The sequence below is a fragment of the Janthinobacterium glycogeni genome (assembly GCF_051380725.1).
Classification (GTDB): Bacteria; Pseudomonadota; Gammaproteobacteria; order Burkholderiales; family Burkholderiaceae_D; genus Janthinobacterium.
Genome location: NZ_JBNYXP010000010.1, coordinates 1 through 172,367, shown reverse-complemented (window position 1 = coordinate 172,367; position 172,367 = coordinate 1). Strand labels below are relative to the sequence as shown.

Genomic DNA, 172,367 nt, shown 5'->3' with positions numbered 1-172,367 from the left:
TTCCGCCGATTACGCATCCGCTACGAGCGCCGTGCCGATATCCATCAGGCATTCCTCTCGCTTGCCTGCATACTCATCTGCTGGAGATACATTCAGCGGTTTTGTTAGGCGTTCTTAGTTTTTTAAAAAACAATTATATGCCAGTCATTAGTTTCTTTGTGGCATTATTTTTAATTTCTTGATACCGGCGGTGCGGGGCGGGATCTTATTCGCGCACGGCCATTACGGCAGTCGCCGGAACAAAGTTGCGGTTGATGCGTTGCAGATGCGCTGGCAAAAGGAAGCCGCGCTGACAGCAAGGGGCGGCTCGGGGTACAATAGCCGATTCGCCTCACCATTTTACTAGCTGCCAACTATGTCTGAAATTCACCGTATTCCCGTTCCTTCCGCCCAGCCCGAGGCCATGCAGGCCATGCCAGGTGCGGCGCCGAAAGTGGGCTTTGTCTCGCTCGGCTGCCCGAAAGCGCTGGTCGACTCCGAACAAATCCTGACCCAACTGCGCGCCGAAGGTTACGAAACGGCGAAATCCTATGCTGGCGCCGATCTGGTGATCGTCAATACCTGTGGTTTTATCGATGCTGCCGTGCAAGAGTCGCTCGACGCCATCGGCGAAGCGCTGGCTGAAAACGGTAAAGTGATCGTGACCGGCTGCCTGGGCGCCAAGAAAGATGCTGCCGGCGACGACATCATCATGAAAGTGCACCCGAAAGTGCTGTCCGTCACAGGCCCGCACGCGCTGGCCGAAGTGATGGATTCCGTCCATTTCCACTTGCCGAAACCGCATGCGCCCTTCCTCGATTTGGTCCCGCCGCAAGGCGTCAAGCTGACGCCGAAGCATTACGCCTACCTGAAAATCTCCGAAGGCTGCAACCACCGCTGCAGCTTCTGCATCATCCCGTCCATGCGCGGCGACCTCGTCTCGCGCCCGATCGGCGAACTGATGATCGAAGCGGAAAACCTGTTCAAGGCCGGCGTCAAGGAGTTGCTGGTCATTTCGCAAGACACCTCGGCGTATGGCGTGGACGTGAAATTCCGCTCCGGCTTCTGGAATGGCCGTCCCGTCAAGACGCACATGACGCAGCTGACGGAAGCGCTGGGCGAGCTGGCCAAGTCCTACGGCGCCTGGGTGCGCTTGCATTACGTGTATCCGTACCCGCACGTGGACCAGATCATCCCGATGATGAGCGGCGGCCACATCCTGCCTTACCTCGACATTCCGATGCAGCACGCGCACCCTGACGTATTGAAGCGCATGAAGCGCCCGGCCAGCGGCGAGAAAAACCTGGACCGCATCCAGGCCTGGCGCGCCATCAACCCGGATCTCACCATCCGCTCGACCTTCATCGCCGGTTTCCCGGGCGAAACGGAAGCGGAATTCGAGTACTTGCTCGACTTCCTCAAGGAAGCGCAGATCGACCGCCTCGGCTGCTTCGCCTATTCGCCGGTGGAAGGCGCGACGGCCAACGCCATCGCCAACCCCGTGCCGGAAGAGCTGCGCGAAGAGCGCCGCGGCCGCGTGATGCTGCTGCAGGAAGAAATTTCCAAGAAACGCCTGCAGGCCAAGGTCGGCAAGACCGTGCGCGTGCTGATCGATGAAGTCACCCGCTCCGGCGGCGTGGGCCGCTCTTCCGCCGACGCGCCGGAAATCGACGGCGTCGTGTACGTGAAGCCGCCGTTCGAGCCGCACCGCAAGCTGGCTGTTGGCCAGTTCGTCGATGTGACCATCACCTCGGCAGATGCACACGACCTGTGGGGCGCCGCCGAGTAATAAACGTCCATGCCGGCGTTGCGCTGCCTTGCCGTACAGCAAGGTACTGTCTGCGGCAGCGCGCCTTGGCCTGAACGTTTTGACACGGCGAAGATGATATTTGACAAGGTGTAACACTCTGTCATACGTACGGCGTACAGGGCGTAAAGCCCTTACAATCAAGGCGGACCAGCACAGACTGGCCCGCCTTTTTTATTTGCCGACGACGCCATGACCACACCCAAATCCCCGCAAACCGCGCTGATCCACAGCGATTACCAGGCGCCGCAAGGCTTTGCCGCGTTTCCCAACGCCATCCATCACGCTTCGACCGTGCTGTTCAAGGATGTGGCGGCCATGCGCTCGGGCGACTGGAAAGAAAAGAACGCCTATACCTACGGCTTGCACGGCACGCCCACCACATTCACCCTGGAAGCGCGGCTGGCCGAGATCGAAGGGGGAAAATACTGCCTGCTGGCGCCGTCGGGACTGGCGGCCATCGCCATGGCGGACTTTGCGCTGCTGAAGACGGGCGACGACGTGTTATTGCCGGAAAACATCTACAACCCGAACCGCGAACTGGGACGCTGGCTGGCGCAGGATTTCGGCATCACGGCGCGCTATTACGATCCGCTCATCGGCGCTGGCATCGCGGCATTGATCCAGCAGAATACCAAGCTCATTTGGACGGAAGCACCGGGCTCCGTGACGATGGAAGTGCCGGACTTGCCCGCCATCTGCGCGGCAGCCCACGCGCGCGGCGTGCTGGTGGCTTTGGACAACACCTGGTCGGCGGGCCTGGCCCTGCGCGGCTTCGACCTGGGCGTGGACATCATCATGCAGGCGCTGACGAAATACCAGTCGGGCGGCTCCGACGTGCTGATGGGCGCGCTCATCACGCGCGAGCGGGCGCTGCACGACCGCCTGGCGCAGGCGCACATGCGTCTGGGCATGGGCGTGGGGGCGGACGACGCCTACCTGGTGCTGCGCGGCCTGCCGACCATGAAGCTGCGCTTCGACGCCCACGATGCGGGCGCGCGCACGGTGGCCGCCTGGCTCAAGGGAAGAAGCGAGATCGCCACCGTGCTGCATCCCGCTTTCGCCGATTGTCCGGGCCACGCCATCTGGCAGCGCGATTTCACGGGCGCGGGCGGCCTGTTTTCCGTGCTGTTCGATGCCCGCTACACGGAGGCGCAGACGGACCGTTTCGTCGATGCCTTGCAGTTGTTCAAGATTGGCTACAGCTGGGGTGGCGCGAACAGCCTGGTGATGCCGTACCGCATCGCCGGCATGCGCAAGGGCTGGCAGTTGCCGGGTCAGCTGGTGCGCCTTAACGTGGGGCTGGAAGATCCGCAGGATCTGATCGCCGATATCGAACGGGCGTTCGCGGCGTTGTAGCGGCATGGGGCAAGCATGCTGGCTTGCCCGCAAGTGCCTACATGGGCACGGGTTTGTTGTTGTTCAGGTCGAGGAAGCCGCGCAGCAGGCGGTAAGCCTTCCACAGCCAGGCCACGCCCCACACGATGATGGCCAGCGGAATGCCGATCAGCGTGACCCACAGGATGGCGCCGACGACGATCCAGGCCACATACCACCAGAAGGACCGGATCATCCAGCTGTGATGGCTGTACACGAAGGTCCCGGCCGCCTCGTCCCGCTTCACATAATTGATGATGAGCGGAATGAAGGAAAACGCGCCCAGCGAAAACACGAAGCTGGCGCCATGTATCAGGTATAACCACCAGGCCAGGTTTTTGGTCTGCTGGAGTTGGGTATCCAAAATAATATCTTGTGACATGAAAGCTCCCCCCGTTGCGCAATTTTTAATTGTAACAAGCAAAGCGGCGAGGCAGCGCAGTCCATGGAAAAGGCAGAATACATTGTTGAAACGAAATCAATATCCCACCCTGGCCACGCGCGCCAGGTCCTGGCTGCGGCGCGCCGTGCCGGCCTTGCTGCTGTGCGCCACTGTCGCCCATGCCGCCGCTCCTGCCCTGGAAGCGGAGTTTGCCGCCGGCTTGAAGGAAGAGGGCCTGGCGGGCGCCGTCTGGAGCGAGGTCTTGCCCGATGGCACAGTCAAAGTCGGCGCATCGGGCTTGCGCGACGCCGCCAGGCAAGTACCCATGCAGGCGGACACGCGCATGCAGGTCGGTTCCGTGGGCAAGGTGGCGCTGGCGCTGGGTGTTTTGCGCCTGGTCAGCGAAGACCGGCTCACGCTCGACACGCCCTTGCAGCAAGTGCTACCCGAACTGGCGCTGAGAAACCCGTGGCTGGCCAGCGATCCCGTGCGCATCCGCCACCTGCTGGCGCATACGTCCGGCCTCGACAACGTGCGCTTCTGGCAGGCGTTCAGCCTGCAACCGGCGCCGGACACGCCGTTGGCCGCCGCTTTCGACGGCGGCGGCAATCTGCTGCGCGTGCGCACGCGGCCCGGCAGCCGCTATGCGTACTCGAACATGGGTTATGGCTTGCTGGGTATGGTGATCGAGAAAGTCACGGGCCAGCCGTATGAACGCTACCTCGATGCGCAGCTGCTGCAGCCGCTGGGCATGGCGGACAGCACGTTTGCTTTTGTCAGCCAAACAGTAGGCCCGCATACAGACCCGCGCCTGGCCATGGGTTATTTCGAGCATGGTGTGGCGCAGCCGGCCGTGCCCCAGTATCTGCGTCCGGCCGCGCAATTTACCACCACGGCGGCCGACATGGGCAAGCTGGCGCAGTTCCTGATGGGCGACGGCAAGCTGCGGGGCGCGCAGTTCATCGACCTGGCCCTGATGGGCGCCTTGTCGGAGCCGGCCGGCACGGATGCGGCGCAGGCGGGCCTGGCGACGGGTCACGGCCTGGCGCTGGCCGTGCGCGACCGCCACAATGTGGTGGGCGCCTGCCACCCTGGCACGGCCGTGGGTTTCCGCGCCATGCTGTGCATCTATCCGGAGCAGGACAGCGCCTTCTTCGTGGCCTTCAACACGGATGCGGAGCGGGCCGACTATGAGCGCTTCAACCGCCTGCTGTTGCGCGACCTGGAACTGCCCCTGCGCGCGCCAGCCCCGCAGGGCACGCCCGCACCCACGGTGGAAAACTGGCAGGGCGTCTATGTGCCGTCGCCCAGCTCCATGGCCAGCATGGCCTGGATCGATGCCGTCTTCGGCTTTACGCGCGTCAAATGGGATGGCGACTCGCTGTTCCTGATCCCGTTCCAGGGCGAGCCGAAGGAGCTTGAACCGGTGGGCGGCTTGCTGTTCCGCGCCAGCGACCGCAGCACCGCGTCGCATGTGCTGATGCAGGAAGATGGCAAGCATGTCCTCAGCGACGGTTTGCGCAGCTATGAGCGCGCGTCGATGCTGCGCATGCTGGTACTGTGGGGCAGCCTGGCCCTGGGGGCTGCCGGCTTGCTGTACGTGCTGGTGGTGGGCGCCTGGCGCGCGGCGCTGCGCAGGCTGGGGCGGGGCGACCATCTGTTCGCGCCCTTGCTGTCGCTGCTGGCGCTGCTCCTGCCGCTGCCGTTCTTTTATTTCCAGTCCTACCTGCGTCTGGGCGACGTCACCGTGGCCAGCGTGCTGCTGACAGTGGCGACGGGCGCGCTGCCGCTGGCCACGGCATTCGGCCTGGCCCGCTGCTGGCGCAGCCGCGGTACGGCGGCTGAGGCAGGCTCGTGGGCGAAATGGGATTGGGTCGCCTTGCTGGCGGCCTTGCAACTGCTGCTGGTGCTGGCCTGGTGGGGCTTGCTGCCGCTGCGCTTGTGGCAGCTGTAGCGGGCGCTCAGCGCCAGGCTTGCAGCAGCCGGCGCCACCAGCGTGGCGCCGGCGTGGCCCGGGCGCCGGTTTCGGCGCGCCCGGCCCGCTTGGCCCGATAGCTGGCCACCGCCATCTGCAGGCCGATGCGGTCCATCGCCGCCATCGCCTCGGCTTCCTGCGGCGACAAGCCATGCAGCAAGGCCTGTGCATGGGGCGCGAGCAGGAAGGCCTCACGCACGGCGTCGTCCGTGTACAGCCTGGCCAGATAGGTTTCCAGTGCGGGAGAGCTCATGCGCTGCGCCCCGCGCGCATGGCCGCGCGCGCCAGCTCCAGCTGGCCCAGCACGTGGTCGAACGACGGGTAATTGCCGTCGCGTTCGACGATCACCGTCAACGGTTGCGGTGTATGGCGCGCCAGCACGGTCAACAGGTCGAAGACGGCGGGCGGCACGTCGTGCAGATGGTCGTCCAGCAGGCGCTCGCCGCCGCCCGGCGCCGCTATCCAGTGGCCGCCGCTCAGGTGCACGGCGCCCACCCGGTCCAGGGGCAGGCGCAGCAGCAGTTCGTCCGGCGCCTCGCCACCATTGACGGCATTCGCATACAGATTGTGCAGGTCCAGCAGCAGCGGCACTTGCGAGCCATGGATAATCTGCGCCAGCCACTCGGCTTCGTCCAGCGTGCTGGCGGGCGGGGCGACGAGGGTGGCGATGTTTTCCATCAGCGGCGCGCTGCCGACGATGCGCGTGGCCAGCGCGATATTGGCGATGGCGCCGGCGGCGCTGTGCGGTGTGCGCGGCGGCGCCGCCAGGTGGCCGATTTCCACGCCGCCGGCACGCACGAAACTCAGGTGCTCGGACCACGATTCCGCCGGCACCTCCTTCATCAGGCGCGCCATCGCATGCAGCCGGCGCGGGTCGGCGGGAATCGTCGAGGCCAGTCCCATGCCGACGCCGTGCAGGCTCACCGACACCTGGCGCGCCAGGCGGCGCAGGGCGGCGATGCCGGCGCGCGAGGCATGGTAGTAATCGTCGGCGATCACTTCCAGCACGTCGATCCGCGCCAGGTTGGACAGGATGCCGGCCGCCAGTTCGCCGCGCCAGCCCAGGCCGACGCGGTCGCGTGCGTTTCCCTGGCTAACTGCCACAGCCGCCGCCACCGCCGCAACCGCCGCAGCCGCTGCCGCCGCCATCACCGCCGCCGTCGCCCGATGACGAGCCGCCCGAGTCGCCCGTGCCGCCGGACGACGAGTCGCCGCCCGAGCTTTGCCGGGGCGCCGGGTACAGCCCGGCGACATACGCGTACACGGACAAGGGCAGGGCGCCGATGCCGAAGATGGCCGCCAGCAGTGCCATGTCGGCGCTGCTGCTGCCCGCCTGCAGGCGCGCCGAGCGCATGTTCAGGCGGCCAAACAGCATGCGCAGGTCGGTCAGCAGCCGCTGTGCGCTCCAGCTGGTCGCCTGGGTGCGCAGGCCGCGCAGCATGAGCAGGAAGATCGCCAGCAGGACTGCCAGGAACAGCAGGTTGTAGTGCTGGCGGCTGATGGCGATGACGGCCTTGACGCCGGCCACCGTCACCAGCAGCCAGTGCGCGGCCCAGGTGATGCGTTCGCGCCGGCGCAGCAGCGGCGGGCCGACCAGCAATTCCTGCTGCGTCAAGGTCTCCTGATAGGCGCGGCACGATGGCAGCATCTCGGCCTGCACGGCCAGTTCCTTGCTATGGCCCTGGCGGCCCAGGTATAGCCGCAGCACGTCGCGTTCGATGTCGTGGCTGGCGAAGCGCAGGCTGTCGGCGCTGGCCGTTTCCAGCAGGGGGCCGTCGGCGCGCAGCAAGCCGCGGTCGACCAGCACGATGGCGGCGATTTTCACGGCTTCGAGCGCGCCGCCGCGCAAGAAGGCGATGCGGTAGGGATCGTCGGCGAGTGTCAGCTGGGCGTGCGGATTGCGCAATTCCTGGCGGATCAGCAGCTCGCGCACGCCGTAGTACACGAGCGCGCCGAAGATCAGATAGGCCAGCAGGAACCACGGTCCGCTCCAGTCAAAGGGATTGAGACCGTTCAACGCATCTGCTCCGCGTGTTCGCGCAAGCGTTCGGTAATCGCCATCAGGCCCGTAAACGCGGGCAGGGCCTGCCCCGGCGCCAGGCGCGCCGTCTCGCGCGCCTTTGACATGGCTTGCAGGGCAGCGTGCAGGGCCGGTTCGCCCAGCTGGTCGACAAACGCTTCGAGCGCCTGCTTGCCGGACTGCGCAGGTTTATCCTCCAGCTGCGCCAGCGAGGCGGCGGCCGAGCGCAAGGGACCGGCGGCATCGGCGATGGCGCCGGCCAGCTGTTCTTCATTCAGGCTCAGGAGCATATAGCGTTCGCGCATGCGCACCTGCTGGTTCAGCAGCACTTGCCGCAGCCGGCGCAGCACGGCGTCGCGGCTGGTGGACAGGCTGGCGAAAGGATCGTTGCCCAGCAGGACCCGGTGGCGCGCGATGATGTCGGCGAACTTGACGGCGAAGGCGTCGGCGGCCTGCGCCAATTCGCTCTCGAGCAGGAACATCACCTGCAAATCGATGGCGGCGTGCGCCAGGCGCAAGGATCCGCGCAGCGCATCGGCCGCCTGCGGCGTGAAGCGCTTGAGCAGCAACAGCAGGTTGACGTCGGAGGTGGCGCGCAACTGGCCATCGGCGGCCGAGCCAAACAGCACGGCGGCGGCCAGGTCGGCGCCGAAGGCCGTTTGCGCGGCGGCGACGAACACATCCAGGTGGCGTTGTATTTCTTCTGGCAGCGGTGGCGGCATGCGGTGTTCTTTCACGGTGGACGGGCGGGGTGAACATAAGTTTGCAATATAGCAAACTTATGCAACCGTGCGCGCACCGCCTGGCGCCGCGAACTTGGCCCCGACTTAGCTCAAGACGTTCAGCAAGCCATCGAGTCCCACAAAGTTCAGCGCCACGTCGGCCTGCGAGCGCACCACGGGCTTGGCGCGGAAGGCCACGGACAGGCCGGCGATGCCCATCATTTTCAAGTCGTTGGCGCCGTCGCCCATGACGATGGCCTGCGATGGCGCAATCCCCATCTCCGCGCATACGCGTTCCACCGTGCGCTGCTTTTCCTCGGCGTCGACGATGCCCCCTAACACTTTACCCGTCAGCTTGCCGTCGACGATTTCCAGTTCGTTCGCGTGCGTGTAGTCGAGGCCCAGGCGCTCTTTCAGGCGCTCGGTGAAGAAGGTAAAGCCGCCCGACACCAGCAGGGTCTTCAGGCCAGCCGCCTGCACGGCCGCCAGCATCTTCTCGGCGCCCGGCGACAGTTTCAGGCGCTCGTCGTAGACGCGCTGCAGGGCCGATGCATCGAGGCCTTCGAGCAGGGCCACGCGCTGCTTCAGGCTGGCGGCGAAATCGAGTTCGCCGCGCATGGCCGCTTCCGTGATGGCCGCCACTTGCGCCTTCAAACCCTGCATGTCGGCGATTTCATCGATGCACTCGATGGTGATCAGCGTCGAATCCATGTCCATCGCCACGAGCTTGAATTCGGCGAGTTCGCGCAGGCCCATCATGTAGGTGGCGTCCAGCTGCGCCGCCTGGGCCGCCACTTCGATGGTGGGGCGCAGCGCCGGCGAATAGGCGATCTGTTCGCAGCGCACGGCGTTCGGGCCCAGGCGCGTGACGGACGTGGGCGCGGCCAGCGCGGCGATGCGCTCGAGGCGCGCGCTATCGCCGTCGAGGCCCTGCAGGATCAGGTTCATGGTGATGGTCTTGGTATTGGTCATGGGTCAGGCCTGCATAAATTATCGAAATGGTCTACACCGTCAATTGCTTGATGGTGGTCTTGATCTGCGTCACGCGCGCGGCCAGGTCCGGCATGGCGGCCGTGATTTTCAGCTTGTCCTGGCCATGCAGCTTGATATGGCGGTTCTTCTGGATCAAGTCGATGATGCGCATCGGGTCGATGGGCGGCTTGGCCATGAATTGCAGGGTGGCCGCCTCGCCATGCACGTCGATCTTGACGATGCCCACGGTTTTTGCCGCGATGCGCAGGCGGTGCGTCTCGACCAGCGCCTTGACGGCGTCGGGCAGCTTGCCGAAGCGGTCGATCAGCTCTTCCTGGATATCGTCGATCTTCTCCTGCGTGGCGCAGTTGGCCAGACGCTTGTAGATCGACAGGCGCTCGTGCACGTCGCCGCAGAAGTCCGCCGGCAGCAGGGCAGGCACGTGCAGGTTGATCTCGGTGGTCGAGGCCAGCGGCGCGGCCAGGTCCGGCTCTTTGCCGGCCTTCAGCGAGCGCACGGCTTCGTTGAGCATGTCCGAATACAGCTGGAAGCCGATTTCCGTCATCTCGCCCGACTGGCTCTCGCCCAGCACCTCGCCGGCGCCGCGGATTTCCAGGTCGTGCATGGCCAGGTAAAAGCCGCTGCCCAGTTCTTCCATTTGCTGGATGGCGTCCAGGCGGCGCTGCGCCAGTTTCGTCAGGCCCTGCATGTCGTGCACCAGCAGGTAGGCGTAGGCCTGGTGATGCGAGCGGCCGACCCGGCCGCGCAACTGGTGCAGCTGCGCCAGGCCGAACTTGTCGGCGCGGTGCATGATGATGGTGTTCGCCGTCGGCACGTCGATGCCCGTCTCGATGATCGTCGTGCACAGCAAAATATTGAAGCGCTGGGCGACGAAGTCGCGCATGACCTTTTCCAGGTCGCGCTCGTGCATCTGGCCGTGCGCCACGGCGATGCGCGCCTCGGGCAGCAGTTCCGTCAGCATGGCCAGGCGGTTCTGGATGGTTTCCACCTCGTTGTGCAGGAAGTAGATCTGGCCGCCCCGTTTGAGCTCGCGCAAGCACGCTTCGCGGATGATGGCTTCGCCCTCGCTGCGGACAAAAGTCTTGATGGCCAGGCGCTTTTGCGGCGCCGTGGCGATGATGGAAAAGTCGCGCAAGCCTTCCAGCGCCATGCCCAGGGTGCGCGGGATCGGCGTGGCCGTCAGGGTCAGCACGTCCACTTCCGCGCGCAGCGCCTTCAGCGCTTCCTTCTGGCGCACGCCGAACCTGTGTTCCTCGTCGATGATGACGAGGCCCAGGCGCGTGAATTTCACGTCGTCCGACAGCAGCTTGTGCGTGCCGATGACAATGTCGATGGTGCCGTCGGCCATGCCCTTGAACGCCTGCGTGATTTCCTTGCCGCTGCGGAAGCGCGACAATTCCGCGATGCGCACGGGCCAGTCGGCGAAACGGTCGGCGAATGTTTGCGCATGCTGCTCGGCCAGCAGGGTGGTGGGCGCCAGGATGGCCACCTGCTTGCCGCCCATGACGGCGATGAAGGCGGCGCGCAGCGCCACTTCCGTCTTGCCGAAGCCGACGTCGCCGCACACGAGGCGGTCCATCGGTTTACCGGACGTCATGTCCTTGATGACGTTGTGGATGGCCTCGGCCTGGTCCGGCGTCTCGTCGAAGCCGAAGCTGTCGGCGAAGCGCTGGTAGTCGTGCGACGAGAATTCGAACGAGTGGCCCTGGCGCAGCGCACGGCGCGCGTACAGGTTAAGCAGCTCGGCGGCCGTGTCGCGCACCTGTTCGGCCGCGCGCTTCTTCGCCTTTTCCCACTGGCCCGAACCGAGCGAGTGCAGCGGCGCGTCTTCCGGCGAGGCGCCCGAATAGCGCGAGATCACATGCAGCTGCGACACGGGCACATACAGTTTCGTGTCCTTGGCGTATTCGAGGTGCAAAAATTCCGTCTCGCCTTCGCCCAGGTCCATGCTGGTCAGGCCCATGTAGCGCCCGATGCCGTGGTTGATGTGCACGACGGGGTCGCCGATCTTGAGCTCCGACAGGTCGCGCACCATCGATTCGACCTGCGTCACGCCTTCCTGTTTCTTCGTGCCGACGCGGCGGCCGGAGCCGGCATACAGTTCCGTCTCGGTGATGAAAACCAGGTTGCCTTCCGGCGTGAACAGTTCAAAACCCGCATGCAGCGGCGCCACGCCCAGCATCAGTTTGGCGCTTGATTGCAAAAAGCCGTCGCTGCCTTCCACCGGTGTCAGGTGCAGGTCGTATTCGGTGAAATACTGCTGCAGGGTTTCGCGGCGGCCGTTCGATTCGGCGCAGATCATCACGCGGCGGCCCGCTTGCAGCAGGTAGCTGCGCAGGTTGGCCAGCGGGTCGTCGGCGCGGCGGTTGACGGCGATGTTCGGAATCGGCGCCGACAGTTCGGAGGCCAGCGCATCGTTCGATTTCGCAATCGCCAGGCGCGGATAGGGCTTGGCCAGGCCGAAGAACTGCTCGTCGGACAGGAACAGCGATTCGGGCGGCAGGATAGGCCGCTCGCGGTCGGCTTTCAAAAAGCGGTAGCGCGACTGGGTATCGGTCCAGAAGCGGCCGATGGCGGCGTCGATCTCGCCCACCAGGGCCAGCGAGGCGTCGGGCGGCAGGTAGTCGAACAGGGTGGCCGTCTGCTCGAAGAACAGGGGCAGATAATATTCGATGCCGGCCGAGGCGATGCCGCTGCTGATGTCCTTGTAGACGACCGAGCGCGACGGGTCGCCTTCGAACTGCTCGCGCCAGCGGTTGCGGAAGGTGGTGCGCGCCGCTTCGTCCATGGGAAATTCGCGGCCCGGCAGCAGCCGCACTTCGTGCACGGGATACAGCGAGCGCTGGGTGTCGGCGTCGAACGTGCGGATGGTCTCGATGGTGTCGCCGAACAGGTCGAGCCGGTAGGGCAGGGCCGAGCCCATCGGGAACAGGTCGAGCAGGCCGCCGCGCACCGAGTATTCGCCCGGCGACATCACCTGCGACACATGGCTGTAGCCGGCCAGGGTCAGCTGCGACTTCAGGCGTGCCTCGTCGAGTTTTTCGCCCTTCTTGAAGAAGAAAGTGTAAGCGGCCAGGAAGGACGGCGGCGCCAGGCGCACCAGCGCCGTGGTGGCCGGCACGATCAGCACGTCGCACTGGCGCGTCTGGATTTCGTGCAGCGTGGCCAGGCGCTCGGAGACCAGGTCCTGGTGCGGCGAAAAGGCGTCGTAGGGCAGGGTTTCCCAGTCCGGCAGCAGATGGCAGCGCAGCTCCTTGCCGCCAAACCACGGGATTTCATCGAGCAGGCGCTGGCCGTCGCTGGCCTGCGCCACCACCACGGCCAGCATCTGGCACCGCGCTTTCAAGGCCAAAGCGGCCAGCGCCAGGGCATAGGCGTCGGATGAACCATACAGGGCGGGCAGCGCGTAGCGGTTGCCGGGCTTGGGGAGGGCTTTTGTTAAGTCTAAGGACATGCAGGCGATGACACTAGTGGCAGAGGCAGTTGAGTGGGACAGCTGTGGTGCGCGCAGCGCCGCCAGTGACGGCGCCGACAGGCGAGATTATAGACCATCACTTATATCTCCGCGCTTGAGAAAACCGTCGTGAGCGGCAGTGATTTGTGGCTAAGAAGCGCAACCGTACTTTAGTACGGTGAGCATCGCAGGCCGCAAAGCACGACGCGCAGCAGGTTTTATCCTGCGCGGACATTCGCAATGCCGAACGGCACGTGCACCATCGGTATCGTGCCGCCCGCCGATTTCAGGTGGCTCAACTGGTCGTCGAAGAAGATATGCGGCTTGAACACGGACAGCACGCGCGACTTGTCCATGCCGCCGAGGAAAAACGTCTCGTCGGCCGCCACGCCCCAGCTTTTCAGGGTCGTCACGACCCGTTCGTGCGACGGGGCGTTGCGCGCCGTGATGATGGCGATGCGCAGGATCTTCTTGTAGCCGGGGTCGCGCCGCTGCGCCTTTTCTTCCAGGCGCTGCATGGTGGCCAGCTTCTGGAACAGGTCGGCCAGCGGGCCGGGACGGTGCGGCGTGCCCACGTTCAGGGTTTCATGGGCGTGGAATTCGTCGACGTCATTGTTGCGCTTGAAAACGGTTTCCGCTTCGTCGTCGGCGATCACGCCGTCGAAATCGAAGGCCACGCGCAGTTCCTCGTCGTTTTCGTCGTCTTCCGTGCGCGACGGCAGCACCAGGCCGGCCGGATAGTCGCAGGCCAGCGCGCTGCGCACGTCATCTTCATTCGCGCTGAGAAAGAGCGAGGCGTTGAAGGCGGGCAGGTAGGGATAGGGCGACTTGCCTGTCATGAAGGCGGCGCGCGAGATATCGAGGCCGTAGTGGGCGATCGAATGCATGACGCGCAGGCCCGTTTCCGGCGAGTTGCGCGAAAACAGCACCACTTCCACGGGCGACTGGCGCGGATAGTGCTTGTTGATGTTCAGGAAGCGGCGGATGAAGGGGAAGGCCACACCGCGCGGCAGGACCGTGTCGATATGCGCTTCCTGGTACTTGCGGTATTCCTCGGGGCCGCTGTCGAGGTAGACCTGGTGCGATTCGGCCAGGTCGAACAGGGCGCTGGAAGCGACCCCGATCACCAGTTTGTGTTCGATAGGATAAGCCATGGTCTGCCTGTTGTTTGCTTGTTGCTCATCTTATACGACTACCAACTGCGTAGCCAATAGTGGCGTATTGGAATTTTTTGCACCAAAGCGGGGCGCCAGGCCATTTTTTCTGACCACTGTGCAACACGCGCCACAGTAAAGAAATAAATCTTGTTTTGTATCAAGTATGTAGCAGCCAGCGCGCCCTTTTTCCACTATGCTTTGACTTATCAAATCTCGCCAATTGTAACGAAGCGTACGCCCTATCCCCGCCACCTTTATACAAGTGTCAGCTGTTTTACTCGAACATGCCAGCCCCAACTTCGCCAGCAGTCGTCGTGACTTTATAAAGGACCTAGCCATGTTTAAAAATTTACTGATCAAATGGAAGCTGGCGACGCTCGTTGCCGTGATGATGGTGGCCTTGCTGGTAGTGGGCATCAGCGGCTACACGGGCATCGCCACCGTGGGGACCGCCGTCAATGAGATCGGCGTGGTGCGCCTGCCGTCGATCCAGGGCCTGATGATGATGAACGAGGGCCAGACGGCCGTCGCCGCCGCCACCCTGACGGCCGCCATCTATGAAAACAATTACCAGGCACAGGACAAGTTCGCGGAAGCGCTGCAGCTGCGCACCAAGGCCTGGAGCAATATCGAGGCGGGCCGCAAGTTGTACGAGCCGCTGCCGCAAACCCCCGAGGAAGCCGTGCTGTGGAAGCGCTTCCTGGAGGAATGGGCCGCCTGGAAGGGCGATGACGACAAGGTGCGCGCCATCCTGCGCCAGCTGGCCGACAACCGCGACGAGCCGCGGCAGAAAGAGCTGTTCGTGGCGTTCTACAAGCAATACCAGGATTCGCGCAGCCTGTTCGGCAAGGCCGAAGCCACGCTCAACGAGATCATCAAGCTCAATAACGGCGTGGCCGATGCCAGCGTCAAGGAAGGCAGCGCGGCCGTGATCCGCTCGGAAAGCCTGATGGTCATCCTCGGTTTGCTGGCCTCCGCGCTGGGCATCGGCTGCGCCGCCTACATCACGCGGGCCATCACGCAGCCGATCAATTCGGCCGTGAAAGTGGCGCAAACGGTGGCCTCGGGCGACTTGACCAGCCACATCGAGGTGCACACGACGGAAGAAACGGGCCAGCTGCTGCAGGCGCTGAAAGACATGAATTCCAGCCTGGTCAACATCGTCGGCCAGGTGCGCAGCGGCACGGAGACGATCGCCACGGCCTCGTCGGAAATTGCCAGCGGCAACCTGGACCTGTCTTCGCGCACGGAAGAGCAGGCCAGTTCGCTGGAAGAGACGGCATCGTCGATGGAAGAGCTGACGTCCACCGTGCGGCAAAACGCCGACAACGCCCAGCAAGCGAATCAGCTGGCGCTCTCCGCCTCGGGCGTGGCGGTGAAGGGCGGCGCCGTAGTGGGCAAGGTGGTCGAAACCATGGACGCCATCAACGACTCGTCGCGCAAGATCGTCGACATCATTTCCGTCATCGACGGCATCGCCTTCCAGACGAATATCCTGGCCCTGAATGCGGCCGTGGAAGCGGCGCGCGCGGGCGAGCAGGGACGCGGCTTTGCGGTCGTGGCCAGCGAGGTGCGCAATCTGGCGCAACGCTCGGCGGCGGCCGCCAAGGAAATCAAGACCCTGATCGGCGACTCCGTCGTGGCCGTCGACACGGGCAGCAAGCTGGTGGCCGAGGCGGGCAGTACGATGGCCGAAATCGTCTCGAGCGTGCAGCGCGTGACGGACATCATGGCGGAAATCAGCCTGGCGACGCAGGAGCAAAGCTCGGGCATCGACCAGATCAACCAGGCCATCGGCCAGATGGATCAGGTGACGCAGCAAAACGCGGCCCTGGTGGAAGAGGCGGCCGCCGCGGCCGAATCCTTGCAGGAGCAATCGGGCCAGCTGGCCCAGGTGGTCAGCGTCTTCAAGCTCGATGGCGCCCAGGCGCCTGGCGCGCGCGCAAGCGCGAACGCAAAGCCGGCCGCGCCGCGCACCGCGGTGGCCAGCGCCGCGCCGAAGCGCCCCGCAGCGGGTCAGGCATCGCGTCCCGCATCACGCTCCGCAGCGGGCCGCCCGGCCCTGCGCGCCGTGCCGTCCCAGCGCCAGAGCGCGCCGCGCGACGACGAGTGGGAAGTGTTCTGATGGAGTGACGGCGCCCCATGCGCTACCGACGGCCGCCTCGCGCGGCCGTTTTTGCATGCGCACACAGGCGCGCACTGCGGTTACTACTTACCAAAAAAACAGCGTTACAAAAATAGCTGTTTTGCCATCTAAGCAAATCTTTTCAAAACTTAACGCGACATTGCTTGTGAGATAACTCACACTGCCTGCCGTACCACCCTTGTTCCCGCCTCGGCCACATCCCGGCTGACCCTTCCGCCTGCTGCGTCCGGCCATTCGTGGCAGGCGGCAGCCATTGCCGTCAGCCTTGCATGCGAGCCGGGCGATGACCGATGCACCACACTGAAGGATGCGAATGAAGATGGCAAATATGAAAATCGGCACGCGCCTGCGCTGCGCCTTTGCGTTGTTGACCTTGCTGCTGCTGGCGACCGCCGTGCTGGGCATGCTGCACTTGTCCAGCCTGGAACTGCGCATGCGCGACGTGATCGACGACAAATATCCGAAAACCGTGCTGGCCAACGACATCATCAAGCATGTCAACATCATCGCGCGCTCCTCGCGCAACCTGCTGCTGATGACGGAGCCGCAGCAGCTGGCGCAGGAACGCGCCACCATCGCCAGGGCGGGCGGCGAAACGGAAAAGGCACTGGCGCAGCTGGAAAAGGTGGTGCTGTCGCCACGCGGCCGCGCCCTGATGGCGGCCGTGACGCAGGCGCGCGCCGCGTTCAACGGCGGGCGCGACAAGGTACTGGCCCTGCTGGAAGAGGGCGCACGCGACGAAGCGACGGCTTTGCTGCTCGGCGCCGTGCGCGGCGAGCAGCTGCGCTACATGGCGGCGCTGGAAAGCCTCATCGCGCACCAGCATGAGCTGATGGAGGAGGCGGGCGCCCAGGTGCACGATGAATACGTCACGGCGCGCAACATGATGCTGGCCCTGAGCGCCCTGGCCGTGCTCTTTTCGCTCGTCACGGCCTGGCTGGTCACGCGCAGCATCGTCCATCCGCTGCAGCACGCGTTGACGGTGGCGCAGACGGTGGCCGCCGGCGACCTGACGTCGACCTTTGGCCGCCACGCCGGCGATGAAACGGGCAAGCTGCTCGACGCGCTGTGCATCATGAACGGCAACCTGCTCGAGATCGTGCAGCGGGTACGCGGCGGTACCGACACCATCGCCACGGCCTCGTCGCAGATCGCGGCCGGCAATATCGACCTGTCTTCGCGCACCGAGGAGCAGGCAAGCTCGCTCGAACAGACCGCATCGGCCATGGAGGAACTCAGTTCGACGGTGCAGCAGAACGCGGACAATGCCCGCCACGCCAGCGTGCTGGCCGTCGAGGCGGCGACCATCGCCGGCGCCGGCGGGCAAGCCGTGGGCCAGGTGATCCATACGATGGACGCCATCAGCGCGTCGTCGGCGCAGATTGCCGACATCATCGGCGTGATCGACATGCTGGCCTTTCAGACGAATATCCTGGCCCTGAATGCGGCCGTGGAAGCGGCGCGTGCCGGCGAGCAGGGGCGCGGTTTTGCCGTCGTCGCGACGGAAGTGCGCAACCTGGCGCAGCGCAGCGCGGCGGCGGCGCGCGATATCCGCGCCCTGATCGCCACCTCCACGCAGCAGGTGGACGCGGGCGCGGCCCTCGTGGCGCAGGCGGGCGCCACGATGCAGGAAGTGGTGGCGGCCGTGGGGCGCGTGAGCCAGATGGTGGCCGACATCACGGCCGCCAGCGCCGAGCAAAGCACGGGCATCGGCCAGGTCAGCCAGGCCGTCGTGCAGATGGATGAAGTGACGCAGCAGAACGCCGCCCTGGTGGAAGAGGCGGCGGCCGCGTCGCAATCGCTGGAGAGCGAGGCTGCGCAGCTGCTGCAGGTGGTCAGCGTGTTTCGCCTGCGGCAGGGGCCCGCGCACAGCTTGCCGCGCCGGAGCGCGCCGACCGTGCCGCGTCTGCTGGCCTAGTGGCGCGCCTGGCGAGGTTCTGGCGCGGCTGCGTCGCGTTGTGGTGGGCGCGGCGCGAGGCGCGCGAGGGGCAGGGCGGCCAGCCCATGGCGTCGGCGCGCAGCCGGGAGCTGCAGGCGCGCCTGGACCGCGCCATCGTCGACGGCGAATTCTGTTTTCACTACCAGGGCAAGTTCGATACGGCGCAGCTGCGCCTGGTCGGCCTGGAAGCGCTGCTGCGCTGGCACCATCCGCGCCACGGCCTGGTCTACCCGAACGAATTCATCGGCCTGGCCGAGCGCACTGACGCCATCGTCGCGCTGGGCAACTGGGGCATCGATGCGGCCTGCCGCCAGCTGGCGCAGTGGCGCACGGCGGGCCTGCCTTTGGTGCCGGTGGCGGTGAATGTCTCGGCGCGCCAGTTGTGCCAGCCGGGCTTGCCCGACTTCGTGCTGGGCTGCCTGCGGCGCCACGCCATCGCGCCCGGCCTGCTGGAGCTGGAAGTGACGGAGAGCTGCTGCATCGATGACATGGCGCAGGCGACGCAGGGACTGCGCCGGCTGCGCGCGCTGGGACTGGCCATTTCGCTCGACGACTATGGTACCGGTCATTCGGGGCTCAGCCATGTCAGGATGCTGCCGATCCACACCATCAAGATCGACCGCTGCTTCATTCGCGACCTCGATAGCAGTGGGAGCGACGCCGTGATCGTCGCTTCGACCATCGCGCTGGCGCGCGGCCTGGGTTTGCAGGCGCTGGCAGAGGGCGTGGAAAACGGCGCGCAGCTGGCGCAGCTGCGGCGGCTGGGCTGCCCCCAGGTGCAGGGCTTCTATCTGCACCGCCCGGCGCCCGCGGCCGAGGCGGCAGCGCTGCTGTCCGCCGGCCTTGTAACGGTGCCGCAACATGGCGCCATGCGGCCTGGCGCGGATGCTCAGTAGAATATGGCCACTGCAAGCCGCGTGCTTTAACACCACCTCCCCCACGCAAGAATGATAAACAGTCCTGTCCCGGCCTATGTCTTCGGCCCGTTTCGCCTTTTGCCGCTAGAACGCCTGCTGTTCGAGGGCGACCGCGCGCTGCGCCTGGGCAGCCGGGCCATGGACTTGCTGCTGGCGCTGCTGGAGCGCGCCGGCGACATCGTCGACAAGCATGAACTGGTGGCCATCGTCTGGCCCAATGCCGTGGTCGATGACGCGACCTTGCGCGTGCACCTGGCGGCGCTGCGCAAGGCGCTCGGCGATGGCCGCGATGGCCAGCGCTACATCACCACCATTCCCGGGCGCGGCTACGGCTTCCTGGCGCCGTTGGCGCACACGGGCCGGCAGGCGCCCGGTGCGGGTGGCGCCGAGCCGCGACACAACCTGCCCGTCATGCTGACGCGCATGCTGGGGCGCGCGGAAGTGCTGCAAACGATGGCCAACCAGTTGCTGCAATTGCGCCTGCTGTGCATTGCCGGTCCGGGCGGCATCGGCAAGACCACCCTGGCCGTCGTCCTGGCCACGCGCGTGCTGCGCCGCTATGCCGACGGCGTGTGTTTCGTCGACCTGTCGCCGCTGGAAGAGGGCCGCCTGGTGCCGCTGGCGCTGGCCACGGCGTTGGGGGTGGCGGTGCCGGCCGGCGACCCCATGCCGCTCCTGCTGGCCTACCTGCGCCCGCGCCATATGCTGATCGTGCTCGATAACTGCGAGCACGTGATCGGCGCGGCCGCCACGCTGGCCGACGCCTTGCTCAAGGGCGCGCCGCTGCTGCACGTGCTGGCCACCAGCCGCGAGCCGATGCGCCTCATCAGCGAGCAGTTGCAGCGCCTGCCCGCGCTGGAATTGCCGCCGGCCGACGCCGTGCCCGATGCGGCGGCGGCCCGGCATTTCGCCGCGGTGCAGCTGTTTTGCGAACGCTGCGCGGCCGTCGACGATGCGTTCGTGCTGGCCGATGCCGACGTGCCTGTGGTGGTGGACATCTGCCGGCGTCTCGACGGCATCCCGCTGGCGCTGGAACTGGCGGCCGGGCGCATTGGCCATTTCGGCCTGCATGAATTGCGCCGCCAGCTGGACGACCGCTTTCGCCTGCTCACGCGCGGCGCGCGCAACATGCCCTTGCGCCACCAGACCCTGCGCGCCACCCTGGACTGGAGCTACGGCCTGCTCGACGCGCAAGAGCGCCAGGTGCTGCAGGCGCTGAGCGTGTTCAAGAGCCGCTTCCGCCTGGAGTCGGCCAGCGCCGTGGCGGGATGCGACGTGTTCGACACCGTGGCCGACCTGGCCGCGAAGTCCCTCGTCAGCATCGAGTTTTGCCGCCAGCACGTGTATTACCGGCTGCTCGACACCACGCGCGCCTATGCTGGCGCGCAGCTGTCGGCGGGCGGTGGCGCGGGCGCCGTGCTGCTGCGCCATGCGCGCCATTGCCTGGGCCTGGCCGGCCGCATCGCCACCGACTGGGGCAGCATGCCGCCGGCGCACTGGAGCGCGCGCTATGGCCGCCATGTCGACGACCTGCGCGCCGCCATCGACTGGGCCTTCGGCGAGGACGGCGACGTGGCGCTGGGCGTGGCGCTGACCCTGGCCGCGCAAACCCTGTTCTATCAGCTGTCGCTGATGGATGAATACCGCGTGCGCGTGGAGCGGGCGCTCGAGCGCATGGCCACGCATGCGGTGGACGACCCTGACAGCGAGATGCGGCTGCATGGCTTGCAGGCGCACCTGCTGTTGCATACGCAGGGCATCACCGGCACCATGCTGCGTTCGTTCCAGCGCGGCTATGCGCTGGCCATGCGCACGGACGATGGCAATCGCCGCTTTGAGGCGATTTGCGGCATGTGGATCTGCTGCCTGAAGCTGGCCGATTTCCAGCGCGCCGACAGTTACGTCACCGAGCTTGCCGTCCTGTGCGAGGCGCGCGACGACGCGGCGATGCAGCTGGTGCTGGCGCGCATGCGGGCCGTGGGCGAGTATGTGCAGGGACGCTACGCGCAGTCGGCGGCGCTGGCGCGCATGGTGCTCGCGCATCCGGAGGGCGCGGGGCACCCCGGCTTCAACAATGCCTTGCTGGCCGATCAGCAGGTTTGCCTGCGCGGCACGCTGGCGCGCTGCCTGTGGATGCAGGGCCGCCCCGACGACGCCCTGGCGCTGGCGCGCGAGGCGGTGGCGGTGGGCTTCGAGCACAATGGCGTCACGCTGTGCGTGGCGCTGGCCGTCAATGCCATTCCTGTCGCCCTGTGGTGCGGGCAGGGGGGACTGGCGCATGCCTGGACTTGCCTGCTGTGCGAGCATGCGGGCCGCTATGGCTTGCTGTACTGGAGCGCCTGGGGGGCCGCCTACCAGCGCCTGCTCGATGGGGGCGAGGCGCTGACGGATTTTCCCTGGCCTTCGGTGCGCAGCTGGCCGATACAGGTCGATTTGATGGCCACCCTGCACGACGCGGCCGCCGACAGCGGGGCGCTGCGCCGCGCGCGCATGGGGCTGGCGCCGTGGAGCGCGCCGGAAGTGCTGCGCCGCGACGCGCACCACCGCTGGCGGGCGCTGGCGCAAGACGATGCGGCCGGCCTGGAAGCGGTGCGCGCGCAACTGGATGAAGCGCTGCTGCTGGCCAGGGGCCAGCAGGCGCCGGGCTGGGAGCTGCGCTGCGCCACCAGCCTGGCGGCCGTGCTGCAGGCGCAGGGATGCCGCGCCGCCGCGCATGCCGTGCTGGCCCCCGTCCATGCCGGCTACCGGCAGGGGCGCGACACGACGGACGTGATGGCGGCGGCGGCCTTGCTGGCGCAGCTGGCGTGAGCGCTATTCGTAGGCGCCCAGCCGGCGTTGTTCCTCCGGCGTGAAACTGGCGTCGCGCAGCTGCTGCAGGGCTGCCGCATCCTGCGCGCCGCCGGGCAGGCTGGCCTGCTGCGCCTTCTGCGCCTGATACGCGATGATGCGCTGCTGCCACTGCGATTCCTCGCGGTCCAGTTCCGCCAGACGCGCCGCCGCCGCTGGCGTGAAGGTGCTGGCGCGCAGGCGGTAGACTTCGTTCTCGCCGCCGCCCTGGGCCCGCAACGCCTTCACCGAGGCGTCCAGCTGCGCCACCCTGACGGGCGCGTCGCGCGCATCGCGCTGGGCGGGCGACATTTTCTGGTCCAGCGCGGCCAGTTGCGCTTGGCGCTGCGCCTCGTCGAGCGAGGTGTCGCCGAGGATGCTCATGCGCGCCACGGCATCGTCGTCGTAGGCGTCGCCGGCGCCGAACAGGCCCGCGCTTTCCTCGGGCGTAAAATAATTGCCGCGCAGGGCGCGCATCGCTTGCAGGCGCGCGCGCGCCGCCAGGGCCGCATCGGCTTGCGCGGGCAAGGCCTGTTCCGCACCGGCCAGCGCCTGCTTGTAGGCCAGGTACGCCCCCAGCAGGCGCCTGGCTTCGCGGGCGGGGACGGGCGCCAGGCGGCGGTCCAGTTCCGCCTCGATCTGGCTGCGGATGGCGGCCAGCGGTTTTTCACCGAGGCCCGCCAGGTAGTAGTCGAACAGGTGGCCCAGTTCCGCGTCGACCACCAGCTTGTCGCCGGCGGCCACCGTCACGTTGCCGTCGGGCCGCGTGCCTTCCATCGAGCGCACGAACGCGAACAGGTCGGGTTCCGGCTTTTCCGGCGGCGGAGCCGGCGGTTCTCCCGGCCGCAGCGCCAGGTACAGAGCCAGGGCCGCCAGGCTGCCGCCGATGATCCATTTCGCGTGCATGCGCATCTCCTTACAGTCCCAGGCCTTGCAGGCGGTTGGCTTGCTGGCGGAAGACGGTGACGGGGTTCGTTTCGAACAGGTTGACGATGCCGACGAACTGGTTGACTTCATCGAGATGGTTCATGGCGTAGTCGTCGCGGATCACCTTGCCCAGGTGGCTGGAGCAGCTGCTCACCAGGCCATCGTTCTTCACGCCGCCGAAGGCCAGGCTGATGGCTGCCAGCGCCGGGTCGCCCACGTCGAGCACATTCGTGTACGGCTGCGCGCCGCTCCACGAGAAATAGTACACGCCTTGCACCTGGTAGGCGCCTTCGCCGCAGGCGGTGGTCGGCACGCCTTGCGGGTGACGGCCATTAAAAGCCAGTGAGCCGGCCGTGGACAGGGACGTGAGCGAGGCGCCCGCATTTTGCGGCAGTCCCTTGTTGCCCGACAAAATGCCGATCAGGGAGGCGAGCGCGTTGCCCAGCGCACCGCTGGTGTTGGGAATGGCGCCGCTGAGGATATCGGCCACCTTCGAACCCTTGTTGACGCCGGCCACGCTGGTGACGGACGCCACCAGGTCTGGGCGCACGGAAGCGACGTAGCGGGCCGTGGGGCCGCCGTGGCTATGGCCGATCAGATTGACCTTGGCCGCCCCCGTGGCGGCGAGGATTTGCCGCACCTGCGACAGCAGCTGCTCGCCGCGCACTTCCGTGCTGTTGGCGGCCGACACGGTGGTCACATACACTTGCGCGCCGCCGCTGCGCAGGGCGTCGGGGACGCCATAAAAATATTCGACGGGTCCGAGCTTGTCGAAGCCGAACAGGCCGTGCACGAGCACGATCGGATATTTCGTTTGCGTGTAGCCGGCGGCGCTGGCGCTGCCGGGCAGGATGGCGAGGGAAAACAGCAGGGTCGATAGCAGTTGCCAGAAGCGAGTCTTCATTTTGTCTCCGTTATTTGAATAATATGGAAATGTCGATGCTGTAGCGATTCGCCGCGCGCTCCTGCACATTCTATCGATGCATTAAATATAGCGAGCGCTCGGCCTTTTAAATGTAGCACCGCTGGATTTAAATTGCAGTGAATTGCATGATGCAGCGCAATAACTGTGGGGATTTGGCCTTGCGTATGGGCCCATTGCATAGTTGAAAAGTCAAATAGTTGTTTTCCTGAGCTATAATCGGCCCCGCATCAGCCGTCCCGCCGTCTTGCAGCGCCGCCCAGGTGCTGTCTTACATTGCTCATACACCGTTACTTGGGAATGCACTTGTCGACCCATTTTAATTTTGAACAGTTTCAGCAGATGACGCCATTAAATGGCGAAAACATCTGGGAATATATTCTTGACCGCCACGCGGAGCGCATCGGCGTCAAGCGCCGCAAGCCGGCGCTGGAAAATCTCGAACGCATCTTCGTCGCTACTTTTCGCCTGGCCAATGACGTGGGTTTCCGCGCCATGAGCTTGCGCGACCTGTGCCGCGAAACGGGGCTGTCGATGGGCGGCCTGTATGGCTACATCACCAGCAAGGATCAACTGGCCGAAATGATCGAAGACGTGGTGCGCTACGCGACGCAAGCCTTGCCGCTGCTGTTTGCCGACGTGAAGTCGCCGCTGGACCGCCTCGAAGCGATGATACGCTCGTCGATCTACCTGTCCGAAGTGCTGCAGCCGTGGTTTTATTTCGTCTTCATGGATTCGCGCGTGCTGCAGGTGGAGCAGCGCAGCATGGCGAAGAATTCGGAACTGTATGTGCAGACCCTGATCGCCGCCACCATCGCCGAAATCGAACCGAAGCCGCAGGGCGATCCCACCTTGCTGGCGGCGCACTGCCTGGCCCTGTTCCAGGACTGGTACGTGAAACGCTGGAAGTACCGCGCGGCGAAGGTCAATGTCGACGATTTCGCCGATAGCGTCGTCGGTACGGTGCGCGGATACCTGAGCATGGTCAAGACGTAGATGAGGTAGGTCGGATTAGCGTAGCGTAATCCGACACGCGCGGACGGCGGCTCATGTCGGGTTACGCCGTGCCGGCTAACCCGACCTACGGGTTCATCAGTTCGTAGTTTCTATGGGCAGCGTCTCCGGCACTGCCGCCGGGTCAGTCGGCGTCTCCGCCTCCATGTCCAGCGTCTTGACGCCATTCATGTCGATGAATTCATCGTACAGCCATTCGCCGTCGACCTGGCTCAGGCCCGCCGGCACGTCGCGCGTCACCTGCGGACGCGTGGAGAGCGCGGTGCGCATGTAGTCGATCCAGATCGGCATGGCCAGGGTCGCTCCGAATTCGCGTCCGCCCAGCGATTTGGGCTCGTCATAGCCCATCCACGCCACCGCCACGATGCCGCCGCTGTAGCCGGCGAACCAGCCGTCGACGGCGTCGCTGGTGGTGCCCGTCTTGCCGGCGATGTCGCTGCGGCCCAGTTTTTTCGTCGCCGCCGCGCCCGTGCCCGTGCGCGCCACTTCGCGCAGCATGCTGTCCATCACGAAGGCGTTGCGCGGGTCCAGCGCCAGGGTCTTGTCGTCGTTCGGCGCGGGCGGCTTGGTCTGCATCAATACCATGCCCCTGGCGTCGACGATGCGGTCGATCAAATACGGTTCCACCTGGTGGCCGCCATTGGCGAAGAGGGCGTAGGCGCCCGCCATCTGCACAGGCGTGACGGAACCCGTGCCTAACGCCATGGTCAGATTGTTCGGCTGGCGCTTTGGATCGAAACCGAATTTTTCCAGGAAGTCGTGCGTGTACGACACCCCCAGCGCGCGCAGGATGCGCACCGAAGCCACGTTCTTCGACTGCGCCAGCGCATAGCGCATGGTGATGGGGCCGTCGAACTTGAAGTCGTCGTTCTGCGGCGCCCACACCTTGCCGCCCGCCTGCAGTGCCAAAGGCACGTCGTTGATCAGGGTGGCCGGCGAAAAGCCTTTTTCCAGCGCCGCCGAATACACGAAGGGCTTCATGGCCGAGCCGGGCTGGCGCCAGGCTTGCGTGACGTGGTTGAACTTTTGCAGGTTGTAGTCGAAGCCGCCCACCATGGCGTGGTAGGCGCCCGTGTCGGCGTCGAGCGAGACGAAGGCGGCGGCCACCAGCGGCACTTGCGTGATGGCCCAGTTGCCCTTGCCGTCCTGGGTGATGCGGATGACGGCGCCCGGGCGCAGCTTGATGCCGGCGCCCGCCTTGGCGGACAGTGCCGGGGCGGCGAAGCGCAAGCCGTCGCCCGTGATGGCCTTGGCGTCGCCATCGCCGATGTCGGCCACCACCTTGCCGCTGGCAACTTCCGTGACGACGGCGGCGATCAGGCCGTCGCTGTCAGGGCGTTTTTGCAGCGCAGCATCGATGGCGTCGTCGCGCTGCTCGGGGTCAGCCGGCATGTCGATGAAGGTTTCCGGGCCGCGGTAGCCGTGGCGCTGGTCGTAGGCGATGACGTTGCGGCGCGTCGAGGCGTAGGCCGCGTCCTGGTCCGCTTTCAAAATCGTCGTGTAGACGCTGATGCCCTTGGTATAGCTGTCTTCCTTGAATTGCGCGTAGACGGCCTGGCGCGCCAGTTCGGCCACGTATTCGGCGTGCGTATCGAAACCCTGCTTGCCGCGGCTGTTGATATGCAGCGGCTGCGCCAGCGCCTGCCGGTACTGGCCTTCGCTGATGTAATCGAGTTCGCGCATGCGTTTCAATACCAGCTGCTGGCGCGCGTGCGCTTTTTTCGGATTGCTGATCGGGTTGTGGCGCGACGGATTTTGCGGCAGGCCCGCCAGCATGGCCATTTCCGCGATCGACAGCTCATTCAGCGGCTTGCCGAAGTAGGTCTGCGCCGCGCTGCCGAAACCGAACGAGCGCTGGCCCAGGTACATCTGGTTCATGTACAGCTCGAGAATCTGCTCCTTCGACAGGGCAGCCTCGATCTTCAGGGCCAGCATGATTTCATTGAGCTTGCGCGAGGCGACTTTTTCGCGCGTCAGGAAGAAGTTGCGCGCCACCTGCATGGTGATGGTGGAGCCGCCGCCGTGGCCGAAGCCATGGCGCAGGTTCGACAGCACGGCGCCGCCGGCGCGCACGAAGTCGATGCCGTGGTGTTCGTAGAAGCGGCTGTCCTCGATGGCCAGCAAGGCCTTTTTCATCATTTCCGGCACTTGCGCGATCGGCACGAAGTCGCGGTGTTCCTCGCCGAACTCGCCGATCAGCACATTGTCGGCCGTGTACACGCGCAGCGGTATCTTCGGCTGGTAGTCGGTGATGACGCCCAGCTCGGGCAGGCGGGGGCGCACGTACAGGAACAGCCAGGCGGCCAGCAGGACGGCGGCGGCCAGCGCGGCGCAGCCGGCGAGGATGATAGCGCGCACGGTGGCGCGGCGGGAAGGCCAGGGGAATCCGGATCGTTTGGCAGTCAAGGCAGTCTCACGTGAGCGTGCAAGGCACGGTGGCAGCGATTATAGACCAATGCGCCAGCGCTTCCCGTGCGGACAGGGCGGCAGGGCCGGCCTCGGGAGCGGGAGCAAAAAACCTTTTCATCGAAACGCGGCTGTGCGATAGTCTCGGCTTCAAGCAAATAGCCCGGGCGTCAATCCGGGCTGTTTATTTTATACAATTAAGGATTTATTTATGGCAAAAGATGCAATGCCGAGCGCCGTGAAGCCGTATATTCCGGCCGATGCGAAGCTGCCCGAGATGACCTTCCGCGCGCTGTTCATGGGCGTCATCCTGGGGATGGTCTTTGGCGCCTCCTCGCTCTACCTGGTGCTGAAGGTGGGCCTGACCGTCAGCGCCTCGATCCCCGTCGCCGTAATCGCCATCACCCTGTTCGGCCTGGCCAAGAAGGTGGGCGGCAAGGATTCGTCGATCCTGGAAAACAGCATCACGCAAACGGCCGGTTCGGCCGGCGAATCGCTGGCCTTCGGCCTGGGCGTGACCATGCCCGCCATCCTGATCCTGGGCTTCGACCTGGAAATCTCGCGGGTCATGCTGGTCGGTGTCCTCGGCGGCCTGCTGGGCATCCTGATGATGATCCCCATGCGCCGCACCATGATCGTCGACCAGCACAAGGAACTCAAATTCCCCGAAGGCACGGCGTGCGCCGAAGTGCTCAAGGCGGCCGCCACGGAAGAATCGCGCATCGCCGCCGGCGAAAGCATCGAGAAGGATTCGGCCGCCGCGCTGGACGCCAAGCGCCGCGCCAAGATCATCTTCGGCGGTTTCGCCGTCGGCCTGCTGTATAAAGTCTTCAATATCTCGTTCAAGGGCTGGAAGGATACGCCGGGCGTGGAATTCGCCGCGCCGCTCAAGGGCGGCTCCATCGGCGCCGAAATCTCCCCTGAATTGCTGGGCGTGGGCTACATCATCGGCCCGCGCATCGCCGCCACCATGGCGGCCGGCGGCGTGCTGTCGTACCTGCTCCTGATCCCGATGATCAAGTTTTTCGGCGACAGCCTGACCACGGTCCTGTCGCCGGGCACCAAGTTGATCAGCGAAATGGGCGCGGACGACGTGCGCAGCGCCTACGTGCTGTACATCGGCGCGGGCGCCGTGGCCGCCGGCGGCCTGATTTCGCTGGTGCGCGCCATGCCCATGATCTGGCGCAGCCTGTCGGCCGGCCTGAAGGGCATCGGCAAGGGCGTCAAGACCGATTCCACCTTGCGCACGGACCAGGACATCCCCCTGAAATGGGTCGTCATCGGCTGCCTGTCCATCATCGCCGTGATCACCTTCGCCACGCCGCTGCACATGAATTTCCTCGGCGCGCTGCTGATCCTCGTCTTCGGTTTCCTGTTCGCCACCGTCTCGTCGCGCCTGACGGGCGAAATCGGCTCCTCGTCGAACCCGATCTCCGGCATGGCCGTGGCCACCTTGCTGTTTACCTGCCTGATCTTCCTGATCATGGGCTGGACGGGCGGACGTTACTATGTGACGGCCCTGTCGGTGGGCGCCATCGTCTGCATCGCCGCCAGCAATGCGGGCACCACGTCGCAAGACCTGAAGACCGGCTACCTGGTGGGCGCCACGCCGCGCCTGCAGCAGTACGCGATCCTGGCCGGCGCGCTGTCGTCGGCGCTGATCCTCGGTCCGATTCTGCTGAAACTGAATGAGGCGAGCACCGTCTACGTGCCGGCCGCGCAAGTGGCGCCTGGCCTGACGGTCGACGCGTCGAAGCTGACGGCGACGGGCGAGCTGCATGGCCCGCAAGCCGAGACGGACCACAACACGTACAAAGTCTGGCAAAAGACTGACACCGTGGGCGGCCCGGCCGGCAAGTATTTCGTCAAGGAAGACGGCCAGCTCGCTTACCTGGTCGATCCGGGCATCAACGGCCATTACAGCAAGCGTCCGGACGGCTCGGAAGTCAAAAAATACGACGCGCCGAAGGCCGTGCTGATGTCCTACATCATCAAGGGCATCCTCGACCAGCAACTGCCGTGGACCCTGGTGCTGTTCGGCGTGATGATCGCCGTGGTGCTGGAGATGGCCGGCATCCCGTCGCTGGCGTTTTCGGTCGGCGTGTACCTGCCGCTGTCGTCGACCTTGCCGATCTTCGTCGGCGGCCTGGTGCGCTGGCTGGCGGACCGCCGCAACAACAAGCTGGAACACAACGCCAAGCTCAATGAAGAAGAGCGCCAGCTGGCGGGCGACCGCAGTTCGGGCGTGCTGCTGGCGTCTGGCTACATCGCCGGCGGCGCGCTGGCCGGCATCATCATCGCGATCACGGCCGGCGTGCTCACGCACTTCGACCAGATGATGGCCGACTGGGCCGAACACGGCAACCCGTTCTACGCGGGCCTGCACTCGGATGCGCTGTCGCTGCTGCCGTATGCCGTCATCATCGTGCTGCTGTATGTCGTCGCCAGAGAGAAAAAGACGAACAGCCCGCAGGCTTGATGTTTTAAACACTCCAATGAAAACCGCCCGGTGTCATGATGATCCGGGCGGTTTTTTTTATGCGCGCCCGATGGGCCGCGCCGCCAGTTCTTCCGCGCTGGCGTAGATCGTCACGTTGTCGGCCGCCAGGCGGCGCAGGTGGTCATAAAACCCCTGCGCCGGAATCCACCACGATGCTGCATCGCCCACTTGCCCGTTGATGCGCAGGCCGGCGGCGTCGAATTCCCGGTGAAAGTAGTCGCGCAGGTCGCCGCGGCCGGGATGGTCGATGCGGCGCTGCGCGACTGCCGGATCGAAAGGGCGCACGGGCACCTCCCAGCGCCGGCCGGCGTGGTCCAGGCAGGCCAGTAGTTCCGTTTTGTCTTCCCACACGGGCACGGGAAAGGCCTCGCCCATGGCGTCTTCCAGCGCGTGATAGAACGTCACCGGTCCCATGGAAATGCCCAGGCCCAGCACCTTTGCCTGCTCGCAGCCGATGAAGCGCTGCCAGGGCGAATCCACGCCGAAGATCGACGGCGCGCGGTGATGCGCCTCGGTGAGAGCGTCGGCATGGCGGCCCCACGCCGACACGGAATGGGTGGGGTGGATGCTGCGCCGGACACCGGCGCTGGCGAGGAACGCTTCGGGCAGGCGCCCCATGTGCGTGCCATGGCGGCGCGGGTCGAACACATAGTCCTGCATGGCGCAGGCGGCGCGCACGGTGCCGCCGGGCAGGTAGTAGGCGGGCAGCAGCAGGGCGCCTTGCGGGCCGACGGCGTCCTGCAGGGCATGGACCACGGCCAGCGCGCCGCCTTCCACATAGCCCAGGCTTTTCAGCGAGGAATGCACGAACAGCGTATCGCCCGGCGCGATGCCCAGCCGCGCAAGATCGGCGGCCAAGGCGGCGCGCGTCACGTGGGGCCTGCTCTGGCGCACGTGCCGGACGCCGGCGGCGCGGCGCCACGCTTGCAGCGCGGCCCTGGCGGCGCGCCTGGCCCCGTCAAGCATGGCTTAACTCCAATTCCAGCAGGTTCGCATCGATGCAGAATTTGGCGGCCCAATTCAGGTAAGCCCAGGCGCCGTAGTCGCCATCGACGGGAAACGAGCCCTTGACGCCGCCGCGCGCGTGCGCGGGGCCGTCGATGCTGACCGCGCGCCGCACGTAACTATTCAGGCGGCGCCCCGCGTCGAGGTAGCGCCGCTCGCCCGTGCGCTGGTACAGCAGGAACAGACAATGCGCGTTTTGCGCTGAACCCGTGAGGCAGGCGTAGCCGGCCCCCGGCTGGAAATCGGGTCCGAGACGGCCAGCCAGGTAGCCGTCGGCCGCCACGGCCCTGGCGACGCTCGTGCCGGTGCGCGCGGCGGCGTCCAGCAGGTCGGCGCGTGCCGAGAAGCGGTGCGCTTCGAGTACGCCGCGCAAGGCGTAGCCGATGGTGTGGGTCAGGGGCAGCAGCGGGTTGTCCAGGCAGTTCGAGGCGAACCAGCCATTGGGACGCTGTTTTGTCAACGCCCAGTCGACCTGGCGCAGGCCCGCCGCGCCATAGCCGTGGCCCGGCGCGATGCGGTCCGCTTCGAACAAGCCCCACGCCACGTGCGTTTCGTAGGCCTTGTCGCCGGCGCTGGCGAACGGCGTCGGATGGCGGCGCCAGCAGCCGTCCGCATCCTGGCTGTCGCGCAGCCAGCTGGCCGCGCGGTGCATGGCGTCCTCGTAGGCCGCACCGTACGCGTCCACGCCGGCGGCCAGGCCCAGCAGGATCTGGCCCGTGTTGAAGGTGACGGGCACGCGCGGCGTGGAATCGATCTTCCCGCCCTGGAAACCGCCTTGCGCGAACTGTATGGCCAGGCACCAGTCGAGCATGCGCCGCGCGCGCCCGTGCAGCGCATCATCGTCCCCCTCGTCGCTCGTGCGCTGCGCCAGGGCGATCATGGTGGGGATAATGTAGCCGGTGGTCTCCGGGTAGGAGCTCGACCAGCCTGTCAGCAGGCTGTAATCGCGCGCGACGCCGCCGTCGTTTGAGCTGGAATGGTCTTGCGCCGCGCATAGCCAGGCCGTGCAGGCCTTGACGACGGCTTGCGGGCCGGGATCGAAGGCGGGCAGGCCGCGCCGGTCCGACAGCCGCTCCATGCGCGCCGCCGCCGGCAGGCCCGCCTGCGGCGACAGCGTGTTCCTGATTTTCGCGAGCAAGGCGCGCATGGCATTCCATCCGGTGGTTGGCTCAGGCTACTGTAGCGCCGGCCATCGGCAGCGCTATTGACTTACCGCAAGGATTGGCCGTCGCATCGCCGCCGCCGGAATTGACGCATAATGGCTGTATCACCATCGCCGACGAGGCCCGCCATGAACACTGTCACGCTTGAGTATTCGGTCGTCACCAATCCCGACTCCTTTGTCGGTTTCAAGTATTACGTCAAGGCGGGGCAGGCATTCGATGCCGACGATTTCGCCTATTCCTACAAGCTGAACCGCTCCGACCTGGACCCGGACAGCGTGCTGGCCACGCGCGAAGCGGCGGCGAATTTGCAGCCGGGCGAGTGGCTGACGGTGTCGCATTCGATTGCGGCGTAGTCGGCAGCCCTACGCTGGCGCAAACCACGCGCGCAGCTCATCCTCGGCCGTCTGCGCCGTTGTCTGCGTCAACGTCAGCACGATGACCTTTTCCTGCGCCGCACGATGCTGTCCATCGCTGCCGGCCAGCTCGATGGCCTGTTCGAAGCTCGTGTACCCGTGGCCGCATTCCTGCGGGCATTGCTGCACGATGCGCGCCGCCTTGCCGGCGTTGCGGTCCGCCAGGTTGACGATGGGATTGCCGTCATAGAATGGCTGGCCGTTGGCGAACGCGGTGCGCAGATACGGCGCGCAGTGGCCGTCGAGGAAGGCCAGGCGCGCCTGCCACCAGGCCTCTGCCGCCGCATACGCGGCATGGTCCTCGAGAAAATCGGCAAACAGGAAATCGTCCATTGTATTTTCGCGGCTAGATGCCGAACACTTTCAATATGGCGTCCGTGAAACCCTCGAACCAGCTGCCCACCTTGCCCGGCTGCTTGCCGTGGCGCGGGGTTTCTTCGTACAGGTAGACGCCGTGCTCGCCGTCGAAGCGGTCGTTGAGCAGCGCTTGCTGGCCGCGCAGGTAGGGGATGAAGGTTTCGCTGCGCATCGTCGAGTACAGCACGTCGGTGGTGAAACCCAGGGTGGCGGACTGGCTGATGGCGCGGCCCTGGCCGGCCCGCTCCAGGCGCACGCCGCGGCAGCCGCGCACGATCAGGGTGACGGGTCCGCGAAAGACGATGAAGCGCAGCTGCAAGGTGAGCCAGGCATGCAGGCTGCCCAGGCGCCAGTGGCTCGATATCGCCAGCGGCTCATTCGAGTCGCAGACCAGGCCCACGAGGCCCCGCGGTTGGAAGACCAATGCGCTGCCGGCGGGCAGGTGGACGACGGCCACTTCCAGCAGCGGGTCGTCGCTGGCGGAGATCGTCACGGATGCCGGCTCGCTGCTTTCCAGCCGCGTCAGCGCCACCATGCCGGCGGCCAGGCTGGTGAACGGGAAGCGCCAGTCCAGCAGCCATTGCGTGCGCTTGTGCGTGCTGACGGGCGACGATTGCAGGTATTCGGGGTGGATCAGCATCTGCTGGCCAGGCTGCAGCAGCAAGCCCTGCGAGACGGCCGAGATGCGCGATTCGCCATGCGGCGGCAGGGGCAGGGAGCTGCCCGCCAGCTGCAGTTCGCGCGCGATCGACAACGGCGGCAAACGCGCGGCGACGGGCGCCAGCACGAAGTAAAAGAAGGCCTTGATGGCGACGGGCAGCAGGATGGCCGACAGCACCAGCAGGGCCGCCGTGGGCGCCACGTCCAGCACAGGCGCGCGCCAGCGGGCGATCCAGTTGCGCGCCAGCTGGCTCTCTCCGGCCGCAATCGCCGCCTGCACAGGCGCCAGCGCGCCAGCCAGCGCTGGCCCGTCGATGGCGAATGGTGCGGGATGGGCGGCATGCGCCGCATCGCCGGTGCGGGCGCGCTGCGCCGCCCAGGCATTGTAGGCTTGCAGGTTGATGTCGCGCAGGCGCTGGCCCTCGGCTTCGAGCCGCGACAGCTGCGCGTAGGTGTCGCTGCCGGGCAGGCGGGCCGCCAGCGGATGCCGCGCTTCCAGCTCCTGGCACTGGCGCGCATTTTCTTGCAGCGCCGCATAAGCCTGGACGTGCTGCGCATGCAGGCGCGCCAAGGTGTGCCGCGCATCTTCGCCTTTGACCACCGCTTGCAGGGCGGTCAGATAGCGGGCTTCCTGCGCCAGCACTTCGATCTCCACGCGGCGCGCCGCTTCGTCCTGCGCGTGCAGGGCCAGGGTGCCCGGGTCGGGCAGGGGCAGCGTGAACAGCGACGCTTGCTGGCGTGCGCGCAAGGCGCTCAATTGCGCCTGCACTTGCGCCAGGCGGGCCGCGATGGCGGCCTGGGAAGCGTGCTGCAGGGCGTTGACCCTCGCCGTGGTTGCGGCGGCCAGGCCGGCGCCATGATGATCGGCGCCGTCGGCGGCCAGCCTGAGCGCGGCTACGGCCTCGCTGCCGGCGCTGTAGGCGCGCCATTCGGCCAGCAGCAGGCGGCCGGCCAGCAGGATGACGATGAACAGCGCGAACTGCAGCGCGTGGCGCAGCAGGAAGCGCAGGATGGCCGTCAGCAGCTGGCGCAACGTGGTGCTGCCTTAGTTCGCCGCGCTATCGGCATCGGCACAGCATTTCTTGTACTTCTTGCCGCTGCCGCAGTGGCATGGGTCGTTGCGGCCCGTCTTCGGCAGCTCGCGCAGTACGGTGGCGCCGGGCTGGCTTTGTTTCAGGTGGCGCTGGCGCGCCCAGGCCGCATTGATGGCGATCACGGAAGGAATCACGCCATCCATGGCCGTTTCGGCCGCATCGTCATCGAGTTCGCTGGCCGTGGCCAGGTGCTGGAACGGCGCAAGGTATTGCGGGTGGCTGACGGCCAGGGCCGCCCACTGGGGCTTGTCCAGGCTGGTGCCAAGGACAAAACCGGCGCACCAGGCGGGCACGCTCCATTCGGGGCCGCACACATAGATGGGCTCGAAACTGTCCGGGTCCTTCGCCAGCCATTCGACCATGTAGGCGTGGTGGCGTTGCGCCAGGCTGGCGGCCCGTTCGCTGGCCTCGTCCTGTGCCGGCAAGGCGCTGCCGGCCGCCTTGTCCCACACCCAGGGCAGCCATTGCTCTGCCGCGATCTGTTTCGGGCTCAGGGCGACGGCCGTGAGAAAACCTTCCAGCATCGACACGTCCATGGCGCGGCCGGCCAGGGCGGGCGCGGCCAGCAGGGTGTCGAGTTCGGCGTATTCGTCGTCGGAGAGGGGCGTGGTGGTGGAGATACTGGACATGGGATTTTTCTGTAATGTGGGTGGATGGCCGCTGGCCCTGGCCGTATTGTACCGTCCGGCAAGGGGGAAACGGCTGCCGGAATGAAAAACGGCGGCCCGCAGGCCGCCGTTCTGATCTACCGCAAGACGCTTACTTCACGCCGTGCATCAGTTTGTTGATCAGCGGTGCGATCAGGAACAGCACGACGCCGGCACCCAGCAGGGACCAGAAGCCGAAGGTGTAGCCGGACAGGGCCGACTGCACCGACATGCCGCTTTCGCCGCTGACGTGGCTGGCGAAGATGCCCGACAGGTTGTTGCCGATACCTGTCGACAGGAACCAGCCGCCCATGCCCAGGCCCACCAGGCGCACCGGCGCCAGCTTGGTGACCATCGACAGGCCGATAGGCGACAGGCACAGCTCGCCGATCGATTGCAGCACGTACACGGTGGTCAGAGTCCAGAACGGGATCTTGTTGTCGGCGCCAACCAGGCTCGACAGCGCGAAGATCAGCAGGCCGAAGGCCAGCGCATTGCCCAGCAAGCCCAGGCCGAACTTGCGCGGGATCGATGGATTGACGTTGTGGCGCGCCAGGAAGACCCAGACGGCGGCGATGATCGGCGCGAAGACGATGATGGCGACCGAATTGACGGTCTGGAAGTAGGCGGTCGGGAAGATCCAGAAGCCCAGGTCGCGGTTGACGATCTTGTCGGCCAGGAAGGTAAACGAGCTGCCAGCCTGTTCGAAGAACATCCAGAACAGGATGTTGAAGACGAAGATCAGCAGCATGGCGATGACGCGGTCGCGCGCGATTTTGCCGTTGCGGATGCCTTCGATCATCAGCATCACGGCCAGGCCGACGAACAGCACGGTCAGGACGATTTGCAGCTTTTCAGCGCCGACGGTCAGCAGGAAGTACATCAGCGGGATCACGCACAGCGAGCCGACGGCCACCCAGACGACGCGCATCGGGCTGCCGGAACCGGCTTCCGGTGCGCCGATGCCCTTCAGGGCGCGGCGGCCGATGAAGAACCATACCAGGCTGATCAGCATGCCGAAACCGGAGGCCATGAAGACCATCTTGTACGAAGGCATGGCGCTGGTGCCGAAGATCGACTCGGCCAGCCACTGGGTGAAGACAGGGGCAACCATGGCGCCCATGTTGATGCCCATGTAGAAGATCGTGAAACCGCTGTCGCGGCGCGGATCGGCGGTCGTGTACAGCTTGCCGACCATGGTCGAGATGTTCGGCTTGAACATGCCGTTACCGACGATCATGGTGGCCAGGCCCAGGTTGAAGATGTCCTGGTTCGGTACCGAGATGCAGAACAGGCCGGCGGCCATGAAGATGGCGCCCAGCAAGATCGAGCGTTGGTAACCGATGACCCGGTCGGCGATGTAGCCGCCGAACAGGGCGCCGGCGTACACCAGCGCGAGGAAGGAACCGTAGGTAAGGTTGGCCGCTGCCTGTCCCGAACCGTCGCCGCCGTGGAACTGGGCAACGATGTACAGTACCAGCGCCCAGCGAACTCCGTAGAACGCGAAGCGTTCCCAGAATTCAGTCATGAACAACATCCATAATGGGCTCGGATGGCCCATAATCTGCTTGAACTCGGGAATAACGGCTTCCTTGTTGGGCGTAGTCGCACCGCTCATGCGGTTCCTCCTGAAAAATTATTATAGTCAATCGATACAACGAACTTATGGAAGCCTGCGGGCGGCGGGGACTCTCATGAAGAACCTCACGCACGGGATTTCCAATAGGCTGGCATTCTAATCTACAAATTGCGCTGAGCGAAGATTTCGATTCGCATTAGCAAGAATGACTGTTTCATATTAGTCAAACCGGTTTGCAGGCAAGGGCGGCCCCGGCGATTTTGCGGCGGCCCAGCACAACTTGCCTGAGTTGTCGTATATTAAGGCTGCAAGACCTTCGAGCATCGATTTTTAAAGGATTTTTCGCATTATGGAACACGACGTTATCGATACTCTGGTTTCACCGGAAGGCCGCCTGGACGTGCTCTCCAAGACTGAAGTCAACAAACTGCTCGACACCAGCCAGGGCGGCCTGTACAACACTTTCCGCCGCTGCGCGCTGGCGGTCTTGAATTGCGGCAGCACCATCGACGATGGCCGCGCCCTGCTGGAGCGCTACCAGTCGTTTGAAATCTCCATCATCCAGCGCGAGCGCGGCATCAAGCTCGACATCAAGGGCGCGCCGGCCATCGCCTTTGTCGATGGCAAGATGATCAAGGGCATCCACGAGCATTTGTTTGCCGTGCTGCGCGACATCATCTTCGTCAGCGATGAAGTGACGGGCAACCCGAAATTCGATTTGCAGAGCACGGAAGGCGTGACGGACGCCGTCTTCCACATCCTGCGCAACGCCAATGTGCTGCAAACCCAGCTCAACCCGAACCTGGTCGTGTGCTGGGGCGGCCACTCGATCAACCGCGCCGAATACAATTATTCGAAGGAAGTGGGCTACCAGCTGGGCTTGCGCGGCCTCGATATCTGCACCGGTTGCGGCCCCGGCGCCATGAAGGGCCCCATGAAGGGCGCCACCATCGGCCACGCCAAGCAGCGCCTGCACAATGGACGGTATCTGGGCATCACGGAGCCGGGCATCATCGCGGCCGAGTCGCCGAATCCCATCGTCAATGACCTGGTCATCATGCCGGACATCGAAAAGCGCCTGGAAGCGTTCGTGCGCGCCGGCCACGGCATCGTCGTCTTCCCCGGCGGCGCGGGCACGGCCGAAGAGATTCTGTACATCCTCGGCATCCTGCTGCACCCGGACAATGCCGAGATCCCGTTCCCGCTGATCTTCACGGGTCCGGAAACGTCGCGCGAGTATTTCGTGCAGATCAATCAGTTCATCAGCGATACGCTGGGCCCGGAAGCGCAGCAGCGCTACAAGATCATCATCGACGACCCGGAACTGGTGGCGCGCGAAATGCTCGAAGGCATACGCCAGGTGCGCGAATTCCGCAAGGCGCACAGCGACGCGTATTACTTCAACTGGCTCTTGAGAATCGACCACGAGTTCCAGAAGCCGTTCCAGCCCACGCATGAAAACATGCGCAACCTGAGCCTGCACAAGAACCAGCCCACGCACTTGCTGGCGGCCCAGCTGCGCCGCGCGTTTTCCGGCGTGGTGGCGGGCAACGTCAAGGATGACGGCATCCGCTCGATCGAAGAACACGGCAACTTCGAGATCCACGGCGACAAATCCATCGCCGGCCCCATGGATGCGCTGCTGGCCTCGTTCGTGGCGCAGCACCGCATGAAGCTGGCGGGCACGGCCTACGTGCCTTGCTATACCGTGATCCAATAACCGTCCTTCAAGCAGCGCCGCCCGTCCCCCGCATCTGCCGGGGGCGGGCGGCGTTTTTTCATCCGCGTTCCCATTCATGCTCCCACCGTGTTCCTTCGCCGCCACAAGCAATCAAATCGCTTGCGTCATCGATTCGCGGGTGCTATCTTTGGAACCGGTTCCAAAATAAAAACATGAGTATCAATTAGTAGTGGAGAGCAAGCTTGGATTCAGTACGCGGCAATAAAAAAACAGTCTCCGGCGAGCCGGCACGGCCCGTGACCATCGCCCAGGTGGCGCGCGAGGCGGGCGTGTCGAAAACGAGCGTGTCGCGCTTTCTCGGCGGCGAACTCGATGCCCTGTCGGAAAACATCCGCCAGCAGATCGCCAGCACCATCGCGCGTCTCGGCTACCAGCCGAACCAGATGGCGCGCGGTCTCAAGCGGGGGCGCACGCGCCTGATCGGCATGGTCGTGGCCGACATGCTCAATCCCTACACGGTGGCCGTGCTGCAAGGCGTGGAGGCGGCTTGCCAGCAGCATGGCTATACCTTGATTTTGTGCAATACCGGCAATGACGAACAGCGCGAACGGCAGTCGCTGGCCGCGCTGCGCTCGTACAGCGTGGAAGGGCTGATCGTCAACACGCAGGGGCGCAATATTCAGTCGTCCGACTTGCAGCAGGCGGACATGCCCATCGTGCTGGTCGACCGCCGCATCGAGGGCGCCGATTTCGACCTCGTGGGCCTGGACAATGTGCAGGCGGGCCGGCTGGCCACCGCGCATCTGATCGAGCAGGGTTTCGACGCCATCGCCTTCGTCGCGCCGCCATTGACGGGCGTCAGCTCGCGGCTGATGCGCGCCGACGGTTTCCAGGCCGTGATGGCCGAGCATCCGGACTGCGTGGGTGAGGTGCTGGCGGTGGACCTGGACGACCGGCCTTCCATCGACGCGCAGGTGCGGCAATGCCTGGCGCAGTGGCGCGGCCGCCGCGTGGCGCTGCTGGCCTCGAACGGCATGGTGGCGCTGGAGCTGGCGCTGATGCTGCAGCGCCTGGCCTTGCGCATGCCGCAGGACGTGGGCTTGCTGGGCTTTGACGAGTTGCCGTGGTCGCCGCTGGCGGGCCTGAGCACGATCGAGCAGCAGACCTATGAGATCGGTTTTTCGGCGATGGCGTGCATGCTGTCGCGCCTGCAGGGAGATCAATGCCCGCCGCGCGAGGTGTTGTTGCCGGGTAAGTTGATTGTGCGCAATTCCACCCAGGGTAGCGAAGTACGCAAGGGCGGCGGTTGACGGGAAAGAGGGCCTTGCCCTTTTTTTTGAGATAGTTATGGAACCGGTTTCATGAACTGTTTTTACGCTGGAAAGGGGCGTGGATAGTCAGGCAAGGCAATGTTGGGCATGAAGTTGATATGACACGGCAAGAGGCGATCTGAATCGTCCATTTGACAATATTCCCGGAAGCGCCTCGACGAGGCCGGTACCGGGATCACAGGAGACTGAAGCATGAAGATGACTACACTGTTGTATTCGAAGATCGTGGCTTGCGCGCTCGCAGCAACGTTTGCCCTGAGTGCGGCGGCCGATGCCGGCGCCCAGACGCTTGGCGACTTGATCAAGAAAGGCAAGCTGACCATCGGCGTGGTCAGCGGCACGCCGCCGTTCGGCAGCATCGACGCCAAGGGCGCGCCCGTCGGCTATGACGTCGACGTCGCCAACCTGATCGGCAAATATATGAACCTGCCCGTGGAAATAGTCCCGTTGACGGCGCCGTCGCGCGTGCCGTCGCTGGAGTCGGGCAAGGTCGATTTCCTCGTGGCGACCCTGGCGCCGACGCCGGAACGGGCCAAGACCCTGATGTTCACCATGCCTTACAGCGCGTTCGAACTGGCCATCGTCGCGCCGGTCGGCGGCAAATTCAAGGCCCTGGCCGAGTTGAAGGGCAAGAAAGTGGGCGTGACGCGCGGCACCACCAACGATACGGCCTTGAGCCGCCTGGCGCCGGCCGGCACCAATATCGTGCGTTTCGAGGATGACGCCACCGTCACCCAGGCCTTGCTCAGCAAGCAGGTCGACGCCGTCTCGATTCCCAGCACGATGGCGCTCGACATCATCAAGACGCGCGGCGCGGGCAAGATCGAGGTCCGCTTCACCTACTCGCTGCAGCCGAACTCGATGGCGGTGCGCCGCGGCGACTTCGAGCTGCACCAGTGGCTCAACAACTTCATCTACTACGTCAAGCTGAACGGCGAACTCGACGCCATTGCGCGCAAGTGGAGCGGCGCGCCGCTGCCAGCGCTGCCGACTTTCTGATACCGCAAGCCGCATAGGAAAGTGCCCGTCCGCACGGCGCGCCGCCATGGTGGCGCGGCCGGGGACGCGCACGCAGACAAGGAGTTGAGTATGCCGTATGAATTTCATTTCGAACTCGTCATGCAATCGCTGGACCGCCTGCTGTGGGGCGCGGCGCTGACGATACGCCTGAGCGCCATGGCGATGGTGCTGGGACTGGCGGTGGGCGTGTGCGCCGCCGTCATCCTGAAGAACGGTCCCGCCTATGCCCGCGCCGTGGTGCGCGCGTATGTCGAGATCATCCGCAGCACGCCGTTCCTGGTGCAGCTGTTCATCATTTACTTCGGCTTGCCGTCGCTGGGCCTGCAGCTCGACGCCAACGGCGCGGCGCTCGTCGCCATGACGGTCAACCTGGGCGCCTATGCGGCGGAGATCGTGCGCGCCGGCATCGGCGCCGTGCATCCGTCGCAGCTCGAGGCGGCGCAGGCGCTGGGCATGACGCGCTGGCAGGTGATGCGTCACGTGGTGCTGCTGCCGGCGCTGGAAAAAGTCTATCCGGCGCTGGCCAGCCAGTTCACCTTGATGATGCTCGCTTCGAGCGTCGTGTCGGCGATTTCCGCCGAAGAGCTGACCGCCGCCGCCCACCTGCTCGACGCGGAAACCTTCCGCAGCTTCGAGATCTACATCGTCGTGATGGTGCTGTACATCGTGCTGGCCCTGCTGTTCCGCTTCGGCTTCTGGGTGCTGGGCCAGATCGTCTTCAAACGCCGCCGCCGTCTGGGCGCGGCGCGCATGGGAGCTTGACATGATCAGTGACTTTTCCTGGGATAACCTGCAATTCCTGCTCGAGGCCACGCGCTGGACCATCGGCCTGTCGCTGATCGTCTTCATCACGGGCGGCATCGCCGGCTTCGCGGTGGCGCTGCTGCGCACGGCGCGCAGCCCGTTCCTGCGTTGTCTCAGCGCCCTGTACATCCAGCTGGTCCAGGGCACGCCCGTGCTGATCGTGCTATTCCTGACGTATTACGGGCTGGCGCTGTTCGGCTACAAGCTGTCGCCGATCATCGCGGCCGGCGCGGCGATGACGATCTTTGCCAGCGCCTACCTGGGCGAGATCTGGCGCGGCTGCATCGAAGGCGTGCAGCGGCAGCAGTGGGAAGCGTCGGCCGCGCTGGCGCTGAACCGCTACCAGCAGCTGCGCTACGTCATTCTGCCGCAGGCGCTGCGCCATTCGCTGCCGCCGACGGTGGGCTTCATGGTGCAGATCATCAAGAACACCTCGATCACCTCGATCATCGGCGTGGTGGAACTGACGCGGGCAGGGCAACTGGTCAGCAACGCGACCTTCCTGCCTTTCATCGTCTTCCCCGTCGTCGCCCTGATCTACTTCGCGATGTGCTATCCGCTGTCGCGCTACAGCCATTCACTGGAAAGGAAATTCCATGCCCATCGTTGAAATCGAGAATATCAGCAAGAGCTTCGGCGCCAATCACGTGCTCAAGGGCGTGTCTTTCGCCGTCGAGCGGGGCCAGGTGATCGCCGTCATCGGCCGCAGCGGCTCCGGCAAGAGCACCATGCTGCGCTGTATCAACGGCCTGGAAACCATCGACAGCGGCAGCATCGTCGTGGCCGGCCATACGCTGACGGCGCGCCAGGAGCATCTGCTCGACCTGCGCAAGGATGTCGGCATGGTCTTCCAGAGCTACAACCTGTTCCCCCACCTGACCGTGGAAGAAAACGTCATGCTGGCGCCGCGCATCGTCAAGAAGGTGCCAGATGCCCAGGGCCGCGCCACGGCGCTGCGCGTGCTCAAGCAGGTGGGCCTGGACCACAAGCGCGAGGCCTATCCCGAGCAGCTGTCGGGCGGCCAGCAGCAGCGCGTGGCGATCGCCCGTTCGCTGGCGATGGAGCCGCAAGTGATGCTGTTCGACGAAGTGACGTCGGCGCTCGACCCGGAGCTGACGCAGGAAGTGCTGAAGGTGATGGAGGAGCTGGCGCAGGCGGGCATGACGATGCTGCTGGTGACGCACGAGATGGAGTTCGCGCGGCGCATGGCCGACGTCACCGTCTTCATGCACCAGGGATTGGTGTGGGAAAGCGGGCCGTCGGAAGCGTTTTTCAGCAATCCGCAAACGCCTGAAGCGCGCCAGTTCGTCGGCGCGGGAGCGATCAAGTGAGCCCCGTCCTGGTAGCAGCGTCGGCTTATGGCGCGAGCAGGGTAAGGCAGTTGGGCCAAAGCCATTTCATCGACGTGGTGGCCGATGCGGGCGGCGCCGGCATCGAGATCCGCCGCGAACTGTTCACCTCCGACTGGCCGGACCTGGCGCGCATGGGCGCGGCGGTGGCCGCGCGCGGCCTGTACTGCGTGTATTCCACACCCATCGAATTGTGGGGCGCGGACGGATTGCTGCAGCACGCGCTGCTGCAGCAGATGCTGGACGAGGCGGTGTGCCTGGGCGCGCGCTACCTGAAGGTGTCGCTCGGTCATTACCCGGCCGCGCCGGACTTGCCAGCCTTGAAAGCCCGGCTGGCGGACGCGCCCGTGGCGCTGCTGGTGGAAAACGACCAGACGGCCCATGGCGGCAAGCTGGCGGCCATGGCGCGCTTCCTGGCGGCGGCAGGCGAGGCCGGGCTACCCGTGGGGCTGACCTTCGACATCGGCAACTGGCGCTGGGTGGGCGAGGATGCGCAGCAGGCGGCGCGCCTGCTGGCGCCGTACGTGCGCTATGTGCATTGCAAGGCTGTTCAGGATGACGGGGGCCGGCTGTCCGCCTGCGCCGTCTCCGCGGCCGACCCGGCCTGGCGCGCCGTCTTCGCGCACTTTGCGCCGGGCGTGCAGCGGGCCATCGAATTTCCGCTCGAAGGCGCCGACCTGGTGGCCGAAACGGGCCGCTACATTCAGATGCTGGAGGCCGCATGATGGAACAAGAACTGCGCCAAAAAGAAATTCAAGGGGCGCACGCCCTCGACGTCGTCACCTACGGCGAAGCGATGGCGATGTTCGTTGCCGAGCAGACGGGCGACCTGGCGGCCGTGGCGCATTTCACACGCCGCCTGGCCGGCGCCGAAACCAACGTCGCCATCGGCCTGGCGCGCCTGGGCTTGAAGGTCGGCTGGCTGAGCCGCGTTGGCGATGATTCCTTTGGCCGCTTCATCCGCGCCAGCGTGCAAGCCGAGGGCGTCGATTGCAGCCGGGTCGTCGCCGTCGCCGGCCAGTCCAGCGGCTTCCTGCTCAAGGAGAAGGCCGAGAACGGCGCCGATCCGCTGGTCGAATACTTTCGCAAGGGTTCCGCCGCCAGCCGGCTGGCGCCCGAGCACTTCGACCCCGCGTATTTCCTGTCCGCGCGCCATTTGCACGCCACGGGCGTGGCCGCGGCGCTGTCCGGGACCAGCCTGGCGTTCGCCGGCCAGGCGCTCGACTTCATGCGTGCCAACGGCCGGAGCGTGTCGTTCGACCCGAACCTGCGGCCCTCGCTGTGGCCGTCGCAAGCCGTCATGGTCGAACAGATCAACCGCCTCGCCTCCAGGGCCGACTGGGTGCTGCCCGGCCTGGGGGAGGGAAAAATCCTTACCGGCCACGACCTGCCGCACGATGTCGCCGGCTTTTATCTGCAGCAGGGCGCGCGCCTGGTGGTCATCAAGCTGGGCGCCGAGGGCGCCTATTACCGTACGGCCGACGGCGACAGCGGCATGGTGCCGGGCGAGCGCGTGACCAATGTGGTCGACACGGTGGGCGCCGGCGACGGCTTCGCGGCTGGTCTCGTCAGCGCCTTGCTGGAAGGCTTGCCGCTGGCGCAGGCTGTCCGTCGCGGCAACCGGGTCGGCGCCTTCGCCATCCAGGTAGCCGGCGACATGGAAGGCTTGCCGACCCGCGCCCAGCTCGACGCGCTGGTCCCATCTTGAACCGAACAGGGAAAATAATCGTGAAAAAACATGTGGTTGTATATAAAAAACTGGCCGAACCGCTGCTGGCGCGCCTGCGCGCCGAATGCGAGGTGACGTATTTCGAGGCGATCGACGCGGGCAACCGCGCCGCCTTCGCCGCCGCCATCCGCGGCGCGCATGGCTTGCTGGGCGCCAGCGTGCGCCTGGACCGCGAACTGCTGGACCCGGCCGTCGACCTGCGCATCATTTCCACCATTTCGGTGGGCGTCGACCAGTTCGACGTCGATTACCTGCGCGAACGGGGCATTTTGCTGGCCAATACGCCGGACGTGCTGACGGAAACGACGGCCGACACGATCTTCGCGCTGATCCTGGCCAGCGCGCGGCGGGTCGTCGAACTGGCCGAATTCGTCAAGGCGGGACGCTGGACGCGCAGCGTGGGCGAGAGCCAGTACGGCGTCAACGTGCATGGCAAGACCATCGGCATGCTGGGCATGGGCCGCATCGGCCGCGCCGTAGCCCGCCGCGCCGCCCTCGGTTTCGGCATGCAGGTGCTGTACGTGAACGGTGAAGCGGTGCCCGAGGTGGAGGCGGCTCTGGGCGCGCGCCAGGTGGCGCTCGACGACTTGCTGGCCGGGTCGGACTTCGTCTGCGTGGTACTGCCGCTGACGGCGCAGACGGAACGCATGATGGGCCGGCGCGAATTCGCGCTGATGCGCCCCGGCGCCATCTTCATCAACGGCTCGCGCGGGCGCATCGTCGACGAGGCGGCGCTGATCGAGGCCCTGCAGCAGGGCACCATCCACGGCGCCGGTCTCGACGTGTTCGAGCGCGAACCGCTGGCGCCGGACAATCCGCTGCCGCGCATGGCCAATGTGGTGGCGCTGCCGCACATCGGCTCGGCCACGCATGAAACGCGCTACGCCATGGCGCAGCAGGCCGTGGACAACCTGCTGACGGGTTTGCGCGGCGAGCGTCCGCGCCACCTGGTGAGTTAAATGCAGTATCCACACACAGGGAAAGAGATGAAGAAGAAGGTAGTAGGGGCAATGATCATTTGCGCCGGCAGCGGCTTGTGCGCGGCGCAGTCGAACGTGGCCATGTACGGGATCATGGATTTGGGCGTGGTGTCCGAGAATGGCGGCGCCGGCGGCAGGGTGCTCAAGCTGACGAGCGGCATCGCCAACGGCTCACGCCTCGGTTTCAAGGGCAGCGAAGACCTGGGCGGCGGCATGACGGCGATCTTTACGATGGACGCGGGCATCCTGGCCGACACGGGCGCTTCGGCCCAGGGCGGCCTGCTGTTCGGGCGCCAGGCTTTCGTCGGCCTCGCCGGCGCGGCGGGCACCCTGCGGCTGGGCCGCCAGTACACCTTCATCGACAGCAGCCTGGGCGTGCTGGACCCGTTTTACCTGGGTTTTGCGGGCAGGATGAGCAACGTCTTCACGGCCGGCTACATCAGCCGGGTCGACAACAGCATCACCTACAGCTCGCCCGTGCGCGGCGGGCTTTCCGGCGAACTGGCGTATGGCTTCGGCGAAGTGCCGGGCGATGCGTCGGCCAGGCGCTACGCGGGCGCGGCGGCCACCTATGCCAGCGGGCCGCTGTATCTGCGCATGGCGCACCAGGACGCCAACACCCTGTCAAGCGCGCTGGTGACGGGCAGGGCGCGCAACACGGTACTGGGCGCCACCTGGGACTTCGGCGTGGTCAAGGCGCATGGCGCCGTGGCCGTCAGCAAGAGCACGGCGGGCGCCGCCGCCACGGTCGACAGCGCGGACCTGATGCTGGGCGCCACCGTGCCGGTAGGGCCGCACCGCGTCCTGTTCTCGTACGTGCGGCGCGACGACCGGCGCGCCGCCAACGGCGACGCTACCCAGATCGGCATCGGCTATACCTACGCGCTGTCGAAACGCAGCACCTTGTACGCGGCCTACGCGCATATCGACAACCGCAACGGCGCCGCCTACCTGGTGGGCAACGCCACCGACAACGGCACCGGCAACCAGGCCTGGAACCTGGGCCTGCGCCACACTTTTTAACGGGAGAATCGAATGAAGAAAACCGGATGGATTTTGGTCGGCGCCAGCACCGTGGCGCGCGAATGGATGGTCGACGCGATCCGCCAGCAGGGCGACGCCGAGGTGCTGGCCGTGGTCAGCCGGGACGCCGCGCGCGGCGCCGCCTTTGCCGAGCAGTTCGGCATCGCCGCCAGCTACACGGACCTCGATGCGGCGCTGGCGCATCCTGGCGCGGACGCCGTGTACATCAGCACCACCAACGAATGGCACATGGCGCAGACCTTGCAGGCGGCGCGCGCCGGCAAGCACGTTCTGTGCGAGAAGCCGCTGGCGCTGAACCTGGACGACGCGCGCCGCATGGTGGACGGTTGCGCCGAAGCGGGCGTGGTGCTGGGGATTAACCACCACCTGCGCAACGCCGCCAGCCACGGCAAGGTGCGCGAGCTGATACGCGCCGGCGAGATCGGCCAGCCCCTGTATGGCCGCGTGCTGCACGCGAACAACCTGCCGCAGCACTTGCGCGGCTGGCGCCTGGACGCGCCGGAGTCGGGCGGCGTCACGCTCGACATGTTCGTGCATGACGTCGACACCCTGCGCTTCCTGCTCGACGCGGAGCCGCGCCACGTCACCGCCTGCGCCACCAGCGGCGGCATGACGGTGGCCGGGCTGGAAGAGGGCCTGATGGCCGTCATCGAGTTCGACAACGGCACTTTGGTGCAGGTGCACGACGCGTTCAACGCGCCGTATTCGCTGTCCGGCGTGGAAATCATCGGCAGCAAGGGCACCATCTTCGCCACCGGCGTGATGACGCAGCGTCCCGTCGGCACCATCAGTTTGACGCGCGACGGCGGCAGTGTCGATATCCCCGTCGAGCATGAAAACCTGTACGTGCGCTCGGTGCGCGCCTTCCAGCGCGCCATGCGCGGCGAAGGGCAGCCGGCAGCCACGGGCGACGACGGCATGCGCGCGCTGGCCACGGCGCTGGCGGCGCAGCAGGCGAGCCGCAGCCACCAGCGCGTGACCCTGGCCGGCTGACGGCCTGCGGCAGACGTAAAAAAGCCGCCTGATCGCAAAATCAGGCGGCTTTTTATCGGCTGGCGTCCGTGATTATTCTTCGCGGCGCAGGTGCGGGAACAGCAGGACGTCGCGGATGTTCGGCGAATCCGTGATGATCATCATCAGGCGGTCGATGCCGATGCCGCAGCCGCCGGCTGGCGGCATGCCGTATTCCAGCGCGCGGATGTAGTCGGCGTCGTAGAACATCGCCTCTTCATCGCCGGCGTCCTTGGCGGCCACTTGCGCCAGGAAGCGTGCCGACTGGTCTTCCGCATCGTTCAACTCGGAGAAGCCGTTGGCGATTTCGCGGCCCACCATGAACAGCTCGAAGCGTTCGGTGATGCCGGCCACCGTGTCGGAAGCGCGCGCCAGCGGCGACACTTCGACCGGATAGTCGATGATGTAGGTCGGTTCCCACAGCTGCGCTTCAGCCGTCTCTTCGAACAGCGCCAGTTGCAGCGCGCCCAGGCCGGCCGTGGCGAACGGCTTGACGCCGAATTTCTTCAGCTCTTCCTTGATGAAGTCCGCATCGTTCAACTGCTCCGGCGTGTAGCCCGGCGCGTACTTGTTGATCGCTTCGACGATGGTCAGGCGGTGGAACGGTTTTGCCAAATCGAGTTCACGGCCGCCGTAGGTCAGGGTGGCGGTGCCGTGCGCGTCGATGGCGGCCTGGCGGATGACGGCTTCCGTGAAATCCATCAGCCATTTGTAGTCGGTGTAGGCCGCATAGAATTCCATCATCGTGAATTCCGGGTTGTGACGGATCGACACGCCTTCGTTGCGGAAGTTGCGGTTGATCTCGAACACGCGGTCGAAGCCGCCGACGACCAGGCGCTTCAGGTACAGCTCGGGCGCGATGCGCAGGAACATCTGCATGTCGAGCGCATTGTGGTGCGTGATGAACGGCTTGGCCGCCGCGCCGCCCGGGATCGTGTGCAGCATCGGCGTTTCCACTTCCATGAACTCGTTCTTTTCCATGAAGCGGCGGATCGACGAGATGGCGGCGGTGCGCGCCTTGAAGGTGCGGCGCGTCTCTTCGTTCATGATCAGGTCGACGTAGCGCTGGCGGTACTTCGTTTCCTGGTCGGCCAGGCCGTGGAATTTGTCCGGCAGCGGGCGCAGCGACTTGGTGATCAGGCGCAGTTGCGTGACCTTGATGGTCAGCTCGTCCGTCTTGGTCTTGAACAGCGTGCCCGTCACGCCAAGGATATCGCCCAGGTCATAGTGGTGCAGGGCGGCCATGGCCGCTTCGCCGGTGAGATCAAGCGTGGCGTAGATCTGGATGCGGCCGTCGGCCTTCGGGCCGGAAGCGTCCTGCAGGGTGGCGAAAGCCGCTTTCTTGCCCGCTTCGCGCTTGAGCATCATGCGGCCTGCCAGCACCACGGTGACAGGTTCGGCTTCCAGCTCTTCGCGCGTCTTGCCGCCGTATTGCGCGTGCAGATCGGCCGCCTTGTGCTCGGGGCGGAAATCGTTCGGGAAGGCGACGCCTTGTTCGCGCAGTGCGGCCAGCTTGACGCGGCGCTCGGCGATGATCTTGTTTTCATCGGGGGCGGCGGCTTGTTCTTGGATATCCGTAGTCATGGTGTTCTTCGTTGGTGATGATTGATGATGTGGCGCCAGCGCAGGCGCCACGCTGGCAAACAGTGCGTCGACGTCGAGCGCGGAGAAATCCGGCACGATGGCGATGACGTTGTCGAATGCGGCAAACGCCTCGGCCGGCAGGGTGGTGGTGAGTACCACGACGCGCATGCCGGCACGGCGCGCCGCTTCCACGCCCAGGGGCGCGTCTTCGAAGACGATGCAGTTCTCCGGCAGCGCGCCGGCCAGCTGCGCGCCTTTCAGGAACACGTCGGGGTGCGGCTTGCCCCGTTCCACGTCGGCCGCGCCGACGATGGCGTCGAAGCGGTGGCGCAGGTCCAGGCCGTCGAGCGTGAACGCGATGTTCTCGTTCGGCGCGGCCGTGCCCACCACCAGCCCGACGCCAGCCTGGCTCGCGCTGGCGATCAGCCGGTCGAAGCCAGGCACCGTGGCCAGGTGCGGGCCGTACAGTTCGCGGTAGACGACTTCCTTTTCAGCCAGCAGGGCAACGTGGTCGGCATCCTCGCCCAGGTACTTGGCGATGATTTCGTGTCCTTGCCGTCCTGCCGTGTCGCGGAAAAAGGCGTCCGCGTCCAGCGCATGGCCGTGGCGTTCAAAGAACGCCAGCCACGATGTGGTGTGGAAGGCCATGTTGTCGACGATCGTGCCATCCATGTCGAACAGGAAGGCGCGCTGCGTCGGCGCCGGAGCGGATGCATTCATCCTTACACGCCTTGCTTGAGCGAGGCGGAGATGAACTCGTCGATGTCGCCATCGAGCACGCCCTTGGTATTGCCCGTCTCGAAACCGGTGCGCAAGTCCTTGATGCGGGACTGGTCCAGCACGTAGGAGCGGATCTGGTGCCCCCAGCCCACGTCCGTCTTCGAGTCTTCCAGCTTTTGCTGTTCGCTCATGCGCTTGCGCAGTTCATGCTCGTACAGTTTCGCTTTCAGCATTTCCATCGCTTCGGCGCGGTTGCGGTGCTGCGAACGGTCGTTCTGGCACTGCACCACGATGCCGGTCGGCGCATGGGTCATGCGGACGGCGGAGTCGGTCTTGTTGATGTGCTGACCGCCGGCGCCCGACGCGCGGTAGGTATCGACGCGGATATCGGCCGGGTTGACGTCGATCTCGATCGAATCGTCGACTTCCGGATACACGAACAGCGACGTAAACGAGGTGTGGCGGCCGTTGGCCGAGTCGAACGGCGACTTGCGCACCAGGCGGTGCACGCCCGTTTCCGTGCGCAGGAAGCCGTAGGCGTGATCGCCCTCGACCTTCAAAGTGGCCGTCTTGATGCCGGCCACCTCGCCGTCGGACTGCTCGAGGATTTCGACCTTGAAGCCCTTGCGTTCGCAATAGCGCAGGTACTGGCGCAGCAGCATCGAGGCCCAGTCCTGGGCTTCCGTGCCGCCGGCGCCGGCCTGGATGTCGATGAAGCAGTTGTTCGGGTCCATCGGATTGTTGAACATCCGGCGGAATTCCATGCTTTCGATGACCTTGCGGATTTCCTGCACGTCCTGCTCGATCGCTTCGAGCGTCTCGTCGTCGCCTTCTTCGCGGGCCATGTCGAACAGGTCGCGGGTATCGCGCAGGTCGGCATCGGCCTTGGCCAGGGTGAAGACGATCGCTTCCAGCGCCTTTTTCTCTTTACCGAGGTCCTGGGCGCGCTTGGGATCGTTCCAGACGGTCGGATCTTCCAGCTCTTCGTTGACTTGCTCTAGTTTCTCCGACTTGACAGTGAAGTCAAAGATACCTCCGAAGTTCGGCTTCGCGGACCGTCAGGTCGTTGAGCAGGGCGGAGATGATATTGATGCGTTCGGCTTCCATAATGTTCTGGTCTTCTATGGTGAAATCAAACCTTGAATTATACGCGAGCGCGGTGCGTTTCTGATGCCGGCGGCGCCGAATCGATGCCGCACGGGGCAATAAAATCGTCATTTTGCTGTATTTGCGACAATATTTTTGCCTTGAAGATGGCTGCCGGGCTGCGTATGATGCTGGCGATATTGTCTTTCCACAGGAATACATCATGCTTCAACTTCCCCGTCTCGCCCTGTTACCGCTGCTGCTGGCCGGCTGCGGCGCCTTGCCGCCCGCCGCCACGGGACCTGCCCGGGCGCCATCGGCCGCGCCGGCCGGCAGCAGCGCCACGCTGGCCCTGCTGGAGACGACGGACTTGCACGCGAATGTACTCAGTTATGATTACTACAAGCTGCAGGCGGAGCCCTCGATCGGCCTGGAACGCACGGCGGCCCTGATCGCGCAGGCGCGCGCGCAGTATCCGAACAACCTTTTGCTCGACAACGGCGACACCATCCAGGGCACGGCGCTGGCCGACTACCAGGCCCTCGTGAAACCGCTGGCCTGCGACCAGACCCTGGCCATCTACAAGGCCATGAATCTGCTGAAGGTGGACGGCGGCGGCATCGGCAACCACGAATTCAACTACGGCCTGGCGTTTTTGAGCCAGGTGACGGGCAACCAGTTTGACGTCGACAGCGTCGACGCCAGCAAGCCGCGCTGCGCCGGCCCGGCGTTCCCGCAAGTGCTGGCGAACGTCTACAGCGTCAAGACGGGCAAGCCCCTGTTTGCGCCGTACCACATCATCGACAAGCAGATCACGGCCACCGGCCCCGATGGCAAGGCCATCACCGCCACCGTGAAGGTGGGCATCATCAGCTTCGCGCCGCCCACCATCATGGCGTGGGACAAGCGCTGGCTGGAAGGCCGCGTCTACACGCAGGGCGTGCGCGAGACGGCGGAAAAATTCATTCCCGAGATGCGCGCCAAGGGCGCCGAGCTGGTGGTGGCGATCTCGCACGGCGGCTTGGATAGCAGCCCGTATTCGCCGACCATGGAAAACGGCAATTACTACCTGTCGCAAGTGCCGGGCGTGGACGCCATGCTGATCGGCCATTCGCACCAGCTGTTCCCGAACGCCGCCAGCACGGTGCCGCAGTTTAATCTGCCCGGCGTCGACAAGGTCAAAGGATTGGTGAACGGCGTGCCCACCGTGATGGCCAATTTGTGGGGCAAGCACCTGGGCGTGATCGGCCTCTCTCTGCGCCACGACGGCAAGCGGTGGGTGGTCGACAAGAGCGCCACCACGGTGGAGGCGCGCGGCATCCAGAACGCGGACAAGAGTTACGTTCAGCCCGATGCGGCCATCGCCAGGCTGGTGGCCGAGGAGCACGCGGCGACGATCGCCTACGTGCAGACGCCGGTCGGCGCCACCGACTTCCGCATGTCGACGTATTTCGCCGACGTGGGCGACGTCAGCGCCATCGAGGTGGTGAACCAGGCGCAATCGGCCTACCTGGCCGCGTATGTGAAGGCGAACCTGCCGCAGTACGCGCACCTGCCCGTGCTGTCGATGTCGTCGCCGTTCAAGAGCGGATCGGCCGGCGTGTCCGACTACACGGACGTCAGGGCGGGCAACGTGGCGCTCAACAACGCGGCCGACCTGTATCTGTATCCGAACGCGCTATATGGCGTGAAGATGACGGGCGCGGAACTGAAAGCCTGGCTGGAGCAGTCGGCGCGGCGCTTCAACACCATCGATCCGAACAAGCTGGAAGCGCAGGAACTGGTCAACACGGCCCACCCGAGCTACAACTTCGATACGATCACCAGCGCCGACGTGCGCTACCAGATCGACGTCACGCAGCCGCCGGGCCGGCGCATCAAGGCGCTGACCTACAAGGGCAAGCCGGTGGACGCGACGCAGGAATTCCTCATCGCGACGAATAACTACCGCGCCAGCGGCGGCGGCAATTTCCCTGGCCTCGACGGCAGCAAGACGGTGGTGGCCTCGCCCGACAACAACCGCGAACTCTTGATTGCCTACGTCACGCAAGAGAAAAACCTGACGCGCGCGAAAAACGGCGCGGCGCGCAGCTGGCGCTTCGCCAAGGCCGCCACCAAGGGGCCCGTGGTCTTCCATTCCGCGCCGAACGTGATCGAGCTGGCGAAGGCGGCCGGCATCGATAACGTCACGCAGTTGAAGGCGGACGACGGCGCGGGCAAGGGCTTTGCGCTGTATCAGCTCGACCTGTCGAAATGATGCTGGCAAACTTGCTGCTGGCCGCGGTCCTGGCTGCACCCTTGGCGTCGGCGCCCGATGCCACGGCACGGGCCAAGGTACTGATGCGCGCGGGAGACGCGACCCAGCCGCAGGCGCGCGTCCTGTTCGAACAGGACGCGAGACAGGGCAGCGGCGCGGCCGCGTATTACCTGGGTTTGATGTTCAAGAACGGCATGGGCGGGCCGCAGGACGGCGCCGCCGCGCTGCGCTGGCTGGAACTGGCGGCGCAACGCGGCGTGGCGCCCGCCATGTTCATCGTGGCGAACATGCTGGCCGATACCGACGAAGCCCGGGCGCGTCTCTGGCTGGACGCCGCCTGCGACCTGGAGTACCCGGAAGCGCTGCAGCAGAAATCCGCGGCCCTGGCCGAAGGGCTGATGGGCTATGCGCACAGCGAGGAGCAGTCCTTCCTCTACCTGAAGATGGCCACGCATGCGATGGGGCACCGCGCCGCCGAGCCGTGATCTACGCGGATGCCTTCGGCCTGGCCCGCAGGCTGGCCGCCGCCTCGCCGATGGCGAACGGGTCGCGCGACAAAATGGCGGCGCCCAGGTCGACCAGCCTGGCCGCCGTGCCAATGGCCGCCTTCACATCGGCGATGCGCTTGAGCTGCTGCTTGCCCTTGGCGATGGCGCCCTCGATGTCAGCGCGCGCCTGCTCGGCGCCTTCGGCCGTCAGGTAAATGCCATACGCGCGAAACAGGGCCACCATCTGGTCCAGGTGGTTTTCATATTGCTCCAGCAGCGCGCGCTCGTCCGGCGCCAGCGCCTCGCGTTCGCGGATGCGCAATTCCAGCACCAGGCTCGACGCCTGCGCCAGGCTGTCGGCGATGGCGTAGCTTTGGTCTTTCGTCAGTTCGGTCAGTGGGGCCATGGGATACTCCTGTGTGCGCGCCGCTTACCAGCGGGCGGGGGCATAGAACGCCGCTTGCCGCTGCAGCGTGTCGACGTCGCGTGAAAATTGCGCCAGCTGCCGCTCCAGTTCCGGCGCCTGCAGGTGGTCGAGATTGGCCCGCAGCGCGGCCACGCTCGCTTGCAGCGCGTCGACGGCGGCGACATACGCGGCGACGATCTTTTCCCTTTCCTGCAGCTGCCGGCCTTCCAGGTGCAAGCGCGTGCGGATGTAGTTGGCGGCCAGCGGTTCGCGCGGCGCGGCGTTATCGACGGCGCCGCGCAGCAGGTCCAGGTCGCGCAATTCATCCTGCAAGCCGGCCCGGTAGCTGCGCTGCGCATACTCCTTGAGCGCATTGCTGACGATATCGACGGCTTCCTGCTCGTCGAGCAATTCGCGCAAGGCCGATTTCTGCAGACGCTGCGTGGCCAGCCGACTCAGATGCTCGCTCAACTTGACGACCTTGGTCAGCTTGTCCGTGTCGAGCAGGGGCGCGCCGGTACCCGGCTGCGCCAGGCCGCCCAGTGCATCGCCGAGTCCGGCAAACTCTTCCTTGTAGACGGGCAGCTTGTCATCGGCCAGCGCCGCCAGGGTCTGGGCATAGCGCAGCAGGACGTCATTCAGGCTGGCGATCGACGCGCTGGCCTGCGCGATGGCGGCGCAATCGGCGCGCGCCGCCTGTTCGCTGGCTTGCGCATCGAAACGCTCGGCCAGGATCAAACGCTTGCGCATGGCCTTGTCCATGCAGCTGTGGACGCCGCCTGCCAGCATGGGTTCGAAGTGGGCCGACATCTGTTGCGTCTGTTCGGCAAAGGTGCGCACGGGCGCCAGATTGGCGGCGCAGCCGCCCAACAGCAGGCTGGCGATGGCGCCAGTTAGCAGGGGAAAAAAGGATGAGTTCGACGGGCGCTGCATATGGCCTCCATGCTGTAGGAGCGGCTGATTGGGCCGGCGCGCACGCGCTGGCATGGCCGACGTTAGCATGCTGAGCAATGGCAGTATTGCGTCAGATCAGCACGCTGTGAAGTCGTCCGGCGGCCCCGCATCGGCGGCAGTACTGTTGCCAAATGGTGCAGTGTGTTCCAATTTGCCTCATATTTTCCTTACAAAAGACTGACAGCGGGCCAGCAATTGGCTCTTTTCTGCATGTTGCGACGCGTCATATGTAGTTGTTGCTGGTGCATGTTTACTCACCTACAATGATTTATCGATGGGGCGGTTATCCAGCGTACGACTATAAAAATAAGTGGCATTTAAAACGTTGTAGCAGAGGAGATGACAATGAATTTGAAACAGAAATTGCTCGTGGCAAGTTTGGTTTTGGGTTTCTCGCAGGCGGCAGTCGCAGCCGACCCCATCAAGATCGGCGTGTCCGGACCGTTTACGGGCGGTTCCGCGCCGATGGGCGTGTCGATGCGCGACGGCGTCAAGCTGGCTGTCGCTGAAATCAATGCCAAGGGCGGCGTACTGGGCCGTTCCTTGCTGCTGATCGAGCGCGATGACGAAGCGAAGAACGAACGCGGCGTGCAGATCGCCCAGGAACTGATCAACAAGGAAAAGGTCGCCGCCACCGTCGGCTACATCAACACGGGCGTGGCCCTCGCTTCGCAGCGCTTCTACCAGGAAGCGAAAATTCCCGTCATGAACAATGTGGCGACGGGTTCCATCGTCACCAAGCAGTTCGCCGACCAGCCGGAAAACTATATCTTCCGCAATGCCGCCAATGACACCATCCAGTCCGGCATGATCGTGCATGAGGCGATCGAGAACCGCAAGTTCAAGAAAGTGGCGATCCTGGCCGACTCCACCAACTATGGCCAGCTGGGCCGGGAAGACCTGGAAAAAGCGCTCGACAAGAAGGGCATCAAGCCCGTTGTCGTGGAAAAATACAACATCAAGGACGTCGACATGACGGCCCAGCTGCTGAAAGCCAAGCAGGCGGGGGCGGAAGTCGTGCTGACCTATGGCATTGGCCCGGAACTGGCGCAGATCGCCAACGGCATGGAAAAGCTGGGCTGGAAAGTGCCGCTGATCGGCAGCTGGACCCTGGCCATGGGTAACTTCATCGACAACGCGGGCAAGAACGGCAATGGCACGCGCATGCCGCAAACCTTCATCCAGGACGCCAGCACGCCGAAGCGCAAGGCCTTCATCGACGCCTACGTGGCCGCCTACAAGCCGTCGGGCGGCCGCATGCCGTCGGCCGTCTCGGCCGCGCAAGGCTACGATTCCATCTACCTGCTGGCTGCGGCCTTCAAGCAGGCGGGCGGCACGGATGGCCCGAAAGTGCGCGCCGCGCTGGAAAACCTGAACGAGAAGGTGGAAGGCGCCGTCACCACCTACAACAAGCCGTTCAGCAAGACCAACCATGAAGCGATCACGGCCGACCTGACGGTCTTCGGCGAAGTCAAGGACGGCAAAGTCGTCCTCGCGAAATAAGCCTGGCAGACATTCGCCGCGCAGTGGCCAGCCTTGAGGAATCAGGACTGGCCATTTTTTTATCTCCCATCCTTCGGGGAACACCATGGAAATCTTCCTGCAGCTCGTCTTCAGCGGCATCGCGCTGGGCATGATCTATGCCGTCATCGCCTTCGGCTACCAGCTGACCTTTGCCACGTCCGGCACCCTCAACTTCGGCCAGGGCGAATCGCTGATGCTGGGCGCGCTCGTGGGCCTGTCCCTGGTGGGCACCATCCACGGCGGCCCTTACATGAGCTACCTGCTGATGATCCCCATCGTCATCGTCTTCGGCGCCTTGCAGGGCGTGTTCGTCGAATGGATCGGCGTGCGGCCCGCCATCAAGATCAAGTCCGAATTCGGCTGGATCATGTCGACCATCGCGCTGGCCATCATTTTCAAGAATGTGGCGGAAAACATCTGGGGCAAGGATGACCTGATGTTCCCGTCGCCGCTGTCGGCCGCGCCGTTCCAGGTATTCGGCGCCAACGTGCAGCAGATGCAGGTGGCCGTCATCGTCGGCGCGCTGGCCATCATGCTGGCCGTCGAAGTATTCAACCGTAAATCGATCTACGGCAAGGCCGTCGTGGCGACGGCCAACGACCGCGACGCGGCCGGTCTGATGGGCATCAACACGGGCATGGTCATCACCTTTTCCTATGCGCTGTCGTCGGCCACGGCGGCCTTCGCGGGCGTGCTGGTGGCGCCGCTGACCCTGACGGGAGCCACCATGGGCGCCTCGCTGGGCTTGAAAGCGTTTGCCGTGGCCATCATCGGCGGCCTGACGTCGGGCGTGGGCGCCATCGTCGGCGGCCTGATCCTGGGCATCGCGGAAACGACCACCGGCTATTACATTTCCACCGGCTACAAGGAAGTGCCCGGCCTGCTGCTCTTGCTGCTGGTGCTGGCCGTCAAGCCGTCCGGCCTGTTCGGCAAAGCCGCGATCAAGAAAGTCTGAGGACCACATGAACAAGAAAATCACCATGCTGGCGCTGAGCGCGGCGGGCCTGGCCGCGCTCGCGCTGTTCCCCATCGTTATCCCGAACCCGTACTACATCCACCTGGCCGAGACCATCCTCATTTACGCCATCCTGCTGTTCGGTCTCGATATCGTCGTCGGCTACACGGGGCAGGTGTCGCTGGGCCATGCGGGCCTGTTCGGCATCGGTTCCTACGCCACGGGCGTGCTGGTGTTCAAGCTGGGGGCGCCGTTCTGGCTGGCCATCCCCGCCAGTATCGCGGGCGCGGCCCTGTTTGGCGCCATCCTGGCCTTGCCGGCCCTGCGCGTGACGGGGCCTTACCTGGCCATGGTGACCCTGGCTTTCGGCACCATCGTGCAAATCCTGATCAATGAAATGAGCTTCCTGACGGAAGGGCCGATGGGCATCAAGATCCACAAACCCGTCCTGTTCGGCCACAAGCTGACGGAAGTGGAGTACTACTACATGGTGGCCGCGCTGATGGTCATTTCGCTCGTCGTCGTGCACCGCATCCTGAAGTCGAACCTGGGGCGCGCCTTCGAGGCGCTGCGCGACAGTCCCATCGCCTCGGACTGCATGGGCGTGTCCGTGTACCGCTACAAGGTCTACGCCTTCGTCATCAGCGCCGGTTTCGCGGGCCTGGCAGGCAGCCTGTACGCGTATTCGGAAGAATACATCTCGCCCAATACCTACAACTTCGAGCTGACGATTTTGTTCCTGCTGGCCGTCATCATGGGCGGGCGCAAGACGCGTTCGGGCGCGCTGATCGGCGCCCTGATCGTCGTCATGCTGCCGAGCCTCTTGTCGGACATCGAATTGTTCCGCAAGATCGCCGTGTCCGCCGCCGTGCTGGGCGTGATCGGCTCCGCCTTCATGCTGGCGAAAAAGCGCTCCACCGTGCGCGGCGTGCTTGTGCCCCTGGTCGCCACCATCGGCCTGGCCGCGTTTTCCTACAAGCTGGAAAACATGGTCGACTGGCGCCTGACCATCTTCGGTTTGATGACCCTGTTCGTCGTGTACTACCTGCAGGATGGCATCGTCGGCTTTTTGATGAGCTTTATCGGCAAGGGCCGGCGGCATATGCAAGCCGTCGCCTCGCACGGCGTGGCGCCGTTCGACCACGCCCAGGGCGGGCAACAGGGTGCGACCTTGCTGCGCGTGGATCAGGCCCTGATGCAGTTCGGCGGCCTGAAGGCGCTGAACCAGGTGGACCTGACCGTCACGCAAGGCTCCGTGCATGGCTTGATCGGGCCAAACGGCTCGGGCAAGAGCACGATGATGAACGTGCTGACGGGGATCTACAAGCCGACGGCGGGCAAGGTGGAATTTGCCGGCGCCGTGATCTCCGGCCGCACGCCGTCCGAGATCGCGCTGGGCGGCGTGGCGCGCACCTTCCAGAACGTGCAGCTGTTCGGCGAAATGACGGCCACGGAAAACGTGCTGGTGGGCCTGCACAACACCTTCAAGTCAAACGTGCTGGACGTGATGCTGCATACGCCCCGCTACAAGCGCGAAGAGACGGCGGCGCGCGAGCGGGCCGCCAGCATCCTCGAATTCGTCGGCCTGGCGGACCTGGCCAACGAAGAGGCCCGCAATCTGCCGTATGGCAAGCAGCGGCTGCTGGAAATCGGCCGCGCGCTGGGCCTCAACCCGCGCCTGCTGCTGCTCGACGAGCCGGCGGCGGGCCTGACGGCGCCCGACATCAAGGAACTGATGGCCATCATCCGCAAGATCCGCGAGCATGGCATCACCATCATCCTGATCGAGCACCACATGGACGTGGTGATGGCCCTGTCGGACGTGGTGACGGTGCTGGACTTCGGCCAGAAGATCGCCGAGGGCGCGCCCGCGCTTGTCCAGAGCGATCCGAAAGTGATCGAAGCCTACCTGGGCGGCAGCGCCGAAACCCTGGCGCCAGCGGCGCACTGAGAGGAAGACCATGCTGACCATTCATAATCTGCACGCCGCCTACGGGAAAGTCGAAGTCCTGCACGGCATTTCGCTCGACGTCCCGAAGGGCAAGCTGGTGACCCTGATCGGCTCGAACGGCGCCGGCAAGACCACCACCATGCGCGCCATTTCCGGCATGCTCAAACCCAAATCCGGTAGCGTCACCCTGGGCGGCAAGGACGTCACGGGCCTCGATTCGCACAAGATCGCGCGCGCCGGCCTGGCCCATTCGCCGGAGGGCCGGAGGGTCTTCGCCTCGATGTCGGTGACGGACAACCTGCTGCTGGGCGCCTTCCCCCGCTTTACGCGCGCGCGCCCGAAAGGCGACATCAAGGGCGACCTGGACAGGGCCCTGGAGCTGTTTCCCCGCTTGAAGGAGCGGCGCGACCAGCTGGCCGGCACGCTCTCGGGCGGCGAGCAGCAGATGCTGGCCATGGCCCGCGCCGTGATGCTGAACCCGGAAGTGATCCTGCTGGACGAGCCGTCGATGGGCCTGGCGCCTATCCTGGTGGAGGAAGTCTTCCGCATCATCACGCGCCTGAAGGCCGAAGGCGTGACCATGCTGCTGGTCGAGCAATTCGCCGCCGCCGCCCTGAACGTGGCCGATTACGGCTACGTTCTGGAAAACGGCAGCATCTCCGTGCACGGCCCGGCCGAGAGCTTAAAGAACGATCCGAAGGTGATCGCGGCGTATCTGGGGGGAGGGCACTGACGCAAGTTGAGAATGCGCCGACAATGCGCTTGCTGCGCATTGTCACATCCTCCGCATTACGCAGTGAGCAGGCGACGGCGTATGAATGCTTCCAGGTCGCGGCCAGTATGGGCAACCATATGAACGGAAACGATATCGTTATGTCCATGCTCGATGATGATGCGTTTCTGGCCGGCCAACAGTTGGCGGTGAGACGTCAAATGCAGGTCGTCAAGTTCAGGAACAACGGTAGCTTTACTGTTCCAGTCGTTGAGAGAATTGACTTCAGCCAGAATTTCTTGCGTCACCTTCCTGGCAAAATCAAGGGATTCGTTCTGCTTCAGATAGGAGCGAATGTCTTGCAAATCATTAAGGCGTACTGCGTCCCAATGATGTTCATTTGCGTAATCACTTGTCGTCGTCTTCAGCTTCCAGAAGAGCGACAACGTCATCATGATCAATGACTTTGCCTTCCTCGATCTGCTTGCGGCCGAGAGCAAGGATGCGCAGCATGGCAAGCTGATCTTGAGTCTTTTGATAGCTGACAGGGTCTTGAGCAATTGCCTGAACTCTGCCGTTCACCGTGATGGCTACCGGGTCATGCGTCTCCAGCACCTGTTTGACCACGTCGCTGGTGTTCGTCTTCAAGTAGCTAATTGGTTGAATATTGAGAAAGTTCATGTCGCCCCCCATAGGTAGGCAGACCGATGATAGTATTCGATAACTAAATTAAGTACTAAATTTAGTTGGCCGCACATTTTCCTTACGTCGAGCGCAGCCTGTCAGTATCAGTGTCTGGTGGGTTTTTCCTGCTGCACCAGAATGAAGGGGCTGACGACGACGGCCCACAGCGCGGCATCGGCCGCCTGCCAGTCCAGCGCCTGCTGGTCCGACACCTTGGCGACCTTGCCATCGACCATCCATTGCGTGATGGTGGCCTTGTCGTCGTGCGAGATGCGCACGGCCACTTCGACCAGGTCCAGCTCATTGGCGACCCAGACGACGCTGCCCTGGGCGAAGTGCTTTTCCAGCTCGCTCCAGGCCAGGCGGGCCGTTTCGCTGTTGACTTTGAGGCGCAGTTCGGTGTCTTTTTCAGGATTGGTTTGCATGCGAAATATCAGGTTGCGGTGAGTCGGGTGCCGATGCGCGCGGTTTATTTGCCTGGCAAGGCTTCCACGTGCGGCGTCGGCGTACCCTGCCATGTTAACCGATAGGCGGCGCCTTTGCGAACATTGCCGACCAGGGCAGGGCGGAAGCAGGCCAGGTTGGTGCCGCTCGCGTGCCGCACGCTGGGGAAGATGACGCCCATGGAGCCCGCTTCGAGCAGGATGGCGGCCAGGTCCTGCGAGGCGATGTAGCTGGCCGGGTCCAGGCAAGCCGCATAGCGCTCCTGTCCCCGCAAGTCGTGGAAGCTGGCGGAAAAATCGGCCAGCAGCGACTGGTAGCTGACGCTGTCGTCGAAATAGTCGATTTCCTGGTATTCCACGGTCTTGTGGAAAATGATCTCGGCCAGCGCCGTTTGCATGTCGAAGGCGCAATACCAGGCGCCCCGCTCGCCATCGTTGAAACGCGCCCCTTCCGGCCGGGCGTACGTGTAGGCGGCGTTGATGATGCGAAAGTGCGGCACGCCAAAAACCAGTTCGTCCACACCAATTCCTGGCGCGCCGCCGTACTCGGCCACCAGGCGCGCGTTGGTCGCGTTATCGAGCTCGAACAGCTCGCGCAGGTGCTCGTCGTCTTCGGCCAGGGGCGCCAGCACGGAATCCTCCATATCGGCGAAGCGCGACGGGATCAGGCGGCAGGTGTCGATCTGGCGCAAGGCGGCCAGCGGCGGCAGGGGGGAATTCGCGGCGGCCGGCACGATCACAACCCTCCGCGGCGTGCGTCGAGCAGCTTGCGCACGGTCTGCATGGCCAGCAAGCCGCCGGCCAGCATCTGCGACAGGGGCGTGCGGCCGCCGAAGATGGGATTCTTGTTGGGCAAGCTCACCCATTCGTCGGCCAGCTTGTCGCCGTACAGGATATGCAAGGCCTTGTAGATGCCCAGCAAATAGGAAATGCGCGTGATGCGGTCCACTTCCAGCACGCGGTCCGGATGCTTCTTCCACTCGTACCAGGCGCTGCTGGACAGGCCGCCCAGCAATTCGCGCGCATCGTCGTCGCGCAGTTTCCACGCGGCGGCCAGCTTGAAAAAACCCTTCAGTGCCGCTTGCGACAATCGTTCGCGCTCGGCTTTGGCGTTCAGGTCGACGAGCACGGCCGGCTCGAAGCGGCTCTTCGGATAGGCATAGGCGAGATTCATGATATGTCCTTCGTTAAAACTCTGTTTATGGACTATTTATACTCCTTTTCGGGATTCATTGCAACGGCCGCGCATGAAAAACGGGGCGCAGGGGACGTGTGTCCCGCTGCGCCCCGTTGGCGGGCGACGCTGGTTTATCTTGCCGTGACGGTGATCGGCACCGTCAGTTGCGCCGTCAAGCCATTATTGTCCAACGCCACGACCTTCAGCGCATAGCTGCCGGCCACCGGTTGCGGCCAGGAGGCCGTGATGGTCAGGCCGCTCATGGAAAACTGCATGCCCAGCGGCGCGCCGTCGATCGAGATCCGCAGCGACGTGGCACCTGGCGCCGTCAGCACGATGCTGCCGCTCAGAGCCTTGCCCGCCACGCCCGTCATGGCGGCGGCGCTGATCGTGGGGCCGGCGGCGGCGATTTTCACCGTGGCCACGGCCTGGCCCGTCAAGCCCGTTTTCGTATCTTTGGCGATGACGGTCACGCTGTAGTTGCCCAGCACGGGGCTGGCCCAGCTGACGACGCCGGCGGCATTGACGGCCATGCCGGACGGCGCGCCCGACAGGCTGTAGGTGACGGGGTTGGGCGCCACCACCGTGGCCGTGAACGACAGGGCCACGCCCGGCTTGCCGCTGACGCTGGGCACTGTCACCGCGGGCGGCAGCGGGGCGGCGATGGCCACCGTGTACAGGCCTTTGCCGCTCAGGCCAGTCTTGCTGTCCGTGGCCGTCACGGTGACGGCATAGGTGCCGGCCACGGGCGCGGCCCAGCTCACGAGGCCGGCACTGTTGATGGTCATGCCGGCCGGTGCGCCGGCGAGCGCGTAGCTGACGGGATTGGCGGCCGTGACGCTGACATTGAATGCCAGCGCCGTCCCCACCTTGCCCGCGATGGCGCCGGCGGCGACGACGGGCGGCGCGACGGGGGCGATGACGATGGTGTACACGCCCTGGCCGCTGAGGCCAGTGACGGTATCCTTGGCCACCATGGTCACGGCATACGTACCCGTGACGGGGGCGGCCCAGCTGACCACGCCCGTGGCGGCAATGCTCATGCCGGCCGGCGCGCCCAGCATGGTGTAGCCGAGGGGATTGGAAGCGGTGGCCGAGACGGTGAACGACAGCGGCTTGCCGGCCGCGCCGCTGATGCCGGCCGGCGCCACCACAGGGGCGGCCGGGGCGATCTGCGTGCCCGACAGGCTGGCCAGCAGGTTTTTCACGTTCGGCGTGCCCAGGCCGCCCAGCGGGTCATAGCCGATTCTGGCCGTGCACACGCTGCAGGTGCCGTTGCTGCCCCGCGTGATGTCGGCAAAGCTGCTGGCAAAGGTGCCGGGCACGGTGGCGATCTGGCCGTACAGCATACTGTGCGGCAAGCCGAGCGCCGTCTTGGCCTGCAGTGCGCGGCTGGCGTTGGCGATGGCGACGAGGCCCGCCCATTGCGGCGTGGACAGGCTGGTGCCGCCGATGCTGAGCCAGCTGGCGGTGCTGCTGCCCTGCGCCATCACGGCCGTGTACTGGCCCGTGGCGGGGTCGGCATTGAAGGCCACATCGGCCACGTTGCGGCGCAGCAGATTGGTCAGGCCGGGCACGATCACCGTCTGGTAGCTGGGTAATGCCGTGTAGGCGCTGATGCCGCCGCCCGTGCCGGACCAGGCCGCTTCGCTGCGCACGCCGCTGCCGCTGTAGCTGAGCGTGGTGCCGCCCACGGCCAGCACGTTCGGCGACACGGAGGGCCAGGACACGCCGCTGCCCGAGTCGCCCGTGGCGGCCAGGTAGCTCATGTTCTTGCCCGTGAAGGCGCTGTCGACGGAGGCCGTCCAGCTGCCTTCGGCGGCGCCAAAGCTCATCGAGACGACGCCAGGACCCATCAGGTTGGCCAGGCGCACGGCGCCCAGCAGGCTGTTGACGGACGCGTCGGGCGCCTCGATCAGCACGATGCGCGCCAGGGGCGCCGTGGCATGCGCCCACTGCACGTCGAGCGCGATTTCCATGGCCCAGCCCGAGTTATAGGCGGGCGCGGTGGCCGTCATCGTGCTCGACGGCGTGTTGTAGACGATGGACAATTCGCAGCCGCTCAGTGGTGCTGGCGGCAATGGCAGGGTGGCATTCGTGGCGATGGCCTTGGTGGCGCAGCCGGGCAAACCGAATTTCTGGTTGAAGATGGCCAGTTCGGCCGCCGCGTTCGGGTTGTGCATGGCGTCGACGATGTAAATCGTCTGCCCGGCACCCAGCTGGGCCGCCTGGGCTGGCGTCAGCGCCGTGCCCGCCGCAGGCAGGGCGGGCAAGTCGTAGGCGGCGCGGATTTGCGCGGGAGAGTAGGTCGCCACCACGCTGCTGCCGGCCATCGGTGCGGCGGTGTCGCTCGTGCCGCCGGATCCCTGCGGCGCGATATCCTGCGCCGCCTGTTCCGCCGCGGCGATCTTTTGCGCCGTCAGGCGGCGCGTGGTCATTTCCCGCATGGCGCCTGGCACGTTCTGCAAGTGCGGACGCCAGTGGGCCGAGCCGCTGCTGTTGGCGCTGTCGCGCCCGTCAGGCGCATCCAGGAGGGCCGGGGCGGCATGGAACATCGGCTGCGCCACCAGCGCGCCGACGCCGGCGGGGATGACGGGAACTTCGACACTGAACTGTGTCGCGGCCGTGGCGATGGCGGCGGGCGGCGCCGTCGTCTCCTGGCCGGGGCCGCACGCGCCCAGCAGGAGGGCAGCGGTGGCGCCCAGCAGCAAACGCCCGTGGCGCGGATGTGGGGGAAGGATTTTTTTCATGGCGAAACTCTCCGAGTTGGGCGAGGGCCACATCTCGACAATGCATCGAGGCTGGCGCCGCGCACTGGCGGTCCCGGCCCTGCATTGGCAGCCCCGCTGCCATGGCGCTTGCGCGCGGTAGGCCGGTGGCTTTGCGTCCCCGCCTTTCGGCGGGTTTGCCCTCAGAACTGATCATGCATCATTGGAAATTACCTGATGTGTTATCAATTCTAGTGAATTTGCCAAATAAGTGTTAACTATTTCCAATCAATATTTTTATTTTTGCCATGAAATGTGGTGGATTTGCCTATAGGCGGAGGCAATCTTGTCAGCTTGGTTAAGTATTAAAAACAAGCTTGTCAGAGCGGTATCGATGGAAGACAGTGTTTTTTCAGGGCAACGGTGCTTGTATTTTATGATAGTTTAATGAATTTCATGAATTTAACGAATATGCCGTGTCAAGCATCAATCCTCGAACACCATGCCTGGATACGGCGCGGCGCGGCAGGCCGCCAGCCGCTGCGCCAGGCTGCCAGCATGGGCTTCCAGCCGGTGGCCGTCCGGGTCGAGGAAATACAGGGAATCGCCGGCGCTGCGGTTGTGCTGCCATTCGGGCACGCCGGCGGCGCGCAGGCGGGCGGCAAAGGCGGCGAAGTCTTCCGGGGAAATGGAAAACGCATAGTGCGTGTAGGCGGGGCTGGCCAGCGCGGCTGCGTGCTGTCCATCCAGCGACAGGCACAGCCACAAATCTCCGGCCGACAGGTAGGCGCCCCTGTCCCAGCGCGCGTGCAGGCGCAGGCCCAGCATATCGCGGTAAAAGGCGATGCTGCGCGCCAGGTCGCGCACGGATAGGGTGAGGTGGTTCAGGCCGGTCAACACGACGGTTTGGCTTTCTTTCAGGTGGAGGGGGAGGGCAGCGGTTGCGCGGCGCGGGCAGGCAGCTTGACGACGACCGTGCCGGCCATGAAATCCTGCAGGGCGCGGCGTTTCTTGTTAAATAATAGCACCACGAATTCGCTGTAGATCCATAGTTGCGTCAGCGTATCGAGCGTCACAGACCAGCCGGGTTTAAGACGGGCTATGTGGGCGGATATTTGCGTGAAGGTCATTGCAGCGTAGGCGCCTTCATCGATGCGCAAGGTAATAATAATGCCCGCGATGGCAGCCAGTGTTGTCAGCGTGAGCATTACGGAATAGCGCAGCAGCGCCGCCTGACGCGTCACTGGCGCACCGTCGAGCATGCGCACCCGCAATTTGCACAGCAACTGTCCGGGTGTACCGCCAAAACGGCTGACGAGGTAAACATTGTAGGCAAGGTTGAGCGCCAGACCGGGCAAAAACCAGTACAGCAGGAATGACTGGCTCCAGGGCAGCCCCAGATAAACGATCGGCAGGACCAGCGGTAGCATGATGGCCGTATCGATAAAAAACGCGCCCACGCGGCGCCAGAATCCCCCGTATTCCATGCGATTTCCTCCCAGTCATGGCAACCGGCGGCTGCCTGTATGACTAGATACGCTATTACTTAGGGGGAATGTTGACTATCTGGCGCATGTTTGAGGCAGGGCAACAGCTGCATGCCGCGTGCTCAGGCAGGTTCAGCATGCTCTACCATCAACTGCACTTTCGTCGTGCCATTGTATTCATTCGCATCGAGCCGGAAGGCGACCCTTGTGCGTTCGCCCAGGGCGTCCGTGTGGCCGAACCAGATGGCGTCGAAGCGCACGCCGTTCTTTTCCAGCAGCAGTTTCAAATGGCGCTCTTTTAAGATGCGTTGGCTGACGACGCGAAATTCGTCGCAGAAGACGGGCGGGGCGAAGCCCTGGCCCCACACCTGGCCATCCATCAGCTCGATGAAGGCCGTCGTGTAATACGCGTCTTCCAGCGGGCCGTCCGTTTCCACTACCCGTTCCAGCTGCTGGGCGCTGAGCCAGGCCTGGCCCACGGCTTCGAACGCCTGCGAAAACGCGTCGAAGGCGTCGGCGCGGATGGTGAGCCCCGCCGCCATGGCGTGGCCGCCGAACTTGTCGATCAGGCTCGGCGCCCGTTTCGACACGAGGTCGAGCGCGTCGCGCAAGTGAAAGCCGGGGATCGAGCGGCCGGAGCCCTTGATCCAGCCGTCGGCGCCCGGCGCGAACGTGATGGTCGGACGATAAAACTTTTCCTTCAGGCGCGAAGCGACGATGCCGATCACGCCCTGGTGCCAGGATTCATCGAAGACGCTGATGGTGCTGCTGTTGGCCGGTTCGAAAGCGTCGAGGTGCAGCAGCGCCGCATCCTGCATTTCCGCCTCGATTTCGCGGCGTTTCAGGTTGATGTCGTTCAGTTGCTGGGCCAGCGCCCAGGCGCGGCCCTCGTCGTCCGTGATCAGGCATTCGATGCCCAGCGACATGTCTTGCAGGCGGCCGGCCGCATTCAGGCGCGGACCGAGGGCAAAACCCAGGTCGAACGGCGTGGCGCTGCGCGCTTCGCGGCCCGCCACGCGGAACAGGGCGGCCACGCCCGCATGCATATTGCCCTTGCGCATGCGTTTGAGACCTTGCGCGACGAGGATGCGGTTGTTCGTATCGAGGCGCACCACGTCGGCCACCGTGCCCAGCGCCACCAGGTCGAGCAGGTTGTCGAGCTTGGGTTGCGTCTGCGCATCAAAGATGCCGCGCCGGCGCAGCTCGGCGCGCAAGGCCAGCAAGACGTAGAACACGACGCCCACGCCCGCCAGGTGTTTCGACGGGAAACCGCAGGCGGGCTGGTTCGGGTTGACGATGACGGCCGCGTCGGGCAGGGTGTCGGCCGGCAAATGGTGGTCGGTGACGACCACCTGGATGCCGCGCCGGTTCGCTTCGGCCACGCCGTCGATGCTGGCGATGCCGTTGTCGACGGTGATGATGATGTCGGGCGACTTTTCGCGCGCGGTGAGCTCGACGATTTCCGGCGTCAGGCCGTAACCGTATTCAAAACGGTTGGGCACGATGAAGTCGACGTCGGCGCCCATGGCGCGCAAGCCGCGGATGGCCACGGCGCAGGCCGTGGCGCCGTCGCAATCGTAGTCGGCCACGATGACCATGCGCTTCTTGGCGGCAATCGCGTCGGCCAGGAAGACGCCGGCCGCGCCGATGTGCAGCAGGCCGGACGGCGGTATCAAGTCCTTCGCCTCGATCGACAGTTCTTTCGCGTCCGACAGGCCGCGCGACGCGTACAAGCGGGCCAGCACGGGGTGGATGCCGCCCTGGCGCAGCAATTCGGATTCGCGGTAGGGGCAGGGACGGGTGGCGATGCGGGTACGGGTCATGATGCTTTCAACTTGTTCAGGGTAATCGCGCGCCAGAATTTGCGCTGCGCATGCTTGCTGGTGGTGCAGTCCAGCCAGGCGTCGCGGTGGCTCAGCACCAGGCGCAACTGGCCCAGGCGGCCATCCTTGAGGGCCGCCAGCAGGGGCGCGAACCAGTCCGCTTCCAGCGCCTGCAGCTGTTGCAGCCACATGCCCCATTCCTGGGCCTGCGCAGCTTCGGTCAAGCCGCCCAGCACGACGAGCGCGTCGGATTGGTCCGCCAGCACACTGTTTGGACTGGCATCGCGCCGCGCCGGTTCCGCCAGCGCGGCCAGCCAGCCCGGTGCGGCCTTGGTATGCAGGCGGGCCGCACAGCCAGGCGCTTGCGCCGTGGCCACGCTGCCGCCCCAGATCCAGAACGCATTGATGGCTTTCAAGCCCCGTTCTTCGCGCGCCGCATTGACGGGGTGTTCATGCCACAGCATCTGCACTTCGTTCTGCAGGCGGCGCGCGGCGCGCGCGTGCTCGCCTTCCGGCATCCACACGGACAGGTCTTGCGTGGTGGCGGCGTCCGGCGTGGCGCACTGCAAGTCGGACCAGCCATCGGCGCGCATGAACCAGGTGCCCGCGTCGCCATACGCGAGCGGCTGGCCGATCTCGTCGAAATACGGGGCGGCGATGTCGAACAGGGCGCGGCCGTCGGCCTCGCTCAGCTTGAGCTGGCGCAACTCTTCCAGGCTGATATGGCTGCGGGCGATGGCCAGGTGGGCCGGATGCAGCAGGAAGTAGCGGCCGCCCGGTTCCGGCGCGAGGCCGTAGCCGCGCATGGCTTGGGCTGCGAAGGCCGCCTGCGCCGCCGTGCCGTTGGGCGCGGGCGCCAGGCCCAGCGCATGCGCCAGCCACGCTTCGTGCGGCAGCAGGCGGTTGGCGTTGTCAAAAGTTTCTAAATTGCAAGTGGAAGTGCGCGACAGCAGCGCCGCCAGCGCGGGCGCCTGCAGGACCTTGAGCAGGTCGGCAGCCAGTTCGGCATTGGGCAAGGCGAAGGGCAGGACGATGGTAAGTTGATTCATCCCGAGATTGTAGGCGATTGTGGTGCGGGCCGAGAAGGCGCATCTGTTTTCATGCCCGCGCTGGCCACGCCGGCGGTGCTGGCAATGTGCAAAAAATTATAAAAATTTTATTGATATTGAGGGAAATTAATTTGCTTTTGAAAAGATAATGGATATAATTGCGACAACTTAAATATCGGAAAGACAATCACCCCCTGCTGCGTGGTTGCGTCGTCTGGCTCCTGTGTCCCTCGAAACTGTATACAAGATCTGCCGGCTTCATTTTTTAACAAGTCTCTTCTTGGAAGCCCACCTATGTATACATTCGCCGCTTTGCGCGGCCAGGCTGATCGTGCCCTGGCCCCCCGTATTTCCGCTCCTGCCGCCGCCGTGGCATGCCGTCAGGAGGCAGCATGACTACTTACACCCTGTCGACCACGGTCCACGTCTGCGAAGACATCAACAAGAATTTCGATATCCGCGACCTGCTGATCCAGGCCGGCTACTCGGTGCAAGGTGAACTGAACATCAAGAATTTCACCGTGCTCTTGCCCGATGATACGGAGTCGACCGTCAACACGCCGTTGTTCGGCATGCTCGATGCGGACACCGTGTACGTGCGTCCGGGCGACTGGGCCGCCAACTACAACGGCAGCTTCTCGACCATCGAAGTGACGATCGACAAGGGCAATGGCGATATCGTCCAGCTGAGCCTGCAAGTCATCATCGACCCCGTCAACGACGCGCCCGACGCGGCCGACAAGACGTTCACTTTACTCAACGGCAACAACGTGGTGCTCAGCGAAGGCGATTTCGGCTTCCACGACGACGTCGAGCACGACGGCTTCAAGTCCATCGTCATCACCAATACCACCACGGCGGGCCAGGTCCTGTTGAATGGCGTGGCCGTCGCCGTGGGCACGGAGATTTCCATCGATGACATCCGCGCGGGCCACCTGGTCTTCGTGCCGAGCCAGACGGTCGCCGGCGACTTCGACCTCGGTTTCAAGGTGCGCGATGACGGCGGCACGGCCGGCTGCAATGCGCAAGACCTGAGCCTGGCGCCCCATTACCTGACCTTCAAGGTGCCGATGGCCCACCTGGGCGACTTCGTCTGGGAAGACAAGAATGCCAACGGCGTGCAGGACGCGGGCGAGGCGGGCATCGCCAATGTGGTCGTGCAATTGAAGGATACGGCCGGCAATGTGGTGGCCTCCACCACGACGGACGCCAGCGGCGGCTACCACTTCGACGTCAACCCGGGCACGTATTCCGTGACCGTGGTGGCGCCCGCCGGCTATGTGCCGACGGCAGCGAACCAGGGCGGCGACGCGGGCAAGGACAGCAATATCGATGCGGCCGGCACCATGGCGCCCGTGACCCTGGCGCCGGGCGAGACCAATCTGACCCTCGATGCGGGCCTGTACCGCACGGCCGAGCTGGGCGACCGGGTCTGGTTCGATACCAACAAGAATGGCGTGCAGGACGCGGGCGAAGCGGGTGCTGCTGGCGTGAAAGTGACTTTGCTCGATGCGTCGGGTAACGCCGTCGGCAGCCCTTTGGTGACGGATGCGAACGGCAACTACCTGTTCACGAATCTGAAACCGGGCGCCTACAGCGTGCAGTTCGATAAAACCACCTTGCCAGCCGGCTATACCTTCACGGGCCAGGACCAGGGCGGTGACGAGCAGCGCGATTCGGACGCGAATGCCGACGGCCGCACGGCGCAAGTGCTGCTGGCTTCGGGCGACAGCAACCACAGCGTGGATGCGGGCATCGTGGCCTTGCCGGCCACCCTGGGCGACCGGGTCTGGCATGACAGCAACGCCAACGGCATCCAGGATGCGGGCGAAGCGGGCATCGGCGGCGTCACCGTGCAGCTGAAGAACGCGGCTGGCAGCGTGATCGGCTCGACCGTGACGGACGCTACCGGCTATTACAATTTCAGCGTCGATCCTGGCACCTATTCCATCGCCGTCGTGGCGCCCGCCGGCTATTTGACCACCGTCAAGGATGCGGGCGGCAACGACGCGCTCGACAGCGACATCAATGCGCAGGGCAACAGCGGCCAGGTGACGGTCGCTGCCGGCCAGAACTACAAGGATCTCGATGCCGGCCTGTACAAGACGGCGTCCATCGGCGACCGCGTCTGGTTCGATGCCAATGGCAACGGCACGCAGGATGCGGGCGAGGCGGGCGTGTGCGGCGTGAAAGTCAACCTGTACAACGCGCAAGGCGCCGTCGTGGCCAGCGCCACCACGGATGCCAGCGGTAATTATCTGTTCAGCAACCTGGTGCCCGGCAATTACTACCTGGGCTTCGTGCCGCCGGCCGGCTACGGCTTCACCAAGGCCGATATCGGCGGCTATGCCACCGATTCGGACGTCAATCCGGCCACCGGCCTGACCACCACATGGGTCACCCTGAAATCGGGCGACGTGCAGCTGGACTGGGATGCGGGCCTGGTCAAGCTCAACACGGCCTCCATCGGCGACCGCGTGTGGGAAGACAGTAACTACAACGGCGTGCAGGATGCGGGCGAACTGGGCGTGGCGGGCGTGAAGGTCAACCTGCTCAATGCGTACAACCAGGTCATCGCCACGACGACGACGAATGCCGGCGGCAATTACCTGTTCAGCGCACTGGCGGCCGGCAGCTACAAGGTGGAAGTCATCCGTCCATCGGGCTTTTATTACACCAAGGCGAATGTCGGCAGCGATACGGCCGATTCCGACGTCGATGTGAGCACAGGGCGCTCGTCCCTGATCAACCTGGCCGCCGGCCAGAACGACATGAGCTGGGACGCGGGCATCTACCGCAAGGCCAGCCTGGGCGACAAGGTGTGGCGCGACGCCGACCATGACGGCGTGCAAGACTACAACGAGGCGGGCATCGCCAACATCAAGGTGCAGCTGTACTCGGGCAGCGGCGTGCTGCTGGCCACGACCTACACGAATGCCAACGGCAACTATCTGTTCAGCAACCTCGATCCGGGCAGCTATTCGCTCAAGTTCGACAAGTCGGGCGTGTATCACGCCGGCTACGCCATGGATACGTGGCGCTGGGGCGCAAAGAACGTGGGCACGAACGACAACATCGATTCGGACGTCAACAGCAATGGCACGACGTCCAACGTGGTCTACACGGACATATTGAAACTGGCGTCGGGCCAGAACGACATGAGCTGGGATGCGGCCATCACGCCCATCGTCATCGACCTCAACGGCGACGGCGTGCACACGATCGCCCGCGCCGACTTCCACGGCAGCTTCGACCTGCTGGGCACGGGCAGCGCCATCCAGACGGGCTGGGTCTCGGCCCAGGACGGCTTGCTGGCCATTGACAGCAATGGCAATGGCAAGATCGACAACATCTCCGAGTTGTTCGGTGGTAATGAGAAGGGCACGGGCTTCGCCAAGCTGTCCAGCTATGACTCCAACCACGACGGCGTGGTCGATGCGCATGACGACAAGTTCGCCGAGCTGCGCATCTGGCGCGACGCCAACAGCAATGGCGTGACGGACGATGGCGAGCTGATGTCGCTGCACGACGCCGGCGTGGCCAGCCTGACGGTCAGCTACACGGAACTGCCTTTCCTCGACGCCAACAGCAACCTGCACCTGGAGCGCAGCAGCGCCACCCTGGCCGACGGCAAGTCGGTCGACATGACGGACGTGTATTTCAACGTCGACGCCAAGGATGCGGCCGCCGCCGGCGTGCATTTGCCCAGCATGGCCGACCTGCTGCGCGACGACAGCACGCTCGACGTGGTGCTGGGCCAGGATGGCACGGTGACGACCGTTGCCGCCGCGCCGGCCGCCGCAGCCCCTGCCGCCGAAGCCCAGGCCCAGTGCGACATGGCCGACGTCCTGCGCCGCGCCATGGTCCACGCAACGACCCAGCCCCAGGAAATGGCTGCCTGACGTCCCTTGCCGGCCCATGAGCCTGCCCGGCAATGCCGCACCGGCGCGCCCGTCACGGGGCGCCGGTGCTTTTCATGCTTTTTTACATTTGACAATATAAATAGGGAAACCACGATGAAACAATCCATGCACCTGCTCGTTCGCGGCGCCATCGCCGCAGCCACGTTTGCCCTTGCCAGCGGCAGCGCCCTGGCCGCCTCCAATCTGCAAGTCGTCGATTCGCATAGCGTCAGCCTGTTTACGGCTGCCGGCGGCGCCTTCGGCTCGGGCAACGCCATCTCGCCGACCTTGTGGGAAGTCAAGTACGACAGCAACACGTTCCTGGCGTTTTGCCTCGATCCCCATGTCGCACTGAGCAACAGTTCGAACAGCTACAGCAGCGGCGCCTTCGCCGCCAGCGATGCCGTCAAGCGCCTGTATGAAGGGTATTACGCTTCGTCCATCGCGGCTGTATCGACCAGCGCCAACAGCGCAGCCGCCTTCCAGCTGGCCCTGTGGGAATTGAATAACGACAATACGAACCTGTTGACGGGCGAGCTGCGCTTCAAAAACCTCAGCAATGCCGTCGTCAGCCAGGCCAACACCATGCTGGGCGTGGCCACGGGCAATGGCGCCATCCAGAACCTGTACAACTACACGAGCTTGACGAGCGTCAACCCGGCCTCGCAAACCCTGCTCAGCGTGTCGCCGGTGCCGGAAGCGCAGACCTGGGCCATGCTGGTCGCGGGCCTGGGCTTGCTGGGCTTCATGGCGCGCCGCCGCAAGGGCGCTTCCGCGCTGAATTAATCATCGCTCATCGCTCATCGCGCAAGCGATAGCGTTCCCGCTGCGGCGCGCCCGACCGGCGCGCCGCAGCGTTTTATTGTGAATTCATCATGACCCCACCCCCCGACACTTCCACCGCTTCCGCCGGCATGTCCACCCATGCCATCGCCGAGGCCATCGTCTTCCTGGCGCGCTTTTTCGGCGTGGCCGTGCAGGCCGAGCGCCTGCGCGCCAGCGTGGCGGCCCAGGCTGCACCGGCCGCGGCTGACTTTCTCGAACAGGCGCTGGCGCAGGCCGGCCTGGCCGGCACCGCGTTGCCAATAGACAAGCCGCGCCGTCCCACGGAAATGCCGGCCTTGCTGCTCAACGGGGAAGGGCAGGCGCTGGTGGTGCTCAGCATTGCCGATGGCAAATATGAATGCCACGTGCCCGGCATTGAAGGCAGTGCCTGGTTTGACGCCGCCGCGCTGGCGCTGGAAGTGCCCGATGGACGTTGGGTGGCCGTGCGGCCCGTGATGTTTTTCGACCAGCGCAGCTTGCTCTACAGCATGCCGGTGGCGGGACGCTGGTTCTGGGATGTCTTCAACCGTAACCGCTGGGTCTTCCGCTGGGCCTTGCTGGGCACCCTGGTGCTCAACGTCATCGGCGCGCTGGTGCCGTTCTATGCGATGGCCGTGTACGACCGCGTGATCCCGAACAATGCCACGGCCAGCCTGTGGGTGCTGACGATCGCCGTCGTGACGCTGACGGGTTTCGAGCTGGCCCTGCGCCTGCTGCGCGGCGAATTGGTGGAAACGGCATCGCGCCGCATGGACGTGGCGCTGTCGTCGAACATCTTCGCCCAGTGCCTGCGCCTGCGCGCGGCCAGCCGGCCCGCTTCCGGCGGGACCTTGGCCAATACCGTGCGCGATTTCGAGTCCGTGCGCGAATTCTTCGCCTCGACGACCCTGACGACCCTGGGCGACTTGCCGTTCCTGCTGCTGTTCCTGCTGGTGATCGCCCTGGTCGGGGGCTGGCTCGTGCTCGTGCCCCTGGCAGTCATCCCGATCCTGCTGCTGGTCGCCTTCGCCTCGCGCGCGGCCCTGGCGCGCCACGTGGCCGCCTCGATGCAGGAAAGCGCGCAGCGCACGGCGCACCTGTTTGAAACCATGAATGGCCTCGACACCATCAAGGCGCTGGGCGCCGAAGCATGGAGCCGGCGCAAATGGGAAAGCCTGACGGTGGCCATCGCCGCCAACAGCGTCGAGACGCGCGAAATCGTCAGCCGGGTCAACTACATCAACACGGCCGTGCTGGCCCTGTCCGGCGTGGCCGTCGTGGCCACGGGCGCCTTGCTGATGGGCGAACACCTGCTGACCCTGGGCCAGATCATCGCCGTGAGCATGCTGACGGGGCGCGCCCTGGCGCCCGTGAGCCAGATCGCGGGCCTGATCATGCGCTGGGAGCAGACCAAATTGTCGTATCACGCCCTCAATAAAATCATGGAAGCGCCCACCGACGATGACGCGGCCAGCCTGCAGGCGCCGCCGCTGTCCGGGCGCATCGAGTTTCGCGACGTGGGCTTTGCCTACCCGAATTCGCCGCCGCTGCTCGATAAGCTCAACCTGCACATCCGCCCCGGCGAACGTGTCGGCGTGATCGGCAAGCTCGGTTCCGGCAAGAGCACCCTGCTGCGCCTGCTGCTGAATCAATATGGCCCGCAAAGCGGCAGCGTGCTGTTCGACGACCTGTCCAGCACCCAGCTGGAGCCCTTGAGCCTGCGCCGCCAGATCGGCTACGTGCCGCAGGACGTGACCCTGTTCCATGGCACCCTGCGCGAAAACATCGAACTGGGACGCAGCCAGCCGGACGACGCCAGCCTGCTCGACGCCATCCGCTTGGCCTGCCTGGATGACATCATCACCCAGCTGCCCAATGGCGTGGCGACGGAAGTGGGCGAGCGGGGCGAACGCCTGTCCGGCGGGCAGCGGCAAGCCGTGGCCATGGCGCGCGCCTTGCTGGTGAAACCGCCGATGCTGCTGCTCGATGAACCGAGCAGCATGTTCGATCCGGCTACCGAGCAGCGTTTGATCGCCCGCCTGCGTACATTAAAAGAGACGACCATCGTGCTGGTCACCCACCGCATGGCCATGCTGGCGCTGGTGGATCGCCTGATCGTCTTCGACAAGGGGCGCATCGTGGCCGATGGCCCGCGCGATGACGTCATGCGCGTCTTGAACAGCCAGGCGGCCAAGCCTGCGGTGCAACAGGGAGTGGCGGCATGAGCGCCCTGAATGCCCCGAAGGCCCGCCCTCTGCCGGCGGCCCACCCGGACCCGGAAAGGGAGCCGCAGCGCATCGTCATCCGCATGCTGGCCCTGATCGCCGTGCTGCTGGTGCTGGTGCTGGCCTGGGCCGCCTTCGCCCAGCTCGACGTGTCCGTGCATGGCCGTGGCGCCATCACGCCGCCATCGCACCTGCAGGAAGTGCAAAGCCTGGAAGGGGGCATCGTGCGCGAAATGCTGGTGCAGCCGGGCCAGCGCGTGCGCCGCGGCGACTTGCTGCTGCGCCTGGACACGGCCCAGTACGAAGCCAACCTGGGCGCCAGCGTGCAGAACCGACTGGCGGCGCTGGCGGGCAGGGCGCGCCTCGATGCGCTGCTGTCTGGCGGCACGCCCCGGTTTGCGCCCGAGTGGCAGAAAGAAGCGCCCGAGCTGATCGCCAAGGAAACGCAGTTGTGGCGCGACGGCCAGCGCGAATTCGCGTCGGCCACGGCGGCCGCGCGCGAAGGCGTGACGCGCCGCCGCGGCGAGCTGGCCGAGGCGCACAGCCGCATCGCCCAACTCGATACAGGTCTGAAAATCGCCTTGGAAAGCCTGTCGATCGAGGAGCGCCTGTTCAAGGAGGGCGCCGGTTCGCGCGGCGACTACCTGAATGCGCAGCAGCGCGTGCAGCAGCAGCGCACGGAACTCGACAGCCTGCGCGCCTCCGTGCCGCGCCTGATGGCCACCCTGGCCGAGGCGCAGGCGCAGGCGGGCGAAGTGGAAGCGCGCATGCGCGGCCAGTGGGGCGCGCAGCGCAGCGAGTATGAAACCAAGGCCGGCGCTCTGGCCAGCACCGTGAAAGGCCAGCAGGACCAGGTGAGCCGGCGCGACGTGACGGCGCCCGTTGACGGCATCGTCAACCGCGTGCTGGTGGCAACCGTGGGCGGCGTGGCGCAGCCGGGCAAGCCTATCCTGGAAATCGTGCCCGCCGATTCGGAAATGCTCATTTCCGTGCGCGTGAAACCGTCGGACATCGGTTTCATTCACGTGGGGCAGAGCGCGTCGGCCAACGTGCTGGCGTACGATGCCACCACCTATGGCCGCATGCAAGCGCAGGTGGTGCGCGTGGGGGCGGACGCGATTCCCGACGAACGCAACGAACCGTATTTCGAGGTGCAGCTGAGCACGGATCGCAGCCAGCTGACGGCGCACGGCAAGGCGCTGCCGGTGACGCCCGGCATGCCCGTCGACGTGGGCATCCTGACGGGGCGCCGCTCGGTGCTGCAATATGTGTTCAAGCCCGTGCTGCGCGGCTTGCAGTCTTCCCTGCAGGAGCGGTGATGCGTACCTTCTTGCTTTGCATGGCGTTCGCCTGCGCGAACGCGGTGGCCCAACCTGCCCAACCTGCCCAACCGGCGCCGCCGGCCACGTTTCAGACGCAGTCCGCGCGCGGCTTGCCCGCCCTGCTGGCGCGCGCCGTGCCGCGCGATCCGCAGGTGATCGCGGCGCAGGCGGCACTGGCCACCACCGAAGCGCGCTACAGGCAGGCCCGTTCGCGCCTGTTTCCAACCGCGGCGCTGCAGGCGACGCGGGGCCGCAGCAAGGACCTCGATGGCGCGCTGGACGTGGAACGGCGCACGCACCAGGTGGAAGCGAGCGTGCGCTGGAACGTCTATAACGGCGGCGCCGACCGCGCCGAACTCGATGCGGCCGAACGCGACATGGCGGGCGCCGCCTTCGACGTGGAGCGGGCGCGCGCGGAAAGCGCGGAAAAGCTGGCCGAAGCGTATTTCTACATGCAGCGCCTGGAACGCAGCCTGCAGCAGTCGCAGGAGCGTTTGCGCGACGTGACGCAGCTGGTGCGGCAGGTGACGCGCCAGGCGGAACTGGGCAAATCGTCGGAAGTAGACCGCGAACTGGCGCAAAGTTCGCAGCTGGACGCGGAACTGGTGCACGACGGCTTGCTGACGGACCGGCAGGCGGCGCGCATCAAGCTCGAGGCGCTGGCCTTCGAGCCGGTGGCGCAGTTCGCCGATTTCGCCTTTGCGCCGCTGCCGGCGCAGGCCCTGGAGAATGCCGACACGCAGCAGGCGCAGTTGCGCGCCGCGCGCGAGCGGGCTGCCGCGGCGCAGCTGCGCGTGCGCGGCGTGGCGGCCACCCTGGCGCCCAAAATCGATCTGAATGTCAGCCATCTGCTCAACAACAAGACCACTCCGCCGCCGTCGACCATCCAGCAGCGGGGCTGGTCGGTGGGCGTCTCCTGGGAAATTCCGCTCGGCGGGGGCAGCCTGGCGCAGCGCGACGAGAGCATCAGCCGCGCCCAGTCGGCCGAGGCGGATGTGGCGCGCGCCGAGCAGGGCACGCGCGCCGACCTGGCCAGCATGCTGCCGCGCATCGCCAATGCGCAGCGCACCCTGGCCCTGCTCGACGAGCAGGAAAAGAAGATGGCCTTCGTAGTGCGCGGCGGGACCATCCAGTACGAGGCGGGCCGGCGCAACCTGCAGCAGGTCATCCAGACGCGCGACAGCTACTTCACGATACAGCAGCGCCGGATCGACCAGCTGCACCGTTTGACCCTGGCGCAGATGCGGCAATATGCGCTGGCGGGCCAGCTGTTGCGGGTTTTCGGCCTGGCGCAGGAGGCAAAATAGCGCCCGGGTGCGCTGTTTCACGCAGAGATGATGCATGAAATGCCCATTGTGTGGCACACTGCGCGCTCGCATATCATCGTTGTCGCGGGAGCGCATGAGCATCATCAAACAATTTCCTTTCGAGTGGCAGGTCGGCGTGCGCTATACGCGCGCCGGGAAACGCAGTGGCCGCAACAGCTTCATTTCCTTCATTTCCCTCATTTCCGTGGCCGGCATCGGCCTGGGCGTGGCCGCCCTGATCGTCGTCCTCTCCGTCATGAACGGCTTCCAGAAGGAAGTCACCGACCGCCTGATGTCGGTGCTGGCCCACGTCGAGGTCTTCGACACCAGCGGCTCCATGCCGAACTGGCAGGCGCAGGAGCGCGCCGCCTACGCCAACCCGCAAGTGAAGGCCGTCTCGCCGTTTGTGGAAACCCAGGGCATGCTGCTCAATGACGAAACCATGCGCCCGTCCATCGTGCGCGGCGTGCTGCCGCAGCAGGAAGCCACCGTCTCCAGCGTGGCCGCCCAGATGAAACAGGGCAGTTTCAAGGATCTCACGCCCGGCTCGTACAACATCGTGCTGGGCATCGACCTGGCCAAGGCGCTGGGCGTGCAAGTGGGGCAGAACGTCACCCTGATGCTCGAGCGCGAGCCGAGGGCGGGCGATCCGGCCAACGGCATCGTCATGCCGCGCATGCGCGCGCTCAAGGTGGCCGGCATCTTCGAGGCGGGCCACAATGAACTCGACGGCAGCCTGGCGTTTGTGAACATGCAGGACGCGGAGCAGCTGCTGCAGCTCGACGGCCCGTCCGGCCTGCGTCTGCGCCTGCACGACATGAACAAGGCGCCCCAGGTGGCGCGCGAACTGAAAGCCTCGATGCCGGGCCAGCTGTGGATGCGCGACTGGTCGCGCGCCAGCGCCAGCTGGTATGCGCTGGTGCAAAGCCAGAAGAACATGATGTTCATCATCCTCAGCATGATCATCGCCGTGGCCGCGTTCAACCTGGTCTCGACCCTGGTGATGTCGGTCACCGACAAGCAGGCCGACATCGCCATTTTGCGCACCCTGGGCGCCTCGCCGTTCTCGATCATGAAGATATTCATGATCCAGGGCGCGCTGGTGGGCCTGCTTGGGAGTGCCTTGGGCGTGATCGGCGGCGTCGTGCTGGCGCTGAACGTAGGCGTCATCGTGCCCTTCATCGAAGGCATCTTCGGCCTGCACTTCATTTCGAAGGAAATCTATCAGATCAGCGCCGTGCCGTCGGACGTGCACTGGCTGGACGTGGCGCAGATCGGCCTGATCGCCTTCGGCCTGGCGCTGGTGGCGACCATCTACCCGAGCTGGCGCGCTGCGCGCGTCAAGCCGGCCGAGGCGCTGCGGTATGAATAGTTGGCTTGTATACCGGGGTCAGACCCGTCGGGTCTGACCCCAGCCTTTTGCTGCTGCATGAGCAATTGGCTGATCAACAAACTGCTGGGGTCAGACCCGGCGGGTCTGACCCCTGAGAAATAATGAATCAATGAGCATGTTAAAAAATCTTCCCTTCGAATGGCTGGTCGGCCTGCGCTACACGCGGGCCGGCAAGCGCAGTGGCCGCAACAGTTTTATCTCCTTCATCTCGCTCATTTCCATGGCCGGCATCGGCCTGGGCGTGGCGGCGCTGATCGTCGTTCTGTCCGTGATGAACGGCTTCCAGAAGGAAGTGACGGACCGCATGCTGTCCGTGCTGGCCCACGTGGAAGTGTTCGATAACAGCGGCAGCATGCCGGACTGGCGCGCGGAAGCCGCGCAAGCCTTTAAAAACCCGGCCGTGAAGGGCGCCGCGCCGTTCGTGGAAACGCAGGGTATGCTGCTGCGCGACGACGCGCTGCGCCCCGCCATCGTGCGCGGCGTGCTGCCGGAGGAAGAGCCGAACGTCTCCGACGTGGCCGGTCAGACGCGCATGGGCAGCTTCAAGGCCCTGCAGCCGGGCACCTTCAATATCGTGCTGGGCATCGAGCTGGCGCGCGCCCTGCGCGTCAACCTCGGTGAAAAAGTCACCCTGATGCTGGCGCAGGGCCAGGTCACGCCGGCCGGCGTGCTGCCGCGCATGCGCAGCTTCACCGTCAGCGGCATCTTCCAGGCGGGGCATAATGAATTCGATGCCGGCCTGGCTTTCATCAATATCGAAGACGGCCAGCGCTTGCTGCGCCTCGACGGCCCCTCGGGCCTGCGTTTGCGCCTGGCCGACATGAACCAGGCGCCGCAAGTGGCGGCGGAACTGAAAAAAACCATGCCGGGCGACCTGTGGCTGCGCGACTGGTCCAAGCTGAACGCCAACTGGTTTGCCGCCGTGCAGACGGAAAAGCGCATGATGTTCATCATCCTGACCCTGATCATCGCGGTGGCGGCCTTCAACCTCGTCTCGACCCTGGTGATGACGGTGACGGACAAGCAGGCCGATATCGCCATTTTGCGCACCCTGGGCGCATCGCCCCGTTCCATCATGAAGATATTCATGATCCAGGGCGCGCTGGTGGGCATCCTGGGCACCATCCTGGGCGTGGGCGGCGGCGTGCTGGTGGCGATGAACATCGACGTCATCGTACCCTTCATCGAGCACCTGCTGGGCGTGCAGTTCCTCTCCAAGGACATCTATTTCATCAGCACCGTGCCGTCCGACCTGCGCTGGCCCGACGTCACCAAGATCGGCGTGCTGGCCGTGATCCTCGCCTTTTTGGCGACCCTGTACCCAAGCTGGTGGGCTGCCCGCGTCAAACCTGCGGAAGCCCTGCGCTATGAATAAACCACTGACGACTACCATGACCGATCTGAACAAACCTGCCTCCAACGGCGCTTCCGCCGATTCCGCCGTCCTTAGCTGCCGTGGCCTGGGCAAGACTTTTACGCAGGGCAGCTACAAGGTGCAGGTGCTGGCCGGCATTGACATCGACGTCCATCGCGGCGAGCGGGTCGCCATCGTCGGCGCCTCCGGCTCGGGCAAATCGACCCTGCTGCACCTGCTGGGCGGCCTCGATACGCCCACCAGCGGCAAGGTGACCCTGCTGGGCAAGGACTTCGCCACCCTCAGCGAAAAGGCGCGCGGCGACTTGCGCAACGCCTCGCTGGGTTTCGTCTACCAGTTCCATCACCTGCTGCCCGAGTTCTCGGCGCTGGACAATGTCGCCATGCCGCTGATGATACGGCGCATGAAGCGCGCGCCCGCCACCGAGCTGGCGCAGCAGATCCTCACGCGCGTCAACCTGGCCAAGCGCGTCACGCACACGCCGGGTGAATTGTCGGGCGGCGAGCGTCAGCGCGTGGCCCTGGCCCGTGCCCTCGTCACGCAGCCGGCCTGCGTGCTGGCCGATGAGCCGACGGGCAACCTCGATCACGCCACGGCGGAACAGATTTTCGACCTGATGCTGGAATTGTCGCGCACCCTGGGCACGGCCTTCGTCATCGTTACGCACGATATCGAACTGGCCAAGCGCTGCGACCGCGTGCTGCGCCTGACGGACGAAGGATTGCAGCCCTACCAATACTAAGGAGCCGCCATGCAGTGGATCGACACGCATTGCCACCTGGATGCGCACGAATTCGGCGGCGAATCGCTGCAGGTGGCGGCGCGCGCCAGCGCTCAAGGCGTGGCGATGATCGTCATCCCCGCCGTCGAACGGGCCAATTTCGCCATCGTGCGCGACCTGGCGGCAGCGGCGCCCAACGCCTGCTATGCGCTGGGCATCCACCCGATCTACGTGCCGCACGCCACCGAGGACGACTTGTTCGCGCTGCGCGAGGCCGTGCAGGCAGCCATGGCCGATCCGTGCTTTGTCGCCATCGGCGAGATCGGCCTCGATTTCTTCATTCCCATGCTGTGCGAACCGGCCATGCGCGCCAAGCAGGAGCATTTTTTGCGCGAGCAGCTGAAAATCGCCCGCGACTTCGATCTGCCCGTGCTGACCCACGTGCGCCGCTCGCAGGACATCGTCCTCAAGCACGCGCGCCAGATCCGCCCGAACGGCGGCATCGCGCACGCGTTCAATGGCAGCTTCCAGCAGGCGCAGGGCTATATATCCCTCGGGTTCAAGCTCGGTTTCGGCGGCGCCATGACGTTTACGCGCGCGCTGCAGATACGCCGCATGGCTGCTGAACTGCCCGTGGAGGCCATCGTGCTGGAGACGGACGCGCCCGATATTTCGCCCAGCTGGATCCACCCGGGCCGCAACAGCCCCGAAGAATTGCCGCGCATCGGCGCCGTGCTGGCCCAATTGCGCGGCCTCGATATCGCGCAAGTGGCCGCTGCCACCAGCGCCAATGCGCGTGCCGTGCTGCCCCGATTACCCTTGATGGAAACACCCTCATGAACAAGAAAATGCTCGCGGGCGCCCTGGCAGCCTGCCTTACCGGCACGTTTGTGCCAGCCTTCGCGGCGGCCGGCGCCCAGTGCGACGGCATGCCGCGCCTCGACGTCACCACGCCGTCCGGCTTTTGCGTGGCCGTGCTGGCGGACGGCCTGAAATTCCCTCGTGGCGTGCTGCCGCTGACGAATGGCGACATCCTCGTCACGGATATGGCGGGATGGGCGCCGAAGCTGGGCAAATTATGGCTGTTGCGGCGCAAGGCGGCCGGCGCCGGCTACGAACGCAAGCTCCTGCTCGACAAGCTCGATCGTCCGAACGGCATCGTGCAGGGACCGGACGGCTTGGTCTACGTGGGCGAGGTGGGGCGCATTTTCCGTTTCGATCTGCGCGACCCGGCCCGCGCCACCACCGACGTGATCGGCGGCACGGCCAAGACGCCGCGCCTGCCGGGCCTCGGTCTGCACCTGCTGACGAACATGCGTTTCAGCCCCAAGGGCGATCTGTACGTGAACGTGGGCTCGAGCACCGACCATTGCGAGAACGACGGCAAGGCGCCCGATCCGGCCAAGGCTTGTGCCTCGGCGGAAGGTCCGGAAGCGCTGGGCGCCATCCGCGAATACACGATGGCCTGGCCGGCGGGCACGGTGACGGGCTGGCGCACGCATGCACGCGGCTTGCGCAATTCGATGGCGTTGGCCTTCCATCCTGCCACGGGCGAGTTGTGGCAGGCGGAAAACGCGCGCGACGCCATCCAGGCCGCCATGCCGCAACTGAAAAGCGATGAAAACCTGCCGCATGAAGAACTCAATCTGATCAAGGCCGACCGGCACTACGGCTGGCCGTACTGCTACGACGACAATGTCGCCAGTCCCGAATATCCGAAGACGGCTTGCTCCGCCCAATACACGGCGCCGCAGCGCCTGCTGCCCGGACATGCCGCTCCGCTGGGCATGACGTTTTACACGGCCAGCCGCTTCCCGGAGCTGTACAAGAATAGCCTGATCATCGGCTACCACGGCTACCGCAGCAACGGCCACCGTCTGGTGGCCCTGCTGCCCGACAAGGCCGGTGCGCCGCTGGGCAAGTCCGTCGAATTGATCGGCAACTGGGAGCGCAAGGGCAAGCAGGGCAGGGGCGCACCCGTCGACGTGAAGCTGGGGCAGGATGGCGACATCTACATGGCTGACGACCACAATGGGCTGGTGCTCAAGCTGCATTATGCGGCGCCGGGCAAGCCGTAACGTTCACCGACCTCGCACGTGTAGGTGGGGTCAGGCCGAAGGCCGTAACCCGACAACACCCGTAGCGCCAACAATGTCGTCGGATGACGCGCGCCCTTCGGACGCGCTGATCCGATCTACCCTACCTGCGCTTGACCTCGCTCAGTGCGCGGCTGCATGATGCTCCTACAATCGGCTTGATGGTCCCTGTCGACCAGGGACGACGGGAGGCTGACGTGAAACCTGCATTCATCAAGCTGCGTGAAAATTACTCGAGCGTGGCCGCCGTCGACCAGGCGGCCCTGTTCCGCGAAATCGGCTGGGAAGACTTGATCGGCAAGGACAGCTTTGCCAACACCTGCGCCATCCGCGTCAGCCTGGCCCTGATCAAGGCCGGAGTCCAGCTCAAGGGGCGCATGGCGATTCGCAAGGGGCCGTTCAAGGGCGCGCTGATCGAACCGGGGCAGGCCAGGCTGTCGCACATGCTGGCCAGCCCCTCGATGTTGGGCGCGCCCGAAAAATTTGCCAGGGATGACGCCATGGAAGGCATCGGCCAGCGCCAGGGCGTCGTCGCCTTCTTCCGCATTCCCGGCTACCTGGGCGGCGCGGGCGGGCATATCGACATCCTGCTGCCCTCCATCGGCTTGAAGGTCTGCGGCACCGAATGCTACTGGGATTGCGGCGAGGTCTGGTTCTGGCCCGTCAGCTGACGCTTATTTGAACTTCTTCGATCGTCCGCGCGAGGCCGCATTGTGTGCGCGCAGGATGGAGTCGACCCGTTCCGAGGCATCGCGCGACAGGTTTTGCGCGACCGCGATATCGGGGAAGAATTCGGGCAGGCGGTAACTGAGCCACGCATACGCCGAGTAGTAGCGGCAAGTGTCTTCCACCTGCTGCAGATTCTGCGTGCCGCCGCCGTACGCGTGCTGACGCAAGGTGCTTACTTTTCCCTGCGACAGATTCTTCGCCCAGTGCTCCCACGCCGTTTGCAAGGACGGCACCTTGCTCGAGATCGGCACCAGCGACAGGGTGAACTTGTCGGCCACGGACAGGGGTAATGTGTCGAGCCAGACGGCGCGCTCCTTCTGGTCTTCCGTGATGCGGGGGAAGAAAAAGCCGTCCGGCACGTCGATATTGTGGATGAAGCGGCGCAGCAGTTTTGACAGCGACAGCTCGCCCGTCACCGACGAAATGCGGTGCAAGTGTTCGAGCGAGGGCGCCACGGCAAAGCCGCTGGTGTTCAGCGGGTGCAGTTTTTCCTTCAGCAGGGCGCGCATCACTTCATGCGTCTCATTGTCGTAGCCGGCCACGAGTCCCTCTTCATGCACGCCGTAGCGGCCCGCGCGCCCGGCGATCTGGCGCGCCAGCGCGGCCGAAATCTCTTCCTCTTCGCGGCCATTGTATTTGACGCAGGTGGTCATGACGATGCGCGCGATCGGCATGTTCAGGCCCATCGCCAGCGCATCCGTGCCGACGACGATATCGGCCGTGCCGTCGCGGAAGCGCTGCGCCTGCGCGCGCCGTACCTCGGGCGACAGGTTGCCGTACACGGTGGCCACAGACAGCCCCGTTTCCGTGATCATGTCGCGCCACATCAGTACTTCACGGCGCGAAAACGCGATGACGGCGTCGCCGCGGCGCAGGTTGCGCACTTTACGCACGGCCGTCGGCTCCATCGACAGGGGCGCCATGCGTTTCAAGACATGCACCTCCAGCGGGCAGTCCAGGCGCTCGGCCAGGGCCTCGATGGCGCGCCGCGCTTCGGGCGCTCCCACCAGGTAGACGGTGTGGGCGGGCGCGCCGCAGACGGCCGCCGTCCACGCGGCGCCCCGGTCCGGGTCGGCCAGCATCTGGATTTCATCGATGACGGCCACTTCCACGACGGTTTTCGTGTCCAGCATTTCCACCGTGCTGGCCACGTGCGTGGCGCCGTCGACGACCCTGCGCTCCTCGCCCGTGATCAGGCTCACGGCCAGCGGCTTGCCGTGCGGCGCGGCCTCCTGCAGGCGCTCGTAGTTTTCCAGGGCCAGCAAGCGCAATGGCGCCAGGTAGATGCCGCTCTTCGCCTTGACCAGCGCTTCCATGGCGCGGTGCGTCTTGCCGGAATTCGTGGGCCCCAGCAGGGCGATGAAGCGGCGCGGCAGGCGGCGCGCCATCTCGAACGAGGCGGGATATTCGGCCAGGTTGATGCTCTGGCGCGTGCGCGCCGCGTGCTGCTCCTCCTGCTGGCGCTCGATGGCGTGGTTGAAACGCTGGCGGATGCGGTCGAACACCATGCCGGCCGGCTCCGACGTCTGCATGTCGGCCAGGGTGTGCAGGAAGACCATCGGGTCCGTGTCCACATCCTCGCTCAGGCCCGCGATATCGGCGACGAAATCGACCACGTGCTGGCGCAGGTCCTCGAAGACGGCCGCGCTGGCCCGTTCGCGCACCAGGGCCAGTTTAGTCTCGCGGTCCATCTTGCGCCACTTGGCCGGCCGCGCCAGCACGCCCTGACTTGGCACCAGCGCATACGGCACCACCAGGTGGCCGGCCTTGACCACGCCGGTAAAGCGCACGAAGACGCGGCCTTCCATCTTGACCAGGCGGATATGCTCGGCCAGTTCCCCCAGTTCCGCGACCAGGGTGGCGTCGTTATTGTCTTCGGTGCTGTCGGAAAGGTCGGTGGAAGTGTCGGGAGGAAGTGCGGAGGAAGTCATGTCGTGCCTGGGTGTTGAAGTAAGCGAGGCCGATTATACCGTTGATGGGGACGGGTGGCGGCGGCAGCCATGGCACTGGCAGGTTCAGGCGGCCCGTGCGCGCACCAGGCGCAGGCCCCAGCCGGTGGCGATCGTGCCGTCTTCGCGCAGCAAGCCGTTTATCGCATCGAGGAAGGCGATTTGCAGGCGCTGCCTGGCCTCGTCGTCCAGGCGGGTCGATGTCATATGTGTCGAGCAGGGCGGCCCACAGTTCGCCCGGCGTGGGCGTCCAGGGCACGTCGATATCGTCAAACGCGACATGCGTGAACGCGCCGTCGAGCAGTTCGCGCCAGCCCGCTTCCGATCCCGCGCGCCGGTCGCCGAAGCGCAGCGGCGGCAGTTCGGTGCTGGCAATCGGCTTGAACACGCGCAGGAAAACGTCGTTCACTTCGCCCAGCAAAAAAATCCGGCCGACGATGGCCGCGAATTGGCCACCGGGACGCAGCACGCGGCGCATTTCGTACACAACCTGTTCGATATCGTCCATCAGCATCAGCGCCATGTGCGAGACGAGGCAGTCGATGCTGGCCGATGGCAGGTCCAGCGCCTGGCCGCGTCCCAGCAGCAGCCGCACGGAGGCGGGGAGGACGGCGCGCGCGGCGGCCAGTTCGGCCTCGCTCATGTCGACGCCGAGCAATTGCAGCCGGGGCTGCCGCCTGGCTGCCAGCAAGCCCAGCAGATGACCGTCGCCGCAGGCCAAGTCGAGCACGCTCAAAGGCGTGTCCAAGGCCGGTACCAGACTGGTCAGCACAGCATAGGAGGAGGCGTACGTGCCGGAGGAGGTGCGGGCCGGCAGGTGGGCAAACGCGGCGCTGGTGACGCCCACTTGCCTTTGATGGAAGTCTTGCAAATAGCTTTCTGCCGCTGTCAGTGGGGTCATGCAAGGTCCGCAAGGTCGTGGCGCCTGGGCACCGGACAGCCATCTTAGCATGCGGAAAGTGTCGGCTACGGCGGCGACGGATGGCGTGTCTGAGCATTCTTATCCACTTCACTCTTGCGCCAGATCAGGTAGCAACGAGACGAAAACGATCACAGTAACTAAGCCCCTTTCGCAGCGAGCGGATTTTGCTTTCTCATGCGCACCCTGATACTCGGCTTTGCCGCTGGCGCCGCCTGGTTGCAGACGCAGGCAAGCTTGCCGTCCCATGTTCGCTTGGCGCTGTGGGGGCTCGCTGGCGCGGCGCTGCTGATGGCGTGGCTGTTGCGCCGCCACGCGCGCTGGCGCTGCGCGTTTGCGCTCGCCGCCGGCGTGGGACTGGGCTTTTACTGGGCCGCCTGGCTGGCCCAGGCCGCGCTGGCCCCGCAACTGGCGCTGGGCGACGAGGGGCAGGATATTGTCGTGACGGGGACCATCGCCAGCCTGCCGTACCGCTTCGAACAGGGCGTGCGCTTCAATTTTGCCGTGGAAAAAGCTGTTGGCGCGAAAGTGCCGCCCATGATCGCGCTGTCCTGGTACGCGGGTTTTCGCGATGAAGTGACGAACGAAGTGGGCGACGTGCAGCCGGGCGAGCGCTGGCGCCTGACGGTGCGGCTGCAGCGTCCGCACGGCAATGCGAATCCCATGGGCTTCGATTACGAAGCGTGGCTGCTGGAACAGGGCGTGCGCGCCACGGGCTATGTGCGGCCGCAGCCGCGCGCCGATACGCCGAACATGCGTCTGGCCGGCTTCGTGCCCGCTTTCGGCAACGTGGTGGAGGCGAGCCGCGCGGCTTTGCGTGCGCGCATCCTGCGCAGCCTTGACGGAAAACAGTATGCGGGCGTGATCGTGGCGTTGGTGGTGGGCGACCAGCGCGCCATTCCCCAGTCGGACTGGCAGGTGTTCAACCGCACGGGCGTGAGTCATTTGATTTCGATTTCCGGCCTGCACATCACCATGATCGCGGGCCTGTTTGCGCTGGGTGCGGGTGCGCTGTGGCGGCGCTCGTTTTTCACGGACTGGCAACTGCCCTTGCTGCTGCCGGCGCAAAAGGTGGCGGCGCTGGCCGGTGCGCTGGCGGCATGGGTGTATGTGCTGCTGGCCGGCTTCGGCGTGCCTGCGCAGCGCACCTTGTATATGTTGCTGGTCGTGGCGCTGGCCTTGTGGCTGGGGCGCATCACCAGCATCGTCCATATTCTGTGCCTGGCGCTGGGCGTAGTCGTGCTGCTTGATCCCTGGGCCGTGCTGTGGCCCGGTTTCTGGCTGTCGTTCGGCGCCGTTGCCACCATGCTGTACGCGACGGCAGGCCGCACCACGGCGCCTTTGCCGGAGAACGCGAGCCGCTGGCGCCGCCTGCGCGCGGCCGTGGCGCTCGGTGCGCATACGCAATACGTAGTGACGGTGGGGCTGGTGCCGCTGACGATGCTGCTGTTTTCGCAAGTCTCGCTGGTCAGCCCTGTCGCCAATGCGCTGGCCATCCCCGTCATCAGCCTGGTCGTCACGCCCTTGTCGCTGGCGGGCAGCCTGCTGCCGGCGCCGCTGTCCGATGGCTTGTTGCTGCTGGCGCACGCCATCGTGCAGATGCTGGCGCAGGTGCTGGACTGGCTGGGCGCGCGTCGCTTCGCCGTCTGGACGGCGCCGGCGCCGCCATGGTGGAGTTTTTGCTGGGCATTGTTTGGCACGGCCTGGCTGCTGGCGCCACGCGGATGGCCGCACCGCTGGGCTGGCATGCTGGGCTGGCTGCCCCTGCTGACGGCCTTGCCTTCCAGCCCGCCGCCGGGCCAGATGTGGGTCACGGCCTTTGATGTGGGACAAGGCATGGCCGTGCTGGTGGAAACCCACGGCCACCGCCTGCTGTACGACACGGGACCCGCCTACAGCCTCGATGCCGACGGTGCCAGCCGGGTCATCGTGCCCTACCTGCGCGCACGGGGCATCGGCGCGCTCGACGGCGTGATCATCTCGCACAGCGACCTCGATCACGCGGGCGGCGCCATTTCCCTGCTGGAGAACGTGCAAGTGGGATGGCTGGCCTCGTCGCTGTTTGATGGCCATCCCGCTGTCGAGTCCCGGCGGCAAGCCCGGCGTCCGTATCTGCATTGCGTGGCCGGTCAAAGCTGGACCTGGGAAGGCGTGCACTTCGCCATGCTGCACCCCTTGCCCGCGAGCCACACGGACATCAGCTTGACGCCGAACGCCCGCAGCTGCACCGTGAAAATCACGGCCGGCAAGCACGCCATCTTGCTGGCTGGCGACATCGAGGCGGCGCAGGAAGCGCAGTTGCTGGCGCGCTCGGCAGATGGCGAGCTGGCGGCCGACGTCCTGCTGGCACCGCACCACGGCAGCGGCACGTCTTCCACACCAGCATTCTTGAGCGCCGTCCATCCGGCCCTGGCAATTTTCCAGGTCGGACACCGCAACCGCTATAAACATCCGAAGCCGCAGGTGTATGCGCGCTATGGCGAGATGGGCATCGCACGGCTGCGCACGGATGTGACGGGGGCGGTGGTGCTGGAATTTGGCGACGGTATCGATGTGACGCTGTACCGGGCCAGCCGGCCGCGGTACTGGCATGGGCGATAAAGCAGTGCGCCTCATCGGATGCCGGACAGGAGACCCATTATGTGCGATGAATGCAATCCTTTCGAGCGCTTGCTGGCGAAAACCGACGCGGCATACCGGCGCCTGCGTTCGATTCGGTGGGATCAAGGGTTACGTCATGTGGAGGGGATTTCGCCAGCGTTGGCGCAGGCGATACAGCATACGGGTATTGGTATTGCGAGTGGCTTGTTTACTGGCTTGATCTTATTTGGATTGCAATTTACGAGTGATCAGCCTGTCAATGACATGGCCAAGTCGCTACAGTGCAAATTTATTGTGCATTACCAGGATATTCCGGCGGCCTTGTTCAACCTTGTCCTTTTTCTGGTGGCATGCACCATGTTGTTGACTGCCGAGTGGGGGCATTTTTTCAGACAGAAAGTGCTGGTGCCTGTAATACATGGTATCTCGCATACAGTGTCAATTAGCACCGGGATGTTATTGTCGCTCGTCTTTTCGGAGGTGCTGACGCAGAGTTTTCTGCCGAATCTCAGACAATGGTTAGGCAGCCTCCTTGTTATTTTGATAGTGTGGCTACTCGCAGTAACGATGAACGCAGTTATTTATCTATGTCGCTACGGCGTGGTGGGGCTATGGCGAAAGAAGCGCTGCGCTGGCGAAGACTGTCCTGCACCGCAAAAAAAGTATGAGGTCCTGCACTTTATTTTTCCACTGGTGGGCATTTTTCTCATCTTTTACCTGTGGGGAGATGTCAAGCGCAGCGCCGTACAGGTGGCGGATGCCTCCAAGGCCAGCAAGGTGGCGGCTTGTGCAGTTGCACACTAGCTGTTTTCATATCCGCTTCAGCAGCATCTCAACGGGAGGACCCAATCGAGGAGCGTTGATTGTTACATTTAAGCAGCCATTATCTGATCAGCCTGGCGCGGGCCGCCGACTTCGACGCCATCACGACCTTGTTGCAAGCTAACTCCCCCTCGCAGGGTGGTAGCCTGACGGGCGAGTTTTCACGCGACAATGTGGCCAGCATGGCGGCTGGACAATCGCCCGTCGTCGTGGCGCGGCGCGCAGCGGACGGGCCTGTCGTTGGCGTGTTGTTCAGCGCGGCGCAAGCCACCGCGCAGGCGCCCGTAGTGCTGGCCATGCTGGCCGCGTATCGGGGCAGTGACACGGCCTATGTGTATGGCCCCGTCTGCATCGCGGACTCGGAGCGGGGGCAGGGCTTGCTGTCGCTGTTGTACTCTGCCATGCGCGCGCGGCATGGGGATGCGGAGGCGGTGCTGTTCATCCGGCGCGACAATATCGGCTCGCTGCGGGCGCATGAACGGCTGGGCATGCGCGAGGTGGCCGCCTTTGTTTTCGACGGCGCGCAGTTCGCCGTGTACAGCGATGCCATCGTGGCGCAATAGGCGCTACATTACGCGTTCATCGGGTATCTCCAGCCCCCGTTGCCGCACATATTCCAGAAACAGCCTTGCCCCCTTGGCCATCCTCGACGTGCCGTAGACCGCGTGGATGCTGGGATCGAGTTCCTTCGATGACGTCAGCCGGTACGCCGTGCAGACCCTGCGCAGGGTGCCGTTGGCCACGGCCGGTTCCGCCAGCCAGCTGGCCAGGCGCACGATGCCGGCGCCTTCCAGGGCCGCCTGGAAGGTGGCGATGCCGGAGGTGAAGCGGAAACGGGGCTGCACCTGGTAGCGCACGTTGCGCTCGCCGGAGACGAAATGCCAGTCGCGCAGGATGCGAGGGGCCGAGTGCATGATGACGTCGTGGCCGGCCAGCTCTTCCGGTTCGGCTGGCGCACCCATGCGATCGATGTAGTCGGGCGAGGCGTACATGTAGCGGCGGTAGTTCCACAGCGGGTAGCCGATCAGCTCGCTTGACTGGGGGAAGGCGCCGCGGATGGCAAAATCGAGCTTTTCCTGGATGGGGTCGATCGACTTGTCCGAGAAATGGATGTCGACCGACACGTTCGGATAGTCGCGCGAAAATTGCGCCACCACTTTCGGCAGAAAGCCCAGCGAGAGGATTTCCGGCGCGGAGAGGCGCACCCAGCCTTGCGGCGAGTTGCTCAGCTCGGCCAATTGGTCTTCCGCTTCGGCCTGCGTTTCCAGCAAGTGCTTGGCCGACGCGTAATAGGTTTCGCCGGCCGTCGTCAGGGTGAACTGCTTTTGCGTGCGCAGGATCAGCTCGGCGCCGATGGCGTCTTCGAGGAACTGGATGGCGCGCGTGACGGCCGACGGCGAGCGCCCCAGCATGCGCGCCGCGTGGATGAAGCTGCGCTTTTCCACCACGGTGCAAAAGGCGCGGATCTCCCACATCAGTTTCATCGACATTGCGCGCTCCCGGCAAAAGAGGCCAGTAGACCGCATGGGGCGCATTCCGTCAAGCGTTACGCCTGATTGCGTTTTCCGCAATTTGAAGTTGCATCCGAAAAAGTGACTGACGCCTATACTGCCGCTGTCGCCCATTCCTTATTGCCTATCATGCTGACCATCTCGCTGCTGTGTTTATTTGCCTTCTTTGCCGGCCTGATCGATGCCGCCGTGGGCGGGGGCGGGCTGATACAGCTGCCGGCCCTGTTCAACCTGATGCCGAACATGGCCTCGACCTCCTTGCTGGGCACGAATAAACTGGCGTCCGCCTGCGGCACCACGTTTGCCGCCCGCTCGTTTGTCGGCAAGGTGCACATCCCGTGGCTGCTGGTGCTGCCGGCCGTGGCCAGCGCCTTCGTCATGTCCTTCATCGGCGCGGCCGCTGTATCCTACGTGCCGCAGCAAGTGGTGCGCCCCATGGTGCTGGTGTTGATCATCGTCATGGCCATCTACACCTTCATCAAGAAGGATTTCGGCACGACGCGCGAAGCGCGCCCCATCGGTGGACGCGAACGCATCCTCGCCATCGTCATCGGCGGCGCCATCGGCTTTTATGACGGCCTGTTCGGACCGGGCACGGGCAGCTTTTTGATTTTCCTGTTCATCCGCGTCTTCGGCTTCGATTTCATCCTCGCCTCGGCCTGCTCGAAACTGGTGAATATCGCCACCAACGTGGCCGCGCTGGCCTTCTTCATTCCCGCCGGCCACGTGGTCTACGCGGTGGCCGCACCGATGGCTGTGTGCAACATCCTGGGCGCGCTGACGGGCACCTGGATCGCCGTGCGCCGCGGCGCCGCCTTCGTGCGCATCCTTTTCCTCGTGCTGCTGGTGCTGCTGATCGTGAAATTGTCCTACGACATCTTCTTCAAGTAAGTTTTTGAACGATACTAGCCATGAAAACCATCCGGGGCGTGTTGTGGGACAACGATGGCGTGCTGGTCGATACCGAACAGCTGTTTTACGAAAGCAACCGCGACTTGCTCTTGCCCTACGGTATAGACCTGACGCCGAAGCAATTCTTTGACTGGTTCCTGGACAATAACTACGGCGCCTGGCACTTGCTGCTGGGGCAGGGCCACGCCATCGAATTGGTCGAGCGCCTGCGGGCCGAGCGCACCGAGCTGTTTGCGCAACGCCTGCGCCACGCGCGCCGGCTCGCCATCCCCGGCATCGGGAAAGTGCTGGCGGCGCTGCGCCCGCACGTGGCCATGGGCGTGGTGACGAGCGCCTACGAACGGCATTTCCGCATCAGCCATGCGGCCACGGGCTTGCTGAGCCACTTCGACTTCGTGCTGACGCGTGAAATGTATGGCGAGAGCAAGCCGGCGCCCGACGGCTACCAGCTGGGCTTGCAGCGCCTGGGCCTGGCTGCCGCCGACTGCGTGGCCGTGGAAGATTCGCCGCGCGGCTTGCGCGCCGCCAGAGCGGCCGGGCTGGAATGCATCATCGTGCGCAATCCCATGAACCGGCACCACGCGTTCGATGAGGCTTTTTGCGTGGTCGATTCAAACGCCGAGCTGGGCGAGGTGCTGGCTTCCTTCGTGCCCGGCCTGGCGGCGGTACGGGGGCAATTAGAGGCCTTCCTCTGATCCGTCTTGCCGGCATGCCATTACAATTGCCTATCGCATTCACCGGCACCTTCCCACGATGACCCTCCCGCAACTGCACTTTGCCCACGCCAACAGTTATCCTGCCGGTACCTACCGCAAGCTGTTCGGCTTGCTGGGCCAGCACTACACCGTGCAGGCGCTCGACATGCATGCGCACGACCCGGCATACCCCGTCAGCACGGGCTGGCCCGAGCTGGTGCGCGAGTATATCGACGACCTCGAGCGCCGCTACAGCGCGCCCGTGATCCTCGTCGGTCATTCGCTGGGCGGCATGCTCAGCGTGATGGTGGCCAAGCAGCGGCCGGACCTGGTGCGCTGCGTGGTCTTGCTCGATTCGCCCGTGGTGGCGGGCTGGCGCGCCTTGCTGGTGCGCCTGGCGCGCAACACGGCGCTGGGCGAGCGTTTTTCGCCCTCGCGTTTTTCCGCCCGGCGGCGCAAGCTGTGGCCCGATGCGCAAGCTGCGTATGAGCATTTTGCCGCCAAGGACATGTTCGCCATCTGGGCGCCGCAAGTCTTGCGCGATTACATCGACAGCGGCCTGGCGCCCCATCCGGAAGGGGTGCAGCTGCGCTTTACGCGCGAAGTGGAAACGCAGGTCTACCGCAGCCTGCCGCACCATATCGGCGGCCTCGTCAAGGATGGTTTTCCCGTGCCCATCGGCTTTATCGGCGGCACGGAGTCGGTGGAATGCCGCCAGGCGGGCTTGACGGCCACGCGCAAACTGGTTGGCAAGTTTTTCCGCCAGGTGCCGGGCGGCCATCTGTTTCCCATGGAGAACCCGGAACTGACGGCGCAAGTGGTGCGCGAGATGATCACGGCATTGCTGGCGAAACAATAGCCTTCCGCCAAGGATTTTCAGGGGAGGGGGGCCAACAGCGGTGGATTTTCGCGTAAAATCCTGCCATTCGGGCCGCGCCTGCATCTGGCGCGCCGCCCCAGCCATTCGATATTCTAGAAAGATACCCCTGCGATGACGATTAAAAGCGATAAATGGATACGCCGCATGGCGGAAACAACGGGCATGATCGAGCCGTTCGAACCGGGCCAGGTCAAGGAGCGCGACGGCAACCGCATCGTTTCCTACGGCACCTCCAGCTATGGCTATGACATCCGCTGCGCCGACGAGTTCAAGTTGTTTACCAACATCAACACCACCATCGTCGACCCCAAGGATTTTGACGCGAACAACTTCGTCGATGTGTCCGGCAAGGGTTATTGCATCATTCCGCCGAACTCGTTCGCGCTGGCCCGTACCGTGGAGTATTTCCGCATTCCCCGCAACGTCTTGACGATTTGCCTGGGCAAGAGCACGTATGCCCGTTGCGGCATCATCGTCAACGTCACCCCGTTCGAACCGGAATGGGAAGGCTACGTGACCCTGGAGTTTTCCAACACGACACCGCTGCCGGCGAAAATCTACGCCAACGAAGGCGTGGCGCAAGTGCTGTTCTTCGAATCCGATGAAGTGTGCGAAACCTCGTACAAGGACCGCGGCGGCAAATACCAGGGCCAGGTCGGCGTGACCCTGCCGAAGACCTGATTGCCGGAAGGGCGGGGCGCCAGCCGCCTTGCCCTGTCTTTACCTGCCTTTACACCCGCCGCACTACTTCGGCGCCCATGCTTGCCGTTAACCTTGGTATTGAAACACTAAGGAGGCAATATGGTAGCGGCAATCGGTTCGGGCGGCGCGGTCAGCGCGGCCAGCAGTGGCAGTTCGGGCAGCAGCGCGCAGATCGCGGCGCTGCAAAAGCAGATCACGGCGGCGCAAAAGCAGTTGACGGAATCGCAGAAGGGCGAGCAGACGGAGGCGTCGCAAAAGCTGCAGCAGCAGCTGGCGCAGCAAATCCAGGCCTTGCAGGCGCAAATTACCCAGTTACAAGCGGCGGCCGCGCAACAGGCGGCGCAACAAGATACGCCTGCGGCCAGCAGCGCCGAGACGGCCGCGAGTCCCGCCAAATCAAGCTCGTCCACCTTGGGCAGCATCATCGATACGCAGGCGTAGCAGCGCATCCGCGCGTAAAAAAAGGCTCTGTCCCCGCTAAGTAGGGGAAGTTCAGGAATCTTCCTGTGTCTCTGCTGTCTGACTATGCATCGCAGACAAACGGGAGCCTTCCATGCAGATAGCTCAATGGAAAACCTTCATCGCCCAGTTCGCCGCACTGAACCGTCGTCAGCGCCTGGCGGGTATCTCTCTGCTGCGAGCAAGCGCACCGCAGGACGCTGCCGCGGCACTGGTCGAAAGCGTGGCCCGGCAGCGATTGCACTGTCCTTCCTGCAATAGCAATCATGCTCACCTGCATGGCCATGCGCACGGACTGCAGCGCTACCGTTGCGTGCCGTGCGGCCGCACCTTCAATGCGCTCACCGGCACGCCGCTGTCCCGCCTGCGCCATAAATCGCTGTGGCTCGACTACGCCGATTGCTTGCTTGCATCGGATTCCGTGCGCAAGGCGGCGCTACAACTGGGCGTGCACCGCAACACCACGTTTCGCTGGCGCCACCGGTTTTTATCGTTGGCAAAAACGGACCGGCCGCACGGCCTGCATGGCATCGCCGAGGCCGACGAGTTATATGTGCTGGAATCGGAAAAGGGCTCCAGACAGATGACGCGTCCGGCCCGCCGCCGTGGCGGCCATGCGCAACGGCGCGGCATATCGAACGAGCAAGTCTGCATCCTGGTGGCGCGCGACCGCACGGGCCAGACCCTCGATTTCGTCACGGGCAAAGGGCAACTGACGAAGGCGCAGCTGCACCGCTGCTTGTTGCCCGTCATCGACCAGGATGTTTTGCTGGTCACCGATGGCCATGCCGCCTACCGGGCGTTTGCGCGGGAAGCGGGCCTCAGTCATCAGGCCGTCAACTTGCGCGCCGGCATCCGCGTGCAGGGCGCCGCGCACGTACAAAATGTCAACGCATATCACAGTCGTTTGCGGGCATGGCTACGCCCCTTTCACGGCGTCGCCACGCGCTACCTGCCCAATTACCTGGGCTGGCGCTGGATACTCGACGCCAGACGCATCCGCTCACCCGAAACGTTATTGAAGGCGACACTGGGGGCATTCCCACATCTGACGGTGACATAGCCTAAAAAACGCCAGGCTCGCCGGAAGGTCAGCATGGCGTTTTGACAGGCAACAACATTTCCACGCACAAGCCGCCACCGCTGCGCAAGCTGGCCCCGATGCGCCCGCCATGGGCGCTGATGACGTGCCGGGCGATAGCCAGGCCCAGGCCGTGTCCATCCGTGCTGTGCTGGGTATTACTGGCGCGGAAGAACGGTTCAAAAATGCGGGCCAGGTCCGCGCCGGCCACGCCGGGTCCCCGGTCCAGCACGGCGATGCGCAGCCATTCTTGCTTGCCTTCAGGCAGGCGCGACAGTTCCACTTCCACCGTGCCGCCATTCGGGCTGTGCTTGACGGCATTGCGCACCACGTTTTCCACGGCGCGGGCCAGCAGTTCCGGCTGGCCCGTGACGCTGGCGTCGGCCATGGCCGCGTCGCCCGCCAGTTCGACGTTCAACTGGCGTGCCCGGGCCTCATAGCGGGCGTCATCCACGATGTCGTGCACGAGGTCGGTGATGCTGACGTCTTCGTTGTGCATGTGCCCGGCCCCCGTTTGCCCTGCGCCGGCTTCCAGCCGTGACAGCGTCAGCAGCTCGCCGATCAGTTTATCCATGCGTTCGCTTTCGCGCTCGATGCGCTGCATCGAGGCGGCCATCTTGTCCGGCTGCTGGTGCGCCAGGCCGATGGCGGCCTGCAGGCGCGCCAGCGGCGAGCGCAACTCGTGCGAGACGTCATGCAGCAGACGCGTCTGGCTATCCATGAGGCTGCGCAAGCGGCCCGTCATGCGGTCGAAATCGCGGCCCAGGTCCGTCAATTCATCGCCGCGCTTGCCGCTGGCGTGAAAGCGCGGCGCCAGATTGCCGTGCGAGGCGGCCTCGAACGCCTGCCGCAGGTCGCGGATGGGGCGCGCAAAATACCAGGCCAGCAGGAAGGCAAACAGCAGGCTGGCGGCGATGGCGGCGGCCAGGGGGATGAAGGTGCGGTAGGGGCTGTCCATGCGCGGGCCGGGCGGCATGCCCCGGCCGAATTCGCCGCGCGGCGGCGGGGCGCCCGCTTCGTGGGGACGCGGCCCCGGTCCCATGGCGCGCGGGCCGCTCAGGGTGACGGCGTTGAGCGTGTCGCGCGCGGCGCCCGCCTCGGCATTGCGGAAGCGCTCGGACGAAGGCAGGAACAGCAGGTAACGCTGTCCGTCGCTGCCGGCCACGTCGCGCACGACCGGATGGGGCTGGCTTTGCTCCAGCATGGCGCGCGCCTTGGCCAGCATGGCGGGGTGCACCGCGCGGCCCATCAGTTCTTGTCCTTTGGCATCGACGGCAAACACGCGCAGGCGTTCAAGCTTGCCCAGGAATTGCCGCAAGGCTGGGCTGCCGCCCGCTTCCAGGGTGGCGCTGGCGGCCTCGATGATCATTTGCGCGGGCGGGCTGGTGTCGATGTCGAGCGCGCGCTCCTGCTGCGCCGCCCGGTTTTTCAGCCAGAAGGTGCCGCCGATGCCGATGGTGGCCGTCACTTGCGCCAGCATGATACACAGAAAAAACTTCCAGAACAGGCGCCCCACGCTTACTCCTTGATCAGCTGGTAGCCGAGGCGGTACACGGTTTGCAGGCAGGAGCGGCCATCGGCCAGGGTGCCCAGCTTGCGGCGCAGGCTGCTCAAGTGCACGTCGATATTGCGGTCGAAGCGGGCCATGGGACGGCCCAGTCCCAGTTCCGATAATTGATTCTTGCTCACGGGCTTGCCCGCATGGCGCACCAGCACTTCCAGCAGGTTGAATTCCGTGCTCGTCAGTTCCAGGTGCGCGCCGGCCCAGGCAACGCGGCGCTGTTCCGGCCACATCGTCAGTTGCCCCACGGTCAGCGGCGCCAGGCCCGAGCTGTCGTGCGGCGCCGCTTGCGAACGGCGCAGGATGGCGCGGATGCGCGCCGTCAGCTCGCGCGGCGTGCACGGTTTGGTCACGTAATCGTCGGCGCCCAGCTCCAGACCCACGATGCGGTCCGTATCGTCGCCGCGCGCCGTCAGCATCAGGATGGGCAGGTTGCTGCCGGCGCGGATGCGGCGCAGGGTTTCCAGGCCATTCATGCGCGGCATCATGACGTCGAGGACGGCGATGGCGTACAGGCCCGTCAGTGCCTCGGCCGCGCCGCTTTCGCCGTCATGCACGGCGCGGGCGTCGAAACCTTCCTGCGTCAGGTATTCCTGGAACATGCCGACCAGTTCCACGTCGTCATCGATTAACAAAACCTTGCTCATGCCTGTGCTTTTTTCGGGTGAATATCGCCCGATGATAGCAGTCAAACGGGACCGTTCACGGCGGTTTTACCCGCTTTTACATACGGCCGCTTACATTTGCGCCGCTTCCTTTACACGCTTTTACACGGCCCTAACGTTGCTTTACACGCCAGACGCCGACAATCAGGGCTGACCGCCACGAAAGGAAAGCCCGATGAAATACCTGAGTATCGCCGTATCCCTGTTGCTGCTGTGCGCCTGCAGCATGCCGCTGCTCGCGCTGGCCCAGCAAGAATCCGCACCGGACCGCCCGCCAGCGCGCGCCATGGAAGGGCTGCCGCCCGGCGCAGCGCACGCGCCAGGCTTGCCGCCGTTCCTGCACGGCATCGAACTGAGCGAAGCGCAGCAGGATAAAATTTTCGCCGCCACCTACGCCCAGGCGCCCTTGTTGCGGGACCAGGAAAAAATCGCTTTCAAGGCCCACGAGCAACTGCGCGCGCTGGCCGCGTCCAGCGCCTACGACGATGCGCAAGCCAGCGCGCTGGCGAACACGGCGGCGCAAGCCATGGCGAAGATCAGCTTGCAGCATGCGCGGCTGGAGCAGCAATTGCTGGCCGTGCTGACGCCAATACAGCGCCAGCAGGCGCAGCAGCAGCGCGACAGCCGCCCCGGCCCGCGCCGCCCCCAATAAGTACAGGAGAGTGAGATGAGCATCAGTGCCTTGAGTTCGACCAGCGCCGCCAGCCAGCTGAGCGCGTTCAGCCGCCTGGGCGGCGGCGGCAATACCGGCAGTACCAGCGGCGTGGGCGGCACGCGGCCGTCAAAACCCGACGATGGCGCGTTTCTCGACGCGATTTCCAGCGCCTTGTCATCGATCGGCGTGACGGTCGATGCCGGCGAGAGCGACAGCGCGACGGACGGTACCAGCGCCGCCGGTAGCGGCGACGTGGGCCAGGCGCTGGGCGCCTTTTTGCACCAGCTGATGGGCAGCCTGCATGCGCAGAGCGGCGGCAGCGCCGGCGGGCAAGAGGAGGGCGGCGAACCGCCTGCCGCGCCGCCGCCCGGCGGCGCGCGTGCTGGCGGGCCCGGCAATATCGAGTCGGATTTGCAAAGCCTGTTGCAAAAACTCTCGTCGTCCGGCAGCGATGGCAGCGACAGCGCGGACAGCAGCGTGACGGACTTGCAGTCCAGCTTTGCCAGTCTGCTCAGCGCGCTGGGCGGCGATGAAGGCGGCAGCGGCAAATTGGACAGTTTCTTGCAGGCGCTGTCGCGCAGTCTGGGCGCGGCGAGTGCGGGCGGCAGCCTGTCCGCCAGCGGCAACCTGGTCAATACAACGGCCTGAACCGTGAAACGCAAGCTCGCCAATGCTGCCAGGAAGGCGCTGCGGGAACGGGCTACGCAAGCCCTGTTCCTGTGCGCCAGCCTGAACCCCGCCCTGGCGGGCTTGCCCCACTTGATGGAATATATATGGAATTACATGATTACGGTCTGGCATCCGACCTCGAAATGATGCGGCAACAGGCGGCTGAGCGGCGGCAGGTGCTGCGCTGGCTGCTGGCCGGTGCCGCCACCCTGCCTTTGATGAGCTGCGGCGGCGGGTCGGACGCCAGCAGTACGGCCGCAGTCAGCGGCGCCGGCACGGGCACCTCCGGCAGCACCGGCAGCACCGGCAGCACCGGCAGCAGCACGGTACCGGCCGCGGGCGCCTGCACGGTGATGCCCGAGGAAACGGGCGGGCCGTATCCGGCCGATGGCACGAACACGAATGGCGGCAGCATCATCAACGTGCTGAACCAGTCGGGCGTCGTGCGCAGCGATATCCGCGCCAGTTTCAATGGCGCCACGGGCATGGCGGCGGGCGTGCCATTGACCATCAAGCTGCAGTTGCTCAACGCCAGCGGCAGTTGCACCAGCCTGGCCGGCTACGCCGTCTATCTGTGGCATTGCGACCGCGACGGCTTGTATTCGCTGTATTCGAGCGGCGTGACGGCGCAGAATTACCTGCGTGGCTTGCAGGAGACGGACAGCGCCGGCAACCTTGCCTTCACGACCATCTTTCCCGGCTGCTACGCGGGACGCATGCCGCACGTGCATTTTGAGGTCTATCCCAGCCTGGCCAAGACCAGCGCCGCGAACCGCATCAAGACATCGCAGTTCACCTTCCCGATGGCGACGCTGAACGAAGCGTATGCGGCCAGCGGCTACACGGCCAGCGTGCGCAACCTGGCGCAGATCAGCTATGCCACCGACAATGTCTTTGCCGACGGCACCAGCCTGCAGATGGCGACGGTGACGGGCAATGCCACAGATGGCTATGTCGTCACCCTGGTGATCGCCGTGAACGGTTAAGTTGCCTTCATGAAACCCAGGTCGCGCCGGCTGAAGTTGCCGATGTTCGGGAACACCTGGGCCAGCTGGCTGTCGGCCACGCCGAACCACTTGGCCAGGGTGGCGCCGTACTGGTCGACGGAGGTGGTCGGCAACAGGGCGCCGGAACCGACGTCCAGCTCGTGGCCCAGGCCCGTGACGGGGAAGGCGCCGTAGATGTCGCGGCCCTTGACGGCGCCGCCCACGACAAAGTGGTGCGCGCCCCAGCCGTGATCCGTGCCGTCGCCATTGCTGCTGAAGGTGCGGCCGAAGTCCGACGCCGTAAACGTCGTCACCTGGGGCCGCAGGTCGGCGCCCTGCAGGGCCGCCAGGGTCGTGTCGAAGTACGCGAGCGCGTGGGCGAGGCGGGCCATCAGGTCGGCATGCAGCACTTTTTGCCGGTCATGCGTGTCGAAGCTGCCCAGGGTCACATAAAACACTTGCCGTTTCGCGCCCAATGGACCGCGCCCGCCGATGATGCGCGCCACCGTCTGCAGTTGCACGGCCAGCGGATTGACGCCGGATGCGCCTGTGTTCGGATTGATGTAGGGCGGCGGATTGGGCACGCCGCCCGCGCCGGCCGGCAGCATGGCGCCGCTGAGGATGCTTTGGCTGGAGATGGCGCGCTGCACGACGGCCACGTGTTCTTGCTCCATCATGTCGTCGCCTGCCGTGCTGATGATGTCGCGCAAGGCGGTCTCGCCCTGGGTGGTGCTGAACAGGTAGCCGCCGCCGATATTGCGGATCGGCACGGCGCCCGCCTGTCCTACCTGAAACTGGCGCACCTGTCGCCCGCTGAGGAACAGTGCGTTCGACGCGGCCGAGATGGCCGTAAACGTCGCATTGGCGTTACCGCCGCCCAGCAGGTCACCCAGACGCCCGCCCCAGCCGACGCTGGCGCCTTCCGGCAGACCCGATTGCCAGGTCGATTGCTGGTCGTTGTGCGAAAACAGTTTCGGCGGCAGCGCCACATTGCCCGCCTTGTATTGCGCCAGAGTCACGGGCTGGATCAGGGTACCCACATTGGCGACGATGGCGGCACGGCCACCGTCGAATAAGTCTTTCACGGGGGCAAGGGCGGGATGCAGGGCAAAGCTGCGGCCCGCCTGTGCCGTAGCGGGCACGACCGGCAAGACGCCGCCCGTTTCGCCGATGCCGGGCAGGTGGATCGAATCGTTGCCACCAGTGTTGCGCAGGCGCACATATTCACTCCAGGACGGCGCGTCGGTGGCCAGCACCGTGTTAAAGGTATCATTGCCGCCGGCCATGAACAGGCAGACAAGGGCCTTGTAGTCGTCGGCGGACTGGGCTGCGGCCTGGCCCATGGCGGCCAGGTTGAGGGCGAATGGCGCGGCCGCGCCGCCGGCCAGGCCCAGCATGGAGCCGAGGAAGCGGCGGCGCGAGAATTGGGAGGTGGTTGTCATGCAGCTTCCTTATTTTTGAACCAGGTATTCAGGCGAGGCCATGGCCAGGAAAATGGCCAGGTGCACGCGGTAGGTTTTTGCCGTCGTCACTTGCGCGGCATTGCCGCCGCTGACGGCGGGAATCGCGATGCTCGTGACGGCCGAGAGGATTTTGCCGCGCAGCCGGGACGACATATTGCCGGACATTAACAGCAAATTGACCCGATCCAGCAAGGCTGCTGGCTGGTCGGCCAGGGCCAGTTCGGCCGAGTAGTCGGCTTGCACAGCACTGTTTTCCGCCACGCCGCCCCGGATGGCGTCCTGCATGAAGTTCAGGTAGCCGGTCACGGACGGCTCAGACGTGATCTGCATTTCCGGTGCCACCAGACCGACCGCCGCCAGAGCCGAATTGGGTGGCACATACGAGGGACGGAAATAGTTGAAGACGGATGGTGCGTTCATGGGATTCTGGCCCAGTCCCGACAGTGGATCGTTCAGGTAGTAGATGCGGTATTGCAAGGCAGCATCCTTGGCGTTGAACGCACGCATCCAGTTGCCCAAACGCACAAGCGGTTCGCGCAGTTTGCCCGTGCGCAGGGTGCTACCGGCCGGCGCCACCGCTTCAGGGTCGAGCAGCACGGCGCGGATCACGGCCTGCATGTCGCCGCGCACGCCCGAGCCGTTGTTGGCAAAGGCGGCTGCGACCCGGCCCACATAGGCGGGGCTGGGATTGCTGGTGACGAGGCGCTGGATCAGCTGGCGGCCAAAGAAGGGACCAACATTCGGATGGTTGAACAGGGTGTCGAGCGCCAGCGCCAGCTCCGCTTCCCCGCCGGCAGCGCCCGCCGCGCTCACGCCCAGAAAGCGTTTTTCGCTAGTGGAGTGAAACGCCGCATAGTTCTGCATCGGTTGCCAGTCTCGGTCCGGATCGGCCACGCTGCCATAAAAACGGTTGGCGGCCTGGTCCGGGCCGGCCCAGCTCCAGCCTGTAAACACCTTCGCCAGGCCACTCACATCGTCGCGCGTATAAGTGTCGATGGGCTTGCCACCGGATAATTTCAATGAGCCATCCGCATTGAGTTGGTACAGGCCGATGGTAAACAGCTGCATCACTTCGCGCGCGAAATTTTCATCGGGCGTGCGCGTGGCCGATTCCTTCTGGTTGCGCAGGTGCGACAGGTATAGCCCCATCATCGGATGCGTGGCCACGCCCCGCAGCAGGGTGCGGAAGTTGCCGAACGCATATTGCCCCAGCATATCGTAGTAGCTGGCGACGCCCCGCGTTTGCGGCCACACGGCCTCGTTTTGCGTGGAGACGACGAAGATTTCCGACAAGGCAAAGGCCACGCGCTGACGCAACTGGTCGTCGCCGCGCACGGCCTGCTGCCAGAACGACTCATAAAAGTCGTTCGGCACGGCCTTGGTCGCCGCTGTGCCCGCAACGGGATACTTGGCGTCGATATATTTGCGATGCAAGGTTTGCGGCTTGGAAAACTGCGCGCGGAACCAGGCGTCGCTGTCGCTGGCGGCCAGCGCATCGATGGCGGCCATATTGGGGCCGAACGTGGCGCGGCCCAGGAAACGCGATGCTTCCTGGCGCGTGAAGGTGACGGCCGCCTGGCCGGCCGGGGGCTTGGTCAGGGGCGGCGGTGCAATGGTGTCGCCAGGCGTGCTGGTGCCGGGGGCATCCGGACCGCCGGGGGCGGTGGTTGCTGGCGGCACCAGCGAGACGTCCGGCTTCTGGGTTGAGCCGCTCTTGCTGTCGCCGCCACCGCCGCAGGCGGCAAGCAGGCTGAACAAGGTGATGGCCAGCAAGCGGCGTAAAGTAGGGTCAGTCATTTAGTTTCTTTCGGGCAATCAAATTCTGGCCCGTCAATTGTAGGCCCTGCCTACCAAAATCCTGTTTTCAATTAACTATTTACGTGTTGGCTACGTTTTAATTTGACCGACGTTAAAGGGGTATTGAGTCTGCTTTTGGCGCGATAGCGCGAAGTTTATTTTTTAAGAATGAGAAATATTTTTTGCCGATTACGTGCACTGTGGCGGATAGGCGACGTAATCATTCCCGCCGATTAAGCTTGTTTGAAAGCTCATCTTGACAACGAAACCCGTTTCGCCGGAAACCATGGTTTTTACCCCATCGGCGAAACGCCGTTCGCCGTCCCGTCCCGTTTTTCCCCGTGTTCTTTGCCCGTATAGGGCTGGCATGGCCCTTGCGTCAGGGAGGCACGGGCCACCCGCCCGCCTTTCACCGGAGCCTGTCATGACCAGCCGCCTGCTTGCCTATCGTCCCGAAATGGAATTGCCTGAAGCGCCGGGCATGCTGCTCTTGCAGCGGGAGGATGAGCTGGCACTGGCGGCGCAGTTGCTGGAATTGCAGGCGCCGGCCCAGTTCGACGCTTTCCTGACGCGCCAGCTGGGCGCCACCACGGCGGGCCAGCAAGTGCGCGGCACGCCGCTGGAAGGGCCGCTGCGCCAGCTGCTGGGCAAGGCGGTGGCGCCCCTGCTGCCCCTGCATGGCGGTTCGCCGCAGGCGCTCAAGCGGCGCGCCGCCCGCATCTTCGGCATGGAACTGGAAGGGTTGAGTCCGGAAGACAAGGAATTCGAACTGGCGCGCCAGGTCGTGCATCTGATCGATGCCGTCAATACGGCGCTGACGCAGGACGGCGGCACGGGTGCGCGCGCGCCCAGGGCGCGGGTGGAAGCGGCCCTGTTGCAAGTGGCACGCAGCGTGGCGCCAGGCTTGCTCAGGCAGGCGGCGCAGGCGCCGGGACGGGACGGTGGCCGCTGGCGCCGCGAGGGCGGGCACATCGTCGTGCTCGATTGTTAGCCGGACGGCCAGTTCGTCCGGCGCTGTAGTGTCAACCGAGGTGCTAACTTTTAGGAGCTCATCATGCATGACTTAGATCGTACGACCCTGGAATACGGGCAGGAGATGTCCGGCTTTGAAGCGGAACAGTTCGAGTTTGGCCAGGGCGAGTGGAGCGGCGAGGGTGGCGCAAGCGCCATGTTTTCCGAAGCCGAGGAAATGGAACTGGCCAATGAGCTGTTGTCGGTCAGCAATGAAGCCGAACTGGAACAGTTCCTCGGCAATTTCCTGCGCAAGGCCGCCTCGGTGGCGGGCGGCATCATCAAGTCGCCCGTGGGCCAAGCCATCGGCGGCGTGCTCAAGGGCGTAGCGAAAAAGGCGATTCCCCTGGCCGGCGGCGCCATCGGCGGCTATTTCGGCGGCCCGCTGGGAGCCAAGATCGGCAGCGGCCTCGCTTCCGCGGCCGGCAGCGCGCTGGGGCTGGAAGCGGAGTCGTCGTCGAATGAAGACCGCGAATTCGAGGGCGCCAAGCAGTTCGTGCGCCTGGCCGCCGACACCGTCAACCGCGCCGCGCAGGCACGCGGTTCGGGCGACCCGCGCGCCATCGCCCAGGCGGCCGCCAGCGCGGCGGCGCGCCAGTTCGCGCCCGGCCTGCTGGGACGCCCCGGCAGCCAGGTCGCCACACAGAACGGCAGCGGCACCGCTGCGGGCGGTGCCATGGCGCAGGGCGGCGCGGCAAGGGGCTCGGCGGGCATGCGCCCGTCCAGCGGGCGCTGGGCGCGCCAGGGCCACAAAATCGTCCTGTACGGCGTCTGACATCATGGCCATCGGCGCTTATGCTGCCTGGATGCTGGCGCAGGAGGCGCGCTCGCTGCTGACGCGGCTGGCGCGGCTGGAACCGTTCGCGCTGATCGAGCCGACGGTGCTGGCGGCCGCCCTGATGCCCAGCGCCCAGTCGGCCATCGAAAGCCAGCTGGTGCAGGGCCGGCGCGAGTTGCGGCGCATGGTGGCCCAGTTCCAGCGGTGGCTGCGGCGCGAGCAGTCCGATGGCGCCAGCATGGCCACGGCCGCCGAGGCGCAGCGCCGCTTCACTTTCCTGCGCCTGAAATTCAATGCCGCGCTGACCCAGTTCGACCTGTTCAACGAAGTCATCACACAGCGCAGCGAACACAAGACGGGCGTGTGGCTGGCCGGGCTCGACATCGTTGCCGCCGACGCGCTGGCGCTGCCCGGCAATGTGTACCAGGCGCCGCCCGTGATCTGCTACCTGGACCGGGGCCCTGGCGCGGCCATCCGCCGCGCGCGCACGCGCCTGCCGGGCGGCGGCGACAATCCCGTCGCCATCATCCGCCTGCCGCGCGAACGCATGATCGGCAGCAGCATCGCTTCGTCGCTGGTGCACGAGGTAGGCCACCAGGGTGCGGCGCTGCTGGACCTGGTGGCGTCCTTGCGGCCCGTGCTGCAAGCGATGCAGCACGGCGGCAGCGGCCTGGTGCACGTGTGGCAGTTGTGGGAGCGGTGGATTTCCGAGATCGTGGCCGATTTCTGGTCGCTGGCGCGGGTCGGCGTGGCCGCCACTCTGGGCCTGATCGGCGTGGTCAGCCTGCCGCGCGTGTTTGTCTTCCGCCTCAATATCGACGATCCCCATCCGGTGCCATGGCTGCGGGTGCGCCTGAGCTGCGCCATGGGACGGGCCTTGTATCCGCATCCGCAATGGGACCGGCTGGAGCAGCTGTGGCTGTCGTACTACCCGCTGGCCGGCCTGCCGCCGGCCCGGCAGCGGCTGCTGGAGCAGCTGGAGGCCAGCATGGCGGCCCTCGTGGGCTTGCTGGTGCAGCACCGGCCGCCCGCCTTGCGCGGCGGCTCGCTGGTCGAAGCCATGGCCGTGCACACGCGCCAGCCCGCCATGCTGGCGCAGCAGTTTCGCAGCTGGACCCTGGCGCCGGCGCAGATGTACGAGGCCGCGCCGACCCTGGTATTCGCCGTGCTGGGCCAGGCGCGCGCCAGCGGCACCTTGAGTCCGGAAGACGAAAGCGAGCTGCTGGGGCGTTTGCTGACCCACTGGGCCTTGCGCAGCACCCTGGACACGTCGGAGCTGTGCGCCGACGTCGTGCGGCATGGCCGCCAGTCCGGCAGGCCGTTTGATTATCCATTGAGGAGAACGACATGAGCAGCAAGATGAGTAGCAAAAGCAGAGGGGCGGGCCAGGCGGGTCCGAAACACCACGGCGGCAGCATCGCGGTCACCGTACACGAGAAGGACAGCGGGGCCATGGTCGTCAACGCGGCCGTCAGCCTGTACCGGGGAGCCGAGGCTGACTGCCATCTGTTCAATGCCGCCACCTGGGTGCCCGATCCCGCCATGCTGGTGGGCGTGCGCTGGACGGACGGGCGTGGCGGCACCGTGTTTACCGACCTGATGACGGGCAGTTACGTGGGGGTGTATGGCAATTTCCCCGCCACGGCGCCCCAGTGCGTGACGGTGCAGGCCGGCTGCAGCGCCGTATTGTGCTTCACGCCCCAGCTCAACCCGCAGGTGACGCTGGCGTTTGAAACGCCCGACTGCCATCCCAGCGACTGCAATTTCGGCAGGGTGGGCGACCGGGCCATCGCCACCGTCTCGTTTGATGGCGATCAGAGCACCGACGGGCGCGACCAGGTGCAGGTGCTGGCCGCCGCGCCGTGGGTGCCCATGCGCGGCGTCGCGAACGCGTTTTCCACGCCGGTGCGGCGCGCCGGCATGCACCGCTTCATGGGACAGATGATGCTGTCGCAGCGTCCCGAACTGCGCAGCGCCTTGCCCGTGCCGGAAGGACTGAGCCCGCACGCCATGCTGGCGCTCGACGCGGAATACGAGACGGAAGAGCGTCAGCCGCAGCCCATCACCGGCAACGTGGGCGTATCGCTGACGCGCACGGAAACGGAGCCGACGGAAGACTTGCCGCTGTGGACCCTGATACGCAACAGTACCGAGGCGATGTCGTTTACCAATTACCTGCATTTCATGGACAGCCTGTTTTGCGGCGACCTGGCCAGCGTACGGGGCTTCGAGCAGGAACGCTTCGTGAAGAAGGCCGACATGTTCCAGCAGCTCAAGCAGCGCCGCGCGCTGCCGTTCTCGGATGCCGATTCCTACCGCGTGCTGAAAGTGGCGACGGAAGCGTTCGTGATGGTCAATTGCGGCGTGCTGAATCAACCGCTGGCCTTCAATCCGGCCGAGGACAACGCCTATCTGGACCGGCGCGACATACCGCAAGGACGCGACCTGGAAACCGTGCTGCGCAACGATTACCTGGAAAACATCGACGGCTTCCAGACCTTGCCCTACCTGGCCGTGATCCGCCGCAAGCTGCCCGACATCCCCATCAGCATCCCGCGCGGCCAGGAAGGCGAGGTCGACCTGTGCTTTGGCATCATCCAGGAAAAGCTGGCCAATCCGTGCCTGCTGGAACTGATCTGGTCGTACTGGCACGAAGAGGGCATGCTGGTGCAAACCATGAACGCCATCGCGCAGCGCTTCCAGAACCTGCGCGCGCCGGGCAACCATCTCGATCCCCTGTCGAACACGGAAATCGACATGCTGCGGCCCCTGAACAACTTGCTGTGGGGCTATACCCAGGATGAGCAGCACCGGCTGACCGTGGTGCGCCGCAACTACGAGTACGACCACCATTACGGCGTGCGTCTCGATGGCAAGGCGGTGCAGCATTTCCGGCCAGCCGACAGCCGCTCCAAGTTCCTGGAGGCCTTCCACCACTTGCTGCGCCTGCTGACTTCGTTCTACAAGCAGGATGACGACACCACCGTAAAGGCGGACGCCTTCCCCGTGCTCAATGCCTTGAAGGAAATTCACCTGATCCTGTCGCAGGGCGCGCATAACCAGTTCGGCGACTTGCCGTCGACGGCGCGCATCGAGATGCTGATGCAGCAGTGGATGCTGGCGCGGCCCGAATTCCGCGAATTTTTGCCCACGCGCGTGATGGTCGCGTATCCGGAACCGTGGATGGACCGGGTCGACGCCATGAAGAAACTGCAGGGCTGGACCGATACTAGCGTCATGCATTTCCGTAACCTGGCCATCTTTGGCGAGCAATTGCTGCTCTCCGTGCGCTACGGCAACTGGAGCGACATTTATGAGCCGACCCAGGCATTCAACTGGGCGCGCTTCTGGCGGCCGCAAGTGCAGGGCTATATCCACGGCTACCGCGCCGCCACAGGGGTCGATCTGTCCGTCGACAGCAGCGACCCGGTGGTCGAAGCGACCATGCCTTCGGTGTTGCTGCGCCAGCGCCTGAGCCAGCAGCTGCGCAGCGTCTAGGGCGGGAGCGGGGCGCGTGCATGCTCGACTTTACCAGTGCCCTGTACCTGGGCATGCGTCATCCAGCGGCCGCGCTGGCGCCGTGGAGCAGCCTGACCCTGGGCCAGCCGGCCGCGCTGCGCGAGCCGCCCGGCGCGCAGGCGCTGGCAGCCAGCCTGGCGGCCCTGCAAGGCTGCGAGGCGGCCTGCGTGCTGCCGTCGACCCTGCACCTGTTCTGGGACCTGTTCGGCATGCTCGCTGCCGAGCGGCTGGTGATCCTCGTCGATGGCGGCAGCTACGCCATCGCGCGCTGGGGCGCCGAGCGGGCGCAGGCGCTGGGTTTGCCGCTGCGACTGTTTCCCAGCGGCGAGATGGCGGCGCTGCGGCGCCTGGCGGCTGCCTGGGGCCGGCAAGGGCGGCGTCCATTGATACTGGCCGACGGCTATGTGCCGGGCAGCGAACAGGTCTTGCCGCTGGCCGGCTATGCCGCCCTGGCGCGCCAGGGCGGCGGCTATCTGCTGCTCGACGACACGCAGGTGCTGGGCGTGGCGGGCGCGCAAGGCGGCGGTTCGGCGCGGCTGCACGGCTTGCAGGGCGCTTGCGACCAGGCGGGCGGCCATTTGATCGTCGGCGCTTCGCTGGCCAAGGGATTTGGCGTGCCGCTGGCCGTGCTGGCGGGCAGCGGTGCCCTGTTGCGGCGCTTCGCGGCGCACAGCCAGACGCGCGTGCACGCCAGTCCGCCGTCGGCCGCCGTGCTGGCGGCGGCGCGGCGCGCACTGACTCTCAATGCACAGCATGGCGACGCCCTGCGCGCCAGGCTGGCGGAGCGGGTGGGGCAATGGCGGACGGGGATGGCGGCGGCCGGCATCGCCTGCCGGGGCGGCAGCTTTCCCGTGCAGCGCCTGCCCGGCCGCGCCCATTTGCAGCCGGCCTTGCGCGCAGCGGGCGTGCTGGCGCTGGCGCAAGCGGGGGAAGGTCCCGGCGCGCTGACTTTTCTGCTGCGGGCCGACCAGACGCCCCGGCAACTGGAGCAGGCGATGGAATTGCTTGAACATCACATCAGGAGGCGATATGAACGACACGTTTGAAATGCTGTCCTTTGCGGGGCAGCCAGCAGCGGCCGGCGAGCAGGAATGGCTGGGGGAGTGGTCGCAGGAGTGGCAAGGCGAGGACGAGGCCGAATGGGAGGGCGAGCGCTGGCAAGCCGGTGGTGCGCGCGGCGGCATGCGTGGCGGCGGACTGCGCGCGCGGCCACCGTTGCGCGGCCCGCGCCGCCCCATGCCGCCGCGCTACCAGGGGCAGGGCCGCCGTCCGCCCCGCTTTCCTCCCCAGCCTTTGCCCTATCTGCCGCCGCGCTACCTGGGCTGGGGCGGCTACCCGGCCATCTATCCGACGATTTATCCGGCGCCCTATCCCGTGGCGGAACCGCCGTTCGACGACCAGCAGGGATTGGACCAGGGGCAGGATCAGGGCGCCGACCAGGGGCAGGACGATGACCAGCAGCAGGGCGAAATCCCGCCGACCCTGGCCGGCACCATGGGCCGGGTGCCGGAAGCGGCCGCCCTGAATTACCTGGCGCTGGGGACGCTGGCCAATGCGCTGCGCGACCCGAATGGCCGGGGGGCGGGCCTGTATGTGATCGAGTTCGATGCGGGCGGGCGGCGCCGCGCCTACAGCGGCCAGACGGACGATCTGCACCGGCGTTTGCTGCAGCACCGCCTGTGCGGCCAGATGATGGGGGTGGATCTGAGCGGGCACCAGGTGTATGTGGCGCCCCTGTCATCGGCGGCGCAGCGGCGCCGCATCGAGCAGCGCATCCACGACGACATGTTCGCCAACCAGCGCGGCGTGCTGACCAACCAGCGGCGCGAACTGGAACTGGCCGTGCTCGGTGAAATGTGGAGTTGAATGTGGACCTGGCGGCCACGCCTTGATCATTGCGAAGGAGAGCATCATGCACCAACTCGAATGCGCATGCGCGCAATGCCGGCAGCGTGCCGGCGCCGCGTTTGAAGTGCTGGAATTCGGCCCGGACTGGCCCGGCAAGGGCAGCGCGCCGGCCGTCTTGAGCGAAGAGGAAGAATTGCAGCTGGCCATGGAATTACTGGAAGTGGCCAGCGAGGAGGAACTGGAGCAGTTTCTCGGCAATGTCTTCAAAAGCGTCTGGAAGGGCGTCAAGAAGGTGGGCTCGACCATCGCCAAGGTGGCCAAGCCCCTGGGCGGCGCCTTGAAGGCCATGGCCAAGACGGCCTTGCCTTTTGTCGGCGGCGCCCTCGGTTCGATGATACCGATACCGGGCGTGGGCACAGCGCTCGGTTCGGCCCTGGGACGCGCGGCCAGCGCTGCGCTGGAGCTGGAAATGGAAGCCGAGGCGCCGGCCGACCGCGAACTGGCGCTGGCGCGCCGCTTCGTGCGCATCGCGGGGCAGGCGGCGCGACTGGCGGCCGAGGGCGATGGCAGTGCGCGCGCCGTGGAAAGCGCGCTGACGCGGGCCTTGCACCAGCAATTGCCGCATTTCCGCTCGCCTGCGCCGCAGCAGGAAGAAGAAAGCGGGCGCTGGCGCCGGCGCGGCAGCCGCATCGTCGTCATGGGCGACTGGCAATAGCACGGCAAGATGATCATCGATTGCCACTGCCATGCGGGACCGGGCGACGGCTTGAGCGGGCCGTGGGACAGCGATGCGCCGCTGCACGCCTATCTGCGCCGGGCCCAGGCGGCCGGCATCGCCCGCAGCGTGCTGTTCGCTGCCTTTCACTCCGATTATGCGATCGCCAACCACGGCGTGGCGCGCCTGGTCGCCTCCGATCCGCAGCGTTTTTATGGCTTTGCCTTCGTGCATGCGCGGCGCGACCGGGGCCGCATCATGGACCTGGTGCGCACGGCTGTCGAACGCTATGGCTTTGTCGGCATCAAGGCGCATCGGTTTGACGCGCGCATCAGCGGCGAGCTGTGCGACGCGGCGCGCTTCTTCGGCTTGCCCGTGCTGTACGACCCGGCCGGCGAGGTGGCCGTGGCCGAACTGCTGGCGCAGCAGTATCCCGACGTCGATTTCATCCTGCCCCACCTGGGCAGCTTCAGCGACGACTGGGCGGCGCAGCTGGCGCTGATCGACCATCTGGCGCGCCACCGCAACATCTATACGGACAGCTCCGGCGTGCGCCGCTTCGATTTGCTGGAGCAGGCCGTGCGCCGCGCGGGGCCGCACAAGGTCTTGTTCGGTTCGGATGGCCCCTGGTTGCATCCGGGGCTGGAATTGCACAAGATTCATTTGCTGGGTTTGCCGCCGCTGGATGCGGCGCTGATCACGGGCGGTAATTTTTTGCGACTGGCGCGGCTGGCGTGAGGCGGATCAAAGGGCGGCCGGCGTGGCCGGCGGGATCGCAATCGTAGCGACAGTCGCGGCTTGCGCCGCGCAGGCGGCCGCCTTGCGGCGTATCTGCAGGGCGCGGTCCGTCACGCCCAGGCGGGCGGCAGCGCGCTGGTTGTTGCCGTGCTCCTCGGCCAGCACCAGGCGGATGGCCACGTCGGCGGCGCAGCGCGTGATGTGCGACAGCTTGCAGCCCTGGGCCAGGGCGCGCCGCACGGCCGCTTCGAAATGCTGGTCGGGCCAGGCCGGCGTCAGCAGCCGTTCGTCGGGCGGCAGGGCGCCGATGGTGATGGGGCCGGGGCCGCAATGGCGGTGCCAGATGCGCGTGACGGTCTGGCGCAGTTCGCGCACATTGCCCGGATAATCGCGCAGCAGCAGGTATTCGCGCACGGCGGCGTCCAGCGGGGGCGGCTCTTGTTGGGCCAGTTCGGCGAGGAAATGCCGGGCCAGCGGCAGGATGTCGTCCTGGCGTTCGCGCAGCGGCGGCGTCTGGCAACGCCAACCGGCGATGCGGTAATACAGGTCGGCGCGGAAGGCGCCGCGCGTCACTTCGTCTTCCAGTTCGCGGTTGGTGGCGCAGACGAGGCGAAACTGGGTTGGCTGCCAGGTATTGCCGCCCACGCGCTTGTATTTGCGTTCCTGGATGGCGCGCAGCAGCTGCGCCTGCAGCGGCAGCGGCAGTTCGCCCACCTCATCGAGAAAGAGCACGCCGCCGTCGGCCAGGGCGAAAGCGCCGTCGCGCGCGGCCGCCGCGCCCGTAAAGGCGCCCCGTTCATGGCCGAACAGTTCGCTGCCCGCCAGTTCCGGCGACAGGGTGGTGCAGTCGAGGATGGTGAAGTCGCCGCTGCAGTTGCCCAGGCGGTGGACCAGTTGCGCCAGCAAATCCTTGCCCGTGCCCGTCTCGCCCGTGATCAGCATTGACGCCTGGCTGAAGGCGGCCATTTCCACCACCTGATGCAGCAAGGCGGTCCAGGATGGGCTGTCGCCGACCAACTGCCGGCGCACGGCGTTCGATGCCAGCAGCTGCGCCACGGCGTGCCAGCGCTGCAGGCGCGCCAGCACCTGGCCCGCATCGACAGTACCCGCCGGCCACAGCAGCACGTCGAGCGCGCCTGCCGCCACCAGGGCGCGCTTTTGCGCGCCGCTGGGAGGCTTGCCGCAGGCCGCGATGGCCAGCACGCGGGCATGGCCGCACAGCGCCGGCAGCGCCTGCAGCAGTGCGGCATCGGCCTCGGCAAACAGTACGATGCCCGCGCCATCCTCTTCGCTATCGTGCCGCCTGGCTACAGTTACCTGAGCCTGCTTCAAGGCCGTCACCAGCAAGGCGCCACTGCCAGCCGCCGCCTGCTGCACGATTTCCAGCCATACCTTGAGCATCATCTGCCAGCCGTCACAGGGCACGAGTGGCCCATCTTAGAAGCCCGATACCCCAGCCGTTTGATCTGGCACAAGCGTGCGCGGGAGGCGCACAATGAAAAACGCCGCCTGATGCACATCAGGCGGCGCTAAGCGGCATCACTGTTTTTGACGAACGTCACAAGAATGGCTAAAAACGTTCAGGGCAAGGCGCATTGCCGAAGACAGTACGAATAGTACGGCGAGGCAATGCAACGCCGCCATGGACGATTTTTAGACGTTCTCGTCCAACTTGACGCAGTCGACGAAATAGCCGCGCTTGCCATCGACTTCGCGTTTCACCAGACCATGCACATCCGTCTCGAAGCCCGGGAAGCGCTCGTTGAAGTCGCGCGCGAAGCGCAGGTAGTCGACGATGGTCTTGTTGAAGCGCTCGCCCGGGATCAAGAGCGGAATGCCCGGTGGATACGGCGTCAGCAGGATGGACGTGATGCGGCCTTCCAGCTCGTCGATGGCCACGCGCTCGATTTCGCGGTGCGCCATCTTGGCGAAGGCGTCCGACGGCTTCATGGCCGGGATCATGTCCGACAGATACATTTCCGTCGTCAGACGGGCCACGTCGTAGGCCTTGTAGAAATCGTGGATTTGCTGACACAGGTCGCGCAAGCCCATTTTTTCGTAGCGCGGGTTGGCCGCCGCGAATTCCGGCAGGATGCGCCACATCGGCTGGTTCTTGTCGTAGTCGTCCTTGAATTGCTGCAACGCGGTCAACAGGGTATTCCAGCGGCCCTTGGTGATGCCGATGGTAAACATGATGAAGAACGAGTACAGGCCGCATTTTTCAATGATGACGCCGTGCTCGGCCAGGTATTTGGTGACGATGGACGCGGGAATGCCCGTGTCGCCGAACTGGCCGTCCAGCGACAGGCCCGGGTTGACGATGGTCGCCTTGATCGGGTCGAGCATGTTGAAGCCGGGAGCGAGGTCGCCGAAGCCGTGCCAGTCATCCTCGGCGCGTATCATCCAGTCTTCCTGCTGGCCCATGCCTTCGTCGTTGAAGGTCGACGGCCCCCACACCTGGAACCACCAGTCCTGGCCCCATTCCTGGTCGATCTTCTTCATGGCGCGGCGGAAATCGAGCGCTTCCATGATTGATTCTTCCACCAGGGCCGTGCCGCCCGGCGCTTCCATCATGGCCGCGGCCACGTCGCACGAGGCGATGATGGAATACTGCGGCGAGGTCGAGGTGTGCATCAGGTAAGCCTCGTTGAAGGCGTCCTGGTCCAGCTTGACCGTGTCCGATTCGCGCACGAGGATTTGCGAGGCCTGCGACAGGCCGGCCAGCAATTTGTGCGTGGACTGGGTCGAGAAGATCATCGATTCCTTGGCGCGCGGACGGTCCTTGCCGATGGCGTGCATATTCTTGTAGAAATCGTGGAAGGTGGCGTGCGGCAGCCATGCTTCATCGAAGTGCAGGGTGTCGATCTTGCCGTCCAGCATTTCGCGCAGGGTTTCCACGTTGTAGATCACGCCATCGTAGGTCGATTGCGTGATGGTCAGGATGCGCGGCTTCTTGTTCTTCGCTTCGCGCGCGAACGGGTTCGCCTCGATCTTGCGGGCAATGCTTTCCGGCGTGAATTCATGCAGCGGGATGGGGCCGATGATGCCCAGGTGATTGCGCGTCGGCATCAGGAACACGGGAATGGCGCCGCACATGATGATCGAATGCAGGATCGACTTGTGGCAATTGCGGTCGACGACGACGATGTCGCCGGGCGCCACGGTCGAGTGCCACACCATCTTGTTCGAGGTCGACGTACCGTTGGTGACGAAATAGCAATGGTCGGCATTGAAGATGCGCGCCGCATTGCGCTCGGACGCGGCGACAGGGCCCGTATGGTCGAGCAACTGGCCCAGTTCCTCGACGGCGTTGCAGACGTCGGCGCGCAGCATGTTTTCACCGAAGAACTGGTGGAACATCTGGCCGATCGGCGACTTCAGGAAGGCCACGCCGCCCGAGTGGCCGGGGCAGTGCCACGAGTAGGAACCGTCGTTGGCGTAGTGCACCAGCGCGCGGAAGAACGGCGGCGACAGGCCGTCCAGATACGATTTCGCTTCGCGGATGATGTGGCGCGCGACGAATTCCGGCGTATCTTCGAACATGTGGATGAAACCATGCAGTTCGCGCAGGATATCGTTGGGGATGTGGCGCGAGGTGCGCGTTTCGCCATACAGATAAATGGGGATGTCGGCGTTCTTGTAGCGGATTTCCTCGACGAAGGCGCGCAGCGATTTCAAGGCATGATCGGTTTCCTCGATGGAACCGGCACCGAATTCTTCATCGTCGATCGACAGCACGAAGGCTGACGCGCGCGATTGCTGCTGGGCAAATTGCGACAAATCGCCGTAGCTGGTCACGCCCAGCACTTCCATGCCTTCTTTTTCCATTGCGGCGGCAAGGGCGCGAATACCCAGGCCGGACGTATTTTCAGAACGGAAATCCTCGTCAATGATGACGATGGGGAAACGAAATTTCATGCATGTCTCCAAAAAAGCAAGCCGCCCCTGACAGATGTGAAGGGGCGGACTAGGGCGCGACGGTCAGGCGGTAGGACAACCCGGCAGCCGCAGAAAAAAAATAAGAACGGGATTCTCGCAGAAATGCGGCGTCTGCGGGAAAAAAATATCGCATCAAAGCGTCACAAGCGTACGCTAGCGTGACGCATGGGTGTGACAGGGGTATTACAGCAACATTCTGGCTATCTACATTACCTTATCAGGCTTTGCGTTCCAGCGTGACAAAGGCGTAAGGCAGGCCGGATTTCTCAGAAACATGGGCCTCGCGCGCGGTTTCTTGCCAGACAGCATGGTCCACGGCGGGGAAAAACGCGTCGCAATCAAAGGTCTGGCCGATTTCCGTGATGATCAAACGCTGTGTCAGGGGCAGTGCCTGCTGGTAAATTTCCGCGCCGCCGATGACATAGCCTTCGGCGCCGTCCAGCAGGGCGATGGCCGCTTCCACCGACGATACCGCTTCCACGCCCTCATGGCGCCAGTCCGGATTGCGCGTGATGACGATGTTGCGGCGGTTCGGCAGCGGGCGGCCGATGGAATCGAAGGTCTTGCGGCCCATGAGGATGGGGTGGCCCGTCGTCAAACGCTTGAAATGCGCGAGGTCTTCCGGCAGTTTCCATGGCAGCGTATTGTTGATGCCGATGCCGCCTTGCTGGTCGGTGGCGACGATGATGGTCAGTAAGCTCATTGGTTCCGTGAAAGAGGTGGGGGCGAAGCCCGATGCCCGTCATTATCGTTGAAATTGCCGGCGGCCTCCAGATGCGCACGCATTGCGTCGGCCAGCGTGCCTGGCGCTTCCAGGGGGATCATGTGGCCCGTGTTGTCTTTCATTATGTGCAAGGTGGCTTGCGGCAGGCGCTCCGCCATGGCGCGCAAATCGTCGGGGTTGACGAGCTTGTCATCTTCGGCGCCCACGATCAGCACGGGGAAATTGAGCTCCGGCAAGCGTTCCATCAGGTCGGGGCGGGCTATCGTGGTGATGAATTGCGCCAGCAGCACGTCTTTGCCCAGGTCCAGCCCCATTTGCTGGATCAGGCCCGTGATGGCGGTATCGTCCAGGTGCGACGGGTGCAGCAGTTCGCGCAGGCGCTGGCGCGTGATGCCCGCGTAGGCATTGCGCTCGAGCATGGCGACGATGCGCTGGCGCGCTTCGATTTCGGCCGGCAGCAAACCTTTGGCCGAATTGGCGATCAAAGTGAGGGATTTCACACGCTGCGGGTGCGCCAGCGCGTGTTCGAGCGCCAGGTAGGCGCCCAGCGAAAAACCCACCAGATGGGCTTGCGGCGCGCTGCGGCCGGCGATCAGCTCCTGCATCTGCGGGCGCGTGCGGGCCTGGTGCAGGGGAACGTGCCGCAAATCAACGTTGTCACCCAGCAATGGCGCCAGGCGCGACCACAGGCGTTCGTCGCACAGGGTGCCGGGGATGCAGTCGAGTTGTATCTTGGTATGGTGCACGGACAAGCCTGGGTTCAAGTCGCTCATGACGGTGAAAATTTTTGTCGAGCGGCATTATCCGTCATTTTGCGCATCCGGGCAGCGGCCTGGTATTTTCGCATGGCATTATTTTCAATAGTGCGCGGCTGACAAGCAGGAACTTTATGGTAGGCTCATGGCTCATCAAGCCGGGGACCCGGCGACGTGACCTGAAACACCGAATGCAACCCACTCATTAAACAAAGAGGAATTACCATGGCGATCAGTCTGCAAAAAGGCGGCAATGTCAACCTGAGCAAGGAAGCTCCTGGCTTGAAGAAAATCGTGATTGGCCTGGGCTGGGACCCGCGCGCCACCGATGGCGCCGCTTTCGACCTGGACGGCAGCGCCTTCCTGCTGAAAACGGACGGCAAGGCCCGTTCCGACGCCGATTTCATTTTTTACAACAACCTGAAGTCGGCTGACGGCTCCATCGTCCACGCGGGCGACAACACGACGGGCGGCGGCGATGGCGACGACGAGAAAATCGCCGTCGACCTGGCCAACGTGCCTGCCGAGATCGACAAGATTGCCGTGGCCGTCACCATCCACGATGCGGAAAACCGCAAGCAAAACTTCGGCATGGTGGGCAAGGCCTATATCCGCTGCCTGAACGGTGACAACGGCGCGGAAATCGCCCGCTATGACCTGTCGGAAGACGGCTCGACCGAAGCGGCCATGATCTTCGGCGAAATCTACCGCGCCGGCAGCGAATGGAAGTTCAAGGCCATCGGCCAGGGTTTCAAAGGCGGACTCGGCCCTCTGGCACGCTCGTTCGGCATTAATGCATAAAAAGTAATTGTTTGCGTAAAATGTGCCGGGTGGCATCGCTGCCCGGTTCTGTCCCTCCTTTCTTTCTCCCTGATTCCATGGAAAACCTGATCAAGGGGCAGCGCCTGGCGCTGTCCGGCCTCGTCACGGGCAACGTCGTGCAACTGGGCCTTGTCAGCGCCGGCGTGGCGCTCGATTTTGCCAGTTTCGGCCTCGATGCCGCTGGTAAACTGTCCGATGACCGTTACATGACTTTCTTCAACCAGCCGCGCACGCCGTGCGGCGGCGTGGAAGCGGCGGCGCCGTCCGGCGATGCGGCCGGCTTCAGCTATCAGCTGGACCGTTTACCTGCTTCCATCGAGCGCCTGGTCGTCACGGCCGCCATCGATGGCGCGGCCACCATGGCACAGCTGGGCAGCGGCTACCTGCGCCTGCTCGACGGCGGGCGCGAGCTGGCCCGCTTTGCGTATGCTGGTGCTGATTTTGCGCAAGAAAAAGCCGTCATGCTGGGCGAGTTCTACCGCAAGGACGGCGGCTGGCGTTTCATGGCCGTGGGCCAGGGTTTCAATGGCGGCCTCGACGCGCTGGTCGCGCATTTCGGCGGCGAAGTGGCGCAGGCGGCAGCGGAACCGGCGCCGGCACCCAAGATTTCCCTGTCGAAAATCTCGCTGACCAAGGCGGGCCAGACGCACAAGGTGTCGCTGGAAAAGGGCGCGGGCGCGCCGAGCAAACTGACCGTCAAGGCCACCTGGGTCGATAACGGCGATGGCGATGACGATAACGACGATCTCGACTTGCGCGTCGGCATCCTCTTGCCGAACGGCCAGATGCGTTTCATCCAGGCGCCCGATACGCCCGGCAACTTTGACGCCATGCCCTTCGTGCGCCACCTGGGCGACGTGGCGGGCGCGTCGGGCAAGGAGCCGGCCACGGAAACGGTGGAAGTCAATCCCGCGCTGGCGCAACACTACGGCGGCACGGTGGGCCTCGTCTTCAGCGTGTATTCGGCGGTGGCCAATGGCGCCGTTTCCGTCGCCTCCATGCGGCCGAAGATGGTGATGCAATACGGCCAGCAGATCGTCGAGTGCGACTTCGATTTTCGCCTGTCCAAGGCGGCCGACGACGACACGGTCTACACCTATGTGATCGGCATGGCGCGCATCACGCCCGACAGCATCATTCTCGAGCCGTCCGGCAAGACGTCGGAGCCGGGCAGCGAAGCGACGCCGTGGCTGAGCTGGCAGGGCGAGAACCTGCAACTGGCCTTCAACGGTCCCGTCGTCTTCAAGGGCGAGGACAAGGAAGATGAAGATGATTGCAATGCGGACAATCCCCGCCGCTATATCGCCTAGGAGACACTGATGGAAACCTTGTCCAAGGGGCAGCGCTTGCCGCTGGCTAATCTCGTTCCCGACGGCGTGCTGGACATCGGCGTCGCCGCGCAGGGCCTGGCGCTGGACGTGGCCTGTTTCGGCCTCGACGCGGCCGGCAAGCTGTCCGACGAGCGCTACATGACTTTTTTCAACCAGCCGCGCACGCCGTGCGGCGGCGTGGAAGCGCGCGCGGGCAGCGGTGGCGACATGGCCGCGTTTGCCTTGCAGCTGGCGCGCTTGCCGGCCGGAATCGACCGCCTCGTCGTGACGGCCTCCATCGATGGCGGCGGCGTGATGTCGCAATTGCAAGCTGGCCACGTGCGCCTGCAGGCGGGCGGACGCGAACTGGCCCGCTTCGCCTTTGCCGGTAGTGATTTTGCGCAAGAAAAAGCCGTCATGCTGGCAGAAATTTACCGCAAGGATGGCGGCTGGCGCTGCATGGCCGTGGGGCAAGGCTTCAATGGCGGCCTGGACGCGCTGGTGCGCCACTTCGGTGGCGAAGTCGACCAGGCCGCTTCTGCCACCTCTGCCGCTCCTGCGGCGGCATCGGCCGTCATGCAGGCGAAGATCAACCTGGAAAAGCGCGTCGAACGCGAGGCGCCGCAACTGGTCAGCCTGGTCAAGCAGGCGGGCGTGTCGCTGCAAAAAGTGGGCCTGTCCGACCATCGGGCCAAGGTGTGCCTGTGCCTCGATATTTCCGGCTCCATGGGACGGCTATACAAAGAGGGGCTGGTGCAGCGCTTTGCCGAGCGCATCCTGGCCCTGGGCTGCAAGTTCGACGACGATGGCGAGATCGACGTTTTCCTGTTCGGCAAGAACGTCCACCATCCGGCACCGATGGCCTTGAGTAACTGCAATACCTATGTGGGCCAGGCCATACAGCGTCATCCGCTGGAAGGCGACACGCGCTATGGCGCCGCCATGCAGGCGATCCGCGCGTTTTATTTCCCCGATGCCCGCGGCGGCGAGCGCACGCGGCCCGTCGCGGCCGAGCTGCCTGTGTACGTGATGTTCGTCACCGATGGCGGCACGAGCGACCAGGCGACAACGGAGAAGCAGCTGCGCTGGGCCAGTAACGAGCCGATCTTTTGGCAATTCATGGGCATCGGCAAGGGACGCAAGTCGAAAAGCAAGTTCCTCGCCGCCTTTGCCGATTCCGACTTTCCCTTCCTGGAAAAACTCGACGAATTGCAGGGACGCCTGGTCGACAACGCCAATTACTTTTCCGTCAGCTCGCCCGACGAGCACAGCGATGCGGAACTGTATGATTTATTGATGACGGAGTATCCGGGCTGGCTGAAGCTGGCGCGCGGCAATGGCTTGCTGAGGTAGCGTCAAGGCAGGGCAGAGATCATCGGATGCGGCTGTAATGCCACAAGCGCAAGAGATTTGTAAATTGAAGTAAATAACAATGGTTCGCATTTGCTTTGCTCCTTGCAATCGTGGCATGCTTGGCATGTGCTCTCACGCTGCGGCGTAGTGCCTCATCCGTAGCGTCTCGATTATTGTTAGCCATATGCATAAACTTCTTCTCCATTGCCTGGCGGGCGGCAGCCTGCTCGTCTCCGGCGCCGCTGTCCAGGCGCAAACCGTCAGCGGCGATACCGCCGTCAAGCCCGCACCAGCACCAGCGCCAGCATCGGCCAAGGCGCCCGCCGCCGATGCTTCCACGACCGTCAGCGTGACGGCCGAACGTCCCACTGGCCGCATCGACCGGCAAGTCTACGACGTCAAGTCCGACGTGGGCAGCACGAACGGCACGGCGGCCGATGCCTTGAACAATGTGCCGTCCGTGGCCGTCGATCCCGATGGGTCCGTGTCCTTGCGCGGCAGCAGCAATGTGCAGATATTGATCGATGGCAAGCCGTCGGCCATGTTGCAGGGCGATGCGCGCGGCGCCACCCTGAATGCCATGGCGGCCGACGATATCGAGTCCGTGGAAGTGATCAACAATCCCGGCGCCCAGTTCGGCAACGAAGCCGGCGGCGGCCCCATCCTGAACCTGGTCATGCGGCGCAACCGCAAGCCGGGCGGCTTTGCCACCGTCAATGCGAATGCGGGCATCGCGGGACGCTATAACAGCTCCGTCTCCGGCACCTATAACGAAGGGCCGTGGGGTTACCAGGGCGGCATCAATGTGCGCCATGACGGCCGCAATTCCGTGGCCGAGGTCAGCCGCGAACGCCTGGACCGTGGCACGGGCGCTTTCGCGCCCAGCAGCCAGCAATCCACCAGCAATGGCTTGAACGACTCGCTGGGCTTGCACGGCACCGTCAATTACAACCTGAACGCCAACGACACCCTGGCCGCCAGCGTGTCATATAACGGCCGCAGCAACGACCAGCGTTCGCTCGACCGCTACCTCAATGGCGACAGCGCCGGCAGCACCATAGCCGACTATGTGCGCAGCACCGTGCGCAACGGCGACAGCCGCAACAGCAGCTGGGGCGCGCGCTACGACCACAAGGGGGAGTTGCCTGGCGAAACGCTGAAAATCGACTTGCGCGTGTCGTCGTCAACCAACGAGAGCGACAGCGATTACGCCAATACCTACGCGGTCGCCCCCGTGAACGCCTTCGACAGCCGCGCGCGCCAGCACAGCGAGACGGGCAACCGCATCGTCGACTTCAGCGGCGACTACGAGCGTCCGCTGGCGGGCGGCACGGCCAAGCTCGGCTACAAGGTGGCCGACAACAAGAGCAGTTTCGACACCTTGTACGCGGACATCCATCCGGGCAGCCTGGCGGAAACCGTCAACCCCATGCGCAGCAACCGTTTCGAGCTCGACGAGCGCACCATCGCGCTGTACGGTTCCTACCAGATGCGCCTGAGCGAACGCTGGGGCGCGCTGGCCGGCTTGCGCGCCGAATACACGGACTTGAACGTGCGCCAGATGACCAGCGGCGTCGAGGTGAGCAACAATTACGTCAACTACATTCCCAGCCTGTTCGCCACCTATAAAGTCAGCGACGAGAGCAATCTGCGCTTCAGCTATGCGCACCGCCTGCGCCGCCCAAGCGCGGGCGATTTGAATCCGTACGTGGTCTACCGCGATGAGTTCAATGTGTCGGCCGGCAACCCGAAGCTGAAACCCACGCAGACGGACTCGTTCGAGATTGGCTATGAAACCAAATTGTTTGGCCTGGAAAGCAGCTTGCGCGCCTACCACCGCCGCGACACGGACGCCATCGTCGATTACCGCTATTTCATCAGTGACAATGTGCTGCTGACAACGCGCGAAAACGGCGAAGGCAGCCATTCGAGCGGCCTGGAATTCAGCGTCAGCGGCAAGCTCACGCCATCGCTGACCCTGAACACGAGCGGCAACCTGGCGCGCAGCCAGCAGACGAGTTCTGACGATCTGGGCAACCGCAGCACGCGCACGGCGAATGCCCTGAGCGGCCGCGCGCGCCTCAATTACCAGTTCGATGCCAGGAACCAGCTGCAGCTGGCCCTGCAAATGCAAGGCAAGATGCTGTCGGGACAGGGTTACCGATCGCCGAACAACACCCTGAATATGAGCTGGCGCCACACGGTGACCCCGCAGCTGAGCCTGGTCATGAACGTGACCGATGTGTTCAGCAGCAACAAGATGGAAACCGTCATCAACAGCGCTTCCCTGCGCGAGACGAGCACGCGGCGCTTCGATGGCCGCATGATTTATGTGGGGCTGTCGTACCGCCTGGGCGGCGCCACATCGGCGGCGAAAGAGGGCGACCGTGAACCGCGCTTCGGTCCGCCGGGCGGACGCGGTCCAGGCGGTCCCGGCCCGGGCGGGCCGGGAGGCGAAGCAGGCTAGGCCGCTGCCGCGATCTCGTTCAGGAAGTCGATGAAACTGTCCGCATGGCGCTCGAAGCGCCATGTGCCCATGCCATGTTGCGCATGGTACACGGGCGCGTCGCCATTGGCGGCGGCGCCCAGGTCCAGGCAGTAGGGATCGGCGCCCGCGTCGGCGATCACCAGATACTGGTCCGGCCAGCCGGCGATGGGCGCTTGCGTGACGGGATTCCAGGCGTAACCGTGCTGTGCCTTGATCAGGTCGGCCGCGCCGTACAGGTGCAAACCCTGGAAATATTGCTGGCTGTCGATCTGCACGCGCAGCGGCGAATGGCAAGCGAGGAAGCGCCGGTAGTGTTCCGGCAAGGTCCAGTGCTGCGCGATGCCGGCCATGTCGGCGGCGCTGGCGATGACCAGCCAGTTCGATGGCTGCGCCAGGTCCTGCTCTTTCCTGCGCCTGGCAGCCAGCTTGTTCTCCAGTTTGGCCGCCGCTTTTTCCAGCGGCGTGCGCGGCTCGTCCAGCGCCGCATGCGTGGCCGGTGCGGCATGGCCGGCGCCATCCGGGTAGCCGTCGCGCTGCCAGGCCAGCACGGCGTCCAGCCGCAGTTGCTCCGCCTTCCAGTGGCCGGGATCGCGGGGCAAGCCCGCATCGAAAGGCTGGCGGCTGAAGACGGCCAGGCTTTTCACGGCCCTGGCGCGGACTTCCAGGCGCGTGGCGCCGGATGCTGCCAGCGCCACCAGCGGCGCATACGCGTCTTTGCCTATGCTTTTCAGCATGCCATCGACGGCCCGGTACGCCAGCTCGGGCTGCGCCAATGCCCAGGCGAAAAATGCCGCATGTTCATGGGCTTCCGCCAGCTGCACGATATCCGTCATCAGGAAGGCGCGCCAGTGCAGTAGCTGCCCTTCTTTGGCGTAGCAGATGAGGATGGCGAGCACGGCCAGCCGTTCGCTGGCCCCATGCTTTGTCAGCAGCCTGTCTTTCAGCTTGGAAAACTTGACGCCATCCGTTTCGTCAAACAGCTTGCGGTGCAGGGCCGCCAGCGGTGCGACCGCCATCAGACGGCCATCGCCGCCTTGATGGGCGCATGGTGTTCATAGCCCTCCAGCGAGAAATCCGACGGCTCGATCTTTTCCAGCCATTCCGGTTCGTACTTGCCCGTCTTCGCATAGTCGGGCACGCGGTCGGAAATGACGAAACGGGGCGCGGGGAAGGGCGTGCGCTTCAATTGTTCTTCCACCATGTCGAGGTGGTTTTCATAGATGTGCGCGTCGCCGATGAAATACGTGAACCAGCGCGGCGTGTAACCGGTCAGGCGCGCCACCAGGTGCAGCAGGGCCGCGCCTTCGGCGATGTTGAACGGCGTGCCCAGGCCGATATCGTTGCTGCGCACATAGAGACACAGCGAGATTTCGTGCGTGCTGGCGTTCGGGATGAACTGGTACAGCAAATGGCAGGCCGGCAGGGCGACGGCGTCCAGCACGGCAGGGTTCCAGCCGTGGAACAGGATGCGCCGGCTGCCGGGATTCGTCATGATGGTGTCCAGGCATTCGCGCAGCTGGTCGACGGCCTTGTACAGCAATACTTTTTGCACGCCGTCTTCGACGATGGGGGCGACCACGGTAAAACCGTTCGCTTGCGCGTCGGCGATCTGCGCCGGCTTGGCTGCGTCCAGCAGTTTATAGGCGGGCCATTGGCGCCACTGCACGCCGTACACGGGGCCGAGGTCATCCTCGCCTTCGCGGTAGGGGTTGGCCAGCCATTGCGCGTTTTCATTGGCATTCTGGTCCCATACCTTGCAGCCCAGTGCGCGGAACTCGGCCGCATTGCGCGAGGCGCGCAGGAAGGCGCACAATTCGCCGATCACGGATTTGAAAGCCAGTTTCTTGGTTGTCACGGCAGGAAAATTGCCGTTGGCCAAGTCGAAACGCATCATGGCGCCCGGCACGCTCAGGGTGCGGATGCCCGTGCGGTTGTCTTGCCAGCTGCCCGTTTCGAGCACGGTCTTGATCAAATCTTGATATTGCTGCATGTATTTCTCCAACGGTAAGGATGGTGATTGTAACGCAGGCGCGACAGGCGGGCTGCGGGCCGCGCACATAATTACGCGGCAGGCTCACCTGCAAACATGACTCTGTGGTAATTTGTGTGTCCTTAAAGAAATACACAGAAACGGCAGATGCTGCACCATGTTCTTGCGACAATTTGTAAATAATAATAACGGCGCCGTGGTGGAGATGAGCAGGGCCGATTTTTTCAAGGCCAACCTGCGCCTGATCCTGGCCTGGCCCTTGCTGGGGCTGGTCCTGTGCGCGGTGCTGTGGACGGCCACCTTGCTGCAGCTGGAGGCGGAAAAGAAGGTGGCGCAGCAGCAGGCGCTCGACAGCGTGTCTTCGTTGTCGAAGGCGTATGGCCAGTATCTGCTGCGCACGCTGGAGCAGATGGACCAGCTGACCTTGCAGCTCAAGTATGAATGGGAAAATTCGCGCGGCCAGTTGCGTCTCGACCAGTTGAAGACGCAGGGCATGTATGCCTTGCCGCAATTTGCCATCGTCGCCATCCTCGACCGCAAGGGCCATCCCGTGACGGCCACGGCGCCGCTGCAGCGCCTGCGCGTGAACGAGCGCAGCGATTTCCTGCTGCGCCACTGGCGCAGCAATTCCAGCGCGCTGCGCATCGCGCTGGGGAGGGCGAGCGAAGCGGCGGCCACGCCGGGCGCCGACGAAAGCCTCGTGCATTTCACGCGCCGGCTGGAAGACGTGGATGGCAATTTCGACGGCGTGCTGCTGATCTCCATCCACTCCAGCTATTTTTCCGAATTCTATAACAGCGTCAGTTTCGGCAAGTTCGGCATGTCCGCCATGGTGGGGGAAGAGGGCGAGCTGTTCAGCACGCGCCTCGGCTCGCGCGTGCTGCCGGCCCAGAGCGCACAGGGCACGCCGTTTCTCGACACCAGTTTCCTGGAAACGGAAAGCGGCGCCCTGCATTCGGGCGGCAGGATCGCTTTTTCCGACAAGCAAAGCCGCTACGTGGGCTGGCAGGCGCTGAAAGCCTATCCGTTTACGGCCGTGGTCGGCCTGTCGGACGGCGAGATGCTGCACCCCTACGAGGAAACGCGCACCATCTATATCGGCATCGCCCTGGCCGTCACCGTGCTGCTGCTGGCCTTTGCCGCCGTCGCCACGGTGCTGTCGCTGCGCCTGGCCTGGCGCCACCACCAGTCCGAAGGCGTGCGCAATGCCTACCGCATGGCTACCGAAGGCACGAGCGACGGCTTCTATATCATTGCCGCCCTGCGCGGCGCGGACGGCAGCATCCTCGATTTCGAGATCGTCGACTGCAACGAGCCGGGCGCCGGCTACTTTGGCGTGCGCCGCGAACAATTGCTGGGCATGCGCCTGCAGTCGCGCGCCCATGAGCCGTATTTCCGCGACCTGATCCATAATTACCGGGCCGCCATGGAGTCCGGCTTTTCGGAAGAAGAGATCGAGTTGCCGGAAGGCAATCCCTTCAAGCTGCGCTGGATACGCCGGCGCCTGGTGCGCAGCGGCGACCGCCTGGCCGTCACCCTGCAAGACATCAGCACGGCCAAGGAGCACGAGCGCGACTTGCGCCGCCTGGCCAACGAGGACGGCTTGACGGGCTTGCCCAACCGTTATTGGCTGCAGCAATTCCTGCCCGGCGCCCTGGGCCGCGCCGCCATCGCGAGCCGCATGCTGGCGCTGCTGTTCATCGACCTGGACGGCTTCAAGGATATCAACGATACGCAGGGCCACGCCGAGGGAGATAAAGTGCTGCGCGCCGCCTCCTTGCGCCTGAAGGCCGTGCTGCGGCCGGGCGACCACGTGGTGCGCCTGGGCGGCGACGAATTCGTCGTCGTGCTCGACCCGGTGGAAGACGACAGCCGCGCCGAGCAGGTGGCGCAGCGCATCGCCATCGCCTTCGACGAACCGTTCTACCTGGGCAGCGAACGCCACAAGATGGGTGCCTCGATCGGCATCAGCCTGTATCCGCGCGATGGCGCCGAGACGGAAGTGCTGCTGAAGAACGCCGACATCGCCATGTACGCCGTGAAAGTGGCGGGCAAGGGGCATCACCGATTTTTCCAGCCGGAATTGTTCGAAACCATCCGCAGCCGCCGCGAACTCGAGCAAAGCCTGGTGGCGGCGCTGGAGCAGGACCAGTTCCTCGTCGTCTACCAGCCGCGCGTCGACGCCCTGAGCGGGCAGCTGTGCAGCATGGAAGCGCTCGTGCGCTGGCACCATCCGCAGCACGGCATGGTGCCGCCGCTGGAATTCATCCCCGTGGCCGAGAGCAGCGGCCTGATTTCCCAGCTGGGCGAAGTCGTCATCGAGAAGGTGTGCCTGCAGATGGCGCGCTGGCAAGCCAGCGGACTGGAACTGGTGCCCGTCTCGATCAACGTCTCGGCGCGCCAGTTCGGCCGCGGCGACGTGCACCAGGTGCTGGCGTCCGCGCTGACGCGCCACCGCATCGACGCGCGCCTGATCGAGGTGGAGATCACGGAATCGGCCATGATGGATGAACAGAACCGCGCCGTGGAGCAGCTGTCGGCCATCCGCGCGCTGGGCGTGCGCCTGCTGGTCGACGATTTCGGCACCGGCTATTCCTCGCTGTCGCAGCTGCAGAAGTTCGCCATGGATGGCTTGAAGATCGACCGCGCCTTCACCATGGAGCTGGGCCGCTCGGAGCAGGGCGAGGTCTTCGTGCGTGCCATCCTGTCGATGGCGCATGCGCTGGGCATGAGCGTGGTGGCCGAAGGGGTGGAGACGCGCGAGCAGCTCGACATCCTGCGCGCGCTGCAATGCAATGAAGTGCAGGGCTATTTCATTTCGCGTCCCGTGCCGGCCGAACAGATGCTGGCGCTGATGCACCAGCGCTTCCTGATACCGCTTCCAGCCCCGGCATTGGCAGGGTAGAGGGTCGTGATTGGCATGGAAAACAACGCCGTTTCATAAAAAGAGCGAACGTTCGCTTTTTTCTAAAAAATATTATATGCTTCGCTCATGCCGTCAGTGAGGGAGTTCACGGCGGCAAGAACAGCGCAGGACGGGTGAGGTTGAGCTACCCGAGACAATGTGACGAAGACACTTCATATAATAAAGAGAGACTAACTTGAAACATAAATATCTGCCCCTCCTCATCGCCGTCGCATGCGCCGGCTTCGCTTCCACCGCCCAGGCATCGGGCTACCGTTTCGGCTCGCAAAGCGTTTCCGCCCAGGGCACGGCCGATGCCAGCGGCGCCGAAGCGGCCGACGCCTCGACCATTTTCTATAACCCGGCCGGCATGTCGCGCCTGGAAGGCACGCAGTTCGTGGGCGGCGGCACCCTGGTGGTACCGCATTCGACCTACACGGATGCGGGCTCCAAGCCTTTCTTCCCGGGCAACCGCACGCCTTACGCGGCAACCAAGGACTATGCGCCGGATGCCGTGTTCGCGCCAGCGCTGTATGCCAGCAAGAAAATCAATGAGCAGTGGACTGTCGGCGCGGGCCTGTTCGTGCCGTATGGCGCCAAGCTCGACTACGGCAACGACTGGTATGGCCGCTATGCGATCACCAATATCAAGCTCGAAGCCATCGCCCTGAACCCTTCCGTGTCGTTCAAGCTGGACCAGCATCACTCGTTCGGTTTCGGCGTGACGGCCGAATACATGAAGGCGGAACTGGGCCAGGGCGTTGACGTGCCGGGTTCGGTCGCCTTCCTGGGCAAGTTTGCCCCTAGCGCATCGCAGGCCTTCCTGGCCAATATCGCCAAGACGCAAGGCCTGGCCGCCGCGCAAGCTGCGGGCGCCGCGCTGCAGGGCCCGATCAAGGATGGCCACGCCTCGATGGACGGCCATGACTGGGGCTTCGGCTTCAACCTCGGCTACCTGTACCAGCTGAACGAAGGCACGCGTTTCGGTATCGCTTACCGCTCGTCGATTTCGCACAAGCTCAAGGGCAGCACCATCTGGGACTTCTCGCAGGTGACGAGCAATCCTGCCGTGAACGCCTTCATCGCCAAGGCGTCGAACAAGGTCAATTCGGAAGCGCTGGTGGAATTGCGCACGCCGGAAACCCTGTCGGTCAACGCCTTCCATCAGATGGATGATAAGTGGGCTTTGATGGGCGACGTGACCTGGACCCGCACTTCGCGTCTGCAGAACCTGGACATCCAGTTCCCGCCGACGGCCGAAGGCGCAGAGCGCATCCGCCAGCAGTGGAAGGACACCTACCGCGTGTCGCTGGGCACCAACTACAAGTACAGCGAAAGCCTGATGCTGCGCGCCGGTATCGCCCACGACCAGGCGCCGGTCCGCAGCGCCGAACTGCGCCACCCGGCCTTGCCGGACAGCGACCGCATGCAGTACTCGATCGGCGCGAACTGGAAGCTGAACGCCAATTCCTCGATCGACCTGGCCTACAGCTATATCGACTTCAAGGATGCTGACGTCAACTACACAAACGACTGCTCGCCAGTCAAGACGGGCTGCACCGGCAACGGTGAAACCACCAAGGGCCTGTTCAAGACCCGCATGCAGTTGATCGGTCTCGCTTATAACTACAAGTTCTAAGCAGGTAGTGGCGGCCAACCCGGCCGCCGTGAAATGAAAAAAGCGCCTTCGGGCGCTTTTTTTTCGGGGTCAGACCCCAGCGGTGTGCGCTGTTGTGCACGGTAGGGTGTAGGTCGGATTAGCGTGGCGAAGCCGCGCGTAATCCGACGGTATTGTTGGCGATGACTGTGGTGTTGTCGGGTTACGCGCTGTGCGCTAACCCGACCTACGCCGAGCTGCGTTGCTCATGTCCTGGCGCGCATGGCCTGGTCCAGCAGGCGCAATGCCAGTCGCACGGTGTCGTCGGGCAGATCCAGCAAGTTGTCTCCCACATACCATTCCACCACGCTGTGCCCGGGCAGCGCCGCGTGGCTGGCGCGGCCGAACAGCCAGATGCCGTGCTCTTCGGCCACCTGGTTGCGGATGGCGATGGCCCGCTCGCGCGAAACGGGCAGGTGCAGATGCAGCATGTTCGCTTGCGGCCGGGCGGGATTGACGGCTATCGATGGAAAATCGCGCAGCAGCGCGTACAGCCACTGCGTGCGCGCAAAATACTGCGGCATGGCGGCGAGGCGCGCATCGAACTGCATGGCGGCGGCCACCACGTAAGGGGTGCGGTGCACGATATTGCCGCCCTGGCGGCGGAACCACTCGCGCGCCCGTCCGACAAACGACCGGCTGCCGGCCAGCATGGCGCCGCCGATGCCGCCGATGCCCTTGTACAGTGATACGTAGACGGAGTCAAAGCCGTCGCAGATGGCGGGCAGGGACTGGCCAAAACCGGCTTGCGCTTCCCACAGGCGCGCGCCATCCATGTGTAAATGGATATTGCGTTCGCGGCAATGCCGCTTGATGTCGTTCAATGCATCCCACGACGGGCACTGGCCGCCGATTTCGCGCATCGGCAGTTCGACCTGCGCGGCGCCCAGCGCATCGGGCACGGCGCGCAAGTCGTCCACCGTCCACGGGCGGTGCGGGTCGCCGATCGTCAAACCCTTGAAGTGATCGAGCAGTTCATGGTTGCCCCGCTCGTGGCGCAGGATGTGCGAGGTTGGATGCAGCGCCACCAGCGGCGAGCCGCGGTCCTGGCACGCCAGGCGCAGGGCCGTGACTTGCGTCATGGTGCCCGTGATGCAGAACACGGCCGCCTCGAAACCGAGCAGGCTGGCGATCTTGTTCTCGAACTGTTCGATCAGCGCGCCTTCGCCATAGGTATCGTGCGCAACATCGTTGGCGTCGCACCAGGCGGCCATGGCGGCGAAGGTGGCCGCTGGCGTGGGCTGGCGGTGGCCCGGCAGGACGGTATGGCAGCGCTGGCGCAGTTCAAGCTCGTTCACGGCAGTTCCTTACAGAGTGGCCGTGGCCAGTTTCGCGCCGAAGCCGATGAACATGGCGCCCACGCCGCCGCCCATGCCGGCTGACAGGCGGCGACGGCGGCGGAAGGTCTCGGCCAGGCGCGCGCCGACAAAGATGATGGCCGTCAGGTAGCTAAAGCTGATCACCTGGCAGATCAGGCCCAGGCCGATGAAGGACAGCACGGGGTTCGGGAAAACCGGGTCGACGAACTGGATGAAGAACGAGATGAAGAACAAAATCGCTTTCGGGTTCATCAGGCTGATGATCAGCGCCTTGCGGAACGGGTCGCTTTCCTTGATGGTGACAGGCACGGCTGCCGCTTCGCCTTCAGCGGGCGCGGGCGCGCGCAGCTTGCGCCAGCAGCCTATCAGCATCTGCAGGCCGATCCAGCCCAGGTAGGCCGCGCCGATGTATTTCACGACATAAAACAGGGCCGGGCTGGCTTTCAGCAGCGAGGCCACGCCGCAGGCCGACAGCACCATCAGAATCAGGTCGCCGGCGAAGATGCCGAAGGCGCCCTGGTAGGCGGGCCGCACGCCGCGCTGGGCGGCAACCGACAGCACATACATGGAATTGGGACCGGGCAGGATGACGATGAAGATGGTGCCCAGTAAAAAGGTCCAGAAATCGGTGATGCCCAGGTTGGCGTGGAATAAGGCGTTCATGGCTGCTTTTGCTTAGTTGGTGTGTACGTGATGGAATTGCAATGCCGCCAGGTTGGCGTAAATACCACCCAGGGCAACCAGCGACGCATGCGTGCCCGTCTCGACGATCCTGCCGTCTTCCATGACGATGATGCGGTCAGCCCGCTGCACGGTGGCCAGGCGGTGCGCGATGATGACCGTGGTGCGGCCCACCATGGCCGCTTCCAGCGCCTTTTGCACCAGGCGTTCCGATTCCGCATCCAGCGCGCTGGTCGCTTCGTCGAGCAGCAGCAGCGGCGGGTTTTTCAGCAGGGCGCGGGCGATGGCGATGCGCTGGCGCTGGCCGCCGGACAGGCGCACGCCCCGTTCGCCGAGGAAGGATTTATAGCCGTTCGGCAGGCGCTCGATGAATTCGTGGGCGGCCGCCATTTTCGCCGCGGCGATGACTTCCTCGTCGCTGGCGCCGGCGCGGCCATAGCGGATGTTTTCCATGGCGTCGGCCGAGAAGATCACGGTATCCTGCGGCACGATGCCGATGGCGTCACGCAGGGTGTGCAGATCGAGCTGCTTGATGTCGACGCCGTCGAGGCGGATGCTGCCGCTTTGCGGGTCATAGAAGCGCAGGAACAGCTGGAACAGGGTGGTCTTGCCGGCGCCGGACGGGCCGACGACGGCCACCGTTTCGCCGGCGCGGATGTCGAGGCTGACGTGGTCGAGCGCGTGGGTGTCCGGGCGCGACGGGTACGAGAACATGACATCGTCCAGGGTCAGGGCGGCGCCCGTCGCGGCACGCGCGGGCAGCGGCAGCGGTGTGGCCGGCGAGGCGATTTCCGACTTGACGGCCATCAGTTCCAGCAGGCGCTCGGTGGCCCCGGCGGCGCGCTGCGCTTCGCCCATGACTTCGGACAGGGCGCCGATGGCGCCGGCCACGATGGAGGCGTACAGGATGAACTGGCCCAGGTCGCCGCCCGTCATCGCGCCTTCCAGCACGGCGCGCGCGCCCAGCCACAAGACAAACACGATGGTGCCGAAGACCAGCAAAATCGCGATCATGGTCAAGAGGGCGCGGGCGCGGATGCGGCGCATGGCCGTCATGAAGGCGCCTTCGACGGAGTCGCCGAAGCGCTTCGATTCGATTTTCTCGTGCGTGAACGCCTGCACGGTGGGCATGGCGTTGAGGATTTCGCCGGCCATGGCCGACGCGTCGGCGATGCGGTCCTGCGAGTCGCGCGACAGTTTGCGCACCTTGCGGCCAAACACGATGATGGGCACGACGACCAGGATCAAGAGGCCGATGATGATGCCGGCCAGCTTGGCGCTGGTGACGAACAGCATCACCAGGCCGCCGAGGAACAGCAGCACATTGCGCAGCGCCATCGAGATGCTGGTGCCGACCACGGCCTGGATCAGGGTCGTGTCGGTGGTGATGCGCGACAGGACTTCGCCCGTCTGCGTGGTTTCAAAGAATTCCGGGCTTTGCGTGACGACGTGGCGGTATACGGCGCTGCGGATATCGGCCGTGACGCGCTCGCCCAGCCACGACACCGTGTAAAAACGCGCGGCAGTGGCCAGCGCCAGGATGGACGCCACGCCGAACAGGGCGAGGAAGACCAGGTCGACGTGCTGGATGCTTTTCGAGCCGGCCGCGCCGCCGAAACCGAGGTCGATCATCTGCTTGAAGGCGGCGGGAATGGCCAGGGTCGAGGCGGCGGCCACCACCAGCGCGATACCGGCCAGGAAGAACTGCTTGCGGTACGGCGTCAGAAAGGGCATCAAGCCCTTGAAGGCGGCCAGGCTGCCTTTTTTCAGTTCGCGGCTGGTGCCGGTGTCGGGAGTTGATGCGGTGCTTGCTGTACTGGTACTGCCTGTTTCTGTGCTGGTTGTCATTGTTTTTCGCTTGGTAGGTACTATATTTTGTATTGCTTACAACTTCATCGGCTGCACGTAGCCCGTCATTTCCAGGTAGGCGCGGCCCACAGGCTGGCCGCCGCGCTCCACCGTCACGGCGCCTTCCCAGTACACTGCCCCCGTCGAGCGGCGCGAATCGAGTTCCTGGTCTGGCTGCAAAGGCTTGATCTGCCAGCGCGTCGCGCCCGTGCGGATCTCGGTGGCGACCGGGTATTCGGCCTGCGTGCGGGGCGAACGCCATAGCTGCGTGGGCGTGAAATCGACGTCGCCGGGCGCGTACTGCGTCATCTTACCGGACGCGTCGCGCCATGTCGCGTGCGCCCATAGTTTAGCACCTGTCTTGCTGCGGATCTGGAAGGCCATCAGGGCGCCGCCGTCGTCGAGGTTGGCGCCTATCCAGTTCCAGCCGCTGGCGTCCGCATCGAGCACCTGGCTCGACCACTCGTGATCGAGCCAGGTGGCGCCCGTCACGGCTTCCGGCTTGCCGCCCGCGCGCGCGATCGTGCCCGTCGTGCGCAACTGCGGCTTGCTGTAGTAGTAGCTCGATTGCGCGGGCCGGGCGCCCTTGCGCGAATAGCCGCCAACGCCTTGCAGCAGCACGGGCTGGGTGGGCGCGAGGGTCAGCTGCAAGTTGAAGTCGCGCGCGGCCAGGCTGACCCGGTAGCTGCCGTCCGCCTGGCGCTGCATGCGCCAGTCGTCGAGTTTCACGTCCGTGTCGCCCACCTTGGCGTAGGCCAGGCCGAAACCCTCGCGCGCGCTTTTCTCGTCGTGCAGCAGCTTGCCCACCTTGGGGTCGGACAGGGCCGCATGGCCGATGATCAGCTGTTTCGGCGCAAACGCGCTGGGATTGTCCGCGTCGGCGGCCGTGGCGCTGCGGAAGAAGGTCACCTGGTAGCCCAGCTGCTCGCCGCCGCTCGTTGTTACCCAGCCCGTGGCGTACCACCATTCCGTTTTGTACGCGGGGTGGGCGCCGAAGTCGTGCGGCAGGCGCAGGGTCTGGCCGGGGGGCAGCGGCGTGACGGGGGCGAAGGCGGGCGGCGCGGCGATGGCGGCGGCGCTGCAGAACAACAATAAACAAGTCAAACGGCGCATTACCAGTCCTCCCTGACGGCGCGGATGGGGCCAGCGGACAGCGCCTGGCGGCCCGCGATGAGGGCAGTGAGGGCGGCTGCCGTCAGCAGGGCGCCGGCCACTGTGGCGATCAAGGGCCACGGCAGGTGCAGCTGCATGGTCCAGTGGAACGATTGCGGGTTGACGATGAAGACCAGCACAAAGCTGATCAGCAGGCCCAGGACAAAACCGGTGGCGATGCCCAGCGCCGTCAGCGCACCGCCCTCGAGCGCCAGGATGGACAAGATCTGGCCGCGCGTCACGCCCACGTGGCGCAGCATGCCGAATTCGCGCGCGCGCGCCAGGGTCTGGGCCGAGAACGTGGCGGCCACGCCGAACAGGCCGATGACGATGGCGATGGCTTCCAATAAATACGTGACGGCGAAGCTGCGGTCGAAGATCTGCAGGCTCAGGGCGCGGATGGCCGAAGGGTTCGACACTTCCAGGCTGGCGCCGAAGGGCAGCGCTTTCAGGCGCTGCTGCAATTCGTCGCCCGTGGCGTCCTTGGCCAGCCACAGGGCCGCGTCGCTGACGTCCATGTCGTCGGTCAGCGCGCGGTAGTCATCGAGCGGCATCTGGATGGCGCCGGACGAGCGGGCATAGTCGCGCCAGATGCCGGCGACAAAGAAGGGGTGCAGGCCGCCCGCCAGCGGCAGCGTGATCTGCTGGCCAGGCTTGACGTTGTACAGGTCGGCCGCCGCCTCGGAAAGCCACACGGGCCGGCTGCCTGCCGGCACGGGCAGGGTGTCGCCCACCAGCACCATGCTTTTTCCCGGATCGGCCAGGTTGACGGGGCGCGCCAGCAGCATCACGTTGGGACGGTCGGGCGCCAGCGACAGCGAGCGCAGGCGCTGGAAATCCACCCTGGCCACCTCGGGCAAGGCGGTGATGGCGGCTTGTTCGCGCGGATTCAAGCCCGCCGTGCCGCCGCTGGCGGCCGTGCGCGCATACACGTCGGCCGGCAAGATCTGCAGCAGCCAGTCGTCGACGGAAACGCGGAAACTCGACACCATGATGGCCATCGCCACCATCAGGCTAAAGCTCGACAGCACGCCACCGAGGGCGATGCCGGCCTGGCCCGAGGCGTTCGCCAGGCGGGCCAGGGTCAGGCTGCGCACGGGCGCGTGCTTGCTCGTTTCCGTGCGCAGCCAGGCGGCTTGCAGGGCGCGGAAGACGACGGCGGCCAGCTGCGGCATCAGGGCGATGGCGCCGATCAGCAGCAGGGCGATGGACAGGTAGCCGAACAGGGGCAGCTCGAAGACGGGCGGCAGGAACGTCAGGGCGCCAGCCAGCAGCAAGCAGGCCAGCGCTGGCCAGGTTTTCGCCAGGCGCGTCGTCACGACTTCCTCGCTGCCCGATTTCAGGGCGATGGCGGGGGCGGCGCGCGCCGCTTCCAGCGCGGGCGCCGCGCAGCCCAGCAAGGCCACGCCGAGGCCCAGCGCGAAATACACGCAGGCGGCGACGGGCGTGAACTGCACCTGCGGCTGCACGCCCGCGAAATAGCCGGCACCCAGGTCGCCGCCGAAAAAGCGCAGGGCCACGGCGGCCATGGCGTAACCGCCGGCGATGCCCAGCGCGGCGCCGACCATGCCGAGGCTGGCGCCCTCTGACAGCACCTGGCGCAGCAATTGTCCGCGCTCCATGCCCAGCACGCGCAGCAGCGCGAACTGGCTGCGGCGGCGGATGACGGACAGGGCCTGCGTGGAAAAGACCAAAAAGGCGCCCGTAAACAGGGCGACCAGGGCCAGCACCGTCAGGTTGACGCGGTACGCGCGGCTCAGATTATTGTTGCGGCTGTTCTGGTTCTCGTCGTTGGGCTGGCCCACCTGGAAGCGCCCCGGATACTGCGCGTCCAGTGCGCGCGCGAGGTCCGCCTGGAAGGCGTCGCGGTTGACGCCCTGGCGCAATTTCAAGTCGATGCGCGACAGCTTGCCCAGCTTGTTGAAGCGCCATTGCGCCGCGCCGATATCCATCACGGCGATGCGCTGGCCGGCGCGCGCCCGCTGCAGCGAACCGGCCACGCGCAGCGGCACCGTGCCCGTGCCCGATTGCAGGGCGACCTGGCCGCCTTCGGCCACAGCGAGCCAGCGCAAGGCGGCCGGCGATAAAAAGACGGCGTCGTCGGCCAGGGTGTCGAAAGGCTGGCCCTCGGCGGGCGCGCCGATCAGGTCGGGCGAGATGAAGCCGGCGCGGAAGACGTCGAGCGCCAGGATGTGCAGCGGGCCGCCGTCTTTCTTGCCGCTCACGCCAGTCTGCAATTCCAGCACGGGCGAGGCGACGGCCACGCCGTCGCGCTGCGCCAGCCACGGGTAGATGGCTTCGTCGAACAGCGCTTCGCGCCCGGCCACCTGCACGTCGGCCTGGCCGGACAGGCTTTTGACGGCCGTGGAAAATTCATTGAAGGCGGCCGCGTTGATCAGGTGGATGGCAAAGCCCAGCGACACGCCGATGGCGATGGCGAGGATGGCGACGAAGGCGCGCACGGGATGCGCGCGCCATTCGCCCAGCAGCAGCCAGCGCGACAGCAGGCGCATCCCTGCGGGATTTGCTGCCGGCGCACTCAATGCAGGCATTCGACGGCCAGGCGTTCGCCGGCGCGCCGCGCTTTCAGTTGCGCCGCATCGCGGGTCTTGTCGCCCGCGCCGACGGCGTCCTGCGCCGCCCATTGCTGCTCCAGCCGCAGCTGGGCGCAATGCTTCTCGTGCATTTCCTTCTGTTTGGCGGCCCGTTCGCGCGCCTGGTCTTCCAGGTTTTCGCGCTTCTTGCGCGCCGCTTCCATCTGGCTGGCCACCCGTTCCTGACGCGTGGCCGCGCCCTTGTCGACGGCGGGCGGAGGCGAGGGCACTTCCAGGATCTGCAGCTGCCCGCCCGTGCACGGCGTGGCGCTATAGCTGGTCTGGCCATCCTGCACGCATTTGTAGACGTCCTGCGCGCTGGCGGAACCGGCCAGCAAGGCCATGGCACATAGCAGGAGAGACAAGGGCTTCACAATATCTTTCCCGGATTCATGATGTTCTGCGGGTCCAGCGCCTGCTTCACGGCGCGCATCAGCTGCAGTTCCAGCGGCGACTTGTAGCGCGCCAGGTCGTCCTTCTTCAGTGCGCCGATGCCGTGTTCGGCCGATATCGAGCCGCCAAAGCCGTGGACCAGGTCGTGCACGATGCGGTTGATCGCATCCTGGTTGGCCAGGAAATCCCGGTCCGTCATGCCGGCTGGCGGCGCCACGTTGTAATGCAGGTTGCCGTCGCCCAGATGGCCGAAGCACACGAGCTGGCAGCCGGGGAAGGCTGATTCAAGGGCCGCATCCGTGACGGCGATGAAGTCGGCGATGCGGGAAATGGGCAGCGAGATGTCGTGCTTGATGTTCTTGCCCGCCTGCGCCTGCGCCAGCGGAATGTGCTCGCGCAGCTGCCACAGGCCTTCGGATTGCGCCACGGAACTGGCGACGACGGCGTCCTCGATCAATTCGTCTTCCAGGGCCGCGCCGATGCTCGCTTCGAGCAATTCCACGGCATGCGCCTCGGACTGGCTGCTGGACAGCTCCAGCAACACGTACTGGCCATGGGCTTCCGCAAATGGCCGTGGCAGCTGGGGGAACTGCTCGGCCACCAGTTGCAAGCAATACCGCGACATCAATTCAAAGCCCGTCAGGCTGGCGCCGCAATGGTCCTGCATCAGGGAGAGCAGCCGCAGGGCGTGGGCGGGCGAGGGCATGGCGGCCAGCGCGGTGATGCAGGCTTTCGGCTGCGGGTACAGCTTCATCACGGCGCCCGTGATCACGCCCAGGGTGCCTTCGGCGCCGATGTACAGGTCGCGCAAATCGTAGCCGGTATTGTCCTTGCGCAGGCCGCGCAAGCCGCTCCAGATCTCGCCTTGCGGCGTGACCACTTCCAGGCCCAGGCACAGCTCGCGCGTATTCCCGTAGCGCAGCACGGCCGTGCCGCCCGCGTTCGTGGCCAGGTTGCCGCCGATGGTGCAACTGCCTTCGGCCGCCAGCGACAGGGGGAACAGGCAGCCGGCGGCGACGGCCGCTTCCTGGATGGTTTGCAGGATGCAGCCCGCATCGACCGTGATGGTGCGGTTGACGGGATCGAGCGCGCGGATGCCGTTCAGGCGCGCCAGCGACAGCACGACGGCCGTGCCCGCGTCGTCGGGGATGCTGCCCAGCACCAGGCCCGTATTGCCGCCCTGCGGCACGACGGGGACCTGCCATTGCGTGCAGGCGCGCAGGATCGCTGCCACTTGCTCCACCGTGGCGGGGCGCAGCACGGCCAGGGCCTTGCCCGTAAACCGGTCGCGCCAGTCGGTGAGGAAGGGCGCCGTGTCGGCATCGGCGGTGAGCACGTAGGTGTCGCCCAGCAGATCGCGGCAGGCGGCGAGGAAGTCGGTACGGTCTGTCATTTCTTGATGCTCACTTTATTCACTTTTTCCAGAAGCTCTTTGGCCATGCGCCTGGCCGCCTTTTTATACGGGCGCAGATACAGCACGGCGCAGACAAAATAGATGCAGACGATGGCCGCCTCCCCCCAGGCCATCAGGGCCGAGGTGGGGTTCGTGTCGCTGTAGCCGCGCACCACGCCTTCCGTAAAGTACAGCAGGATCACCATCGACGACCATTGCAGGGTGTAGACGTCGCGCTTGATGACGCCGTACAGGGGAATGAGCAGGGGCGCCGCCTTCAGCACAACCCAGGAGCCGCCCGGCTGCAGCGGCGCGACGACGGTTTCCCACAGCAGGCACCAGACGATCAGGGTGACGAGGCTGGCGATGGCGCCCCAGTGAAAATACTTGTGCAGTGCGCCGTGCATCATGCGCCTGCCAGTTTCGCGGCGTTTTCCGCCAGGCGCCGGCCCAGGGCGATGGCCAGGCGCTTTTCATCGTCGCTCAGGGCCTTGTCGCCGTCTATGCCCGACCAGTGGGTGGCGCCATACGGCGAGCCGCCCGTGGACGTCGTCATCAGTTCCGGGTGCGTGTAGGGCAAGCCCATGACCAGCATGCCGTGGTGGAAGAGGGGGATCATCATCGACAGCAGGGTCGATTCCTGGCCGCCGTGCAGGCTGCCCGTGGACGTGAACACGCAGGCGGGCTTGCCGGCCAGGGTGCCGGCCAGCCAGTCGCTGGCCGTGCCATCCCAGAAGTATTTCATGGCGGCGGCCATGTTGCCGAAGCGCGTGGGCGAGCCCAGGGCCAGGCCCGCGCACTCCTGCAAGTCGTCCAGTTCCACGTAGGGCGCGCCGTCCAGCGGCACTTCCGGTGCTGTTGCTTCCGTTACCGTGGAGACGGCGGGCACGGTGCGCAGGCGCGCATCGCAGCCAGGCACGCTTTCCACTCCCTGGGCTATCAGCTCGGCCAACTGGCGCGTGGCGCCATGGCGTGAATAAAACAATACGAGAATAATCAGATTGGTTGGCTTCATCATTGGTATTATAGGGCGCTTTACAGCCTGATACGACTGCTGTCATGGCGCCGTTCTGATTTTGCACATGTTTTCAAAATATATACTCCCGTTCTTGCGATACCTGTGGCGCACCCTGAGCATGGGGCTCGACGTCGTGCGCGGCCTGACGTGGTCCGAAACGCGCGACCTGCTGCAGTTCGCGCGCCGCCGCGTGCGCGAGGAAAGCCTGCCGCAAGTGGCCGGCAGCCTGACGTTCGCCACCGTGTTCGCGCTGGTGCCGCTGCTCACGCTGGCGCTCGCCATTTTCACCACCTTCCCCCTGTTTAATACCTTCCGCCACGCGCTGGAAGACTATTTCGTGCAAAGCGTGATGCCCAAGGGCATATCGAACACCATCCTCGACTACCTGACGACGTTTGCCTCGAAGGCCACGCGATTGTCGGCCATCGGCGCGGGCGCCCTGATCGTCACCTCGGTAGGCATGATGGGCTTGATCGAGCGCGTCTTCAACCGCATCTGGCGCGTGCGCCAGGAGCGCCGCTGGACCAAGCGTTTGCTCGTCTACTGGGCCATCGTCACCCTGGGGCCGCTGCTGGTGGGCGTGTCGCTGACGGTGACCTCGCGCCTCTTCATGGCCACCAGCGGCGTGGTGGGCGCCGTGCCGTTCATCGGCGCCGTGTTTTATACCCTGGTGTCGATCGGCCTGACCATGCTGGCGTTTACCCTGCTGTACATCGCCGTGCCGAACCGCGACGTGGACTGGCGCGACGCGGCCTGGGGCGGCTTGCTGGCGGCGCTGGCGTTCGAGGTGGCCAAGCGGGGCTTCGGCGAATTCATCCAGGAATTTCCCACGTATTCGCGCATCTATGGCGCACTGGCCGCCTTGCCGCTGTTCCTCGTGTGGATATACCTGAGCTGGATGATCACCCTGGTGGGCGCCTTGCTGGTGGCCGCCTTGCCCGTCGTGAAATACGAGCGCTGGTGGTACGAGGCGGCGCCGGGCAGCGAATTCGTCGACGCCGTCGCCATCCTGAAAGTGCTGCACCAGGCGTGCCACTGCGCCGATTCGGCCCTGGTGGGCGCGGCCGAGATCCGCCGCAGCACGCGCCTGGGCTTCGAAGAGATGGAAATCCTGCTCGACAAGATGGTGCAACAGGGCTGGGTGGGACGCGTCAACGTGGACGGCGCCGTGCGCGTGCAGTGGGGCAAGCGCGTGGCCGACAGTTCCGATCACTGGGTCTTGCTGGGCAATGTCAATCGCATCAGCCTGGCCGACGTCTACCGCCTGTTCGTCTTCGGCGGCATGCGCGTGAACTCCGGCTATCCGGCCGGTTCCACCAACGAGCGCGACATCAAGGCTGCCGAGGAAGCGGCCGCGCTGGCGGCGCAGGTGGAAAACGCCGTGGAGCAGGGCCTGGGCCTGAGCCTGGCGCAGCATTTCGGCGAAGTGCGCTGCCATTGACGGGCCGAAGCGCTCGCGTCCTTGCCGGCGCAGGCCGCGCACGATAGGGCGCATGTCATAAACTGGTCACCGAAGGCCGGTAAGCTTTCCTCTCCATTCATCTTGTAGAGGAAGCAGATATGCGTTGTCATGTGAGTGGTTTGACTGTGTGCCGCGGCCTGGCCATCGTGATGCTCAGCGGCGTGCTTGCCGCCTGCGGCGGCAGTTCTTCCGCCGCTCCTGAAACGGTGGCAGGGGAAGGACTGCCGCACCAGCTCGCCGGCTGGGCCGCATTGCCGGACACGGCGCGCTGGCCGGGGCCGATTTCCGGACAGTTCACGGCCGCGGCGCTTGGCGTCAGCCCGCCGTTTGCCACTGGCGTGCCGATTCCAGGCTTCTCCGCGCTGCTGAGGAATGACGACGGCAGCTGGACCGCCATGGCCGACAATGGCTACGGCGCCAAGGGCAATTCGGCCGATTTCGTGCTCGGCCTGTATAACGCCAGCATCGATTTCCGCACGGCCCCGGACGCCGGCAAGCCGCCTGGCAGCATCAAGATCAACAGCTTCCTCGCCTTCAATGACGCCAAGGGCTTCTTAAACGACGGTAAGGGCGTCGATCTGAAGATCACGGCCGACTATGTCAATTACCCAAGCAACACCTCCGGCGGGCTGGTCTTTGCGGACAGCGGCATCGCCGTCGATGCGCGCATTCGCGCGGGCCGCCTGCTGACCGGTTTTGACTTCGACATCGAGTCGCTCGCGCGCGCCGCCGATGGCACCTGGTTCGTGGGTGAGGAATTCGGTCCGTATATCCTGCATTTCGACAAAAATGGCACGCTCATGGGCGATCCGGTTCCCCATCCCTTCCTGCGCAGCCCGGCCAATCCGGACGTGCTGGGCAAGGGCGCCAGCATCACCTTGCCGGGCAGCCGCGGTTTCGAAAGCCTGGCCTACAACGCCGATCGCAGCCTGCTCTACGCGGTGCCGGAAGCGGCGCCCAGCGACCCCTCGCTGCGGCCCGTTGCCGCGGACGAGCGCTACCTGAACATTTTCGAGTTCGACCCCGCCGCCATGCGCTACACGGGCAAGAATCTCGTGTACCGCAAGGATGGTGCGGCCAAGGAGAATGGCGTCGTGATCGGCGACATGACCAATGTCGGCGGCAGCAAGTTCGTGCTGATCGAACGCGATGGCTTCTGGGGCGCCAAGGCGGTGATCAAGCGCCTGTACCTGGTCGACCTGAAGGAGAAAGAGGCTGACGGCGCACTCAGGAAAACGCTGCTGGTGGACTTGCTGAATATCTCCGATCCCAAAGGTATAGGCGGACAGGCGAGCAATATGCCTGTGGGTAAGTTCAGCATGCCTTTCGACTCGGTGGAGAGCGTTGAAGTACTCGACGCCCATACGCTGGTCGTGGCCATCGACACGAACTACCCGGGTGAAGACGGCCGCAAGCCCGGCAAGCCGGACGATACCGAAGTCATCACCCTGCGTTTCGACAAGGCGCTGTTCGATCGCTCCGCCAGGTAAGGACGCAAGCCGTCACAGCAGCACGGGCCGCAAGGCCGCCTGCAGCGCCACCGTGCTGAACGCGGCCGCATCCTGCGTCCGCACCACGCCCAGGTAATACGTGTCTTCGCCGCCGTGCAGGTTGACCAGGCGCAGCTGGTGCGGCGCCAGGTGGGCGGCGATGGCGGCCAGGCCCTCGGCCATGGCGTCGCCATCTTCGCGCTCTGACCACAAAAAATCGCGCAGCGCGGGCAGGCCGATATGCTGGACGATGCGCGGCACTTCATCGACGGCTTTCCAGTCCAGGGTGGTGCCGTGGCCCAGCGTGTGGGCGGCCGTCGACCAGAGCAGGAAGAAACACGCCGCTGCGGGCGTGTCGCCTTCGTATTCCTCTTCCGGGTCGTCCTCCGCCAGCTCTTCCAGCGTGATGTCCACGCAGCGCGCGGCCAGGTCCGCGTCGCCTTGCAAGAGCAGGGCGGCCATGCTGCGCAACTGCCCGCGGTCGGCCTTTGCGAGGATCTGCGCGGGCGTAAAGCTGCGGCGCTTAGCGGGCTTTTTCTCGGGCTTTTTCTTGCCCAGTCCCATGGCCTCGCTCAATTGCGCCGTGATGGCCGCCTTGAAGTTGTCCACGGTGTCGAACTGTTCCAGCAACTGGCCCGTGAAATCCATGCTCCAGGCCATGCCATCCTTGACGACATATAAAAAGTCGCTTTGCACGGCCACGCCGCGCAGATGGTGGGCGGGCCGATATAAAGGCACAAACGCCTGCTTGCCGTCCAGGGTCAGCATGCAGGCCAGGCCTTGTGCATCGATGGCGAAAATCAGATTCTTGCGCAGCCTGGGCGGCGATGACGTCGTGGCGCAGTCGATGGCTTCGTACTGGCAGGGCGCCAGCACCTCGCCCTGGCTATTGACCAGGCCAAACAGGAAGCGGCCATCGATGCGCTGGCTGACGACGGCGATCTTTTTCTTCGTGCCGAAATCCTGCACGGAGCTGTAGACGGGCGGCACCACGACCTTGCCCGTCTTGTCGATTACGCCGCAGACATTGCGTTCGTCATTATCGCCCGTCTGGCGTTCGATATCGATATAGCCGTCTTCGCGTTCGCCAATGTTGTCGACCCTGTCGATGAGCAGCGCGCCGTCGGGCAGGCGCAGCAAGCGGCTGGCGCCGTCCGGTGCGATTCTCTGCACTAAATGGGGGCTGATCACGTACAGGGCGCCGGGAGCGGGCGGCAGCACCACCGTGCCATTGAGGTCCAGCACGCCGTGCGCATCGGGCTTGTCCGCCGTGGCAAAGGTGAGCCAGCCATCGTCCGCGTAGTAAGTGCCCAGGTCGACATAGCGTCGCGACAGGGGCACGATCCAGCGGCCATAGGGCGTGACCAGGCCTGTGACCTCCGGTTCGCCGGGGGCGCTTACTTCATAGCACAGCGCGTCTTCCTTCCATCCCGCCACCTTCAGGCCTTGCAGGAAAGGCAGCGCACTCGCTTCGAGCTCCTCGACATCGGCCAGCTGCGCGACGGCCGTGGCCGACCAGTAGCCAATGGCGGGCGATGCGGCGCCGGCGGCCAGCAGGGGGGCCAGCGCTTGCCGGTCGCCGCGCAGCAGGGCAGAGTGCAAGGCTTGCGTCTCGGCGCGCAGGGCTTCGAGCGCGGCCGCGTATTCCGGCGTGCCGATATCGTGCGCGATCAGCTGTACGCAATCGAGGATCAGCCATGGCTGGCCGCCGGCCAGCAGGGCGCTGATGGCGCTGCGCGCGACGATGTCGGCCGCGTCGCGCGGCCTGTCCATCAGGACGGACAAGGCTTGCCAGCTGGCCTGCGCCTGCGCCATCGGCGCGGCCAGCACGCAGGGGCAGTCCTCGCCATCGCCGTAGATGGGCCAGGCGTCGGCTTGCGCATCGGCGCCGATGAGCAGCTTGAACAGCATGGGCGTGTCGAGCCGCCATTCGGCCAGGCCGGTAATCTTCTCGGTGTCGAAACCGGCCTGGCCGGGCAGGAAGGCGGTGCTGAACAGGGCTGCGGTATTGAGCATGGATATGTATCGAAAAGTGTACGGGGTAGTCAGGGCGCTGGCGGCATGACCCAGTGCGTCAGCGCGTCGCGCTCCAGCCCCAGGCGTTGCGCCACGGCGGCTGCTTCGAAGGCCCACAGACCGTAGTAGCCGCCCAGTCCCTGCGCGCGCAAATGGCCGTTGAACCAGTCTTCGCGCACCAGCGCCGTGTGCCAGCCGGCCAGGTAGTGTTGCAGGTGTTCGAGCTGCTGCGCGCGGTCGTCCGCGTCCAGGCAGTTGTACAGGGCTGTATAGGGTTCGGCGAAATACCATTCGTCGACGGCGGGACGCTGCGGATCGATGGCGGACAGCAGCGCTTCGTACACGCCATCTTCGCCATCGAAGGCCGTCTGCAGGGCGGCCAGGCGTCTGGCCAAGTCGTGGCGGCCGAACAGCAGGGTCGCGCCCAGCAGCTGCAGGCTGCGCGCATAATCCGTCAATTGTTCGAAATCGAAGGCGGGCAAGGCGTCGTCATCGTAGGCGTCAGCCAGGGCCGCGCGTGCCGTTTCGCAGGCGGCGACGGCCGTTTCCAGCGCCGGCTCCACGTCGGGCAAGGGCAAGCCGGCCGTGTAGCGCAGCGAGAAGACCTGGTAGGCCGTGCTGGCGGCCGCGCAGGCCCAGTAGGCCGCGTCGCCACCGTCGTTTTCCGCCTGCGCCTGCGCGCGGACATAGGCGGCCAGCAGGGCGTCGAGGTAAGCGAGGTTGCGGGCAAAATCGAACGGGGCCGGCGGCACCTGGCGCGGCGTATGGGGCCAGGGCGTGGACGACGCCGGGCAGGTGGCGGCGCATTCACGCTGGATGGCCCAGTCGGCGAAGATCTGCTGCATATACTGCGCCGTTTCGTCGTCGTGGATGATGGCGCCGACGCCCACAAAGGTCGTGCCCAGCAGGGTATAGCCAGGGAAGCGGCTGCTCTCGTAGGCGATGGTGGTCACGCTCTGGATGGTGCTGCCGTCGCTCAGGTCGCGCACGCGGAAGTACACGTCGTCCCAGCCGGCCAGCGGTGACGCCGGCGGTTCATGCGGCAAGGTCGCCCAGCTGCCGTCCTCCTGCTCTTCATAGGCATCGAGCAGTGCATCGAGGCCACCGGGGCGGTCGATGCGGTTGTTGGCGTCGTATTGCAGGCCCAGTTCGGCCGCGAAGGCGGCCGCGTGGCGGCCCTCGAAGACCAGGTACTGGGAGCTCGTGGTGCCGACCAGCAGATCCGTCTGCTGGCCCGCCACGACGAGCGCCTGCGGCAGCCGGCACCATTGGTAGTACGGAATGCCTGCCATGGGGCCGCCTTCGTCCGCCAGCGGGTTAGTGAAGCGCAGCTGTTCCAGCCATTTATAGCGTTCGTGCCGCTCCGCTTCCGTGCCGCTGCCGCGGCCAGTCAATTCGTCAAACAGGGTATTCAACAACATGTGCATCTATCCTAAAAAAAGCGTTCATGCCGCGGCCGTTTGGGCAAACGCAAACAGCGCGTCGAGCACGGCGTCCGGCTGCTCGGCCATCAATTCGTGCCCGCTGTCGACCTGCACCACCGTGCCATGCGCGATGGCAGACGTGAGCAGCCGGGTTGATTTGGGCGGCGTCATCATGTCGCGCGCGCCGAAAATGAATAAAGTAGGGCAGTGTACCGAAGCGGCGGCGATTTCGCCGTTCGCGTAGGCGTTGCACGCATAAAAATCCGTGTGAAACACGTGATCGGGGTTCAGGACGGCGATGCGCTGTTTCAGGCGCCGCGCGCCGCCCATGGCATAGAAGCCGGGGCCGGGGAAGGACGGCTTTTGCGCGATCGACGAGTGCGACCAGATATTGACCATGTCGATGGCCGCCTGTTCGTCCTGCAGCGACGTTTCCAGCAGCGCGGGCGAGACCTTCATCGGGTAGGTGGATCCCAACATGGCCAGGTGGCTGATGCGCCCGGGCGCCAGGAATGCCGCTTCCAGCGCGATCAATGAACCCATGCTGTGGCCGATCAGCATGGCCCTGGGCGCGCCGGCCGCGTCCAGCACGGCCAGTATCCAGTGCGCCAGATCCTCGACGCTGGCTTTCGCCGCGCCGCCGCTGCGGCCATGGCCCGGCAAGTCCACGGCCAGCACGTTCCAGCCGTGGTGGGCGAAGTAGCGCGTTTGCAGGGCCCACACGGAGTGGTCGTTCTGCGCGCCGTGGATGAAGACGGCCGTGGGTTGACTCGGGTCAAAAGCTTTGCCGCCCGTGTAGCAGTAGGCGGTGGTATTGTCGATGGTGAACAGCATCTCAGGCGCCTTTCTGCGACAGTTTCAGGCCACGGGCCAGGTCTTCGATCAAATCGTCCGCGTCTTCCAGTCCCACCGATAAACGCATGGTGCCCTGCGTGATGCCCGCCTGCGCCAGTTGATCGTCGGGCACGCGGAAATGCGTGGTGGAGGCGGGGTGGATGACGAGCGACTTGGCGTCGCCCACGTTGGCCAGGTGCGAAAAGATCTTCAGGCTGTCGACAAAGCGCTGGCCAGCCGCGCGGTCGCCGCGCAGGCGGAAGGTGAACACGCCGCCCGCGCCTTTCGGCAGCAGGGTTTTCGCCAGTGCGTAATCGGGATGCGACGGCAGTTCGGGGTAGGACACGGATTCCACGGCCGGATTGGCCAGCAAAAAGTCGATGATCTTGCGCGTATTGGCCACGTGGCGGTCCATGCGCAAGCCCAGGGTTTCGACGCCTTGCAGGATGGCGAAGGCATTGTGCGGGCTCATGACGGCGCCGAAATCGCGCAAGCCTTCGCGCCGGGCGCGCAGGGCGAACGGCGCCACGGTCGACTCCTCGGCGAAGACCATGCCGTGGAAGCCGTCGTACGGCTCGCACAGTTCGGCGAAGCGGCCCGTCTTGTCGTAGGCCGCCTGCCAGTCGAAGGTGCCGCCATCGACGAGCAAGCCGCCGATGGCCGTGCCATGTCCGCATAAAAACTTGGTGGCCGAGTGGAACACCAGGTCGGCGCCATGCTCGAACGGCCGCAGCAAATACGGCGTGGTGAAGGTCGAATCGAGCATCAGCGGCAGGCGGTGCTCGTGCGCCAGGGCGGCGATGGTCGGGATGTCCAGCACGTCGAGGCCGGGATTGCCCAGTGTTTCCGCGAACAGTACCTTGGTATTCGGGCGGATGGCGGCGCGCCAGGCGTCCGCGTCGCGCGGGTCGACAAAGGTCGTGTCGATGCCGAAGCGTTTCAAGGTATAGGCCAGCAGGTTGTGCGAGCCGCCGTACAGGGCGCGCGAGGCGACGATGTGCGAACCCGCGCCAGCAATGGTGGACAGGCCCAGGTGCATGGCGGCCTGGCCACTGGCCGTGGCGATGCCGGCCACGCCCCCTTCGAGGGCGGCGATGCGCTCTTCCAGCACGGCGTTGGTGGGATTCGAGATGCGCGAATACACGTGGCCGGCCCGCTCCATATTGAACAGCGAAGCCGCGTGCTCCGAGCTCTTGAAGGCGAACGAGGACGTGAAATGGATGGGCGTGGCGCGCGCGCCCGTGGCCGGGTCGGGCGCCGCGCCCGCATGCAGGGATAAGGTATCGAAACCGGGGTATTTCGGGCCGCTCATGGTGTCTCCGCCAAGTTTTATAGTGGCAAGATCGTAACCTGATTTGCATCTGAGCAAAAGGGCTCTTGTGCAGGGCGCATGGCGCCGTGCTGGAGAGTCGCGCGTGTAACCTGCAGTGTAAAAAAAGTGACCGGCGCGGTGTGGCGGTGGTACGATATCGTATCAGCGATATTCGGGCTGTTTGACTTGTGCGCGTGCGCCGCGCCGCAGGGAAGGCTGCTACGTGCCAGCGAAATCCTGGGCTTCAGGCGAACTCTCATCGCATGTCCACCAGGAAAGATTTTATGCCCGCAATATCGTTCGACGGCGCCCTTGCCGTACCCGGACCTTCTATCGTCGACGGCCTGTGCCACGCAGGCTGGCTCATGCAAGAGCATTTTATCTCCCCCGAACTGAGCCGCCAGCTGGCCGCCGAATGCGTGCAATCTATGCTCAGCGGCAAGATGAAGGGGGCCGGCGTGGGCAGCGGCCATGCGCCGCTGCTGCAGCCGGACATCCGCGGCGACCATATCGAATGGCTGGAAACGGGCCGTTCCGACGCTTGCGATACCTATCTGGAACACATGGAAGCGCTGCGCCGCATGCTTAACCGCGAGCTGTTCCTGGGGCTGGAAGAGTACGAAAGCCATTTCGCCCTGTATGCGCCGGGCGCCTTTTACCGGGCCCATCTGGACCGTTTCCGCGACGACGACAAGCGCACGGTGTCCGTCGTGCTCTATCTGAACGACGATTGGCTGCCCGAACACGGCGGCGCGCTGCGTTTGCACCCGCAGGATGGCGGTCAGGTGGATATCTTGCCTCAGGCGGGCCGCATGGCCATGTTCATGTCGGGCGAGATGCTGCACGAAGTGCTGCCGACGGCGCGCGAGCGCCTGTCCATCGCCGGCTGGTTCCGCCGCAGGGCGTGAAAAAACTGCTGCGCGTCGCGGGGCACGGCCGGCGATGCTCACGGTGCTCGCGTACCGCTGCGCTTCTCGGCCGCGCCGCGCATCCGCTCGCTACGTTTTTCTTGCCCGGCAATCCCCCTCGATTTGATTGCGCGCAAGGCTGGATTTTTCCGCAGGCATAGGCTACAGTCGCAGTAAGGGCTTAGAATAACTAAAATACCAATCACGCGGACAGGACGGCCAATATGAAAGTATCTGAAATTCTCCAAGTCAAGGGCAATATTCTCTACACGGTCACGCCTGACCAGCCCCTGCTTGACGCGGCCAATACCATGGCTGAAAAAGACATCGGTTCGCTGGTGGTCATGGAATTTGGCGACCTGGTCGGCATGCTGACCTTCCGCGAAGTGTTGAACGCGCTGCATGAGAACGCGGGCCAGATCGGCGGCGGCACCGTGCGCAAGCACATGGATGACCACCCGATCACCGTCACGCCCGATACGGAAGTGAACGAAGTGCGCCGCATCATGCTGGAAAAACATGCGCGCTACCTGCCCGTCATGAACGCCAAGACCTTGTTGGGCGTCATTTCCTTCTACGACGTGGCGCGTGCCGTGCTCGAAGCGCAAAGCTTTGAAAACCAGATGCTGAAAGCGTACATCCGCGACTGGCCGGCCGAAACCACCGATTAAACGATCACAATGTGGTAAAAACAACGCCGGCATCTGCCGGCGTTTTGCCTTGGCGATCCCAGGTGCAGTCTATGCCGCGCCCTGCAGCGCCTCATTGTTCAGCCAGGTGCCCAGCGCCGTGGCCGTCATGGGGCGGGCGAACAGAAAGCCTTGCGCCATCGGGCAGCCCAGCGCTTGCAGGATTTGCGCCTGGCGCTCGTCTTCCACGCCTTCCGCGATCACGGCCAGCCCCAGGTTGCGGCCCAGCTGGATGACCATTTCCGCGATGCTGCTGCCGCGCGCCGATCCCGTGATCTCGGTGACGAAGGCGCGGTCGATCTTCAGGCGGTCCACCTGCAGGCGCTGCAAATAGGACAGCGAGGAAAAACCCGTGCCGAAGTCGTCGATGGCAATGCTCACGCCCGTCTGCTTGATCTGCCACAACATCTTGATCAATAAATCAGGCTCTTCCATGGCCATCGATTCCGTGATTTCCAGTTCGATGAATTCGGGTGGCGCCTGCGTCTCTTCCAGCGCCGCGCGCAGCATTTCCGGGAACAGGGGGTGGCGGAACTGCACTTGCGACACGTTGACGGACATGACGAAGTTGCGGTGGCCCTGTTCGCGCAGCAGCACCAGTTCGCGGCAGGCCGTGCGCAGCACCCATTCGCCGAGGTCGATGATGATGCCCGAATACTCGGCGATGGGAATAAAACGGTCGGGCGAGATGAACTTGCCGTCCGGCGTCTGCCAGCGCAGCAGCGCTTCGGCGCCCACGGGGCGGCGCGTGGTCAGATCGATCTGCGGCTGGTACACGACAAACAGCTGGCCCTGGCTAAAAGCCGTGCGCAGCGCGTGCATCATGCGCACGCGTTCGCGAATTTCGATGCCCATGCTGCGCGAAAAATAGAAGTGGCCGGCGCGCTGCTGGCTTTTCGCCCGCTTCAGGGCGATATCGGCATCCTTCAGCGCATCGGCGCCCGTGCCCGCATGCTCGCCCAGGCGCACCAGGCCCAGGGTGGCGGACAATTGCACGTCCTGGCCGTCGATGCTGAACGGCGGCTGGAACAGGGCCAGGATATTGGCCGGGTTGACTTGCGACGAGTCGCCCAGCACGCAGAAAATATCGCCGCCCAGGCGCGCCACCGTCAGTTGCGGGCCCAGCTGGGTTTGCAGGCGTCCTGCCACGGCCACCAGCAGCATGTCGCCGAACTGGTGCCCCAGCGCGTCGTTGGTCTCGGCAAAATGGTCGAGATCGACCAGCGACAGGGTGGCGTCGTCGCGCGCGGGACCGGCCAGGGTGGCGTCGAGGATTTCCACCAGGCGCGTGCGGTTGGGCAGCTTCGACAACTGGTCGTAGAAGGCGGCATTGTGCAGGTGCGACACGAGCTCGACGTTGTCCAGGCCCACGGCGACATTGCTGCAGAATACTTCCAGCAGGCTTTCATCGATGGCGGAAAGGGGGCGCGGCAGCACCAGGTAGGCGGCCGCGTCGCGGCTGGCCTTGCCCGCGAAATACAGGGTGGCGTAGTCGTGCGCGTAGACATTGCGCCGCTGCGCCAGCGTGTGCTCGATGGCGGCCATCACGCGCGGGTTTTGCAGCCCGCACAGGGCGCTGTGCGGCAGGCTCGAAAAGCTGCCCGTGCAGGCCGAGACGAGCAGCTCCTTGCTGCCATTGTCCTGCAAGTCCTGCACGCACAGCACGCCGTCGGCGCGGGTGCCCAGCAGGTCGGCGAGCTGCGCCAGCACGCCGGCCGAGAAATTCTGTACGCCATGCAGCGCCATCAGCTGCGTGCTGGCGTGGACGATACGGTCCAGGCCGCGCCGGCTGCTGTTGATCGAGCGGATCTGCTCGTACGAGCGGATGGCCGCCGTCACGGTCGTAAACAGCTTGATGCGCGTCAGTTCCGACTTGGTCTTGTAATCGTTGATGTCGAAATCGCGGATGGCGTCGATTTCCGGCGCATAGCCGGGCTGGCCCGTGCGCAGGATGATGCGCACGTCCGTCATTTTCAGCGTTTCGCGGATGTAGCGCACCAGGTGCAGGCCCGCGTCATCCTGTTCCATGACCACGTCGAGCAGGATGACGGCGATGTCGTCTTCATGCTTGAGCAGTTCGCGCGCCTGGCCGGCCGAATACGCATGCACGAATTCCAGCGGGCGGTGCTGCATTTCCAGATTGCCCAGGGCGAAAGTGGTGGTGGAGTGGACGTCTTCATCGTCGTCGATGATCATCACCCGCCAGACGCTGCGCTGTGCGACGGCCAGCGGCACCGCTGGTTGCTCATCGAGGAATACCAGGTCGTCGTGATCGTCCTTGTTGGCGTCAAGGGGGATGATCGGTGCGGGCATGTATAGCTTCTCCAAGATGACTCAGTACGGAACGTGAGCACATCAGAAATGCCCATGGCGTTGTTGCACCGCCTCGCCGTACTTGCGTACTGTCTTCGGCGGCGCGCCTAGCCCTGGCCATTTCTGATGCACTCAGGGCGCATCGAAAAAGCAGCACTCAAGTGTCTCCGAGGCTCGCCCATTTTCTGATCGCCCATCATCCAAGTATATAGCTATTTAACAAGCAAAATGTTTTTTTAAATCTATTCTGTGGAGCAATATTTCTTGTATTGCATGAATGTAACTCATATTTGGTGTTTTTTATATGAAAAAATACGCGGGATTTAAAAATGGCGATTTGGGCAGCGCAATATCGGGCCCCGGCGCGGCATTAGCGGCATGGCATGCCCCGCAGGCTGGTAGAATTGAGTTTTCCAGTCCTCACCACTTCCTACTATGTCCGGCAATTCTTTTGGCAAGTTGTTTACTGTTACCACTTTCGGCGAATCGCACGGTCCGGCCATCGGCTGCGTGATCGATGGCTGTCCGCCGGGCTTGATCCTGTCGGAAGCCGATATCCAGCCCGAGCTGGACCGCCGCAAGCCGGGCACTTCGCGTCACGTGACGCAGCGCCAGGAATCGGATACCGTGGAAATCCTCTCTGGCGTGTACCAGGGCGTGACGACGGGGACGCCCATTGCACTGCTGATCCGCAATGAAGACCAGCGCAGCAAGGATTACGGCAATATCGCGGAAAGCTTCCGTCCCGGCCACGCCGACTACACCTACTGGCATAAATACGGCGTGCGCGATCCGCGCGGCGGCGGGCGCTCGTCGGCGCGCCTGACGGCGCCCGTCGTCGGCGCGGCGGCGATCGCCAAGAAATGGCTGCTGCAGCAGTACGGCACCACCTTCAAGGGCTGCATGAGCCAGCTGGGCGATATTCCCGTGCCGTTCCAGTCGTGGGACCACGTGCATGCGAACCCGTTCTTTGCCGCCAGCGGCGACGCGGACCTGATCGCGCGCATGGAAGAGGCCATGGACCAGCTGCGCCGCGACGGCGATTCCATCGGCGCGCGAATCGACGTGATCGCACAAAACGTGCCGGTCGGCCTGGGTCAGCCCATCTACGACAAGCTTGACGCCGACATCGCCTACGCCATGATGGGCATCAATGCCGTCAAGGGCGTGGAAATCGGCGCCGGTTTCGATTCGGTGGCGCAAAAGGGTTCCGAGCACGGCGACGAACTGACGCCGGAAGGCTTTATCGGCAATAACGCGGGCGGCGTGCTCGGTGGTATTTCGACGGGACAGGACATCAGCGTGTCGATCGCCATCAAGCCGACCTCGTCGATCCGCACGCCGCGCCGCTCGATCGACAAAGAGGGCAATCCCGTGATGGTGGAAACGTTCGGCCGCCACGACCCCTGCGTGGGCATCCGCGCCACGCCGATCGCCGAAGCCATGCTGGCGCTGGTGCTGATTGACCACGCCCTGATGCACCGCGCGCAGTGCGGCGATGTGTCGGTGTCGACGCCGAAGTTGAAATAAGTTGAATGTTGTCGGATGACGGGCCTGCGGCCCTGATCCGACCTACGACCTGGATGGTCGTTTTCTCGTTTAACAACGACGCTTGCGACACCTGACAAAACCGTAGCGAGCGGAAGGGAGAGGTGGCTGAGAAGCGCAACCGTACTCTGGTACGGTGAGCATCGCAGGCCGCCTATACCGACGCGCAGTAGGTTTGGTCAGGTGTTCTCATGCTACCTTGTTCGCCACCAGTTCGAGCTGGTGCCGCATCTCCACCGACTGCACCAGCAACGCCCGGATATCGTTAATCAGGTTGAACTCTGTCTGATTCAATTGGATCGGCGGGAAGCTGTCGTCCCAGTCGCCATATAAAAATCCCGTGGGGTGGCCGTTGGCCGACAGCGGCAGCACGACGAAGCTGCGCGCTTCCGACAGGGTCGCTTTCCACCATTGCGGCAGCTTGGCGGCGAATTTCGGATCGCGCGCATTGTCGATGAAGATCACGCGGTCGCTATTGAGGGCCGCATGGAAGACGTTCGGCTCATACGCGTCGCCAAACACCATTAGATCCTGCAGGTCGGCCATGCCTTCGCCCATGCTGATGCGCGCCGAATACAGATGATCCCTGTGGTTGCGCACGAACGCCACCGAGCGCGAAAAATCGAAGCCCTGGTGCAGCGTTTCGAGCGCCATCGAGACCATCTGTCCCGGGCTGGCGCTGCCGATGGCGCAGCGCAGGTCGGCCAGGCCGCCGATCAGTACGCGGTTGCCTTCGGCGCGCATGCGCGTCGAGGCCAGCTGGCGCGCGCGCCGTTCGGCCGGTTTCGACAGCGGCGCGATCGACAGGTCGGCCGCCGCCATCGCCTTGGCCTTGTCCACCGCCACCACCAGGTCGGTCGCGGTGATGCCCAGGGTGCCCGCATAATCGTCGATCAGCGCATGCACCTGCGCCGCGCCGGCCGCATCGTCATGCCACAGCGAGTCGGCGCAGCGCGCCGCCATCGTCGACAGGCCCGCCATCCAGTCGGCGCCGCTGACGGGCGAGTCGTCCGGCGACGGCTCCATCGGACGCATGCCGTTGATCAGGTGCTGCGGCAAACCCCAGTGGGCGGCCGTGGCATAGCCCACTTCGGGCAGCGACAGGCCGAGGATTTCGCGCGCGGCGGCAGCCTCGTTGCCGGGGCCCGCATGCGCCTGCATGCGCGCCCAGAAATCCGTCATGTAGAACGTCACCATCATGCGGCCCAGAGTGTGCAGCATCGAGCAGACGACGGCCTGCTCCGCCTGCAGGCTGCCGGCGCTGGTGGCCACCTGCTGCGCCACCATCCCGGCCAGCACGGCCTTTTCCATTTCCACGTGGGCGCTGACGGAATCGGGCGACGCCTGCGACAGCTCCTCGATCAGCTTCAGGCCCAGCGCCAGGTGGCCGATGGCGTCGATGCCGAGCACCAGCACGGCCTTCGAGACCGTGTTGACGCGCTGGCCGAAGGCCGAATACATGCCGCTGTTGGCCAGCCTGAGCACCTTGTGCGTGAGGACAGGGTCGGACAGCACCGTTTGCGTGATGTCGAATTCATGGTCATCCTCGCCGCGCATGGCGCCCAGGATGGCGCTGATGGCTTTCGCGAAGCCGGGCATGTCGCCCTGCTGGCGCGTGCGCGCCCACAGCAGGTCCAGGGTGTTTTTGCCGAGCTGTGTCGGTACCGTGAAATGACCTGGGTTCATTGCACCCCTCCGCGCGGTTCATTGGCAGACGGCGCAGGCACCAGCGCCGCATAGGTTTTGTCGCTCAAGGCCGATAGCGCGGCATGGGCCGGCATCGGTTTGCCCGTCAGGTAGCCTTGCACGTACTGGCAGCCGCGCGACTCGATGAAGTGCATCTGCTCCTCCGTTTCCACGCCCTCGGCCACGACGGACAAATTCAAATGCTTGGCCAGGTCGAGAATGGTGTTGCAGATGGCCGCATCCTTGCTCGATTCGGGCAAGTCCTTGATGAAGGTGCGGTCGATCTTCAGCACGGAAATGGGGAAGCGCTTCAGATAGGCGAGCGAGGAGTAGCCGGTGCCGAAATCGTCGATGGCGATGCGCGCGCGGCGCTCCGTCATCTTGACGAGGATGGTTTCCGCATGCACGGGGTCGATCATCAGCGTGCCTTCCGTGATTTCCAGCACCAGGTGTTCGCCGGAGAGCCCCGAAAACGCGATGGCTTCATCGAGCACGTCGAGGAATTTATCGTTGCGGAACTGGCGCGGGCTGATGTTGACGGAGATGTACAACGGCCGTTTGGCAACTTCCTGGAACTGCTTGAGCTGCACGCAGGCCGCCTTCAACGCCCAGGCGCCGAGCAGGTTGATCAGGCCATTGGCCTCTGCAATCGGGATGAAGCGCACGGGCGGCACCAGGCCCAGGGTCGGATGCTTCCAGCGCATCAGGGTTTCGAAGCCCTGGATCTGCCGCGTGTGCGCGTCGACGATCGGTTGGTAAAACAGCAGGAATTCGCCTTCGCGCACGGCGTGGAACATGGCCGCTTCCAGCGAAATATCGTGTTCCGACGGGCCGTTCAGGCGCGGGCTGTAGACCAGGCAGCGGGCCTTGCCCGTTTCCTTGGCGCGCGACATGGCCGCATCGGCCAGCGCCACCAGCCGCACTTCATCCTCCGCGTGCAGCGGATAGATCGATACGCCGACGGAGGCGCCCACGTAGATCGTGTGGCCATCGACTTCGAACGGCGCCTGCAGGGTGGCCAGCAAACGGCCCGTCACCAGCTTGATCTGCGCGTCGGTGGCGCTGCCGGGCAGCACGGCGACGAATTCATCGCCGCCCACGCGCGCCAGGGTGTCGCTGTCGCGCAGGGTCTTGCGCAGGCGCGCGGCGGCCAGGCGCAGGACGGCGTCGCCGACGGGGTGGCCCAGGCCATCGTTGACCTTTTTAAAACCATCGAGGCCGATGGTGGCGACGGAAAAGCCCTGGCCCGAACGGGCAGCCTGGGCGATCACCATGCGGATGCGGTCCGACAGCAGCAGGCGGTTCGGCAAGCCGGTCAGCGCATCGTGCGTGGCCATGTGGCGCAGCCGTTCTTCCGTATTGTGCTGGGCCGACGTGTCGCGCCCGACCACCAGCAATTCGGCCACGCCGGCCGCGTTCATATAGGAAGACAGGCGCAGCTCGAACCAGATTTCCTGGTCCGGCGTTTGCAGGCGCACTTCCAGGCGCCCCGGCTCTTCCAGGGCGTCTTCCAGCGCCGCCTGCAGCGCCGCGCGCGACGCTTCCGTGGCCAGCGGCAGCAGCAAGTGGCCGGACAGGCCCGAGGGCACACCAAACAGGGTGGCCGCGCGCTTGCTGGCGAACAGGATCAGGCCGTCCGTATCGAGCCGGAACACGACGTCGCCTGCCTCTTCCATGAGGTTGTCCAACTCGTGACGAGCCTCGCGGTGGGCGGCGGATGGGGTACTGGAAAACATCGTGCTGGCTTTTACCTTTTTATTATCAGTGCCGGCGCTCGCTGCAGGGCAGGGCGCCGACGGAAACAGTGCATCGTGCGTGACGCGCGCCATAGGGGCCGGAAGGGCGGCTATCGGAATGCGATCCACACGAAATGTATCATTGAAAAGCACTCGATTACATGAAATAAAGCAACATTGCTTCAGGTTTTGTAAATATTCCTGCCTTCCGTGAAAAAAATCATGCCGCGCGACACACATAGGTATTTTCATTCCACGTGGAAACATTTATCTGCGCTTGCTTCCACTGGCGCGCTTGCTCCGCCTTGCGCTTTGCGCTAGTCTGGCTGGCAGACGGTGTTGACGGCGCGCCCGCGGCAGGCAAGGGCGTCATGATAACAAATCGCGGGAGACCCCCCCATGAATGCCTTTGATACGCATGAAGTTTTCAACCAGGCCACGCCGTTTGAAAACGTCAACCTGTTCGCCTGCGATCCGGCGCTGATCGAAGCGCTGCTGCGCGAAGGCGGCGGTGCTGCGCTGCGTGAACTCGACGCGCTGGGCGACAAGCTGGGCCGGGCCGAGACGTACGCGCTGGCGCACCTGGCCAATATCCACACACCCGAACTGCAGCAGTTCGACCGGGCCGGCCGGCGCATCGACGAGGTGCTGTTCCATCCGGCCTGGCATGAACTGATGGCCATCCTCGTGGGCGCCGGCGCACACGCTTCGCCCTGGGCCTCGCCCGGTCCCGGCGCCCAGGTGGCGCGCGCGGCCGCCTATCTATTAGTGGGGCAGGTGGAAAACGGCGCGCAGTGTCCCGTGACGATGACGTATGCCTCGGTGCCGGCCTTGCGCCAGGCGCTGGATCTGCCGCAGATCGCGCAGCGCTGGCTGCCGAAAATCCTCTCGCGCGAGTACGATCCCCGTTCCCTGCCCGTGGAGCAGAAGCGGGGCGCCCTGGTCGGCATGGGCATGACGGAAAAACAGGGCGGCTCGGACGTGCGCAGCAATACCACGCGCGCCGTGCCCGTGCCGCCGGACGAGGCGCAAGCCCTGTTCGGTGCCGAGGCGGGCGGCGCCTGGCGCATCGTCGGCCACAAATGGTTTTTTTCCGCGCCCCAGTGTGACGCGCATCTGATCCTGGCGCAGGCGGAAGAGGGCGGCTTGTCGTGCTTCTTCCTGCCCCGCTACCTGCCAGACGGCAGCCGCAACGCCATCCGCGTGCAGCGCCTGAAGGATAAACTGGGCAACCGCTCGAATGCCTCGTCGGAAGTGGAATTCACCCATGCCTACGGCTGGCTCGTGGGGCAGCCGGGGCGGGGCATTCCCACCATCCTGGAAATGGCCAGCCATACGCGCCTCGATTGCGTGCTGGGCAGCACCGGCATCATGCGCGCCGCCTTGACGCAGGCGCTGCACCATGCGCGCCAGCGGGCCGTGTTCGGCAAGCCGCTGGCCGAGCAGCCGCTGATGCAGAACGTGCTGGCCGACCTGGCGCTTGAATCGGAAGCGGCCACGGCCTTTGCGCTGCGCCTGGCCCGCTGTTTCGATGAAAAGGACGATACGCGGCAGGCGATGCTGGCGCGCGTGCTCACGCCGGCCGGCAAATACTGGATCTGCAAGCGCGGTCCCGGTTTCGGCGCGGAAGCCATGGAAGTGCTGGGCGGAAGCGGCTATGTGGAAGAGGCGCCGCTGGCGCGCCTGTACCGCGAACTGCCCGTCAACTCGATCTGGGAAGGCTCGGGTAACGTCATGTGCCTCGACGTCTTGCGCGCCTTCGGCAAGTCGCCGGCCGCGCGCGACGCCCTCGCGGCCGAGCTGGCGCTGGCCGGCGATGACGATGCCATTTTCACCGGCTACCGCGCGCGCCTGCTGGCGGACCTGGACGGGTCCCAGACGGATGAATTTGGCGCGCGGCAATTGTCAGAGCGCATCGTGCTGGCCGTGCAGGCGGCCTTGCTGCTGCGCCACGCGCCGCCGTTCGTCGCGCAAGCCTTCCTGCAGTCGCGGCTGGCGCAGGCGCCGGGCGGGGCGTATGGACGCTTGCCTGCCGGCACCGATTGCGCGGCCATCCTGGCGCGCGCGCTGCGCGAGTATTGATATCAATAAATCCGATTATTTCGAAAATTCCGGCCACAGGCGGGCTGCGGGCTGGGATAATGCGGCAATCCATCATTTTATCGATACACAGCGCGCTTGCGGCCATGCTTGCCGCCGCGCCAGAGAGTAGAGAAAGAAAAACAATATGAAACAAGACCCACGCTTCCCGAATTTGTTCATTACCGATCACCCTTTGATCCAGCACAAACTGAGCCACATGCGCGAGCACGACACGTCGACGCGCACCTTTCGTGAATTGCTCAAGGAAATCACTTTGCTGATGGGCTATGAAATCACGCGCGACCTGCCGCTGACCACGCGCGAAATCAAGACGCCGCTGGTGACCATCGACGCGCCCGTCATTGCTGGCAAAAAATTGGCCATCGTGCCTATCCTGCGCGCCGGCATTGGCATGAGCGATGGCTTGCTGAACCTAGTGCCTTCGGCCCGCGTGGGCCACATCGGCGTGTACCGCGATCCGGCCACGCACATGCCCGTGGAATACCTGGTGCGCCTGCCTGACCTGAACGAGCGTACCTTCATTCTGTGCGATCCGATGGTGGCGACCGGCAATTCAGCCGTGTACGCCGTCGACGTGCTGAAAAAACGGGGCGTGACGGACGAGCAGATCATCTTCCTGGCCCTGGTGGCCGCACCGGAAGGCGTGACCGTGTTCCAGAATGCGCATCCGAACGTCAAGATGTTCTGCGCCGCGCTCGATTCGCACCTGGATGACCACGCCTACATCGTGCCGGGCCTGGGCGACGCCGGCGACCGCATCTTCGGCACCAAGTAAGTCATTCAGGCGAGTATTGCGATGGCAACCTTGATCGACCCGGATTTTCGCGCGCGTTTGCGCGCCCTGAACGAGAAATATGCGGCCAGCGTGCCAGTCCTGATGCAAGCGATTGCGCAGGCAAGCGGCCGCTGCGACAACGAGGGCGCCCGTCTGGAACCATTGACGGAGCTGCACCGCGCGCTGCACGCGGTGGCCGGCTCGGCCGCCACCTTCGGCTTTGCCGCGCTGGGCCAGGAATGCCGGCGCATCGAACAGCTGGTGCGCGTCATGCTCAATACCCCTGCGCACGCGGCGGCGGAATGGCCCGCCGTGCGGGCGCAAGTGACGGCGCTGCTGGACTGGGCAGGACGTGATGCGGGCGCCACCCATTTCACGGCGTGAGCGACAACGCCATGGTAATGTGGTTGCAATGATTCATTTGATGCAACGCAAAGCACCCGCATCGAAGATTAGGATATAGTGTGTCCATGCCGCTGGTACAGGGCGCCGCAAGACGGGGATTTGGCTATTAAAGTAGTGTTCGCAAGTTTATTTTGCGAAAGAATGGTTTTTCTCAGTTTTGTTGGTATAATTGGGCATCGTTGGATTCGAGGTAGTAGTGCAGTTTGTCTGTCATTTCTTTCTTGCTTCAAACGATATAACGGGCGCAAGCCCAACTTAACTGAAATAGGAAATTGTAATGGCAACTGGCATCGTAAAATGGTTCAATGATTCGAAGGGTTTCGGCTTTATTACCCCTGACGAAGGCGGCGAAGATCTGTTCGCTCACTTCTCGGCTATCCAGTCGAACGGCTTCAAGTCCCTGCAAGAGAACCAACGCGTTTCTTTTGAAGTGACCGCTGGCCCTAAAGGCAAGCAAGCTTCGAACATTCAGCCAATCTAATACGCTGGATCAAACGAAATAAAGAAATCCTCGGTCTCCGAGGATTTTTTTTCGCCTGAATTTCCGTGAAGCACGGGTTTTAGGTAGGCTGTGCGCTTTTTCGGCGTGTTTTGCATCATCAGGTAGGGCGGCTTAGCACTTGCGCGTAAGCCGACAAGGGTGGTGTTGGCAAAATGTATGGGCTGGTGTCGGCTTACGCTGCGCTAAGCCGACCTACGCCGACCTACACTAACCTACACTAACCTATGCGCAGCTGCGTCCTTCCAGTCCGGCGGGCAGTGACTAGATTGCCCTTTCGCGCCAGTAGTCTGGTTGGGAGTATGAATGCCTTAGAAAATCCACGAACGCCCGTATGCGCAGCGGCAAGTGGCGGCGCTGGGCGAACACGGCATAAATATCGTTGCCTGGCGCGGCGAACTGGTCCAGCACCGTCACCAGCTGGCCCGAGGCAATTTCCGCACCGACTTCCCACATCGAGCGCCATGCCAGGCCTTTGCCGGCCAGGGCCCAGTCGTGCAGCACTTCGCCATCGTTGCAGACCATATTGCCCGCCACTTTCAGAATGACGTTCTTGCCGTTTTCGCGGAAAGTCCAGCCCCGCTGGCTGCCTTCGCTGCTGATTGCCAGGCAATTGTGTTTCGCCAGGTCCGCCGGGATGCGCGGCGTGCCGGCCCGTTTCAAATAGGCGGGAGAGCCGACCAGCACGCGCTGGTTGTCCGCCAGCTTGGTGCTCACCAGGGATGAATCGGACAGACTGGCGATGCGGATGGCCACGTCGATGCCTTCGCCGATCAGGTCGACGAGGCGGTCGCTCAGGTTCAGCGACACCGTCACGTCGCGGTGCTCGGCGACAAAGGAGGGGATCAATGGCGCCACGTGCTGGCGGCCGAAGCCGGCCGGCGCGGAAATGAGCAAATGGCCGCTGGCCTTCACGCTGCGCTCGGCCACGGCAGCTTCCGCCTCTTCCAGTTCGCCCAGGATGCGCTGGCAATCTTCCAGGAAGGCGGCGCCTTCATTCGTGAGCGCCAGCTTGCGCGTCGTGCGCTGGAGCAATTTCACGCCCAGGCGCTGCTCCAGCGCGTCGAGGCGCCGGCCTATCATGGCCGGCGCGATGCCTTCCGCGCGCGCGGCTGCCGACAGGCTGCCCTTGGCGACCACTTCCACGAAGGTCGATATTTGTCTGAACTGGCCCATATTGTGCTCCTGCAATATCATCACTTGTGATAAAAACGCATAGATGAAGTGATTTTTAATCTCGTTTCCATGCCTTATAGTGCAATACTATAGAACAAACGCGCCGCCCGGCAGAGTGTTTTTGCGCCTCTGTCCAGCTTGCCCACGCAGTCGTTCCGCTTATACTTGGATCACCAGATTTCCTTTGCTTATATTGACTAAAAACCGGAGAACTTCATGACGCAGAACACGATCGCACTTCCCGAAGGCATGCAAATCACGGGTGCCATTGCACCCGGCTACGAACAGATCCTGACGCCGGCTGCGCTGGCCTTGGTGGCCAAGCTGACGCGCGCCTTCGAGCCGCGCCGCCAGGAATTGCTGGCCGTGCGCGTGGAGCGGGCCAAGCGTCTCGATGCGGGCGAGCGTCCTGACTTCTTGCCAGAAACCGCGCACATCCGCGATGGCGACTGGAAGATCGCGCCGATCCCGAAGGCGCTCGAATGCCGCCGCGTGGAAATTACCGGTCCCGTCGAGCGCAAGATGGTCATCAACGCCTTCAATTCCGGCGCGGACAGCTACATGACGGACTTCGAAGATTCGAACACGCCGAACTGGGATAACCAGATCACGGGCCAGATCAATATGTTCGACGCCGTGCGCAAGACGATTTCGCTGGAGCAAAATGGCAAGTCCTACAAGCTGAACGACAAGATCGCGACGCTCGTCGTGCGTCCGCGCGGCTGGCACCTCGATGAAAAGCACGTGCTGGTCGATGGCAAGCGCATATCCGGCGGCATTTTCGATTTCGCCCTGTTCATGTTCCATAACGCCAAGGAGCAGCTGGCACGCGGCGCCGGCCCGTATTTCTACCTGCCGAAGATGGAATCGCACCTGGAAGCGCGCCTGTGGAACGATATTTTCGTCATGACGCAAAACGAATTGGGCTTGCCACAAGGCACGATCAAGGCGACCGTGCTGATCGAAACCATTTTGGCGGCGTTTGAAATGGATGAAATCCTGTACGAACTGAAAGAACACAGCTCGGGCCTGAACGCGGGCCGCTGGGATTACATCTTCTCGTGCATCAAGAAATTCAAGCTGGACAAGGATTTCTGCCTGGCCGACCGCGCCAAGGTCACCATGACGGCGCCGTTCATGCGCGCCTACGCCTTGCTGCTGCTGAAAACCTGCCACAAGCGTGGTGCGCCAGCCATCGGCGGCATGGCGGCCTTGATCCCGATTAAGAACGATCCGGAAAAGAACGACATCGCCATGGGTGGCGTGCGCAACGACAAGGCGCGCGACGCCACCGACGGCTACGACGGCGGCTGGGTGGCCCATCCGGGTCTGGTGGAACTGGCCATGGGCGAGTTCACGAAAGTGCTGGGCGACAAGCCGAACCAGATCGACAAGCAGCGTCCCGACATCGATGTCAAGGCATCGGACCTGCTGAACTTCCAGCCGGAAGCGCCGATTACGGAAGCCGGTTTGCGCTACAACATCAACGTGGGCATCCATTACCTGGGCAGCTGGCTGGCCGGCAACGGTTGCGTGCCTATCCACAACCTGATGGAAGACGCGGCCACGGCCGAGATCAGCCGCTCGCAAGTGTGGCAGTGGATTCGTTCCAGCAAGGGCGTGCTGGAAGATGGCCGCAAGGTGACGGCCGAGATGGTGCGCGCCATGATTCCGGAAGAGCTGGCCAAGGTGCAGCGCGATGCGCCGGGCGGCAACGGCCCGACCTATGTGCGCGCCGGGCAAATCTTCGAGGAAATGTCGACATCGGAATCGTTCGCCGAATTCCTGACCTTGCCGCTGTACGAAGAAATCTGATCCTGATCAAATAGCAGCATGAAAAAATCCCGGCGATGCCACAAAGCATCTGCCGGGATTTTTTATGGCGGAAGGGCAAGCTTAAAAACTATTCTTCCACATCCTTAGCGCTGCAAACGCTTCGACCGGAGAAGCATCGGCGACCAGCTTGCCTTCCACTTTCAGACTGGTCAGAATGGCCGGTTCGCGGTAGCGCAGGAAAGGGTTCGTGGCCTTCTCCAGGGCAATGGTCGACGGCACGGTCGGCAAACCCTGCTGGCGCTTTTCCGTGTCGATGGCGATGCGCTCCTGCAAGGCCACATTGCCCGGTTCGACAGCGTTGGCAAAGCGCAAATTGGACAAGGTGTACTCATGCGCGCAAAATACCTCGGTATCGTCGGGCAGGGCGGCCAGCTTGCCGAGCGAATCGGCCATCTGGCCTGGCGTGCCTTCGAACAGGCGGCCGCAGCCGCCGGCAAACAGGGTGTCGCCGGAAAACAGCCATGGTGCGCCGCTGCGCTCGTCGCGCTGGCGCACGTAGGCGATATGGCCCTTGGTATGGCCGGGCACGTCGATGACGCTCATCTGCAAGCCCAGCTCGGGCACATGGGCGACATCGCCTTCGGCAAGCGGTTCCGTGACGGCTGTGATAGCCTCATTGCGCGGGCCGAAGACGGGGACGGGGAAATGCTGCAACAATTCAGGCACGCCACCCGTGTGGTCGGCGTGGTGGTGCGTGAGTAAAATGGCGGACAAGGTCAGCTGATGGGCTTGCAGCGCATCGAGGATGACCGTCGCATCGCCGGGGTCGACCACGGCGGCGTGGCGGCCGTCATGGATCAGCCACAGGTAATTGTCGGCAAAGGCGGGCACGGCAAGTACCGATAAAGCGTGTTCAGGGGAATGTGTCATGAGCAAAAGAGAAAACTGAATGGACAGTGCGGCATCCGAAAAATCCATTATAGCGCTTGACGGCTGGCTGCAGACGCCGGCCGGTCTGTACGTGCGCGCCTGGGAACAGCAATGCCTCGACAGCCTGACCGTCGACATCTTCGGTTTTAACGCCGTGCAGATCGGCTTGCCCCAGGTCGACGCGCTGGCGGCCAGCCGCATGCCGAACAAATGGCTGCTCGATGCGCGCCTGCCGTCGCATGCGCCGCAGGGCAGCCGCCTGACCCTGGTGTCGGCCTTCGACGAGCTGCCGTTCGATTCGCAAAGCCTGGACCTGGTGGTCTTGCCGCACGTACTTGAATTTGCCGCCGAGCCGCACCAGGTCTTGCGCGAAGTCGAGCGCGTGCTGATCCCGGAGGGGCGCGTGATCGTCTGCGGCTTCAATCCGGCCAGCCTGTGGGGCATGCGCCAGGGCCTGGGGCGCATCACGGGACGCCACTACCTGCCGCAGGCGGGCGAGTTGATCTCTATGCCGCGCATGAAAGACTGGTTAAAATTGCTGAACATGGGCGTCAGCCAAAGCCATTTCGGCTGCTACGCGCCCGCCTGCAGGACGGAAAAATGGCTGCGCCGCAACGCCTTCATGGACAAGGCGGGTGCGCGCTGGTGGCCATATCTGGGCGCAGTGTATATAGTGCAGGCGATCAAGCGCGTCAAAGGGATGCGTTTGATCGGTCCGGCGTGGACCAAGAAACCGGCGACGGCGCCCGCAGGCGCACCGGTCACGAATAAAAGGCGGGAACAGCAAGATGGATAAGGTAGAGATTTACGCCGATGGCGCATGCAAGGGCAATCCCGGCACGGGCGGCTGGGGTGCGCTGATGGTGGCCGATGGCGCCAAGAAAGAAATTTACGGCGGAGAACTGAACACGACGAATAACCGCATGGAGTTGAAGGCCGTGATCGAAGCCTTGACGGCGCTCAAACGTCCCTGCCAGGTGGTGATGTATACCGATAGCCAGTACGTCCAGAAGGGCATCAGCGAATGGATCCACGGCTGGAAGGCGCGCGGCTGGAAAACGGCATCCAAGGCGCCCGTGAAAAACGTTGACCTGTGGCAGGCGCTCGATACGGCCCAGGCCGTGCATGAAGTGGAATGGCGCTGGGTGCGCGGCCACAATGGCCATCCGGGCAATGAGCGGGCCGATCAGCTGGCGAACCTCGGTGTGGAAACCGTGCGCACCTGAGAACTGAAATTTCCTGCCATGCAGCTGCGGGCAGGGCGTAACCGGAGGGCGCAGGTTTGCTATACTGTGCCCTTCGCTTTTTGCTTTTACGACTGAATCCGCCATGCGTCAAATTGTTCTCGATACTGAAACCACCGGCCTGAACCCGCGCACGGGCGACCGCATCCTGGAGATCGGCGCGGTTGAACTGAACAACCGCATGTTGACGGGGAATAATTTCCACCACTACATCAATCCCGAGCGCGATTCGGAAGAGGGTGCGCTGGCCGTCCACGGCTTGACGACGGAATTCCTCAGCGACAAACCGAAATTCGCGGAAATCGCCGATGAATTCCGTGCTTACATTGCTGGCGCCGAACTGATCATCCACAACGCCCCGTTCGATATCGGCTTCCTCAACGCGGAATTCAAGCGCCTGAATCTGCCGCCCGTGCATGAACAAGTGGTTGGCGTGATCGATACCCTGGTGCAGGCGAAGGAAATGCATCCCGGCAAACGCAACTCGCTCGACGCCCTGTGCGACCGCTACGGCGTCTCGAACGCCCACCGCAAGCTGCACGGCGCGCTGCTCGACTCCGAATTGCTGGCCGACGTCTACCTGGCCATGACGCGCGGGCAAAACAGCCTGAGCATGGAAGAGGAAGTGGAAGTGGCCGCCGACGGCGCCGTGCTGGAAATCGTGCCCCTGGCCGAAGTCATCTTCCAGAGCGCCACGGCCGAAGAGCTCGCCGCCCACGAAGCCACCATCGCCGGCCTCGACAAGGCCGCCAAAGGCCAGTGCATCTGGACCGCCGTCACGTCGACGCCAGCGGCCGCCTGAGAAAAAAGCGGCGCATGGCAAATTTCCTCTTGCCAGCCCTTGCAGATGCCGCAACACCTATGCGATAATTCGCCTCGCTTCGGGAGGTTAGCTCAGGGGTAGAGCACTGCATTCACACTGCAGGGGTCGCAAGTTCGAAACTTGCACTTCCCACCAAAATTTTCGTTTGTATTCAATGACTTAGGATTTCACGTCTTGTCGAAATACGAACTTGGGGCAAACTTGGGGCAATGGGTTTTTCGTCCATTGTCCTGCCCCAAACAAGACGGCCGCTTCCTGCGGCCGTTTGCATATCCAGCTATAGTTAATTGTATTTCGGGAATTCATCCGCCCGCAGCGGGTTCGTCTGCGCGTACAGGCGCAGCAGCCGTTCCCTGCGTCCATGGTCCAGGCCTGCGGCGATCCATTTGCCGTAGGTGCGCACGATCATGGTCGTGTCCGCATGGCCCATTTGCGTGGCGACATACAGCGGCAGCGCGCCGAGCATGAGCAGGTTGGAGGCGAAGGTGTGGCGTGTCTGGTAGGGGTTGCGGAAGCGCACGCCGCTGGCCTTGATGATGCGCTTCCAGCAGTTGTAAATGGGTTTGTCTCCCTGCCACGGCTTGCCGCTGCGTGGATGCAGGAACACCGTGCCCGCACCGGCTCCCGTCAGCGCACGCTGCGCCAGCAGTGCGCCAAGCGCACCGCAGCGCATGTCGATTGTGCGCAGGCCGCTCAGCGTCTTGGCGCGGTCCTTCATTTCGCCATCGACGAATGCCCCGGCTACGTTGACCTGGTGGTGTTGCTCGTCCACGGCCGGCCATTGCAGCGCGATATATTCGGATGGGCGCATGCCGGTGCAGAAGGCAAACTGCAGCATGTTGCGCTCTTCGTCGCGATTGCAGGCATTCAGGATGAGTTCCATCTCATCAATATTGAAAGGGTCGGCCTTGAACTTGCTGACGCGTTGATCGCGCGGCAGCAGTTTGCCCAGCTTGATGCTGTCGAAGGGATTGGACTCCAGGTCGCCTTCGGTCACACCCAGCTCGATGGCGTTGCGCATCGGGGTCAGGATGAGCTGGATGGTCTTGCTCTTGCCGTTCATGCCCATGATCCACTTGCGCAGGTCGCGCGTGGTCAGTTCGGTGGCCGGCTTGTCTTCCCATTGCGGAAACAGGTGATTATTCGCCACCTGCTGATAGCAATTGTAGGTCGACAATTCCAGGTTGCGCTTGGCGATCAGCAGGTAGTCGCGCAGCAGATCGCCCACGAGCACTGGTGGACTGGCCTGCGCGGCAGCTGCAGCCTGCGCGTTGGCCTGGGCCTGCTTTTGGCGCCGGATGGTGAGCGAATCGGGAAAGAATTCCTCGTACACAAAGGTGCCGCGTTCGATGGCATTGACCACGGCATTCTGTAGGCGCCTGGCGTAGGCGATGTTGTTGCGTGTATGTTCGAGCTTCAGTGGCTCTCGGCAGCGTTTCCCCTGGTACTGGAATACGATGCGTATCGTTTCCGAGCGCGCTCCCTTGCGCAGTTCTATGCCCGTACCGCTGTTCTTTGCCCCCATGTCTCCACCCATTTTTCTGCGGCAACGAGATTGACCCAAAGCATTTCATCGACGACCTTGCATTGTATGCCGTCGCACCACTTGCCGGAACGCCGTCTGGCGTGCACGGCGGCCGCAGTATCGCCGGTGAGTTCGACGTATTTTTTGATTTTTACCCACGTCACGGGATGTTCCATCTGAGCCTCCATCGTCTGGTGTGCCGCGCCAGCGCTGCACGTTCATTATTTTGAGTTTCTGATCCTAGTATCCGTTGCCAGCAGCGTCATATCCAATGAAATCCGCGCGTGATCCATTGGGCAATCCATATGGTGATCGGCCTCCTCGTCGGTGAATGCCCGCTGGCCAACTGCAGGATGCATCATGGTGGCAGACGGCAAATGGTTCGAAGGGGAGATGTATTTCATGATGAGTTGTCTGCGTGACCGATGACGGATGACGGATGATCCTGAGCCATGGTGGCTGCGCTGATCGTGGTCATCAAGTTGAAAACAGGCATATTTTGGTGGCATTTCACGGCAATTGATGGATGCTGTCGCGGCGGCCGTCAGTGGCGTGTGGCCGATTGGTCGTGGTCATGTGGGAAAGCGTTGGCATGCGAATGGACTATGGGACTTTTCCTGCGCTCCGGTCCCTTCATAGGTGTCTGTATCCGCTGAGTACCTGTTACCTCTCTACGACGATGGTGCCGGCAGCGTAGCCCGGAACAGTAGAGATGGGCGGTCCGCTGGACGGTTTTCAGCGTAGGTATGAACATTTCTTCGAACAGCTGGAGCGTGCCGGCGCAGGACGTCCAGTGAATACATACCGGCGCGTGTAGGGCAGTGATGTCAATCGCGATGCAATGGCTTAATCCGTAGGTTTCCCGCTCTTCCTCAGACAACGCTCCGCACACCAGCAGAGCCTTGTCGTGGGCATGGCACCACTTGATCAGTTGCCGGACATCCTTCGGGGCGAACCTCGATACCTGCTCGATCACGATCATTGCAATGCCGTTGTGTATCAGGGGTGTGTCCAGGGGAGACATACAGGCGGCCCCTGGGGCCATGCGATAGGCCGGCCCAAACGCGGTTTCCATCGCAGCGATACACCATGCCTGGGTCACAGGCAGTTCACTGCAGAGCATCATTTTTATGCACATGGCTTCCTCCGTGCCGGCGCGGTGGTTTTAGTCTCCCTATCCGCGATGCGGGTAGCAAGGCTT

144 protein-coding genes, 1 tRNA gene, 2 pseudogenes and 1 riboswitch are annotated in these 172,367 nt (G+C 64.6%); of the genes and pseudogenes, 80 read left to right on the top strand and 67 right to left on the bottom strand.

Going from position 1 to position 172,367, the window contains the following annotated elements:
- From ACQ4W4_RS21965 to ACQ4W4_RS21955, 3 genes and pseudogenes are all read left to right on the top strand, one after another.
- Positions 1-108 (top strand): annotated as a pseudogene (locus ACQ4W4_RS21965) (IS5/IS1182 family transposase); the annotation flags it as partial.
- 304 nt (positions 109-412) lie between these two features.
- On the top strand, positions 413-1,768 hold the full coding sequence (gene rimO, locus ACQ4W4_RS21960; protein WP_170846336.1) for a 30S ribosomal protein S12 methylthiotransferase RimO: 1,356 nt from the start codon (positions 413-415) through the stop codon (positions 1,766-1,768).
- 210 nt (positions 1,769-1,978) lie between these two features.
- A complete protein-coding gene (locus ACQ4W4_RS21955) occupies positions 1,979-3,145 on the top strand; it encodes a cystathionine beta-lyase (protein ID WP_436543770.1) in 1,167 nt (388 codons plus the stop codon).
- Positions 3,146-3,182: 37 nt separating this feature from the next.
- On the opposite strand, the gene ACQ4W4_RS21950 is transcribed toward ACQ4W4_RS21955, so the two are convergent.
- Entirely contained in the window at positions 3,183-3,545 is a 363-nt protein-coding gene (locus ACQ4W4_RS21950) for a DUF4870 family protein (protein ID WP_436543769.1), read from the bottom strand.
- An 85-nt stretch (positions 3,546-3,630) separates the two neighbouring features.
- Between ACQ4W4_RS21950 and ACQ4W4_RS21945 the strand changes: the two genes are divergently transcribed.
- The gene (locus tag ACQ4W4_RS21945; protein WP_436543768.1) at positions 3,631-5,499 is read left to right on the top strand and encodes a serine hydrolase domain-containing protein; all 1,869 of its coding nucleotides are present in this window, start codon (positions 3,631-3,633) and stop codon (positions 5,497-5,499) included.
- Between the two features lie 7 nt (positions 5,500-5,506).
- On the opposite strand, the gene ACQ4W4_RS21940 is transcribed toward ACQ4W4_RS21945, so the two are convergent.
- From ACQ4W4_RS21940 to ACQ4W4_RS21910, 7 genes are all read right to left on the bottom strand, one after another.
- Positions 5,507-5,773: a hypothetical protein gene (locus ACQ4W4_RS21940; protein WP_436543767.1), complete on the bottom strand. Its 267-nt coding sequence runs from the start codon at positions 5,771-5,773 to the stop codon at positions 5,507-5,509.
- The gene (locus tag ACQ4W4_RS21935; protein WP_436543766.1) at positions 5,770-6,624 is read right to left on the bottom strand and encodes an MbnB/TglH/ChrH family RiPP precursor modification enzyme; all 855 of its coding nucleotides are present in this window, start codon (positions 6,622-6,624) and stop codon (positions 5,770-5,772) included. Before ACQ4W4_RS21935 ends, ACQ4W4_RS21940 begins: the two co-directional genes overlap by 4 nt.
- The gene (locus ACQ4W4_RS21930) at positions 6,614-7,537 is read right to left on the bottom strand and encodes a TIGR04222 domain-containing membrane protein (protein ID WP_436543765.1); all 924 of its coding nucleotides are present in this window, start codon (positions 7,535-7,537) and stop codon (positions 6,614-6,616) included. The genes ACQ4W4_RS21935 and ACQ4W4_RS21930 overlap by 11 nt, the downstream gene beginning before the upstream one ends.
- A complete protein-coding gene (locus ACQ4W4_RS21925) occupies positions 7,534-8,262 on the bottom strand; it encodes a hypothetical protein (RefSeq protein WP_436543764.1) in 729 nt (242 codons plus the stop codon). The genes ACQ4W4_RS21930 and ACQ4W4_RS21925 overlap by 4 nt, the downstream gene beginning before the upstream one ends.
- Positions 8,263-8,367: 105 nt before the next feature.
- Positions 8,368-9,210 carry a phosphoserine phosphatase SerB gene (gene serB, locus ACQ4W4_RS21920; protein ID WP_436543774.1) on the bottom strand — a complete coding sequence of 281 codons (843 nt, stop codon included), beginning with the start codon at positions 9,208-9,210 and terminating at the stop codon, positions 8,368-8,370.
- A gap of 55 nt (positions 9,211-9,265) precedes the next feature.
- Entirely contained in the window at positions 9,266-12,709 is a 3,444-nt protein-coding gene (gene mfd / locus ACQ4W4_RS21915) for a transcription-repair coupling factor (protein WP_436543763.1), read from the bottom strand.
- Between the two features lie 218 nt (positions 12,710-12,927).
- The gene (locus tag ACQ4W4_RS21910; protein WP_121669819.1) at positions 12,928-13,863 is read right to left on the bottom strand and encodes a 5'-nucleotidase; all 936 of its coding nucleotides are present in this window, start codon (positions 13,861-13,863) and stop codon (positions 12,928-12,930) included.
- Between the two features lie 340 nt (positions 13,864-14,203).
- On the opposite strand from ACQ4W4_RS21910, the gene ACQ4W4_RS21905 reads away from it, so the two are divergent.
- From ACQ4W4_RS21905 to ACQ4W4_RS21890, 4 genes are all read left to right on the top strand, one after another.
- On the top strand, positions 14,204-15,991 hold the full coding sequence (locus tag ACQ4W4_RS21905) for a methyl-accepting chemotaxis protein (RefSeq protein WP_436543762.1): 1,788 nt from the start codon (positions 14,204-14,206) through the stop codon (positions 15,989-15,991).
- A 340-nt stretch (positions 15,992-16,331) separates the two neighbouring features.
- Positions 16,332-17,930, top strand: a complete 1,599-nt coding sequence (locus ACQ4W4_RS21900) for a methyl-accepting chemotaxis protein (RefSeq protein ID WP_436543761.1) — start codon at positions 16,332-16,334, stop codon at positions 17,928-17,930.
- Positions 17,930-18,847 carry a putative bifunctional diguanylate cyclase/phosphodiesterase gene (locus tag ACQ4W4_RS21895; protein WP_436543760.1) on the top strand — a complete coding sequence of 306 codons (918 nt, stop codon included), beginning with the start codon at positions 17,930-17,932 and terminating at the stop codon, positions 18,845-18,847. Before ACQ4W4_RS21900 ends, ACQ4W4_RS21895 begins: the two co-directional genes overlap by 1 nt.
- A 99-nt stretch (positions 18,848-18,946) precedes the next feature.
- The gene (locus ACQ4W4_RS21890) at positions 18,947-21,676 is read left to right on the top strand and encodes an ATP-binding protein (RefSeq protein WP_436543759.1); all 2,730 of its coding nucleotides are present in this window, start codon (positions 18,947-18,949) and stop codon (positions 21,674-21,676) included.
- Positions 21,677-21,679: 3 nt separating this feature from the next.
- On the opposite strand, the gene ACQ4W4_RS21885 is transcribed toward ACQ4W4_RS21890, so the two are convergent.
- Both ACQ4W4_RS21885 and ACQ4W4_RS21880 read right to left on the bottom strand, forming a co-directional pair.
- The gene (locus ACQ4W4_RS21885; protein WP_436543758.1) at positions 21,680-22,600 is read right to left on the bottom strand and encodes a lipase secretion chaperone; all 921 of its coding nucleotides are present in this window, start codon (positions 22,598-22,600) and stop codon (positions 21,680-21,682) included.
- Between the two features lie 10 nt (positions 22,601-22,610).
- Entirely contained in the window at positions 22,611-23,525 is a 915-nt protein-coding gene (locus tag ACQ4W4_RS21880) for a lipase family alpha/beta hydrolase (protein ID WP_436543757.1), read from the bottom strand.
- Positions 23,526-23,885: 360 nt separating this feature from the next.
- Here ACQ4W4_RS21880 and ACQ4W4_RS21875 point away from each other — a divergent pair, with 360 nt between their 5' ends.
- Positions 23,886-24,539, top strand: coding sequence for a TetR/AcrR family transcriptional regulator (locus ACQ4W4_RS21875; protein ID WP_436543756.1), 654 nt, complete (start codon positions 23,886-23,888; stop codon positions 24,537-24,539).
- Positions 24,540-24,635: 96 nt separating this feature from the next.
- Here ACQ4W4_RS21875 and ACQ4W4_RS21870 read toward each other — a convergent pair whose 3' ends face one another.
- Entirely contained in the window at positions 24,636-26,915 is a 2,280-nt protein-coding gene (locus ACQ4W4_RS21870) for a penicillin-binding protein 1A (RefSeq protein WP_436543755.1), read from the bottom strand.
- 259 nt (positions 26,916-27,174) lie between these two features.
- On the opposite strand from ACQ4W4_RS21870, the gene ACQ4W4_RS21865 reads away from it, so the two are divergent.
- Positions 27,175-29,442, top strand: coding sequence for an OPT family oligopeptide transporter (locus ACQ4W4_RS21865; protein WP_436543754.1), 2,268 nt, complete (start codon positions 27,175-27,177; stop codon positions 29,440-29,442).
- A 57-nt stretch (positions 29,443-29,499) separates the two neighbouring features.
- Here ACQ4W4_RS21865 and ACQ4W4_RS21860 read toward each other — a convergent pair whose 3' ends face one another.
- Together ACQ4W4_RS21860 and ACQ4W4_RS21855 are read right to left on the bottom strand one after the other, a co-directional pair.
- Entirely contained in the window at positions 29,500-30,429 is a 930-nt protein-coding gene (locus tag ACQ4W4_RS21860) for an AAC(3) family N-acetyltransferase (RefSeq protein ID WP_436543753.1), read from the bottom strand.
- A complete protein-coding gene (locus tag ACQ4W4_RS21855; protein ID WP_436543752.1) occupies positions 30,422-31,615 on the bottom strand; it encodes a prenyltransferase/squalene oxidase repeat-containing protein in 1,194 nt (397 codons plus the stop codon). Before ACQ4W4_RS21855 ends, ACQ4W4_RS21860 begins: the two co-directional genes overlap by 8 nt.
- A 144-nt stretch (positions 31,616-31,759) precedes the next feature.
- Between ACQ4W4_RS21855 and ACQ4W4_RS21850 the strand changes: the two genes are divergently transcribed.
- A complete protein-coding gene (locus ACQ4W4_RS21850; protein WP_070291560.1) occupies positions 31,760-31,987 on the top strand; it encodes a hypothetical protein in 228 nt (75 codons plus the stop codon).
- Between the two features lie 9 nt (positions 31,988-31,996).
- Here ACQ4W4_RS21850 and ACQ4W4_RS21845 read toward each other — a convergent pair whose 3' ends face one another.
- The 4 genes from ACQ4W4_RS21845 to ACQ4W4_RS21830 all read right to left on the bottom strand — a co-directional run bounded on the left by ACQ4W4_RS21845 (position 31,997) and on the right by ACQ4W4_RS21830 (position 36,366).
- Complete coding sequence (locus tag ACQ4W4_RS21845) at positions 31,997-32,380, bottom strand: hypothetical protein (RefSeq protein ID WP_436543751.1); 384 nt, start codon at positions 32,378-32,380, stop codon at positions 31,997-31,999.
- Between the two features lie 13 nt (positions 32,381-32,393).
- Positions 32,394-34,097: a hypothetical protein gene (locus tag ACQ4W4_RS21840; RefSeq protein ID WP_436543750.1), complete on the bottom strand. Its 1,704-nt coding sequence runs from the start codon at positions 34,095-34,097 to the stop codon at positions 32,394-32,396.
- A 12-nt stretch (positions 34,098-34,109) separates the two neighbouring features.
- On the bottom strand, positions 34,110-34,787 hold the full coding sequence (locus ACQ4W4_RS21835; RefSeq protein ID WP_436543749.1) for a UPF0149 family protein: 678 nt from the start codon (positions 34,785-34,787) through the stop codon (positions 34,110-34,112).
- Positions 34,788-34,917: 130 nt separating this feature from the next.
- A complete protein-coding gene (locus tag ACQ4W4_RS21830; protein ID WP_436543773.1) occupies positions 34,918-36,366 on the bottom strand; it encodes a peptide MFS transporter in 1,449 nt (482 codons plus the stop codon).
- A 367-nt stretch (positions 36,367-36,733) separates the two neighbouring features.
- Between ACQ4W4_RS21830 and ppnN the strand changes: the two genes are divergently transcribed.
- The 11 genes from ppnN to ACQ4W4_RS21775 all read left to right on the top strand — a co-directional run bounded on the left by ppnN (position 36,734) and on the right by ACQ4W4_RS21775 (position 47,315).
- A complete protein-coding gene (gene ppnN, locus ACQ4W4_RS21825) occupies positions 36,734-38,104 on the top strand; it encodes a nucleotide 5'-monophosphate nucleosidase PpnN (protein WP_436543748.1) in 1,371 nt (456 codons plus the stop codon).
- A gap of 203 nt (positions 38,105-38,307) precedes the next feature.
- Positions 38,308-39,375 (top strand): LacI family DNA-binding transcriptional regulator, encoded by a 1,068-nt coding sequence (locus ACQ4W4_RS21820; RefSeq protein ID WP_436543747.1) that lies wholly within the window; start codon positions 38,308-38,310, stop codon positions 39,373-39,375.
- Between the two features lie 213 nt (positions 39,376-39,588).
- Positions 39,589-40,395 (top strand): transporter substrate-binding domain-containing protein, encoded by an 807-nt coding sequence (locus tag ACQ4W4_RS21815; RefSeq protein ID WP_326458332.1) that lies wholly within the window; start codon positions 39,589-39,591, stop codon positions 40,393-40,395.
- Positions 40,396-40,485: 90 nt separating this feature from the next.
- Positions 40,486-41,178 (top strand): amino acid ABC transporter permease, encoded by a 693-nt coding sequence (locus tag ACQ4W4_RS21810; RefSeq protein ID WP_070219950.1) that lies wholly within the window; start codon positions 40,486-40,488, stop codon positions 41,176-41,178.
- A gap of 1 nt (position 41,179) precedes the next feature.
- A complete protein-coding gene (locus ACQ4W4_RS21805) occupies positions 41,180-41,830 on the top strand; it encodes an amino acid ABC transporter permease (protein ID WP_436543746.1) in 651 nt (216 codons plus the stop codon).
- Complete coding sequence (locus tag ACQ4W4_RS21800; RefSeq protein WP_436543745.1) at positions 41,817-42,551, top strand: amino acid ABC transporter ATP-binding protein; 735 nt, start codon at positions 41,817-41,819, stop codon at positions 42,549-42,551. The genes ACQ4W4_RS21805 and ACQ4W4_RS21800 overlap by 14 nt, the downstream gene beginning before the upstream one ends.
- Positions 42,552-42,601: 50 nt before the next feature.
- Entirely contained in the window at positions 42,602-43,294 is a 693-nt protein-coding gene (locus tag ACQ4W4_RS21795) for a sugar phosphate isomerase/epimerase family protein (RefSeq protein WP_436543744.1), read from the top strand.
- Positions 43,291-44,277 carry a sugar kinase gene (locus ACQ4W4_RS21790; RefSeq protein ID WP_436543743.1) on the top strand — a complete coding sequence of 329 codons (987 nt, stop codon included), beginning with the start codon at positions 43,291-43,293 and terminating at the stop codon, positions 44,275-44,277. The genes ACQ4W4_RS21795 and ACQ4W4_RS21790 overlap by 4 nt, the downstream gene beginning before the upstream one ends.
- 20 nt (positions 44,278-44,297) lie before the next feature.
- Positions 44,298-45,257 (top strand): 2-hydroxyacid dehydrogenase, encoded by a 960-nt coding sequence (locus tag ACQ4W4_RS21785; RefSeq protein ID WP_436543742.1) that lies wholly within the window; start codon positions 44,298-44,300, stop codon positions 45,255-45,257.
- 27 nt (positions 45,258-45,284) lie between these two features.
- Positions 45,285-46,301, top strand: coding sequence for a porin (locus ACQ4W4_RS21780; RefSeq protein WP_436543741.1), 1,017 nt, complete (start codon positions 45,285-45,287; stop codon positions 46,299-46,301).
- Between the two features lie 12 nt (positions 46,302-46,313).
- Complete coding sequence (locus tag ACQ4W4_RS21775) at positions 46,314-47,315, top strand: Gfo/Idh/MocA family protein (protein WP_436543740.1); 1,002 nt, start codon at positions 46,314-46,316, stop codon at positions 47,313-47,315.
- Positions 47,316-47,387: 72 nt separating this feature from the next.
- On the opposite strand, the gene lysS is transcribed toward ACQ4W4_RS21775, so the two are convergent.
- The 4 genes and pseudogenes from lysS to ACQ4W4_RS21755 form a co-directional block, all read right to left on the bottom strand.
- Positions 47,388-48,917 (bottom strand): lysine--tRNA ligase, encoded by a 1,530-nt coding sequence (gene lysS / locus ACQ4W4_RS21770; protein ID WP_436495976.1) that lies wholly within the window; start codon positions 48,915-48,917, stop codon positions 47,388-47,390.
- 165 nt (positions 48,918-49,082) lie between these two features.
- Positions 49,083-49,637, bottom strand: a pseudogene (locus tag ACQ4W4_RS21765) (HAD family hydrolase); the annotation flags it as partial.
- Between the two features lie 2 nt (positions 49,638-49,639).
- Positions 49,640-50,744 (bottom strand): peptide chain release factor 2 gene (gene prfB, locus ACQ4W4_RS21760; RefSeq protein ID WP_150130978.1). Its coding sequence is split into 2 segments (ribosomal slippage): positions 49,640-50,662 and positions 50,664-50,744, totalling 1,104 coding nucleotides; the frame shifts between segments, so codons are not numbered across the junction.
- Complete coding sequence (locus ACQ4W4_RS21755) at positions 50,661-50,855, bottom strand: hypothetical protein (protein WP_436543775.1); 195 nt, start codon at positions 50,853-50,855, stop codon at positions 50,661-50,663. The genes prfB and ACQ4W4_RS21755 overlap by 84 nt, the downstream gene beginning before the upstream one ends.
- A gap of 91 nt (positions 50,856-50,946) precedes the next feature.
- On the opposite strand from ACQ4W4_RS21755, the gene ACQ4W4_RS21750 reads away from it, so the two are divergent.
- Both ACQ4W4_RS21750 and ACQ4W4_RS21745 read left to right on the top strand, forming a co-directional pair.
- Positions 50,947-52,980, top strand: a complete 2,034-nt coding sequence (locus ACQ4W4_RS21750) for a bifunctional 2',3'-cyclic-nucleotide 2'-phosphodiesterase/3'-nucleotidase (protein ID WP_436543739.1) — start codon at positions 50,947-50,949, stop codon at positions 52,978-52,980.
- Entirely contained in the window at positions 52,977-53,465 is a 489-nt protein-coding gene (locus ACQ4W4_RS21745; RefSeq protein ID WP_436543738.1) for a tetratricopeptide repeat protein, read from the top strand. The genes ACQ4W4_RS21750 and ACQ4W4_RS21745 overlap by 4 nt, the downstream gene beginning before the upstream one ends.
- A 1-nt stretch (position 53,466) precedes the next feature.
- Here the strand turns inward: ACQ4W4_RS21745 and ACQ4W4_RS21740 are convergent, their stop codons facing one another.
- Positions 53,467-53,874, bottom strand: a complete 408-nt coding sequence (locus ACQ4W4_RS21740; protein ID WP_436543737.1) for a hypothetical protein — start codon at positions 53,872-53,874, stop codon at positions 53,467-53,469.
- A 24-nt stretch (positions 53,875-53,898) separates the two neighbouring features.
- Positions 53,899-54,807 (bottom strand): hypothetical protein, encoded by a 909-nt coding sequence (locus tag ACQ4W4_RS21735; RefSeq protein ID WP_436543736.1) that lies wholly within the window; start codon positions 54,805-54,807, stop codon positions 53,899-53,901.
- Positions 54,808-55,173: 366 nt separating this feature from the next.
- On the opposite strand from ACQ4W4_RS21735, the gene ACQ4W4_RS21730 reads away from it, so the two are divergent.
- The 4 genes from ACQ4W4_RS21730 (at position 55,174) to ACQ4W4_RS21715 (ending at position 59,991) form a co-directional block, all read left to right on the top strand.
- Positions 55,174-56,331 carry an ABC transporter substrate-binding protein gene (locus ACQ4W4_RS21730; RefSeq protein WP_070219975.1) on the top strand — a complete coding sequence of 386 codons (1,158 nt, stop codon included), beginning with the start codon at positions 55,174-55,176 and terminating at the stop codon, positions 56,329-56,331.
- Between the two features lie 85 nt (positions 56,332-56,416).
- The gene (locus ACQ4W4_RS21725) at positions 56,417-57,307 is read left to right on the top strand and encodes a branched-chain amino acid ABC transporter permease (RefSeq protein WP_010398938.1); all 891 of its coding nucleotides are present in this window, start codon (positions 56,417-56,419) and stop codon (positions 57,305-57,307) included.
- 7 nt (positions 57,308-57,314) lie between these two features.
- Positions 57,315-59,258, top strand: a complete 1,944-nt coding sequence (locus ACQ4W4_RS21720) for a branched-chain amino acid ABC transporter ATP-binding protein/permease (protein WP_436543735.1) — start codon at positions 57,315-57,317, stop codon at positions 59,256-59,258.
- A gap of 10 nt (positions 59,259-59,268) precedes the next feature.
- Positions 59,269-59,991 (top strand): ABC transporter ATP-binding protein, encoded by a 723-nt coding sequence (locus ACQ4W4_RS21715; RefSeq protein ID WP_436543734.1) that lies wholly within the window; start codon positions 59,269-59,271, stop codon positions 59,989-59,991.
- A 56-nt stretch (positions 59,992-60,047) separates the two neighbouring features.
- Here the strand turns inward: ACQ4W4_RS21715 and ACQ4W4_RS21710 are convergent, their stop codons facing one another.
- From ACQ4W4_RS21710 to ACQ4W4_RS21665, 10 genes are all read right to left on the bottom strand, one after another.
- Entirely contained in the window at positions 60,048-60,425 is a 378-nt protein-coding gene (locus ACQ4W4_RS21710) for a hypothetical protein (RefSeq protein WP_436543733.1), read from the bottom strand.
- Positions 60,379-60,651 carry a type II toxin-antitoxin system Phd/YefM family antitoxin gene (locus tag ACQ4W4_RS21705; RefSeq protein ID WP_436543732.1) on the bottom strand — a complete coding sequence of 91 codons (273 nt, stop codon included), beginning with the start codon at positions 60,649-60,651 and terminating at the stop codon, positions 60,379-60,381. Before ACQ4W4_RS21705 ends, ACQ4W4_RS21710 begins: the two co-directional genes overlap by 47 nt.
- A 107-nt stretch (positions 60,652-60,758) precedes the next feature.
- Positions 60,759-61,079: a DUF2288 domain-containing protein gene (locus ACQ4W4_RS21700; protein WP_436543731.1), complete on the bottom strand. Its 321-nt coding sequence runs from the start codon at positions 61,077-61,079 to the stop codon at positions 60,759-60,761.
- A 44-nt stretch (positions 61,080-61,123) separates the two neighbouring features.
- Positions 61,124-61,831, bottom strand: a complete 708-nt coding sequence (locus ACQ4W4_RS21695; protein ID WP_436543730.1) for an RES family NAD+ phosphorylase — start codon at positions 61,829-61,831, stop codon at positions 61,124-61,126.
- A gap of 2 nt (positions 61,832-61,833) precedes the next feature.
- On the bottom strand, positions 61,834-62,271 hold the full coding sequence (locus ACQ4W4_RS21690; protein WP_071076812.1) for an MbcA/ParS/Xre antitoxin family protein: 438 nt from the start codon (positions 62,269-62,271) through the stop codon (positions 61,834-61,836).
- 134 nt (positions 62,272-62,405) lie between these two features.
- A complete protein-coding gene (locus ACQ4W4_RS21685; RefSeq protein WP_436543729.1) occupies positions 62,406-65,024 on the bottom strand; it encodes a S53 family peptidase in 2,619 nt (872 codons plus the stop codon).
- An 83-nt stretch (positions 65,025-65,107) separates the two neighbouring features.
- Positions 65,108-65,194: riboswitch (cyclic di-GMP riboswitch) on the bottom strand.
- A 274-nt stretch (positions 65,195-65,468) separates the two neighbouring features.
- A complete protein-coding gene (gene fos / locus ACQ4W4_RS21680) occupies positions 65,469-65,882 on the bottom strand; it encodes a fosfomycin resistance glutathione transferase (protein WP_436543728.1) in 414 nt (137 codons plus the stop codon).
- 17 nt (positions 65,883-65,899) lie between these two features.
- Positions 65,900-66,469 (bottom strand): RDD family protein, encoded by a 570-nt coding sequence (locus tag ACQ4W4_RS21675; protein ID WP_436543727.1) that lies wholly within the window; start codon positions 66,467-66,469, stop codon positions 65,900-65,902.
- Positions 66,470-66,591: 122 nt separating this feature from the next.
- The gene (gene recJ, locus ACQ4W4_RS21670) at positions 66,592-68,292 is read right to left on the bottom strand and encodes a single-stranded-DNA-specific exonuclease RecJ (RefSeq protein ID WP_436543726.1); all 1,701 of its coding nucleotides are present in this window, start codon (positions 68,290-68,292) and stop codon (positions 66,592-66,594) included.
- Complete coding sequence (locus tag ACQ4W4_RS21665) at positions 68,289-69,341, bottom strand: hypothetical protein (protein WP_436543725.1); 1,053 nt, start codon at positions 69,339-69,341, stop codon at positions 68,289-68,291. The genes recJ and ACQ4W4_RS21665 overlap by 4 nt, the downstream gene beginning before the upstream one ends.
- A 392-nt stretch (positions 69,342-69,733) precedes the next feature.
- Between ACQ4W4_RS21665 and ACQ4W4_RS21660 the strand changes: the two genes are divergently transcribed.
- The 11 genes from ACQ4W4_RS21660 to ACQ4W4_RS21610 all read left to right on the top strand — a co-directional run bounded on the left by ACQ4W4_RS21660 (position 69,734) and on the right by ACQ4W4_RS21610 (position 85,157).
- Positions 69,734-73,243: an SdrD B-like domain-containing protein gene (locus ACQ4W4_RS21660; protein WP_436543724.1), complete on the top strand. Its 3,510-nt coding sequence runs from the start codon at positions 69,734-69,736 to the stop codon at positions 73,241-73,243.
- A 114-nt stretch (positions 73,244-73,357) separates the two neighbouring features.
- Positions 73,358-74,029, top strand: coding sequence for a PEP-CTERM sorting domain-containing protein (locus ACQ4W4_RS21655; RefSeq protein WP_436543723.1), 672 nt, complete (start codon positions 73,358-73,360; stop codon positions 74,027-74,029).
- Positions 74,030-74,118: 89 nt separating this feature from the next.
- Positions 74,119-76,272, top strand: a complete 2,154-nt coding sequence (locus ACQ4W4_RS21650; protein ID WP_436543722.1) for a type I secretion system permease/ATPase — start codon at positions 74,119-74,121, stop codon at positions 76,270-76,272.
- Positions 76,269-77,591, top strand: coding sequence for an HlyD family type I secretion periplasmic adaptor subunit (locus ACQ4W4_RS21645; protein WP_436543721.1), 1,323 nt, complete (start codon positions 76,269-76,271; stop codon positions 77,589-77,591). Before ACQ4W4_RS21650 ends, ACQ4W4_RS21645 begins: the two co-directional genes overlap by 4 nt.
- Positions 77,591-78,901, top strand: a complete 1,311-nt coding sequence (locus ACQ4W4_RS21640) for a TolC family protein (protein WP_436543720.1) — start codon at positions 77,591-77,593, stop codon at positions 78,899-78,901. Before ACQ4W4_RS21645 ends, ACQ4W4_RS21640 begins: the two co-directional genes overlap by 1 nt.
- 94 nt (positions 78,902-78,995) lie before the next feature.
- On the top strand, positions 78,996-80,273 hold the full coding sequence (locus tag ACQ4W4_RS21635) for a lipoprotein-releasing ABC transporter permease subunit (protein ID WP_436543719.1): 1,278 nt from the start codon (positions 78,996-78,998) through the stop codon (positions 80,271-80,273).
- Between the two features lie 130 nt (positions 80,274-80,403).
- Positions 80,404-81,669: a lipoprotein-releasing ABC transporter permease subunit gene (locus ACQ4W4_RS21630; RefSeq protein ID WP_046682975.1), complete on the top strand. Its 1,266-nt coding sequence runs from the start codon at positions 80,404-80,406 to the stop codon at positions 81,667-81,669.
- A gap of 16 nt (positions 81,670-81,685) precedes the next feature.
- Positions 81,686-82,411, top strand: a complete 726-nt coding sequence (lolD, locus tag ACQ4W4_RS21625; protein WP_035819561.1) for a lipoprotein-releasing ABC transporter ATP-binding protein LolD — start codon at positions 81,686-81,688, stop codon at positions 82,409-82,411.
- A gap of 9 nt (positions 82,412-82,420) precedes the next feature.
- Positions 82,421-83,230 (top strand): TatD family hydrolase, encoded by an 810-nt coding sequence (locus ACQ4W4_RS21620; protein WP_436543718.1) that lies wholly within the window; start codon positions 82,421-82,423, stop codon positions 83,228-83,230.
- Positions 83,227-84,468 (top strand): PQQ-dependent sugar dehydrogenase, encoded by a 1,242-nt coding sequence (locus ACQ4W4_RS21615; protein ID WP_436543717.1) that lies wholly within the window; start codon positions 83,227-83,229, stop codon positions 84,466-84,468. The genes ACQ4W4_RS21620 and ACQ4W4_RS21615 overlap by 4 nt, the downstream gene beginning before the upstream one ends.
- A gap of 215 nt (positions 84,469-84,683) precedes the next feature.
- Entirely contained in the window at positions 84,684-85,157 is a 474-nt protein-coding gene (locus ACQ4W4_RS21610; protein WP_436543716.1) for a T6SS effector amidase Tae4 family protein, read from the top strand.
- A 3-nt stretch (positions 85,158-85,160) separates the two neighbouring features.
- On the opposite strand, the gene ACQ4W4_RS21605 is transcribed toward ACQ4W4_RS21610, so the two are convergent.
- Both ACQ4W4_RS21605 and ACQ4W4_RS21600 read right to left on the bottom strand, forming a co-directional pair.
- On the bottom strand, positions 85,161-87,146 hold the full coding sequence (locus ACQ4W4_RS21605) for a helicase-related protein (RefSeq protein WP_436543715.1): 1,986 nt from the start codon (positions 87,144-87,146) through the stop codon (positions 85,161-85,163).
- Positions 87,082-88,065 carry a class I SAM-dependent methyltransferase gene (locus ACQ4W4_RS21600; RefSeq protein ID WP_436543714.1) on the bottom strand — a complete coding sequence of 328 codons (984 nt, stop codon included), beginning with the start codon at positions 88,063-88,065 and terminating at the stop codon, positions 87,082-87,084. The genes ACQ4W4_RS21605 and ACQ4W4_RS21600 overlap by 65 nt, the downstream gene beginning before the upstream one ends.
- A 195-nt stretch (positions 88,066-88,260) precedes the next feature.
- Here ACQ4W4_RS21600 and ACQ4W4_RS21595 point away from each other — a divergent pair, with 195 nt between their 5' ends.
- Genes ACQ4W4_RS21595 through ACQ4W4_RS21585 form a run of 3 tightly spaced genes read left to right on the top strand, consistent with a single transcriptional unit; the run spans position 88,261 to position 92,069 of the window.
- Positions 88,261-90,684: a DNA internalization-related competence protein ComEC/Rec2 gene (locus ACQ4W4_RS21595; protein ID WP_436543713.1), complete on the top strand. Its 2,424-nt coding sequence runs from the start codon at positions 88,261-88,263 to the stop codon at positions 90,682-90,684.
- A 39-nt stretch (positions 90,685-90,723) separates the two neighbouring features.
- Positions 90,724-91,488 (top strand): hypothetical protein, encoded by a 765-nt coding sequence (locus ACQ4W4_RS21590; protein WP_436543712.1) that lies wholly within the window; start codon positions 90,724-90,726, stop codon positions 91,486-91,488.
- Between the two features lie 59 nt (positions 91,489-91,547).
- Entirely contained in the window at positions 91,548-92,069 is a 522-nt protein-coding gene (locus ACQ4W4_RS21585) for a GNAT family N-acetyltransferase (protein WP_436543711.1), read from the top strand.
- A 3-nt stretch (positions 92,070-92,072) separates the two neighbouring features.
- Here the strand turns inward: ACQ4W4_RS21585 and ACQ4W4_RS21580 are convergent, their stop codons facing one another.
- Positions 92,073-92,996: a LysR family transcriptional regulator gene (locus ACQ4W4_RS21580; protein WP_436543710.1), complete on the bottom strand. Its 924-nt coding sequence runs from the start codon at positions 92,994-92,996 to the stop codon at positions 92,073-92,075.
- Between the two features lie 150 nt (positions 92,997-93,146).
- On the opposite strand from ACQ4W4_RS21580, the gene ACQ4W4_RS21575 reads away from it, so the two are divergent.
- The 6 genes from ACQ4W4_RS21575 to ACQ4W4_RS21550 all read left to right on the top strand — a co-directional run bounded on the left by ACQ4W4_RS21575 (position 93,147) and on the right by ACQ4W4_RS21550 (position 97,728).
- Positions 93,147-93,908: a sulfite exporter TauE/SafE family protein gene (locus ACQ4W4_RS21575; RefSeq protein ID WP_436543709.1), complete on the top strand. Its 762-nt coding sequence runs from the start codon at positions 93,147-93,149 to the stop codon at positions 93,906-93,908.
- A 20-nt stretch (positions 93,909-93,928) separates the two neighbouring features.
- Positions 93,929-94,624, top strand: coding sequence for an HAD family hydrolase (locus tag ACQ4W4_RS21570; RefSeq protein WP_436543708.1), 696 nt, complete (start codon positions 93,929-93,931; stop codon positions 94,622-94,624).
- A gap of 58 nt (positions 94,625-94,682) precedes the next feature.
- The gene (locus tag ACQ4W4_RS21565; protein ID WP_436543707.1) at positions 94,683-95,483 is read left to right on the top strand and encodes an alpha/beta fold hydrolase; all 801 of its coding nucleotides are present in this window, start codon (positions 94,683-94,685) and stop codon (positions 95,481-95,483) included.
- Between the two features lie 132 nt (positions 95,484-95,615).
- Positions 95,616-96,185, top strand: coding sequence for a dCTP deaminase (dcd, locus tag ACQ4W4_RS21560; protein ID WP_034755486.1), 570 nt, complete (start codon positions 95,616-95,618; stop codon positions 96,183-96,185).
- Between the two features lie 120 nt (positions 96,186-96,305).
- Positions 96,306-96,647, top strand: a complete 342-nt coding sequence (locus ACQ4W4_RS21555; RefSeq protein WP_436543706.1) for a FlxA-like family protein — start codon at positions 96,306-96,308, stop codon at positions 96,645-96,647.
- A 112-nt stretch (positions 96,648-96,759) separates the two neighbouring features.
- Positions 96,760-97,728, top strand: coding sequence for an IS1595 family transposase (locus tag ACQ4W4_RS21550; RefSeq protein ID WP_436543705.1), 969 nt, complete (start codon positions 96,760-96,762; stop codon positions 97,726-97,728).
- 28 nt (positions 97,729-97,756) lie between these two features.
- Here the strand turns inward: ACQ4W4_RS21550 and ACQ4W4_RS21545 are convergent, their stop codons facing one another.
- Together ACQ4W4_RS21545 and ACQ4W4_RS21540 are read right to left on the bottom strand one after the other, a co-directional pair.
- A complete protein-coding gene (locus ACQ4W4_RS21545) occupies positions 97,757-99,262 on the bottom strand; it encodes a sensor histidine kinase (protein ID WP_436543704.1) in 1,506 nt (501 codons plus the stop codon).
- A gap of 2 nt (positions 99,263-99,264) precedes the next feature.
- A complete protein-coding gene (locus ACQ4W4_RS21540; protein WP_436543703.1) occupies positions 99,265-99,954 on the bottom strand; it encodes a response regulator transcription factor in 690 nt (229 codons plus the stop codon).
- 193 nt (positions 99,955-100,147) lie between these two features.
- Between ACQ4W4_RS21540 and ACQ4W4_RS21535 the strand changes: the two genes are divergently transcribed.
- The 4 genes from ACQ4W4_RS21535 to ACQ4W4_RS21520 are packed head-to-tail and all read left to right on the top strand — an operon-like array spanning position 100,148 to position 102,282.
- Positions 100,148-100,624, top strand: a complete 477-nt coding sequence (locus tag ACQ4W4_RS21535; RefSeq protein ID WP_436543702.1) for a Spy/CpxP family protein refolding chaperone — start codon at positions 100,148-100,150, stop codon at positions 100,622-100,624.
- A 15-nt stretch (positions 100,625-100,639) separates the two neighbouring features.
- The gene (locus ACQ4W4_RS21530) at positions 100,640-101,275 is read left to right on the top strand and encodes a hypothetical protein (protein ID WP_436543701.1); all 636 of its coding nucleotides are present in this window, start codon (positions 100,640-100,642) and stop codon (positions 101,273-101,275) included.
- A 3-nt stretch (positions 101,276-101,278) separates the two neighbouring features.
- Positions 101,279-101,443, top strand: coding sequence for a hypothetical protein (locus tag ACQ4W4_RS21525; protein ID WP_436543700.1), 165 nt, complete (start codon positions 101,279-101,281; stop codon positions 101,441-101,443).
- Complete coding sequence (locus ACQ4W4_RS21520) at positions 101,401-102,282, top strand: dioxygenase family protein (RefSeq protein WP_436543699.1); 882 nt, start codon at positions 101,401-101,403, stop codon at positions 102,280-102,282. The genes ACQ4W4_RS21525 and ACQ4W4_RS21520 overlap by 43 nt, the downstream gene beginning before the upstream one ends.
- Here ACQ4W4_RS21520 and ACQ4W4_RS21515 read toward each other — a convergent pair.
- The gene (locus ACQ4W4_RS21515) at positions 102,279-103,724 is read right to left on the bottom strand and encodes a DUF1501 domain-containing protein (RefSeq protein ID WP_436543698.1); all 1,446 of its coding nucleotides are present in this window, start codon (positions 103,722-103,724) and stop codon (positions 102,279-102,281) included. The genes ACQ4W4_RS21520 and ACQ4W4_RS21515 overlap by 4 nt on opposite strands.
- A 9-nt stretch (positions 103,725-103,733) precedes the next feature.
- Complete coding sequence (locus ACQ4W4_RS21510; RefSeq protein ID WP_436543697.1) at positions 103,734-105,542, bottom strand: DUF1800 domain-containing protein; 1,809 nt, start codon at positions 105,540-105,542, stop codon at positions 103,734-103,736.
- 424 nt (positions 105,543-105,966) lie between these two features.
- Here ACQ4W4_RS21510 and ACQ4W4_RS21505 point away from each other — a divergent pair, with 424 nt between their 5' ends.
- The 8 genes from ACQ4W4_RS21505 to ACQ4W4_RS21470 all read left to right on the top strand — a co-directional run bounded on the left by ACQ4W4_RS21505 (position 105,967) and on the right by ACQ4W4_RS21470 (position 114,151).
- On the top strand, positions 105,967-106,533 hold the full coding sequence (locus ACQ4W4_RS21505) for a hypothetical protein (RefSeq protein ID WP_436543696.1): 567 nt from the start codon (positions 105,967-105,969) through the stop codon (positions 106,531-106,533).
- Positions 106,534-106,596: 63 nt separating this feature from the next.
- Positions 106,597-107,328 carry a hypothetical protein gene (locus ACQ4W4_RS21500; protein WP_436543695.1) on the top strand — a complete coding sequence of 244 codons (732 nt, stop codon included), beginning with the start codon at positions 106,597-106,599 and terminating at the stop codon, positions 107,326-107,328.
- A gap of 55 nt (positions 107,329-107,383) precedes the next feature.
- Positions 107,384-108,682, top strand: coding sequence for a hypothetical protein (locus ACQ4W4_RS21495; RefSeq protein ID WP_436543772.1), 1,299 nt, complete (start codon positions 107,384-107,386; stop codon positions 108,680-108,682).
- A complete protein-coding gene (locus ACQ4W4_RS21490; RefSeq protein ID WP_436543694.1) occupies positions 108,679-110,829 on the top strand; it encodes a hypothetical protein in 2,151 nt (716 codons plus the stop codon). The genes ACQ4W4_RS21495 and ACQ4W4_RS21490 overlap by 4 nt, the downstream gene beginning before the upstream one ends.
- A 20-nt stretch (positions 110,830-110,849) precedes the next feature.
- Positions 110,850-111,896: an aminotransferase class I/II-fold pyridoxal phosphate-dependent enzyme gene (locus ACQ4W4_RS21485; RefSeq protein ID WP_436543693.1), complete on the top strand. Its 1,047-nt coding sequence runs from the start codon at positions 110,850-110,852 to the stop codon at positions 111,894-111,896.
- The gene (locus ACQ4W4_RS21480) at positions 111,880-112,716 is read left to right on the top strand and encodes a hypothetical protein (protein WP_436543692.1); all 837 of its coding nucleotides are present in this window, start codon (positions 111,880-111,882) and stop codon (positions 112,714-112,716) included. The genes ACQ4W4_RS21485 and ACQ4W4_RS21480 overlap by 17 nt, the downstream gene beginning before the upstream one ends.
- A 46-nt stretch (positions 112,717-112,762) precedes the next feature.
- Complete coding sequence (locus ACQ4W4_RS21475; RefSeq protein WP_436543691.1) at positions 112,763-113,413, top strand: hypothetical protein; 651 nt, start codon at positions 112,763-112,765, stop codon at positions 113,411-113,413.
- Positions 113,414-113,422: 9 nt separating this feature from the next.
- On the top strand, positions 113,423-114,151 hold the full coding sequence (locus tag ACQ4W4_RS21470; RefSeq protein ID WP_436543690.1) for an amidohydrolase family protein: 729 nt from the start codon (positions 113,423-113,425) through the stop codon (positions 114,149-114,151).
- A gap of 6 nt (positions 114,152-114,157) precedes the next feature.
- Here the strand turns inward: ACQ4W4_RS21470 and ACQ4W4_RS21465 are convergent, their stop codons facing one another.
- From ACQ4W4_RS21465 to ACQ4W4_RS21450, 4 genes are all read right to left on the bottom strand, one after another.
- Entirely contained in the window at positions 114,158-115,555 is a 1,398-nt protein-coding gene (locus ACQ4W4_RS21465) for a sigma-54-dependent transcriptional regulator (protein ID WP_436543689.1), read from the bottom strand.
- A gap of 249 nt (positions 115,556-115,804) precedes the next feature.
- Positions 115,805-118,069 carry an Orn/Lys/Arg family decarboxylase gene (locus ACQ4W4_RS21460; protein ID WP_436543688.1) on the bottom strand — a complete coding sequence of 755 codons (2,265 nt, stop codon included), beginning with the start codon at positions 118,067-118,069 and terminating at the stop codon, positions 115,805-115,807.
- 238 nt (positions 118,070-118,307) lie between these two features.
- Positions 118,308-118,793 carry a dihydrofolate reductase gene (locus ACQ4W4_RS21455; protein WP_436543687.1) on the bottom strand — a complete coding sequence of 162 codons (486 nt, stop codon included), beginning with the start codon at positions 118,791-118,793 and terminating at the stop codon, positions 118,308-118,310.
- Positions 118,790-119,587 carry an alpha/beta fold hydrolase gene (locus ACQ4W4_RS21450; RefSeq protein ID WP_436543686.1) on the bottom strand — a complete coding sequence of 266 codons (798 nt, stop codon included), beginning with the start codon at positions 119,585-119,587 and terminating at the stop codon, positions 118,790-118,792. The genes ACQ4W4_RS21455 and ACQ4W4_RS21450 overlap by 4 nt, the downstream gene beginning before the upstream one ends.
- Positions 119,588-119,794: 207 nt before the next feature.
- On the opposite strand from ACQ4W4_RS21450, the gene ACQ4W4_RS21445 reads away from it, so the two are divergent.
- From ACQ4W4_RS21445 to ACQ4W4_RS21430, 4 genes are all read left to right on the top strand, one after another.
- Positions 119,795-120,370 (top strand): TerD family protein, encoded by a 576-nt coding sequence (locus ACQ4W4_RS21445; RefSeq protein ID WP_436543685.1) that lies wholly within the window; start codon positions 119,795-119,797, stop codon positions 120,368-120,370.
- Positions 120,371-120,447: 77 nt separating this feature from the next.
- Positions 120,448-121,701: a TerD family protein gene (locus tag ACQ4W4_RS21440; RefSeq protein ID WP_436543684.1), complete on the top strand. Its 1,254-nt coding sequence runs from the start codon at positions 120,448-120,450 to the stop codon at positions 121,699-121,701.
- Between the two features lie 9 nt (positions 121,702-121,710).
- On the top strand, positions 121,711-123,054 hold the full coding sequence (locus tag ACQ4W4_RS21435; protein WP_436543683.1) for a VWA domain-containing protein: 1,344 nt from the start codon (positions 121,711-121,713) through the stop codon (positions 123,052-123,054).
- A gap of 184 nt (positions 123,055-123,238) precedes the next feature.
- Positions 123,239-125,521, top strand: coding sequence for a TonB-dependent receptor domain-containing protein (locus ACQ4W4_RS21430; RefSeq protein ID WP_436543682.1), 2,283 nt, complete (start codon positions 123,239-123,241; stop codon positions 125,519-125,521).
- Here ACQ4W4_RS21430 and ACQ4W4_RS21425 read toward each other — a convergent pair.
- On the bottom strand, positions 125,518-126,558 hold the full coding sequence (locus ACQ4W4_RS21425) for an SMI1/KNR4 family protein (protein ID WP_436543681.1): 1,041 nt from the start codon (positions 126,556-126,558) through the stop codon (positions 125,518-125,520). The two genes, ACQ4W4_RS21430 and ACQ4W4_RS21425, sit on opposite strands and share 4 nt — an antisense overlap.
- A complete protein-coding gene (locus ACQ4W4_RS21420) occupies positions 126,558-127,532 on the bottom strand; it encodes a thymidylate synthase (RefSeq protein WP_436543680.1) in 975 nt (324 codons plus the stop codon). The genes ACQ4W4_RS21425 and ACQ4W4_RS21420 overlap by 1 nt, the downstream gene beginning before the upstream one ends.
- A 157-nt stretch (positions 127,533-127,689) precedes the next feature.
- Here ACQ4W4_RS21420 and ACQ4W4_RS21415 point away from each other — a divergent pair, with 157 nt between their 5' ends.
- Both ACQ4W4_RS21415 and ACQ4W4_RS21410 read left to right on the top strand, forming a co-directional pair.
- The gene (locus tag ACQ4W4_RS21415; protein WP_436543679.1) at positions 127,690-130,437 is read left to right on the top strand and encodes a bifunctional diguanylate cyclase/phosphodiesterase; all 2,748 of its coding nucleotides are present in this window, start codon (positions 127,690-127,692) and stop codon (positions 130,435-130,437) included.
- Positions 130,438-130,633: 196 nt separating this feature from the next.
- The gene (locus tag ACQ4W4_RS21410; RefSeq protein ID WP_436543678.1) at positions 130,634-132,076 is read left to right on the top strand and encodes an OmpP1/FadL family transporter; all 1,443 of its coding nucleotides are present in this window, start codon (positions 130,634-130,636) and stop codon (positions 132,074-132,076) included.
- Between the two features lie 224 nt (positions 132,077-132,300).
- Here ACQ4W4_RS21410 and ACQ4W4_RS21405 read toward each other — a convergent pair whose 3' ends face one another.
- Genes ACQ4W4_RS21405 through wrbA form a run of 9 tightly spaced genes read right to left on the bottom strand, consistent with a single transcriptional unit; the run spans position 132,301 to position 142,489 of the window.
- Positions 132,301-133,392 (bottom strand): threonine aldolase family protein, encoded by a 1,092-nt coding sequence (locus tag ACQ4W4_RS21405; RefSeq protein ID WP_436543677.1) that lies wholly within the window; start codon positions 133,390-133,392, stop codon positions 132,301-132,303.
- Positions 133,393-133,401: 9 nt separating this feature from the next.
- Entirely contained in the window at positions 133,402-134,076 is a 675-nt protein-coding gene (gene leuE, locus ACQ4W4_RS21400; RefSeq protein ID WP_436543676.1) for a leucine efflux protein LeuE, read from the bottom strand.
- 12 nt (positions 134,077-134,088) lie between these two features.
- Positions 134,089-135,942: an ABC transporter transmembrane domain-containing protein gene (locus tag ACQ4W4_RS21395; protein WP_436543675.1), complete on the bottom strand. Its 1,854-nt coding sequence runs from the start codon at positions 135,940-135,942 to the stop codon at positions 134,089-134,091.
- Positions 135,943-135,978: 36 nt separating this feature from the next.
- Positions 135,979-137,055 carry a lipocalin-like domain-containing protein gene (locus ACQ4W4_RS21390; protein ID WP_436543674.1) on the bottom strand — a complete coding sequence of 359 codons (1,077 nt, stop codon included), beginning with the start codon at positions 137,053-137,055 and terminating at the stop codon, positions 135,979-135,981.
- Positions 137,055-139,646, bottom strand: coding sequence for an FtsX-like permease family protein (locus ACQ4W4_RS21385; protein ID WP_436543673.1), 2,592 nt, complete (start codon positions 139,644-139,646; stop codon positions 137,055-137,057). Before ACQ4W4_RS21385 ends, ACQ4W4_RS21390 begins: the two co-directional genes overlap by 1 nt.
- Positions 139,634-140,062 (bottom strand): DUF4124 domain-containing protein, encoded by a 429-nt coding sequence (locus ACQ4W4_RS21380; protein WP_436543672.1) that lies wholly within the window; start codon positions 140,060-140,062, stop codon positions 139,634-139,636. The genes ACQ4W4_RS21385 and ACQ4W4_RS21380 overlap by 13 nt, the downstream gene beginning before the upstream one ends.
- Positions 140,059-141,474 (bottom strand): FAD-binding oxidoreductase, encoded by a 1,416-nt coding sequence (locus tag ACQ4W4_RS21375; protein WP_436543671.1) that lies wholly within the window; start codon positions 141,472-141,474, stop codon positions 140,059-140,061. The genes ACQ4W4_RS21380 and ACQ4W4_RS21375 overlap by 4 nt, the downstream gene beginning before the upstream one ends.
- Complete coding sequence (locus ACQ4W4_RS21370) at positions 141,471-141,881, bottom strand: DUF2069 domain-containing protein (RefSeq protein ID WP_436543771.1); 411 nt, start codon at positions 141,879-141,881, stop codon at positions 141,471-141,473. Before ACQ4W4_RS21370 ends, ACQ4W4_RS21375 begins: the two co-directional genes overlap by 4 nt.
- Positions 141,881-142,489 carry an NAD(P)H:quinone oxidoreductase gene (gene wrbA / locus ACQ4W4_RS21365; protein WP_436543670.1) on the bottom strand — a complete coding sequence of 203 codons (609 nt, stop codon included), beginning with the start codon at positions 142,487-142,489 and terminating at the stop codon, positions 141,881-141,883. The genes ACQ4W4_RS21370 and wrbA overlap by 1 nt, the downstream gene beginning before the upstream one ends.
- A gap of 67 nt (positions 142,490-142,556) precedes the next feature.
- Here wrbA and ACQ4W4_RS21360 point away from each other — a divergent pair, with 67 nt between their 5' ends.
- Complete coding sequence (locus tag ACQ4W4_RS21360; RefSeq protein ID WP_436543669.1) at positions 142,557-143,933, top strand: YihY family inner membrane protein; 1,377 nt, start codon at positions 142,557-142,559, stop codon at positions 143,931-143,933.
- Between the two features lie 131 nt (positions 143,934-144,064).
- Positions 144,065-145,444: an esterase-like activity of phytase family protein gene (locus ACQ4W4_RS21355; RefSeq protein WP_436543668.1), complete on the top strand. Its 1,380-nt coding sequence runs from the start codon at positions 144,065-144,067 to the stop codon at positions 145,442-145,444.
- Positions 145,445-145,456: 12 nt separating this feature from the next.
- Here ACQ4W4_RS21355 and ACQ4W4_RS21350 read toward each other — a convergent pair whose 3' ends face one another.
- The 4 genes from ACQ4W4_RS21350 to ACQ4W4_RS21335 are packed head-to-tail and all read right to left on the bottom strand — an operon-like array spanning position 145,457 to position 151,030.
- Positions 145,457-147,460, bottom strand: a complete 2,004-nt coding sequence (locus ACQ4W4_RS21350) for a DUF6630 family protein (RefSeq protein ID WP_436543667.1) — start codon at positions 147,458-147,460, stop codon at positions 145,457-145,459.
- 29 nt (positions 147,461-147,489) lie between these two features.
- Positions 147,490-148,881 carry a PoNe immunity protein domain-containing protein gene (locus tag ACQ4W4_RS21345; protein ID WP_436543666.1) on the bottom strand — a complete coding sequence of 464 codons (1,392 nt, stop codon included), beginning with the start codon at positions 148,879-148,881 and terminating at the stop codon, positions 147,490-147,492.
- A gap of 24 nt (positions 148,882-148,905) precedes the next feature.
- Positions 148,906-149,718: an alpha/beta fold hydrolase gene (locus ACQ4W4_RS21340; protein ID WP_436543665.1), complete on the bottom strand. Its 813-nt coding sequence runs from the start codon at positions 149,716-149,718 to the stop codon at positions 148,906-148,908.
- A gap of 1 nt (position 149,719) precedes the next feature.
- Entirely contained in the window at positions 149,720-151,030 is a 1,311-nt protein-coding gene (locus ACQ4W4_RS21335; protein WP_436543664.1) for an O-acetylhomoserine aminocarboxypropyltransferase, read from the bottom strand.
- A gap of 284 nt (positions 151,031-151,314) precedes the next feature.
- Between ACQ4W4_RS21335 and ACQ4W4_RS21330 the strand changes: the two genes are divergently transcribed.
- Both ACQ4W4_RS21330 and ACQ4W4_RS21325 read left to right on the top strand, forming a co-directional pair.
- The gene (locus tag ACQ4W4_RS21330) at positions 151,315-151,938 is read left to right on the top strand and encodes a 2OG-Fe(II) oxygenase (protein ID WP_436543663.1); all 624 of its coding nucleotides are present in this window, start codon (positions 151,315-151,317) and stop codon (positions 151,936-151,938) included.
- 224 nt (positions 151,939-152,162) lie between these two features.
- Positions 152,163-152,609, top strand: coding sequence for a CBS domain-containing protein (locus tag ACQ4W4_RS21325; RefSeq protein ID WP_010398828.1), 447 nt, complete (start codon positions 152,163-152,165; stop codon positions 152,607-152,609).
- A gap of 69 nt (positions 152,610-152,678) precedes the next feature.
- On the opposite strand, the gene ACQ4W4_RS21320 is transcribed toward ACQ4W4_RS21325, so the two are convergent.
- Entirely contained in the window at positions 152,679-154,940 is a 2,262-nt protein-coding gene (locus ACQ4W4_RS21320; protein WP_436543662.1) for a putative bifunctional diguanylate cyclase/phosphodiesterase, read from the bottom strand.
- A gap of 435 nt (positions 154,941-155,375) precedes the next feature.
- On the opposite strand from ACQ4W4_RS21320, the gene aroC reads away from it, so the two are divergent.
- The gene (aroC, locus tag ACQ4W4_RS21315; protein WP_436543661.1) at positions 155,376-156,470 is read left to right on the top strand and encodes a chorismate synthase; all 1,095 of its coding nucleotides are present in this window, start codon (positions 155,376-155,378) and stop codon (positions 156,468-156,470) included.
- 207 nt (positions 156,471-156,677) lie between these two features.
- Here the strand turns inward: aroC and ACQ4W4_RS21310 are convergent, their stop codons facing one another.
- Both ACQ4W4_RS21310 and ACQ4W4_RS21305 read right to left on the bottom strand, forming a co-directional pair.
- A complete protein-coding gene (locus ACQ4W4_RS21310; protein WP_436543660.1) occupies positions 156,678-158,174 on the bottom strand; it encodes an HDOD domain-containing protein in 1,497 nt (498 codons plus the stop codon).
- Entirely contained in the window at positions 158,171-159,850 is a 1,680-nt protein-coding gene (locus tag ACQ4W4_RS21305) for a putative bifunctional diguanylate cyclase/phosphodiesterase (RefSeq protein ID WP_436543659.1), read from the bottom strand. Before ACQ4W4_RS21305 ends, ACQ4W4_RS21310 begins: the two co-directional genes overlap by 4 nt.
- A 459-nt stretch (positions 159,851-160,309) precedes the next feature.
- Between ACQ4W4_RS21305 and ACQ4W4_RS21300 the strand changes: the two genes are divergently transcribed.
- From ACQ4W4_RS21300 to ACQ4W4_RS21285, 4 genes are all read left to right on the top strand, one after another.
- Complete coding sequence (locus tag ACQ4W4_RS21300) at positions 160,310-161,992, top strand: isovaleryl-CoA dehydrogenase (protein ID WP_436543658.1); 1,683 nt, start codon at positions 160,310-160,312, stop codon at positions 161,990-161,992.
- Positions 161,993-162,137: 145 nt separating this feature from the next.
- Positions 162,138-162,788, top strand: coding sequence for a uracil phosphoribosyltransferase (gene upp / locus ACQ4W4_RS21295; protein WP_046682928.1), 651 nt, complete (start codon positions 162,138-162,140; stop codon positions 162,786-162,788).
- A 21-nt stretch (positions 162,789-162,809) separates the two neighbouring features.
- Positions 162,810-163,172 carry an Hpt domain-containing protein gene (locus tag ACQ4W4_RS21290; protein WP_436543657.1) on the top strand — a complete coding sequence of 121 codons (363 nt, stop codon included), beginning with the start codon at positions 162,810-162,812 and terminating at the stop codon, positions 163,170-163,172.
- 298 nt (positions 163,173-163,470) lie between these two features.
- Positions 163,471-163,674, top strand: coding sequence for a cold-shock protein (locus ACQ4W4_RS21285; protein WP_010398811.1), 204 nt, complete (start codon positions 163,471-163,473; stop codon positions 163,672-163,674).
- A gap of 282 nt (positions 163,675-163,956) precedes the next feature.
- Here the strand turns inward: ACQ4W4_RS21285 and ACQ4W4_RS21280 are convergent, their stop codons facing one another.
- Complete coding sequence (locus ACQ4W4_RS21280) at positions 163,957-164,868, bottom strand: LysR family transcriptional regulator (protein ID WP_436543656.1); 912 nt, start codon at positions 164,866-164,868, stop codon at positions 163,957-163,959.
- 216 nt (positions 164,869-165,084) lie between these two features.
- Here ACQ4W4_RS21280 and aceB point away from each other — a divergent pair, with 216 nt between their 5' ends.
- Positions 165,085-166,683 carry a malate synthase A gene (aceB, locus tag ACQ4W4_RS21275; RefSeq protein ID WP_436543655.1) on the top strand — a complete coding sequence of 533 codons (1,599 nt, stop codon included), beginning with the start codon at positions 165,085-165,087 and terminating at the stop codon, positions 166,681-166,683.
- An 81-nt stretch (positions 166,684-166,764) separates the two neighbouring features.
- On the opposite strand, the gene gloB is transcribed toward aceB, so the two are convergent.
- Positions 166,765-167,574, bottom strand: a complete 810-nt coding sequence (gene gloB / locus ACQ4W4_RS21270) for a hydroxyacylglutathione hydrolase (RefSeq protein WP_436543654.1) — start codon at positions 167,572-167,574, stop codon at positions 166,765-166,767.
- Positions 167,575-167,593: 19 nt separating this feature from the next.
- Here gloB and ACQ4W4_RS21265 point away from each other — a divergent pair, with 19 nt between their 5' ends.
- The 4 genes from ACQ4W4_RS21265 (at position 167,594) to ACQ4W4_RS21250 (ending at position 169,776) form a co-directional block, all read left to right on the top strand.
- Positions 167,594-168,370 carry a class I SAM-dependent methyltransferase gene (locus ACQ4W4_RS21265; RefSeq protein ID WP_436543653.1) on the top strand — a complete coding sequence of 259 codons (777 nt, stop codon included), beginning with the start codon at positions 167,594-167,596 and terminating at the stop codon, positions 168,368-168,370.
- A complete protein-coding gene (gene rnhA / locus ACQ4W4_RS21260; protein WP_436543652.1) occupies positions 168,363-168,800 on the top strand; it encodes a ribonuclease HI in 438 nt (145 codons plus the stop codon). The genes ACQ4W4_RS21265 and rnhA overlap by 8 nt, the downstream gene beginning before the upstream one ends.
- Before the next feature lie 103 nt (positions 168,801-168,903).
- Positions 168,904-169,620 carry a DNA polymerase III subunit epsilon gene (gene dnaQ, locus ACQ4W4_RS21255; protein ID WP_436543651.1) on the top strand — a complete coding sequence of 239 codons (717 nt, stop codon included), beginning with the start codon at positions 168,904-168,906 and terminating at the stop codon, positions 169,618-169,620.
- A gap of 81 nt (positions 169,621-169,701) precedes the next feature.
- Positions 169,702-169,776: transfer RNA gene (locus ACQ4W4_RS21250), tRNA-Val, on the top strand.
- A gap of 148 nt (positions 169,777-169,924) precedes the next feature.
- Here ACQ4W4_RS21250 and ACQ4W4_RS21245 read toward each other — a convergent pair.
- The 3 genes from ACQ4W4_RS21245 to ACQ4W4_RS21235 are packed head-to-tail and all read right to left on the bottom strand — an operon-like array spanning position 169,925 to position 171,570.
- Entirely contained in the window at positions 169,925-171,166 is a 1,242-nt protein-coding gene (locus ACQ4W4_RS21245) for an Arm DNA-binding domain-containing protein (protein WP_436543650.1), read from the bottom strand.
- Positions 171,136-171,342: a hypothetical protein gene (locus ACQ4W4_RS21240; RefSeq protein ID WP_436543649.1), complete on the bottom strand. Its 207-nt coding sequence runs from the start codon at positions 171,340-171,342 to the stop codon at positions 171,136-171,138. The genes ACQ4W4_RS21245 and ACQ4W4_RS21240 overlap by 31 nt, the downstream gene beginning before the upstream one ends.
- A 45-nt stretch (positions 171,343-171,387) precedes the next feature.
- Positions 171,388-171,570 (bottom strand): hypothetical protein, encoded by a 183-nt coding sequence (locus tag ACQ4W4_RS21235; protein ID WP_436543648.1) that lies wholly within the window; start codon positions 171,568-171,570, stop codon positions 171,388-171,390.
- Between the last annotated feature and the right edge of the window lie 797 nt (positions 171,571-172,367).

Excerpts from the sequence above, each read along its gene's own strand:
- ACQ4W4_RS21685 (WP_436543729.1), bottom strand. The coding sequence starts at position 65,024 with ATGAAAAAAATCCTTCCCCCACATCCGCGCCACGGGCGTTTGCTGCTG.
- ACQ4W4_RS21265 (WP_436543653.1), top strand. The coding sequence starts at position 167,594 with ATGGACAGTGCGGCATCCGAAAAATCCATTATAGCGCTTGACGGCTGG.
- ACQ4W4_RS21465 (WP_436543689.1), bottom strand. The coding sequence starts at position 115,555 with ATGATGCTCAAGGTATGGCTGGAAATCGTGCAGCAGGCGGCGGCTGGC.
- leuE (WP_436543676.1), bottom strand. The coding sequence starts at position 134,076 with ATGAACGCCTTATTCCACGCCAACCTGGGCATCACCGATTTCTGGACC.
- ACQ4W4_RS21455 (WP_436543687.1), bottom strand. The coding sequence starts at position 118,793 with ATGAGCTTACTGACCATCATCGTCGCCACCGACCAGCAAGGCGGCATC.
- ACQ4W4_RS21800 (WP_436543745.1), top strand. The coding sequence starts at position 41,817 with ATGCCCATCGTTGAAATCGAGAATATCAGCAAGAGCTTCGGCGCCAAT.
- aroC (WP_436543661.1), top strand. The coding sequence starts at position 155,376 with ATGTCCGGCAATTCTTTTGGCAAGTTGTTTACTGTTACCACTTTCGGC.
- ACQ4W4_RS21285 (WP_010398811.1), top strand. The coding sequence starts at position 163,471 with ATGGCAACTGGCATCGTAAAATGGTTCAATGATTCGAAGGGTTTCGGC.
- ACQ4W4_RS21620 (WP_436543718.1), top strand. The coding sequence starts at position 82,421 with ATGCAGTGGATCGACACGCATTGCCACCTGGATGCGCACGAATTCGGC.
- ACQ4W4_RS21420 (WP_436543680.1), bottom strand. The coding sequence starts at position 127,532 with ATGCAGCAATATCAAGATTTGATCAAGACCGTGCTCGAAACGGGCAGC.
- ACQ4W4_RS21720 (WP_436543735.1), top strand. The coding sequence starts at position 57,315 with ATGAACAAGAAAATCACCATGCTGGCGCTGAGCGCGGCGGGCCTGGCC.
- ACQ4W4_RS21345 (WP_436543666.1), bottom strand. The coding sequence starts at position 148,881 with ATGTTGTTGAATACCCTGTTTGACGAATTGACTGGCCGCGGCAGCGGC.
- ACQ4W4_RS21715 (WP_436543734.1), top strand. The coding sequence starts at position 59,269 with ATGCTGACCATTCATAATCTGCACGCCGCCTACGGGAAAGTCGAAGTC.
- mfd (WP_436543763.1), bottom strand. The coding sequence starts at position 12,709 with ATGTCCTTAGACTTAACAAAAGCCCTCCCCAAGCCCGGCAACCGCTAC.
- ACQ4W4_RS21750 (WP_436543739.1), top strand. The coding sequence starts at position 50,947 with ATGCTTCAACTTCCCCGTCTCGCCCTGTTACCGCTGCTGCTGGCCGGC.
- ACQ4W4_RS21775 (WP_436543740.1), top strand. The coding sequence starts at position 46,314 with ATGAAGAAAACCGGATGGATTTTGGTCGGCGCCAGCACCGTGGCGCGC.
- lolD (WP_035819561.1), top strand. The coding sequence starts at position 81,686 with ATGACCGATCTGAACAAACCTGCCTCCAACGGCGCTTCCGCCGATTCC.
- ACQ4W4_RS21390 (WP_436543674.1), bottom strand. The coding sequence starts at position 137,055 with ATGCGCCGTTTGACTTGTTTATTGTTGTTCTGCAGCGCCGCCGCCATC.
- ACQ4W4_RS21730 (WP_070219975.1), top strand. The coding sequence starts at position 55,174 with ATGAATTTGAAACAGAAATTGCTCGTGGCAAGTTTGGTTTTGGGTTTC.
- ACQ4W4_RS21725 (WP_010398938.1), top strand. The coding sequence starts at position 56,417 with ATGGAAATCTTCCTGCAGCTCGTCTTCAGCGGCATCGCGCTGGGCATG.
- ACQ4W4_RS21490 (WP_436543694.1), top strand. The coding sequence starts at position 108,679 with ATGAGCAGCAAGATGAGTAGCAAAAGCAGAGGGGCGGGCCAGGCGGGT.
- ACQ4W4_RS21740 (WP_436543737.1), bottom strand. The coding sequence starts at position 53,874 with ATGGCCCCACTGACCGAACTGACGAAAGACCAAAGCTACGCCATCGCC.
- ACQ4W4_RS21335 (WP_436543664.1), bottom strand. The coding sequence starts at position 151,030 with ATGAGCGGCCCGAAATACCCCGGTTTCGATACCTTATCCCTGCATGCG.
- ACQ4W4_RS21880 (WP_436543757.1), bottom strand. The coding sequence starts at position 23,525 with ATGAAGACTCGCTTCTGGCAACTGCTATCGACCCTGCTGTTTTCCCTC.
- ACQ4W4_RS21660 (WP_436543724.1), top strand. The coding sequence starts at position 69,734 with ATGACTACTTACACCCTGTCGACCACGGTCCACGTCTGCGAAGACATC.
- ACQ4W4_RS21650 (WP_436543722.1), top strand. The coding sequence starts at position 74,119 with ATGACCCCACCCCCCGACACTTCCACCGCTTCCGCCGGCATGTCCACC.
- ACQ4W4_RS21615 (WP_436543717.1), top strand. The coding sequence starts at position 83,227 with ATGAACAAGAAAATGCTCGCGGGCGCCCTGGCAGCCTGCCTTACCGGC.
- ACQ4W4_RS21645 (WP_436543721.1), top strand. The coding sequence starts at position 76,269 with ATGAGCGCCCTGAATGCCCCGAAGGCCCGCCCTCTGCCGGCGGCCCAC.
- ppnN (WP_436543748.1), top strand. The coding sequence starts at position 36,734 with ATGGAACACGACGTTATCGATACTCTGGTTTCACCGGAAGGCCGCCTG.
- ACQ4W4_RS21735 (WP_436543736.1), bottom strand. The coding sequence starts at position 54,807 with ATGCAGCGCCCGTCGAACTCATCCTTTTTTCCCCTGCTAACTGGCGCC.
- ACQ4W4_RS21375 (WP_436543671.1), bottom strand. The coding sequence starts at position 141,474 with ATGACAGACCGTACCGACTTCCTCGCCGCCTGCCGCGATCTGCTGGGC.
- ACQ4W4_RS21550 (WP_436543705.1), top strand. The coding sequence starts at position 96,760 with ATGCAGATAGCTCAATGGAAAACCTTCATCGCCCAGTTCGCCGCACTG.
- ACQ4W4_RS21590 (WP_436543712.1), top strand. The coding sequence starts at position 90,724 with ATGTGCGATGAATGCAATCCTTTCGAGCGCTTGCTGGCGAAAACCGAC.
- ACQ4W4_RS21900 (WP_436543761.1), top strand. The coding sequence starts at position 16,332 with ATGGCAAATATGAAAATCGGCACGCGCCTGCGCTGCGCCTTTGCGTTG.
- ACQ4W4_RS21905 (WP_436543762.1), top strand. The coding sequence starts at position 14,204 with ATGTTTAAAAATTTACTGATCAAATGGAAGCTGGCGACGCTCGTTGCC.
- ACQ4W4_RS21385 (WP_436543673.1), bottom strand. The coding sequence starts at position 139,646 with ATGCCTGCATTGAGTGCGCCGGCAGCAAATCCCGCAGGGATGCGCCTG.
- ACQ4W4_RS21630 (WP_046682975.1), top strand. The coding sequence starts at position 80,404 with ATGAGCATGTTAAAAAATCTTCCCTTCGAATGGCTGGTCGGCCTGCGC.
- ACQ4W4_RS21570 (WP_436543708.1), top strand. The coding sequence starts at position 93,929 with ATGAAAACCATCCGGGGCGTGTTGTGGGACAACGATGGCGTGCTGGTC.
- ACQ4W4_RS21635 (WP_436543719.1), top strand. The coding sequence starts at position 78,996 with ATGAGCATCATCAAACAATTTCCTTTCGAGTGGCAGGTCGGCGTGCGC.
- ACQ4W4_RS21510 (WP_436543697.1), bottom strand. The coding sequence starts at position 105,542 with ATGACTGACCCTACTTTACGCCGCTTGCTGGCCATCACCTTGTTCAGC.
- ACQ4W4_RS21475 (WP_436543691.1), top strand. The coding sequence starts at position 112,763 with ATGCACCAACTCGAATGCGCATGCGCGCAATGCCGGCAGCGTGCCGGC.
- ACQ4W4_RS21850 (WP_070291560.1), top strand. The coding sequence starts at position 31,760 with ATGAACACTGTCACGCTTGAGTATTCGGTCGTCACCAATCCCGACTCC.
- ACQ4W4_RS21415 (WP_436543679.1), top strand. The coding sequence starts at position 127,690 with ATGTTCTTGCGACAATTTGTAAATAATAATAACGGCGCCGTGGTGGAG.
- ACQ4W4_RS21425 (WP_436543681.1), bottom strand. The coding sequence starts at position 126,558 with ATGGCGGTCGCACCGCTGGCGGCCCTGCACCGCAAGCTGTTTGACGAA.
- ACQ4W4_RS21370 (WP_436543771.1), bottom strand. The coding sequence starts at position 141,881 with ATGCACGGCGCACTGCACAAGTATTTTCACTGGGGCGCCATCGCCAGC.
- ACQ4W4_RS21955 (WP_436543770.1), top strand. The coding sequence starts at position 1,979 with ATGACCACACCCAAATCCCCGCAAACCGCGCTGATCCACAGCGATTAC.
- ACQ4W4_RS21710 (WP_436543733.1), bottom strand. The coding sequence starts at position 60,425 with ATGATGACGTTGTCGCTCTTCTGGAAGCTGAAGACGACGACAAGTGAT.
- ACQ4W4_RS21325 (WP_010398828.1), top strand. The coding sequence starts at position 152,163 with ATGAAAGTATCTGAAATTCTCCAAGTCAAGGGCAATATTCTCTACACG.
- lysS (WP_436495976.1), bottom strand. The coding sequence starts at position 48,917 with ATGACTACGGATATCCAAGAACAAGCCGCCGCCCCCGATGAAAACAAG.
- ACQ4W4_RS21940 (WP_436543767.1), bottom strand. The coding sequence starts at position 5,773 with ATGAGCTCTCCCGCACTGGAAACCTATCTGGCCAGGCTGTACACGGAC.
- rnhA (WP_436543652.1), top strand. The coding sequence starts at position 168,363 with ATGGATAAGGTAGAGATTTACGCCGATGGCGCATGCAAGGGCAATCCC.
- ACQ4W4_RS21910 (WP_121669819.1), bottom strand. The coding sequence starts at position 13,863 with ATGGCTTATCCTATCGAACACAAACTGGTGATCGGGGTCGCTTCCAGC.
- ACQ4W4_RS21340 (WP_436543665.1), bottom strand. The coding sequence starts at position 149,718 with ATGCTGTTCACCATCGACAATACCACCGCCTACTGCTACACGGGCGGC.
- ACQ4W4_RS21690 (WP_071076812.1), bottom strand. The coding sequence starts at position 62,271 with ATGAATCTCGCCTATGCCTATCCGAAGAGCCGCTTCGAGCCGGCCGTG.
- aceB (WP_436543655.1), top strand. The coding sequence starts at position 165,085 with ATGACGCAGAACACGATCGCACTTCCCGAAGGCATGCAAATCACGGGT.
- ACQ4W4_RS21485 (WP_436543693.1), top strand. The coding sequence starts at position 110,850 with ATGCTCGACTTTACCAGTGCCCTGTACCTGGGCATGCGTCATCCAGCG.
- ACQ4W4_RS21705 (WP_436543732.1), bottom strand. The coding sequence starts at position 60,651 with ATGAACTTTCTCAATATTCAACCAATTAGCTACTTGAAGACGAACACC.
- ACQ4W4_RS21665 (WP_436543725.1), bottom strand. The coding sequence starts at position 69,341 with ATGAATCAACTTACCATCGTCCTGCCCTTCGCCTTGCCCAATGCCGAA.
- gloB (WP_436543654.1), bottom strand. The coding sequence starts at position 167,574 with ATGACACATTCCCCTGAACACGCTTTATCGGTACTTGCCGTGCCCGCC.
- ACQ4W4_RS21310 (WP_436543660.1), bottom strand. The coding sequence starts at position 158,174 with ATGAACCCAGGTCATTTCACGGTACCGACACAGCTCGGCAAAAACACC.
- ACQ4W4_RS21300 (WP_436543658.1), top strand. The coding sequence starts at position 160,310 with ATGAATGCCTTTGATACGCATGAAGTTTTCAACCAGGCCACGCCGTTT.
- ACQ4W4_RS21950 (WP_436543769.1), bottom strand. The coding sequence starts at position 3,545 with ATGTCACAAGATATTATTTTGGATACCCAACTCCAGCAGACCAAAAAC.
- ACQ4W4_RS21860 (WP_436543753.1), bottom strand. The coding sequence starts at position 30,429 with ATGCTTGACGGGGCCAGGCGCGCCGCCAGGGCCGCGCTGCAAGCGTGG.
- ACQ4W4_RS21280 (WP_436543656.1), bottom strand. The coding sequence starts at position 164,868 with ATGGGCCAGTTCAGACAAATATCGACCTTCGTGGAAGTGGTCGCCAAG.
- wrbA (WP_436543670.1), bottom strand. The coding sequence starts at position 142,489 with ATGAAGCCAACCAATCTGATTATTCTCGTATTGTTTTATTCACGCCAT.
- ACQ4W4_RS21360 (WP_436543669.1), top strand. The coding sequence starts at position 142,557 with ATGTTTTCAAAATATATACTCCCGTTCTTGCGATACCTGTGGCGCACC.
- ACQ4W4_RS21450 (WP_436543686.1), bottom strand. The coding sequence starts at position 119,587 with ATGAGCGACTTGAACCCAGGCTTGTCCGTGCACCATACCAAGATACAA.
- ACQ4W4_RS21305 (WP_436543659.1), bottom strand. The coding sequence starts at position 159,850 with ATGGAAGAGGCAGGCGACGTCGTGTTCCGGCTCGATACGGACGGCCTG.
- ACQ4W4_RS21520 (WP_436543699.1), top strand. The coding sequence starts at position 101,401 with ATGGAATTACATGATTACGGTCTGGCATCCGACCTCGAAATGATGCGG.
- ACQ4W4_RS21565 (WP_436543707.1), top strand. The coding sequence starts at position 94,683 with ATGACCCTCCCGCAACTGCACTTTGCCCACGCCAACAGTTATCCTGCC.
- ACQ4W4_RS21885 (WP_436543758.1), bottom strand. The coding sequence starts at position 22,600 with ATGCACGCGAAATGGATCATCGGCGGCAGCCTGGCGGCCCTGGCTCTG.
- ACQ4W4_RS21445 (WP_436543685.1), top strand. The coding sequence starts at position 119,795 with ATGGCGATCAGTCTGCAAAAAGGCGGCAATGTCAACCTGAGCAAGGAA.
- ACQ4W4_RS21675 (WP_436543727.1), bottom strand. The coding sequence starts at position 66,469 with ATGGAATACGGGGGATTCTGGCGCCGCGTGGGCGCGTTTTTTATCGAT.
- ACQ4W4_RS21430 (WP_436543682.1), top strand. The coding sequence starts at position 123,239 with ATGCATAAACTTCTTCTCCATTGCCTGGCGGGCGGCAGCCTGCTCGTC.
- ACQ4W4_RS21540 (WP_436543703.1), bottom strand. The coding sequence starts at position 99,954 with ATGAGCAAGGTTTTGTTAATCGATGACGACGTGGAACTGGTCGGCATG.
- ACQ4W4_RS21555 (WP_436543706.1), top strand. The coding sequence starts at position 96,306 with ATGGTAGCGGCAATCGGTTCGGGCGGCGCGGTCAGCGCGGCCAGCAGT.
- ACQ4W4_RS21530 (WP_436543701.1), top strand. The coding sequence starts at position 100,640 with ATGAGCATCAGTGCCTTGAGTTCGACCAGCGCCGCCAGCCAGCTGAGC.
- ACQ4W4_RS21435 (WP_436543683.1), top strand. The coding sequence starts at position 121,711 with ATGGAAACCTTGTCCAAGGGGCAGCGCTTGCCGCTGGCTAATCTCGTT.
- ACQ4W4_RS21470 (WP_436543690.1), top strand. The coding sequence starts at position 113,423 with ATGATCATCGATTGCCACTGCCATGCGGGACCGGGCGACGGCTTGAGC.
- ACQ4W4_RS21700 (WP_436543731.1), bottom strand. The coding sequence starts at position 61,079 with ATGCAAACCAATCCTGAAAAAGACACCGAACTGCGCCTCAAAGTCAAC.
- ACQ4W4_RS21460 (WP_436543688.1), bottom strand. The coding sequence starts at position 118,069 with ATGAAATTTCGTTTCCCCATCGTCATCATTGACGAGGATTTCCGTTCT.
- ACQ4W4_RS21350 (WP_436543667.1), bottom strand. The coding sequence starts at position 147,460 with ATGCTCAATACCGCAGCCCTGTTCAGCACCGCCTTCCTGCCCGGCCAG.
- ACQ4W4_RS21655 (WP_436543723.1), top strand. The coding sequence starts at position 73,358 with ATGAAACAATCCATGCACCTGCTCGTTCGCGGCGCCATCGCCGCAGCC.
- ACQ4W4_RS21440 (WP_436543684.1), top strand. The coding sequence starts at position 120,448 with ATGGAAAACCTGATCAAGGGGCAGCGCCTGGCGCTGTCCGGCCTCGTC.
- ACQ4W4_RS21780 (WP_436543741.1), top strand. The coding sequence starts at position 45,285 with ATGAAGAAGAAGGTAGTAGGGGCAATGATCATTTGCGCCGGCAGCGGC.
- ACQ4W4_RS21240 (WP_436543649.1), bottom strand. The coding sequence starts at position 171,342 with ATGGAACATCCCGTGACGTGGGTAAAAATCAAAAAATACGTCGAACTC.
- rimO (WP_170846336.1), top strand. The coding sequence starts at position 413 with ATGCCAGGTGCGGCGCCGAAAGTGGGCTTTGTCTCGCTCGGCTGCCCG.
- upp (WP_046682928.1), top strand. The coding sequence starts at position 162,138 with ATGAAACAAGACCCACGCTTCCCGAATTTGTTCATTACCGATCACCCT.
- ACQ4W4_RS21605 (WP_436543715.1), bottom strand. The coding sequence starts at position 87,146 with ATGACTTCCTCCGCACTTCCTCCCGACACTTCCACCGACCTTTCCGAC.
- ACQ4W4_RS21500 (WP_436543695.1), top strand. The coding sequence starts at position 106,597 with ATGCATGACTTAGATCGTACGACCCTGGAATACGGGCAGGAGATGTCC.
- ACQ4W4_RS21805 (WP_436543746.1), top strand. The coding sequence starts at position 41,180 with ATGATCAGTGACTTTTCCTGGGATAACCTGCAATTCCTGCTCGAGGCC.
- ACQ4W4_RS21320 (WP_436543662.1), bottom strand. The coding sequence starts at position 154,940 with ATGCCCGCACCGATCATCCCCCTTGACGCCAACAAGGACGATCACGAC.
- ACQ4W4_RS21810 (WP_070219950.1), top strand. The coding sequence starts at position 40,486 with ATGCCGTATGAATTTCATTTCGAACTCGTCATGCAATCGCTGGACCGC.
- dcd (WP_034755486.1), top strand. The coding sequence starts at position 95,616 with ATGACGATTAAAAGCGATAAATGGATACGCCGCATGGCGGAAACAACG.
- ACQ4W4_RS21595 (WP_436543713.1), top strand. The coding sequence starts at position 88,261 with ATGCGCACCCTGATACTCGGCTTTGCCGCTGGCGCCGCCTGGTTGCAG.
- ACQ4W4_RS21745 (WP_436543738.1), top strand. The coding sequence starts at position 52,977 with ATGATGCTGGCAAACTTGCTGCTGGCCGCGGTCCTGGCTGCACCCTTG.
- ACQ4W4_RS21245 (WP_436543650.1), bottom strand. The coding sequence starts at position 171,166 with ATGGGGGCAAAGAACAGCGGTACGGGCATAGAACTGCGCAAGGGAGCG.
- ACQ4W4_RS21755 (WP_436543775.1), bottom strand. The coding sequence starts at position 50,855 with ATGACGATTTTATTGCCCCGTGCGGCATCGATTCGGCGCCGCCGGCAT.
- ACQ4W4_RS21925 (WP_436543764.1), bottom strand. The coding sequence starts at position 8,262 with ATGCCGCCACCGCTGCCAGAAGAAATACAACGCCACCTGGATGTGTTC.
- ACQ4W4_RS21865 (WP_436543754.1), top strand. The coding sequence starts at position 27,175 with ATGGCAAAAGATGCAATGCCGAGCGCCGTGAAGCCGTATATTCCGGCC.
- ACQ4W4_RS21600 (WP_436543714.1), bottom strand. The coding sequence starts at position 88,065 with ATGACCCCACTGACAGCGGCAGAAAGCTATTTGCAAGACTTCCATCAA.
- serB (WP_436543774.1), bottom strand. The coding sequence starts at position 9,210 with ATGAACCTGATCCTGCAGGGCCTCGACGGCGATAGCGCGCGCCTCGAG.
- ACQ4W4_RS21395 (WP_436543675.1), bottom strand. The coding sequence starts at position 135,942 with ATGACAACCAGCACAGAAACAGGCAGTACCAGTACAGCAAGCACCGCA.
- ACQ4W4_RS21575 (WP_436543709.1), top strand. The coding sequence starts at position 93,147 with ATGCTGACCATCTCGCTGCTGTGTTTATTTGCCTTCTTTGCCGGCCTG.
- ACQ4W4_RS21480 (WP_436543692.1), top strand. The coding sequence starts at position 111,880 with ATGAACGACACGTTTGAAATGCTGTCCTTTGCGGGGCAGCCAGCAGCG.
- ACQ4W4_RS21790 (WP_436543743.1), top strand. The coding sequence starts at position 43,291 with ATGATGGAACAAGAACTGCGCCAAAAAGAAATTCAAGGGGCGCACGCC.
- ACQ4W4_RS21235 (WP_436543648.1), bottom strand. The coding sequence starts at position 171,570 with ATGAAATACATCTCCCCTTCGAACCATTTGCCGTCTGCCACCATGATG.
- ACQ4W4_RS21830 (WP_436543773.1), bottom strand. The coding sequence starts at position 36,366 with ATGGGCCATCCGAGCCCATTATGGATGTTGTTCATGACTGAATTCTGG.
- ACQ4W4_RS21640 (WP_436543720.1), top strand. The coding sequence starts at position 77,591 with ATGCGTACCTTCTTGCTTTGCATGGCGTTCGCCTGCGCGAACGCGGTG.
- ACQ4W4_RS21855 (WP_436543752.1), bottom strand. The coding sequence starts at position 31,615 with ATGCGCGCCTTGCTCGCGAAAATCAGGAACACGCTGTCGCCGCAGGCG.
- dnaQ (WP_436543651.1), top strand. The coding sequence starts at position 168,904 with ATGCGTCAAATTGTTCTCGATACTGAAACCACCGGCCTGAACCCGCGC.
- recJ (WP_436543726.1), bottom strand. The coding sequence starts at position 68,292 with ATGACCCGTACCCGCATCGCCACCCGTCCCTGCCCCTACCGCGAATCC.
- ACQ4W4_RS21515 (WP_436543698.1), bottom strand. The coding sequence starts at position 103,724 with ATGACAACCACCTCCCAATTCTCGCGCCGCCGCTTCCTCGGCTCCATG.
- ACQ4W4_RS21505 (WP_436543696.1), top strand. The coding sequence starts at position 105,967 with ATGACCAGCCGCCTGCTTGCCTATCGTCCCGAAATGGAATTGCCTGAA.
- ACQ4W4_RS21290 (WP_436543657.1), top strand. The coding sequence starts at position 162,810 with ATGGCAACCTTGATCGACCCGGATTTTCGCGCGCGTTTGCGCGCCCTG.
- ACQ4W4_RS21845 (WP_436543751.1), bottom strand. The coding sequence starts at position 32,380 with ATGGACGATTTCCTGTTTGCCGATTTTCTCGAGGACCATGCCGCGTAT.
- ACQ4W4_RS21535 (WP_436543702.1), top strand. The coding sequence starts at position 100,148 with ATGAAATACCTGAGTATCGCCGTATCCCTGTTGCTGCTGTGCGCCTGC.
- ACQ4W4_RS21875 (WP_436543756.1), top strand. The coding sequence starts at position 23,886 with ATGACGCCATTAAATGGCGAAAACATCTGGGAATATATTCTTGACCGC.
- ACQ4W4_RS21580 (WP_436543710.1), bottom strand. The coding sequence starts at position 92,996 with ATGTCGATGAAACTGATGTGGGAGATCCGCGCCTTTTGCACCGTGGTG.
- ACQ4W4_RS21330 (WP_436543663.1), top strand. The coding sequence starts at position 151,315 with ATGCCCGCAATATCGTTCGACGGCGCCCTTGCCGTACCCGGACCTTCT.
- ACQ4W4_RS21815 (WP_326458332.1), top strand. The coding sequence starts at position 39,589 with ATGAAGATGACTACACTGTTGTATTCGAAGATCGTGGCTTGCGCGCTC.
- ACQ4W4_RS21835 (WP_436543749.1), bottom strand. The coding sequence starts at position 34,787 with ATGTCCAGTATCTCCACCACCACGCCCCTCTCCGACGACGAATACGCC.